Below are 187,889 nucleotides of genomic sequence, written 5' to 3'. Positions count from 1 at the left end.
ATCCAGCATCAGCGCGGTGGTTGCGGTAACAAGCCATAGCCAAATGGCATGAGTGAATACATTGCCGGCCAGCGCCCCCGCCACCAACGCGACTAATACGGCGCGCAGTAACGTTATTCTGTTGGCCCAGCCAAGTGCGCCACCCGACCAGAAAATCAATACGAAAAGGCTAATAAACGCATAGGTGCCAAACGCTAGCCCCCAGTTCAAAGCCGTTACCGTCAATGTGGGTAGCAGGCTGCCCAGCCCCAGCAGTAGCAAACTGCCCACCGCTAGTTCGCTGGCGCTGTAGAGGCGGCTCGATAAAAGATGGCTAGAAGCGAGCGTGGTAATTCGCACCATTGTGTCTCGCAAAGCGGATACCCCGCCCGCAGTCAATTGATGGGTGAGCCTGTTTTATATATACGCTTCTTATACGTGGCTCTGCGGTTGTCTACCTCATTAATCATAGCGTATTGATGTCCCTGAAAAGTACCTGCGTACATTTTTAACCGTTCTTAAACGAAATTGGTGCCCGCATTCATCGACCTGTGTCTTTTCTGGGCTAAGCTTTACGGTACGCCACAAAAATTTCATACGTTGGCCATGCCAGATTAACGGCAGGAGTGCCCAACTGATTGGATGAAAACGCGAATAATAGGGAAATGACATGTCGGCGAACGATACGGCCACTGCCTTCTGGGTAACGCGTCCAAGGGTCGGCGAGCTTAAAAAAGAGACGCTCACCAGCGTAGGGGAGGAAGACGTACGCGTACGTGCCCTGTTCAGTGGCGTTAGCCGTGGCACTGAGTCGCTGGTATTCAATGCTCGCGTACCCGAAAGTGAAGTGGAGCGTATGCAGGCCCCTTTTCAGGCAGGTAGTTTTCCCGCGCCGGTCAAGTATGGCTACTGTAGTGTCGGCGTTGTTGAGCAAGGGCCTGCGCACCTGCTTAACAAAACGGTATTTTGTCTCTATCCCCATCAGGATCGCTATGTCGTTCCTGCTTCCGCCGTATTGCCTATTCCTGACAGTATACCGGTGCCGCGCGCCGTGCTGGCCGCCAATATGGAGACGGCCATTAACGGCGTTTGGGACGCCGAACCAATGCTTGGGGAACGCGTCAGTGTTATCGGGGCCGGTGTTGTAGGCGCCCTGGTGGCTTACCTGTGTTCACAGATCCCCGGTGTGAGCGTCACGCTGATTGATATTAACCCGAAGCGCCAGGCGCTCGCCGAGCGTTTAGGCCTTGTCTTTTGTACCCCGGAAAAAGCGCCCAACGATCAAGACTGCATCATTCACGCCAGCGGCCATCCCGAAGGCTTACGCCAAGCGCTAAGCCAGGTCGGCAACGAAGGCCGAGTTATCGAAATGAGCTGGTTTGGCGAAGGGGAGGTGAGTATCCCCTTGGGCGGTGCGTTTCATTCACTGCGCCTTAGCCTGCGCGCCAGCCAGGTGGGCCAGTTACCCGCTAAATTGCGCCCGCGATGGGACTTCCAGCGCCGTTTAATGTTGGCCTTGAGCCTGTTAAACGATAGCCGATTAGACGCACTGATTAGTGGCGAGAGCGACTTTGACGCTTTGCCCCAGCTTGCTCCCAAACTCTTTTCTACGGACAGCGACGTGCTATGTCACCGCCTTCGTTACCCCGCTCACGTTTAACCACTACAGCTTACTATCAGGAGCGTTTATGTACCGTCTATGTGTTCGTGATCACTTTATGATTGCGCATAGCTTCAAAGGTGACATTTTTGGTCCTGCCCAGCGCACGCATGGGGCAACATATGTCGTTGATGTGGTCTTTCAGCGCCCGGAGCTTGATGAGGACGGATTAGTGATTGATATCGGCCTCGCCAGCGAAACGCTCAAGGAAGTGTTGTCACACCTGAACTATCGCAATCTGGATGACGAAGAAGCCTTTAAGGGTAAAAACACCTCCACCGAGTTTATGGCCAGCGTTATCTTCAGCCGTTTGGCCGATGCCATCGGTGAAGGCCAAATGGGGAAAACCGCGCAAGGCATCGCTCGTATGGAAGTCAAACTGCATGAGTCGCATATTGCCTGGGCAAGCTATGAAGGTGATCTATGAGTGAACCACTGACGTTTATTATCGCGGGGGCGCTTGATCAGCGCACCGGCGGCTATATCTACGATGCGCGCATGATCGAAGCGCTGCGTCAGGAAGGGCGCACCGTCGATGTCATCAGCTTATCAGGCCGCTTCCCTAATGCCGACCAGGAGGCTGCCGAGCAATTGGCTACGGCACTAAACGATTTGCCCGAGGCCACGGACGTGGTAATCGATGGTCTCGCCATGGGGATGTTACCGGACATCATTATTGAGCAGGCCAATCGGTTGATGATAACAGCACTGGTGCATCATCCGTTGGGTGATGAGCAAGGGCTAAGCGAATCCGAGCAGCAGCAATTTCATCAGTCTGAGCTGAAGGGGCTTGCCGCCGTCTCACAAATAATCGTGACCAGCCGGTTTACTGAGCGCCGGTTGAAGGCGTTGGCAAACCGCTACGCCATGCCTATAGCGGCTACGGTTAGTGTTGTCGAGCCTGGGGTGGACGTTGTCCCCATGAATGCCGCCCCAGCGCTTGGCGAGCCGCTGCGGTTTGTGTGTGTGGCAACGCTTGTTCCGCGTAAGGGGCAGGATGTGTTGGTCCAGGCATTGGCGGGATTAAACCAGAGAAACTGGCAGTGTGACTGTTATGGCGGTGCACGTGATGCGGCGTTTGCCGACCGGGTAGCGCAGTTGATTGAAGCGCATGGGCTTGCGTCTTGTGTGCAGCTGCACGGTGAGTGCGACGCGGCGACCTTAACCAGGACGTACGAAAACGCGCATGCCCTGGTACTGCCTTCCTGGTACGAGGGCTATGGCATGGTGGTCACCGAGGCGCTGGCGCGAGGCCTGCCTGTCATTACCACGACCGGGGGCGCTCTTGATGAAACCTTGCCGGAAGGCGCAGGCCTTAAAGTAACACCTGGGGATGTAAAAGCACTGACACATGCACTGAGCCGTTTTTGCGATGAACCCGAGCTGCGTGCGTCGCTTAAAGCCGGTGCAGAAGCGGTGCGTGAAACGCTTAGCGATTGGCAGCATGCCGGTGCTGCGTTTGCTAAAGCGCTGAACCCGGCCCCCTCTTTTCATACCGGCAGCCAGTTTGAAGCCGATTGGCTCACGCTGCGTGAAGAGGCGGACGTTACGTTTAGAAGTCAGCAGCTTCCTCAAAAAGCCGCTATATGGCTAAGTGAACGCACTCAGACGCCGAGGCTGGTCGATTTAGGGTCAGGCAGAGGAAGCAATATGCGCTTCCTGGCGCCTTTTCTACCGACCCCGCAGCACTGGACGCTCATTGACCATGACGCTGAACTACTCAGCGACGCCCGCGATAGCATCGGCAAGTTGGAAAATGCCCAGGCGGCTGGCATTCGGGTAGAAACGCTCTGTACGTCACTTGATTCGCTTGTTCATGTGCCTCTGCAAGATGCGGATCTGATAACCGCATCGGCGCTGCTGGATCTTGTATCGCAAGGTTGGATCGAAACGCTCGTAACGCACTGCCAGTCACGTGACCAGGCGCTGTTAATGGCTCTTAGCGTGACCGGAGAGTGGGGTTTTACCGATGCCGATGATGAGCCGTTATCCGATGATGATGATCACTGGCTACTGGCGCTGTTTATGGCGCATCAGCATCGCGACAAAGGATTAGGTGATGCCTTGGGCGGGCAGGCTCACGAGGCGCTGGTTAATGCGCTTGAACAAGCGAATTATCACGTTGAACAAGTTGCTACCCCTTGGCTGTTGAGTTCGGCTAACCGTTTACATCAGCCTTTAATGACGGCGCTCATTAACGGCTGGGCGGAAGCGGCGACAGAACAGGCACCAGAGGCCGCTACTCGCATTGGTGAGTGGCGTGAGCGACGTACACACTCGGTGGCTTCCGGTGAGGTGGGCATTTGGGTGGGGCATTGTGACCTGCTAGCAACGCCAGAAAAAAGGGCGTAGCCCGATGAACATGCAGCGGATATGGCGCTCTCCTTGGGTTCGACGCGGGCTAATGAGTGCTGGCTTGCTTGTCATGAGCTATGGGGTCGTTATGGTCTGTGCGGCGCGCGCCATTGGTGTCGAGCTTGCGGCGTCGAAAATTTTGCCGGTGCTTCTGTTAACCATGTTAATTCCGCTGTCCCTTGCTTATGGTGTGTTAGTACTGCTTTCAAGCCTGCCGGGCATTTGGGTGGCGATGGATAAACGTCACCGTGCCCAGCCGTCAGGCAAAGGTGGAGGCTCTCAGCACCACGTCAAACAGCGTGTCGTCTCCACAGCGAAACGTTCTCATCGTCGGGCGCAGAGCACTTCCAAGCGTCTCGATAGGCGTCATCTGAAGCCCCGGCCTGCCCGAGCCGATCAGCAGTGGGGCGACCAGAAGATGCAGGCGATCAATGACATTTGCTTCAATAAACTGGGAGACCGTTATACCGCCCCCTTCCACCAGAATGCGCTTCAAACCACACTGATTAAGCAGCGTGATTACATCATTTGGGGCGAACTGCCCCTGCGCATTAAGCGGCAGTACATGGCGCTGAACCCGCGAATTGGGCGGCGGCGGTGTATCCGGCCCCACGATGTGCAGCGTGGGCGCCGAGTCGGTGTGGAACAGCTTAATGCCTGCGGGCACACGACCGCGCGGATCAAGCACTACCCGCGTGGGATGCGTGCCGGTGACATGACGCACTGTCAATTGGGGGTCGTCAGCACTGGCCGTACCGGCGCCGATGATAACGGCATCCACCAGTGCCCGCAGCCGATGCAGGTGAATCAGGCTTTCATGGCCGTTGACGTAGTGCGAGTGGCCGCTCTGCGTCGCAATACGCCCGTCCAGGCTTTGCCCCAACTGGGCAATCACCCAGTGGGGGCGGCTTGCCAGCGGCACCAGGCAGTCCAACAGGTCAGTGGCCGCCGGTGTTATAGCGTTCTGGCGGAGCCAGTTGCCCTCAGCATCGAGCCGCAATGGCGCCTCGGTTGTTTGGCCTTCACGTATTGCCAACAGCCACGCCCACGCCGTGTCTATATCCAGCGACGTCTTCTTCTCCAACAATGTTTTAGGACCAATGCAGCCACTATGGTGATGGGTGTCGGACATAACGCCTCCACGCTGAGAAAACAGTCTTATCTTGCGGGGCCGTATAGTTCAACGCAAGCGTACGATACCCGCTGCACCAGGCAATTAGGAGGCCACTATGTATCACATTGAACGCGCTATTTTCGACATTCGCCGTGGGCTGCCGGTTGTGCTTAATACGGGCGAAAAGCGTCTGTTGGTACAGGCATTAGAGGGCATTGAGTCGGTCGATATGCTGGCCAAACTCGCAGGGACGCGACCCTCTCTGGTATTAACACGCCATCGCCTAGAGGCGATGGGCATGTCACTAACGGCGGAAGCAGCCTGTTTGCCACTGGTTGAGCATGTGAACGAAGATGATTTGCAGGCGCTCGCGGTGGTTCAAACGGCGAGCCGACCCGCGCATTCCTTATTAAGAGGCCTTAAACCCGCAGGACCTGGTGAGCGTGGCGCGGTCGCACTCATGCGCCGTGCTTTGCTAATTCCAGCCGCGCTATGTGCCGATGTGAGTGACCAGGTGGCTGAATCGGTGGCGCAGGAAATTGCTCAAGGCAAGCTGTTGGAAGTTGATACGAAGGACGCTGCAAAGTGCCTGGCCGGTGCACCGGGTATGCTGAAACGGGTGAGCGAAGCCAGGATTCCGCTGGAAGACGCTGCTGAAAGTCGCTTTGTGCTGTTCCGCGAGCCGGATGGGCTACGCGAGCATGTGGCGGTCGTAATCGGACAGCCTGAAACGCTGGAAGGGGCAGTTCCTTTACGCCTGCATTCTGCATGCCTGACCGGCGATTTATTTGGCAGCCTGCGCTGCGATTGCGGCGAGCAGTTGCGTAATGCCGTGGTGGACATTCAGGCCATGGGGGGAGGTGTACTACTTTATCTGGCCCAGGAGGGGCGGGGCATTGGGCTTGCCAATAAGCTGCGCGCCTATACTCTGCAAGATGGTGGCCTGGACACCATGGATGCTGACCAGGTGCTGGGGTTTGGTGACGACGAGCGCCAGTACGCCGTGGCGGTGGACATGCTTAATGCGCTGCAGATCTCTCAAGTGCAGCTACTGACGAATAATCCATTGAAGATCGCTGCCCTGCGTGAAGGCGGAATTGAGGTGGTATCGCGTCAAGCACTTTATGGGAGCGTCACCGACCAGAATCATCGCTACCTGAGTGCAAAAGCCAATCGAGCCGGCCATCTTTTCGGCGACGTATTAGGCCGACATGGGCGCTAACGCACTTAAAACGCAGGCAGCCGAGCTGTTTCCGTGATCACGGTTGCCAGTTGCTCAGCGTAATGGTGTACCAGACGCTCACCCAATGCCGACGTGGCTTGGTGGGCATCACCGGCCACGCCGTGCTGGCTTAAATCCTCGGCAAGCCAGGCAAATGCGGCGGCTCCTTCCGGGCCTACCAGACGGCAATTTTCTAACGTGCCGAGCGGAGCAGCCTGATAGTTGTCCAGATTGACGGTGGTTGGCGCCAGGTATTGCATCATGGCGGTTTCAAGCAGCCCGCCGTGTAATCCATAACGCAGCTCTTGGGCATCAACCGCACCTTCAAGCGGTGGGAGCCGTGTATACGTCGCTTTAACGACGCGCATATTAAACTGCTGGCGTAGGGTGAGCGCGGCCAACTCCATAATGGCTTTATTACCGCCATGGCTGTTGATGAGTACCAGCCGGTTGATGCCCGCCTGCGCGACGCATTTCCCATACGCTTCAAGCGTGGCAATCGCGAGCGACGCAGGAAGGCTAAGCGTGCCAGAGAAGTTAGCGTGCTCGTCGCTTGCGCCCACCGCAATAGAGGGTAAGCAAACGACCTCTAGAGCGGGGTCAAGAACGCTCAGCATAGCAGCCTGCAGCCCTTCGCCAATAATAAGGTCCGTGCCTAACGGTAGGTGTGTGCCGTGCTGCTCAATCGCGCCTAGCACTAAAACGGCGACAGGGTCGCGCTCGGCGACCGCCGCTAACTCGGGAACACTAAGCGCTTGCCAATCGTAAATCATAAATCCTGAATTCCTGGCGTAAGCTCCTTGTAACGGAGCTTGGTATGGAGGGTGTGATAACCGATCCTGATAAACGTTTTAGTAAACACGTTTTGGTAGCCATAGCGCGCCTGCGCTTGAAACCACACCGCTGTTGGCAGGTTAGGTCGAAAATTAGCGTTTGAAAAGCTGTCACATACCATCACCCGCTGTGGGCACTCGTGGGTAGGGGATGATCCACTCGGCAGGCATGCAGGTCGCCCGAGGCCAAGCCATCTGCACCTGTGGCGAACCACAGGCTGCGTTAAACCAGCATCGAACTGCTTAGCCGATGTGCTAGCTGGCCAAGCATTAATGAGGCTCCTTCGTCTGGGCAGCCGGGGACGACGACGCGTGGACGCTAAACTGGTTTAGCGACTGAGGCGGCATCTCACCAGACAATTCAGAAGGCAGCGCATTAAGAACATACGGAGAACCATCGGCCATGGCAGGCAAGGTTGAACTGTCGCGCGCCATAAGGGTGTTAAATTCATCCAGCAAAGATGGGCTCAAACGCGTGCTAGGCGTTTTTAGCAGCCCTAAGCGCTGATTGATAACGCCGCCCCACGTGCTGCTACTGGAGTACTTGATGATCGGCACGGCTAACAGCAGGCCTAGCCATACCGGCGATAGCCATCCAAAGGCTGAGGCGGAAAACAGCATGACAGCTCCCGCCCAGGCAAGGCCACATAGCGTCATCCAACCAGCATGCTGCCACACTTCTCCCCATGGTAAAGAGCGCTCGCCTCGGGGTTGGGTTTGCCACTCAATAGAGCGCCCTAGCAGCACGGTGATAATAAATAGGCTGTGCCATGCCATCATCAAGGGAGCGATCAACGCGGCAAAGAGTATTTCCAATACCATGCTGGTGAATAGCTTAAGCCTGCCACCAAAAGCATGAGGACACTGTCCGAGTGCCAGTAAAAACCCCAAAAACTTGGGTGCCAGCAGCATCCCCAAGGTAATGGTCAGTAGCCCTACAGATAACGATTTGGGCAGCATTTGCTCTGTCGGCTCATCAATCGCCTGGTAGCCGACCAGGAGACTCGTACACACCAGCAGAGCGAGCCACACAAGCGATGATAAATAGGCAAAGGCGCCGAAGAAAAAATGTAGCCGACTGATGGGATGAAAGCCCGCGCCCGTTAGCAAACGTAGATGCTGTAAATTTCCCTGCAGCCAACGACGATCACGCTTGGCAAAGTCGAGCATATTGCTGGGCATGGCCTCAAAGCTGTTATGAGCGGCGCTGGCATACGGGTCATGACGTGAAACGGCGGTGGTGGCCGTAGTATCAAGAAGTACCTGCCAGCCACTTCTTTTTAACAGGGCGGCCTCCACGAAATCGTGGCTAAGAATTTCCCCGCCAAGCGGTGGTTTGCCGGGAATGGTAGGCAAGCCTGCACTGGCCATAAAGGCGCGCGTGCGCACAATGGCGTTATGCCCCCAGTAGTTGGCAGCATCGCCCTGCCAGAAGCTTTGGCCTGCAGCCAGCATCGGGCTGTAAAGTGCAGAGGCAAACTGGGTGAAAAGGCCAAACAGCGTGCGCTGGCCAACCGGAATCGGCACGGTTTGAATCAAGCCGACACTGGGCTCGCGCTGCATGCGGTGAACAAGCGTTAACAGCGTCTCGCCACTCATCAGGCTATCCGCATCCAGAACTACCATATAGTCGTAGCGGCGTCCCCAGCGGCAGCAAAAATCGGCAATATTACCTGCCTTACGCTCATGGTTGTTCTCTCGACGACGGTAGTGAACCGCCAGCTGACCGGCAAGGCGCTGCTGAAGTGCTGCCACGTGGGCGGCTTCTTCCTGGGCTTTGTCGAGGTCCTGCGTATCACTCAGAATAAAGACGTCGAAGTGTTCGCTTAAGGGTGTCTCAGGGCGGTTCGAGGAGGTGTGTGCCTGCTCAATTAGCGAGCGACAGGTTGCTTCGAGGCCTGCAATAGTGGGGATGGGAGGTTCTGCATAAATCGGCATGACCAGCGCTGTTTTACTCACCAGTAAATTGCCGTTAGGCGAAAGCGGCACTTGCCGGCGCAGGCTTAAGGGATCTAGCCGCAGGGCGCACACAATAAAACCGAACACAGCACCCCAAAACGCCAAGGCGATCCAGCTAAACGTTAGTGCAAACAGTACCAGCATGGTGATTTGCCAGCCTATTTCCAAAAAGGAAATAACCTTGAACATCGCCACACAGCCAGCAATGCGCGACGAAAGGCCAACCACGGAATCAACGGGGTAAGTTCAATAGATTTACGCATCGGGATACCACACATAGTTCCAGGTTTCGCTAATGGGCTGGTTATTGAGCATTAAACGCAGGCGGATATCAGTTGGCTCATTTCCCGGGGGAACTCGAAAGCTGGCGCGCCACATGTTATCGGGGAGCGGCATAACATGGGGCTGCATGACGTTGCCGGTTTGGGTGCTAATATCGAGCTCGACGGGTTGGTCTGGGGCAATGTCATCAAGCGCACCGCCTTGAAAATCGACAATAAACTGGCGCTCTACTGTAGCGCCTTCACTGGCGCTTTCCTCAATGGTGGCCTTGCCATGACGGGTGCGAATGACTCGGCCTACGGCGTGGTCCTGGGCATCATTGAGTGTGTAGGTGTGATAATGAAGGTGGCGTGAGTCCCCAGCGTTAAGCGGCTCATCGTCGACCCAATAGGCAACAATATTGTCGTGGGTTTCATCCGGAGTGGGTATTTCTACTAGTTCAACATGACCTGCGCCCCATGCACCAATAGGCGCTACCCATTGGCTGGGCCGTTGATGGTAATGCGCTTCCATATCCAAATAGCGGCTAAAGTCGCGCTCACGCTGCATCAGCCCAAAACCGTGGGGGGCGTTATCCACAAAGCTTGAAATATGTGTCTCTTGAGGGTTACTGAGCGGGCGCCAAATCCATTCATCAGCGCCTGTATGTATCAATAATCCATCAGAATCGTGTACTTGTGGCCGAAAATCATCAAACCTTTCATGGCTAGACTCGCCAAACGTGTACATGCTGGTAAGCGGAGCTATGCCTAGCTTGGCGACATCGTGACGGGCAAATAGCTCGGCTTCTATCTCGGCATTGGTTTGTTCACCAGGGCGCAGCGTTATGCGGTAAGCACCGCTTAACGATGGACTGTCGAGCAGCGCGAGTAGTGTGATTTCATCGGCATCTTCGCTTGGTTTATAGAGCCAAAACTCCCGAAAGGCTGGAAACTCTTCCTTTTCAGATGACGCTGTGTCGATCGCTAATCCTCGCGTTGATAATCCGTAGGTTTGACCCTGGCCCACCAGGCGGAAATAGCTGGCGCCTAAAAAGACCGCGAACTCATCCGCGTAATCATCATTGTTGAGGGGGTAGTGCAGCCGAAATCCGGCATGGCCACTGCCGGTTAAATCCTGCTCAAGAAGCGACTCGGCATTGTCATCGTACTGAAAATCATCGCTGGAGAAGGGCAGCAGAGTAACGTCATCGCCCTCAATGATGTTCAGCGTGATAGGCGTTTGAAAAATAAACCCGCTATGAAATAACTGTAAATTGAAGGGGCTTTCATCACGCCAGTAGGCCTGGTCGGGCGAAAAGCGGATTTGTCGATAGGTATCGTAATCAATCTCTTTTAGGGCCGAGGGTAGTGATTCTTCAGGCGCTTGATACGCCTGTTCAGCAAGCTGTTTAGCCTGCTCAATGACCGCATTGAAATGGTCATCTGTGTGGGCACTGGTTGGCAATGTCGTAAAGCAGCCAAGCAGTAATATCCACTTTCCGATCTCCGGACTCTTCAACGTCGTACAGCGCATAGGCGAGTTCCTTTCGACGGCTGACTAAAACAGGGTGAGCTAACATCACTATCAGTATGTTTGAACAAATTTTGTACACTAAATCCTTTATGCACACCGTTCACTTAACGTATGGTCGCCAACTTGGGTAATGCCGCCACTTACACGGCATTTGGACGCCCGCTTAACGTATATGTAGACATGCCGTTGTTGCGCCCAATCTTTCACTTGTTAGTAGGTAATGTAGGCCAAATATGGGCATTTTGCGCGATGCTTGCAGGCGCCGCTGGGCTATTTTTGCGCCTTGGGAGCAAGCGAGTGACCCACCGGAGGTGGTCTGGCAGGATAGTGAGCGGATACGTGATCATTACGCTTGGTCTGTCGACTACGCTGTAGAGGTGGCCCAGCGTTATTGGCGCCTTTTCGCACGTATGGATTTGTGGAGGGCACGCTGCCGTCATTGGATAACCCTGAAAAGGCTGCGCGAATGAGCCAGCTTCGCCACTGGTTACGGGAAGCATTTGGCAGCCGGTAACACTTTGCCTACAAGGACGAGACTATGATTCAGCCGGTGATTCTGTGCGGGGGAAGCGGCACACGGCTGTGGCCGCTTTCACGCGAGCAAATGCCCAAACAGTTTTTGCGCTTAACCTCGTCGAAGAGCCTGCTTCAGCAAACGCTGGATCGCCTGGAAGGGATAAGTACGACACCGCCGTTTATTATGGGCCATCAGGCGCACCGGTTTCTTATGGCTGAGCAACTGCGTGAAGCGAACCTAGCGGGGCGTATTGTGCTAGAACCAGGAGGGCGTAACACAGCGCCTGCGATTGCCTGTGCGGCGTTGTTAGCCAAGGGCGCAGGAGGCGATCCGCTGTTGTTGGTCTTGCCGGCGGATCATGTCATTGGCGATGTGATCGCTTTTCAACAAAGTGTCGAGTGGGCCGTGCCCTTGGCAGAGCAGGGCTATTTAGTCACCTTTGGCGTTGTGCCTACGCATCCTGAAACGGGATATGGCTATATCGCCTGTGGTGATGCATTGGAAAAGGGCTATCGGCTCGCCTCGTTTATTGAAAAACCGGATGCCGAGCGCGCCGCTCAACTGCTTGAACAAGGCGATACGCTTTGGAACAGCGGCATGTTTTTGTTACGCGCTTCGACATATCTTGAGCAGCTAGCGGACCTTCAACCCGAGATGCTGTCTGCCTGCCGGGCCGCTGTTGATGGCACTCACAGCGATCTGGATTTTCTAAGGCTCGCTGAAGCGCCGTTTCAGCGCTGCCCCGCCAATTCGATTGATTATGCCGTCATGGAGCACTGCCGTTTTGCGGCCGTCATCCCCCTTGATGCTCAGTGGAGCGATGTAGGCAGTTTTGATGCGCTTTGGGAGATGGCCGCGGCGGATGAAGCGGGCAATGTGGTGCAAGGTGATGCGCTTTTGCACTCGACTACGAATTCACTCGTGATGGCCGAACATCGCTTGGTGACCACGCTGGGGGTTAACGACTTGCTTGTGATTGAAACCTCTGACAGCGTGCTGGTGGCGCATCGGGACCAGGCCCAGCACATAAAACAATTAGTCGCGGTGTTAGCCAGTAAAGGGCGCCGCGAGCTTCAGTCAGCGCCCCAGGTACATCGCCCCTGGGGTGACTTTCAAGCAATTGATAGTGGTGAGCGCTACCAGGTTAAGCATATTACGGTGAAACCCGGCGGCCGACTCTCCCTTCAACGCCACCATCATCGCGCCGAGCATTGGGTCGTGGTAAGCGGAACGGCACAGGTAACAGTGGGAGAGCGCAGCTTCTTAGTCAGTGAAAATCAATCGACCTATATCCCGATTGGCACACTTCACCGCTTAGAGAACCCCGGTAAAATCCCGTTAGAGCTGATTGAGGTTCAGTCGGGTGCCTATCTGGGGGAAGACGATATCGAAAGGCTCGATGATGTCTATGCACGTCATGACGATGAGTAGGTCTGATAAATCAGTACCTACTCAGAGAAACCCTAGTAAAGCCGGAAGTCGTTGGCGTTGGGGTTTTGCTGCTGCTCTTCGATGACTTTGCGGTAGCGCTTGTATTCCCACTGGTACTGGGCGGGTTCCAGCGCAATTGACGCTTCAACACTGGCATTAACCCCGCTCGCAGACACTGTTTCGTCAGCGCTATACACCCGCTCGTCGGCGTCCAGAAAATGGATAGCAAAGCCGCGCCTAGGCAGGCGCAGGGCAACGCCTGTGACAACGCGTGCCTGGGTGCGCGCCACCAGTTTGGGGAGTAGCGTGGCGGTATACGCATCGCGTGAATAAAACGGCGCAAAGACGCCGCTGCCCCAGTCGGGTTCCTGGTCAGGCAGAATGCCAATGGCCTCGCTGCGCTTAAGTGCTTTAAGCAGTGCTGCAACGCCCCGCGGGTTAGTGGGCACTAACTGCGCGCCCATCCGTTCGCGGCCATGGCGAATAATCGGCTCAAGGTTGGTTATTTTGGGAGGCTCGTACATAGCGGTGAAAGGGAAATGGCTGGAAAGCCAGAAATTCAACACTTCCCAGTTACCAAAATGCGGCGCCAGAACAATAACACCACGGCCCTGTGCGCGTGCGCTGTCCAGCTTGTCACGGCCATGCACTTCAACAATACTTGCTTCAACGCGATCAGGCTCCGCCATCCAGGCATAGCCCAGCTCCATCATGGTGGCGGTGGAGTGACGAAGGCTCTGTTTAGCGAGTGCCCTGCGCTTATGCTGGTCAAGCGTGGGGTATACCACCTTAAGATTAATATCGGTGACGTTTCGCTCACGGCGGCTAAAGCAGTAAACGAGAGGACCAAGCGTGGAGGCAAAACGCCACAGGCGCGGCAGGGGCCAGCGCGAAAGCCTTCGCCAAAGCCACGCAATCGCTGTGGCTCGGGAGAGTCGCTTGTCTGATGTCGTTGCGTGTTCCGTCATTCGTTAGATTAACCAGCTGTCCACATTACTCGGGGCACGTTTATCCTGTAAGCCTTTAAACCCTTTAACGCAGCGAACGATAAACCAAACCGCCAGCGCAAATAAAAGCGGGAAGCCGATCAGTACAAAGGTAAGCAGGAAGCTAATGCTTGCGTACAGCAAGCCAATCCAGAAGGTGCGAACCTGATAGCGGTAGTGTTCGTCCAGCCAGGCCGGGCCTTTGCCTTGATAGACATAGGCAATGATGACGCCGACAACCGAGGTGAAGCCGACAACAAAGCTTGCCAGATAAAGCGCATAAACCACCATGGCCATTGTGGTGTCGTGCTGCTTGCTTGGCTCGGCGGTAGTGTGTTCTGAAATAATTTCGCCTTCAATCGGCGAGTCATGACGGTTATCTTGCATGTCTTTTTACCTTTAATACGGATGAGACAATAAAGCGAAGGTTCTTAACGCCCTATAATACCTTGCACGACGCCGCTAAGCATTAGTCACTGACCAGCAAGATACTGGCGTAACATTAGCGAGCCGGGCGGCAAATCTCCAAAAGGTTACCATCGGGGTCGCGCAGATAAACGGACTCGATCGCGCCATTGGCGCCCTGGCGAGCCACCGGGCCAAGTTCAACCTCAATGCCCAGCACGTCTAGATGCTGTTTGAATTCATCCAGCGGCAATTGACAGCGTAGGCATAAATCCAGGCTGCCAGGCGTAGGGGTTGCAGAAATAGGCTCGATGTCGGTGTCGGTTTGATGGAGTCGTAGGGCGGTATCGCCCAGCATTAAATCTACCCGTTGGGCATCACGATAGCGTACGTCTAGCCCGAGAACTCGCGAGTAAAAATCAACCGCGCGACCCATATCTGTGACAGTAACAACAAGATGATCCAAGCCTGAGAGCATGCCTCTTTCCTTAAATGCAAAACCGAAAACCAGAGAATACGACGATGCAATGCTGTCCGCTATGCGGTGAAATCAAGGTCTCGCTCTATCATCAAAATCATCGTCGTGATTATTACCAGTGTGCCACGTGTTGGCTGGTGTTTGTGCCGTCCGAGCAGCATTTAAACGCAGCGGATGAAAAAGCGGAATACGACCAGCATCAAAATTCACCGCAAGATATGGGATACCGGCGGTTTTTAGGTCGTTTGTTTACCCCGTTGCTAGCCAAACTGCCAAAAAAAGCCAAAGGGCTGGATTTTGGTTCAGGCCCTGGCCCGACGTTGTCTGTGATGTTCGAGGAAGTGGGGCACCCCATGGCGATCTACGACCTTTTCTATGCCCCCGATACGTCCGTTTTGCAGAACACCTATGGTTTTATAACCGCGACGGAAGTACTTGAGCACTTGGCCATGCCTGGAAAGGTGCTGGCGCAGTTGGTTGCTCAGCTACTTCCCGGTGGCTATCTGGGTATCATGACCAAGCGAGTGACGACGCATGCAGCATTTGCCAACTGGCACTATATTAATGATCCCACCCATATCTGTTTTTTCAGTGAGGCAACCTTTGAATGGTGGGCCGCGCAGCATCAACTAACAGTCGAATTTCCTGAAAAAGATACGGTTATTTTGAGAAAACACTAATCGATACGAACAGGCTATGAAAAAGCGTTGACTTTGTGCGGTTCAGGGCAATAATTGCGCGCCCGTTTCTTGCCTGTGGTTGTGTAGAAGAAGGTGATAACGGCTCTTAAGCAGCAACGTCCGCTTTTTTTACCCTGTTTTTTTACCCTGTGTTTTTTGACACGTGTTTGGCAAGGTGAGGTTTTCATGTCGCGGCAACTACTGGCTATGGCGCTTGCGCCTCTGTTGGGCCTGTTTATTTTAGGCATTGGCAACGGCTTTTTAGCTACCTTGATCACGGTACGCCTGGATGCGGCCGGCGAGTCTGCGACGGTGATCGGGGTCGTCTCGTCAGCGTACTTTATTGGCTTGGCCTTGGGCGCCTTGTTTAACGACCGGTTATTGCTGCGTATTGGACACATTCGCGCCTATGGCAGCTTTGCCTCGCTGGTGGCCGTTACCGTGCTTCTTCAAGGGCTCTTTTTTGACCCTTGGGCCTGGTTTGCGTTGCGCTTGATTGGCGGCTGGGCCACGGTCGGCGTCTATCTGGTCATTGAGAGCTGGCTGCTAACGGCAGGTGAGCAAAAAGTGCGAGGCCGCCTGTTGGCGCTGTACATGATTTCGCTTTACGCTGCGGGTGTCATTGGTCAGTTGCTGCTGGGCGTTACCAATGCCATGGGCGTGACGGCACCGTTTATGGTGATCGGCATGCTGGCGTCGCTTTCTGTGCTGCCAATGGCGATGATTCCGCGCGTTTCCCCGCTCATTGAACACGCCGAACCGCTACCTCCTTATCGATTAATCATGTTAACCCCAACGGGCGTGGTGGGCAGCCTGGGGTCGGGCATGGTGGTCGCCGCGGCGTATACCCTGCTGCCCCTTTATTTGCAGCGCATTGGTATGAGCGTGAACCAGGTAGGCCAGATGATGGCGCTGGTGGTGCTGGGGGCCATGCTGCTGCAGTACCCGATTGGGCGCTGGTCAGACCGTCACGATCGCCAAATGGTACTTATCGGGATCAGTGGTTTTTGTGTGCTAGTGTCGGCGGCAATTCTTTGGCTACCGCTCTCCACACCGCTGCTGGCGGTATTGCTGTTCTTGCTGGGCGGTGGAGTATTTGCGTTCTACCCCGTGGCCGTTAGTCATGCTGCCGACCGAGCGCCAGCCGGGGCGCTTGTGCGTATGAGCCAAGGACTTTTACTGATTAACTCTATTGGGGCAACCTTAAGCCCGCTGATGATCTCACCGGTTATGACCGCCGTGGGCGATGCCGGGTTATTCTGGGTATTTGGCGGGCTCAGCCTGTTCTTCCTGCTCTTTTTTGCCTGGCGGCGCAGTGTGCGCCCTGCACCCATGCCGGTGGCGCCGTTTACCGCGACGACGCCCATGACCGCTGCGGGGGCAGAGCTTGTAATTACCGAAGAGCTTGTCCAAGGGGCGCTTGAACACGAGCATCTGGAAGATTTGTCGGATGCAGTGCCGAATGTGGACGTAGCGGAACCCGTAGTGGGGCCGCCTGCCGAAGAAGAAACCCGAATAGCCTACTATGACGATGTTGAGCAGGTAGGCGTGCGTAAGTAATCCGATAGCGGGTCTGTATCGTAAAGAGGTGAGACGTTGGGCTAATGGTGTAACGATAGGCAGGAAACTACTATCGAATATAACGGTTTATAACAAACGACTGTTTTATTTTTACATCGAGGTTTTGCCATGAATCACTACGTCGCGCCGGTACGCGATTTGCGTTTTGTGCTCGAAGAACTGCTCGGGCATCACTCGCTGAAGCTTTCCAATTTTACAGATACAACGTCCGACGTTGTTGAGGCGGTGTTGGATGAAGCCGCCAAGCTTGCGGGTGATGTTTGGGGGCCGCTGAATGCTACCGGTGATCATCAAGGCGCCAAACGCCATCCGGATGGGCGAGTAACCACCCCCGATGGATTTGCGGCGGCCTACCAGGCGTATGTAGAAGGCGGCTGGAACGGCATCGGCGTATCGGAAGCATTAGGTGGGCAGAATTTGCCTGAAGTGGTGGCCAGTGCCGTTCAGGAGATGCTTCACGGTGCCAATATGGCATTAGGGCTTTGTCCCATGCTTACCGCTGGCGCCATTGAGGCATTGGCCCATCATGGCAGCGAGCCACTGAAAGCGGCGTATTTACCTCATCTGGTAGAAGGCACTTGGACAGGTACCATGAACCTGACCGAATCCCAGGCAGGGTCGGATCTTTCTAAAGTGCGTACCAAGGCAGTACCTGAAGGTGATCATTACCGTATAAGTGGTCAGAAAATTTATATTACCTGGGGGGAACACGACGCCGCAGAAAACATCATTCATTTTGTGCTGGCGCGTAAACCTGATGCGCCTGAAGGCAATAAAGGCATCTCGCTGTTTCTGGTGCCCCAATTTCTTGTCAATGATGATGGCACCCTGGGCAAGCGTAACGACGTTATATGCACCGCCATTGAGCACAAGTTGGGTATCCACGGCTCGCCTACTTGTTCATTAAGTTTTGGCGAACAGGGCGGGGCAATCGGTTACCTGGTAGGTGAGGAAGGACGCGGCCTGAATCACATGTTCACCATGATGAACGAGGCGCGTCATAAAGTGGGTATCCAGGGGATTGGCGTGGCCGAACGTGCCTGCCAGCACGCCTTTGCTTATGCACAAGAGCGCCATCAGGGCCGTTTGTCGGCAGCGCGAGGTGGTAAAGAGTGCCCCATCAGTGAGCATCTCGACGTGCGGCGCATGCTGCTTTCCATGCGCGCACGTACCGATGCACTGCGTGCGTTAGCGCTTTACTGTGCGGCACAGCTGGACACCGCCCGTCATGCTGAAGATGAGCATGAGCGCCAAGTGGCTCAGGCCCGCGTGGATATCCTGATTCCTGTGGTAAAAAGCTTTTCGACGGATCAAGCAGTAGAGATCGCCTCGTTAGGTATTCAGGTGCACGGCGGGATGGGATATATCGAAGAAACCGGCGCGGCACAGCTGCTGCGTGATGCTCGTATCGCACCCATTTATGAAGGCACTAACGGCATTCAGGCGCTGGATTTAGCAGGACGCAAGTTACAGCGTGATAATGGCGAAGCATTTTCCAGTCTACTAAACGAAGTAGTCGACACGGTTGAACGTCTCAAGGCTGAACCTGCGTTGGCTCATTTGGGGCAGGCGCTGGATGCCGGGCTTGAGGATTTACGTGCTGCCAAGCAGCAGGTACTTGAGCAAGGCAAAGACCCGGAAAACGGGCCTGATGCCGTACAGGGTTATGCGACTCCGTTGCTCAACCTGGCAGGCCATGTGTTATGCGCCTGGCAAATGGGGCAGGCGGCACTCAGTGCGCAGGCGGCCATTGGGCAGGGCATAACAGACCCCTTCTATAAGGCAAAACTTCTAAGCGCACAGTTTGTGATCACCCAGTGGCTCCCTGTTGGGCGTGCCCAGCGGGCGGTAATTGACGCAGGCATTCAATGCCTGAGTGATTTCGAGATTGGCTAATCGCCCTATTGTGACAATCGCCGCCCCTGGAGGCGGCGATTGTATTTCTGGCGGGCGAGAAAAGAAGTGATTGCCCCCCAACCAAGCGTTCGCTAGGGTTGCAAGGCAGGTCAGTGAAGCCGTCATAACGATGTAAGTCACCATAACAATGAAGGAGCTAATATGAGCGAATCAGTTATTGAAAAGGTCGATAACGAGGGTATCGTCCGGCTGACTATCAACCGCCCCAAGGCGTTGAATGCGTTAAATAGCGATGTACTTTCCGCGCTAGAGACCCACCTGACTGAGCTTGAGAATCAGCCAAACCTGCGCGCTGTATTACTGACTGGCGCCGGTGAGAAGTCGTTTGTCGCCGGAGCGGATATCACCGAAATGCGTGATAAAACGCCGGAAGAAGCGCGCGCCTTTGCAAGCCAGGCGTTACGAACCATTAAACGACTTGAAACACTTCCGGTGCCGGTGGTCGCCCTTGTGAACGGGTTTTGCCTTGGCGGCGGCTGCGAATTGGCACTGGCCTGCGACTGGGCAGTAGCCAGCGACAACGCGGTATTCGGCCAGCCTGAAGTCCTGTTGGGTGTCATCCCAGGCTTTGGTGGTACGCAACGCTTACCACGCCGCGTAGGCCCAGCCATGGCGATTGATCTTGTGACGACAGGGCGCAAGATAGACGCGAAAGAAGCGCTACGCATCGGTCTGGTGAACCGCGTAATGCCTCAGGCAGAGCTTGAAAGCTATGTCGAAGAGCTTACCCAACAGTTAAAAGGCAATGGCCCTCAGTCGGTACGCGGTGCCAAGCAGGCCGTTCATGATGGGATGGACCAGGACCTTGATAGTGCACTGGCCCTGGAGACCAGCCTGTTTGCGCTCTGCTTTGCCGGTGAAGAGCAAAAAGAGGGCATGAGTGCATTTATAGAGAAGCGTAAGGCCAGCTTTTAGCCAGGCAACAAGCCCATAGCGTTCTATTCAAGGGGTGGCGGAAGCGCCGCCCTCGTTTTATGCTGAGCTACTCCTCATCACTTATTCAACGCTTAAACGCAGGCATATTGATGGCGCTTGGGGGAAATACGTTGTTCCAGGCTGCACGCTAGGCACGCCTGGAAAGCTCTTTAGTTGATGTTTTTCTGGGCAGCGTAACCGTTCAAAACAACATAAAAATAAGTGATGCGAATACAAACCCCACAACAGATTGCAGCGCCTGCTGAACCGTCCAGGTCTTGAGCGTTGTCTTAACGTCCATTCCTAACAGGCGACCAACCAGCCAGAACCCAGAGTCGTTGACATGCCCAGCAAAGACAGAGCCCGCTGCTGTTGCCAGGGTAATCGCCACTACCTGCATGGATGTAAAGTCACCGCCAATCACGGCGGGGGCCATGAGCCCGGCGGCGGTTACCAGGGCGACAGTTGCTGAGCCTTGGGCCAAGCGCATAATCACGGCAATGACATAAGCCGCCAGGATGATCGGTAAACCAATATCGCTGAGCGAACTTGATAGCGCATCGCCAATGCCGGATGCCCTGAGTACGCCACCGAACATACCGCCGGCGCCTGTGATCAGTACTACCGAGCAAATCGGCGCCAAGGATGAATCAAGCACTTTTTCTAATGCACTGCCTCCGATACCTTGGCGGCGGCCTAGCACTAACATTGCCACCAACGTTGAAATAAGCAGCGCTACCGGCGTGTTGCCAACGGCTGATAGCAGTTGGAACCACTGTGCGTCACTATCCACAACGCCCATTGAGCGCAGAAAGTTTAAGCCGGTGTTCATGAAAATCAGCACAATCGGCAGCAACAGCATACTGATAACAACGCTGACAGAAGGCGGGTTGATAACGTGGTCATCGCTGACATCGCCGAACAGGGAGTCTGCGAGAGGGAAGGGGTAGCGCTTTGCGACAATTTTCCCCCACATATAGCCTGATATCCACCAAAGGGGGAACGCAATCACCACGCCAGCAAGCAGCAATAACCCTAAATTTGCCTCATAAAGCTCCGATGCGGTAACCGGGCCTGGGTGAGGGGGCAGGAAAACATGCATAACCGAAAACGCAGCGGCAGCAGGCATGGCATAAAGAAGGATAGGGCCACCCAAACGACGCGAAACGGCAAAAATGATCGGTAGCATGACGATCAAACCGGCATCAAAAAATATCGGAAAGCCCATTAGCAGCGACGTGATGCCGAGGGCAAAAGGCGCTCGCTTTTCGCCGAAGAGATCAATCATTTTATCGGCAAGCGCTTTGGCACCGCCTGAATGCTCAACAAGCTTGCCAAGCATTGCCCCTAACCCTACCAGTAGAGCAACAGCGCCCAGTGTTCCCCCAAAGCTATCCACCATCGTGGGAACAATCGCATTGACTGGAATCTGTGTGGCGAGCGCCGTCAGTAAGCTCACCAACATCAGCGCCACAAACGCATGCATCTTGAATCTGATGATCAATAGTAAAAGGGACAAGACCGCTACGGCGGCAATGCCTAGCAACGGTCCTGTGGACAACGTTTGCGTCCATTCATCCATGCGAGTACTCCCAATGATAGTGCTAATTGCTGGCTATGTTATCGGTAACATCGTACAGCTTGATATTTTCTTGCATACACGACCTTGGTTTAAATAAAGTAAAAAAAGAATCTGTTAGGCGATGAAACAGGCAATTTATGGGATAAAGAAAGGCGACATAATGCGACTAGCGTAGCCATCCTTGCTTATTTGACGTAAAAAAGGGGTAACCATGTTTGATCTCTACATTGCCAACAAGAATTACTCTTCATGGTCATTGCGGCCTTGGGTGCTTATGAAAGCGCTTAATATCCCTTTTAAGGAACACGTTATGGCCTTTGAGGGTGGCAATGGGGCGAGTCGAGATACGTTTATTCGCTTTTCGCCTTCTGGGCTTGTGCCTTGCCTGGTGGATGGCGAGACGGCCGTCTGGGATTCGCTGGCCATTGTTGAATACATTGCCGAGCAGCATGCTCGGGTATGGCCAAAAGAGGCGACAATACGTGCCTGGGCACGTTCGGCCAGCGCCGAAATGCATAGCGGCTTTTCCACGTTACGTAACGAATGCCCCATGAACTGCGGCGTGCGCGTCACGCTTCAGGATGTTTCTGCTGGGCTCAGAGCTGATCTCGCTCGATTGGATAGGCTCTGGCAGGAAGGCCTTTCACGCTTTGGTGGCCCTTACCTGGCAGGTGACGAATTTACGGCGGTAGATGCCTTCTACGCACCTGTCGTCTTCCGTGTACAAACGTTTGGCTTGCCTTTAAGCGAGGCTTCGAACGCTTATGCAAAGCACCTGTTGACGCTGCCAGCGATGCAGGCGTGGTATCAAGCAGCGCTCGACGAAAAATGGCGTGAGCCTCATCACGAAGCCGATACGTTAAAACACAGCACCCTAACGGCTGATTATCGGAATGCCTAGCGCCTATCGGGCCGCGCATCAGGTAAACTAGCCAAAATTTATCGCTGGATATTCTGATGGCCCTTAGTGCGACGCCTTACAAAGTTGATATTAACCTTACCGACCTGGATCGTGGGGTGTATGAAACGCTACGTTTTACCGTGGTACGCCACCCCTCTGAAACAGAAGAGCGGATGAGTGCGCGGCTGATTGCTTATATATTGTGGTACAGCGAGGCGATTGCATTTGGGCGCGGGCTTTCCGATGTGGACGAACCCGCACTATGGGAAAAGAGCCTGGATGGGCGGGTGCTGCATTGGGTTGAAGTAGGCTTGCCGGATGCCGAACGCCTAATCTGGTGCTCACGGCGCGCCGAGCGCGTATCGCTGCTTGCCTACGGGCGCACCGATATATGGGAAAACAAAGTACTTTCAGGCGTGGCAACGCTTAAAAACCTTCACGTAGCGACCTTGCCTCAAGAAGCCTTGGCAGTGGTTGCTCAGAACCTCCCGCGCGCTATTAACTGGGCGGTTATGGTGAGTGAGGGCTCGCTGTTTATCACTGATGAAAACGGCCAGCATGAAATTACTCCGCAGTGGCTGTTAAGGGACCGCTAGGCTATTTCTTTAAAGACATACAGCAAGGTACTGCCAACGGATGGTGCGCGCAGCGAGGGCATATGAACTGGCTATGCCTACTGTTACCCACCTTTGGAACAGCAGGGAGGCAGCGCCTTGCGCCACGGGTGCTGGGTTGTTATTGATGTTTGGCGAATAATATTTCCTTGCTATCTTTTTGCATGTTTACATACAATCAGCAATGTTTGCTAGCGCTCTTCGAGAGCGCTACTTTGGTTTTAACCCTCACTCAAGGGATGAGCAATGTACAACGTCTGCCTGCCTGCTTGGCGCCTGCTTCCCTTTGTAGCAGCAATGAGTCTACTCCCTGCCTTGGCGAATGCAGATAACAACGTCATTTCTGTGACACATGAAAATGACGGTCTAATGAGCAGTGACGATGGGCACTTTACCAGCGGCTTCGAGCTTAATTGGGCATTTAAGCCCAGCCCGGAAAACTGGACCCAGCGTTTAGCCACGGCGCTGCCGGATAGTTTGATGGGCCAGGCGGATTCAGTTGCTTTCCGATTGGTGCACCAGATTTATACGCCGGATGATATCGAGCGCTCTGAGCTAATTGAGGACGACCGCCCCTATGCAGGCCTGGTTTATGCGGGTATGTCACTTTATGAAGATGTTCCGGTAGGACGCTGGCAGCAAGCCACTGATCTTCATATAGAGGCCGGCCTGGTAGGCCCATCATCGCTTGCTGACAGCATTCAGCGTGAGGTACACCGTATTACCAATAGCGAACGTCCAAGCGGCTGGCATAACCAGTTAAAGGATGAGCCGTTGCTTAACCTGACCATGCGTCGTCAGTGGTGGCATAACGTGCCTCTGGCCGGTAAGCGCTTGGCTCATGGCCCCGGTGTCAGCGTTGCCTTGGGCAACCTCAATACCTACGCCAGTGCGGGTTATGGCGTTCGCTGGGGTGATGATGCCAGCGGTATCCCGACGCTTACCCCCAACCCCAGTAACCGTGGCCGCATGACGAGTACAACGGGCTGGCAGTGGTATGTATTCGCTAATGTCGAAGGCTACTACGTCGCGCATAACCTCACTCTGGATGGCAACGTGTTTTCCAGCAGTCACTCGGTTGACCGTAAAGAGTGGGTAGGAGAAGGGGCCGCTGGTTTTGCCATTGCCTGGGATGGGTGGCAAGCCGTTTTTTCCGGTGTTCAGCGCACACGTGAATTTGATGGCCAGGAAAAGCAGGACAAGTACGGCGCGATTACGCTTTCAAAAAGCTTCTAGTTAAAAAGCCTTCCGGCTAGTTCAGCACATGACCAGGGCAAATGCCCTGGTCATTGTAGAGGAGCGCCATGACTACCGCTTACAGAATAGCTCCTACGCGGATGGGTGGAAGAAACAGCGCTAAGCCCTTATCAATGGATAAGGGCTTTTTAACAAATGATGAACTTGCTGGCTGATTTTTCAGCCTTCTTCGAGAACAGCTACCTTTTAAGAGGAAGAATAAAACGACAGGGATTGTGATTTGTCAGGAGATACGCAATGGAATTGCTTAAGCAAATTACTGATTATCTACAGCAACAAAAGCTCAAATTGGCCACTGCCGAATCATGCACCGCAGGGCTGATTGTCTCTGAGCTGGCCCGTGTGCCCGGTAGCGGGCAGTGTATTGACTGTGGGCTGGCGGTTTATTCCCCTGAGGCAAAAAATCGTTATTTGTCGGTCAGCTTCGATACGATTGATACGTATGGGCTTACCAGTGAAGAAACCTCTCGAGAAATGGCGTTAGGGGCACTTAATAATAACGATGCCACTATAACCGTCGCCAATACCGGGATTGCAGGCCCTGAACCGCATGATGATATTCCCGTCGGTACGGTATGCTTTGCTTGGGCCTTTCGCCATGAGCAAAAGATTTACATGATTACCGAGACACGCCGCTTTTCCGGTGATCGTAACGACGTTCGCCTGGCCGCCGCGCACTATGCATTGGAGTGCATTCCTAAATATCATCGTGATGTATTGAACGGTAGCGCGCCATTAGATGAGTAGAACCAAACACATTTCTGCTCTAGCCTGAATAAAACGCTATCCGCTATGGATCAACGTTCGACCGCAAGGAGGCCAGGATGGTAGATCAGCAGGCAACCCAATCGCATATTCAAACGGTTTTGCAGGTAACGCCGCGTATTGACCCGCAGCAAGAGATTGATAAGCGCGTTGATTTCTTGTGTCGCGAAATGATCGATACAGGGCAGCATGCGCTTGTATTGGGCATTAGTGGCGGCGTGGATTCCACGGCAGGTGGCCGCTTGGCGCAATTGGCGGTTAATAAGGCGCGTGAGCAGGGCGTGGATGCCTCTTTTTACGCGATGCGTTTGCCTTATGGTACTCAGCAGGATGAAGACGATGCGCAGAAGGCACTGTCGTTTATCGAGCCCGACCATGTGCTGACCGTTAACGTTAAACCGGCAAGTGATGCCCTGTTGGCCGCACTGGAAGAGGGCGGGCTAACGTTTAGAGACGACGCTCACCGCGACTTTGTGTTGGGCAATATTAAGGCGCGCCAGCGTATGGTGACGCAATACGCAGCGGCCGGAGCACGAAGTGGCCTGGTGGTCGGCACGGATCAAGCCGCCGAAGCACTAATGGGTTTTTTTACCAAATATGGCGACGGTGCCTGTGACGTTGCGCCGCTCACTGGGCTAACCAAACGCCAGGTACGTGACGTCGGTGCGGCGCTGGGCGCACCCGCCGCGTTGGTTGAAAAGCAACCCACTGCTGATCTTGAAACGCTCAAACCCCTGTTGGCGGATGAAGTGGCGCTAGGCGTGACTTATGCGGATATTGATGCCTTCCTGGTCGGCGATGCCATCAGTGATGAGGCGTATACCACCATCATTGACACCTATACCCGTACCGAGCATAAACGCCAATTGCCCAAGAGCCCTTAAGTATTTCTCACCAGTAAAGGCTAAACGCCGTCAGGTTAGGTTGTTATGATGCAACCACCTAACCTGCTGTTGAGCCTGCCATGCGTCTACTCCACACCGCCGACTGGCACCTGGGGAGGTTGTTTCACAACATCTCACTGCTTGAAGACCAGCGCCACGTTCTAAACCAGCTGATCGAGATCGTCGACCGCGAAGCCGTAGACGCTGTGCTGATTGCGGGCGATATCTATGACCGCTCGGTGCCGCCTTCCGCGGCTGTTACGTTGCTTGATGATGTGCTGGGCGAGCTTTGCCAAGCGCGTGGTTTGCCAGTGGTTATTATTTCCGGCAACCATGACGGCGCCGAGCGCTTGGGCTTTGGCGCACGCCATTTGCGTCAGGCGGGGCTGCATATTCTTTCTGATTTGAGCGCCTGCGATACCCCGGTTACGCTTGCTATCAACGGCGTTGAGATCGATATTTTTGGCGCGCCCTATGCTGACCCGGAATACGTACGCAGCCAGTTCGGTGAACCGGTCCGCGACTTTGATAGCGCCCACCGCTACTTGCTAACGCGTATTGGTGAGAAGCGCCACGCTACCCGCCCAACGGTGCTGATGAGCCACTGCTTTGTAGATGGCGGCAGCGCATCTGATTCCGAGCGCCCGTTAACCCTGGGCGGTGCAGAAAGCGTTGCCTGGGAGCCCATGCAGGGCTTTGACTATGTCGCGCTTGGTCACTTGCATGGCCCGCAATACCGTGGCGGCGAACATATTCGCTACAGCGGCTCGTTGCTTAAATACAGCTTTTCAGAAGCTCAGCAGCGTAAAGGCGTTACGCTTGTGGATATAGGTAACGAGGGAGTGACCGGCATTGAGCATCGCCCGCTGGTGCCCAAGCGCGAAGTGCGCGTGCTGGAAGGTGAGCTCGATGAGCTATTGCGGCAAGGGCACGAGGACCTCTGTGCCGATGACTACTTGTTGGTTCGGCTAACCGACCGCCACGCTATTTTAGATCCCATGGGCAAGCTGCGCGCGGTTTACCCCAACGTTTTGCACCTCGAAAAGCCCGGCATGCTGGGTGGGCAACAGCGTCAGCAACTGGATCGCGAACGGCTGCGCTTTAATACCCTGGATATGTTCAGCGATTTCTTCGAACAAACCAGCGGTGACGCCATGAGCGCGGACCAGGCGCGCGCCATGAGTGATGTCATCACCTCCCTCAGCCGCGATGAAGAGGGCCAGTCATGACGCCGCTCGTACTCACCATGCAGGCCTTCGGCCCTTTTGCGGCCGAGGAGACCATCAATTTTTCTCAGCTGGGTAGAAGCCCGCTGTTTTTGATCAACGGCCCGACAGGCGCCGGGAAAAGCTCGATTCTGGACGCCATCTGCTTCGCGCTTTATGGCCAGACCACGGGAGAAGAACGCTCGGGCACTCAGATGCGCTGCGACCAGGCCGCCGATACGTTGCTAACCGAAGTAACGCTGGATTTTTACCTGCGCGGAGAAAACTACCGGGTGCGCCGCGTGCCTCAGCAGGAGCGCCCTAAAGCGCGAGGCGAAGGGACGACAACGCAAAACGCAGAAGCCCAGCTGTGGCGGCTAACCGCTGACGACAAGGAAAATCAGTGCCTCGTCGCGCGTAGCGTTAACGATGCTACCGCCCAAGTGCAGGCACTACTGGGGTTGGATGCCAGCCAGTTCCGCCAGGTGATGGTGCTGCCCCAGGGCAAGTTCCGGGAGCTGTTGCTGGCGGAGTCAAAAGATCGCGAAAAAATTTTTTCCCAGCTATTTCAAACCCATATTTTTCAACGCATTGAAGAGCATCTGCGCACCCAGGCCAACCAGATAGACCGAGCGGTGAAAGATCACCAGCACCGTGTCCAGGGCATTCTGGATGCAAGCGACATTGAAAGTGAAGCGGCGCTTATTGAGGCGCTGGAAACGCTGGCGCCAGAGCATCAGGCTGCTGAAAAGGCGTTAGCCATTGCTAAACAGCAACGTGAACAGGCAGAGGCTGCCGAGCGCCAGGGGCAGGAGTGCCAGGCGCTTTTTGACCGCCATACGGCATTGGGCGCAGAAAAAAACCAGCGGCTACACCAGCAGCCGGAAATAGAGCGTGCCCAACAGCGCCTAAGCGCCCATGAACAAACCCAGGCGCTGGTCGAACCCTTTCACCGCGTACAAACAGCGCAGCAAACGGCAAGCGCTACCCAGCAAGAGCACGTTCAGGCTCAAACGGCTGTTGAAAAACAGCAGGCGACGCATCAACACGCTCAGCAAGCGTTACACCAGGCACAAAGCCGCTACCAGCAGTTGCCGGAACGCCGTGAACAGGCTGGCCGTTTACAGCAAGCGTTGGAGCAATTTCAGGCGCTCACTGGTGTAGAGCAGGCGCTACACCAGGCGCAACAAACATGGCAAAGCCTGTATCGGCAGCTTGACCAACAAACGCAGCAGCGCGACACCATCGCTGAGCAGGGCGAGGCACTTGCCGCTAGGCTGAAAGCGGAGCAGATAGAGCGCAATCACCTTGCAGGTTGCGATGAGGTGTTAAAAAGCCGCCAAGCGCTGCACGCGCAGCGGCAAACACTGGCCGGGCTTGAATCCCAGCGCGCTACATTTGCCGAGCAAGTGGCTCAGGCGGCAAGCGATGTTGAGCATCATCAGCAAACGGTTGAGCGCTATAAGCGTCGCGCCACCGAGCAGGAGATGCACTGGCACCAGGGCCAAGCCGCGTTACTCGCCGCTCGGCTGGAATCCCAGCAGCCCTGCCCGGTGTGTGGCAGCCGTGATCACCCTGCACCCGCCGTACAAGAGCAGCCCCCCGTTACCCAGGCCGATGTGAAGCGCGCACGCACGGAGCATGAGCAGGCGCATCAAGCGCTGGTGCAAGCTCAACAGTTGCAGCAGCGTTTGACCCAACAGCTTAAGTATAACGATGAGCAGAGCGAGTACTTGCGTCACACGCTGGGCGAGTGGGGCGCCAAGCCACTAAGCGCACTGGAGGCTGCTTGCCAGGAGAGCCAGCGACATATTGAGCGCTATCAAGTGCTTACTCGAGAGTTGGCAACCCAGGAGCGCACACTTGAGCAACAGCGCAGCGAATGGAAAGCGCTGGATACCCAGATAAAGGCACAACAGCCTGAGTTAGAGGCCGCCCAAAAGCGGTGTCATCAGCTGGAAGCCCAATGTGAGCAACTGCGCAGGGCGTTGCCCGAGCCACATGGGTCACTTGAGGCGCTGCAGGCAGAGCTTGGCCGTGTGCAAAGCGACATTCAGCAGTCTGAGGCGGCGTGGCAATCTGCTCAGGAGAGTGCTCATCACGCACAAACGGCGCTGGCCCGCGCCGAAACCACACTGTCAGATATTGCCCAGCGCGCCGCCGCCGCGACTCAGGCGCTAAGCGCGGCCCAAAACGAATGGCAACTGGCGCTAAGCAGTAGCGCTTTCGACAACGACGCTGACTTCATTCAGGCCCGTCTGGAAGCGCCCGAGCGCCAGGCGCTTATTGAAACCGTCACCCTCTTTCAGCAGGCGCTGGCCAAGCTGGATGGTCAGCTTGAGGATAGCCAGACACGCCTTGAGGGGCTAACACCGCCTGATTTAACCGCTCTGGCGGAGCAAGTGGCTAGTGCGCAGGCGCATGAGCAGGTTTGTAATCAAACCTACCAGCGCTTGGCGGCTCGGATTGCACAGCTAACCGCCACTCAGCAAAAGCTCAAGGCCGCCCATGCCGCCGAGGCGGAGCTTGAAGCCGAGTATCGGTTGTGGGGAACGCTGAGCGAGATCGCCAATGGGCGCACCGGGCATCGCATTAGCCTGCAGCGTTTTGTGCTTGGTGTGCTGTTGGATGATGTGCTTATCCAGGCATCCGAGCGGCTGGTGCGGATGAGCCGGGGGCGTTATCAGCTGGTACGCCGTGCAGACCCCTCCAAAGGAAATAAGGCCTCAGGCCTGGAGCTGGATGTTGCCGATACCTATACCGGTAAAAATCGCCCCGTCGCGACGCTCTCGGGTGGTGAATCGTTTATGGCCGCGCTGGCGCTAGCATTGGGGCTCTCTGACGTGGTGCAGGCGTATGCCGGTGGCATTCAGCTCGATACGCTATTTATCGATGAAGGTTTTGGCAGCCTGGACCAGGATGCCCTTGACCAAGCCATTGCGATGCTGAGCGAGTTGCAAATGGGCGGGCGTATGATCGGAATTATTTCTCATGTCAGCGAACTCAAAGAGCAAATGCCGGTTCGTATAGAAGTGCGTGCCAGCCGTCAGGGAAGCACGGTACAAGTGCAAGGTGTTATACCGGCGTAGGTCCTCTAGACTCAGTAGGATCTAGGCGTGCATTCGTTGCCAGTACGTACATGGTTAGCACGTACATAGTCAGTACAATCTGTCAGCCCCAAGGAGTACAAGGATGAACGCTAGTAAAATTCTTCAACAGCTTATGCAGCAGGCCGGCGGCAGCCAAAAAGGCAGCAGCGGAGTCAATGTGAAGGGCATGCTGGAGGGCTTGTCTCGTCAGTTGGGCGGGGGCGGTAGTGATCAGCGCTCAAGCCAGTCGGGAAGTTCCAGCGGCTTCGATATGAAAAGCCTTTTGGGCGGTGGCGCCATGGGCATGCTGGTCGGTTCCAAACGTGGCCGGAGTATGGGTGGTAAAGCGCTTAAGTATGGTGCCATTGCTGGGGTTGGCATGCTGGCCTGGAAGGCTTGGCAGAATTCACAGGCCGCTAAAAATCAACCCGCCACCAGCAGTAACGCAGAAGGCGAGCGTGTTGATGTATTAAGCGGTGAGATTCAGGAGCGGCGTAGCCTTGAACTGCTGCAGGCCATGATAATGGCAGCTCGCGCCGACGGGCATATTGATGAGCAGGAACAGGTGCTGATTACGGAGCAGATCGATGCGCTAGGGGCCGACCAGGAAATGCATAACTGGGTCGAAAGGCAGCTAAAGACTCCATTGGATGCCGAAGCGCTTGCCCGCGAAGCGGACTCGCCCCAGGCTGCCCGGGAAATGTATTTAATGAGTGTCGCAGTAACTGATGACCAGAACCCCATGGAGCGCGCCTGGTTGGATCAACTGGCGCAAGCGTTAAAGCTTACCCCGGATGTCACCAAAGAGCTTGAGCGCCAGGCCCAGCAGGCGGGCTGATAGCGTTTTCGTTTTCACACTAAAAAGCGCCGCCAGGATGCTGGCGGCGCTTTATTTTTACCGGTGGTAATAGCCTAAACGGCGTTATCGATTACTCCTGAATTTGACCCGCCAAAGGGCATTTCCGGGGTGGCAATAAAAAGTGCGTACGTCTTTTATCAATGGCTGGTTGGCTGGCGTATGTATTAGTGATAGTTCCGTCCATCTTTTTAAAGCCAGTTTCTTTAAAGCGAGGGCCATACTTCGCTCAGCGTACGTAATGCCGCGTCAATGGGAGGTTCTTCTGCACGATCATGGCGCCAAATCAAGCTAAGTGCGCAGGGCAGGCGAATATTGCTGGCAATGACAAGGCCGCTTTCCTGACGCTCGGTCATAGCCAGAGCATCGCGCGCAAGGCTCAGGCCAACGCCCGCGCGGACTAAGTCCAGCATGCAGGCCTCCTGATCGACCTGAGCGACGCGATTGGGTGTGGCGCCACTGCTGGCAAGTGTGTGTTGTAAAAGGCGGTGATGGGCCGAGTCCTCGGGCGTGACGATCCAGGGCAGGCGGGCCAGGGCTTCCCAGCGCGTATCGGCCAGTTGGGCATCCCAGCCCATCGGGGCAACAACGTAGTAGTGAAAGTGGGTCAGTTCGCGCCAGGCAAGCACCTCATGGTCGGTTCCCAGGCCGGGCGGCGCTAGGTAAAACCCTACATCCAGGTCGCCTTGCTCAACACGCCTTAACGTATTGCCGCTCATCCCATGATGAAGCTCGGTTTCAAGCTGCGGTGCTTGCGTCATTAGGCGGCGCAGGAAAGCGCCCAGGCGTATAAATTCTGGATCGACAATCGTGCCTATCTTGAGCTTGCCTCTTGGCGTGCTATGCAACGTATTGGCTGTTTGCTCAAAAGCATAGGCGCTTGCCAAGGCTTTCTCGGCGGAGGGTAGCAGGGTATGGCCATCAGGCGTTAGCGCTAAGCCCTGGGGGCGGCGTTCAAACAAAGTAAGCCCCAAGCTTAGCTGAAGCTGCTTCAACTTTAGGCTGATGGCGGGCTGGGTAAGGTGCAGTTGCTCAGCCGCGCGTGAGACGCTGCCTAGACGGGCGACCATGACAAATGCCCGTAGTGTCGCATATTCGTGCATGGCGCCTCCTGGTTTTCATTTTGTTATTAGCAGAGCTTATATCCCGGTTTAAATTTACTCAATTGATCGCGCCAACAATCACGCTAGTCTGGGCAGATCCCATTGGTTCTGCTTATAAAGGTAGTGATGATGACAACAACAGCCATTCAGCACTTTATTAATGGTCAGATCAGCGAAGGTCGCTCTGGCGATGCCCAGGATGTGTTTAACCCAGCCACCGGCCAAGTCACCGGCCGTGTCGCCCTGGCATCACAAAGCGATGTGGAGGCGGCTGTAAATGCGGCCAGTGCAGCGTTTCCTGCGTGGGCCGATACGCCGCCCATTCGCCGGGCCCGAGTGCTGTTCAAGTTTCTGGAATTATTGAATACGCATAAAGATGCCCTCGCTGAGGCGATCACCCAAGAGCATGGCAAGGTATTTACCGATGCCCAGGGCGAGGTGGCGCGCGGGATCGATGTTGTCGAGTTTGCCAGCGGTATCCCCCAACTGCTTAAGGGTGACTACACCGAGCAGGTCAGTACCGGTATTGATAATTGGACAACCCGGCAACCGCTTGGCGTTGTGGCGGGTATTACGCCGTTTAACTTCCCGATCATGGTGCCGATGTGGATGTTCCCTATCGCCATCGCCACGGGTAACACCTTTATTCTCAAACCAAGCCCGCTTGACCCTAGCGCGTCACTAATGCTGGCAGACCTTCTGAAGCAGGCCGGTTTGCCCGATGGCGTGTTTAACGTGGTGCAGGGAGGGAAGGAGTCTGTTGAAACATTAATCGATCACCCCGAGGTCAAAGCGCTCTCGTTTGTTGGCTCGACGCCAATTGCCAACCTGATCTATGAGCGGGGTGCCAAGCACGGCAAGCGCGTGCAGGCATTGGGCGGGGCGAAAAACCATATGGTCGTGATGCCTGATGCGCACCTGGATAAAGCGGTGGATGCGTTAATCGGCGCCGCCTACGGCTCGGCGGGCGAACGCTGCATGGCGATTAGCGTAGCGGTACTGGTCGGCGACGTGGCGGATAGCGTGGTGCCCAGGCTTGCCGAGCGCGCTAAAGCGCTAAAAGTAAAAAATGGCATGCAGCTGGATGCCGAAATGGGGCCGATCGTAACGCGTCAGGCCCACCAGCGTATTACCGGCTACATCGAAAAAGGCGTGTCTGAAGGTGCGAAACTGATCGTGGATGGCCGTGAGTTTGACACTGCCCAGGTGGGTAGTGACTGTGCCGACGGCTTCTGGATGGGCGGCACGCTTTTCGACCACGTCACGCCGGAAATGACGATCTATAAAGAAGAGATCTTTGGCCCGGTGTTGGTGTGCGTACGCGTGCCGGATGTCGCGACGGCCATTCAGTTAATCAACGACCATGAATTCGGTAACGGCGTCAGCTGCTTTACCGAAAGCGGCAGCGTGGCAAGAGAGTTTGGGCGCCGTATTCAGGTCGGCATGGTGGGGATCAATGTGCCTATCCCGGTGCCGATGGCGTGGCACGGCTTTGGCGGTTGGAAGCGTTCACTGTTCGGCGATACCCACGCCTACGGTGAGGAGGGCGTACGTTTTTATACCAGGCAGAAGTCAATTATGCAGCGCTGGTCAGACTCGATTGATAACGGGGCTGAGTTTGTGATGCCGACGGCCAAATAAGTCGATGCGGAGCAAGGCAAATGACACAACAACAAACCTTGGCATTTGACTACATTGTGATAGGTGCAGGCACCGCAGGTTGCCTGATGGCCAACCGGTTAAGCGCCGATCCGAATAATCGGGTGCTTCTAATCGAAGCGGGTGGGCGCGATAACTATCACTGGATCCATATTCCGGTAGGGTATCTGTACTGCATTAATAACCCGCGCACCGATTGGCTGTTTCGCACCGAGCCAGAGCAAGGCCTGAACGGCCGCTCGCTGATTTACCCTCGAGGTAAAACCCTGGGCGGCTGTTCGAGTATTAACGGCATGATTTATATGCGCGGCCAGGCGCGCGACTACAACCACTGGGCTGAGGTCGTGGGTGATGATGCGTGGCGGTGGGAGAACTGCCTGCCGGACTTTATGAAGCATGAAAGCCACTACCGGCTGGATGAAGGAGGCGATGCGGATGCCGAGCAGCGCGAGTTTCACGGCGATAGCGGTGAGTGGCGGGTTGAAAAGCAGCGCTTGAAGTGGGAAGTGTTGGACGACTTCGCCGAGGCGGCCGTGCAGGCCGGTATTCCCCGCACCGAGGATTTTAACCGCGGCAATAATGAAGGCGTTGCTTACTTTGAAGTCAACCAGCGCAATGGCTGGCGCTGGAACACGGCCAAGGCGTTTTTGCGCCCCGCGCTTAAACGTAACAACCTGACGCTTTGGCACTCTACCCAGGTGAATCGGCTCTGCTTTGAAGATGATCAGGGCTGCCCACGCTGTAACGGGGTAGACGTTACCCAGCGCGGGGAATATCTGAACGCCCGCGCCAGCAAAGAAGTAATTTTGTGCGCCGGTGCCATTGGCTCGCCGCATCTTTTACAGCTATCGGGTATTGGGCCTAAAGCACATCTTGAAGAGCACGCCATTGAGGTAGTGCATGACCTGCCGGGTGTAGGCGAGAACCTGCAAGATCATCTTCAGATCCGCTCAGTGTATCGTGTCACCAATGCAAAAACGCTCAATGCAGTAGCAGGCACTTTGCTGGGTAAAGCAGGCATTGGCTGGGAGTATCTGTGCAAGCGCACCGGCCCCATGAGCATGGCACCTTCACAACTTGGCGCCTTTACGCGCAGCTCTAACGAGTATGAGCACGCGAATATTCAGTACCACGTTCAGCCATTAAGCCTTGAGGCATTTGGGCAGCCGCTACATCCTTATCCGGCCATTACCGCCAGCGTATGCAACTTAAATCCGAGCAGTCACGGAACAGTCCGCCTGAAAAGCTCCAATCCAGCTGATGCTCCGGCTATTTCGCCCAACTATTTAAGCACCCACGAGGATCGAAAGGTGGCCGCTGATTCACTGCGCGTTACTCGGCACATTGCAGCGCAGGCGGCTTTTTCCAAATATGCTCCCGAGGAGGTTAAACCGGGGCTTGAATATCAAAGTGATGACGAGCTAACGCGCTTGGCAGGCGACATAGGTACCACCATTTTTCATCCAGTAGGCACAACACGGATGGGTTGTGCTGATGATCCGATGGCCGTTGTGGATGCTAAATTACGAGTGCTGGGCGTCAAGGGGTTACGCATTGCGGATGCGGGGATAATGCCCACCATCACCAGCGGTAATACAAACTCGCCCACGTTAATGATTGCAGAAAAAGCGGCTAAATGGATTTTAGAGGAAAATGTGTTGCATTAACTTTTTTTTTAAGCATAGTGTTGACGTGTGACCTGGTTAGGCGCATTCTTAAACGCAGTTGGTTAGCAAGTCGAACGTTGTCAGCAGTATCGAACGCCTAAGCGTGAGTCTGGTGAAAGTTTCTTGTTCTACCCACTGCAATTCGGGTATTTCCCGGCTTTACATTAAGCTACATCGAGGATTTCGATCATGGCAACTGGTACCGTTAAGTGGTTTAACGACACTAAAGGTTTCGGCTTCATTTCTCCGGACGACAATGGCGACGACCTGTTCGCGCATTTCTCTGAAATTCAAGCTGACGGTTTCAAAACTCTGCAAGACGGCCAGAAGGTTTCCTTCGACGTCACTCAGGGTAAGAAAGGCCTTCAGGCTTCCAACATCAAAGTTCTGGGTTAATTCTCAGCATTTGATGTTCGCTGCTAGCGCCAAGCGCTAGTATGCTGAAAAAACGCTCGTGAGCGTAATGCCGTTCGGTTAACGATGACCGAAGGCTCTAAGAAAATCCGGTATTCTTCATTGGATACCGGATTTTTTTGTGCCTATTCAACAGACATTGCTCGATATTGATGAGCTACATTCCTTCACTGGCCTCAGCACCTTTGCCCAGCATATCCCTGTCGAATGGATAGAGTCTGCTCTTCACCTTTCTGGATGACCGTCCTCGACCATCAAGGCCGAGGACGGTAAAAATATCCAAAACCGCTATCCAGTAAATCGCAAGGCGGCGCCGCTTAAGTGAACAGCATTACGAGCCTAGCGCCGGGGCTTTTTGCTATCCACTTCCCAGCTAGAAGCGTCACAGGTGCCACTACCGAGCAAATCAGATACAGCAGACATTGCGGTTAGAGTCTTTTGATGGGCAGGAAGGATTCAACCCCGCTGAAGCGGGGTCTGGTGGTTAGGCGACCTGATTCATAAGGCTGTCGTAAGGGATTTTCAGGCCGTCATGAAGTCTTTTTATCATGCCCAGGCTTAGCTTGCGCTTACGATTCAATACCTCAGAGACGCGGCCACTAGGACCGATATAAGCCTCAAGGTCGCGCTGCGTTAGTCCCTGTTGCTCCATGCGAAATTTGATAGCTTCGATGGGGTCGGACGGGCCAATGGGATAGTGCTTATCCTCGTACTTCTCAATAAGGATGGAAAGCACTTCAATTTCATCGGCTTCAGGAGAGTCCGGCGCGGCACTCCAAAGCTCTTCTAGGCGAGCGAAAGCGCGATCAAGGTCGCTATCATTACGGATGGGCTGAATGTTCATCATATTGTCTCCGCATCAGTTTTATCGTACTGAGCATGGGTGCCGACGAATCGAACCCAGGCAATTTGCTGCTCATAACGAATGGATAGGATTACCCGGTACTTATTGCCGCCGATATTGAAAACAGCGCGCCCACCTTTAAGGATGCTGGCTGTTCTAATATCAGCCTTTAGTTGCTGTGGTGTTTCCCAAGATGCCTTTAGCATCATGTTATACCACTCGGTCAGCGGGGTTTCGGCATCGCCATAGCCCTGCTCCCAAAACTCTTTCAGCGTACGCTTTGCTATGACTCTCATGCCATCTCCCAATATGGGATATTGTAGCGCCTCCCAATTTGGGAGTAAAGCTTGATTCCAACAAGCTAGCGCCGCCTTTCCTTTGAAAGCTAAGATTGATTAGAACGCCCATATCGTCAGATGCCGCTAAGCGCGTTCCCAGTGATCGACTGCATGCCTTTCAGGGGGCGCTTGCGGCGGAGGGCTGAAGGAGGCTGAATTCTTGGCGCGAGAGAATGAAGAAACGCGATACCGTATTTCGATCGATTCCAGTGGCACCATGGATATATCGCCTACTGTCTACTAGGGCGCTTATTTATTCTCAAGGGCTTGAGGTAGGATGACCCCGCCGAAGCGGTAATGCTGTTCGGTCCTCGGCAAACCTTAACCGAACAGCATTACGCTCACGAGCGGGGTTTTTTGTGTGTGAATTTTCTTATTCTATTTTGGTATTTAAATGTTTCTAAAAATAACTTTTTAGAATATGTGGTTAAGGTCACAATAGCGCATTACTTTTGTTAGGAATGTCGCGTTATGACACTGGATGCATGGATTGCGATAGCGGTGGTTGCCACCATCTTCCCGCTAATGACCGTCTCGAGGTTAGGGCCTGACATCATTTTGCTTGGCGCTGTCATTGTACTGATGACCCTGGGCGTTATTGAGCCAGCTCAGGCGTTAAGCGGCTTTTCCAACAGTGGGCTGTTTACGGTCGCTTTTATGTACGTGCTGGTGGCTAGCATCCGTGAAACGGGCGGTATCGATCTTATTATTCGCTATGTATTGGGGCGCCCTAAAACCGAGCGGGGTGCTTTGGTGCGGTTACTGTTACCGGTGGCCTCTTTAAGTGCTTTTTTAAATAACACCCCTGTAGTAGCTACCTATATACCGGCGGTTATGAGCTGGAGTCGGCGGCTGCGACGCTCTCCCCAGCGGCTGCTGATGCCGTTAAGCTTCGCCTCCATTCTTGGCGGTACAATTACCTTGTTTGGCAGCAGCACCAACCTGGTGGTGTATGGGCTGCTGACGGAGCGTTATCCCAATGTGACTATGGGCCTGTTTGACCTTGCCTGGGTGGGTGTGCCGGTCGCCGTGGTAGGGCTTGCCTATCTGGTGATTCTTGGGCCGCGCCTGTTACCTGCCCGCGAGGGGTTGGCCAATGCGTTCGCTAACCCGCGTGAATTTACCATTGAGATGGAGATCGATCGGGAAGGCGTTCTGGTTAATCGAACGGTGGAGGAGGCCGGGCTGCGCCACTTGCAAGAGCTGTTTCTGGTTGAGATCGAGCGTGACGGTAACGTTGTGAGTGTTGTGGGGCCTGGCGAGCAGTTAAAGGGTGGCGACCGGTTGGTGTTTGTGGGCACCAGCGATGCCGCTGTCGAATTACAGCAAATTCGTGGATTAATACCCTCGCATGATCATACCTCCAGCCTTGAAAAAGAGTTCAAAGAGCGCCGCTTGGTCGAAGCCGTAGTGTCGAACCAGTGCCAGTTCATTGGCCAGCGCATTCGAGACGGCCGCTTTAGGACGCTTTATGGTGCGGCCGTACTGGCTATCTGCCGAGGCGGTGAGCGTGTCACCGGCAATTTGGGGCAGGTACGCCTGCAGCCCGCTGATGTGCTGCTACTGGAAGCGCGTCCTCCGTTTATTGAACGCCACCGTCAGTCAAAAGACTTTCTCTTGATCAGTGAGCTAAACGGCTCTGCGCGGCCTGTTCATGAAAAAGCGCCGCTCGCCTGGGGGATTCTGCTGGGGGCAGTATTGCTGGCTGCATTCGGCGTTTTGAGCATGTTAAATGCCGCGATGCTGGGCGCTGCACTGGCGCTGTTAAGCGGCTGCTGTTCGGTTGAAGCTGCCCGGCGCGGGCTGGATAGCCAAGTGCTTTTGACGATTGCTGCCTCGTTTGGCGTAGGAGCCGCGCTGCAGAGTTCGGGCGCCGCAGATGCTATTGCCGGGGGCATACTGCATGTCGTAGGCAGTAACCCTTGGCTGCTCTTGATAGGTACGTACTGCGTTGTGGCGCTGCTAACCGAGCTTGTCACTAATAACGGTGCGGCGGTGATCATTTTTCCGGTCGTCATGGCCGCCGCCGAGAGCCTTGGCGTAAGCTCAATGCCTTATGTGATTGCAATAATGTTTGCTGCTTCGGCCAGCTTTTTAACGCCTATTGGCTATCAAACCAACTTAATGGTGTATGGCCCCGGCGGTTATCGTATTAGTGATTTTATGCGCGTAGGCGGTGGCCTAAACGTGCTAACCGGGGCCATCGCACTCATATTGATTCCTCATGTGTGGCCCTTTTAAGCGTAATCACTCGCTGTGAATGCCGGTTTACGTTAGGGTCTGTTAATGTTTCATCGCCGCTTGCGCTAACCGTTCAAGCGCCCTAATCGCGTGCTTTTTCAATTAAGTAAGGATAAATATCATGACGGACCCAGGCGAACTGATTATTGAACCGAAAAACGGTCAACCTGCCGATGCCTGTGTGTTTATCATTCATGGCTTAGGTGCTGATGGGCATGATTTCGAGCCTCTGGTGCCCGCGCTTAACCTTCCTGAAGATGCCCACGTACGGTTTATTATGCCGCACGCGCCACGGCTGCCGGTGACCGTTAACGGCGGCATGGTGATGCCCGCCTGGTACGATATTCTGGCGATGGACCTCGGGCGCCGTGTTGATGAAGTACAGCTTAAATGCTCTGCCAAGCGTATTCAGGCGCTGATACAGGAACAGATTGATCACGGTATCGATAGCCAGCGGATTATCGTGGCAGGGTTCTCTCAGGGGGGCGCAGTGGCTTATCAGGCGGCGTTATCTTTTCCGTTGCCGTTAGGTGGGTTGCTGGCAATGTCGACCTACTTTGCCACGGCAGACAGTATCGAATTGAGTGACGCCAACAAGGCAATTCCGATTGAGGTGCATCACGGTAATATGGATCCTATCGTGGCAGAGAGTTTGGGACGGGCTGGGTTTGAGCGCTTAAAAGCCCAAGGCTACACCGCCAACTATCGCCAGTATCCTATGGCTCACGCACTTTGCCCTCAGCAAGTGGGCGATATTGGTCAGTGGTTGAGCACTCTTCTGAAGTAATCCTTACATCGACAAGTGATCAAAAGATAGGCAAAGTAATTTGTCTATAAGCCGCTGCAAGGATAGCAATGGCAGTAATCTCGTCTGTCGACCTCATCGAGGCTGTATTAGCGCTGTGTCTTTTGATAGCAGCGCTGGTTTGCCTATTTGACCGCCATTTGGTGCGTGCGTGTCGCGCCTTTTTTGCCTTTACGCTCACTATGGCGCTTGCCTGGCTAACCCTGGGGATGCCCTGGTTAGCGGCTGTCGAAGGGCTATTGGGCACGGTATTAACCGTCGCCTGCTTTTTTTACGCGTTAGGTATCTTTCCCTCAAGCGCTTCTAAATTACCCCGTTACGATCATTTTGAGCCGCCACTAACACATAGAATCATGCGCATTGTGTTAGCGCTTGCCTGGTGTTTGATGGTCGGAGCTGCCATTTTCCTTGTGCTACCTGAAATGGCTTACTCGCCTGCAAAGCACCCCCTGGTGTTGGCCGGAGTGGCGGTGGTGGCCACAGCAATGGGCGCTTTTGCCTGGCAGCGCCACTTATTGCGCCGTTTGCTTGCCTTTAACGTACTGGGGTCGGGTGTGTTTCTGCTCTTGGCCGGGGTCGCAGGCGCAATTCCCCAAGGGCAGGCGCTGGTTATAGTGGGCCTAGTGATCGCCTGGCTCGGATCACTGCTGGGGGCATTAGTGATCCGAAAGCTTTACCAGCTTGAAGGGCAAGAGGCCCTGTTAGAGGATGACGGGCGTGAGGAGAAGGCTAAATGATAGAGCGATTTGGCCTGACAGACAGTACATTCGAGCCGCTTTTAACTAGCCATTGGGCATTGGCTGCCGCCGTGTGTTTGCCGCTTGTTTTCGGTGGGCTAGCCGCACTCTGGCCACCTAAGCGAATGTGGCCTATCGCGTTGGCATGCGTTCCTGTATTGGCCGCCGGGCTATCGTTATTGATCGACTACCAGCAAGTAGGGCTACTGCACTGGGGCTGGGAAGCCTGGGGAGTTAATGTTGCGCTGCGCTTAAACGGGGTAAGCGTGCTGATGTTACTGCTAACGCAGTGGCTGGCAGCGGCAGCGGCGCTTTATACCCCAGGCTCGCTGCGGCTTTCGGCACCCGAACCGTTGGCCCGTTGGATATGGCCGTTGATGGGCGTTATGGTCAGCGCGCTTTCGTTGATTTGGCTGGCTACTGACTTGATCACGCTCTACCTTGCGCTGGAGGCCATGGGGTTGGCTGCGGTAGGCATGCTGCTGCTTTCAGGTAAGGCCGCGGCGTTGTTGGCCGGTATGCGGTATCTGTTGCTTACGCTGGTGGGGTCGCTTGCCTATTTACTGGGCGTCGCGCTGCTGTTGGGCACTTGGGGGCGGCTTGATTTGGTCGGGCTTGCGCAGGTTATTGAGCCAGGGCCGATTGTCTGGATCGCAGCGGCGCTAATAGGGGCGGGGCTTGCCTTGAAAGCTGCTCTCTTTCCGCTTCATGCTTGGCTTTCTCCGGTGCATTCCAGCGCCTGGACGCCTGTGAGCGTATTGCATGCTGGGCTGGTGGTTAAAGCATCGCTATTCGTGCTGCTTCAGCTGTGGAGTCTTTTATTACCGGACACCTTTTGGGCGCCGCGATTAATCGCCTGGCTGGGCATGTTGGCCATTATATGGGGTGGCTTAATTGCTTGGCGTGCTGAAACGCTCAAAACAGTGGTGGCTTCATCAACCGTGGCGCAGTTGGGCTACTTGATGGTGGTGTTCCCCTTATTGCTAGGCCCCAATGTAGCATCAGTGGTAAAGACGCTGGCGTGGGAAGGGTTCTGGTTGCAGTTAATAGGCCATGCGCTAGCGAAAGCCGCGATGTTTTTAGCCGCCGGTAATTTGATGATGGTCACCGGTGAAACGACCCTAAAGGGGCTTGCTGGCACCAGCCGCCGGCTACCGCTTTCACTGTTGGTTTTTGGAATTTCGTCGGTAACTTTAATGGGGCTGCCACCAAGCGCGGGCTTTACGGCTAAATGGCTGCTCCTGCAAGCCATGGTGCTCTCCCACCAGTGGCTGGCAGTGGCAGTATTGCTTATAGGTACACTGTTAACCGCCGCCTATATTTTTCGCTTTTTCCGCTATTCGTTCCTGGAGGAGGACCCGCGCCACCGTTTTCAGCCGCTTGCTCCGGGTATGGATGCGATTGCGCTTTGCTTAGCCATGGCGGCGTTAGCGTTAGGGCTTTTAGCGCACTTTCCGCTTGAGCTTCTTCATGGAGATAACGCATGAATGTCGCTTGGCTACCCTTGACTGCGTTGGCCGCATCGCTACTGGCTGCGGTGATTATTTTTGTACTGCCTGAAGCATCCAGACGGATGCGTACCCGTATCAACCTGCTGGCGGCGGTCATCAAAATCAGCCTAGTGGCGCTAATGGTAACGCTCGTAGCACGTGGCGAGGAGGCCGTGTTCAGCTTTCAGGTGGTCGGTAATATCGACTTTGTACTGCGTGCTGACGCGTTGGGCGTCATGTTTGCTGGGCTCTCGTCGCTCTTATGGCTATGCACCACGATTTACGCCATTGGTTATCTGGAAGGAACCGCGAACCGTAAACGCTTTTTTGGGTTTTTTAGCTTATGTGTTGCCAGTACGCTGGGTATTGCGCTGGCCGGTAACTTGTTTACCTTTCTGATTTTCTACGAAATGCTGACGCTATCCACCTATCCGCTGGTGGTCCACTCGGGCACTGATAAAGCCTTAAATGCCGGGCGAATTTATCTACGTTACACCCTGACCGCAGGCGTAGTACTGCTGTTGGGGGCGGTGCTTTTATATAGTTTAACGGGCGACCATTCGTTCGCCTCCGAGCGCGGTCTAGGGGGCTACTTAGTAGACCACCGCAGCCTGCTAACGTTTATATTTGCGCTTCTGGTGGGTGGGTTTGCCGTTAAGGCTGCCATGGTGCCGCTGCATGGTTGGCTGCCCAGGGCCATGGTCGCACCGGCACCGGTAAGCGCACTATTGCACGCAGTCGCGGTGGTAAAAGCCGGTGCCTTTGGCATTTTGCGAATTATTTACGACTTGTATGGCATTGAGCTAAGCGTAGAGCTTGGGGTTACGACGGTGTTAGCAGTGGCGGCCTCGGTCACCATTATATACGGCTCAATACGCGCCATCGCGCAGCAGGAGTTAAAGCCGCGACTGGCCTTTTCAACCATCAGCCAAGTGTCGTATATCGTGCTTGGGGTTAGCCTGGTGGGTCCTTTTGGCACCATTGGCGCGCTTGCTCACCTACTGCACCAAGGGATCATGAAGGTAACGCTATTTTTCTGTGCGGGTATTTATGCAGAAGAGCTGGGCATCCACCGCATTGATGAGATGGATGGAGCGGGTAAGCGTATGCCACTCACCAGCCTGGCCTTTACGGTGGGCGCCTTTGGCATGATTGGTTTACCGCCTGTGGCCGGATTTATCACTAAATGGTATTTGGGAATTGGCGCCATTCAGGCCGATATGTATTGGGTTGTCGCGGTACTGGTGTCAAGCAGTGCGCTAAATGCCCTTTATTTTTTGCCGATCGTGCATCGTCTTTGGTTTCGTGTTGGGCCTGCCCATGGCAATGGACGCTGGCCAAAAGAGCAGCGTCTTGGGCGTTGGGAGACTCACGGCTGGCTGCTCTGGCCTGCCGTGTTTACCGCCGTTCTCAGTATCGCTGCTGGCGCACTTGCCGGGTTGCCGTTTAGCCCACTGGATTGGGCAACACGCGTAGCCGAGGGGGAGTACCTGCAATGATAACGCTACTCTTGGTGATAACACTTTGCTGGCCGATTTGCGTGTCGTTGATGGGCGTATGGAAGGCCTATCGTACGCCCGCTACTCATCGTCGCTACTTCTCGTGGGTCTGGCTCAGTGCGGCATGGCCGGCACTACTGTTGGCGTATATAGGGGAAGCCCAGTGGGTGATAGATGCCTGGATGCTGGGCGGGCACTGGTCGCTTAACGCACTGAGCCGCCCGTGGCTTGCGTTCACCGCGCTGCTTTGGTGCTTCGCAGCGATTCATGCGCGTGGATATTTTGCCAAGGAGCAGGCCAGCGCTCAAGCAGACGACCGTGCCGCTGAACGCCGATTGTTGCGCTTGGCTCTGTTATGGCCATTGACGTTTGTCGGTAACGTACTTTTGATTATCGCCCAGGATATTGCCACTTTTTACCTGGGCTTTGCGCTGATGACATTTGCCGCCTATGGCCTGGTCGTCCATAACGGTACGCCTGAAGCGAAACTGGGGGCGAGGGCCTATTTGATTCTCGCGGTGGTAGGCGAAGGATTGATTCTGGGAGGCTTGCTGTGGGCGGCCGGTAGTGCGGAAACCGTACTGCTGGCAGGCGTACGTGAGGGAATCGCCACGGCTGAGTATGGTGCCTTAATGGCGTGCTTGCTATGGCTTGGGCTGGGCGTGAAGGCAGGCGTTATCGGCTTACACGTGTGGCTACCGCTTGCGCATCCGGCGGCCCCCGCTCCGGCCAGCGCGGTGCTAAGCGGCGCGATGATCAAGGCCGGGCTGCTTGGCTGGATCTACGTATTACCCTTGGGGGAAACCTCGCTTTCCGGTGCGCTCACCCGGCTTGGCGACATCATGGTGATCGCTGGTTTGGCCGCTGCCTTTGGCGCGGCGCTGTATGGGGTGTGGCAGAGGCATCCCAAGGCCGTATTGGCTTACTCCAGCATCAGCCAAATGGGCATGCTGACCGCCATGGTCGCTATGGGATTGGCTGCACCCGAGGTGTGGCCCTTGTTGCTGCCGGGCGTGGTTCTCTTTGCGGCTCACCACGCGCTGGCCAAAGGCGCGCTATTTATGGGGACCAGTGTTAGTGAGCATTTACCTCGGTGGCCGTTGGCGCTTGTCTGGGTGCTGCTGGCGCTGCCTGCCTTGTCGCTTACCGGCGCCTTTGGCGCTGGGCTCGTCAGCAAATGGGGCGTCAAAAGCGCGCTGTATGAGATGCATCATGAGCAACTGGTCGCGCTGTTAACCTGGGCGGCAATTGGCACCTCTGCGTTGGTGAGTGTCAGTCTCAGGCGGCAGTGGCAGCAGCGCAGCACCGGTGGCAGTCATCCTGGTCAGTGGGGCGCCTGGCTTGCTGCATTAACGGCCGCTCTTGTGACGCCGATATGGCTACCGCTTCCTCAAGGGAGTGCGGAAATCCCCCCGTTGAAAGAGTGGTTTAGCCTGATGTGGCCACTGCCCGTAGGCATCGTGTTAACGTGGGCGGGGTGGTGGTTAACGCGCCATTGGCGTATACGCCCCCTGCCTGCAGGCGACTTATGGTGGCCTTATGCGTGGCTCGTTCAAAATGCCTTGGTAGGGGTTCGCTCTGCTGGGCAGTGGTGTGGCGATGTTAAAGCAGCGTCTGTGGGTATTGCTCTGGCCATTGAAAAGCGGATGATGGCGCGCTTAACTCAACTAACGGCTATGGAAAGCTGGATGCGCCACCATACGAGCGGCTTGATGATGGCGTTAGCCATTGTTTTGGCACTGTTATTAATCTGGGAAGGGTCGCCATGAGCCACGAGAGTTCACAGAACCACCGAGGGAGACGTGCCAAAAAGCCCGATGAGATTCCACGTTATGGGTGGTTTGATGTTGTATGGCGGGTGTTGCGCGCCGCTAAGCGTGACCGCCTTACCATGTTGGCGGCTGGTGTCGCGTTTTACGCGTTGCTGGCACTATTTCCTACCATTGCAGCGGTAATATCGCTGTGGGGATTGCTGTTTGATCCGGTGGAAGCAGGGCGGCAGCTTTATGAACTAAGCCGTTTTATGCCCCCGGATGCGGCAAGCCTTATTGATCAGCAAACCCAGACAGTGGTTGAGAGTGCCGAATCTGGCAACGTAATGGCGGTGCTTTTAGGGCTGTTGGTCGCCATGTATATCGCTTCCAAAAGCGTGGGAGTGCTCGTGGTAGGGCTGAATGTGGTTTATGGCGAAAAGGAGCGGCGTAACTTCTTTCTTCGCGGTGTTGTGTTGGTGCTACTGACGTTTGGCCTGATTGGCATGACGCTGGTATCGCTTGGCTTTATTGCGATTGTGCCTGTGTTGGTCGATGCCTTAGCGGTGGATGATCCTTTCGATCAAGTATTTAAGTGGCTGCGTTGGCCTGCCTTGTTGATCATCATGAGCTTTTTAATTGCCCTGCTGTACCGGTTTGCGCCTTATCGGCGTGCCGCACAATGGCGCTGGTTAAGCTATGGCACGCTGCTGGCGACCACTTTATGGTTACTTGGGTCAGGCGGGCTTTCACTTTATGTCCGCTACTTTTCAAGCTTCAGTGAGCTTTATGGGTCATTGGGCGCCGTGGTTGTACTGATGATGTGGTTTTGGCTGTCTGCGTTTGTGGTACTGCTAGGTGCAGAAGTGAACAGTGAAATGGAGCGCCAGACCTATAAAGACACCACTATTGGTGAAGAGCGCCCATTAGGTGAGCGCGAAGCCTTTGCCGCCGATACGCTGGGGGTTGAGAACCCTTGGAACGGCGATAAAGAAAAAAACCGCCAGTAGCGAGCTGGCGGTTTTACCGTACGTTTACGTATTAGGCGGTTACCCTCGCGGTAAAAGCCCTTTTTAGAACAGCCTTTTTACAAAAGCTCTTCAGCCGCCAGCGCCAGGCGCGAACGCTCAACGCTTTTGAGGGTAATATGCCCGGCGTGTGGCCAGTCACGGAAGCGCTCAACCACGGCCGCCATGCCGCAGGTATTGGCGGTTAGATAGGGCGTATCGATTTGCCCCACGTTGCCTAAACAGACAATTTTGGTATTACGCCCGGCACGGGTAACCAGTGATTTAAGCTGTTTGGGTGTAAAGTTTTGTGCCTCGTCGATAATCAAAAAGGTGTCGTTTAAGGTGCGCCCTCGCATAAAGCCTGGCGAGCGAATCTGTACGCGTGAGCCAATCAGTTGCCGTGTTGCGCCATTATCCCAGGTCGACTCTCCTTCGTCATTGCGCAGCAGGTTATCCATATTGTCGTGGAAGGCACCCATCCACGGTGACATCTTCTCCTCCTCGGTACCGGGCAAAAAACCAATGTCCTCGCCCATCGGAATAGGTGCGCGGGTAAACACGATGCGCTCAAACTGCTTGGCATCCAGGGTTTGCTGGAAAGCGGCGGCCAGCGTCATAAAGGTCTTACCCGTGCCCGCGTTACCGGCAATGGTGACCAGATCAATGTCCGGGTCCATCAGCAGGTTCAGGGTAAAGTTTTGACGGCTATCATGGGCGTGAACGCCCCACACTCCAGCGTGGTGGCGGTAGTTGGTCAACAGCTGTAACCGTGCTGATGAGGGCGACAGCTCACGAATAATGGCCTCAAACTCAGCGCCATTCTCGCTGTCGGAGACAAGCATTCCCAAGTGCCAGTGACGGGGCATGTCGCCACTTAATTGATAAAACGTTTGATGCTCCACCCGCTCAACGCTGACATCAACATTCAGCGCTTCCCAAAGCGCCCCGCCGTTGTGTCCCGCCGATGCGTATACTTGGGCACCCTCAATCATGGCATCGCTGTCTGAGAATGCCCGATCGTTAAAGTAATCCTCCACAGGGACTTTTAGCGCGGCCGCCTTTACGCGCAGGTTGATATCTTTGGTAATTAGAATGACCGAGGCATCGGGGCGCTCATCGCGTAGCCGACAGGTTTCCGCCAGAATACGGTTATCCTGACTGTCGTCCATCGAGTCGAAGGGCTTTAAATCGTTGAAGCAGAGAAAGTGCAGGCGTCCAGATTCGCCGCTAATACGTGGGATGGGGATGCCGCGTTGAATCTCGTCAAAAGTAACCTGGTTGGTAAGGTCAGAGAGCGTACGGCTAACTTGACGTGCCGTACGGGCAATCTCACGAATTCCGTTTTTATGCTTATCCAGTTCCTCAAGAACCGTCATGGGGATAACCACGTCATGCTCTTCAAAGTGGTAGAGCGCTGTGGGGTCATGGATTAGGACATTGGTGTCCAGGACATAAAGCCTTGTCGCTTTCTTATCGAGTCTTACCATCGGGCGATAGCTCCTTGGTTGACGGCAACATCGACACTGGCAGCTACATCTTACGCCTAGATGACACTTGCCTGTGTCGTTCCTCTGGCGTGTCTTTAAATCTCCTTGTGAGGCACTTTTTTATAGCGTGGAAGGATATTGCACTTTTTTCCACTGCTATATTTCACCGAAGTGACCACTCCTGCATTTCAGCGAAGTGACCACTACTGCGCATTGCCTAGAAAACGCGCCACTTTGTTAAGGAGTGCGGTGGCCACTACGCCCAGGTTTTCACTCTCTACATAGCGGTAATAGTGGCTTTCCAGGGCAAGGTCGTGATTCAGTGAGCAGAGCTGATCACTTTCCAATGCTTCTTTAACCAGCGGGTGAGGAAGTAGTGCCCATCCCGTGCCGTTTATTACCGCATCTCGGATCACCTCAAACATGGTGAAGCCCAGGTAGTTAGCGGAAAAAAGCGCTTCGCTGACCAGTTTGTCGTCCTGAATGTGGGTTAAGCAGACTTGCGTGTATTGGGCGAGATCATCGCGATTGACGCTGGGGAGCCGACTCAGTGGGTGCTGTGGAGAGGCCACTAAGCGCATACTCACAGGTGCCAGGTTGGCTGCGTGGGGGGCAACGCCTTCGGCGGTATAAAGCCCAAACGCAATATCGACAGTTTGGCGCAGAATAAATTGGCTGTGCTCCTGCGGTGGAACAAGATAAACCGATACCGCGGTCAGCGGGAACTGCTGCTTTAAATCGTGCATGACCTGGTGCCAGAACCGCTCAGGAAGCGCATCATCGCGGGCAATGCACAGCTGGTTTTCGACCCCTTGCAGATGTTGGTGGCAATGCTTTTTGATTCGGCTGGCGCTTGTCAGTAGCCGGTAACAGTCGGGGAGTACGCTTTCACCTACGGCAGTTAGTGTCAGGCTATTTCCCGAGCGTTCAAACAGTGCCACCCCCAGGCTATCTTCCAGCGCATGGACCGCCGCACTTAGCGTACCGCGCTTTATACCTGACTGCCGCGCAGCGGCGGCAAATGAGCCGTGCTCAGTAACTTCAACAAATGCCTGGACTTGTTCAGCTCGCATACGGAGTCTCGTGGTTGAGTGCTATTTTTTTTAGCGCTGAGTGATTCGTTAAACGTTAGTACACCCTTTACCATGCAGCACGATTTCCTACAATACTGCTAAATCAGAACGGAGTTTTCTGCGTGACCCCCTTTATTGCTGAGCGCCGTGCGCTAAGATTTTCAGCTATTTCAGCAAGCTTTTTTGCGCTGTCTGGCTTGGTCTTGGGATTAGCCAGTGGCTCTATCACGATTTTATTCGATAGCGGATATTCACTGTTAAGCCTTGTTCTGGCTTCGCTCTCACTGCTTGCGTTACAGCATGCCCGCAAACCCGCGGATGATCACTACCCCTTTGGGCGGCTAACGGTAGAGCCGCTAGCGGTGTTGCTCAAAGGCGTGGTGATTGCGCTGGTGTGTCTGTTCTCTTTAGTGTCAGCCATGTGGAGCCTGGCGCAGGGCGGACGCTTGGTGACACTTGATTTGGCCTTGTTATTTGGTGTCGCTAACGTGAGCGGCTGTTTGTTGACCTGGTGGTGGCTAAAGCGCTATGCCCGTATTGCTCGCTCCTCCTTATTGGCGGCTGAGCTGCGTCAGTGGCAAATGGATACCTGGTTAAGCGCGGCGGTAATGCTTGGTTTTGCACTTACCTGGGGACTCACGTTAACGCCCTGGGCAAGTTATGCGCGGTTGGCTGACCCGGTAATGGTGCTGATCATTGCAGGCTACTTTTTACCCATGCCTATCCGCATGGTGCGTGGAGCGCTTCGCGAACTAATGTTTGGCGAACCCATGGGCAGCATTCGCCAGGACATGGTGGAAGAGATCGCCGAGTTTGATATCGCCAGTGACGATGTGCGCCTGGCGCAGGTGGGCAGCTTTCTGATGGTGGATATCCAGCTCGACAAGCAACAGATCGATGATGCTGAAGAGATTGTAGAGAGCGTTGAACAGCACTGCTTGCAGCGTAATTTGCGCCCCGTCACCAGCATTACCCTGGTGGCCACGTAAACCGGGGGGAATAGCACTGTCACTTTCGTTAGTGTTCATCATAACGCCTGCTTAATGAAGCGGGCGTTATGATGTAAAAGCGGAGCACTACAAGCGCAGTTAATCGTCTTTCTTCTCTGGTTTGCCTTTGCGCTCGGTGCTTGCCATCTCCTCAAGCTCCTCTTCGCTCATTGAGTTGTACATATCCCTGGAAGCATCATAAAGCTCACTGGGCTTGATTTCTCCACGTTTGGCGGAAAGGGCAGCGCCTGCGGCTTTTTGCTGGGCTTTCGATGTGGCTGGCATAATTAAGGCTCCTTTAGGTTGACTTCCCTTTAGCGCTTACGCTATTTAGCGTAGCAGGCAGGAATAGGCTTTCCAGAGCGCGCCACAAGGGCTGCCCAACTTTACTAAACATCAAGAGAGCGTCATGACACCAGCCATTAATACGGCCAAAAAAGCGGGTATACCGTTTGAAATTCATGAGTATCAGCACGATGTAGCGGCGGAGTCTTACGGCTTGGAAGCCGCTGAAAAACTGGGGGTGGCCGTCGAGCAAGTATTCAAGACCCTGGTAGTAACGCTGGACGGCAAGACGCTTGCTGTGGGGATCGTGCCGGTCACTCATCAGTTGGGCCTAAAGCAGATTGCCAAGGCCGCTGGGGCTAAAAAAGCCGTCATGGGGGTGCCTGCCGAGGTCGAGCGTGCCACTGGTTACGTGTTGGGTGGGGTAAGCCCCTTGGGGCAGAAAAAACGCCTGGCAACCTATATTGATGCGTCGGCTGCGGGCTTTGCCACTATTTTTGTCAGCGCCGGGCGGCGCGGGCTTGAAATTGAGCTGGCGCCCAATGACCTGGCAACCCTTTGTAAGGCTGAGCTTGCGCCACTGGCGGTATGAGATGCACGCAGGGGCAGGCACTTTCTGGTATGGTGCTTCACATTAAAGTGTATCCGTATTAGTTACCTCTTTTACTGGCCGTTAAACGGCCCTGCAGGTTTTATTGTGTCAGACGCCTCCTTCTCGTCGCTCGCCTTACCGGCCACGCTGCTTACTAACCTTGAGTCGCTGGGTTATCACCAGATGACGCCTGTTCAGGCGCAAAGCCTGCCGCCTATGCTGGCCGGGCGGGATGTGCTGGCACAGGCCAAAACAGGCTCGGGCAAAACAGCGGCGTTTGGTTTGGCGCTACTCGCTGAACTACGGGTTGAAGTATTTTCTGTACAGGGGCTGGTACTTTGCCCCACTCGTGAGCTTGCTGATCAGGTAGCCGAAGAGCTGCGCCGTTTGGCGCGGGCCATGGCTAACGTTAAAGTATTAACACTGTGTGGCGGAGCGCCGTTTGGGCCACAGTTAGGCTCGCTTGAGCATGGCGCGCATATTGTTGTTGGTACCCCGGGGCGTATTGAAGAGCATCTGCGTAAAGGTTCGTTGACGCTGGGTTCGCTAAGCACACTTGTGCTGGACGAGGCGGATCGCATGCTCGATATGGGCTTTCAGGCATCATTGGACGCGATCATTGCGGAAACCCCGGCGGATCGCCAGACGCTGCTATTTAGCGCTACCTTCCCTGATGAACAGGAGTCCGGTGGCTTGGCGGCCATGACGCGCGGCGTCATGATGGATCCTGTCAGCGTTAAAGTGGCTGAGGTGCATGACGCCACTACCATTGATCAGCACTTCTATGAAGTGCCTAGTGAAGATGCCCGCTTTGGTGCGCTTAAACAGCTGTTGCTGGTCAACCGTCCGACGACCAGCGTGGTGTTTTGCAACACCAAGCGCGAAACCCAGACGGTAGCCGATAGCCTAGTGGATGCCGGTTTTAGCGCGGTGGCGCTGCACGGTGATTTAGAGCAAAAAGACCGTGATCGTATTTTGATACTCTTTGCCAACCAAAGTGCGTCAATCCTGGTGGCCACCGACGTGGCGGCACGTGGCCTGGATATTGCGCAATTGGATGCGGTGTTTAACTATCAAATTGCCCGTGAGCTAGAGGTCCATGTCCACCGCGTAGGGCGTACCGGGCGGGCTGGCGCCAGTGGCATTGCCTGTACACTGGTAACCCCTCAAGAAACCTATCGCCTGGGGCGCTTGGCAGAGCTTCTGAGCGAGCAGCTCACTACGGAAGCGCTTCCTAAAGCCACACAAACAGCCCCCTTTGAACCTCCCATGGCGACGCTGCAATTAGCCGGTGGTAAAAAGGATAAACTGCGGCCAGGCGATATTTTGGGTGCCCTGACCAGCGAGGGCGGGCTGCGCGGTGATCAGGTCGGTAAAATTAAAGTGTTGGCCCGCAGTGCTTATGTCGCGGTTGAGCGCAGCGCTGTTCAAAAAGCTCAGGCCAAACTCGAACGTGACAAACTAAAAGGACGCGCCTTTCGTGTGCGTCGCATTCGCTACTGAGTGCCAGAAACTGTCCCTACTTCTAACTGTTTCTACTTCTATAGGAGCCATTGCAGCTAGCCATGAAAACACCCAAACGATTACAGCCCCTGGTCGATGACGGCCTGATCGATGAGGTGCTGACGCAGTTGATGAGCGGCAAGGAAGCACAGGTTTACGTGGTGCGCTGTGGCGAAGAGGTACGCTGTGCCAAGGTATTTAAAGAGGCTAAACAGCGCAGCTTTAAGCAGGCGGTACAGTACCAGGAAGGGCGTAAAGAGCGTAATAGCCGGCGTGCCCGGGCCATGGCGAAGAAGACCCGCTATGGTCAAAAAGAGCAGGAGCAAGCGTGGCTAACTGCGGAAGTAGACGCGCTCTATCGCCTTGCCGCAGCTGATGTACGCGTACCCAAGCCTTTCGGTTTTGTGGATGGTGTGCTGCTCATGGAGATGATTACCGATGCCGAGGGCACTGTTGCGCCACGCCTGGATGACGTAACACTGACCCACGAGCAAGCGCTGCGCTATCACGATAAAGTCATCAAGGATGTGGTGCGCATGCTCTGCGCTGGCCTGATCCACGGTGACTTGTCGGAATTTAACGTGCTGGTAGATGCCGAGGGGCCAGTCATTATTGACCTGCCCCAGGCCGTGGATGCTGCTGGTAACAATAGCGCCGCTGCCATGCTAGAGCGTGACGTTAATAACATGCGCGCCTACTTTGGCCACTATGCGCCTGAATTGCTAAAGACCCACTATGGCAAAGAGATGTGGGCGCTTTATGAGGCAGGCGAGCTGCATCCAGAGAGTAAGTTGACCGGCCACTTCGACTTCGACACCCATATCGCCAATGTCGATGAGTTGATGGAAGTGATCGATGATGCCAAGGAAGAAGAGGCTGAGCGTCAGGCGCGGATGCGCGATGACGAGGATGACGGCGAGATTCCCCAGCCCTACTGACCCCTCAATGTGCATCGGCAGTGATAAACTGCCGCATATTTAGCGGGTTAACAAACCAACCCGCTGGGATAGGTTGCGGTAGCGAGGGCTGGTGTGAAAGGTGTTGTAAGTACAAGAAGTGCAAAAGGACTGTTAACGTCGCTCATCGTTGGCGCGATAGGTGGCACGATTTTTCAACTTACCGGTTTACCGCTTGCCTGGATGCTTGGTCCTCTGGTTGCCAATCTGCTGGTTTCCTCTCGGGGCGTTAACGTTGTAGTGCCGGAGCGCCTGCGCAATGTTTTTCTCGCTGTTATGGGGTTGGTGTTAGGCAGCCAGGTGACACCGGAGCTCGCTCAGCGGGTGGTCGACTGGCCAATATCAGCTGTGCTATTGCTAGCGGGCATTAGCGCCTCCACGGTGGTGGCTTCGGCCTGGTATCGGCGCTGTGGGTTTGATTCCGTCAGCGCTTGGTTTGCCGCCGCTCCCGGCGCCATGACCGCGATGATTATCCTGGGCGACAAATGTGGCGGCGACCCTCCGCGTATTGCTATTGCCCAATCGCTTCGCGTGATTTTGGTGATTTTAGTGTTACCTCCTCTTTTTTGGGCCTACGAGGGCGGGGAGGGTGGCATGGCGTTGCGGGCCAATGAGTTTGAACATGCCTGGATGCTATTGCTTATTCCTCTGCTACTGCCGCTCGGGCGCTGGCTACGTTTTCCTACCCCCGCCTTATTGGTACCGCTGCTTACCGCTGCGCTGCTTTCAGGGTTTGATATTGCCAGTCTTCGCTTGCCTGACTGGGGAATGAACCTGATGCTTTGGGTATTGGGCAGCGCAATCGGTTCTCGTTTTAAAGGCATGACGCGACGGTTGTGGGGGCGCTATTTATGGCAGTCAGGCATTGCCACGCTGTTGGCGCTTATGGTGTTGGCCTTGTTTGCCGAATTGATTCATCAGTTTGTGGGCGTTGGCCGTGATGTCGCTCTGCTGGCGCTGGCACCCGGCGGGGTTGGTGAGATGGCCATTTTGGCGGTGGCGCTTAATATTGACCCGGTATTCGTCGCATTTCACCACCTTCTTCGCATGGTAACGTTGATGGTTTTTGCGCCATTTTGGGCTCGCTGGCTTTTACGGCATCAGGCATCTAACCCTACTAATGATCGATAAGTAACGTAAGGAACGTTCATGTTTTCTCGTATGCTGCAGCCGCTATTTCGTTACTTTGAAACGCGCGTAGATCCTTACCCCATGGAGGAGGTTCAAACACCGCCTAAAGGCCTGTTGCCCTTCATCAAGCACTTCTCGCGCCCGGTATTGCCGTTGCTGATTGCCATGACGCTATTTACTGCGCTGGTGTCATCTGCGGAGGTGGTTTTCTTTAACTACATGGGACAACTGGTTGATTGGCTGGGCAATGTAGAGCGTGAAGGCTTTTGGGCTGCGAATGGCCTTTGGTTGACCGGGGTAGGTGTGTTGATGCTTGTGGGGCTGCCGCTGCTGGTGCTGGCTCAATCGTTGGTTACTCATCAAAGTATCTTCGGCAATTACCCGATGATTGGCCGTTGGCTCTCGCATCGTCATATGCTCAATCAAAGCCTGGCTTTTTATCAGGACGAGTTTGCCGGGCGGGTGTCCCAAAAAGTGATGCAAACCGCCCTGGCGATCCGCGAAACGGTCACCAAGGTGATGGGTCTTTTGGTCTATGCCATTGTGTATTTCACCGGTGCGGCGATTTTGTTGGGGCGGGCCGATTTGTGGCTATTGCTCCCTTTGGGGCTTTGGCTTGTTGGGTATCTGGCCATCATGCGCTTTTTTGTTCCTCGGCTGCGTGATGTGTCCATGGCGCAGGCCGATGCCCGCGCGCAGATGACTGGGCGCGTGGTCGACAGCTACAGCAATATTCAAACCATAAAGCTATTTGCGGATACCGAGCGTGAGCAGCGCTATGCACGTGATGCCATGGAAGGGTTCATGGAAACTGTGCACCGGCAGATGCGTCTGGTCACCATTATGAGTGTCAGCCTAACGCTACTAAATACCGCGCTGCTGGTAGGCACGGCAGGTATGGCGATTAGCACCTGGTATTACGACGCCATTTCGCTAGGCGTATTAACCATCGCGATTGCGCTGGTGATGCGCATTCGCTTTATGTCTGACTGGATTTTATGGGAAGTGGCGGGCTTGTTTGAAAATATTGGTACGGTACAGGATGGCATGAACACTATTGCTCGCGAACCGACCATCAGTGATGTGCCCAATGCGCCCGCCCTCCATGTACCAGCGGGTAAAATTCATTTTGACGCGCTGCGCTTTGGCTACGAGCAGGCCAAAGGCGAAAGCCGAACTGTGTTTGATGGGTTGAACCTGACAATCGCCCCCGGTGAGAAAATTGGCCTGATTGGTCGTTCAGGCGCGGGTAAATCGACCCTCGCTAACCTGCTGCTGCGTTTTTATGATGTTCAGGGCGGGCGCATTCTTATCGATGATCAGGACATCGCTCAGGTCACGCAAACCTCGTTGCGTCACCAGATTGGCATGGTGACCCAGGATACCTCGCTTTTGCACCGTTCACTGCGCGATAACATTCGTTACGGCACCCCACAGGCAGATGATGAAGCGGTATGGGCCGCCGTATGCCGTGCCCATGCGGATGCGTTCATTAACGACCTGGTGGACCCTCAGGGGCGTCGTGGGTTAGACGCACATGTGGGCGAGCGCGGCGTTAAGCTGTCGGGCGGCCAGCGCCAACGTATTGCCATCGCGCGCGTGCTGTTGAAAAACGCGCCTATTTTGGTATTGGATGAAGCCACGTCGGCGCTGGACTCTGAAGTGGAAGCCGCCATTCAAGAGCAGTTGGATACGTTAATGGAAGGTAAAACGGTTATTGCTATTGCCCATCGTCTCTCTACCATTGCAATGCTTGATCGACTGATCGTGGTCGAGCAGGGGCGTATTGTAGAAAGCGGCACGCATACTGAGTTGCTCGCTCAAGACGGCATTTATGCGGGGCTATGGAAGCGCCAGTCGGGCGGCTTTCTTGGGGTCGATATGTGATGTTTCTGATCCTCTGCTAACGTATTCCAGATGACAGCTAACCTAGGAGATCGACAATGCAAGTGGTAACGCTACAGGCCCCAGGCGGGCTGGATAAACTTAATGTGCAGGATGCCACGGCGCCTGGCGCACCTGCAGCGGGCGAGATTCGCGTACGCATTCATGCAAGCTCGCTGAATTTCCATGACTACGGCGTCGTGGCGGGCATAATGCCGACCGCTGACGGCCGTATTCCCATGTCGGATGGGGCGGGCATTGTTGAAGAGGTCGGTGAGGGAGTATCCGAGTTTTCAGTGGGTGATCGCGTGGTATCGACGTTCTTCCCCTACTGGTTGGAAGGCCCTGCACGCATTGCGGATTTTACGACAACGCCTGGCGATGGTGTTGATGGCTATGCCTGTGAACAGGTGGTTCGCCCGGCACAGTGGTTTACCCATCAGCCGAAGGGGTATAGCCATGCTGAGTCGGCAACGCTCACTACCGCAGGGTTAACGGCATGGCGTGCACTTGTGGTGGATGGCGGCTTGAAAGCAGGTGATACGGTTTTGGTGCTGGGCTCTGGCGGTGTATCCATATTTGCGTTGCAGTTTGCACGCATGATGGGCGCCCACGTTATCGCGACGTCATCTTCCAACGCGAAATGCGAGCGGTTACGTGAATTGGGCGCTACCCATACGATTAACTACAAGGAAACCCCTGAATGGGGCAAGCAGGTTAATGAGCTGACGGATGGTCAAGGCGTTGATCATATTGTCGAAGTAGGCGGGCCTGGAACGCTACCGCAATCTATCGAAGCGATCAAAATTGGTGGGCATATCTCATTGATTGGTGTGCTGACAGGCCGCCAGGGCGACATTCCAACTGCGAAGCTAATGGCGAAGCAGGCGCGTTTGGAGGGCCTGATTGTGGGCAGTCGTCGCCATCAGATAGAGATGATCAAGGCTATTGAGGCTAACGATATGCGCCCCATTATTGATCGGGAGTTTGCATTAGCCGAGATTGCGGAGGCTTTTCGCTACCAGGAGGCAGGCAAGCATCTAGGAAAAATTTGTTTAACGTTCTAAAAGCGTTTACGTGTGATCTTTACCAGCACTGCCCACAAGGAGGTGCTGGTAGAGCAAGGTGGTTATTCTGCTAAACGGCTATACACGACGCCCTTGATTTCAAGCTCCCAGATATGCTCATAAGGCACGGTGATGCTATCCACCTCATCAGGATCATCGTGACTTTTGTGTAGCTGCTGTTCGGGAATGACCGTTGCATCCATTTTGCGGGCGAGCTGAATGCGCGCACTAAACCGGTTGCCAGCCTGGTCAATAAGAACGCGCTCTCCCGACATGCATTTTTCAAGCTTGGCGTAGAGCTCTGCCTCGCTAACATGAACAATACTCATGGTCGCCTCCTGCGTAACATGAAATGGTTGCGGATAATGGTTATCTCTGAAGATGTCATTTTAGTCGATAAGTTCGAATAGCTCCGCAGAGATTTATCCTCAAGATACTAACCTTGTTCTTGTTGAATGTATTGACCGTAAACCTCAGAGCGTTCGTTGTTTGATGGCGCCTACTTATCAAGCGTCTGTCCATACAGAGCGACAGCGTTTGGCGGTGTATTGCCGAGGCAGTGAGGTGTGGCAGCAGTTTTTGTTTATTACCGACCTAACCGTGCAGGGGAAGCAGGTGCTGAGCGATGCCGGTATTAACCCCGCGCTGTTGTCACCGAATGCTGCGCTGGGTGGTCATGCGGCGTTGGCCGTCAGCAATACGCTGACGGCCACTTTAAACGTACCGAGCGTGCTATTTACGCTGTCTCTTCGGGTAGCTCTGCGCTATGAAAGACGTTTTGTACATCGTCCAGATCGGTGAGCATGCCCACAAATTTTTCAAATAGCGCCACGTCATCGCCTTCGAGCGGCGTGGTGTTTTGCGGCAGAAACTGAATTTCATCAATTTCAAAATCGAGCTCACCGAACGCATTCAGCAGGGCTTGCTTGGCTTTAGAATATTCGGTGTGTGGCGCATAAACCGTAATACGCGCTTCTTCCTGCTCAATGTCGGTCACATCAACATCGGCTTCCATTAGAGCTTCAAGCACCGCCTCTTCTTCCTGGCCGACAAACGCAAAAATCGCGCAGTGATCGAACATGTGGCTAACGCTGCCGGGGGTGCCAATCTTGCTTTTCGTTTTGGTAAAGCAACCGCGTACATCGCCAAAGGTGCGGTTAGGGTTATCGGTTAAGCAGTCGACAATCACCATGGCGTTACCGGGGCCAAAGCCTTCGTAGCGTGCTGGAGAGAAGTCTTCGCCACCTGCGCCGCTGGCCTTGTCTAGCGCTTTATCAATAACGTGCGAGGGAACCTGATCTCTTTTCGCACGCTCTATTAAACCGCGCAGGGCAAGGTTACCGTTCGGGTCGGAGCCGCCTGCTTTTGCAACAACGTAAATTTCACGCCCGTATTTGCTGTAAACCTTGGTTTTTGCGTCGGCCGTTTTAGCCATCGATTCTTTACGGTTTTGAAACGCCCTACCCATATCGGAGTCCTTTATTAGCCGTGCCACGCCTGCCTTGACAGCAGGCGTCATTTTCATCGAAAAAGGGGCAAATTTTACCCAACAGCGTACCATGCTAACAGCGTTATTTAAGCGAGACGACGTTATACAGCAAGCAACTCAGCCGGTAACGGCATTGGCGCATGTAGACAATGATTCATTAATAAGTAAAAAGAGGAAAAAATGCCGTTCTCACTCTGGTTGTCACTCGCGGCTATCTGCGCCATGGGGGCGATGTCGCCCGGGCCCAGCCTCGCTCTGGTTTTAAAACACACGCTGGGCGGTGGGCGGTGGCCAGGCATTACCGCTGCCTTATTTCATGCGGCTGGTGTTGGATTTTATGCGCTTTTGACCGTCTGGGGGCTGGGCGCGTTAGTGACTCGTTCGCCTGACGTTTTTCAACTGGTTACCTGGGCGGGCGCCGCCTATTTAGCCTGGTTAGGCATCAAGGCGTTACGGGCTGGTAGGGCGGGGGCAATGAGTCAACAGGGGGCGGTAACCACTCGCCGTCAGGCGGCCAAAGAGGGGATGCTAGTAGCGCTGGGTAATCCCAAGCTGATTATCTTTTTTGTAGCGTTGCTGAGCCAGTTTGTTACTCCTGATATGAGTAGTATGGCAAAGATGATCGTCGTACTAACCGCTATGCTTATTGATGGTGGTTGGTACGTGCTGGTGGCGGTCGGCTTGTCGCATTCGCGGGTACTGCCTTGGTTGCAGCGCCATGCGCACTGGATCAATCGATTAACCGGCGTGCTACTGATTGCGCTGGCGCTGCGCGTTGTCATGGGGCCAATTACCTTGGGTTAATAGGCCGTTGTGCTTGGCAATAATCGATACAAGGCGCTGGTGCCATCCCTGTAGCCGTGGCAAGGTAGTGTTTATATCGCCTGGAAGGTGTAAGGCTTAATAATGACGATTTACGATCAAGACTGTTACACCCACCAAGGGCAGCCGTTTAATTTACGCGCGCTGCGTGGGCAAGTGCTGTTGGTAGTTAATGTGGCCAGCCAATGCGGATTTACGCCGCAATTAAAAGAGCTTGAGGCGTTATACCAGCGCTATCGTGACCGTGGCTTCACCGTGCTGGGGTTTCCCTGCAACCAGTTTGGCCGTCAGTCGCCGGAAAGTGCCGAGGCATTTTGTACTTTTGGTGAGCAAACGTACGGGATAAGCTTCCCGTTGATGGAAAAAATCAGTGTTAATGGTAACCACGCACACCCGCTATTTGTCATGCTGAAACAACAGGCGCCCGGGGTCTTGGGCACTCAAGCCATTAAGTGGAATTTCACCAAGTTCCTGGTTGGACGCGATGGCAGGGTCATTGCCCGTTTTGGCCCGCGAGATCATGGGCAACCCTTACGCTTGGCATTGGAAGCGGCGCTGGATCGTGAGTAGGTCATTGGCCATCAACGAACCAGAGTGTTGACGGCGGCTTAATGCTCTCCACGGGCAACCTTAACGCGGTTCATAAGCTCGACCCAGCGGTGGCGTACCATCATGGTAGTTAGCCCGGAAAAAAGCGCCCAGCCTTTGCGCCGCCACCCCTTTAAGCGCAGGTTATGGCTCACTAACTGTTGCATCAGCTTATGGTCATCAAATTTTCGCCATTCGCTGGCAATCGAAAGTTGATGGCGTGACATCACCGGGGCTAGCTCCAGGCGAAACATCCACTCAAGCTCCATCAGCGGCATGTCGTACTGGTTAATGACCTCGACCATGCGGGCGTAATCCCGTTCGCTGGGTTCGCGGTCTAGCCATAAGGGGGCCAAGGCAAGCCAAAGGTCGCCGCGCTCGTCGACTAGTTGCTGTGCGTTCATGATGGCCTCGCAGGCATTTAAAAGAAGGGGCACTATCCTGCCGTGAAAGGCAAATAAGCTCAAGAGCGGACAGCGACCGCCTGGCAAGCTAAAATAGCCGCCATGCTTACAGCATTGTCATGCTGATAATGAAATCAATCCGATAGTGAGGTTCGATGTGATTATTAAACCCAAAGTACGCGGCTTTATCTGCACGACTACTCACCCTAAAGGCTGCGAGCAAAACGTGCTTGAGCAGATTGAAGCAACCCGCGCGCGTGGTTTGGATAAAAGCGCCGGCCCCAAAAAAGTGTTGGTGATCGGGGCTTCCAGCGGTTACGGCTTGGCTGCTCGGATTACCGCTGCCTTTGGTTACGGCGCCGATACGCTGGGCGTGTTTTTTGAAAAGCCCAGCAGTGACACCAAAACCGGTACGGCGGGTTGGTACAATAGCGCAGCGTTTGACAAGTTTGCCAAGCAGGAAGGTCTTTACAGCAAGTCGATCAATGGCGATGCGTTCTCTAATGAAGCGCGTGAAAAAGCCATTGAGCTGATCAAGCAAGATATGGGCGAAATCGACCTGGTGGTGTACTCACTGGCATCGCCTGTGCGCAAGCTGCCGGATAGCGGTGAGCTCAAGCGCTCAAGCCTGAAGCCGATCGGTGAGACCTACCGCGCCACGGCCATTGATACCAATAAAGACCGGATTATCGAGGCAGAAGTGGAGCCTGCCACTCAGCAGGAAATCGACGATACCATCACCGTGATGGGTGGCGAAGATTGGGAACTGTGGATGGACGCACTGGACCAGGCGGGCGTGCTGGCCAAAGGCGCACGCAGCGTGGCGTTTAGCTATATCGGTACGGAAATTACCTGGCCGATTTACTGGCACGGCGCCTTGGGTAAAGCCAAGGAAGACCTGGACCGTGCGGCCACGGCGATTGATGACAAGCTTAAAACTAGCGGCGGCGGTGCTAATGTCGCGGTACTCAAATCTGTTGTTACCCAGGCCAGTGCAGCTATTCCGGTGATGCCGCTGTATATCGCCATGGTGTATCGCATCATGAAAGAGCAGGGCGTACACGAAGGCACCATTGATCAGCTCAATCGACTCTTTGGTGAACGGCTCTATGCCGCAGAGCAGAGCGGCGACATGGCCACGGATGATAAAGGCCGTCTGCGCTTGGATGATTGGGAGCTGCGCGACGATATCCAACAGGCTTGCCAGGATCTGTGGCCGGAAGTGACTACCGAGAATCTGTTTGATATCACCGATTACGCTGGCTATAAGCATGAATTCTTAAAACTGTTCGGCTTTGAGCGTGATGATGTTGATTACGACGCCGACGTGAACCCTAACGTTGAGTTCGATGTAGTTAATTTATAAACCGTTAAACCGGTAAGCGACTTGCTTACCGGTTTAATGAATTGCCGGGCCTTTGTGCCCGGCAATTTGCGTTTGACGCGTAAAGTCCGCTAGCGGCAGGCGCAAAATCAATCACTGTTAAATGTTTACTGCTGGATACGCAAGTCCTTGAAGGTTCTGCCATGGTTAAAAGCAGAGTGTTACTCGCTTTTACCATGGAGGAAATATGACCCGTACCGCACGAGTGGAGCCAGTTAGCGAAGACAAGGGCGACGCGATCATCGTATCGGGTTGGCGCGTTGTCGATGTTACCGAGCCTGATGCCCCTCAAGAAATATCCCGCCACGACACTGAGCCGCAAGCAATTGATGCAGCGCGCCGCTTTGAAGCCGAAACTGCCCACGAACCTGGTTCAGCGCCTGATGATACGCAGGATTACGATGCGTCTGATCCCAACGCAGGAAAAGACGTTTCGTAATAGAGTCGTTTCAACTGCGGGCCAGAAGATGCCATGAACAGACGGTGTCATGAAACTGATTGGATAAACAGGCAGCGATTATCCCGCAACTGGCGGGTATTGGTGATTTTCAATTCGCTCAACTAACTTGTAAGAGTGTGGCACTCAAGGAGAGACAGCATGAAACGGACTACATTAGCGATTGCAATTGCAGCTCTTTGCACTGGAATGTCCAGTGGCGTGTTTGCTGAGGATAACCAGCAAGAAAATGGTCAATCAGAAGGTGCGCTGGAACAACAGGAAGAGGCGGTCGATGAACAGGACGACGCTCAGGATGAGCAGCCCGCCGCTATGACAGGCGGCAACGCGGCGTCTTCTTCGGATGTTGACCAGGAGGGGAGTGATGATCCGAACGACCTGATGTCTCGCCAAATAAGTGATATCGAAGGCATGACAGTGGTCAATATGCAGGATGAAGACATTGGCGATATTGACCGGATCGTTGAGCATAAAGAGTCTGGCGAACTGTATGCGGTTATTTCCATTGGTGGCGTATGGGGGATCGGTGCCGATGAAGTGGCGCTGCCATTAGATGAAATTGAGATGAAGGACGACCAACTGGTTACCAACACCACCTATGGTAGTGAAGAGATAGAAGCGACGGCAGAGCAGTATGACGAAGACAATTTCAGCCAGATAGATAACAGTATGACCGTAACGCAGGCCCAGCAGCATCCTAATTAAGATACTGTCATGAGCATGGCCATCTAATGCCTGAAAGGCCATAACACTTTGTTCATGAGTTCGCCTTGCCTTGTATAATGAGGCAAGGCGTTTTTTTGTCGTTAAACGATTATCAAGATCGTTATTAACTTTCATACAAGTTTTAAGAAAGATGGTTTTTTATTGTTACTTTTTTCCTCCGTTGGCTAACGTTTGAAGAGTGACTCATCCAAGGAGGACATCATATGAACCGGACAATAGTAGCCATTGCTATCGGTGCTATCTTTACGAGCATTTCAACAGCCGTGTTGGCCAATGAAAATGATGCATCACAGAGCGACGGTCAGATGACCCAGCAGCAGGACAGCTCAACAGCCGGACAGCAGCAAAGTACGGACACTCCCCGTAATCAGGAACAGGGTGATACCGAGCGTGAAACTGGCACTCAAGGGCCTCAACAGAGTTCCGAAAGTGACGACTTGGATATGCCTGACCAGGCCGATATAGACAGCGACGATACGCAGAATGAACAAGGTGGTAACCGCTTGGAAGTTTTGAAAGATGAGGATGCCGACCAGACCACTGTTGAATAATGTAAAACCTCACCATTGTTTCTTGACGAGTCTTACTAAGTAAGCGGTGATAATATACGTGTTAATTTTTATTATAATTCATCGTTAGCTTTGCTCTTAGGCGCTTAGGTCTACTAGCTTTTTAAGTGCAAGCCAACACAAGGAGCAATATTATGAAACGGACAACACTAGCCATTGCTATTGGTGCGATTTGTGCAGGACTTTCAGGCGGCGCTCTGGCTCAAGACGCTAACCAGAACGACACTGACAATGCCGATCAAATGACGCAGCAGCAAGATGCTACGGCGCAAACGCAGCCACAAGGCACAGCAACTGACAGCCGTGCTCAGTCTCAGCCTAATGGCGACGAAACGATGGACGTTGAAGTCGACCAGGAGCCTGCTGAGGTAAAAGTTGAACAAGACTCTCCCAACATTCGAGTAGAGCAGTCAGAGCCGGACGTGACGGTCGAGCAGCCTGAACCCAACGTGACGATTGAACAGCCCGAGCCCAACGTTACCGTTGAAGACGCTGAGCCTAACGTTACTGTTGAGCAGGGTGGCGAGCCTGACGTTAACGTCGAGCAAGCCGATGATGCACAGGTCGACGTTAATAGCGATGACGATCAAGAACGCCAGCAGGCTGCCCAGGATAATCGTAACGACCAGGATGGCAATAATTCATTGATGTCTCACCCGGTTAGCGAGCTGGAAGGTATGGCCGTCATTAACCAGGATGGCGAAGAGATCGGTGATATTCAACATATCGCTCAACACAACGACTCTGGTGACCTGTTTGCCATTATCTCCGTCGGTGGTATCTGGGGCTTCGGCGCGACAGAAATCGCTTTGCCGATGGATGAAGTGGAGTTCCAGGATGAACAGCTCATCATGAATACCACGTATGGCAGTGACGAGATTGAAGCGTCCTCAGAGGATTATGTCGAGGATAATTATACGCAGGTCGATAGCGATATGACGCTATCCGAAGCGAAGCAGAATCAAAACCAATAAGCGATTTGATCGATAAGCGGCTTAGATGCTGACAGGAAGGGCAGGGCGTTCGCGCCTTGCCCTTTTTCTATTGATGGCTCTGTTATCAATACGATGTATCGCTATGCCCATCACTTCGGCCCTCAGCTGCGATCAGCACTAGCCAGGTGCGACTGTGCGTTTCGATACTTAGGCTTTTACCTCTTCCTGCTCTGCAAGGCTGGCCTTTTTGTCAGCAGATGACTCTTTGGTGGTCGCTCGCGTACTAACACCTGACGCATTGCCTTTCGCCGGTAACGTTTTGGTATGGGTGGGCGCGTCATTAAAGCTGTTTTTTAGCATTTCATTGTCGGCGCTCATATCAATGCTGCCGTGGAAAACGCTGCCATCTTCAAGCACAAGGCAGGGCGATACGATGGTGCCAGTCACTTGGGCGCCCTTGTGGATCGTTGCGCGGTGTAAAGCGATTAAATTACCTTCTACTTCGCCGGATACGTGCAAAGTATGAGCAAACACATCGCCTTTAAAATAGCTATTTGCGCCTAATGTGACGGTGTGCTGTTTGCAGGTGATAGTGCCGCTAACACGCCCTTTTACGGTCAAATCCTCATCACTATTGATGTCGCCTTCTACTTGCGTATGGCTACCGATAATGGAGGTGCTGGGGCGCGCATTGCTGCTGGTTGGCGTGCTCGATAGAAGCGTGTCACTTGAGTCTGGTGAGCTAGGCGGCGTCGTTTTTTGCTCGGCAGTTGCATTCTTGGCTTTATTAAACATCGTTAACTCCTGGTAAATGTCGGCCTGGCGCTTTTAAGACGTACGCGTTGAGCATAAAAAGTCATTGAATACTTTAATCTGCTTAACGGCTGGATAAAGCTCAGAATTAAGCCGAGTGGGGGAGGTTATTCGCGCCGCCATAAAAATAAATCGCGTATAACCTTAGTCTGGGCAAAATATTGACAGTGGCGGGACCGGTGTATGGGTATTCAAGCATGGTTTATTCTTATTGGTGTTAGCGCAATGACACTGATTGTATGGGATGGCAGGCGCCGTAAGGCAAGGCAGCGCGCTGAAGGCTCATACTCTTCAGGTGACGTGCCTCAACCGTCGCCTGCTGTCTCTCTCGTTTCTGACATCGCTGTTGAACAGTCACCACCTAAAGCCACCGTTACACCACTGGTGGCCCCGTTAAAAGAGGGCAGCCGAATTGGGGCGGCCACATCGATTACGGGGAATATCACCGCCAACGAGCCCGTGCTGGTTAAAGGGAACGTGCAGGGCAGGGTCGTCGCGTCGCAGCATTCTTTAACGGTGAATGCATCAGGGCAAGTAGCACCCTATATAGAAGGTGGTTTTGTCACCGTTGATGGCCATGTTTCAGGCACGCTGAAAGCGCATGCCAGGGCCACGCTACTGCCACAAGCAACTGTACAGGGTGTGATTGATACGCCATGTTTAGAGTGTGAGGTGGGTGCCTGGCTTCAAGCAAATGTTAGGCATCGCGCCGTTCAGCAGAACGTTACTGCGATGGTTTCCTAAGACGTTTTCCCAGAACGGGCCTCAAGACCGTTTTAAAGAGTAGGCTATTGATCGCTACGGCCTCCCGGGCCTCAGCTCTTTATCTTCATAGCCTAAGCCCAGCGTACGGCGACACCTTTTTCTATTGGGAGCTATCAGGCACTGCCCAAAACGTCACAATTGGGTAAGATGACGTTTCATTTACTGATGGCGTTTTGGCATGCAGCTCAGCTCTTTGTCTCCCCCGTTAACACTTGCGCGCCAGCGCATTGGGGTATTACTGCTGCCTGGCTTTTCCATGCTCTCACATGCCAGTGCCGTCGAGCCGTTGCTGATGGCTAATCAGCTTAGCGGCCAGGTGCTCTATCAGGTGTTTACGCTCAGTACCGATGAGCAGCCGGTGCGAAGCAGCGCTCAATTATCCTGTCATGCTGACTACACCCTGGAAGGGGCGCCGCCTCATCTGGACATGGTGCTTATCTGCGCGCCTTCGCCTCTGCCCTATGCGTTACCGGCCAAACTAATGGAGTGGCTGCGCCACCAGCCAAGCCGAACGATGCTGGGCGGATTAGCGGGAGGGGCTGAAGTATTGGCCCGCACGGGATTGCTGGAAGGCTATCGAGCGACCTTACCCTGGCAACGTTTTGCGGCCTTTTCCCAAGCGTATCCTCAGGTGGCGTTGTCGCAACAGCTGTTTGAGATCGACCGCAACCGGATCACCTGTGCCAGTGGTACGGCGGCCATGGACATGATGCTGACGCTGGTGCGCCAACAGCAGAGCAGTCATCTGGTTGAGCAGGTGTCAGAACACTTTATGTGTGAGCGAATCCGCATGGCCGATGAGCGCCAACATGTGCCGCTGCGCCACCGCTTGGGCCACGCCCCGCAGAGCTTGGTAGACGCTGTGACGCTGATGGAAGCCAACATAGAAGAGCCGCTTTCGACCCTGGAGCTGGCTGAGCATTTAGGCATTTCCCGCCGCCAGTTGGAGCGCCTGTTTAAAAAATATCTTCAGGCGGTGCCTAGCCGCTATTACCTCAATTTGCGTTTGCAGGATGCCCGTAAACAGTTGCGTGAAAGTGATCGCTCGGTAGGCGATATCGCGTTTGCGACGGGGTTTTCCTCGGCGGCTCATTTCTCAACGGCTTACCGCAATCATTTTGGATTAACCCCACGGGAAGAGCGTTTGAGCTGATGCACGCCCACGTCGCAAAACCTGCAGTAACGCATTAGCACCAGAGACCTCCCTTCAGAAATAATCTGAAATATGGGCAGCATTACATAATTTACCGTCACATTACTGAAAGCGGGTGAGCTTGCTCGCCCCGTATACTGATATAACTGATTGACTCAACGAGAGGGACTGACCCATGAGCACGACCCCAACCCGGCAGGATTTTGATCACTACATGACTCCCAACTATGCGCCGCAGCAGATTATTCCGGTGCGCGGAGAAGGCAGCCGCTTGTGGGATCAGCAGGGGCGTGAATATATTGATTTTGCGGGCGGTATCGCGGTGAACTCGCTGGGTCATTGCCATCCCGTGTTGGTGAATGCCTTAAAAGAGCAGGGGGAAAAACTCTGGCATCTCTCCAATATCTATACCAATGAACCCGCGCTTAAGTTGGCTAAAAAGCTGGTTGAACGGACCTTTGCTGACAAGGTGTACCTATGCTCTTCCGGCGGTGAAGCCAACGAGGCCGCACTGAAGCTGGCGCGCCGCTACGCGGTAGACCATTACGGCGAAAAGAAAGACAAGATCATCTCCTTCAGCCAATCCTTTCATGGCCGCACGCTGTTTACAGTGAGCGTAGGTGGTCAGCCCAAGTACTCCCAGGGGTTTGGTCCAGTGCCTGGCGGTATTTTACACGCTGAGTTTAATGATCTTGACAGTGCGCGCGCCTTAATGGGCGATGACACGTGCGCGGTGATGGTCGAACCCATGCAGGGTGAAGGCGGCATTTTGCCCGCCACCCCCGAGTTTCTAGAAGGCCTGCGCGAGCTTTGCGATCAGCACAATGCGCTGCTGGTATTTGATGAAGTGCAAACCGGGGTTGGCCGTTGCGGTACGTTGTATGCCTATGAGCGTTATGGCGTAACGCCCGATATTCTCACCAGTGCCAAGTCGCTGGGTGGCGGCTTCCCGGTTGGCGCGATGCTGGCAACCGACAGCGTCGCCAAATCCCTCGCGTTTGGAACCCATGGTTCTACCTACGGCGGTAATGCCTTGGGCTCCGCGATTGCGTTGGCTGCGCTGGAATTTATCGATACGCCAGACGTACTGGAAGGCATTCAAAAGCGCCACGACCTGTTCCGTGAGCAGTTGGAAACCATTAATCGCAAGCATGGCGTGTTTAAAGAAATTCGCGGCATGGGGCTGTTGATAGGTGCCCAGATGTCGGACGCCTATGAAGGCCGCGCCAAGGATATTCTGCCGCTGGCCATCGAAGAAGGCGTAATGGCACTGATTGCAGGTCCTAACGTGCTTCGCCTGGCGCCTTCACTGGTAGTGCCGGAGGCAGACATTGCTGAAGGTATGGCCCGTTTGGAGCGTGCGATTGAGCGCTTTGTTGCCAACGCATGAATTCGCCCACGGCGACATTGAGAGAGGGGCGTTAAGAATGCTGGTCATTCGTCCGGTAAAAATGGCGGATCTCGAAGCGCTGGTCATGTTGGCAGAGCATGCGACTCCCAAGCTTACCAACCTGCCCGCTAACCGCGAACGTTTAGAGGAGCGCATTGGGCGCTCCCTGGCGGCGTTTAATGATGAGATCGAGTTTCCGGGTAACGAGCACTACACCTTTGTGCTTGAAAATAGCGTGCTGGTGGATGAGGCGGGGCATGGTGAAATACTGGGAACGGCCACTATTCGTGCCCAGGCGGGCGCCAATGAGGCCTACTACACCTACCGCCAGGAAACGTTGATTCATGCATCTCAACAGCTCAACGTACGTCGCGAAGTACAAACCCTGGCGCTCTCTCATGAAGTTTCTGACGCTACGCTGCTGTGCGCGTATTCGCTAAATCCGCGTTACAAAGGGACCAGCGCCGAAAGCCTGTTGCGGCGTGCTCGGCTGATGTTTATTGCCCAGTACCCCGAGCGTTTTTCGCGCATATTGGCCGTGGCGTTTCCCGGTTACCTGGATGCGCAGAACGAATCGCCCTTTTGGGAAAGTGTGGGCCACCACTTTTTTGCGCGCAGTTTTCACGATATCAACCACATCGCAGGTGTGCGCTCCAAAAGCTTTATTGCCGAGGTGATGCCTCAGTTCCCGCTCTATTTGCCGCTGTTGACGCCACCGGCCCGGGCGGCGATTGGCCGGGAGCATCCTGCGCATGAAGAAGCTTTGCAGGAGATGCTTGCCGAAGGCTTCGTGCGCTCGCGCCATGTGGACATTTTCGACGCGGGGCCGCTTGTGAAAGCCGAACGCGAGCGTTTGGCGACATTCAACCGTGCCGCCTGGCATCCGGTACGCCTTCGTCCGGACGAAACACTTCCCGATGCCGAACCTGCCTTGATCGCTAATCAGGCGCTGGGTGATTTTCGCTGCATTGTCGCCCGTTACGCGCTTTCAGCCACTGGGCAACTGATGCTTTCAGAGGCGGATGCCAAACGCTTGGGAGTAGAGGAGGGGCGAGCTGTATTTGCCGCACCACTTACTCTGCCCAGCGCGGTGGATGCCTTTGATGAAGGAGAAATATGATGCGCATTCGTCCTATCGCCCGTGCAGATGTTGATGGGTTGCTGGCGCTTGCGCAGCAGGCGGGCGTGGGCTTTACCTCGCTGCCCAATAACCGGGAATTTCTGGCAGAAAAAATAGAAACGTCTGTCCGCGCGTTTGAAGAGCGTACCCCGGTTAACAATCGGCTCTACTTCTTTGTGCTGGAAGATGAGGCCAGTGGCGAGCTGGCTGGCTGCTGTGCCATTGAAGGCCAGGTAGGGCACGAAGTGCCTTTTTATAATTATCGGTTGGGCACGCTGGCGCACTCGTCGGTACAGCTGGATTTACACCGCACCATCGATACGCTGTTTTTAAGCTCTGACCATACCGGCGATGCCGAAGTCTGCTCACTGTTTTTGCGCCCGGAATACCGCGGCGAGGCCAATAAACACCTGCGCAACGGTGCGCTGCTCTCCAAGGCGCGCTGGCTGTTTATTGCACAGTTTCGTGATCGTTTTCCTGAGAAAGTGCTCGCTGAAATGCGCGGCGTGTTCGATGAGCAGAACCGCAGTCCCTTCTGGGAGAGCCTGGGAAAACACTTTTTTCCCATGGACTTCAGCGAAGCCGACCGCTTGACCGGTCTTGGGCAGAAAAGCTTTATCGGTGAATTAATGCCGCGCTTTCCCATTTACACCACGTTTATGACCGAGGAGGCGCGCGCGTGTATTGGTCAAGTGCATCGGCATACTCGGCCCGCCCTTGAAATGCTCAAAAAAGAGGGGCTGCGCTGGGAAGGCTATATCGATATTTTTGACGGTGGCCCGACGGTTGAAGCCTATATCGACGATGTGCGGGCTGTGCGCAATTCGCAGCTATATCACGTTGAAGTATCGACCAAGGCGCCTGATGAGAGCGTTAGCCGCTGGTTGGCCGCGACCACCACCATGCAGGCCTTTACCGCCGCGTGGATAGGCCGTGCACCCACCCGCGATACGATTGTTTTAAGCCACACAGAAGCCGAGCGCCTAGGGGTGACCACAGGTGATGCCGTGCGGCTTCTGGAAACCTGAACAGGTAGGAGAGCATGATGCACGCCCAACAACAGCAGCTTATCAACGGCGCCTGGGTGAATGGCGCTGCAGCATCGTTTAGTAAGTTTGACCCCGTCTCAGGAGGGCTGCTCTGGCAAGGGGCATCAGCCAGTGATTCGCAGGTTGAAGAAGCAGTAGCCGCTGCGCGTAAGGCGTTTCCCGAATGGGCAAAAACGCCCTTTAGCGAACGCCAGGCGTTGGTCGAGCGTTTTGCTGAGGTACTTAAATCGCGCAGTGAAGCGCTGGCTGTCGCTATTGCCTCTGAAACCGGCAAGCCGCTTTGGGAAGCGCGCACGGAAGCGGGCGCTATGGTGGGGAAAATAACGCTCTCACTCAAGGCGTACAAGGAGCGCACCGGCGAGCGCGAAAAAGCTGTAGGCAGTGCCAAAGCGGTGCTGCGCCACCGCCCGCATGGTGTGATGGCGGTGTTTGGCCCCTATAACTTCCCGGGCCACTTACCTAACGGTCACATGGTGCCGGCTCTACTGGCGGGCAACACGGTGGTCTTCAAACCGAGCGATCAAACACCGCTAACCGCGGACTTGGCGCTGCAGTGCTGGCAAGAAGCCGGGCTGCCTGCTGGCGTCATCAATCTTGTTCAAGGCGGTGTACCGGTGGGCCAGGCGCTCTCTGCACACCCAAGGATCGATGGCCTGCTGTTTACCGGCAGTGCAAAGGTTGGCGGCATGCTGCAACAGCAGTTTGCCGGGCAGTTGGATAAAATCCTCGCACTGGAGCTTGGGGGCAACAATCCGCTGGTGGTCAAGGACGTGGACGATGAGCGCGCCGCCGTGCTGGCCATTTTGCAATCCGCCTTTCTGTCCGGCGGCCAGCGCTGCACGTGTGCTCGCCGTTTAATCGTACCCCAGGGCGAGGTTGGCGACCGGCTAATTGACGCGCTTTCCGAAGCGATTGCCAGGCTTCATGTGGCCGGGCAGTTTGATGAGTCGCCCACACCGTTTTACGGCGGCCTGGTCAGTGTGGCGGCGGCTGATGGCCTGCTAAAAGCACAGGATGCGCTGGAGGCGTTGGGTGGCACGGTGATTAACCGTATGCAGCGTGTTAAAGACAATACCAGTCTGCTCACGCCTGCGTTAATCGATGTGACGGGCCTGGAAGTGCCTGACGAGGAGTACTTTGGCCCGTTATTGAAGGTGCACCGTTACCACGATTGGGACGAGGCGTTAAAGCTTGCCAATAACACGCGCTATGGCCTCTCAGCGGGTTTGATTGGCGGTGAAAAGGCCGACTGGGACGATTTTCTGCTGCGCATCCGTGCGGGTATTGTGAACTGGAATCGCCAGACTACCGGGGCTTCGGGTGATGCGCCGTTCGGCGGCGTCGGCGACAGCGGCAACCATCGCCCCAGCGCGTACTATGCGGCGGACTACTGCGCCTATCCGGTGGCCTCCATGGAAGCCGAGGCGTTGGAGATGCCCGATACTCTGCCGCCGGGAGTTAGTCTGTGAGTACACCTGTGATCAGTAACGTTAGGGAAGTCAATTTTGACGGCCTGGTAGGCCCGACGCATAACTACTCAGGGCTCGCCGTAGGCAATGTGGCTTCCATGAGCCACGGCGGCTTTGAGTCCAATCCTAAAGAGGGGGCGCTACAAGGGCTTTTAAAAATGAAATCCTTGATGAAGGCAGGCTACGCCCAAGGCGTTCTGCCGCCTCAACAGCGCCCGGATATCGGCGCGCTGCGCGATTTAGGGTTTAGCGGCAGCAACCACGAAGTGCTCGCCCGCGCTGCCGCCGATGCACCACAGCTGTTGCGGGCCGTTTGCTCGGCTTCCAGCATGTGGACGGCTAATGCGGGCACCGTTACCCCCAGCATCGACGCGCCGGACCGCCGGGTTCATTTTACCCCGGCCAATCTGCAATCAAGCTTTCATCGCTTTCTTGAGCCGCAGACCACGGGCCGTGTGCTGCAGGCCATTTTTCACAGCGAACAGCACTTCGCCCACCACCCAGTGCTGCCCGCCACGCCGGCGTTTTCCGATGAAGGTGCTGCCAATCATACTCGCCTGTGTGGTGAGTACGGTGAGCCAGGCGTTCATTTGTTTGTGTATGGCCGCCAAGCGTTTGGTGACGTGCGTAGCGGCGAGCGCGAACCCGCTCGCTATCCTGCCCGCCAAACGCTGGAAGCTAGCCAAGCCATTGCCCGTCAGCATGGTTTGAGTGAAGCGCAAACGGTGTTTGCCCAGCAGCATCCAGATGCTATTGATGCAGGTGTATTTCATAACGACGTCATCGCCGTGGGCAATGGCCCCGTGCTGCTGTATCACGAAATGGCTTTTTTGGACGAAGAGGGCACGCTCGGCGAGCTGCGCCGCAAGATGACGACGCCCTTGATTCCTGTCCGCGTACCCATTGAAGCAGTGAGCCTGGAAGATGCAGTGGCGTCGTACCTGTTTAACTCGCAGCTGCTTTCCAACCCCGATGGTACCATGACGCTGGTCGTGCCCAGCGAATGTCAGGAGCGTGAAGCCGTCTGGCGCACCGTTCAAGACTACCTGCTGGCAGGCAATAACCCCATCAGTGACGTGGTGGTGAAAGACGTCAAGCAAAGCATGCGCAACGGCGGCGGCCCCGCTTGCCTGCGCCTGCGCGTTGCTCTTTCAGAAGCCGAGCGCGCAGCACTGACCGGCCGCGTATTGCTCACCAATGATCTTTACGAAGACCTTACTGCTTGGGTCAACCGACACTACCGCGACCGTCTCGCCCTACAAGACCTTGCCGATCCTCAGTTGGTAGAAGAATCGCTCACCGCGCTGGACGAGCTAACACAGCTTCTGCAAATAGGATCGGTTTACCCGTTTCAGTTGGAATAGAAATACCGTAGAGCAGTTTTAACAACCCTAGTGCGTTTGCCTACCGTTGTAGGAGTAGCTTTAGCTAGCGATGCAGCACGAAGCGCTGCCGGGTTTGGTGGCGGTGCATACCCAAGGGCGGCTGCGCCGCCATCGCCGAGTGAACTCAGCTCCCACAACCCCGGTGCGCTTGCCTCCGTTGTAGGAGTAGCTTTAGCTAGCGATGCAGCGCGAAGCGCTGCCGGGTTTGGTGGCGGTGCATACTCAAGGGCGGCTAGCGCCGCCATCGCCGAGTGAACTCAGCTCCCACAACCCCGGTGCGTTAGCCTTCGTTGTAGGAGCAGTTTTAACAACCCCGGTGCGTTGGCCTACCGCTGTAGGAGCAATTTTAACAACCCCGGTGCGCTTGCCTGCTGTTGTAGGAGTAGCTTTAGCTAGCGATGCAGCGCGAAGCACTGCCTGAGTCAGGGATTTACGTGTGCAGCCCGTATAAAATAATAGCCAAAGCCAAATTAAGTGCTTTCGCAACAGGTGCCGACAGGAGCGCCGGGAGTAAATATGACGCCGCTCTTTCAGCCGACCAGCGATAGGGGTTTTGCAGAGCAACTGATCCGCCAGAATATGTCCAGCTACTATGATCAGTTAGATATGCACTGGGACAGCGCCTTGTTTGAAAGTGAGTGGCGCACCCTGGAAAGCTATCAGTTGGTCATCAACACGCATCCGGTGGGCCTACTGTGTATCAACCAGGCTACCGAGGCTTGCTATATTCGCGAGCTGCAAATCGCGCCGCAGTGGCAGCGTCAGGGTTTTGGTACGGCAGCCATCCATCATATGGTACACAGGGCGCGGCAATCGAATATCGATACGCTGCGACTTCGGGTGTTCTGCATTAATCCTGCCGTCGCGCTCTACGAACGCATGGGCTTTCACATTCGTAAAACGGAAGGCAATACTCACTACATGGAACGGCGTATTGTTTAAGTGATGTCTGCCAGATATGCCTTTGTTTATTTAGGAAATTTGCTTGGCTTTGCCAATGTTAAGCAGAGCGATACCTGTGCCTATCAGCAGGGCGCCGGGTAATAAACCCTCCGGCGCGGCTTCTCCTTGAAGTACTATCGCAACCGGTACGCCAACCACGGCGCCGACGGAACCCAGCAGGCTGAGAAGCACTGGTCCACCGGTTTTCTGAAGCAGAAATAGCAGTAAAAACTGGCCTGCAAATACCATTGATTGAAGGGCAATTAGAAGAAGTGGAAGGCGTTGCCCGCTTGGAATACCAAGCGAAAATCCAGGCAGCAGGCCGACGCTGAACAGAAGAGCCGCCGCGGCGACTAGCATACCGGGCGCAAGAGCGTCGCCTGAGACACCTGCTGGCCAGCGCAACGTTCGGTAAAGATTGCCGATGGCCAACAGTACCGGCCCCGCCAACGCCAGCAAAATCCACACATAGTCGGCATCAGGCGCGGAAAGCTTGTGAGCTGCCAAGGTGACGGCGCCCGCGAGCGCTGACATAACGCCCATCGCCCGCATCATCTGAAAGCGTTCCAGCTTTACTATCAGCGCACCAACGTAGGTAAGCAACGGCGGCAATGTAATCACAAGGGCGACAAAACCTGCACCAATATGCGGAATGGCCGAGAAGAAAATCAGGTTAGAACCCGCCACGCCGACAAAGGCCGAAACCAGGTAATACTCAAGCGTACGACCCGTGACAGGCGGCAAATTGCTGCGTAGTGCTGCTACTACCAGCAGAATTAAAGCCGCGCCAGTAATCGACCAAAATAGAAAGGCGAGAGGCGACAGCTGCGCATCACCGGCCAGTTTGGCCACGTTGGTCGAAAGCCCCAGCAGCGCGCCACCTGCTAAAAGATAGATAAATGCGGCAAGTCGCTTCTGTTTGGGAGGTGCCCCTGATCTTGCCTTGGATGGCTGCATGGCGTGGCTCATATAATGGCTCTTGAAATGTCTTTTGAAAATAGCTTGATGTCAAGGTACCTGAGTTTTTACCTTGACGTCAAGTTAAAATGGGGTGAGCATGAGTGCCATGGATCATGTCGATAAAATACTTACACAGTGGCAGCAAGAGCGCCCCGACCTAAACGTGGCTCCGATGGGTACGCTGGGCCGCCTCAAGCGGCTCAATCAGAGCTTGATGCGGCGTATGGAGCAGACGTGGGCGGCGTACGGCCTTAATGACTCAAGCTTTGATGTGTTGGCCACGCTGCGTCGCGAAGGTCCGCCTTATGCGCTTTCACCCAGCGACTTAATGGCCTCCACCATGGTGACATCCGGTACCATGACGCATCGGCTTCAGCAGTTGGAAAAAGCGGAGTTGATTGAGCGTGTCAAAAACCCTGCCGACGGGAGAGGATTTCTGATTTCGCTATCTGAGAAAGGGTTTGCGTTAATTGATGAAGCCGTTGCCGCCCATGTAGAGACCCAAGCAGAGCTGGTTAGTGGTTTGAGTGACAAGCAGCGGGCGCAGCTTGACGCGCTACTTAAGCAGTTTTTGAGCAGTGTTGAGAAGCCGTGAGGTGCTGAACGTGGCCATTCCGTGAGATATCTGTGTCGCAGGCTGTGTTGGCTGCAGAGGTTTAGTGACTATTTGGCGAGATGGCCGTATGTCGGACCATGTATAATCGGCGTTTTATACGGTTTGAATTCTTAATGCCCGATGGAGATTACACCGCGATGTCTTTACGTTTTTGCTGGTCGCGACTGGACGAATTAAGCACGCGCGAATTCTATGAAATCGTAAAGGCACGCATAGCGGTGTTTGTGGTGGAACAGCGGTGTGCCTATCAGGAAATTGATGAGCTGGACCCGCTTGCCTGGCATCTTTCCGCAACGGTTGATGGTCAGCTCGCGGCGTATATCCGAGTAGTGGGGCCGGGTGATAAGTTTTCTGAGCCCTCGATTGGCCGGGTGATGACCCTTAAGGCTTTTCGAGGGCATCAGTATGGTCGGGCGCTTATGAGCGAGGCGATTCGTTTTACCGAGCAAACCTATCCTGGTCTGGGCATCAAGATCGGCGCGCAAGTCTATTTAAACGCTTTCTACGAGTCGTTTGGGTTCGAGCGCATCAGTGAGCCCTACGATGAAGACGGCATACCGCATATTGATATGGTCAAACCCGTCTCCCACGCATAAACGATCATGGAACAGGAGTTCAATCCCGTGACCGCTTCAGATGCCTGCTTTTCAGAGAGTGAACGCCACGGGCTTTATCGTGCCATTTATGAGCGCCGTGATGTGCGTTCACAGTTTCTTCCTGACCCGATTCCCGCTGACGTGCTGGCGCGTCTATTGCAGGCTGCCCACCATGCGCCTTCGGTAGGGTTCATGCAGCCTTGGGATTTTATGGTCATTGAAGGTGACGAGGTCAGGGCGTCTATCCTTGCGTTATTTGAGCAGGAAAACCAGAAAGCCGCTGAGCGTTTTGAGGGTGAGCGTAATGATCTTTACCGTAGCCTCAAGCTTCAAGGGATTGTCGAAAGCCCGCTGAATCTATGCATCACCTGCGACCGCAGCCGGGGTGGACCACACGTGCTAGGCCGCAACAGTATTATCGAAACTGACTTGTTCAGCACGTGTCTGGCGGTGCAAAACCTGTGGTTGGCTGCGCGGGCCGAAGGGGTTGGCGTTGGCTGGGTAAGTATTATTGATCAGGCGCAGTTAAGTGACGCCTTGAACCTGCCTGAACACGTCTATCCCGTGGCCTATCTATGCCTTGGCTATGTCAGCGAGTTTCTGGATCAGCCGGAGCTTGAAGCCAAAGGCTGGCGCTCCAGGCTACCGTTAAGTGAGTTGGTACATGGCGATAGTTGGGGGCAGCCGCTTGAGAATGGTCCTCTTGATGCGCTGTTGCGCGATTCGTCACGCTAATCGCCGCAGGTGCGCGCTTTTGCATGATGGTGCGAGGCGGGCTACAGGATTGCCGTGACGGTATTAATTTCAGCAAAATAAGGTTAAATAGTGATGCGGGACACCACTATCCAGCGACTCAGCGCCGATAGCTCTCATCTTCCCACGGTAGTGCGCTGGACGTTTGCAGCGTGGGGGGATTTATACCCAGGACTCACGTTAGAAGAGGCTATTGATGACACGATGTCTGAGTGCGGTATCTCAGGTGTACCCTCCGTATTTATTGCTTTGCAAGACGACGTACCTGTCGGCACTGCCTGCTTAATTGACGATGATATGAGCATTCGGCGCGAATTAACGCCGTGGCTGGCCTCTGTTTTCGTAGCGCCTGAGTGGCGCGGGCAGGGTATTGCTTCCGCGCTGGTGCAACGCGTGGAAGCAGAAGTACGCAATAGCAGTATTTACCAATGTTATCTCTATACCCCTGACCAGCAGTCGCTTTATCAGCGGCTAGGTTGGCAAGCGATAGAAACGCTTGAGTACCGAGGCGAAACCGTGACGCTCATGCGACGCCTCTTAACGGAGTCAAGCCGTTGATCGGCCGACGATTTGCCGATCACACAACATGAAAATAGGTAGGCCAGTGGTACGACGGCTAACAAAATTTTAGGGAATCACCATGCGGCGTTTACTGGTACTGCCCACCTCGCGTGCGGGTTGGGGTTTATTCATTGCGTTTTTAACACTCATCGCTATGGGAACGTGGCCGATGATTGGTTGGGTAAACCGGGCAACGTTAGTGCTAGGCCTGCCCCTGATGGTGGTATGGAGCTATTTGGTTATTTTTTCTTGCGTGGTGGTCATGCTGATAGGCAACCGTATCGTAGAGCGAGATAACCATGAATAGCCTCTGGCCTCTGCTGATTACGCTTATCTATGTGGCCATTGCCATGATGATTGGCTTACGCGCCCGCGGTGGTCAGGCCACCCGTGCCAATATGAACAGCCTGGAAGAGTGGGGGGTTGCTGGGCGTAGCATGGGGCCGGTCACGCTGTATCTGCTGATTGCCGCAGGGAGCGTCAGTGCTTATACCTTTATGGGTGCACCGGGCTGGGCTTATTCGAAAGGGGTCGCGGTCTTTTACGTCGCTATCTATTTGGCGTATCTGGCCCTGATCGCCTGGTACTTTGGCCCCAAGGTATGGCAGTTTGGCGCTGAGTTTGGCCACGTTACTCAGGCAAGCGCGATTGCTGACCGCTATCAAAGCCCTGCCTTGGGGGCGCTGGCATCGCTGGTAATGGCGGTTGGCTCAATTGCTTACGCGGTGCTTCAAACGGTTGGTTCGGCCTATATTCTGTTTGTGATGAGCGGCGGTATCATTCCTGTCTGGTTAGGCGTTGTGTTGGTGCTTGCCTCTATTGCTGTCTATTTGTACGCCAGCGGCCAGCGGGCGATTGGGCGCACCAACGCCTTTCAGGGCGTATTAATGTTGGTCGTTGCCTGGGCTGTAGGGTTGTGGGCAGTGCATAGCGCCACCGGCGGTTTAAGTTTTGCAGCGGTATTTGAGCGTATTCAGGCTGAGCATGTGGCGTTTTTAACCCTACCAGGGGCTGGCAGGGATATGAGTTTTAGCTTCTGGACCACCTCGATTATTGTCTCGATGTTCTCGTTTATGCCCCCGGTATGGACCCAGTGGATGAGTGCGTCTTCCGCACGCACTATCCGGCGCAGCGCTACCTGGCTGCCAACGTACTATGTGGTGATTTTACCCATGGTGGTTGTGGGCTTTATCGGTATTTACTCGCTACCTGACCTGGCGCGGGCAGACACGGTGGCCCTTGAATATGCCATGCAGCATTTGCCTGTTGTGCTGGTCGGGCTACTGGGGGCGGGTACCCTGGCGGCTTCCATGTCATCAAGTGAGCCGTTTATTCATTCGGTGTCGCTGTCATTAAGTAAGGATGTACTGCAACCGCTGTTAAAGCTTTCAAATGCTACTACTGGTCGACTTGCCAGGCTTATGATCTTACCCATCATGGCCTTGGTGATTGCACCGCTCGCGATTGCTGAACCGGGCAGTCTGGTGATGATTTTGCTGGTAGGGCTGGGGTTTGCCTCGCAAGTCTTGCCTGCTTTTGTTGGCATGTTCTTCTGGCCGCGCGCGTCACGCTTGGGCGTTATGGCGGGCATTGTGGCAGGGTTTTTGGTTACCGTGGCGTTTACTACGCTATGGCCACACCCGCTGGGAATCCACGCGGGGTTCTGGGGGCTAATCATCAACTTGCCGATATTTGTGGGAGTGTCGTTAGTGACTCCGGCCACACAAGCGGATGTCGTGGAGCGTTTTTTTCGTATTGCGGCGCCGCGTGGTTTAACCCGGCTTGGGAAAAAGGCAGCACTGTAGCGTCTCAGGTCATATCAACCTGTAGCATGGCGTGTTTACTGATTGCTTTTTGGCAATCAGCTTATCGCTGGACAGCGAGAGGGGGGGGGTTATGCTGGGCTACGACTGCCCCAGCATAAAATCGCGCGTTTTAGGCGTTTCAGGCCACACAATGCAGCGATTGCGGCCGCCGTTTTTAGCTTGATATAGCATCTCATCAGCCATTTTTAGCAGTTTGAATGGGTCCTGGGTATGGTCTGGATAAGTCGCTACTCCGCAAGAAAGCGTCACTTTTGTTAGTGGCGCTCCCTGGTATGCTAGAGAGAGTTCTGATGCCAGTGTCAATAGCGCGTTAGCACGAGACTCGGCAGCATGAACTGATGTCCCAGGTAGTAGAGCAACGAACTCTTCGCCTCCAAACCGACAAACGATATCAAGGCCACGAAAGTGATGCTTTAGCAGTTCCGCCATTTCCACCAGCACGCTATCGCCTGCATCATGGCCAAAGTGATCGTTGATCTGCTTAAAGTGGTCAATATCCAGCATGAGTAGCGATAGTTGGCTGGCGTTTTGCTGCGCGCGGAGGCATTCATGCTCGAGCACTCTATCAAAATGACGTCGGTTATATAGGTTAGTGAGAGGGTCTTTAAAAGAGAGGTTTTCTAGCTCCTGGACGAGGCGGCCAAGCTTCTTGGTCCTTGATGCCACTTGATATTCCAGAGTTTCATTCGCAAGTGACATCTGCTGCTGAGTATGCCGGTAGTGCCAAAGAAAGATCGCCGCGTTAGCCAGTGAAAAGATCAGCGTGCCGTAGCTTAACGGTATGGTGCGCCAGGCAATAAAGCCGTGGGCTACCAGCATGTCAGTCAATAAGAGTGGTATGAACAAAGTGAAGCAAAGTGCTAATAATCGCTGCTCAGTACTTAGTTCTCGGAACCTAAACAGGGCGAGTATTAGCATGGTGGGCAGCGTGACGGTGAGTAATGCATCAAATACGGGAAAAGTGATAGAAAGGCTAACAAGCCCTAATTGAACCAGGCTGATCGCTATGGCGAGATAGGCTAAGTGTAGCGCCCAAATACTGGTCAGCCAGCGATTTGTTTTTCCGTTAAACCAATGGCTTAGTAGTAGCCCAAGAGCAATGGGTAGCGTGTAGTAACTGCCCGCGCGCAATGTGTCCCAAGCCAGAGCATTATCAACGATCAACTGGCGAGCTGGCGCTTCAGCCAACAACATTAGGCCAGAGGCATAGGCAAACAGAGCAATAGCTGAAAAGCCGCGCCTTTCAGGGCCAATAACGGCGAATATAGTCGCTATAAACGCTAAAACAAATACCAGGGCACTGACTGCAAGGTCTTGGACGGACATGTGGATGATACTTTCCAATACCTCAAGACGCTCCATGACCTTTACTTCGCCCCACAGGCCGATATTGGTGTAATAGGAAAATACTCGGATGTTGAGCGGTTTGCCGGAAAAATTCTCAGGCAGTTCAACCATGTGCCACGGCCAGCCTGCAAAATCTCCCCGCCCTTGGGCATCGAATTCGCCGTACTGGTAGATCAGTGCATCATCCAGATAGATCTGGCCAATCAGGTTAATACTGGTGATGTAGAGTACGGGGTCATTCCAGTTACCGTCTGGCAATACACCGCGGAACCATACCTGTTCCTGGCCGTTTCTTTCCGGTGGATCGGCAGGAAAGTTGATGGGGTTCCAGGTGAGTGATGTATCGGGCGGCTGGGAAAGAGTGCCTTGAGTTCCCGCAGGAAGGTCTCCCCAGTGGTACTCCCAGCTATGCAGAGGTTGAGGGGCTGAGTCAGCCTGTAAAACACCCGAATACAGCACCCACACGCAAAGTGTAATGCTCCACAGAATAGCCTTATATTTGCCATCCCCAAGCGGCAACAAAATTCTGTCCTGGTCGCTGTTATGCGGCTGTTAAACGCATCATCACTGATGATAAGTCAATGAAGTGATGCTAAAACCCGCTCGGCCAGCCAGTGTATACATAGTGAAAGCGGCTGATGATGCTCGGCTTGGCAGGGGGAGGAGCCCCTGTTAGCTTAAAAACCGGCTGATAAACCTCATTTCCTCGTGGTGAAATGAAGTTTGTCATTCTGCGGGCTGTATAAAAAGGCGCGTATCGAAGTTTTGTTATTGCGCAAATTAAAGCAACTTTATGTCATGTTGGCTACGAAAAAAAGTCGGGTGTATTGTTACCCGACTTGGCCTGGGCTTTTTTAATGAGTGTTATCAGCTAATCGTTATTAACTGCTAATACTTCCGCCTACCACGCCGCTGCGAAAGCTGTTGGATGGGTTAGTATTGCCGGTGCGGTGTTTTAGATGTTCTCCTACCGCATCCTCAGGTGAGCCTGCCAGTTCGCGGAACATGCCCATGGAACCCAGCAGAGCAGAAGATTCATAAGGCACAAAGACGCGCTCGCCGTCTTTCGCCATGTTGGGCAAACCCTTGATATAGCTCTGGCCGAGTAAATAACCCACCACGGTGCGTTTGTTTTCCTCGCTGTCGCCAATAGCATTCAATACCAGTTTGATGGACTCCTGCTCGCCTTGGGCGCGCAGAATGGCCGATTCCTTATCGCCTTGGGCGTTAAGAATGGACGATTCACGCTGGCCCTGAGCCATGGCGATGGCGGCAGATTTTTCACCTTCGGCTTCGGTAACGGTGGCGCGGCGTTTACGCTCGGCAGCCATTTGTAGGCGCATGGCCGTTTCTACTTCTTCAGGCATGGCGATGTCCTGTACCTCGACGCGAGATATTTTGACCCCCCATTTGGATGCAGGCTCTTCCATGGCAGCCTGAATCTCATTGTTCACTTCCGCGCGGGATTCAAATAGTTTATCCAGCTCCATTTTGCCGACCACCGAGCGTAGCGTGGTTTTCGCCAGAACCTCGACGGCCTGGCTCATGTTGACGACTTCGTAAACCGCGCGCTTAGGATCAATAATTTGGTAATAAAGCGCGCCATTGATACGAACCGTTACGTTATCGGTGGTCACGACCGGCTGGCCGGGGAAATCCATCACCGTTTCACGGCGGTCAATGCGAATCTCATCCGTGGTAATTGCCTGGTACTCTTCGCCCATTTTGCGATAGCGCAGCATGGTGATCGCGCGAGGCTGCTCAATAAAGGGAACGATGATATTGATGCCACTTTCGAGCACACGATTAAATGAGCCGAGGCGCTCAACTACCATTACTTCCGACTGACGTACAATCACCAGTCCTTTGGAAATAATCACAATGCCGATAACGACAATAATCAGGCTTATTAATAAACCGGGGCTAATAGGTAAATCCATTATTAAGGCTCCTTGCGTAGGGGGGGATCGTCTTGCAAAGGGTTAGGGGCTGACGAGGGGAGGGCAACCAGCGCTGTGGTGCCTTCAAAGCGCTGAAAGATAACGGACGTATCGGGTGGAAGTTCTGTGGCACCTGTGTCCATAACGCGCAAGCGGTAAAAGTCGCCGTTAATTTTGATACCGGTCGCATCGTCATAATCGCGGCGCAACGTATGGTAATGATTGCCTTTTTCGACCCCAGTGCCGGTGGTGCCGTAGGCAACGCCGCGAGGAGAAAAGCGCGGGCGAATCACCATCACACCCAAGGGAACTAATAGGCCAGCAAAAATGCCCATGCTCAGCAATTGCCAAGGTAGAGAGAGCCCAAGGGCAGTGACCGCCGCGGTAAGCGCGGCAGCAATACCCAGTGCCAGTAGTACCATTGCACCAGAGGTTAACTCCCCTAAACTGAGAAGTAGCGCCAGTACTAACCATGTATAAGCAGGGTTCCAATCCATAGCACCTCCTTTTAAAAAGTTCTCACAAGCGTACCCTAAGCCACGGCGTTAAGTCGGGTTAATTAGCGAATGAGCAAGCGATAGGCGAAAAACGCATTAGTGGTATTCTGCCTGCTTTAAGAAACCGCTTTAAAAAAACATAGCGCACAAAGGGGAATCACGTGACGGGTGTGGTGTATTGGTTGGACATGATGGGTGTGATTGTTTTTGCACTATCGGGCGTTATCCTTGCGTGTCGGTCAAAAATGGACCCGTTTGGCATGCTGGTGTTGGCCGCTGTGACCGGGATTGGTGGCGGTACACTGCGTGATTTAGTGCTGGGCTTGCGGCCGGTCTTTTGGGTCGCTGATCCCACTTACTTATGGGTTATCCTGGCAACGGTGGGCATTTCGCTGGTGGGGTTCCACTATATTCATCGCTTGTCGCGAAGGTTTTTGCCGATTGCGGATGCCTTTGGCCTTGCCTTGTTTACGGTCATCGGCACCCATAAAGCGCTGTTGCTGGGAACCTCCGGTGTAGTGGCGGTATTGATGGGCATGATGACCGGTGTCGCCGGCGGAATGATCCGCGACATGCTGGCTCAGCGCGTACCGATGGTGCTGCGCGAAGAAATCTACGCTACCGCTGCCATGGCTGGCGGCACTGTATATGTCGCGCTGAACACCTTGAATACGCCGCTGAGCGTTAGTATCGCCATGGCCTTGGCGATTACGCTGGGGCTGCGGTTAGCCGCGATTCGCTGGCACTTGGCGTTGCCGGTGTTTGCTTGGGTCACTTTGCCGCCCAAAGAGACGGGTTCAGCAGCGCCGCTTTCGACGCCGGCTAAAGCCAGAGAGCGGGTCAGGATGATTCGGCGCCAGCGCAAAAAGCGCTAATCAGGACGAGGGTAACGAACCGCTTGCCGCCAGCGGTCAAACCAGCGCTTGGGTTGCAGTACGTGTAACCTGGGTTCGCTGTTAACAAGCTCCACGCCTATGCCAAGTGCGCCAAGACGGGCATAGAGCGCTCCATTGGCGCTCTGCTCTTCAAGCGTGACATCGGAAAGCAGCAGTAGAGGGCCGCCGGTGAGTACCAGGTTGCTCAGCTGGATACGTTCGCCATTAAGTGCAAGTTCAGCGGTGCCATTAACATTGCGCACGTTGAGTAGCCTGCCGAGCCAGTCGCTTTCTCGAGCACGGGCTAAAAACAATCTGGCGACCAAGCCGGTGTCGCGCATGGCCAGACGCAGCTGTGTGGACAGGCGAATGGGGTCATCCCAGGTAAGCTGTGCGTCATCCATGGAGAGCTGCACCCACCAGCCTGCGTCCTGAGCGCCTTGCTCGCTTATGCGGAACACATTTTCCAAGCGCAGAAATGAGTCATTAGCCGTAAAACGCCGTGCCTGTAAATCGCCTTCAGTAAGTTGTAAGTAGAGTTCGATATCGCCACGTAGCCGCTGATCAAGAAGGGCGAGGTCGGCGCCAAACGCACGTAGGGTCATGTTGCCTTGGGCGCTCATCCCCTCCAAGAGCCACTCGCTGCCCAGGCTTGCCTGACCGCCAAGCAGGCGAAGGCCTGCATCTGCAGGCAAGTAGCGGTTATAGCGCGTAAAGTCCGGCACTTCGGTAATCGGCAAGTCTATTCGGGTAACAAAGTATTCTGCTTCTGGCGATATGAGCACGTTGCTGAGCTGGTCTGTCTGGGTGGTTAAGGCAAAGTGACGCCCCTCTACATGAGGTTGGTCATCACCGTTACGCTGTAGCGAAAAGCGCGGAATACCCAGCGAAAGTTGTGCCTGTTCGGGGCTGTCGATTTGCGCGGTTAGCTCGCCGCGCCCGCTGGCCTGGTAGTCTAAAAATGCGACTTCAAGCTGGTTGGCATCGATACGCAGCCGAGTAGGTGCCAACAGGCGCTTACTGCTAAAAGAGCCTTGGGCGAACAGTTGCCCATTGCCAGACAACGAAACGCCGTGATCTGTGGGTAAAAAGGCGTTCAGAAAACTCAAGCGCTGCACGCTGCCCTCTAGCTGAAACTGCCCACTGGGAATCTCGCCACGCCGCTGAAAGCGGCCTTCGCGAACCACTAAGATACTTTCCAGGCGCTCTTCGGGCTGTGTGTCATCAGCGACCTGCCAGCGTAAACGGCTACCACTGATATCAATGCTTGTGCCATCGGTAGCGGCCTCGCGTAGTTGCAGTGAAAGCTGCATATCGCTAGTGAACAGGGTGCTCTGCTCATCACGTTGCCAGCGGGTAGTGAGCGAATCGCCGGTTAAGGTGAGCGCTCCGCTAAGCTGTTCAGGGGTAATATGGAGCGTTCCATTACTTTGCGCTTGGCCGCTGACCAGGTTAAACGGAGCCGGGTCCGGCAGGTAGGTGGCAATATACGGTTGCAGGGCGCTAATGCTGGCCATGCGGGCATCCTGCCAGTGAAGTGTCGCGGTGGCGTGGCTGCGGGCTAATACGGGTTCGATAGGACTTTGTGCTACCAGGTCAAGTGTCGCGTCGTTAAGCAGTGTTTGGTCAGCGTGGGAGAGTGTTGCCTGGGAGAAACCAAGTGTCGCGTCCACCATCGAGGCGTCCTTTAGCTCAGCGTTAAGTATGCCTTGCCCTTGAGCGGTCATATCCAGTGCGTTGACCGCGATTGCGTCTGCCTCGACCCGCAAATGGGCGCTATGGGCGTGAGTGTCGCGAACGCTAACCCTGGCCTCTAAACGGCCATTGCCGGATAAGCGAATGCCCTGCCCCTCCAGCGTATTGGCGAGGTAGCGGTCCATCATGTCCAGCCGGGTAATGGTGCCTTCAAGCGCCAGCTCAGCATCCGTGGGTGGAGTTAGTTGGTCCAAGCGCTGGTTGGCCATATCGCTTTTAAGGCTTAAGGCGGTATTTACCGCATAGGGCTGTGTATCTGCCAGCGTGACATCCTGCAGGCGAGTCTCAAAATCAATGTGGTGATCGGCTACGCGTAGCTGGACGCTTCCTCTACCGGTTGCTGTGTGGCGTGGGGGCGGTGCATCTGCCTCTCTCCAGGTCGTTGGTTGATCGTGCTCTAAAAGCGTTCGCTCATCCAGCGTTAAACGTAATTCAGGTGCCTTCAAAGTAAGCAGGCTGCCTGGTTTAAGTGTGCCTGAGACCAGTTCAATATGGCCCTCCAGTGCGCCGCGGCCGTCCAGGAAAAGCCAGGGAATGGCCTCCAGGTAGGGCATGAATACATTCCAGGCATCTGCCTGCGCCTTAATATCAAGTGTTGCGGAAAGTGCCGCTAGCAGTTCAGGGTTAAGTGCACCCGTGGCCGGGTCCGTGGGCGTGATCTCATCAAGCGTTGCAGTGGCTTCAAGGGTTATGGCGTTAACCAGTGTGGCGTGGTCACTTGGGCGTATCAGGCGGCCTTCTGTGATTGCCAGGTTCACATGAGGTATGGCCAGGTTTTCACGGCTAAGGGTTGTATCAGCCACTTCTAGCGTGCCCTGCGCTTCAAGGGCGATATCACCCACCGTTAAGCGGCGGATTCCTTCGGCCTCTAATGCCTTGATATGTAACTCGCCGCGCAGTAGCGACCATAACGAGAGTGTGAGCGTGGCATGCTCGGCCTCAATTGCCATCGGTAGCGCATCGTCTTCACGGGCAAGATAAAGGTTGTCTACTTCCCAGCGTCCAGGGTGGCGGCTAGTTCCTTGGCTCCAGCGAACCTCAATACCTTCAAACTGAGAAATTCTTTCCGGTAACCACTGACTATTCAGCAACCAGTAGCTGCCCACCAGCCAAACCGTTATGATAAACAGGCTACTGATCAAGGTAGCCAATACAACGCGGGATAAGCGCTTTTTAGTAATGTTCGTGTTTGACATACTCGCTTCCTGGCAGGTGACTCCTGTTGGCGCGCGTTTTATGGCATTATGCGCGACGCTGGATAGTTATGGGTTTTCGATTTCAACGCTAGGCAGGCAGCAAACGCCATGTTCAAGGATTTTTACGCGCAACACGGAGAGTATGTAGTGGTCTCCGCCGAGCAGGCCAGCCGTTTCGCTAAAGGCGTGGCAGGTGATTACAACCCGATCCATAATCCGGGTGCGCGACGTTTCTGCGTGCCTGGTGACCTGTTGTTTACGCTAATACTGGTAAAGTTCGGGCTGTCGCGGCAAATGGAATTTCGCTTCACCAATATGGTAAGTGCTGATACGCCACTGCTCTTTAGTGAAGCAGAAAATGGTGAGCTTCACGTAAGTGATGAGAGTGGAAAATGTTATTTACAGGTGGTTCGTGATGGCGAGACGACCCACGATAGTGCTGCTATTGAAGCCTTTGCTCGCTGCTATGTGGCGTTCTCAGGCAAAAATTTCCCGCATTATTTAAAGCCGCTAATGGAAAAGCATGGGGTAATGTTTAACCCTAAACGCCCTTTGGTTATCTACGATAGCATGGGTTTTTCATTAGAGCGTTTGGATGGGTTTACACCAGGACTCGCCTTAACGCGCTCATCGCTTGATGTGCAGGGGAAGCGAGCAGACGCATTGCTTGAGTTTTCCATTGAATCGAAGGGCGCTGCAATCGGTGTCGGCTCTAAAAAGCTGGTGGTCAGTGGCCTTTGTCATTATGACGCCGCTGAAATGGCCGCCATTGTTGATGAGTTTTACCGGCTTAAAGCCGCCTACGAAGCTGCCTGAGTTGTTTCTGCAGAGCTAGTCCAGCAAGAACGGGTTCTGAAATGCGATTCTTGCAGGACATTTTTGCAGCACGTTGAAGTGTTTCTAAAGGCCACCCGTTAATAGCGGGTGGCCTTTGCGTATGGGTATCAGGCGGGGTGTTGCTCTACAGTGAGTTCTGGCTGACTGATGGTCAAACCTACCGTGGTAATGCGCCCATCAAGTACGCCTTGAACGGAGAGGGTCACGTTTTCCAACGCTATTGAGTCACCTATGCGTGGTTCGTCCGTCAATCGCTCACGCAGAAGCGCGTCTAATGTGCAGTGCATATCACGGTCTAGCGTAATGCCATAGGAGTTAAATACTTCGTCGACGTTGGTGTTGCCTTTCAGATGCAATATTTGATTGGGGAGTTGGTAGTGGTCGACCGTGGCTCCCTCCGCAAAAATACAGTCAACAAACGGCAGAACCTGTGGACGCAGCACGACAAACAAGTGATCGCCTGGCTGTAATTGGGTGGACCCACGCGGTGGGATAACGTCTTTGCCACGGGTGATCATGGCCACCACTGTGCCGTCAGGCAGTGCGAGTTGCGATAAACGACGGTTGGCTGCACGAGTAAAGTCACCTAGCCGATATTCCACAATGTCGGCGTCAACATCCTCCAATGAGGTAATCTCCAGGCTGGCGGCAGGCACAACAGGCGGTGGTTCGGTAAGTTTCAGTTTGCGCGCCAAGTAAGGCAGCGTAGTGCCTTGAATAGTGGCAGAAATTAATACCACGAAGAACACCACGTTGAAGATAAGTTCAGCGCCTTCCAGGCCGAAAATCAGTGGGAAAATAGCCAAAATAATGGGCACTGAGCCACGCAGGCCTACCCAGGCAACCAGCCCGGTTTCGCGGTTCGTAAAACCGAACATTTTTAGAATGGGAGTGACGGCGAGTGGGCGAGCCACCAAGGTTAATATAGCCGCAATCATCAGGCCTTCCAGCCATACATCCAGTAGGGAAACAGGATTAATCAGCAGCCCAAGCACCACGAACATGACGATCTGACTCATCCACGCTAATCCGTCATGAAACAAAAATGTGCTGCGCTGAAAGGCAATCGGGCGATTGCCGATCATGACGCCTGCAATAAAAATCGCCAGGAAACCACTGCCTCCAAGGTTCGCAGCAACGCCAAAGGCGAAGAGCCCACATGCCGCAACCAGAACGGGATAAAGGCCCGATGTGACCAGATGAATACGGTTAATAAGTTGAACGGCTGCCCAGCCGACCAGCAGGCCGACGGCGCCACCTACCCCGATTTGCAGGATAAAGAGTTTTAACAGGCCCACTCCAAGGGGCATATCGTTAACCAGTACTTCAAGTAATCCAATGGTTAAGAAAATCGCCATCGGGTCGTTGGATGCGCTTTCAATTTCAAGCGTAGACTTGAGCCGTTGATTAATATGGATGCCAGCATTACGCAGTAATGAGAAAACCGCAGCGGCGTCGGTGGAGCCGACGATGGCACCTAGTAATAAACCATCCAACAGGGGGAGCTTTAGAATATAAGCAGCAGCGACCCCGGTAATCATTGATGTGATCAAAACACCGAGCGTGGCCAATAGGGAGGCTGGCTTCCACACCAGGCGGATTGAGGCGAGGGGCGTTTGTAAGCCGCCATCGAACAAAATCATTGCCAGTGCCAACGTGCCCAGCGCGTGTGCCAAACCAGGATTATTAAAGTCGATACCGCCAATGCCTGCTTCCCCCGCAAGCATACCGGTTCCTAAAAACAGTACGAGTACCGGCATACCCAAGCGAGCTGACAGCTTGCTTGAAATAATGCCGACCAGTAGCAGGATGGCTGCTAGTAAAATAAGTTGGTCCACCAGAAACATACGCACGATTCCTGAAATAACTTGATATGGCCAGACCTTTTAATAATAAATGCCTGGTGTCATGTACGTGGCAAAGAGGCGTTACGCGCCTCTGTTAACCGTCGTTATTTGTTAAGCGTAGGGTGGTGCTCTGCAGGGAGGAAGGCCGCCTGGTAAGCCTGGGTTCGATGAGCCAAGGGTATTCAATACGCAGTGATAAACGGCAGGCGCAATACCAGGCCATCTTTCATGGGCGGGCAGAGCCACCCCGGTATCATTTTGAATTACTACCGGGTTTTGGCGTCGCTTGTCATGGTCCAGGCTAAGGCGATTAAGTGGGTTAGCCAGTACGATCAGCGGCTTGGCGTGGTCTTCCAGGGCTGAGTGATGAACTGGCTCAGCAGCCCGCGGCATCGCCTCGTGAGGAGCGGCGCACCACAGCAATAGCGCCAAGCTCCAGAGGCCCACTTGGCCGAGCCGGAGAGACGTCATAGCGGTGGGCATGTATTGCTGAGGCAAAGAGACATCTCCTGGGTGCGCCGTATTATCATCCCTTATTGGGAGGGGAGGTCAAGCGGTTAAACATGCGTTTGCACTGTCTTTGGCGTCTTGTCATCGCTAATCGGGGTTGTCACTAACCGTATTTGACGTTTACGTTAACTTGCTGATATACCCTATTCTTGGCCCTGGGGCAGCTATAGAGACTGCCTCTGTTACAAACACAATCATAATCAGGAGCAAGCGTAATGGCCGTTCGCGAAATTCCCATGATCATTGATGGTCAAGCCGTCCTGTCTCAAAGCCAGGAGTGGCGTGATGTGGTTAATCCGGCGACCCAAAAGGTGGTTGCCCGGGTGCCTTTTTGCACGGCAGAAGAAGTAGAGCATGCGATTGCAAGCGCCCATCATGCGTTTAGAGAGTGGCGCAAGGTACCGCTTGGAAAGCGCATGCGTATTATGCTGGCGTTGCAGGCACTGATTCGTGACAACACCGATGAACTAGCCGCCTTAATCACCGAAGAGCATGGCAAAACGTTGCCAGACGCCAAAGGTGAAGTAGGGCGAGGTCTGGAGGTGGTCGAACACGCCTGCTCGATTACCTCGCTCCAGCTAGGAGAGGTGGCCGAGAACGCGGCAAGCGACGTCGATGTTTATACGCTACATCAGCCGCTAGGCGTAGGGGCCGGTATTACGGCCTTTAACTTCCCGATCATGCTGCCCTGTTTCATGTTTCCGCTGGCCATCGCTACAGGCAACACCTTTGTGTTGAAGCCTTCTGAGCAGGATCCCAGCTCGACCATGCGCTTGGTGGAGCTCGCCCATGAAGCCGGTGTGCCAGCTGGGGTGTTGAACGTGGTGCACGGCGGTCCTGAGGTTGCCAACCAGATTGTCGATCACCCAACGGTTAAAGCGCTATCGTTTATTGGCTCAACCCACGTCGGCTCATTGCTTTACAAGCGGGCGGCAGATGCGGGTAAGCGTATGCAGGCGATGATGGGGGCGAAGAACCACTGTGTGGTTATGCCCGACGCAAATCGCAGCCAAGCCATCAACAATCTGCTGGGCTCAGCATTTGGCGCCGCAGGCCAGCGCTGTATGGCTAATTCGGTCGTGGTGCTGGTCGGTGAGGCGCGACAATGGATTGATGATATTGTGGATGCTGCAGGCCAGATGAAAGTGGGTCCTGGCACCCAACAGGATGCCGATTTAGGGCCGCTGGTATCGCCTGCCGCCAAGGAGCGGGTGTTAGGTCTTATCGAGACCGGTGAAAAGGAGGGCGCAACGCTATTGATTGATGGGCGTAACTGCCAGGTACACGGTTATCCGAAGGGCAATTTTGTGGGACCGACGTTATTTACCGATGTGACTGCGGAGATGACCATTTACCGTGAAGAGATATTTGGGCCGGTACTCTGCGTTGTCAACGTGGAAACACTCGACGAAGCGATTGCGTTTATTAATGCTAATCCTAACGGCAACGGCACGTCTATCTTCACGAATTCTGGCTGGGTGGCGCGGCGCTTTGGAACTGATATAGACGTGGGGCAGGTGGGTATCAACGTGCCAATCCCGGTGCCGGTTGCCTATTTCAGCTTCACTGGCTCACGTGCTTCAAAGCTCGGCGATTTAGGGCCAAATGGAAAACAGGCGATCGCCTTCTGGACGCAAACCAAAACGGTAACGGCACGCTGGTTTGAGCCTGAAAACGTTTCAAGCGGTATCAATAGTACTATTGCATTAAGCTGACGCTTACTTACTAAGCAGTCACTGGTTCTTGTGGGGGCCAGTGACGTTGTTGTACTCAAGGCTTAAAAATCATTCAGCAGGCTCAAGCTTTCTTCCAGTAGCTTTTCAATCGGCTTAAGTTGGCTTTCATGCAATACGAGTAGAGACGGCGCCTCTTTTGGCTGTCCGACAAGGGGCACTAAAAGGGCGAACTCACTCTCCTCTAGATGAAATTCATGAATTTCACGCGGGCCTAAGGCCGTTTGGCATTGGGAGCAGCGGTAGACATCGTCCTCGCCATACACCAACCGGTGATACATTTTAAAAAGCGTATAAAGTGCCAAGCCGCCTTCAAGCGCAGACCAGCGTGCGGGCGTTTTGGGTATATCGTCGGTGACCTCTTGCCCTTCGGCTTTGGCATCGGCGATCACATTTGCTAAAGGCATCGCCAAAATGGCAGGGTCTTCAGAGGGTAGCGGAGCGTTTTGCTTCGTGGCCTGGTCGAAGTCTTTCACCGCGCGCTTTACATCATCTAGCGTATTTAAAACGTAGTCAGCATGCTGTAAGTCGCCAGGCTCGCAGCTACCGTTCTCCCAGCCATGGATCACGCGTAGCGTCATGTCTCCTCGTGACATGGGGCGGGCCAGCAGCATATAAAGCATTACGCGAACGTGAAGCTGGCGCTCATCGGTATTGTTTTCAAACGCACGGTAGGGGTCAGCAAACAGAGTATTGAGCCGCCCTTGCGTATGCTCCTTGGCTTCGGTGTATGACATAGTGGTTTCCTGTAAGCGCGTCGCTTATTCTCCTGTGCGACGCTTGTAACATTAATGTTTTATAACACTAATGGCAGTAAGCTACTTTTATTTTGTAATGCTTTGACTCAGTTTACAGCAGCTTTTGTTAGTCTAGACAACGTTGTAGCGAATGAATAGCAGAAGTAAACCGTTTTCCTGTTAGCTATTTAGCGGCTAGGATACGGCGCGAGTAGCTGCTCATTTTGACGGTTAGCTCGCTTTACATCAGGATACGCTCTCAATTCACTGTCGCCAGGGGAGCCACGTTGCGTGGCTGAGAATGCTATGACGCAGACCCTGGAACCTGAACCGGTTAGTACCGGCGGAGGAAGTGCGACATGCCATACCTAACGTCAGCCGTGCTGGGCGCGGCGCTCTGTTGCTTTGCATTTTTAGGCCTTAAAGCCCGTGGGCGTAAAGGCTCATTGGATGACTTTGTAACCGCTCGTAATTCACAAACCAGCACCACGCTAGGGCTCTCTTTTGTTGCATCTGGTATGGGCGCCTGGATTTTGTTTGCACCGCCAGAAATTGGCGCTTTTATTGGCCCATTGGCCTTGGCAGGCTATGCCCTTGGCTCCTCACTGCCTTTTATCGTCCTTGGCTTTTATGGTCCGTCTATACGCCGGGCTCTCCCTGAAGGGCGGAGCATCGCTGAGTTTGCCGAGGCGTGCTATGGGCGCGGAGTGCGCCACTGGGTAACGCTGGTTTCCGTGGTGTATATGGCCTGCTTTTTAGCCGCTGAATTAACCGCTATTGGAGCGATCACCTCACTGCTTTCTGATGTTCCGTCGAGCTGGGTGATTATTGGAGTAACGCTCACTACGTTGCTTTACACGGTAAGCGGTGGGCTGCGCGCAAGCCTGGCCACTGACCGTTGGCAGGCATGGTTGCTGCTTGCACTGTTAGTGGTGGTTTCCAGTGTCACCGTTTGGCACTTGCCTGCCATGCCGAGCAGTGCGGCATGGCCCTCTATCGCCACTTCTGATGCGCTTAGTGTGGCACTAACGCTTGTCATCGCGGTTACCGCAGCGAACTTGTTTCACCAGGGCTACTGGCAGCGGGTATGGGCGGCACGTGATGATCACAGTTTGGCCCGCGGGGCTTGGGTAGGAGGGGGCGCCACGGTCATGATCGTTATGGTGATTGGCGGTTTGGGTATGCTTGCTGCCATGAACGGTGTTCCGCTGGGCGAACCGCCCATGCCTTTTTTTGCACTGCTCAATAACGCGCCACCCTGGCTAGCTATAACGGCACTAGTGCTTGCCGTTACATTGGTGGCGTCCAGCGTAGATACGCTACAAAGCGGTATTGCCTCACTGATCGTGTCGCGCAGTGAACAGCCAAGCGTTTCTATCGCGCTCACACGCTGGATGACCGTTTTGCTTATGGTGCCTGTCGTGGTTGTCGCACTTCAGGGTGTGTCTGTTTTACGTCTTTTTCTAATCGCTGATTTAGTCTGCGCTGCAACCGTGGTACCCGTACTGCTGGGCTTGTGGCGGCGCATGACGCCCCTTGCGGCTATCGGTGGCGGCATGGCGGGTCTATTGGGTGCGATCTTGCCTGGGTGGATGAGTCACGCCAGCATAAGCGAAGGGATAATGGCGGCAAGCTTTCCGAACAGTGTACCCACACTAGCGCCGTTTCTAGGTGCGTTGTTAGCTTCCACGGTGGTAAGCGTGTTATTAGCGTATTTAAGAACCCCCTGGAACCAAGGACAGTTATGATTCGCAGTATTTTGACGACCCCTGATGGCGAAACCCATGAAGGGAACGAAGAGCTTTTTGTCACATGGCAGAATACCCCCGGCAGTCATATATGGATCGATATGCAGGGGGAATCAGCAGAATCTGCTGAGCGGCTACTGGGTAAATTTGAGTGTCACCCCATGGCTATTCAGGATGCCCATAAAGAGCGCTTACCACCCAAAATAGAAGAGTTTGATAACCACGCACTGATTATTTACCGCGGTATTTCATCTTTTGATGCCCAGCTAAACTTTGTTCCTCAGCAGGTCTGCTTTTTTATTGGTGAGTGCTTTCTAGTGACGCTACATCCAGGCGTTGCCATGAGCATTGAGCGGCTCTTTAAGGAGCACGGTAAGACGTTATTAGCGAAATCACCGGAGCAGGTGGCGCTCAAGGTGATGTATATCTCTGCTGGGTATTACATTGATAGCCTGCTTGAATTTGAAGCGGAATTAAGCGATTTAGAAGATGAGTTACATGAAAATGGTAACGATGTATTAATGCGCAAAATTACCATGTACCGCTCCCGGCTGGTTAAGATGCGGCGCGTGTTTAATTATCATAAAGGGATTACCCAAGAGTTAACTGTCTACGACTATGAGCACGTCCCGCGTGAGGAAAATGAAACGCTGCATGCCATTAACGATGTTGCCGAACGTTTTGAGCGGCTTTATACGCTTACTCAGATGTATTACGACATTTGCGGTGATTTAGTAGACGGTTACATATCAATCTCGTCGCATCAACTGAACATTACAATGCGCGTTCTAACGGTCATTACGGCGATTTTTGTTCCGTTAACGTTTGTTGCGGGTATCTACGGGATGAACTTTGACTACATGCCGGAGCTGCACTATCGCTATGGCTACTTCTTCATTTTAGGCATGATGGCAGGAATCGGTGGCGTGCTGATTTGGGTGTTCAGGCGAAAGGGCTGGTTCTAATTCAGCAGGCTTTTAAGGGGTAGCAAGAGTTTGCTATGGTCGGCTAGTCTTATTCCTTTGTATCAAGGAGCCTGACAATGCCTGAATCTACCGCCGTTTCTTCTACGATGGCTGCCATGCTCTTGGTCGGGCATGGTGGCGTCGAACAGCTGCATTATCGTGAAGACGTCAAAACGCCGTTGCCCGGCCCAGGTGATGTTCTGGTCCAGGTGACGGCGACCGCGAAAAACAATACCGACCGTAAAGCGCGTGAAGGCCTGTATCCCACCAAAGAGAAAGGCGACGTGACGTCCTTTGCCATGGGTGGCACGCCCACCTTAACGTTTCCGCGTATTCAGGGGGCAGATGTAGCCGGGCGTATCGTCGCGGTAGGCGAAGGCGTGGATGCCGAGCGTATTGGCCAGCGCGGCCTGCTTGATTTCAATATTTATGCGGATGAGCGCCGGGATATCAATCTCACTCCCGACTACTACGGCCATGGGGCCGATGGCGGCTACGCTGAGTATATTGCGGTACCCGCAGACCAGTTCCACTCCATTGATAATCCCGAACTCCGCGATGCTGAGCTAGCCGCGATGGGCATGTGCTCCTATCAAACGGCGTACCATATGATGACCTCGGCACACATCAAGGCTGGCGAGCGCGTGTTGGTAAGCGGTGCCAGCGGTGGCGTAGGTACCGCGCTCATTCAACTGTGCCGTATTGTCGGTGCTGTTCCTTATGCGGTCAGCCAGCCTGATAAAGCCGCTGCGCTGCAAGCGTTAGGCGCCGAAGCCGTTATTGACCGTGGCGACCTGCCGACCTTTGTTGAGCGCGTCTTAGAAGCCACTGGCGGAAAGCCAATTGATGCGGTGATGGACTTGGTCGGCGGCGAGATGACCGACCTGTTTATCGATACCATGATTGTTGATATGCAGCACCGCCAATCCTATCCGCGCCTTTCCATCGCAGGGGCCAGCGGCGGTAATCTCAGTGAGATCATGTGGACGCGTATTTACCTTTATCAGGTGCAGATATTTGGCGTTTCTCACGGTACTCGTGAAGAAGCCGAGCAGCTAATCGCCTGGATTCGTAGTGGTGAACTCAAGCCTGTTCTCCATGCGGCGTTCAAGCTTTCTGAACTGCATAACGCCGAGCGCTATTTTGTTAATCGGGGCAGCAATTATCTCGGCAAAATTGTCATTGTTCCAGATGCGCAGTGGGATACCCACGGCGCACCTTTTGCACTAACAAACGCTCAGGAGCAACGCCTTTGAAAAAGATCCATACGCTTCAATTAATGGATACTCATGCGGGGGGCGATGTCAGCCGAATCGTAACGGGCGGGATTGATGCTCTGCCGGGCGCCACGGTGCGGGAGCAAATGGAGTACCTGCGCGATGATGCCGATGGCTTGCGTCGCTTGCTGCTGGAAGAGCCCTACGGTATTCCGGAGATGTCGGTGGACTTACTGGTGCCAGCGACGCACCCCGAGGCCGCTGCGGGTTATATCATTATGGAAGTCATGGGCTACCCGATCTATTCAGGCTCCAATACCTTGTGTACGGCAACCGCGGTGCTCGAGTGTGGGATTGTACCTAAGCAGGAAGGCATTCAGCAGTTTTCGTTGGAGGCCCCGGCAGGCCTGGTACATATTGAAGCGCGTGTGCATAACGGTGTGGTCGAGTCGGTTACCTGTGAGGGTTTGCCCAGCTATATTGATACCTACCGCGATACCGTCCAGGTGCCTGGTATCGGCACCGTGACGTACTCTGTCGCCTATAGCGGAGGCTTTTACGCGTTAGTGGATGCTGCCGAGCTTGGTTTTAAGCTTATTCGTGAGGAAGAGCAGGCGCTTTCGGCCTGTGCGCATAAAATTGTTGAGGCCTTGCAGGCTCAGCGCGGCTTTTCCCACTACACGCTGGGTGATGTAGGCCCGTTGCCTTTCCTGCATTTTATGGGACCCGAAGAGCAAGTGGGTGAAGGGTATGTACGCTCTCGTTCAACAACCTACGTTCATCCGGGTGTGATTTGTCGCAGTACTACCGGCACCGGCACCTCCGCCAGGCTAGCGTTAATGAACTACGAAGGTCGACTCAACATAGGGGATAAACTGGAAACGGTCTCGCTACGTGAAACCGGGTTTATTGGCACGTTTACAGGGACTCATCAGGAAGGCGCCTACCAGGTGGTTGAAAATACGATTACCGGGCGCAGCTATGTGCTGGCTCAGTCGGATATCGTGATCAACTGTGATGACCCTCTGGTTTCCTGCGGTGAGCTGCACCATATTTTGAGCGACCGCCACTCTGTTAACCACCAATCTGTTAACCTCTGATCTGTTAATCAATACCCTGTTAATCACTGCTCTGTTAAGTCGGGTGGCTAATCTCGGTTAACGCGATATCGAGATAGCCTTGCGCTTCCAGGCGCTTCCAGGCGCTTCCAGGCGCTTCCAGGCGCTCCCAGGCCGGGGCTTTTTCGGCCTCGGTCATTTGGCCCCAATAGGCAATTTCATCCAGCGTACGGCCACAGCCTTGGCACGTATTTGTCGTGTCTAGCTGGCAGTGCTGGATGCAAGGAGAGAGCGGTCGGGAAATGGTGGTCATGCGCAATTCAATCGACTCAATAGCGCTTACGAAGAGGAAACTTTACCACGTAGCGATTTGATTTTTCCTTTGCGGGTCTTGTGGTCAACGCGACGTCGCTGGGAGCCTTTGGTGGGTTTTGTCGGGCGGCGTACCTTTTGCTGCCGAGTCGCGCTGATGATCAATTCTTTCAGGCGAGCAAGGGCATCTTCTTTATTAAGCTCCAGCGTGCGATAACTTTGCGCCTTGATAATCACCACACCCTCTTTACTGATGCGTTGATCATTGAGTGCTATCAAACGTTCTTTATAAAACGGCGGCAGGGTAGAGCGTGAAATATCAAAGCGCAGATGTACCGCTGACGCCACTTTGTTGACGTTCTGACCGCCTGCACCCTGAGCGCGAATTTGGCTAATATCAATTTCCCAGTCGGCCAAGGCAACATGGTTGGAAATAGTGAGCATCAAGTCCTCTGTGTCACAGGTGAGTAATAAGGCTAGCACACTTGACACAGAGGTGGTCGCAGCGACGGAGTTTAAGAGGCGAGATTAGTGACCGGCTCACCGTTGCTAAACGCGACGACATTCGCAAACGCGTCACCAAAGTAGAGCTCGTAGCTATCTTTTTCGACATAACCCAAGTGAGGCGTCGCTACGCAGTTGGGCAGGGTGAGCAGAGGATCGTCGCAGGTCGGCTCGCTATCGAAAACATCAACCGCCGCGCGTCCTGGCCTGCCTGCTTCGAGGGCGCTAACTAATGCACCTGATGCAATTAACGGTGCGCGACTGGTGTTTACCAGAAGCGCTGTGGGTTTCATGCAGGCTAAATGGTCAGCGGTCACAATACCCCGCGTTTCATCGTTTAGGCGCAGATGTAGGCTAAGCACATCGGCACGTTTAAAGAGATCCTGCTGGCTCTCGGCAACCGTTAACCCGGCGTCCATGGCTCGTGCTCTGGTGCCTTCGCGCCCCCATACCAGCACGTTCATTTCAAATGCCTGTGCGTAACGGGCCACCAGGCTACCAATTTTGCCCAAGCCAAAAATCCCCATTGTGCGGCCTTTTAGCCCAGTGCCCAGCGTTTGTTGCCAGCGGCCAGCTTTAAGGTTTTCTACTTCTTCAGGCAGGTGGCGCATGCCGCAAAGTACCAATCCCCAGGTTAATTCGGCCGCCGCGTGCGGCGAGCCTTTACCTGTCATAACGGTAACGCCTTGTTGCTGACACGCTTTTAGGTCGACATGAGCCGCACCGCCCCCGGTTTGGCTAATCACTTTTAAATTGGGCAAGCGTTCAAGCAGCGCTGCAGTGATAGGGGTACGTTCACGAATTAACACAAGCGCATCCGCGTGATAAAACCGTGCCACCAACGCCTCAAAATCGGTCAGCGTATCGTGATAAATAGTTACGTTGTGCCCGTTGAGCATTGCATAGGCATCCAAATGGCGTACACAGTCCTGGTAATCATCAGGTATCACGATATTCATTGGCAGGTCCTTGGTCGGTGTAAGATCATCGAAAAAAGCAGCGCCGATAGCGTGCTGTTATAAGGTGATACTACTCTCATGCTAGGCAATCAAGGATCAACGAATGAGCGACTATTTATTAGAGGATTCCCCGTTAAGTGCTGGCATGATTTACCGTCTACTCTCGGGAAGTATCTGCCCTCGCCCGATTGCATGGGTGGCCACGCAGGATGTCAGCGGGAAAGACAACCTTGCCCCCTTTTCGTTTTTCAATGTGGCAAGTGTAACCCCGCCTGTTTTGGCCTTTTCGCCACTTCTGGATGGCAGTGGGCAGCCTAAAGATACCCTGCGCAATCTAGAGGAGTTGCCGGAGTGCGTAGTGCATGTTGGCAGTGAAGCGCTGATTGAAGCATTGAATACAACCAGTGCCAGCCTGCCCAGAGAGGAAGATGAGTTTACGCTTGCAGGGCTTGAAAAAACTCTAATGCCAGGCGTCACAGTGCCACGCATTGCTGCCTCCCCAGTTGCCTTTGGTTGCAAGCTTTATGATCTGATTCGCTTTGGTGACCAGCCTTTGGCAGGTACGCTCGTGCTGGCGCAGATAGTCTCTATTCATATTGACGACACCTTATGGGATGGCCGTCACGTGGATATCGATTTACTCAAGCCGATTGGCCGACTAGCGGGCAGCGACTACGCTCGCGCCACTGATCGCTTTGCTATTGAGCGCCCGGCTTAGGGAACTGCTTTTGCCTTGGCCTACCAGGTTTGGTCCGAGCCCAGTACCTTATGAGTGTGCATGAGACCTGCACTGTCGTTGCCACAACACAAGACACCTACACGTTTAGCTTAATGCTGTTGCAGTGTTTTCTTTCAGCGAGCGTGCTCTAAGCACGTTCGCTGTTTTACGCCCAAGGCTTGATTTCTCCAAGCTGTGGCTGCACTAACTAATGAATAGCCCGTGAATATACGTAAACCAGAGAGGCAACATGACCACATTAGTAATAGGTGCCAATGGGCAGATTGGTAAACAGTTTTGTGAACTCGCCCAACAGGCTGGGGAGCCGATTAAGGCAATGATCCGGGATGAAAGCCAGGCAGAGTGGTTCAGCGAGCGTCAGATCCCCATCATTGTGGCTGATCTTGAGGGTGAGTTTGAACACGCCTTCGAGGATTGCGATCAGGTGATTTTTACTGCTGGCTCAGGCCCGCATACTGGACCGGATAAAACGCTCATAATTGACCTTTATGGTGCTATCAGAGCCGCTGATATCGCCAGTGAAAAAGGGCTTGATCGCTATATTATGGTGAGTGCTATTCGCGCAGAACATCCGCTTGAAGCACCCGAAAAGATGCGCCCTTACATGGCCGCCAAGTTTGCAGCGGATAGCCATCTACGTTTTGCCAAGGTTCCCCATGTCATCCTTAAACCAGGCCCCTTGACTAACGAGGAGGCAACGCACGGGTTTGCCGGGACAATGGAGGCATCTCCTGAACAATCCATTACCCGGGCAGATGTTGCCCATGCCTTGCTGCACGTTGTGAAAACACCTACGTTGAAAGACAAGGAGTTCACGCTCTTGAACGGTAAGGAACGTATTAGTGACTTGGTGCGTTGAGCCTGAACATCACATAGTAACGATCTAAGCTTCCCCTTACCCTTGGCAAATTATGGCTTGAAGAGCGCCACATACAAGCGTGCCATCATGCATCTGCCGGTTTGACCGCGTGTTTTCGCTATAAAAAAATCAGTGTAGTAATGGTGTACTACCGCTATCGAAAACGTGCTTGCTAGGCTTGTTTGGCACACGCAGCGTGTGCGCAACGACAAAACAAGAAGGAGTACGGAGATGACCAGCAAGCGCATTCTGATGATTACCGGCGACTTTACTGAAGATTACGAGACCATGGTGCCTTTCCAGACATTGATGGCTGTTGGTCATCAGGTTGATGCCGTTTGCCCTGGCAAGGCATCGGGCGACACCGTGGCGACAGCGATCCATGATTTCGAAGGTGATCAAACCTATTCTGAAAAACCTGGCCACCGCTTTGCGCTCAATGCTGATTTTGAGCGTATTGATCCCGCTGACTATGATGCGCTGGTGGTGCCCGGCGGACGTGCTCCGGAATACCTACGCTTGAATCAGGATGTGTTGGCGATGGTTCGGCACTTTTTTGAAGCCAATAAGCCTGTCGCTGCGATTTGCCACGGCGCGCAATTGCTAGCCGCTGCAAACGTGCTCAAAGGCAGGCAGTGTTCTGCATACCCGGCTTGCCAGCCAGAAGTTGAGTTGGCAGGCGGGCATTTCGCCAGCATTGAGGTAAATGAGGCGGTAACCGATGGCAATCTGGTGACGGCGCCCGCTTGGCCAGCCCACCCAGCTTGGCTTGCTCAATTTATGGCGCTGCTAAACCAGTGAGCGCTGGGCCGTTAGCATCATCATACAAAGCAAAGCTTACGCGCCTACCTAACAGACATGCACCTAGCAGACATTAGGCGCGTAGCGTATTTGCCCGCTATGCTAACGGCTTACCTGAACGTTAAGAGATCACACCCATGTGCAAACTCTTTATTCACGCCAATCCTGAATTATGGTCCAGTGCGACGCATTCACTGCGTATTGATGGCATGGTGACGAGCGTGCGAATGGAGCACTACTTCTGGCTTATTTTGGAAGAGATCGCCACGCGTGATGGTATGAATACGGCTCAACTGATTACTCGCCTGTATCATGAATCTATCGATGCCGGACACGACCTGGGCAACTTCACCTCGTTTTTACGCGTGTGTGCGCTACGCTATCAGGCGCTTCAACTAACGGGAGATATTCCCACTCCGCATGAAATACCGATTGCGACGCTGGATGCTGAGGAGATACTCGTGCGTGAAGGCCGCTCCAGGCGCCGCCAGGTTCACTAATCACTGACCGTCTCAGCGTGATAGTGAGTAGCGATAAAGCCAGTACGTGAGACAGTAGGTGAGACAGTACGTGAGACAGACATTAACAGGGTTTTTATGACAGATGTTGCGACTGCCGTGCGCCAATTACTCACCACGGCACCCGAAAAAACATTACCGATCACCTATCAGCAAGTGGCTGCGGCGTTGGGTCTGACACCTCCACGTACTATTCAGCGGGTGGCTCAGGCGCTAGAGCAGCTGATGCGCGATGATGCTGCTGCCCATCAGCCGTTTATCGCCGCGCTGGTGGTAAGCCGCCGGGGCGATAATATGCCCGCTGCTGGTTTTTTTGAGCTGGCCGTAGCGCTGGGGCGCTTTCCCGATGACGCCACGCAACATGCCAAGGCGTATCGTCATGAATATCAGCAGGTATTGGCGTCGCGCTCAAACGCGTAACCTTACTTGGACGGCTTGCGTAACGGCTCCAGCAAGTCGCTTAACCCATTATGGTCAATTTCCTGCATTAGTTGCAGCAGTTGGCCAATCTCTCCCGATGGAAAACCTTCCCGCGCAAACCAGTTAAGGTAGGGCCCCGGCAAGTCGGCAATGAGCCAGCCCTGGTGTTTGCCAAACGGCATGGTGCGAGTTACCAGTTTTTCAAGGTCTTCAGGTCTCATGTCTTACTTTCCTTTGTGCGTGTCTATCGCATTGGTTTCCGAAAAGATCTAATTTTGCTAGACTTTAGTCGAAGTCAATACCCCCCTCGATGCCGGGCAATTATAGCTTCGGCAAGTTATTTCTGTATCGTCAGGATATGACATGCATAAACATTTACGTTTTTTACTCTGCACACCGCTTTTAGCGTTTGCAGCGATGCCCGTTGCGGCGGATGAGCCTGTTGATGTTGTATTAATTGGTGGCGGCATCATGAGCGCCACACTAGGTACCTATCTTCAAGAATTAGAACCCGACTGGGATATCCATCTTTACGAGCGCTTGGGCCAGGTCGCTGAAGAGAGTTCCAATGCCTGGAACAACGCAGGCAGCGGTCACTCTGCCTTCATGGAAATGAACTATACGCCGGGTGATGGCGACCACGTTGAAATTGAGCGTGCGGTTAACGTTACCGAGCAGTTTGAAATCTCCCGCCAGTTCTGGGCCCACCAGGTCGATCAGGGCATCCTGAGCGACCCGAAAGCCTTTATTAATTCGGTGCCGCATCATGCGCTGGTGTGGGGGGAAGACGATGTCGCTTTCCTACGCGAACGCTACGCACGCATGACCGAAAACCCGCTTTATGAAGGCATGGAATACTCGGAAGATCGCCAGGAAATCGCTGAGTGGATGCCGCTGGTGATGGCTGGTCGTGATGAGAACACGCCGGTTGCCGCGACTCGTATGCAGATGGGTACGGAAGTTAACTACGGCGCGCAGACTCGCCAGATGGTTGAAGGCCTGGGCGATAGCGATAACTTCACGCTTTCGCTTAACAGTGAAGTGCGCGGTCTTGAGCGTAATGACGACGATACCTGGCACGTGACGATCAAAAACCTGGAAAGCGGTGATGAAACCACCATCGATTCCCGGTTTGTGTTCATTGGTGCGGGCGGTGCTGCGCTGCCGCTGCTTCAGGAATCCGGTATTCCGGAAGCGGACGCTTACGCCGGTTTCCCGGTGGGTGGCCAGTTCCTTTACACCACCAACCCTGAGGTTGTCGCCCAGCACCAGATCAAGGTGTATGGCAAAGCCGGTGAAGGTTCTCCGCCGATGTCGGTTCCGCACCTGGACTTCCGCAACTTGGATGGCGAGCCTGCGCTATTTTTTGGTCCATTTGCCACGTTCTCAAGCAAGTTCTTGAAAGAAGGCTCCTGGACCGACCTGTTTGGCTCCATAACATTTAATAATATCTGGCCGACAACCCAGGTGGGGTTGCATAACTTCAATCTGGTGAGCTACCTGGTGGGTCAGGTAATGATGTCCGATGACGACCGCTTTGAAGCGCTGCAGGACTTTTTCCCTGAAGCGAACAGCGATGACTGGAAGCTTTGGACCGCCGGTCAGCGGGTTCAAATCATCAAGAACGACCCTGAACATGGCGGCCTGCTGCAGTTTGGTACTGAAGTAGTAAGTGCTGAAGACGGCTCAATCGCTGCGCTTCTGGGGGCTTCACCCGGTGCCTCAACCGCGCCGCCCATTATGCTGCATTTGCTGGAAAACGTGTTTGCTGAGCAAGTGCAAAGCGATGCGTGGCAGGAAAAGCTGACCGAAATCGTACCGTCTTACGGCCAGCGTCTTTCTGAAAATCCGGAGCTGCTGCGTGAAATGCGGGTATACACAGCAGAAGCGCTTAAGCTGAACGAGCCGATGAACGTTGCTGAAACAGACACAGACGTTCAAACGGAAGTTGAAAGCGCGCAGCCTGAATCAGAAGCCTCTGATGCCGGTGATGAGAGCAGCGCTGACGAAAACGCTGATGCACAAAGCGAAGAGCAGGACACTGAAACAGAAGAAGTTGTTCTGTAAGGTTTTGCTTACTCAAACCTGAACGCACTAGCGTGCCATGTCAGGTGCGGTCGATAACGCTAGCCCCTTTTTAAGGGGCTAGCGTTTTTTTGGATTCAATAGTGAGGATTGGCAGCTTCACAAATCAGCTGGGCAAGCGCGTGGGCTGGGGCACTTAACTGGCTGTTTGCGCGATGAATCAATCCTACATCCCGATGAAACGTATGTTCACTCAGCGGGATGGCGCGCACCGCTGGTGGCCAGGGCTGCAGGGCGGCTACCTCTGGCACCAGGGCAATGCCCACGCCGTTGGCCACCAATTGGATAATGGTATCCAGCTCGTCCACCTCACACAGCTCATGCACATGACAGTGCTGGGCGCGTAAAAAGCGGTCGACTTGGCGGCCGCCAAACGAGGTGCGGTCGTAACGCACAAAAGGCTCGCGGCTGAGCAGCTTGCGCCAATCATCGCCTTCCGTTAAGGCCGGGACGATTAGGCGGTAAGGTTCATGGGCCAGTGGTGTCCAGCGTAAATCGCTGTGCAGTGAGAAAGGCGGGCGAATAATGGCCGCCATATCAAGCTCGCCTGCATCCACCTGATTGACCAGCGCCATGGAGAGCCCCGGCAACACGCGGCTCCGGCAGTCGGGATAGGCTCGGTGAAAACGAGCCAAGGCACTGGGCAGTAGCGAGCGCTGAATGGAGGCAATAGCGCCTATGTTCACCGGCGTGCTGGCAGGCTTGTCGGTATTGGCTTCGCCAAGTGTCCGATAAAGGGCGAGTAGGGTATGCGCCTGTTGAAGAACGTCCTGGCCTTGCGCCGTTAATACCGCCGCACGCCCTTTTCGGGCAAACAGGGTAACGCCCAGCTGTGCTTCCAGCCGTTTCATCTGTGCGCTAACAGCCGCTTGCGTTAAGCCAATTTTCTGGCCTGCCGAGGCAAAGGTACCTTCTTGAGCGACGGCTGTTAGGGTTTTAAGCTCTCGTATCATTAATAAATAATATTTGTGAATTGGCGAAAAAGATATTGATTTTATTTTTATAAGGCTCGGCCTAGGATGACCATCGCGGGTTGGCACTTCGTGTCACTCATTACATAACGAGAGCGAGCAGGAGACCACTATGAGCCTTTCCCCCTTTCATTTGGCCATCCCGGTTTACGATGTAGCGCTAGCCCGGGCTTTTTACAACGACGTTTTTGGTCTGGAAGAAGGGCGCTCCAGTGACAACTGGGTCGACTTCAACTTTTTTGGTCACCAACTAGTAATTCACGGCCACCCTAAAACGCCCAGCCAAGAGAATGCCCATACCAACCCGGTAGATGGCCACGACGTACCGGTGCCGCATTTCGGCGTAATTTTAGAGTGGGAGGAGTGGGAAACACTTGCCGAGCGCTTGACGTCACGCAACACCGTCTTTGTGATTGAGCCTTACGTACGCTTTAAAGGTGAAGTGGGCGAGCAAGCCACCATGTTCCTGCTCGACCCCTGTGGCAACGCGCTAGAGTTCAAGGCGTTCAAGGACAAGAGCCAAATCTTTGCAAAGTAAGTCTGCAAAGTAATTTCGCCAGTGAGCTAGCCAAGTAAGCGATAACTACCCCTGCAACATCTGCTCTTGGCGACGATGTTGCAGGGGAGATTCGCCAAAGTAGCGTTTATAGTCACGGCTGAATTGCGGCACGCTACGATAGCCGACCGCCAATGCCGCCTGGTTGACATTATGGCCCTGCTGCGACAGAAGCTGCTGGGCTTTTATCAACCGCAGCCGCTTTAGGTACTGGGCTGGCGAGGTGCGAGTAATCTGCTTGAAATAGTGATGGAACGTCGAAACGCTCATGCTGGCTCGCTGAGCCAGCTGTTCAACCGTAAACTCATCGGCGAAGTTTACGTGAAGCTTCGATAGCACCTGCGCAATGCGTGAATAGTGCCCTTGGCCGTTCACCAGCGCCCTGAGTGCGGGCCCCTGTTCTCCTTTCAGCGCCTCGAAAACCACCTCGCGGATGCGCGACATCCCCATGACCGCACACTCTGTTTCGCATTTCAGCGTGTTTGCCAAGCGGGCAACGGCATGCTGCATACCTTCTGTCATGGCAACGGATGCCATGGGCTTGGGAGAAAGGGCGGGTGTGCCGGCATCGCCCATGGCCATGACCATCTCGCTTAACAGGGGCGGATCCAGCTTTACTGAAATACCCAGTAGTGGTGCTTCGGGTGAGCCATGAGTTTCACACTCAAACGGCAGCGGCAGGGTCTGTACCAGGTAGTGGCCGGGGTTGTAGTGAATTTCACGATCTCCCAGATAGCCCACTTTCCGGCCCAGAGCGATAACGGTCAAGCTGGGCTCGTACAGTAACGGAGTGCGAGCTTGATGGCGCCCCAAACACAGCAGCGAGACGCCCGGTAGATGCGTCTGGGTGATGCCGTCTGCCTGGGTTAGCGCTGCAATAGTGCGCGCCAAGGGCGGGTAGGTAGGAAGCAGCGAGCTCATGAAGACCTGCCTGAAACGTGCAAAAATGGGTGGCTTCGGATAATAGTGCCATAATATCGGTTTATTTTTGTTATTTAATCACAGTTATTTGGAGGAATAGGCAAAAAATACGGAGCTTCGCTCATCGTTATTGCGGTTTAATCGGCGAATAATGGTCAGGCGTCCTCACGGTCACGAGGATCACCGATTTAAGGAGTTGTATCTGATGAGCCAAGCTAAATCCTACGCTGCCTTTGCGGCGGATAAACCGTTAGCGCCTTTTTCATTCGAGCGTCGTCAACCGCGTGCCGATGATGTCGCCATAGAAATTCTTTACTGCGGTGTTTGCCATAGCGACCTGCACTTTGCTCAGAACGATTGGGGCATGAGCCAATACCCGGTCGTGCCGGGGCATGAAATTGTAGGCCGAGTCACCTCGGTAGGCAGTCAGGTGAGCCGTTTTAAAGCAGGCGATTTAGTGGGCGTTGGCTGCATGGTTGATTCTTGCCGCACCTGTAGTGCCTGTAATGGTGGCGTTGAACAGTACTGCCTGGAAGGGTCCACCATGACCTACGGTAGTGAAGACCGCCAAGACGGCACGATTACCCAGGGTGGTTATTCCGATAGCATCGTGGTGAGCGAACATTTCGTGTTGAGCATGCCTGATGGCATTGACCTTGCCTCTGCAGCCCCTATTTTGTGCGCAGGTATCACTACCTATTCGCCGCTTAAGCACTTTGGTATCGGCAAAGGACATAAGCTGGGCGTTATCGGTATGGGCGGTTTGGGCCATATGGCTGTGAAACTGGCCAAAGCACTTGGCGTAGAAGTGACCGTCTTTACCCGTTCCGATGCCAAAGTAGAAGAAGCCAGGCGTAATGGCGCCGACCATGTGGTGGTTTCAAGCGACCCAGCACAGATGGAAACCGTGGCTGAGAGCTTTGACTTCATGATGGATACCGTACCCGTTCAGCACGACCTAAATCCTTACCTAAAGGCGCTTAAATACGACGGTACGCATATTCTTGTTGGTTTGCTGGAGCCTATCGAGCCTCCTGTGGAAGCCTTCAACCTGGTATTCAAGCGTCGTGTCGTGGCAGGTTCTTTAATTGGTGGCATTGCTGAAACACAAGAACTTTTAACACTGTGTGCTGAGCAAAACATCACGTGTGATATCGAAATGTTGGATATCAATAATATCAACGAAGGGTTTGAGCGCATGGCGAAAGGCGATGTGCGTTATCGTTTCGTGATTGATATGGCAACCCTTAAAAATACTGCTGCTTAAAAAAGCGTCGGTATTTACCCATCGTGGCCTAAGCCATGGTGGGTTTTTTTATACCTTTTAGTTATACATAGGTCGATAGTGGCACATAAAGTACTTCAGCTTGGTTTACTCTTGCCGATAGTAATGAACAACCATAAACGGCAAGGGAATCAGTTGGATGAGACATCTCTCTATTAAGTGGACTTTGACCGCAGCGCTCGCGCTGATGGTATTGATGATAGGACTGATAAGTGGATTGGGGTTTTATGCCAATCACACCAGCGGCCGAGCGCTTGAGGAGTTAGCCGATGTCAATGTTCGGTTAACCAATCTCGCCAACCGTACCCAAGTCAATGCACTCAGAGCACAAACGTTCCTGGACCGTTTTGCAAGCTTCAGTACGCAAGGCAATCCTGATAAAGGCCTGGAAAGCCTCCAACTGGCGATTGAGGCCGTAGCAATGGCCCAAGCGAATTTTGATGAATTCAGTGCGCTGTCGGTGCCAGAAGAGAGTGAGCTTGCCGGCTACCGTGAGGCTGTTGTTTTAAGCTACGAGGCATTTGTTACCGACGGCATTGTGCCCCTGCTGGAGGCTCCGCCGTTCCAGGTGCAGCGTCACCAGGAGGAATTAGGCGAGAGTGGTGTACGGCTGGATGAGGCCATGAACGGTTTTATCGCTTACACCGAGGCACGGGGGCAGCGCGTGATCGAGCAGGTGGGGAATTTGACCCAAACGGTCGGCGTGATTGCATTAGCGCTGCTCATCCTTTCGTTAGTGGCCGCCACTATTATCCGTATGGCTATGATGCACAGCGTCGTGCGCCCACTTAACCAGGCAATAGCGCATTTTGCCACCATTGCCGAAGGAGACTTGACCGACCGCATTGAAGCGCGAGGGCGTAACGAGGTGGGCCAATTGTTCAGCGCCCTGGCGGACATGCAGGCCAAGCTGAAAGCACTGGTGCACTCTCTACGCAGTAGCAGCGAGAGCGTTTTTAATGGCGCGGGCGATATCTCATCGGGAAGTCAGGACCTCTCTTCGCGCACTGAGCAGCAGGCATCTGCGCTGCAGCAAACAGCTTCGAGCATGGAGCAAATGTCAGCGACCGTGAGCAAAAACGCAGAAACCGCTCACACTGCAGACCAGCTGTCGATTGCTGCCTCTCAATCAGCGGAAGCTAGCGGCGAAGAAGTGCAGCGCACGGTACAGTTGATGCGTGACATTGCAGCCAGCGCAAGCCGCGTTAACGACATTATCGGGGTTATTGACTCGATTGCTTTTCAAACCAATATCCTGGCACTTAATGCATCGGTTGAAGCTGCTAGAGCCGGGGAGCAGGGGCGTGGGTTTGCGGTTGTTGCCAGTGAGGTGCGCTCATTGGCTACGCGCAGTGCCGCCTCCGCCAAAGAAATTCGTGACTTGATTGGGCAAACAACATCACAAATTAACGGCGGCGCGGAACAGGCTGAACGCAGTGGGCATACGATTCAACAAACGGTGCAGGCGATTGGGCAGGTAACCACGTTGATGAGCGAGATATCCACGGCAAGTCGTGAGCAGGATGGGGGCATTGAACAGATTAATGCCGCACTCACTGAAATGGACTCGGTCACGCAGCAAAATGCTGCCCTGGTGCAACAAACCAGTAGTGCAGCCAGCGCGCTTGAAGACCAGGCGCAGCAGTTAGCCACGTTGATAGCGACGTTTCGGCTAGATGAGCAAGCACCTGCCACCTCATCAAACCAACTGCCTGCGAAAACAGCCGTCATAAAAGAGAGCGTTGGCAAAGAGGGCGTTGGTAGAGAAAGTATTGCTAAAGAGAGCGCAGCTGAGGAGTGGGACGCGTTTTAACTGTTTTAACTACTCTAGCTGTTTTAAGAACGGGGCTGGATGCCTGCCAGGGCTACAAAGCATGTTGCTCTGGCAGGTGGCTGTAACAGGCTATACGTGGGCCGAGACGCGTAAGCGGACATAATCTGCTGTCCAGTTTCCTTGGCCATCTTTTAAGCTATGGCCAAGAAGAATCATGGTGTTATCCATAATTGAGTCTCGAAGATCATCTTCTAATCCATGTAAAAACGGATTGGCGAAGGTTTCAAGCCAGCCTGTCATCCCCGCCGGTAACGCGGTAGGGCGCGGAAGCAGCTCAATTGAATCTACCTGAAAACCAACCGTTTGCAGCAGGTGCGCGTACTCTTCCGTGGTCGGAAAATACCAAGGGTGCCGACCGCGAGCGCTAATACCCCGAAACTGAAGCGAAGCAATGAGCGCGGTACAAATAGCCGCGACATTACCGTGCCCGCCAAACTCAGCCACGAACCGCCCACCCGGTTTTAAAGCACGCTTAACGCCAGAAAGAACAGCCTGAGGGTCCAGCATCCAATGCAGTGAGGCGTTACTGAAAACGGCATCAAATTCGTGGTCAAACGGAAGCTCATGGGCATCAACAACGCGAGCAGTAACGCCGCGTTGACGTGCGGCTGTCACCATTTCCTCTGATGAGTCAATGCCTAATACATCAGCACCAAGATGCATTAAACGTTCGGTTAATGCGCCGTCACCGCAGCCCAGATCCAAAATGCGCTGGCCTGGCTGTGGCGAGAGCAGCTTTACGACGTCACTGCCTAATTTGGGAACAAAATGGGCATTTTCCGCATATTGTCCAGCATTCCACTCTTGACCATAGGCATCAGATTTAATGTTATTCATGGCAGCTTCCTGGCATCGATATGTTTCATCAGGGGATTATCAAAGAGTATAGCCTGAAGCGCTACAACATCCTTGTATGTAAAGAAAATTTCTTAACGCTAAGCGATTCCATTAGTGGCATATTCGTGACCTGCCGATAGCTGCTACCTTGATAGATAAACCAGCGAGTAGGGAATTCAATAATGGCAGGCGGATGGGCAAAAGAGGGTGCCGAACAAGAGCAAATCGAAAGAACACTGGATGATGCTGTCGAGCTTGCCCGCAGTCGGCTGCCGCAGGGCAAAAGCCGTAAGTATTGTGAAGAGTGCGATGAGGTGATTCCTGAGGCGCGCCGCCTTGCAGTCCCCGGGGTTCGGCTATGCGTTGTTTGCCAGAACGAGCACGACAAAAAACAGTCGAACGCTAGCAGCTATAATCGCCGAGGTAGTAAAGACAGCCAGCTTCGCTAAGCAAGCCCATGTTTGCGCTTATTGGATAAAAGCGTTTAGCAGTAGGCTATTAGCGTGCGACTGTGCGATTCTAGGCTTTGTACGAAAACTGCTTGCGCTCGACCATACGGCGTTAAAAATCAGCTCAAAATACTCATTTACCCATGTAAACTCCGTTTTTTCGCTGATTTTTGCCTTGTCTGGTCTTCGCTCAGCGACTTTTCGTACAAACCCTGGTGTTTGATAAGCGATACTGATTTATAAAGGCGAGGTACCATGAACGACGTTATTAAACTCTTGAAATCCCACCGTTCAGTTCGAAAATTCAAGGATCAGCCGATTGCACGAGAGCTTCTGATCGAACTTATCCAGGCGGGTCAAGGCGCGGCAACGTCCAGTCATGTTCAAGCCTATACGGTTATTCATGTTACAAATCCGGCTAATCGCGAGCAGATTGCTGAGTTAGCGGGTGGCCAGCCTTATATTGCCAGCTGTGCGGACTTTCTGGTCTTCTGTGCTGATATGAAGCGCCCAACCGAGGCATCTGAGCGGGCGGGTTCCAACGTTGTTCGAGGGATGACAGAACAGCTGTTGGTAGCCACGGTAGATACTGCTTTAATGGCGCAGAATGTTGCGACAGCTGCTGAATCAGAAGGGCTGGGCATCTGTTATATTGGCGGTATTCGCAATAACCCCCAAGCGGTTAGCGATCTGTTAAAGCTGCCTGAGCATGTTTACCCTGTATTTGGTATGTGCCTTGGCTATCCGTCTCATGAGCCGGAGGTAAAGCCCCGCCTGCCGGTTGAAGCGATCTTAAAAGAAGACTACTACAGCGACGACAGTGCGCAGGTGCAAGCGTTTGATGACACCATGCAGGCGTATTATCAGTCGCGTAGCAGTGGCAATAAAGACACCGATTGGTCACAAAACCTGAAGCCGCTGTTTGATAACAAACTACGACCCCATATGCGCGACTTCTTGATTCAGCGTGGCTTTGAAATGAAGTAGCCCAAACGGCACCTTGCTTATGACTGCCATCTCTCCTCTTCCTGATGCTTCATGAGTGATCAAATTCACTGCTACCAGCAGGTGGCAGTGATAATCTGGAAGCCGCCGTTTTTGAGGAAGCACTATGTGTAAGTTACGAACAGGGTATACGCGACAAACGGGCTTTGGCCTATTAATGGTGGTGACGATGTCGGCTGCAGGATGCAGCGGTTCCGAAGATGAACCCCCGAGTAATGTATCTGAACAGACAGCTACCAGCACGCAACCGGCTGACGCTTCTGTAGCGGAAGAGCCTGCGACCATCGTACCCTTGGAAGTCGCTATTTCGACATCGGTTGCCTTGCGTCCTGATCGGCGCCTGATGGTGGAGGGAGAAACCAATCTACCTGATCAGGCGCAGGTGCAGGTTATTGTCGAGCGCGAAGTGAGTCGTGTGCGCTGGAGGGCGCGTGCGCGGGTTAGTGACGGAGGCTTTATTGCCGGTCCATTTGGTTCAGGGAGCGGTTTGCCGGATGGTGGCTATATCGTACAGGTGCAGCTTTCCGAAGCCAGTGTGCAGCCTCAAACCGTACAAGCCGTGATCGGTAATCGCGGGGAGAATTTGGCGGGAGAGCTGGTTAGCCAATCCCGCCATGGGTTGGGTCAAGTGGCCACCTACTCACGCCGTTTCTTGGTGGGGGAGGAACCAAGACGAACACGTGACCAGGTGGAAGTGCATTAACATTTACGGGGATGTAGATGCTTTAGACAGAACGCCAATGGGCTAACAGTACCGCATGTATTTCTACGTCAGAAGGCGCTTTTGCAAAGTGCTCAAGTACAAAACGCTCATCGCGACTGACAAGATAATGCCCGGCTTTATGAAATACGTGCGTCGGGCCCAGCAGCAGTAAATCATTGGCTGCGACGGGTGAAAAGTCAGTGCCTGAATCTGGCGTTGCCATAACACAGGGTGCTTTCCAGTCGATATTTAACGCTAAATGGTGTGGAACGGTAATTGTCGTTGCTTGCACCTGTTCCCAGGGGAGGGGGCCAGTGTGTTTCAACGTCAACAGTTGAGGGGCGGTGTCGCCTTCCAGCAAGGTAGCAAGTGAACAATCCAACGCCTCGGCTAGAGCGACCAAACGCTCGTGACCAATTTGTTTAATTGCACCTGATTCCCAGTAGGAAATAGTAACATCCGACACGCCAACGTTACGTGCTAGGGCAGCTTTGTTGAGCTTGGCCCTAAGACGCAATTGCTTAATACGTGAGCCTAGCGATTCCATTTCGATTTCCTATAATTGAGCTGTGTAAGCTCGTTAAGTTTACTTCAACCACAGTTGCAGCGATGTGAGCACGCTTAGTGCGTTTAAGCACTTTTTATAAGCATGATCGCCGATCATCGATGCCGCGCCATACTAAGCGATTGTTCAGTGTCGCGCATCTTGTAATCTTATAACCGTATTACTTTTTGTAAGACGCTTAAATATGAAAGTCGTTCCATCTACAGCGCTGTTGGTTATGCGTAGGGTAGGTATAATATCGCTACGCTTTCTCGCTATAAGGATGTCTTGATGACCGTTCGTACTCGCATTGCACCTTCCCCGACGGGGGATCCCCACGTTGGCACGGCGTATATTGCGCTGTTCAATTTATGCTTTGCGCGTCAGCATGGCGGGCAGTTTATTTTGCGCATTGAAGATACGGACCGCGTACGCTCAACGCCTGAGTCAGAGCAGATGATTCTGGACTCCTTGCGCTGGCTTGGGTTGGAGTGGGATGAGGGGCCTGACGTGGGCGGCCCACGCGGTCCGTACCGCCAAAGCGAACGTGGCGATATTTATGCGCAGCATGCTCAACAGTTGCTGGACGCTGGCCATGCGTTTAAATGCTACCGCACTGCAGAAGAGCTGGATGAGCTGCGTGAGTCGCGTAAGGCAGCAGGCTTGCATCTGGCGCTCAAGCCGGGTGACCTGGCTTTGGATGACGCAGAAGCTGCACGCCGGCAGCAGGAAGGCTGGCCTTATGTCGTGCGTATGAACGTGCCCAGCGAAGGTGTCTGTGTAGTAAACGATATGCTGCGCGGTACGATTGAAGTGGAGTGGGCACAAGTTGACGCGCAGATACTGCTCAAGTCGGACGGCATGCCTACTTACCATTTGGCGAATGTGGTAGATGACCATTTAATGGAAATCACGCATGTGCTGCGTGGCGAAGAATGGATTAACTCTGCACCCAAACACCAGCTGTTATATGAATACTTTGGTTGGGAAATGCCTGAGCTATGCCATATGCCGCTTTTGCGTAATCCCGACAAATCCAAGCTGTCCAAACGTAAAAATCCCACGTCGATTAATTTCTATCGTCGGATGGGCTTTTTACCTCAAGCGGTTACCAATTACCTTGGCCGTATGGGCTGGTCCATGCCGGATGAGCGCGAGAAATTTAGCTTACCCGATATGATGGCCGAGTTTGATATTCAGCGTGTATCGCTGGGCGGCCCGGTGTTTGATCTTGAGAAGCTTACCTGGCTCAACGGCGTTTATATCCGCGAGGACCTGGATGATGATGCGCTGCTTACTGCGCTGCGCGAATGGGCGTTTAATGATGCCTATGTAAGGCAGATTTTGCCCCAGGTACGTCCACGCGTAGAAACACTTTCACAAATCATGCCGCTAGCCGGGCACTTCTTCTCAGGCTTACCTACGCTTACAGAAGATGACTTCGCCAGTATTAAGCTGGAGAAAGATGAGTTAGTGAAATTGCTGCAGTTCCTGGTCTGGCGCTTCGAGGTACTACCTGCTTGGGATAAAGAAGCGTTGCTGGCCGAAGTAAAGAGCTTGTCAGCGTATTTCGAGCTTAAAATGAAAGTATTCCTGGCGCCTATTTTTATTGCGATTACAGGCAGTAGCTCAAGCACGTCTGTTATGGATGCTATGGCGATTCTGGGGTCCGATATCACTCGTGCGCGTCTGCGCAACGCTATTGATGTGCTGGGTGGCGTTTCCAAGAAACAAGCGAAACGTTTTGAAAAAGAGTACCGCGATCTGTAAGTCGTTCAGCTAATGGCTGCAGGAAACGCCATTCTCCATTGACGTTAGGCGTCTGGCGTTTTTCTGGGGTATTAATGCGCTTGACGAAGACGAGCGTAATCAGTATTATACGCTCCGTCTTCAGGACATGTGGGGCCTTAGCTCAGCTGGGAGAGCGCAACACTGGCAGTGTTGAGGTCAGCGGTTCGATCCCGCTAGGCTCCACCATTTAGTTTGTTTGTCGTAACGTCCCATTCGTCTAGTGGTCCAGGACACCGCCCTTTCACGGCGGTAACAGGGGTTCGAACCCCCTATGGGACGCCATCTCTTTTATACTCTTCTATCCCCATATTGATGTAGTAATGAACTCTTTCATTTGCTGCGTTTTTTCCTGCCTGTTATCTAGCTGAGCCGCTAAATCCTCACTTTATTTGTGGTATTTTCGCTTGACTTGTCCACTTTTGGTGGTCCTTGCTAAAGGTTGTGCACAACCCCGTGCTGCACCCGCGAAAAATATTCGAATTAACTTATCTTGTTTAAAAACAATGGCTTACATGAGGTCAAAAAATGACCAATTTAAGGGGAGGTCACTGTTCATGGCGATTCAGGGGCATTTGTGAGAGGTTATGAACAAGGTTATCCACAGATAGTGTGGAAAACATTTTTCCAACCTGGCTCTTAAAAAAGTCAAGCGCTATTACGGCCTTTTGCTCGCTTTTTGACTGGCGTTTTCGTCTATTGATGAGGTGAAGCATACGCGTTTGGAGAGGCGTTGTTGGATGCCGTGTTAATGAGGTCAGAATGCGCGTCTAGCGCACGTATTCGAACATGTTTAGAGGGATGGGCTTGCGGGAGTTATTAGGCTTGGAGAGCGGTCATATACAAGCAGAGACGCTTAAACAAGGAAGGCCACCCGTGGGTGGCCTTCTTGAAGATTAAACCATCGAAAATTATTTCGACGGGTAATCGCGTTGGTCATGGCCAGTGTAAAGCTGGCGCGGACGACCAATTTTATAGCTTTCGCTCAACATTTCGTTCCAATGGGAGATCCAGCCAATCGTGCGTGATACGGCAAAGATCACCGTGAACATATTGGTGGGGATGCCCATCGCTTTCAAAATAATGCCAGAGTAGAAGTCGACGTTCGGGTAAAGCTTGCGCTCGATGAAGTATTCGTCTTCAAGCGCAATTTGCTCTAGGCGTTTGGCAATTTTAAGCTGCGGGTCGTTCGCCATGCCCAGCTCGGCGAGTACTTCGTCGCAGGTCTCTTTCATTACCTTGGCGCGGGGATCAAAGTTGCGATACACGCGGTGACCAAAGCCCATTAGCTTGAACGGGTCTTCCTTGTCTTTTGCCTTATCAATGAAGCGTTGGATGTTCTCTTCAGAGTCGTCGCCAATCTCATCAAGCATCGCCAGTACGGCTTCGTTCGCACCGCCGTGTGCCGGGCCCCATAGTGCCGCAATGCCAGCGCTAATGCAGGCAAAGGGGTTGGCGCCGGTCGAGCCTGCCAAGCGTACGGTAGAGGTGGAAGCATTCTGCTCATGGTCGGCATGTAGCATGAAAATGCGATCCATCGCTTTCGCGTAAACCGGGTTGATCTTGTACTCTTCGCACGGGTTGCTGAACATCATGTAGAGGAAATTCTCTGCATAACTCAGGTCGTTGCGCGGGTAATTAAACGGCTGACCAACATTATACTTGTGCGACATGGCCGCCAGAGTAGGCATTTTGGCGATCAGGCGAATAGCACTAATAGTGCGGTCTTCTTCTTTAGTGATATCCATGTGGTCATGGTAGAACGCCGCAAGGCCGCCTACGACGCCGCACATAATTGACATGGGATGCGCGTCGCGGCGAAACCCTTTAAAGAAGTTGTTGATTTGGTCGTGCACCATCGTGTGATTACGAATGCGTGCAGCGAAGTCCGTGTACTGCTCGTCGTTGGGCAGTTCACCAAAAAGCAGGGTATAGCTCAGTTCAACAAAGTTGGACTCTTTAGCCAGTTGGTCAATAGGGTAGCCGCGATGCAGCAGTACGCCTTTGCCGCCGTCAATATAGGTGATGGCAGATTGGCAAGAAGAGGTGGCCATAAAGCCAGGGTCGTAGGTGAACAGGCCTTCCGCACCTAAGCCACGGACATCAATAACGTCTGGGCCAAGGGTGCCGGAGTACATGGGTAGTTCGATCGTTTTATCAAGACCGTCTACCGTCAATGTTGCTTTCCTGTCAGCCATGTTGGCCTCCTTTCGGATTCGGGTTGGGACGTAAAGTCATTGTTTCGCATGCCGCGCCGGCGAAAAGGTTTGCCCACTATAAGAGCGCGCGACATTTTGTCAATTATGCAAAGCGCTAGGCATGGGTGGTGCGTGTATGGTTATGCAAAATTATTATCTTAGACAATTTTTGTATATGGCAAATGATAGCTATAGTAACCAGGTGTCAGAGATTTGACGAATCCTTAACAGGCTTATCAAATTATCGTGACTCTGTCACTATATCGATGCTGCATTGCAAAATCGACTCGGGCGGGCTGCTTTTTTTTGCAACATAATTGAGTTAGGTCCGAGTTCGGTTTGTCAGCAGGGGCGAAGGTTCTTATAATCCACGGCGCGCGACCGGCAGGTAGGTGGTCGTGCCCGACTTGGCAAACGGCCGAGCCCCTTCCAGCAACCACTGCCCGCTCGGGCTATGCCCGACCTGTCGCAGAGCGGGCCAAGAGAGTGTGTATAAGCCGTGAATAGCAAACGACCCGTAAATTTAGATCTAACAACGATACACTTCCCACTTCCGGCACTGACGTCGATTGCCCACCGTATTACGGGGGTTATTCTGTTCGTTGGCCTGGTGTTCGCTTTTTGGGCGTTGGGTAAGTCACTTTCATCTCCAGCAGGCTTTGATGCCGTTAGCAGCGCACTTGCCAATAATTTATTGGCCAAGTTCATTGCTTGGGGACTGCTTTCTGCGCTGGCGTTCCATTTTGTAGCAGGGATTAAACACCTGTTAATGGATGCCGATATTGGTGTGACACTAGAAGGTGGTGTGCAAAAAGCACAGATCACCGTTGTGGTGAGTGCCGTTCTAATTATTCTGGCAGGAGTTTGGGTATGGTAACCAACGTCACAAGTTTTGGCCGAAGCGGACTGTCTGATTGGCTGATGCAGCGTGTGTCTGCGGTGGTGCTGGCCGTTTACACGGTCTTTATGGTGGCCTATCTGTTGTTTAATCCAGACCTTGACTACTACACCTGGAGCGGCCTGTTTAACCAAACGTGGATGCGGATCTTCTCATTGCTGGCTTTTATATCCATTGCAGCACATGCCTGGATTGGCTTGTGGACCGTAACCACTGATTACCTTAAGTCCACTGGCCTGCGCGTAGGTGCCCAGACGCTGATTATTCTGGCTATCTTCGTGTACCTGGTTTGGGGCATTCAAATTCTGTGGGGAGCTTGATAAATGTCTAACCTTCGTAGCCTGACGTTTGACGCCATTATTATCGGTGGCGGTGGCGCTGGCCTGCGCGCTGCTTTAGAACTGGCGAAGTCCGGTAAACAAACAGCCGTCCTTTCCAAAGTCTTCCCGACACGCTCTCACACTGTCTCTGCCCAGGGCGGTATTACCTGCGCTATCGCGTCTTCTGATCCCAATGACGATTGGCGCTGGCACATGTACGACACTGTTAAAGGCGGCGACTATATCGCTGACCAGGACGCGTCGGAGTATATGTGCTCTGAAGGCCCGAAAGCTGTATTTGAACTTGAGCACATGGGCCTGCCGTTTTCGCGCTTTGATAACGGCCGCATCTATCAGCGTCCGTTCGGTGGCCAGTCCAAGAATTTCGGTGAAGGCGGCCAGGCGGCGCGTACTTGCGCGGCGGCAGACCGTACCGGTCACGCACTGCTGCACACGCTTTACCAGAACAACCTTAAGAACAATACAACGTTCTTGAATGAGTGGTACGCGGTTGATCTGGTGAAGAATGGCAACGGTGACGTGGTGGGTTGTATCGCCATGTGCATTGAAACTGGCGAAGTTGTTCACGTTAAATCCAAAGCCACTGTATTGGCGACTGGCGGTGCTGGCCGAATTTACGCATCTACCACCAATGCCCTGATCAATACGGGTGACGGTATCGGTATGGCGTTGCGTGCGGGCTTCCCGATGCAGGATATGGAAATGTGGCAGTTCCACCCGACCGGTATTTACGGTGCGGGCACGCTGGTAACCGAAGGGTGCCGCGGGGAAGGTGGCTACCTGATCAATAAAGACGGCGAGCGCTTTATGGAGCGTTACGCGCCCAACGCGAAAGACCTGGCGGGTCGTGACGTTGTTGCGCGTTCCATGGTCATGGAAATTCTGGAAGGCCGCGGTTGTGGCGAGAAGGGCGACCACGTCTTCCTGAAGCTTGATCACTTGGGTGAAGAGGTGCTGAGCAAGCGTCTGCCTGGTATCGTTGAGCTTTCAAAGACTTTTGCTCATGTCGATCCAGCGAAAGACCCGATCCCGGTCGTGCCGACCTGCCACTATATGATGGGCGGTATTCCGACCAACATTCATGGTCAGGCGATTCTGCAGGACGAAAGCGGCAACGACCAGATCATCAACGGTCTGTTCGCCTGTGGTGAAGCAGCGTGCGTATCTGTTCACGGTGCTAACCGTCTGGGCGGAAACTCCTTGCTGGACCTGGTGGTGTTTGGCCGTGCCGCCGGTATGTTTATTGAAGGCGCGCTGAACGAAGGTATTGAGTACCTGGATGCCTCCGAGTCTGATATTGAATCAGCGATGAAGCGCATTACTCGTTGGAACGAGTCGGAAGGCGGTGAGAGCATTCCTGCGCTGAAAGCAGAGCTTCAGGACATCATGCAGAACTCTTTCGGTGTATTCCGTGAAGAGAAAAACATGCTGGAAGGCGTTGAGAAGCTTGCCAACCTGCGCAGCCGTATTGCCAATGCTCACCTGCCTGATAAGTCCAATGCTTTCAACACGGCCCGTGTAGAAGCGCTGGAACTTGATAACCTGATGGAAGTGGCCGAAGCGACGGCAATTGCTGCCCTTGAGCGTAAAGAGAGCCGCGGTGCCCATTCACGTTACGATTACCCAGACCGTGACGACGTCAACTGGCTGAAACACTCGCTCTACTTCCCGCTCACCAAAGAGCTGAAGCAGCGCGACGTCAACTTCAAGCCGAAAACTGTTGATACGTTCGAACCCAAGGTTCGTACCTACTAAACTCCGCATTGACGAGAGGGAGTTATAATGTCCAATCTTCAGGTATCCGTATACCGTTACAATCCGGAAACCGACTCCGCGCCCTATATGCAGGAGTTCCAGGTTGATACCAAAGGGCGCGATGTCATGGTGCTGGATGTTCTTCATATGATGAAAGAACAGGACAGTGGTCTGGCATTCCGTCGTAGCTGCCGCGAAGGCGTTTGCGGCTCTGATGGTATGAACATGAACGGCAAAAACGGCCTGGCGTGTATTACACCGCTGTCAGATGTTGTGAAAAACAACAAGCTGATCCTGCGCCCGCTGCCTGGTCTGCCGGTTATCCGCGATATGGTTGTGGATATGGGGATTTTCTATAAGCAGTACGAGCGTATTCAGCCGTACCTGCAAAATGAAACGCCAGCGCCCGCCATTGAGCGCCTGCAGTCGCCCGAAGACCGTGAAAAGTTGGATGGCCTGTACGAGTGCATCTTGTGTGCTTGCTGCTCTACGTCTTGCCCGTCGTTCTGGTGGAACCCGGACAAGTTCGTAGGACCTGCTGGCTTGCTGCAGTCTTACCGCTTCCTGGCGGATTCGCGCGATACCGCAACCCGCGAGCGTTTGACCAGCCTGGAAGATCCGTTCTCGGTGTTCCGCTGCCGCGGCATCATGAACTGCGTAGCGGTTTGCCCGAAAGGCTTAAATCCGACGCGGGCCATCGGTAAAATTCGCGAAATGCTGCTCGCAGATGCAACATAAACGCCTTGTGAGTCAATAAAAAGCGTTTGCCACGCAACAAGTCTCGTTTTACTACTTAAATCGTGGCGCTTCGCTTGTTATCATAGGGCTTGTCATAAGGTGCGGCGCGTCGCCGCACTTTATGAGCAGTCAAGTTTAAAAGCCGGTGCTGCGAGTACCGGCTTTTGAGCATGAACTGAGTAAGAATAGCAATTAAGAAATAGCAGTTAAGAAATAGCAATTAAGTAGGGCTTCCGGCCGTTGGTCGGTGCCGCCGGTACATGTTCCGCCCCGCCGGCAGGGCAATAGCGATGTCGTTGTTTTTTGCAGCGATGCCGATACCACCCCATCAGTGTAGGGTGACCGAGAGATGCAACAAGGCATAATGGAGTTAATGTGGCGTTCCTCTCACGTTAGTGGTGGCAATGTCCACTACGTGGAAGCGCTTTACGAGCAGTACCTCGCCGATCCAGATGCTGTTTCTGACGAATGGCGTAGCTATTTTGACCAGCTACCGAGTTCCGAGGGCAGTGCCTCCCACGATGTTCCACTAAGCCCGACTCGTGATCAATTCTACCAGCTAGGTCGTGAAAGCCGCCCGGGCCGGGTAGTTGCCGCTGCCGATAGCGGTGAGAACAAAAAGCAGGTGAAAGTCCTGCAGTTGATCAATGCGTATCGCTTCCGTGGTCATCAAAAGGCTGATATCGATCCGCTTGGGCTGCGTAATCCTACCCCCGTCCCTGACCTCGATTTATCATTCCATCAGCTGACGAAGGCTGATCTTGATACCGAGTTCCAGACCGGTTCGTTTTTCCTGGGTATTGATAAGGCACCACTGCGTGAGATCGTGGACGCGCTGGAGAAGACGTACTGTCGCTCCATCGGCTGTGAGTTCATGCATATCGTGGACACAGAAGAGAAACGCTGGCTACAACGGCGCTTCGAATCAGTGCGCAGTGCTCCCAAGTTTAGTGACGATGTTCGCAAGCATGTGCTCGAGCGTCTGACGGCTGCTGAAGGTTTGGAAACTTACCTGGCATCCAAATATCCAGGTACCAAACGCTTTGGTCTTGAAGGTGGTGAAGTCTTTGTACCCATGATGGACGAGCTTATCCAGCGTGCTGGCGGTTATGGTACGAAGGAAGTCGTTATCGGTATGGCGCACCGTGGTCGCCTCAACCTGTTGGTCAATATTCTGGGCAAAAACCCGGCTGACTTGATTGATGAGTTTGATGGTAAGAAGGTGATTGAGCGTGGTTCTGGTGATGTGAAGTATCACCAGGGCTTTAGCTCCAACGTCATGTCACCGGGCGGCGAAGTCCACCTGGCCATGTCGTTCAACCCCTCGCACCTGGAAATTGTCGCACCGGTTGTTGAAGGTTCCGTACGCGCGCGCCAAGACCGCCGCAAGGATCCTGCCGGCGACAAGGTGTTACCCATCAATATTCATGGCGATGCTGCCTTCGCGGGTCAAGGCGTCGTCATGGAGACATTCCAGATGTCTCAGACCCGGGCCTATAAGACCGGCGGCACGATTCACATCGTCATCAATAACCAGGTGGGCTTTACGACGTCCAACCCCATGGATGCTCGTTCGACCGAGTACTGTACCGACATTGCCAAGATGGTCCAGGCGCCCATCTTCCATGTGAATGGTGATGATCCTGACGCCGTTATCCATGCGACCCAAGTGGCGCTGGATTACCGTCAACAGTTCAAAAAAGACGTCGTTATTGATCTGGTCTGCTACCGTCGCCGTGGCCATAACGAAGCCGATGAGCCGTCCGGTACGCAGCCTTTGATGTACGCCAAAATCAAGGATCATGCGTCGACGCGTACGGTTTACGCTAAGCGTTTGGTTGACCAGGGCGTTCTATCTGAAGATGATGCCAAAGCGATGATGGAAACGTATCGCGATGATCTGGTCGCGGGTAACCACGTTGCCAATGCACTGGTTCAGGAGCCCAATCAATCCCTGTTTGTGGACTGGGCGCCGTACCTGGGGCATGAGTGGACGGGCGATGCGGATACGTCTTTTGACATGAAGCGTCTTCAGCAACTGGCTGCGAAAATGTGCGAGATTCCGGATGGGGTCGAGGTGCAGCGCCAGGTAGCCAAGATTTACGAAGACCGCCGCAAGATGCAGGCCGGTGGCATGGCCATGAACTGGGGCTTTGCTGAAACGCTGGCCTACGCCACGTTACTTGACCAAGGGCACCCGATCCGGATTACTGGTCAGGATGTGGGTCGCGGTACGTTCTCGCACCGTCACGCTGTGGTTCATAACCAGAAAGATGGCTCTACCTACGTGCCGCTGCAAAACATGGCCGATGGTCAGCCGGTTTTCACCATTCACGACTCCTTCCTATCAGAAGAAGCTGTGTTGGCGTTTGAGTACGGTTATTCCACCACTGCGCCGAATGACCTGGTTATTTGGGAAGCCCAGTTTGGTGACTTCTTCAACGGTGCACAGGTGGTCGTTGATCAGTTCATCTCTTCTGGTGAGAGCAAGTGGGGCCGTTTATGTGGCCTAACGATGCTGCTACCCCATGGCTATGAAGGCCAGGGTCCAGAGCACTCGTCTGCGCGACTGGAACGTTTCCTGCAAATGTGTGCTGAGCACAACATGCAGGTCTGTGTGCCGACGACACCTGCGCAGATTTATCACTTGCTGCGTCGTCAGGTGATTCGTCCGCTGCGCAAGCCGTTGATTGTTATGTCGCCCAAGTCGTTGCTGCGTCACAAGGAAGCGGTATCGAGCCTTGAAGATCTTGCTCACGGTAAATTCCAAATGGTGTTGCCGGATCAAGCGGATCTGGCCGCTGAAAACGTAACGCGCGCGATTCTGTGCTCAGGCAAGGTCTACTATGATCTGGCCGCTTGGCGTGCAGAAAATGAGCGTAACGATACGGCGATCATTCGTCTTGAGCAGCTGTATCCCTTCCCGAAAGAAGAACTTCTGGAAGCGCTCCAGGCGTATGGCAATGTGGAAGATATTGTCTGGTGTCAGGAAGAGCCGTTGAACCAGGGCGCTTGGTACTCCAGTCAGCACCACATGCGTACAGTGGCCGATATGCTTAAAGATGGCCTCGGACGCGAGTTGAAATTTGCAGGACGTCCTGCCTCTGCCGCGCCGGCAGCGGGCTATATGTCCGTCCATACTGAACAGCAGCGCCAGCTGGTGGAAGACGCTTTCAATCTGTAAAGCGCCCACCAGATTTAGAGAACACCATAAGGGAAACGACATGGCTACCGAGATCAAAGCGCCAACCTTTCCGGAATCCGTTGCCGAAGGTACTGTGGCTACGTGGCACAAAAAGCCGGGTGACAGCGTCGAGCGTGACGAACTGATTGTTGAAATCGAAACCGACAAAGTGGTGCTGGAAGTGGTGGCACCTGAAGCGGGCACCCTGACTGACGTAATGGCCGAAGAGGGCGAAAGCGTCGCGTCTGAGCAGGTGCTTGGCAAAATCGGTGAAGGCAGCGCTTCAGGCGACAGCGGTAAAAAAGAAGAGCCATCTTCTGATGAGCCGAAAGCCGAGAAAGCTGATCAGCAAGACGAAAAGAAAGAAGAGAAAACAGAAGAGAAGAAAGCCAGCGGCGGCAAGCAGCATGATGTAAAAGCGCCGAGCTTCCCTGAGTCTATCCAGGAAGGCACCGTGGCGACTTGGCACAAAAAGGTCGGTGAAGCGGTTAAGCGCGATGAAGTGCTGGCTGATATCGAAACCGATAAAGTCGTACTGGAAGTGGTTGCGCCTGCTGACGGTGCGCTGGCAGAAATCAAAGCCGAAGAGGGCAGCCAGGTAGAGTCCGAAGCAATTCTCGCGGTCTTCACCGAAGGTGGCGGTAGCAACGTAGCAACAGCGGCTGATAAAGAGCCAGCCGCCTCTGCTGACGATGGCGCCAGCGATGAGAAAATGGGCGACAAGATCGTCGCACCGGCGGCGCGCAAGCTGGTTGCCGAGCACGACCTTGACGTTGCCAAAATTGAAGGTACGGGCAAAGGCGGTCGCGTCCTGAAAGAAGACGTGCAAAAAGCCGTTAAAGATGGCTCCGCCAAGAAAGGTGCTGCCAAGTCTTCTGCGCCGAGCAACGCCGCAGCGACCCCAGCGGCTGTTGAAGGCGAGCGTGTTGAAAAACGCGTGCCGATGACCCGCCTGCGTCAAACGATTGCCAAGCGTCTGGTACAAGCTCAGCAAACCGCTGCCATGCTGACCACGTATAACGAAGTGGACATGACTGAGATCATGGCCCTGCGTGCGCAGTACAAAGACACCTTCCTAAAAGCTCACGATATCAAGCTGGGCTTTATGGGCTTCTTTGTAAAAGCGGCAACTGAAGCTCTCAAACGCTTCCCGGATGTTAATGCCTCTATCGACGGTACCGACATCGTGTATCACGGTTACCAGGATATCGGTGTTGCGGTATCCACCGACCGTGGTCTGGTGGTCCCTGTACTGCGCGACACCGACAGCATGAAAATTGCTGATGTCGAAAGAACGATTGTTGATTTCGGTAAGCGTGGTCGTGACGGCAAGCTGGGCATGGACGACATGATCGGCGGCACCTTCACCATCACCAATGGTGGTACGTTCGGTTCTCTGATGTCGACGCCGATTATCAACCCGCCGCAAACGGCTATTCTGGGGATGCACAAAATCCAGGATCGTCCGATGGCTATTAATGGCAAGGTTGAAATCCGCCCCATGATGTACCTGGCACTGTCATATGATCACCGTATGATTGATGGCAAAGACGCCGTACGTTTCCTGGTTACGCTTAAAGAATTGCTGGAAGACCCGGCACGTCTGCTGCTGGACGTCTAAGGTACGTAGACCACGTATCCTTGCGTATTGATATTTCGATACGCGCCACCCTTCTTATGCAGTCGCACACCGCTCTTCTCTCGGCAATGTAAAGACGGGAGAAGAGCACCGAGCTAAAGGAGCCAACATGGCTGACAAGTTTGATGTGATCGTTATCGGCGCCGGCCCTGGCGGTTACGTAGCTGCTATCCGCGCAGCACAAATGGGCCTGAAAACAGCCTGTGTTGAAAAATGGGTTAACAAGGAAGGCAAGACTGTTCACGGCGGCACCTGCCTGAACGTCGGTTGTATTCCTTCCAAAGCGCTGCTGGAAACCTCACATAAGTTTGTTGAAGCACGTGATCACTTTGCTGAAGTTGGCATCGAGATTGACGCGCCGAAGGCTAACATCGCCAAAATGCTCGAGTTCAAAAACTCGGTCATTAACAAAAACGTTGGCGGCATCAGCGCACTGTTCAAGGCCAACGGTGTTACTTCGCTGGAAGGTAAAGGTAAAGTTACTTCGTCTACAGAAGTTGAAGTAACCGACCACGATGGCAATGCCACGACCTACACGGCTGACAACATCGTTATCGCCGCAGGCTCCGTGCCGGTTGAAATTCCGCCGACGCCGCTGACCGACGACCTGATAGTGACGTCTACAGGCGCACTTGAGTTTACCGAAGTACCCAAGCGTTTGGGTGTTATCGGTGCCGGTGTTATCGGCCTGGAGCTGGGCAGCGTTTGGAAGCGTTTAGGTTCTGACGTGACCGTTCTTGAAGCCATGGACAGCTTTTTGCCGATGGTTGACGGCGCGATTGCCAAAGAGACCCAGAAGCTGCTCAAGAAACAGGGTCTGGACATCAAACTGGGCGCACGCGTGACCGGTTCTGAGGTCAAGGACAACGAAGTCGTCGTTAAGTACACCGACGGTGACGGCGAGCAGGAAATGACCTTCGACAAACTGATTGTTTGTGTGGGTCGTCGTCCTTATACGCAAGGCGTGATTGCCGATGGCGTAGGCGTTGAGCTTGACGAGCGTGGCTTTATTTTCGTTGATGACCAGTGCCGTACCAATGTCCCGAGCGTTTATGCAATCGGTGACTGTGTACGTGGTCCAATGCTTGCTCATAAAGCGTCTGAAGAAGGCGTTATGGTCGCTGACATTATCGCTGGCCATAAAGCTGAAATGAATTACGACGCCATCCCCAGCGTTATCTACACCTCGCCTGAAGTCGCGTGGGTAGGTATAACCGAGCAAGATGCCAAAGCGAAAGGCATCGAAGTCAAAACCGGCTCGTTCCCGTTCTCTGCCAACGGTCGTGCGCTTGCCAACAATGCCCCTGAAGGTATGGCCAAGATTATTGCCGATGCCGAAACAGACCGCATTCTGGGTATGCACATCGTCAGTCAGCACGCGGGTGAGCTGATTGCCCAAGGCGTTATCGCGATGGAATTTGGTTCCAGCGCTGAAGATCTAGCGTTGACCTGCTATGCCCACCCGAGCACTTCTGAAGCCATTCATGAAGCGGCTCTCGCGGTGGAAGGCCATGCAATTCACATGGCCAATCGTAAAAAGCGCAAATAAGTTCAGCGGTAACTACCAGGCGCCACCATTAGGTGGCGCATCACTTTCGGGCATGTTGTAAAATAGCGCGCGAAAGTACGGGGACAGCCCGTTTTGAAAACGGGTTGTCGTTCGAGTCACATGCAACCAATGGCATGAATCGATGAACCTTCACGAGTATCAAGGCAAACAGCTGTTTGCTGATTATGGTCTACCAGTGTCTAAAGGCTTTGCCGTGGACACTCCCGAAGAAGCAGTAGAAGCCTGCAAAAAGATCGGCGGCGACATGTGGGTAGTTAAAGCCCAGGTGCACGCAGGTGGCCGTGGTAAAGCGGGTGGCGTTAAGTTGATCAAAGATCCGGCTGAAGCGAAGGCGTTTGCCGAGCAGTGGCTGGGCAAAAACCTGGTAACCTTTCAGACTGACGAAAAAGGTCAGCCGGTTGCCAAGATTCTGGTAGAGACCTGCACTGATATCGCCGATGAGCTTTACCTCGGTGCCGTTGTCGATCGTACTACCCGTCGCGTGGTCTTCATGGCCTCGACCGAAGGTGGTGTTGAAATCGAAACGGTTGCTGAAGAGACGCCGGAAAAGATTCTTAAAGCCGAAATTGATCCGCTGGTTGGCGCACAGCCGTACCAGGCGCGTGAGTTGGCCTTTGCTCTGGGCCTGAAAGGCGACCAGGTCAAGCAGTTCACCAAGATCTTCCTGGGCCTATCCAAGTTGTTCCACGACAAGGATCTGGCACTTTTAGAGATCAACCCGTTGGTTATCACTGACGAAGGCAACCTGCACTGCCTCGACGCCAAACTGGGCCTCGACAGCAACGCGTTGTACCGTCACCCGGACCTGCAGGCCATGCGCGACCCTTCCCAAGAAGATCAGCGTGAAGCCGATGCAGCGAAGTGGGAACTGAACTACGTCGCACTCGACGGTAACATTGGTTGCATGGTAAACGGCGCAGGCCTGGCCATGGGCACCATGGACATCGTTAACCTGAGTGGCGGCAAGCCGGCTAACTTCCTGGACGTTGGCGGCGGCGCGACCAAAGAGCGCGTAGCAGAAGCGTTCAAGATCATCCTGTCTGACGACAACGTGAAAGCCGTTCTGGTTAACATCTTCGGCGGTATCGTACGTTGCGACATGATTGCTGAAGGCATTATCGGTGCCGTTGAGCAAGTGGGTGTCAACGTGCCGGTCGTGGTTCGCCTGGAAGGTAACAATGCCGAGTTGGGTGCTGAGAAACTGGCGTCCAGCGGTCTGAACATCATCGCTGCTACCAGTCTGACCGATGCGGCTCAGCAGGTTGTTAAAGCGGCGGAGGGCAAGTAATGAGTATCCTGATCGATAAGAACACCAAGGTCATCTGCCAGGGTTTCACTGGTGGCCAGGGCACGTTCCACTCCGAGCAGGCGATTGCCTATGGTACGCAAATGGTCGGTGGTGTTACGCCGGGCAAAGGCGGCCAGGAGCATTTGGGCCTGCCAGTTTTCAACACCGTTAAAGAAGCGGTAGAGAAAACAGGCGCGGAAGCCAGCGTTATCTACGTACCGGCTCCGTTCTGCAAAGACTCAATCCTTGAAGCTGCTAACGCTGGCATCAAGCTGATCGTTTGCATCACCGAAGGCATTGCTACGCTTGATATGCTCGACGCAAAAGTAAAATGCGACGAGCTGGGCGTGCGTCTGATTGGCCCGAACTGCCCGGGTGTTATTACGCCGGGTGAGTGCAAAATCGGTATCATGCCGGGTCACATCCACCAGCCGGGCCGTGTGGGTATCGTTTCCCGCTCTGGTACGCTGACTTACGAAGCCGTTAAGCAGACCACTGACCACGGTTTCGGTCAGTCTACCTGTGTCGGTATCGGTGGCGACCCGATTCCAGGTTCCAACTTCATCGACATTTTGGAAATGTTCGAGAAGGATCCGAAAACCGAAGCGATCGTCATGATCGGCGAAATCGGTGGTACGGCTGAAGAAGAAGCAGCCGCCTACATCAAGGATCACGTTTCCAAGCCAGTGGTTTCTTACATTGCCGGTGTTACTGCACCTCCTGGCAAGCGTATGGGCCACGCTGGCGCCATCATTTCTGGTGGTAAAGGCACGGCTGACGAGAAGTTTGCTGCTCTTGAAGACGCCGGTGTTAAAACCGTTCGTTCTTTGGCAGAAATCGGCGACGCACTGAAAGAAGTGACGGGCTGGTAAGCTGGCAAGCGGATCAAAAAGGGGTGCCGTTTGGCACCCCTTTTTTGTGTCTTCAAGTTGACTGCACCGCCGTCATTTTAACCCTCGACCTCACGCTTGCGCCCTTCAAGAATTTTTCTGAGTAGCGGGCGTCCTGCCATCAGCATAAATACCGGCGCCCCGGCGATCAGATAAAAATAGTAGGTGACAGCACGCCAGATCAAGATAGCGGCTGCCGCGCTGCTTTGACCCACTATAGGGGCCAGCAGGGCCGACGAGGAGAGCTCTGCGCCCCCAGCACCGCCGGGCAGCAGGGTCAGCTGGCCAGCCGCCATGGAGAGCATCTGCACCAGGAAGGTCCATGCCCAGTCCAGATGTTGTCCAAGGCCGTACAGCGTAACGTAGAGAATGCTGTAGCGCACGATCCAGTGCACGATCCCGAATCCGAAGGCCAAAGCCAGCGCTGAGCGCGGCAACTGAAGGGTTTCGGTAAAGGCCTGCTTGAAGAGCAGGATGCGGCGCACCATGGCATGCTGGAGCCGTGCACTGACACGCATTCGAGACAGTAGGCGGCCGGTCACAATTAGTACGCGGCGATGATAGCGGCCTATGAGAATGACGCCGAGCAGCGCCAGGCACAAGAGTGCCATGGGTACCACTAGCATCCATCCTAGCCGGGCATCAATGGAGCGCGTGATGACATAAATCATCATCGCGATCATCGAACAGAGAAAAAACAGCAGGTCAATGATCTGGTCTACAGCAAAAATGGCAGTGGTTTGCGCGGGTCGTACGCCACGTCGCGTGAGAAGGGCGATCAGTGTCAATGGCCCACCGCTTCCCCCAGGCGTGGCGCAAATGGCGAATTCAGTGGCCATTACCGTACCGGTTGCACGCATCAGGCCCATGTTGCCGGCGCGTCCCGCCAGTAGAACACGCAGCTTGGCACCGTTAAGCAGCCAGCAGACCAATATCATGCACAACATCAGCGCAAACAGACTTGGTGGAAATCCGGCAAGTAAATGAATAAGGTCAGTGCCACCCAATAATAGGGGGATGGCCATAACAGCGATGAGACCTGCGGTCAGCAGCCAGAGTGTTCTTTGCATGCGTTTAATTATTCAGAGGTGGGTTTGGCGCTGGGCGAGCGTTTTCAAGGCGGGTACCCATACGTGATGACAAGGTGCCAGTCTGATCGTGCTGACTGCAATGGCGCTGTAACCAACTGATCTTGGTGGTGGGCCGATAGCCTTCTTCTAACAGGCGTCGAATCGTCGTCAGCCAGTATCGCCTTGAAATAGCATGGCGCATATCCACGGGGTGTAACCCCAGGCGAATCAGTGGCGCTTGACGATGACGACGCCTGGCCCGCTCATTAACGACCCAGGACATACCGCGTCGCCAGCGGCTGCGTGCGCTCCACACTAGCGAGGGCGCCTTAATCGGTGTGTAGTCTGGCAGAAAGTACAGCTGGCCAGGGTCGCTGGTATAGGAAAACCCTTGGGTTTTTAGTGCCTGCCGTGCGCCTTCGCCTAAAAGCCAGGCAGGCGCAACGAATCCCTCCAGTGGCCAGTCTTGAGCACGAAAAAGTTCGACGCCACGCTGTAAACGTTCAAGCGCATCAGCGTAGCTGAGCGGGTAAAACTCACCTTCATAGGTATAAAGCCGTCGCATGAAGTAGTCGCGCGGCGTGCGGGGGGCGGGCGCATCATCGCAGTGATAGAAACCATGTAACGCCAGTTCGTCTCCGCGCTCCCTGCGCTGATGCAGAATCCGCAGCATGTCGGTGTCTTTAAAGGTGTTACTGCGATGATGAAAGTCGGGCACGACAAGCCAGGTCATGGGGACTTTTCCCATGCTATCGACCTCCTCGACAAAGGCGCGATAGTCCGGCCAGGTGATGGGGGCAATGTCATGGAGTACCAGTGCAAATTCCCTGTTAGCCATGCTGTGCGCTCACCGTTGCCGTATGACTAATGCCGAGAAGTTCGCGATAGTGCTGCATAACCCCCTGCACGACGATATCCCAGTCATGGTGGCGTTCTACATGCGCGCGCGCGCGACGGCCCATGGCTTTTGCATCGTTTTCAAAAAGCGCCTGAATGCTGCGAGCCATATCTTCACTGTCCAGTGGTCGACACAACACTCCGCACTCTTCGGGAACGTTTTCGGTCAGCGCACCGGCGCGGGCTGCCACTACCGGAATGCCACAAGCCATGGCTTCCAGCACAATCAGCCCGAAGGTTTCCTGGGTGCCTGCATGTAACAACGCATCGCTACTGGCGAAATAACGTGCAATCTCGGCGGTCGGGCAAAAATGATTGATGACCGTTACGTTGTCGGGAACCTGAGTCGGCATTGAGGAGCCGACCATCAGTAAATGATAGCGCTGTGTGGATGTGCCGCTCTTCAGGCGGCGCATGGTCTCCAGCAGGATCGACAGGTTTTTTTCCTGCGAGCCACGCCCGGCAAAAACCAGCAGGCGTGTGTCATCATCAAGCCCCAGTTCGACCCTGACCTGCTCATCGCGAAGTTCAGGACGAAAGGTGGTGAGATCTACGCCCAGCGGCTGAACGCGAACCTCCTTAATACCTAGCCCTTCGAGTCGCTCTGCCATCACACGGCTCGGAGCGAGGACGCGATCATAATGATCATAAAGCCGCTTGATGTAGCCATTGATCAGCGAACGTGACCAGCCCCCCAGCCGATTGCTGATCATGGTGGGTAGGTCGGAGTGGTAAAAGGCTATCAGCGGGATATCAAGCTCACGGGCGCTTGCGATGGCCGCCCAGCCGACGGTATACGGGTCGCCGGCTTCGATCAGGTCCGGACGTACCTCATTAAGCGCTCGCCGCCAGGGACGCCTTGTCAATGGGAAGCGATAGCCATTGCTGAAAGGCAGTGGGGTTGCGGGCACATCAACACGGTGATCTTGGGATATATACACATGGCGCTCGCCAGGCACCAGCAGGGTATGGCGAGCATCGGTCAGGGCGTTCAAGCGATGACGCTTGGCATCAAGATAGGTACGTACGCCGCCACTGGAGGGCGCATAAAACATGGTCATGTCGGCAATATGCACTACGCCGATACCTCCTCGAACCACTGATAGTTGAGCGGGCGACTTATGATTGCAAACGCAGGGGGCCGCAGGCGCCCCCTGTATAATGTGTCATTTTGATGACCGCTGAGGCAAGCGGCTATTGCCAGGTTGCCGAGGTCATAAGCCCGCCCATATGGGCGGGCAGGCACTTTAGGCGGGGCGTGCCACCAGCGAACGGGTCTCTTCACGCGCTTCTACCAGCGCAACACGCAGGCTATCGCCCAGTTTATAGCGCTCTTCACCCTCGACCTGAATGCGTCCCTCTTTGTCATCAATAACCACTTTGTCGCGGTCGCTATGCATCAAGGGAGCTGGAACAAACGCGGTAGCGCCATTCTCAATCAGGCGTACGCGCATACCGCCACGGTTAATCGCCATAATGTCGGCTTCAAACGTGTCCTGGTTCTGCGCCGCAGGCGTTAAGAAGCGCACGTAGAGCCAGTCTTTCACATCACGCTCGGCCATCCGGTTTAGGCGGCGGCGCTCGGTGAGCTGCTCGGTTAACGCCTGGCTTGCTTCTGCCGGGGCCTGTTCGCTTTTCAGTACGCGTTTGATCAAACGGTGGTTGACCATATCGCCATACTTACGAATCGGCGATGTCCAGGTCGCGTAAGCAGCCAAGCCAAGGCCAAAGTGCGGGCCGGGCTGAGCAGACATGCTGGTAAAGCCCTGGAAACGACGCAGACGGGCATCCAGCCAGGCGTCATCGCGGCTCTCAAGCACGCGCTTAAGCTCTTTGTAGTGATCAAGTTCCGTTAACGCTTCACGCTCAACGGTAATCTCCTGGCTTGCCAGGAACTCTTGCGCCGCCTCGGCTTTTTCGGGCTCAAAGGCACGATGCACGTTAAAGATACCGTGGCCGATGTGGCTTGCCAGGAAGTCCGCGCAGCAGGCGTTGGCCGCAATCATCGACTCTTCAATCATGCGGTTGGCGATGCGCCGGTCTTCGGTATTGATCGCCAGCACATTGCCTGCCGCGTCCAGCTCAAAAACGTAATCGGGGCGATCTTTAAAGACCAGTGCGTGCTCGTTGCGCCAGGCGGTACGTGCTTCGGTGAGTTCCTGCAGCGCAGTAAGCTGCTCGGCGATGTTATCTTCGGGTGCCCAATCGCCTTGACCGTCAATCCAGTCAGAAACGCGGTCATACACGAGCCTGGCGTGCGATTTAACGTTCGCCGCGAAGAAGCGGTAGTCACCCAGGCTGCCGTCGGCATTGATAACCAACGTGCAGGCGAGTGTCGGGCGCTCTTGGCCTTCCCGTAGCGAACACAGGTCATCGGCCAACTGTTCAGGCAGCATGGTCACGTTTTGGCCCGGCAGGTACACGGTGAAGGCGCGAGTACGTGCTTCCAGGTCAGCGGCATGCCCCTCTTCTACATAGGCCGTGGGGTCCGCAATCGCGACGCTTAGCTGCCAGCCGCCTTCCGCGCGTTTGCTTACGTGTAGCGCATCATCCATATCGCGGGTTTTTTCACCGTCGATAGTGAAGAAGGGCTGCTCGGTAAGGTCTTCGCGGGTCAGGCCTTCTTCGTGTAATGGCCATTCGGTGCCCGCATCGGGGCAGTCCTGTTCCAGCGCGTGACGGGCAAGTGTGACGCGCCATGGCACCGCAGGGTCGTCCGACTTGGCGACCAACTCATCAATCTGGGCAAAAAAGCCGCGGTCATTCTCTTTAAGCGGATGGCGAACCAGGCGGGCAACCACCCAGTCACCATCGGCAATGCTGGCTTCATCCAGGCTGTTTTTGATACGTGACTTGATCACATTACGAATAGAGGGGTGATCAGGGACGACGGCCAAACGATCTTCGCGCTTTTGAACACGCGCCACAAAGCGGTCAAGACCGGCTTCAATCAGCTTTTCAGGCTCAACCGATTTCTTGTCACCGTTTTCGTGAATCACCGCTTCTACGCGGTCACCGTGAATCACCTGCTTCATCGCGGGAGGCGGCACGAAGTAGGATTCACCGTTATCGGTCTCGAGAAAGCCAAAGCCTTTCTCGGTGGCTTTAATCACCCCTTCAGCGCGCGGGGTGGTATCACGAATTTGTTGCTTGAGCTGAGCAAGCATAGAATTATTCTGAAGCATGAGATCAATCAGTTGGCGAGAGTAGCTTGCCACTATACGGATTCCCAGGGGCTGCGCCAATTATCCGCCGTGGAAGTTGATGTTAGTTAGATAGTATCTTAGATAGTATCAAGGTGTTACATAGCTCAAGGAGGATCGGTTAAGCTGATGTTTCATTAATGGAGAGCGCACGTTATGACACCACGGCTGATTGCTTCTGATCTTGATGGCACCCTGTTAGGGCGCGACCATCGCTTGCACGAAGATACCATTGAGATCTTGAGAACGTTGGTCAACCAGGGGCATCTCTTGGTGCTTGCATCAGGACGCCACTATGCCGATATGCGTGTTTTTAGAGATCAGCTCAATGTTCCCATCCATTTAATCAGCAGTAACGGTGCCTATACACACGACCCTAACGATCAATTGCTGGCGGCCTACCATGTCGGATCCCCTCAGGCTGCCGCGTTGATTAAATTGCCGCGCCCGGACGGTGTACGGTTAAGCCTTTACCTGGACGATGCCTGGTACATAGATGCCGAGTCGCCCAGCCATTTGGAAATGCATGCAGCCACGGGCTTTGTCTACCAGGTGGTGCCACCGGAGAAGATGCCTACCGAGGGGATCGGTAAAGTACTTTACGGCGGGCGCCCCGATGCGCTGTTAAAGGTCGAAACCGCTATCCGCGAAATTAATGATGGCTCGCTTCACGTGACCTATTCAACCAGCGATTCATTAGAGATTATGGCGGGAGGCGTCAATAAGGGAGTGGCGTTGTCGGCGCTGCTCAAGCGCCTCTCGGTTGCGCCTGAAGACTGCCTCGCTTTTGGCGACAACCTCAACGACGTTGAGATGCTAAGCCTGGTGGGCGAGCCGCACTTCATGATTAACTCACACCCAGAAATGGCAGGCAGGCTGAGCGCCGCGCGGCAGATAGGCCACCACGGCGAGGCGGCCGTAGCTGTGCTGTTACGCGAGCGATTTGCACTCTGAAAGCGACATTAAAAAGAAGATTCGTTAGCGCCAGTTCTATCATTAGTCGAAGGGGACTTGAGATACCCGGTCCCCTCGACCATCATCATGGCCCCAGAACGACAACAACGTAGGGCCAAAGCCGCTGCAATGACGACACCCGCTGCTACCTTGATTGTGGTCGATGACGATCCGGAAATTCGTGAGCTGCTTGCTGACTACTTGGGTCGCCACGGTTATCGTGTTTTCACCGCCGATGGCGCCGAAGCGCTGCATGCTCTGCGCTCGGAGCGCTCTCCCGACTTGCTGATTGTCGATTTAATGTTGCCCGGCGATGACGGGTTTACCATCTGCCGTGACGTGAGAAAGCATAGCGATGTGCCGATTATTATGCTCACGGCCAGTGCTGATGAGACCGATCGAATTCTCGGCCTGGAGTTAGGTGCTGATGACTACCTGAGCAAGCCATTTAACCCCCGCGAGCTGTTAGCGCGTATTAAAGCGGTATTGCGGCGTACGCGTAGTGATGCGGCGCCTATTCCCACAGGGCAAGCGCGTTGGGTGGGGTTTGGTCAGTGGCAGTTAGATCGCATGACGCGAGAGCTGATTGACGAGAAGGGTGAGCGCACCTCGCTCTCAGGGGCCGATTTTCAACTACTCCAAGTGTTTCTGGAACACCCTGCCACGGTGCTCTCGCGGGATGATCTCTATGCGCTGACCCGGGGGAGAGACGCGCCGCCGTTTGATCGCTCCATTGATGTTCACGTTTGTCGGCTTCGCCAACGGTTGGGCGAAGATGCTCAGCATTCGCAACTGATCCGCACGGTGCGCGGGGCGGGCTATGTGTTAACCGCCCAGGTAGATGCATTAACGTGAAAGCGGCAGGATGGAGAGGCATTAGACGTAGGCTGGCCCGCTGGCTGCCCGCCTCTCTGCGTGGGCGTTTTGTCATTATCATGATCGCTGGGGTGCTGGTGGCTCAAGGCGCCAGCTATGCGCTTTGGAGTTCTCAAGTACGATCCAGCCATTTGGCTCAGCTTGATGAGCTGTCCACCAACATGGCCTTTAGCATCGCCTCCACCATGCGGTTCTTCCGCTCGCTACCCGTTGAATACCGCCATATTGTGCTGGATCAGTTACGCAATATGGGCGGAACGCGTTTTTTTGTGAGCGTTAACGAGCGCCGACTCATGGTCAACGATATTGGCTCGGGGCTGGAAAAAGAAGTCGTCGTTAACAACGTACGTTCGGTGCTCACTCGCGAGCTTAATATTGACGATGTCGTCGTCGAATTTTCGCGTCCGGAAAATCTGCGCGTACTCAATAACGAGGTGCTGCTTTATGACCTGCCGCCCCGTTGGGGGCAGCACAGCCTGATGATGGAGCCGCTATCGCCGCCCATTTTAGTCGTACAGTTAGAGCTTTCACCCGGCACCTGGCTTTACGTTGCCACGCTCCTGGGTGTGCCCGATATTTTTAGCGGCTATCGCTGGCTTTCTGAAGAGCGCTTGCTGGTAGGCCTTTTGGTACTGCTAAGCGTGCTGGCGCTTTCGTTACTGGGCATTACCAGCGTGACCCGGCCGCTGGCACGGCTTTCACGTGCGGCCAGGCAGTTGGGAGATGACCTTGATATTCCCCCCTTAAAGGAGAGCGGACCCAAAGAGGTGGCGGCCACTGCCATTGCGTTTAATCGAATGCAGCGACGCATACGCGAGCAGATTGAAGAGCGCGAGCGGCTGTTCTCCGCTATTTCTCATGACCTAAAAACACCGATCACCCGTATGCGCCTGCGTGCCGAGATGCTGGATGACACGCTTCAGCGCGAGCGTTTTTGTGCCTCTCTGGACGAATTGGATAGTTTGGTAAAAGGCGCGCTGGCATCGGTAAAAGGGCTGGACCTGCATGAAGAACCGGTGCCTGTCTCTCTGGAGCAACTGCTTGAAGAACTGGCCGAGGCGCTTAGCTTGCAAGGGGGGGAGGTCAAGATTGAGCGCCAGAGTGCCGTCAACATCGCGCCGATTGTTGCCAAGCCTCTAGCGCTAAAGCGTTGCCTGGCCAATTTGCTTGAGAACGCGATTTTTTACGGTAAGCAGGCGGATATCTATCTGTTTGATGAGGAGGAAAGCGTCACCTTACAGATACGCGATTACGGCCCGGGCATTCCTGAAAAGCAGTTAGAACGCGTGTTTTCGCCTTTTGTAAGGCTGGAACCCTCTCGCAGCCGCCATACCGGCGGTAGCGGCTTGGGGTTAGGCATTGCCAAGCATATCGTCCGGGCACACGGTGGCAATATTCAGCTTGCCAACCATGCCGAACAAGGCCTAATCGTGACCGTTACGCTACCCCGTCAGGAAACTATTACGGGTTTGTAATAAACCTCCAACACTATGCAGCACTCGGTAACTCACGTTGCTGCTTTTCCTGGAGTAACCTTCTAAAGGCCGAACGTCCGAGAGGACAATAACAATATCAGGAGCGACGCAATGCCGATGTTTAAGAAAACCACCCTCGCACTCGCCTTAGCCGGGGCGACACTTGCCGCGACAGCTCACGCCGATGACGTCGAAGTACTTCACTGGTGGACCTCCGGTGGTGAAGCCCGCGCTGCCAACGTGCTTAAAGAGCTAATGGAAGCTGAAGGCTACGGTTGGCAGGACTTTGCTGTCGCCGGGGGCGGTGGTGAAACGGCGATGACCGTGCTCAAGTCGCGTGCCATGTCTGGCAATCCTCCTTCAGCGGCTCAAATCAAGGGGCCTGAAATCCAGGAGTGGGGCGAGCTAGGTCTGTTAGGTAATCTTGATGACGTCGCAGACGCCGAAGGCTGGAATAAACTGCTGCCTGAGGTTGTCGCCAATATTATGCGCTATGACGGTCAGTATGTGGCGGTACCTGCTAACGTCCACCGGGTGAACTGGCTATGGGCCAACCCTGAAGTACTGGACGCCGCTGGGGTTGAAATGCCAACGACCCTGGATGAGCTGTTTGTCGCGGGAGAGGCCATTCGCGAAGCGGGCTTTGTGCCGTTGGCGCACGGTGGCCAAGCCTGGCAAGACGCTACGGTATTTGAAAGCGTGTTATTAGGTGGTCAAGGCAGTGAGTTTTACCAAGCGGCGTTGGTGGATTTAGACCCAGAAGCGCTGGGCGGCGATCAAATGATCGAGTCGCTGGAAGACTTCAAGCGTCTGCGTGAGCTAATGGATGAAGGTATGCCTGGACGTGACTGGAACATTGCCACTGCGATGGTGATTGAAGGCGCGGCAGGCATGCAGTTGATGGGTGACTGGGCCAAAGGAGAGTTTACCGCGGCGGGGCTGACAGCCGGTGAAGAGTATCTGTGTGCAGCGGCACCCGGCACGGAAGACGCATTTACCTTCAACATTGATAGTCTGGCCATGTTCCGGGTGACGGATGACGGCGAGCGTGAGGCGCAACAGGCATTGGCACGTTTGGTGCTTGAACCTACTTTCCAGGAAGCCTTCAACCTGGCGAAAGGCTCAATTCCAGCGCGTCCTGACTTGGATATGAATGAATTCGACAGCTGTGCCCAGCAGTCGCTGGCCGACTTTCAGCGCACCGCTGAAGAGGGCGGTTTAGTGCCCAGTATGGCGCACGGCATGGCCGTTCGCGCGGATGTACAAGGGGCTATTTTTGACGTCGTAACTAACTACTTCAATAGTGCTGATATGACTGCCGAAGAAGCCGCTGAACGCATGGTGAGCGCAGCGCAAGCGGCCTCGTTCTAACGCGCTTTTCGCTTGGCTTGGTTTAGCTTGGCTCAGGTAGGGGGCAGGCAATACCGCCAGGAAATGCTGTAGGGCGCCGCCGCAACGGCGGCGCTTGAGTTTACGGGTAAGCCACTTCTTTTATAAGAGTTACCTCCCCATGAAAAATACCTCTGCGCTGCGCCTAGCGCCTGGTGCCAAGCGGTCAACATCTTCTGGTGGTCTGCAGGCGTGGCTTCCGCGCCTGGTGTTGGCGCCATCGGTGGCGATTTCGCTGTTCTTTGTTTACGGCTTTATGTTGTGGACCTTCGTGCTCTCATTGACCAGCTCGCGCATGCTGCCTAGCTACGATTTTGTAGGTTTTGGTCAATATGCTCGTTTAATGGCGAACGACCGCTGGTGGGTTGCCTCAACCAACCTGATGATTTTTGGCGTGCTGTTTGTGGCCATTTGTCTGGTAATCGGTGCGTTTCTGGCCATTTTGCTGGATCAAAAAATTCGCCAGGAAGGCGCGCTGCGCACCATTTATCTCTATCCCATGGCGCTGTCATTTATCGTCACTGGCGTAGTGTGGAAGTGGTTGCTTAACCCGCAGCTGGGTATTCAAGCGATGGTGCAGAGCTGGGGGTTTGAGTCCTTTCGCTTTGACTGGATTATTGACCCGGATATGGCGATCTACACGCTGGTCATTGCGGCCGTATGGCAGGCATCCGGGTTCGTCATGGCGCTGTTTCTGGCCGGGCTGCGCGGCATCGACGACAGCATTGTCAAAGCGGCTCAGTTAGATGGTGCAAGCCTGCCGCGCATTTACTGGCGTGTGGTAATGCCCTGCCTACGCCCGGTGGTGTTTAGTGCCGTAATGATTTTGGCGCATATTGCGATCAAAAGTTTTGACCTGGTGATTGCACTGACCGGCGGCGGGCCTGGGTACGCGACCGACTTACCGGCCACCTTTATGTATGCCCACGCGTTTAATCGCGCCCAGATTGGCTTGGGGTCTGCGAGTGCCATGCTCATGCTTGGCGGCGTGCTGGCGATTTTGATTCCTTATCTCTACTCCGAATTAAGGAGCCGTAAGCATGGGTAATGTCATTCGTCGCCAAACCTTCGCGGCACGCTTGGGCCGGGGTGTGCTGTACGGCGTGCTGATTCTTGCTGCGCTGTTTTATATCCTGCCGCTTATCGTGATGCTGATGACCTCGGTGAAGCCGCTTAGTGAAATCAGCGCCGGGACACTTTTATCGTGGCCACAAAATCCGACCCTCGCGCCCTGGACAAAAGCCTGGGGAGAAGCCTGTACCGGCATGCGCTGCGATGGCGTCGGCGGTTATTTCTGGAACTCCTTTGCAATTGTTATTCCCGCGGTATTGATCTCAACCACCATCGGCGCCCTTAACGGCTACGCGCTCACCAAATGGCGCTTTAAGGGGTCCGAATTGGTGTTTGCGTTAATGCTGTTCGGCTGCTTCATTCCCTTTCAGGTGGTGTTGCTGCCCATGGCGCAAACCCTGGGTTGGCTGGGCATTTCCAGCTCACGTGCTGGCTTGATACTGGTGCATGTGGTGTTTGGGATTGCGTTTACCACGCTCTTCTTTCGTAACTTTTATGTGGGTATTCCCAACGAGCTTGTGTCGGCTGCGAAGTTGGACGGCGCCGGGTTCTTCCGCATTTTCTGGCGAATCCTGCTGCCTGTTTCTGCGCCGATCATCGTCGTTTCGGTGATTTGGCAGTTCACCCAGATCTGGAATGACTTTTTGTTTGGCGTGGCCTTTTCGGCCCACAACACTCAGCCCGTGACCGTGGCGCTTAATAATCTCGTCAACACCTCCACCGGCGTACGTGAATACAACGTCGATATGGCCGCGGCGATGATCGCAGCGCTACCCACCCTGGTGGTGTACGTACTGGCAGGCAAATACTTCGTGCGTGGGTTAACCGCCGGCTCCGTCAAAGGCTAGTTCTGAGAAGAGCCTGATAACAAAACAGGGTGTTTTTTTATGTCGACATTAGAAATTCGCAACGTTCGTAAAGAGTTTGGCAGCGAGCGAGTGCTGAAAGACGTCAGTATTTCGATTAATTCCGGTGATTTTTTGATTCTGGTCGGGCCTTCTGGCTGCGGCAAGTCCACGCTAATGAACGCGATTGCCGGGCTTGAGCCGGTGACTAGCGGCCATATTTTGATTGATGGCGAAGACGTCACCTTTAACACGCCTGCCGAGCGCGATATCGCCATGGTGTTTCAGTCCTATGCGCTTTATCCCAGCATGACCGTGCGCCAGAACATTAGCTTCGGGTTAGAGATGCGTAAAGTGCCCAAAGCCGAACGCGAAGCCTCGGTAGAGCGCGTGGCAGACTTATTGCAAATCACTCACCTGCTGGAGCGCAAGCCTGCCCAGCTTTCCGGGGGGCAGCGCCAGCGGGTGGCGATGGGGCGGGCGCTGGCGCGGGAGCCCAAGGTCTATCTGTTCGATGAGCCGCTTTCTAACCTGGATGCCAAGCTGCGCGTTGATATGCGCACTGAAATCAAAAAGCTCCACCAACGGCTGGGCACTACGATTGTTTACGTTACTCATGACCAGGTAGAAGCAATGACGCTGGCCGACTGCATTGCCGTCATGCGTGATGGCAATATCCTCCAGCTTGGCAGCCCTGATGAGGTGTATAACAATCCGGTCGATATGTTCGTGGCGGGCTTTATGGGGTCGCCCTCCATGAACTTTATTCGCGCGATGCTGGAAAAAGAGAACGGCCGCTACCAACTGCGAATTACAACGCCAGGTGAGATGGATCTGCTGCTTCCCTGGCCTGAAAGCCGTGCGACGCCCGGTATGGACGAGCGTCTTAATCAACCGGTCATTCTTGGCCTGCGCCCAGAACACTTTAGCGAAGAGGATGTGCGTCTAACGGCGCAGGCTGAGGGCACGCTGCTGAACGCACATATCAGCGTGGTAGAGCCGACCGGCGCGGATATCCTGCTGCGGTTGCCGCTGGGCGAGCAGGAAGTTACTGCCCGCGTTGGTCCTAAATGCCCGGTTGTCGCCGGAACGCGCCTGGCGCTGCGTATTGATATGGAACAAGCCATTCTGTTTGATGCGGTGAGCGAGCAGCGAATCGCTTAGCCAGTGGCTACTCCCTGGTCCGTGTGGCCGGGGCAGGCTCTTTATCCAGCCGTTTGATCTGGCGCCAGAGGTCCTGGCGCAGATCGGCCATTCTGGGTTGCTCTTCGGGTATAAAGGCTACCGGGCGGCAGAGGCGTTGGGCGCGTAGCCCCAAACGGGCGCTGAGCAGCCCGGTGGCCAGGCCTTGGCTTGCGCGAGTGGAAATTCGGCCAGCCAGGTGTAGCGAGAGCATATCCATACTGGCATCGGCGGCGAGTTCGCTTACGCCTGCAAACGCCATGTTGCGCAACACGTTTCTAAACAGACGTAAGCGACTGGCGTAACCAAGTTCCAGGCCGTAAAGCCGGCATAACCTGTCGACCATGGCGAGACTGCGCCAGGCTACCAGCGCCATATCCACCAGCGTAAGGGGGCTGATCGTCACCATAATGGCGGTTTCCCCAGACATACGGGTTATCAGACGTTGCGCCTCACGATCGCGGGGTGCCAACAGGTGGTGGCGCAGCAGCGCCTGAACTTCCTCTCCGTTATGATGCGGCTCACAGGCGCGCTCAAACGCTTGCCAGTGAGGGTCGTCCGCTGAAAGCTTTAATTGCTGGCGAAGCGCTTCTGCCATTTTCTTTGCCTGATGGGGCGAGCGTTGGGGCAGTTCAGCTAAATCGCTACGCAGTCGATCATGGCGTTTCAGACGCCTTAATCGGCCGAGTTCTCTGATCAGTGACATGCCCCCTAAGCCAATCAGACTGATGCCAAACAGCTGCCACGCCAAATTCATCCACGCTGACTGGGAAAGCGCATCGGGAATGCCGGTGGCCAGTTCGATGATGCCCAGCGTGGCTCCACCTGCCAAGGCAAACATTAACCCCCAGCGGCGTTTGCGTGGGGCGCCCAGGCTGGTAGCGGGTAACGCCTGTTCCTCGGCCGCCGTTATAAGGGGCTGGTCATCGTCGGTTGCTTCAAAGCGCTGCTGCTGGCGTAGGCGGGTCTCCTGCTCGGTAGCCGTGTCGGGCGTATTGTGCAGGCGAAAATTACGCCGTGGCTGTGGGTCGGTCATGCGAGTTTATCTCCAATCAGCCAATCAATGGCGGCGTCCATTCGAATATGTGTCAGTGCATCCGATGCCGATGGCATGGGTCGAAAGCTGGGGAAGTCAAAGCCCTGGTGCTGCCAGAAGTCGGCATTGGGCAGGCGGGTCGGGACATCGCCTGGGTAAACCAGCACGTCTTCGCCCTCAAGCGTCGTGCCGCGTAGCGCCGAGGAGCGTTTTCCATCTTGCAATACTTCGCGTGCCTCGGTGGCCCGAATAGCCGCAAGCGACAGCGCTTTTACCGGCACGTTGGCAAAGCGTAAATCCTTCAGCGGTTCGGCTAGCAGCGCTTCCAGTAACTGTACAACATGGCTGTGCTGGTCTGGCGTTACGTGATCCGCTTTGGTGGCGGCGATGGCCAAACGGTCAATTTTGGGTGCGAACAGCCGCGATAGCAGGCTGCGTTTGCCGTAGTCGAAGCTTTGCATTAATTGACGCAGTGCACGGGAAAGGTCCTCAAACCGTTCAGGACCGGCGTTCAGTGCACCCAGTACATCGACCAGTACAATCTGACGATCAAAGCGCCTGAAATGATCACGATAGAAGGGCTTCACCACCTGTTGCTGATAGTAGCGAAAACGGGCAGCAAGCGTGGCGTAAAGGCTGCTTTGGGGCAGGCTGTTGAGCATTTCCCTGGAAGCATCAAGATGGGGCAGGGGGAAAAACTGCAGCACCGGGGCGCCCGCCAGCTCACCGGGAAGCAAAAAACGCCCCGGTTGAAGGTCCGAAAAGCCCGCCGCCTTGGCACGACGAAGCCCTTGCGCATAGGCATCAGCCAAGTGCGCCAGTTGCGCTTCGTCCGCTTCAGAGGCGGGGTCTAAAGATTTTACCGCGTCTAACCACTCGCTGAAGAGTGCGCGCCGCTGCTCGCCTTCCAACAAGGGCTGGGCCTGGCACCAACTGTAAAAATCGTGCTGCAGCAACGGTAAATCAAGCAGCCATTCGCCAGGGTAGTCAAACAGGTCCAGCGTTAGATGGGCGATATCCGGCGACAGCCAGCCGCTTTGCGCAGGCCGATAGCGCAACTGCAGGCGTAATTCGCTGATGCCCTGTGTCGGTTCGGGCCAGCGCGGTGGCGTATCGCGTAGCGCCGCCATGCCCGGGTCGTAGGGGAAGCGGGGAACGCCAAGATCGGGTTGATTAAGCCGCTGTGCGCCCAGTAAGCGGCCATCCCGGGCGGCGGGCAGTAAATCCAGCCTTGCTTCGACGCCCGCATGACGTAGCTGGTTCACCAACGAGGTTAAAAACGCCGTTTTGCCCGCTTGTGATAGCCCTGTTACCGCTAAGCGCAGCTGACGGTCTCGGCCTCGTTCCAGTAAGTTACTCAGTTCGCGGCTTAACGGCTGGCGCATCCTGGCGTTCCTTTTGTTAATCCTGAATTCAGAAGTCATGGGGCCGTGGCCGTAAGCGGCTCACGTAGTGAGCGAGCATTAGTAGCTGGCGGCGTTGCAAACGTAATGGCTAATTTGGTTGCTAGCATAGTGAATAGCATAGCCAAGGGTTGATGAACCGTGCATTAACTGCGACTTAGCGTTGTCCCCAGCAGGTGCTGGGCGCCTGGCACCAGCCACACCGGGTCAAGGCGTGTGTTGGCGGCTTCAATGCACAAAAAATGGCGCGCGGCGTCAGCAGGTGTGTCGCCGGGAGGGTTCGCACCGGGGTGCCACACCACGGTTGAATCGCTTGACTGCTTGGCAACGCGCAAGCGGCGCACGCCATCATCTAGAAGCACGGCTTCATTGCTGTGATAAATTCGGTCGACGCCGCCACGGATAGCCAGCGTGCCTTGTTGCTCGGACTCCGCAAAATCACGCAGTTTGTCCAGGTAACGGGCGCCCGCAAGACCTTCTACACGACACTGATGCACGTCATCAACTGCTAAATAGGTGTGCAGCGCACCGCTGGTTTTAACCGGCGTATCGCCGATATTTTCACTGATAAGCTCAACATTTAAGCGCTGCGCGTTGGCCTGAACCACCACGCGTGCGGTGAGTTGGTTGTGCAGAGGATGCTCGGGAGAAAGGTGCACCTCAATTCCCTCTGCGTGCTCATCAACGGCGTCCAGCCGCCAACTGGCTTGGCGAGCCAAGCCGTGGAATGGGCCGTCGCGTTCAGGACTTTCGTCGGCGTAGCGCTCGTCTGCAAACCAGGGCCAGCACAATGGGATACCGCCGCGTATAACGTCGGGCGTTGCGGGCGGTGTCGGTGTTACCCAAAGCCAGCCGGTGTCATTGGCAGGTTTGAAGTGAAGCACTTGAGCGCCTTGTAGGCTAATGGCAAGTTCGCCCCAGGGCATATTGAAAAGAGCGACATTGCGTCCTTCCCACGTCGCTATTTGCTGGCCGTCTACGCTAGCCATAAGAGTTACGAGTGAATCAGGGGTCATGAGCGTTCCTTAAAAGGGTGTGTATCAAATCAGGCAGGATTGTCGCGCTGTGTGCTATGGTAGGACAAGCATAATGAGTAGGTAAAACGCCTAGGTTGGCAGGTAAGAGACATAGGTAAAACCCTGAAAAGTGGATATCAAGGAGGCACTATGGGCTTTATTGCGTGGTTAATTATTGGTGGTTTGGCTGGCTGGATCGCTGGCAATATCATGCGCGGCGGCGGTTTCGGCATCCTGGGCAATATCGGTGTGGGTGTCGTTGGGGCAGTGTTAGGTGGCTTTTTGTTTAGTTTGCTAGGCTTGCAGGCGGGCGGCTTTATTGGCTCGCTAGTGACCGCTACGGTAGGGGCTGTCGTACTGCTGTGGGTTATTAGTAAAGTGCGAAGTGCGTAGCGTTAAATAAAAGACGCCGTGCTTAAGCGGCGCACTGGTTCGATATCATTTGCTGCCCGGCCTTGTGTCGGGCAGTGTCGTTTTGCACCAATCGGTCAGTTTAGCTATCGGTCTTGCCACCACTTTCCGTTACACTAAGGCGCTTTGCTCTAGCGCACTGCTGGTAGATTTTTTGTTTCGAGGTGTCTCTTGGTCGACGCGTTAAACGCTTGGTGGGCCCAACAGCTGGTGCTGTGTGATTGGGCATTTACCCCGCATCCGCTCTCGGTGGATACGCAAGCTGCTGAGCAGCGTTTGCTGCAACTGGGTATTACCAGCCGTAACGAGCTGGCCGAACAGCTTTTTCATGCGTTAGGCGCTTCGACAGGAGAAGCGGACCGCTTATTGGGTGCGCTTGAGTGGTCGGCGTTGGCCGGGGCAGCAGGGTGGTTAAATGCCGATCAGGCTCAGGCCTGGGCGCACCATGTTATCCGCCGTATTACCGCTGACTACAGCGATTTACGCGGCTGGCTTTCAGAGCTGCGCCGGGTGCTGGGCGCCAAGGGCTGGGAAACCGGCGCGGATGATCGTTTTATTGACGCCTGCCAGGCACTCTCGGCACTGGAAAGCGAAGACGAAGGGATTACCTGGCAAAGGCTTGAACATACGCTGGCACAGTTGCCCGCACCGGCGCCGTTATGGCCCCAGGCGGCAGAAGCGCAGGTGTGGCGTTTATGTGCGCTGTTTCGCCCCATTATTAGCTACCCCGCAAACCGAGCCGATTGGCCGGAAGCCGACCAATGGCTTGAGCGCATTTGGCAGATCAATGACCGCGAGCAGCTACTCGAAGTGGCGCTATGGCTGAGCGCTCAGGGAGAGCGTCAGCGCTGGGATATTGAAGCTCGTGAGCTGCTGGGGATGGATAACGACCAACGGCTTGCTTGGCAGCAGGATGAAATAGAAGACTCGCCCTACGCGGGTGTCCTCAACGCGTTTGTAAGCCAAGGCGAGCCGCTTGAGTGGGCCGCGTGGGACTGGCTGCGGCTGGTGGAGATTGCCTGGGCCGGTGCTTGCTGTGGTTGGTTAAGCCAGGCAGAAGCGGATGATCTTGCATGCCACGCAGCGGACCTGATGAATCATCGCTACCACGACTGGCGCGCTATTCTAAAAGCCTATATGCGCGGTCAGAGCCTTTTTGAGGGTGTCGACCGACGCGATATGACGCCTAACCCTCATCACGCCTTACTGCTCAACGCCGCGCATAGCCCATGGGCCTGCCCGCCCTCTACGCTGTTGAATGAGGCGAGTCGCCAAGCATCACAACAGCGTGTCAAAGCGTGGCGCAATACGTCCCATCACTGGCTGCTGGCGTTAGCGGGGGTACGTGAACCCGATGTCATGCTGCGCCAGCTAAACCCCGGTGCACCCATTGCCGAGCAGCGCCGAGCAGATGCCGCGCTTTACCTTCTAGAGTCGCTTGGCCTGCATGCGGATGAGGGCCCCGCTGTTCTCGCCCGTTACTGGTTGCCTGCCCAGGCACATCATCTTAATCAGTTAGCGGCCGATGCGGTGCACGGCGTGTTGCCGCCATCACACACGCTGTTTGGTCAGCCCGCGTCAGACGAGTTGAAGCAGCGTAATGCGGTGAAGGGTGTCAGCCGTCATGCGGCCACTATCCATATGGCGGAAAAGTTTGCCTTCTATTTGCACATGTCGCTGGATAGCGGTTTATTCGAGCGTGAGCCGCTGCTTGCTTATGCCCGTGAACTACGTAGCTGTTTGTGTCGTTTTTACCCTAACCCCAAGCGGTTGCTGGAAGCCTGGTTTGCCTGGGAAAGTTGCTTGCCGGAGCCTGAGCATACCTCGTTAATTAACGAGATTGCTTGGCACCTGGAAGATCCAGGGAGCCTCTTTTACTGGCTGGACTGGCGCCCCGATGCCTGGTGCGAGCCAGGCGGACGGCCAACGCTTACCCATTTTACGGCCATGTCACTGGTTGGGCCGCTTAATAGTGCCGTGTGGAGTGAGCCTCAGCCAGAAAGTGCGCGCGAGTGCGCGGACATTAAAGAGTGGGTGGAGAGTCACTATCACTTGAGCCGTGCTGCCGATATGCAAGAGTTTCTAACCTTTATGTTGGAGGCTGGCGACCGCCAGGAGTATCAGATCAACTATGCGCCCTATACGCTGAACCCGGAGCGTCTAGAGGCCGAAATCGCGATTCTGGAATCGGGTGACTGTGCCGAAGAAGATCGCCACCATCTGCTTCGCCTACGGCGTGTGCAGGGTAATGAAGATAGCTGTAATGATGTTGACATGGCCGCATGGGATATTGCTCAGCTTGTCGATTTGGCGATCGCTGCCCGGCAGTTGGGTTGGCTGGAAAGTCAGGCATTTGCCGAGGTGCTGGACCGTGCGTACCATTTGGCGGCTGATCACTATGCTGGCTGGCAAGAGTACGCCGCAGGAATGTATGCTGGATTCTCGTTTTTTATGGGTGAAACGCCCGAACGTGACAGCTTTTTAGCCGGGTTTCGTCAAGCCATGGTGGCTTGGGTGTGCGGTGCACCGATCCTTGCGGGCCCTTGGGCAAGCCTCGATTTTCCGGGTAATAAACCGCGCCATTTTGCGCCGCTGCATATCGACACCTTACCCGGTGATTCACGAACATTACATTGAGGCTCGCCAACCATGCATTGTCTAGCTTATAGTTTAACGCGTGTTAATTACCCTACCTTCACCATAATAGTACGAGGTTAATCGCATGGTTGCGTTGCCACACCCCGCTGTGACCGCTGTCCGTGTTGTAAGTGTTTGTGTTGTCATTGCTTTTCTGGCTGGCTGTGCAGGCTCTTCGCATCAATCTATCGAGCCGCCCGAGGACTATTTCTCGATGACGCTGCCAGGAATGGCGAAAGGCGTTAGTCCTCAGATGTCACCCGTCAGTAATTCGTTAGACCAGTTACGTAGTTTTCAGACACCGCCACCGACTCTGGTGCGTCAGGCACTACTGGAACAGCACCAGCGATGGTCGGGGACGCCTTACCGCATCGGCGGGACGTCAGAACGAGGAATCGACTGTTCGGCGCTGGTACGTAATGTTTATCGCGATACGTTTAATTTAGAACTACCCCGTTCCACTTCGGGCCAGATACATGAGGGACGCTCGATCGACCGCCAAGAGCTGCAGGCGGGCGATCTGGTTTTCTTCCGTCCGCCAGGGCGTTATAATCATGTGGGCATCTATGTCGGAGATGGCTACTTTTTACATGCCTCTACCTCACAAGGCGTCATCATTTCCAGTTTGGATAACAGCTACTGGCAGCGTTATTACTGGCAGTCGCGTCGGGCGCTGGAACCCACCAACCTTGCTTATTTAGGCAGTAACTTCACTCCGTGAAGGGGCAGGGCTGTTGGCGTTTCGCTTCCAGCCCCGCAAGTTGTCTACTCCTGGGAATGGCATGATTGAAGCCAAAACACGTGCTTGGTGGCGAGCAACAATGGCCCTGTGTTTAGGGTCATTTCTGGTATTTATTAATCTGTATGTTCCTCAACCGTTACTGCCCGAGCTTAAAACGGCCTACGAGGTGTCTACCTTAGGCGTCAGCCTGCTGATGTCGGTTGCTACGCTGTCGCTTGCCTTGTCCCTGTTGGTCTTTGGACCGCTTTCCGATGCGATAGGCCGTGAAGGCATTATGCGTATCACGCTACTGCTGGCGGGGGGCTGTTCGCTGGCGCTGGCATTTGCTCCGAACTTTGAAAGTCTGCTACTGCTTCGCTTGGTTCAGGGATTTGTATTAGGCGGCCTACCCGCCGTTGCTATTGCCTGGATGGGCGATGCCTTTGAAAAGTCTGCGCTGCTAAGCGCCGTAGGGCTCTATATTGGTGCCAATACGCTAGGCGGTATTAGCGGTCGGGTCGTAGGGGGGGCCGTCGCGGAGATAGGTGGGCCCTCCGCTTCCTTTATTGTGGTTGGGGCGATGACGCTGGTTGGCTGCGCAGTATTTTGGCGCTTATTGCCTAATAGCCATGCGTTTGAGCCCAAGCGTTTTCAGCTTCGCCGCGCGCTGGTAGACCTAGCCGGGCATTTGCGCAACCCGGTGCTGCTTGCAGCCTACTGCCTGGGCGGCATCAATTTTCTTATTTTTATCAATCAATATAGCTACATCACCTTTCGCTTGGCCGCTACACCTTATGCGCTGGCAGCGAGCGGGCTGGGGCTGATTTTCCTGACCTATTTGGGTGGCACTTTTGCATCGGCTATTTCTGGCCGACTGGCCGAGCGCACGTCTCCGGCTACTTGCATGATGGCAGGCGTGGCGATTCTGATGACAGGTACCGCCGTCACTCTGCATGATTCGCTGGTGCTAATTATTGTCGGTCTAACGATTAATGCGTTTGGTTTTTTCTTAACGCACTCACTGGCGTCCAGCTGGGTGGGGCGTTATGCCCAAGGCGCGCGTGGCAGCGCGTCAGCCCTTTACCTGGTGTTTTATTATGTAGGCGCAAGTCTCGGTGGCTTCTGGCTGGAGCCTTTTTGGCAGGGAGCTGGCTGGCTTGGTGTGGCCTGGGCTTCGTGGATTCTGTTAACGGTTACGTTAACCATCACGCTAGGAATGCGCTGTTTCGAGCGCCGTTACTGCCTTTAATGAAGGCATAAAAAAGGCAGCCCGCAGGCTGCCTTTTTAGCAAACGTGGGCACTTAGTGCTCAACGCCACCTTCACCGTGCACATGGCCGTGCTCGGTTTCTTCCTGGCTTGCTTCACGTACGGTTGCAATCTCAACGTCAAAGTTAAGTTGCTGGCCTGCCAGCGGGTGATTACCGTCAACGATGACGGTATCGCCTTCGATGTTCTTAACGGTCACCATCAGCGGGCCACCTTGAGTCTGGGCTTGGAACTGCATGCCCGGCTCAATGTTTTCAACGCCCTGAAAAGCATCACGTGGTACTTCTTGTACCAGCTGCTCTTGAACTTCGCCGTAGCCCTCTTCGGGGGATACTTTAACGTTCAGCTTGTCGCCCGCTGCGCGGCCTTCCAGCTCTTTCTCCAGGCCCGGGATGATGTTGCCAGCGCCATGAAGATACGTGAGCGGCTCACGGCCTTCGGAACTGTCGAGCACCTCACCTTCATCGTTGGTCAGGGTATAGTGGAACGCGACAACCGAGTTTTGCGCAATTTGCATTGGATAACCTTTCGGTGAGTGCATGTCCCAATATGGTAACGCGTGAGGCGTGGCTTGTCAGGGGGTAAACCGGGTTTTTACGCCTGATCGTTAATAGTGGTGTTGCGCCTTGCAGTCACCGGGGATACTCTAAGCCAACAACTTTTCCCTTTTTAAGATCACATTCACTGGAGCTTGCATGACAATCTTCTTTATTTGGCTTATTGCATTTGTCCTGATTTCCTACTTTGCCAATCAACAGTGGAATAATGGCCTCAGTCAAGGCCTGGACCGGCTTTTGCCTGGCGTGATGAAAAGCCACGGCGATAACCGCTACTTGTGGGTAACGACGCTGGCTGTATTAGGCGCAACAACGCTGGTTCGTCCGGTGGATATTTTGCTTGTGACTATTTTGCTGGCGTTGGTTGGTTGGGTCATTGTGAAACTGGCCGGTTGGGCGAGCAATATGTCGCACTAATTAAGCTATCAAGCGGCGAATGTCATTGCCGCTATGAACATAAAAATGCCCGGCTAAAAATAGCCGGGCATTTTTTTGCGTTAGAACGAATAGCTCACTTAACGTGGTAAATGTTCATCTTACCTGGCGACAAGCCCTAGACCTGTCAACCCGAGCCTATCGGCAAAGCGCTATTAATACGGAGCGACGCTTACGTTTGAGCCACTACCGATCAGGCGAACACGCTGGCCTGCCTGGTAGGCGTGATCCGCTCCTTGTACCACCACCACGTCGCTGCCATCATCAAGGCGGATTTCCATTTCCAGTGCGCTGATGCGGTTGGCGCGGTCTTCAGCAGCGGTGCCCGCAATCGTACCGCCCAGAGCACCGGCAACGGTTGCCAACTGACGACCTGAACCGCCACCCACTTGGCTACCCAACAGGCCACCAATAATGGCGCCGCCGCCACTACCCAGCAAGCCTCCCGCACGGCTATCTGCCTGAATTTGTACGGGCCTTACCGCTACGATGGTTCCATAGGTAACGCTTTGGCTGGTTTTAGCTTGGTTGCCGCGATACACATCACCTGAATAGGGGGCAGTGTTGGCACACCCGGCCAAGGTCAGGATGCTTAACGCAGCAACAGGTAGTAAACGTTTCATTAAAACCTCCAAGGTATGCAGCTTAAAAAAGTATAATCAGGTGCTTCAAGGGTAGTGCAATGTTTATAAAAAGTAACTGAATTGACTAATTAAGACCAGAGAATATCAAAAGGCCGTAAATCCCAGTGTAGACAGAGAATAAGAAAACAGTGTGCATACCTAACAATAAAAAAAGGAGGCTAAAAAGCCTCCTGAGATAAAGATACTTCGTCGTGGAGTGCGGGTACGGCTACATTAGCCAAACTGGTTCATTGTATTATCTTTGCCGCCCGCTTTAAGCGCTGCGTCGCCGTGGAAGAACTCCTTATGGTCATCGCCAATATTAGAGCCTGCCATGTCTTGATGTTTTACCGTGGCAATTCCTTGGCGAATCTCTTCTCGCTGAACACCTTGTACGTAGGCCAGCATACCCTCTTTACCAAAGTAGCCCTTGGCCAGGTTGTCGGTTGAAAGCGCCGCAGTGTGGTAGGTGGGCAGCGTAATGAGATGGTGAAAAATGCCCGCTTCACGGGATGAGTCACGCTGGAAATTGCGCGTCCATTCATCCGCCAACTGGCCAAGCTCGGTAGTGTCGTACTCGACACTCATTAGCTTGTCACGCTGATAGGCGGACACATCCTTACCCTCGGCTTGCCAGGCATCGAACACCTGCTGGCGGAAATTGAGCGTCCAGTTGAAAGAGGGCGAGTTGTTGTACACCAACTTGGCATCGGGCACCACTTCGCGGATACGGTTGACCATGCTGGCAATTTGCCCAACGTGGGGCTTTTCCGTTTCGATCCACAGCAAGTCGGCGCCATTTTGCAGGCTGGTAATACAGTCAAGAATGACGCGGTCTTCACCCGATCCAGCTTTAAACTGATAAAGGCCTGATGCCAAACGCTTGGGTTTGACCAGCTTGCCGTGTTGCTTGATAACCACATCGCCATTATTGATATCGGCAGCATTCTCGATAACGTCACCATCCAGAAAGCTGTTGTACTGATCGCCGAGGTCGCCTGGCTCATGGGTCACAGCAATCTTCTGGGTCAGCCCAGCGCCCAACGAGTCCGTACGAGCAACGATAACGCCATCTTCCACGCCGAGCTCAAGAAACGCGTACCGGACAGCGTTAATTTTGGCTAGAAAATCCTCGTGCGGAACCGTGACCTTGCCATCCTGGTGGCCGCACTGTTTCTCGTCGGACACCTGGTTTTCGAGCTGAATGCAGCATGCGCCGGCTTGAATAAACTTCTTCGCTAGCAGATAGGTGGCTTCCGCATTACCAAAACCGGCATCAATGTCGGCAATAATAGGCACGATATGAGTATCATAATTGTCGATTTTGCTAATGACTTCCTGCTCTTTGGCGCTGTCACCGCTGGATTTTGCATCATCCAGCGCGCGGAAAAGATGATTAAGCTCCCAAGCATCGGCCTGCTTCAAGAAGGTGTAAAGCTCCTCAATCAGGTTGGCGACCGAGGTTTTCTCATGCATGGACTGGTCGGGCAGGGGGCCAAACTCGGAACGTAAGGCAGCGACCATCCAACCCGAAAGGTAGAGGTAGCGGCGCTTGGTGGTGCCGAAATGCTTTTTGATGGAGATCATCTTCTGCTGACCAATAAAACCGTGCCAGCAGCCTAGCGACTGCGTGTACTGTGCCGTATCGGCATCGTAGGCAGCCATGTCATTGCGCATTATCTTGGCGGTATAGCGCGCAATATCGAGCCCTGTATGGAAACGGTTTTGAGCACGCATCCGCGCTGCATGTTCAGGCTTAATTGCCTCCCACTTGCCGCTTTGGGCCTCACGTAATTGAGCGATGGCTTTAATATCGTTGAGTAGTCCAGACATGAGCAATTCCTCCAGGGTTAAACAGCACTTCGCAAGGTTGTGTTTGTGCTGCGCTTGCGAAAACGTTATCAGCGTCTACCGGCCGTAAGGCGTGGTTTCTGTCTAGGCAGAGATGCCTGGTAGCGCTGCAGTGCAATAACTATTGACGACAAGGAGGGATTCAACAATTGACACTTGGAGGCAGACGGGGTTGTAACTTGACGACAGAGGGTTAACAAAATGGCGTGTTTGTGTAGTCGTTTTTCGTCAGGCGCGTCACCGGCCCATAAAAAACGCCATCCGAAGATGGCGTTTGGTGCTCAATATTGAGAGACGTTGGGTAGGTGCTGGATCTACTCTTCGTCCTCTTCTTCATCCATAAAGCCCATGCTGCCAGTGTTAACCAACTGGGTAAGTAACGCCGCCGCACCGTCAAGCTCAAGAACGTCTTCATAGAAGGGAGCCGATTCTGATAGGCGCTTGGCAAGTGCTTCAGAGCAGGAATGACCATCGCCATCGACAAACAGCGTGGTACCGCGCGAATCGCTGCGCCAGGCAAAGCGTGAACCGGGCATTGCAAAAAGCGGCTCACCCGCTTGCAGGTGCGCAACCAGCGCTGCTTCATCCAACGGCGACTCCAGCGGAGCGACCTGATCCATGTACTTGGGTTGCGTCATCACACGGCCAAACCACTGCGCCATTTGCTCAGGATTGTCCAGCGTTGACAGCATAAACTGGCGCATGCGCTCGATAGCCGCATCATCCAGCTCGCCGGCCTGGCTTGCGGGTGCCATGCCCGCATCGCTGTAGCGCTTTGACGCGGGCAACTGCTCGCCCAGGTAATCCGCGTAAGAGGTAATGGACTCATCGGCAGAGGGTGCGCGAAAGCCTACCGAAATCGTCATGCAGTCATCGGTCTGGCTGACGCCGTGATGTGCCCAACCCGGCGGAAGATACAGCATATCGCCTGGTGCCAATGTCCAGTCTGAGTCTGGTTCAACCTCAAAGGTTTCCAGGATACGCAGGTCAATGCCCTGAATAATCGGGGCGTCATCGGACTGCTTACCCCCCAGCTGCCAACGGCGGTGACCGCTGGCTTGTAGTAAAAAGACATCGTACTGGTCGATATGCGGGCCGACGTTGCCACCTGGCGGTGCATAGCTGATCATAATATCGTCTAACCGCCAGCGTGGCAGAAAGTCGAATTCATCCATCAGCGCAGCAACCGCCGGTACATAGTGGTCAACCGCCTGCACTAACAGGCTCCAGTGGCCTTCAGGCAGGCGCTCAAACGTAGCTTCATCAAGCGGGCCATGAGAAACCTGCCAGGCCCTGTCGGGGCCTTTTTCTTCTACCAGGCGCGCTTCTACACCCGGTTCACAAGCAAGGCCCGCCAGTTCATCAGGATCAATCGGGCTTAGAAAGTCAGGTATAGCGCCACGAATCAGCAGCGGTTTCTGTTGCCAGTAGTGGGCCAGGAAGTCCTCGGGCGTTAAATCGCCCAGCAGGGTAAGTGGCTTATCGTGTTGGCTCATGGCGGTATCCTAATTGAGTGGCCGCAGCGCTTATGACAAGCTGCCCAGGCGTTGAGTAAGTGCTTCAGCTTGCGCTTGTGCATTACCAATATAGCTTGCCGGGGAGAGCTCTTTAAGCGCTGCTTTAACGTCGTCTGGCAGCTCAAGGGTATCAATGAAGGCGGCAAAGCCTGCCTGATCAATACGCTTGCCACGTGTCAGCTCTTTAAGTTTTTCGTAGGGTTTTTCAATACCGTAGCGGCGCATAACGGTTTGAATCGGCTCGGCCAGCACTTCCCAGCTGTTATCCAGGTCGGCGGCCAAGCGCTCAGGGTTGGCTTCCAGTTTGCTGATGCCTTTTAAGCTGGCGTGATAGCCAATCAGGCCATATGCCAAACCTACACCTAAATTGCGCAGCACGGTGGAGTCGGTCAAGTCGCGTTGCCAGCGGGAAATGGGCAGTTTTTGCGCCAGGTGAGCAAGCACGGCGTTCGCCAGGCCGAGGTTGCCTTCCGAGTTTTCAAAGTCGATAGGGTTAACTTTGTGCGGCATCGTAGACGAGCCGATTTCGCCTTCAACCGTGCGCTGCTTGAAGTAACCCAGCGAAATATAACCCCAAACGTCACGATCAAAGTCGATCAAAATGGTGTTGAAACGGCATACCGCATCGAACAGCTCGGCAATGTAGTCGTGCGGCTCAATTTGCGTCGTGTAGGGGTTGAAGCTTAGTCCCAGCCCTTCGACGAAGGTGCGCGCATTGGCTTCCCAATCGATGTCGGGGTAGGTGGTTAAGTGAGCATTGTAGTTGCCAACGGCGCCGTTGATTTTACCCAAAATTTCAACGCGTTCGATCTGCTTGAGCTGGCGCTTTAAGCGGTAGGCCACGTTAGCCATCTCTTTGCCAAGCGTGGTGGGGCTTGCCGTTTGGCCGTGGGTGCGCGAGAGCATTGGCTGAGCAGCGTGGGTAATCGCGAGCTTAGCCACTTCATCGGCTACTTCGTGCATGGTGGGCAACAGTGCTTTAAGGCCATCGGCCAGCATTACACCGTAAGAAAGGTTATTGATGTCTTCCGAAGTGCACGCAAAGTGAATGAACTCGGTCACTGCGTTCAATTCGGCGTTGCCAGCAATTTTCTCTTTCAGGAAGTACTCGACGGCTTTCACATCGTGATTGGTCGTCCGCTCAATCTCTTTGATACGTTCGGCATCAGCAATCGAAAATTCACTCACTAACTGCTCAAGAAAGGCGGTCGCCTCGGCGGAGAGAGGCGGCACTTCAATGATTTGATGGTGCTCCGCCATGCGCTGCAACCAGCGTACTTCCACAATTACGCGGGCGCGTATCAGACCAAATTCACTGAAGTGTTCGCGCAGCGCGGACGCTTTGGCGCTGTAGCGACCGTCAACAGGAGAGAGAGCAGTCAAAGCGGAGAGTTGCATGGCATCGTTTCCAAGTAGTTCAAGAACAGGTGAGTCGGGAAAAAGTAAAGAGGCGCAATATCCGCCATTTAAAAGCGTTAACCAAGGCTATCCAGCGCACGGCGCAGAGCTTTGCGCTGAAAAATCAACTTCCAGCGGCGTCCACCCTGCTGATGCCATAAGAGCCCAAACCGAATGCCTGACAATAAGCAGGCACGCACGCGTTCCGGCATCATACGGCTTTGCAGTAACGAGGGGTCACCCTGCACTACAATGCGCGTTTTAAACGTGGAAACCGTCTCCTTGTAAGCTTCGCCGAGGCTTGAGATGACGTTTTCATGGGTAGCGCTAAAGTGTTCGGCCTGACCCTGAATACGGGTAAGGTGCTGGCCCAGAGAATCCATCATGTCGTTGTTGGTGCGCAGCTTATTCATGACCAGTAAAATCGTAAAACCGTAGCGCAGCACTACCGGGTTGGCCTGCTTACGGCCTACCAGCGCCTCAAGCGTTTCAAGGCCACGGCGCAGGTTGTTGGGGTGGCCGCCATAGATCGCTTCAAAGCTTTCCGGGTTGGTATCCACGGTCGCTTCAATCAGCGTGTCCCAGGAGCGGGTATCCACTTGGCCGGTGCGCGCTAGCTCATCCACCAGGCTGGCTGCTTGAAACACTCCGGCCAGGGCAAGTGCCTGGCGTATAGCAGGTGAGTCAGGTGCCCGGTGAATGGGAGTGGGGGTGCTCATGCGGCAGTCTCCGTGGCATTCCATGTCGCGCGAATAACGCCGCCGCCCAAACAGATATCGCCATCGTAAAGTACCAACGATTGGCCGGGCGTCACCGCCCACTGCGGGTCATCGAACGTCACTTCAACGCCGCCATCGGGCAACGTGCGCATTTCGCAGGGGCAGTCGCTCTGCCGGTAGCGGGTTTTGGCGGTAAACCGGCCTGATGCTGCGGGTGGTTCGCCTGCGACCCAGTCCATGGCCTCGGTGGCCAGCGTATCCGAAAAAAGCAGCGGATGATGCTTGCCTTGTACCACGACCAGTACGTTGCGCTCTAAATCTTTTGTCGCTACGTACCATGGGTCTTCGGAGTAGTTGGCCAGCCCGCCAATCCCCAGCCCTTGGCGCTGCCCCAGGGTGTAGTACATCAGCCCCATGTGGTCGCCAATTACATCGCCTTCAGGCGTCTCAATCTTGCCGGGTTGCGCGGGTAGATACTGCTGTAAAAAGTCACGGAAGCGCCGTTCGCCAATAAAGCAGATACCCGTGGAGTCTTTCTTTTTGGCGGTGATCAGGTCGTGTTCTTCGGCAAGCGCACGAACGGCGGGTTTTTCCAGCTCGCCCACCGGGAACAGCGTGCGGGCGATAGCCGCTTCGGGCACCGCGTGCAGGAAGTAGCTCTGGTCCTTGTTACCGTCCAGCCCTTTAAGCAGGCGCGGGCGAACACCGCTGGTGCCTTGGCGAACGCGCCCTTCACGCACATAGTGGCCGGTGGCGATCTTCTCGGCGCCCAGCATTTCGGCGTATTCAAGAAATACTTTAAACTTGATTTCCCGGTTGCACAGGATGTCGGGGTTGGGTGTACGTCCGGCCTTGTACTCTTCCAGGAAGTGCTCAAACACGTTATCCCAGTACTCGGCGGCAAAGTTAGCCGTATGCAGCTTGATGCCCAGCTTGGCACATACTGCTTCGGCGTCGGCAAGGTCTTCCTTTGCCGTGCAGTATTCAGTGCCGTCGTCTTCGTCCCAGTTCTTCATGAACAGGCCTTCCACCTCGTAACCCTGCTGCTGCAGGATAAGAGCGGAGACAGACGAATCGACGCCACCCGACATGCCGACAATTACTTTGCCTGCGGCGGGCGCCTCGGTAGTGGGCGAGCCATTGGTGGATGTCATTGGCATCCTCGGTTGAAGTGGTATGCAATTGGGCGGTGATTATACACGATGGGGGGTTGGTGCTTCGAGTGCTTCACTCTTGAATGACGCTTAATGGATAGCAGCGTTCGCAGATAGCGTCCTCAATGCGCTTGAGTACCAAGGGGCTTCTTAAGCGGTTTGCGTCTTTTAAGGCGCGAATTTCGTCAAGCGTTAGCCAGTGGGTCGCCACAATGTCACGGTCCAGTGGGGTGTCTAGCTGCTTAAGCGGCTCGGCAAGAAACCCGTGGCTGTGAAAGGTCTGGCCACTCTTTGCGTGAAAAACATACAGACCTAAATAGCCCGTAAGTGTTACCTGCCAGGCCGTCTCTTCTTGCACTTCCCGTACGATTGCCGCCATAGGGCCTTCGCCCAACTCAATATGCCCCGCCGGTTGGTTAAAAACGGTAGTTGGGCCGCCCTTGGCTTCTTCAACCAGTAAAAAGCGGTCGTGATGTTGAATAACACAGGCGGCCGTACTGTGAATGGCACTGCTTCGAGTAGCGCTCATGAGGGCTTTCGCTGGCGCGAGGCAGGCGATTTGCCCGAGCGCTGGGAACCTGGCGCCTTCCTTGGGGCATGCAGGGTTTCCTTGCGCCATTCACCAGGCTGCAAATCACCCAACTGCCAGGCGCCTATCGAGGCACGAATCAAGCGTAGCGTGGGAAACCCGACGTGGGCGGTCATCCGGCGTACCTGGCGGTTACGGCCCTCGCTAATGGTCAGTTCCAACCAGCTAGTGGAGGGGTGGCGCTTGGGGTCGATGGCCGGTTCGCGGGGGGCAAGTGCCGGTGGCGCTATTAGTCGAGCTTTGGCAGGGCGGGTAGGTCCGTCCTTCAAGGTAATTCCGGCCCGCAACGCATTAAGCGCGGTGTCGTCGACCTGGCCTTCAAGCTGCACCCAATAGGTTTTGGGTTGCTTGTGGCGAGGGTGCGCAATTCGATGGATGAGCGCTCCGTCATCACTGAGTAACAGGAGACCTTCAGAGTCATAATCAAGTCGTCCAGCCGCATAAACACCGGGCACATCAATAACATTAGCCAGGGTGGCTCGCCCTTCATTATCGGTAAATTGGGAGAGCATGCGGTAGGGTTTGTGGAGTAAATATAGGCTGCTCATAACGTCTCTTACATCTTGCGCCGGATTTGTCGACAATCTCTCATGCGGTTAAAGTGCAGCGCTGGTATACTCCTGCGTGACCGCTGGAGTCGTCGTCAACACCACCGAAGTGATATCAAGGCAGCCAGATTGAGCTGCTTAGCGCGCTTCGCGGCACGGTCTATCGTCGAATGAGCCGCGTAGCTTAGTATTTTATAACTAAAGCGACAGAGAAAAGAGGTTAACGCAAAAATGTCCCAAACGCCGAAGATCATTTATACGCTCACCGACGAAGCCCCTGCGCTCGCGACATATTCCCTGTTACCGATTATCGATGCTTTTACAGACCCGGCCGGGATTGAAGTCGAGACACGCGACATTTCATTGGCGGCACGTGTGCTGGCCCAGTTCCCTGACCTGCTTAACGACGAGCAGCGCGTTAGTGATGACCTGGCAGAGCTTGGCAAGTTAGCGACTACGCCTGAAGCCAATATTATTAAGCTGCCCAATATCAGCGCCTCTGGCCCGCAGCTGAAAGCCACGATCAAAGAGCTTCAAGGCCAAGGCTACCCGCTGCCGGAGTACCCGGAAGAGCCTAAAAACGACGCAGAAAAAGCTATCAAGGCGGCTTACGATAAGGCCAAGGGTAGTGCGGTAAACCCGGTGCTGCGTGAAGGTAACTCTGACCGCCGTGCGCCGAAATCGGTCAAGAACTACGCGCGCAAGTACCCGCATCGCATGGGCGAGTGGAGCAGCGACTCTCAGTCTCACGTGGCTCACATGAGCGAAGGCGACTTCTACGGCAGCGAGCAATCCGCCGTTATGGAAAAAGCCGGCAAGCTCAAGATTGAGCTGCAGCAAAAAGATGGCTCCACAACTGTCCTAAAAGAAGGCCTGGCCGTTCTTGAAGGCGAAGTGATTGATGCTGCCTGCATGAGCAGCCGTCGCCTGCGCAGCTTTATCGACAGCGAAATCAGCGATGCCAAGGCGCGCAACGTACTGTTCTCGCTCCACCTGAAAGCCACCATGATGAAGGTTTCCGACCCCATCATGTTCGGCATCGTGGTTGAAGAGTTCTACAAAGCCGCACTTGAAAAGCACGCCGATGCGCTGAAGTCAGCTGGCTTTAACCCTAATAGCGGTATTGGTGATCTCTACAGTGCCATTGAGTCGCTGCCAAGCGACCAGCAAGACGCTATCAAAGGTGATATCGAAGCGCTTTACCAAGAGCGCCCGCCGATGGCGATGGTGAACTCCCACAAGGGTATTACCAATCTTCACGTGCCTTCTGATGTGATCATCGATGCCTCCATGCCGGCGATGATTCGTGACTCCGGTAAAATGTGGGGTGCCGATGACCAATTGCACGACACCAAAGCGGTTATTCCGGATCGTTGCTACGCGACTATCTATCAAGCGGTGATCGAAGATTGCAAAAAGCACGGTGCGTTTGACCCGACCACCATGGGTAGCGTGCCTAACGTGGGCCTGATGGCGCAAAAAGCCGAAGAGTACGGCTCCCACGATAAAACCTTCCAGATCGCTGCCGATGGCACCGTGGTCGTGACGGACGAAAACGGCAACACGCTGTTTAGCCATGACGTTGAAGCAGGCGACATCTGGCGTATGTGCCAGACCAAAGATGCGCCGATTCAGGACTGGGTGAAGCTTGCTGTTACGCGTGCGCGCGAAAGCGGCGTTCCGGCTATTTTCTGGCTGGATGCTAACCGCGCTCATGATGCGCAACTGATCAAGAAGGTAGAAGCGTACCTTAACGATCACGATACCAACGGCCTGGATATACGTATCCTGGCGCCGGTTGATGCCATGGCGGTATCGCTTGAGCGTATCCGCAAAGGCGAAGACACCATTTCTGTCACCGGCAACGTACTGCGCGACTACCTGACCGACCTGTTCCCGATCATGGAGCTGGGCACCAGCGCGAAGATGCTGTCTATCGTTCCGCTGATGAATGGCGGTGGTCTGTTTGAAACTGGCGCGGGCGGTAGTGCTCCTAAGCATGTTCAGCAGTTCCTGGAAGAGAACCACCTGCGTTGGGACTCGTTGGGCGAATTCCTCGCGCTGGCGGCATCGCTTGAGCACCTGGGCAGCACCTTCGGCAACGCACGTGCCACCGTGCTGGCGAAGACGCTTGATGAAGCCAACGGCAAGTTCCTGGATAGCAACAAGTCGCCTTCACGTAAGGTTGGTGAGCTTGATAACCGTGGTAGCCACTTCTACCTGGCACTTTATTGGGCAGAAGCGCTGGCCGCTCAGAATGACGATGCTGAGCTGAAAGCGCTGTTTGCTCAGTTGGCCGAGAAGCTGGAAGCCAACGAGCAAACCATCGTTGCAGAACTTAACGATGTTCAAGGAAAAGCCGTTGATATTCAGGGCTATTTCCGTCCGAACGGTGAGCTGGCAAGCCAGGCCATGCGCCCGAGCAAAACGCTGAACGAAGCGTTAGCCGTGGTGGCAAAAGGTTAAGGCCAAAATGCCCTCGTTAATGGGGGCGTGAAAGCGAAACCCTCGTTCCAATAAAGAACGGGGGTTTTTGACTTTTGAAGTATGATATTTTTGATGCCACGTGAACCCTTGTAGAACTTAAGCGTCATAGTCTTTGACGGGTTACCCTTGCGGCTGCAAAGGTGGAGTCGTTTCGACTAGGTCGTTTTATGCGTCTTGAGAGAACCAACAGTGCGATCTATGTCTATTCCAATGTTTGATATGACAATGTTCGGTATGACGACGGTTGATGTAACCGCAATGTCATATGCGATGGCCGGCATGACGCGGCCTGAAATGCCTGATGATGGGGATGTAGCGACTCAGTCTGCTGAGCCCGCTTTAGCACAACCGCCTCTATACAAAGTCGTGCTGCATAACGACGACTACACGCCCATGGATTTTGTTATTGAAGTGCTGCAAGAATTTTTCAGTATGGATAGCGAAAAAGCGGTGCAAACAATGCTGGCGGTGCATACCCAAGGAAAAGCGACCTGTGGTGTTTTTACACGAGACATTGCCGAGACCAAATGCCATCAGGTTAATGAGTATGCACGTGAATGCGAACACCCGTTAATGAGTGATATTGAAGCCGCAAATTGAAAGGGTTGATAAAAATTTGTCGGTGAGGCTTGCAACCCTGCCATTTGTACCCGATGTTGAAAGTGCCGGTCGACTAAATTGATCCGACGCAAGTCCTAGGTGGCGAAATGCCCTAGGTAGTAGCGAAAAGGGGACTGCCATGCTGAGCAAAGAACTTGAACTGACCCTGAACACGGCTTTTACCGTGGCCCGTTCAAAGCGCCACGAGTTCATGACCGTTGAGCACCTACTGTTAGCGTTGCTGGACAATGCCTCAGCAGTTGATGTCTTAAAAGCGTGTGGGGCAAACCTCGACAAGCTGCGGTCCGATCTGCAGGATTTTATTAATTCAACCACACCGCTTATTCCCGAAGGCCATGGGGACCGTGAAACGCAGCCAACGCTTGGTTTTCAGCGTGTGCTACAGCGGGCGGTTTTCCATGTTCAGTCGTCAGGCAAAAGCGAAGTTACCGGCGCCAATGTATTGGTGGCCATTTTTTCTGAGCAGGAAAGCCAGGCGGTCTATTTCCTCAAGCAGCAAAGCGTTGCCCGTGTCGATGCGGTTAACTACATCGCCCACGGTATTTCCAAAGTAGCAGGCCATGGCGAGGCGCCGTCATCATCGCAAGAGGGTGAGGAGGTCGAAGAGGGTGCAAGTGAAGGTGGTGCGCATCCGTTGACCGGATATGCCACTAACCTGAACGAGCAGGCCCGCTTGGGCAAAATTGACCCGTTGATTGGCCGTGACCACGAACTTGAACGCGTTGTGCAGATTCTGGCGCGTCGGCGTAAAAACAACCCGCTGCTAGTCGGCGAGGCTGGCGTAGGCAAGACCGCTGTGGCTGAAGGCCTTGCCAAGCGTATCGTTGAAGAAGATGTTCCGGACGTTATTGCAGACGCCGTAGTTTATTCGCTGGATATGGGCGCGCTGCTTGCCGGAACCAAATACCGCGGCGATTTTGAAAAACGTCTAAAAAGCCTATTGAGCGAGCTACGCAAGCAGCCCAATGCGGTGCTGTTTATCGATGAGATTCATACGATTATCGGTGCGGGTGCTGCCTCTGGTGGCGTAATGGATGCCTCTAACCTGCTGAAACCGCTGCTCTCCTCAGGCGAGCTGCGCTGTATTGGCTCCACGACGTTCCAGGAATTTCGCGGTATTTTTGAAAAAGATCGTGCATTGGCGCGACGCTTCCAGAAAGTCGACGTACTCGCGCCCTCGGTTGACGATACGATCAAGATTCTTAAAGGGTTGCGCTCTCGCTTTGAAGAGCACCACGAGCTTAAGTACACCGATGGTGCGCTGGAAAGCGCGGCACGTTTGGCCGATCGTTACATCAATGATCGTCATTTGCCGGATAAGGCCATTGACGTCATTGACGAGGCGGGCGCTCACCAGCGGCTATTACCCCCTGAGGTGCGCAAAAACACCATTGATGTAGAGCAGGTGGAAGCCATTGTGGCCTCTATCGCGCGCATTCCGCCGAAGAGCGTTTCAAGCTCGGACCGCAAGCTGCTTGAGAAGCTCGACCGCGACCTGAAAATGCTGGTGTTCGGGCAGGACGAAGCCATTGATACGCTCTCTGCCGCTATCAAGCTTTCGCGCGCAGGGCTTAAATCGCCCGATAAGCCGGTAGGTAGCTTCCTGTTTGCTGGGCCGACGGGTGTGGGTAAAACCGAAGTAGCCAAGCAGCTTGCCCATATCATGGGTATCGAGCTTGTGCGCTTTGATATGTCGGAATACATGGAGCGTCACACCGTATCGCGCTTGATCGGTGCGCCTCCCGGCTATGTCGGGTATGACCAGGGCGGGCTGTTAACCGAAGCAGTGACCAAGCAGCCGCACTGCGTACTGTTGTTGGATGAGATTGAGAAAGCGCACCCGGAAGTCTTTAACCTGCTGCTGCAGGTAATGGATCATGGCCGCCTGACCGATAACAACGGACGTGAAGCTGACTTCCGCCATGTTATTGTCATCATGACCTCTAACGCAGGTGCCGAGCAGGCCTCGCGTCGCTCTATCGGTTTCCAAAGCCAGGATCACTCAACCGATGCGATGGAAGTTATCCGCCGTACGTTCTCGCCGGAGTTCCGTAACCGCTTGGACGGTATCATTCAGTTCCATGCGTTACCGACGTCTGTTGTGCGTAACGTGGTCGACAAGTTCTTGATTGAACTGCAGGCGCAGCTGGACGAGAAGCGTGTACAGCTCGAGGTTGATGATGCGGCCCGGGACTGGTTAGCCGAGAAAGGTTACGATCCGGATATGGGTGCTCGCCCCATGGCGCGCTTGATTCAAGAGAAGCTGAAAAAGCCGCTTGCTGAAATGATTCTGTTTGGCGAGTTGGCCGATAATGGCGGTATTGTGCATGTCAGTCTGGAGGAGGGGGAGCTGCATCTCTCCACCGAGACTGAGATGGCGGATGCGCCCTGAAAAGGGCGCTAAGATCGCCTTAATGCGTAGCGCCTAATCATACCGTAATGCACAGCGCCCTGTCTTCGACGGGGCGTTGTCATATACAGGTAACGGCGCCGTACTGCGTGCTGGCTGAAAAGGCGTTATAAAGGCTTAGCGCGAACGGTAGACAATGCGGCCTTTGGAAAGATCGTACGGCGTTAGTTCCACTTTCACTTTATCGCCCGTCAGAATGCGGATATAGTTTTTACGCATTTTGCCGGAGATATGAGCGGTTACAACGTGACCGTTCTCAAGCTCAACACGGAACATGGTGTTGGGAAGGGTATCAACGATAACACCTTCCATTTCAATATGATCTTCGCGTGCCATATAGGCAGATCCTCACTTATTTAACGTAGTTAGCAAACCAAAACCGTTTCAGGTTTTAAGGGCCAGAAGGCTGACACTTAAGAAACAGCGCTATATTGTGCCGTAAGCCCGTCGTCAAGGCAAAAAAGCTGGCTTAATTTGCTGGCTTTAGCGAATTAAGGGCCGCCAATAACGCCCATCCAGCACTTCAATGGGAGAAAAATCCTGCTTGTAGCGCATTTTACGACACTCTTCGATCCAGTACCCTAAATACAGGTGGGATAGGCCTTTTTCACGCGTCAGCGCAATGAGCTGAAGGATAGCAAGGGTGCCTAAAGAGCGCCTGTCCAGGGCATCGCCAACGCCAAAAAACGTGTAAATGGCCGAAAGGCCATGCTCTAGCTGGTCAAATGCCGATACGGCCACCAGCTCCGAGCCTGCATATATCTCCAGCAAGTAGGCATACGGCTCCTCTAGGGTTAAAAACGTGCGGTACTGTTCACGATTGGGTGGGTACATGTCACCATCGGCATGGCGATGGCGAATATAGTCTGCATAGAGCTCATAGTGTCGCGCCTCATAGCGTGCAGGAACGACGCGAGTGGTGATATCTGCGTTCCGGCGCCACACCTTGCGCTGGGAGCGGTTGGGCGCAAAGGGCTCAACAGGAATACGCACGGACTGGCAGGCATTACAGTTTTCACAGTGGGGCCGGTAGAGATGCCGACCACTGCGCCGAAACCCGAGTAGCGCCAGCGAGTCATATACGCCCCGAACGGGAGACTCTTGCGGGTCAAGAAAAAGCGTTGTCGCTTCTTTGCCGGGTAAATAGCTGCAGGCATGAGGCACGGTAAGGAAGAAGCGCAGGTCCCGCACCGGCCGACGCGGAGTATTACTACTCAAAGCTTGCCTCCTTGATAAATTAACCCAACCCAGCCAGCATCACGGGGTGTTATAGCGCGATACCGCTTCTAGCCAGGGGGATGCAGGCACTGACAATGCCTCATGTGATGACACATTAAACGCCGCTTCGGGCAACCACTGTTCAAGATAGTTGATGAACGTCTCTCGGGCGACTGTTGTCGCACCCATGCTTGCAAGGTGCGGTGTGTGCATTTGGCAATCAATCAACTTGCCGCCATGTGCCTGCATAGCGCCCGCCAAGTGAGCAAGGGCCACTTTGGAGGCATCGGCGATGTTCGAAAACATCGATTCGCCGAAAAATACCGGTCCCATCGCTAAACCATAAAGGCCACCTACCAATTGGCCGGCGTGATGGACCTCGATACTGTGTGCAATCCCTAGACGGTGAAGCGCTACGTAGGCATTGTACATATCAACGGTGATCCAGGTGCCTGCGTCTTCATCGCGTGGCGCAGCACAGGCATTAATGACGTGTTCAAACTGTTGATTAACGGTGATGTTAAAGCCCCCATTGCGCAGTCGTTTTGCTAAGCTACGCCGCAGCTTGAACTGCTCAGGGCGTAGTACCATGCGCGGATCGGGGCTCCACCATAAAATGGGGTCGTCATCGCTGTACCATGGGAAAATACCGCGCCGGTACGCTTCCACCAGCCAGCGCGGAGAAAGCTCGCCACCTGCTGCCAGCAGCCCATTGGGCGAGTCCATGGCAATGCGGGTAGGCGGAAAGGTTGGGAATGGCGAAGAAAGCCAAGGTAGCATTACTTGCTCCTGTTACTGAGCACTTGATGAGAAGCTCTGTGACGGCGCAAGGATGCTCGGTATGATGCAAACTCGCAAGTGGATTAAAGACACCATTGAGGTGTAAAGGGAGAATCGCTTGAAAGTGAATAAGGCGGTAGACAAGCGAACGCAGCGTAATTCGCGTCAAGCACCATCTTCGGCCTCTTCTGCGCGGGTTAAGGCCGCGAAAGATAAAGCTCGCCGGTTCGGTCTGCGCTTACAAGGCTCGGTGCGTGAAGGCGTAGTAGTGGTACTGCTGGCGCTGTGCGTTTTTTTATTATTAGCACTATTTAGTTATCACCCGGAAGATCCTGGTTGGTCTTACCAGGGGCCTGAAACGGACGTTCGCAACTGGATGGGGCCGGTCGGCGCTTGGCTTGCGGATGTCCTGTATTCGTTGCTGGGGGCTAGTGCTTTGTGGTGGCCGGGTATGTTTGGCTTTACCGCATGGTGGCTAATGCGCTCGCGCCAGGTGCGCTTTGAGTTCGACCCCGTGGCGGTTGCCGTGCATGCTGGCGGTCTGGTGCTGCTGATGTTTGGCACGACCATGCTGGGTGCGCTGCACTTTTATCACCCTAACAGCATTTTACCCTATGCCTCCGGCGGTATTTTGGGGGAGGGGTTGGTCAATACCCTCAAACCACTGGTCGGCAGTGGTGGTGTGGGGCTAATTGCTGCGGCCTTGATACTGATTGGCTTCCCGCTGTTTAGCGGTACGTCCTGGCTGCGGGTGGCGGATGAAGTAGGTCGCCGCTTATGCCGTGTTGGTGGCTGGTTGAGTGCCCGCCGGGAAAAAAGTCGTGAGAAACGCCGCGAGCGGGCTGCGCTGCGCGCCTCTTTAAAGCCTGCGCCAAAAGCGGAAGAGCCTCCACGAGCACCTAAAGCCAAAACCAGCCGCGATACACATCGTGAACGTCGCGAGCCCGAGTTCTCGGCACCGTCTGCCGCGCAAGAAACGCCTGCGGCGACCACAAACGATACGTCGATTCCTTGGGCAGCGAGCGCTTTTTCAGCGGCAACGACGGCTGCCGAGACACAGACCAAGCCTGCGGTGGTAACGGCCACTGAGCCTGACGCTGTACCGCAGCCAGAAGCAGCACCAGAACCCGCGCAAGCGCCAACGCCTGAGGCAGTGAGCCCTGCAGCAGAGCAGAGTGATGAGCCAGTATCGATCAACGCTGACCGCACTTCTGAGCTCAATTCAGAGCCACCCGAAGCGCGTCAACCTGAGGTCATCCCAGAGCCCACGCCTGACAGCGACGCTGCGCCAGCCGCTGAATCATCAACGTCTGAAGAGCCGATGTCGTTACGCGCTTCTCGTGAAGACGATGCTGCGGTGCCCGCTGTCTCGCACTTCTTCCGTCAAGAAGAGGACGCCGAGGAAGCGCAAGACGATGAGCAGGGCAGCGAGCGAGATGATGAGTGGGAGAGTGAACAGGGCTTGAAAACAGAGGGCTTGAGAACAGAGGGCTTGAGAACGGAGGAGTGGCAGCACGATGGCTGGGATGAGCAAGAGCAGGCGGTTCAGGAAGACACGCCTCTGCGCCCTGAGCCTAAGTTAAGCGAACCCAGGCTAAGCGAACCCAGGCTAAGCGAACCCAGGCTAAGCGCGTTTGATCAGCCTGAGGTGGTGCCTCAAAGTGAGCCTTCACTTACCGCTACGCCTTCATATACAGAGCCCCGCCGTGAGCGGGTGCCTGAAGTCGTTCCTGAGCCGGTATGGGAAGAGGATGACGATGAGCCTTTGCTTAGCCCTACGCCTTTGCCCACCAACACTGCACGCCATGAGCCGACCTTCTCTGCGGATAACGTGGTCAATGAAGCCGACAGCGGGCCGACGCTCTGGACGGTTGAGCACCTGCAAAATCAGCGGCCTGCTTTTGAGACATTGCCTGAACCGGAAGGCGATGTGCCCAGCCTTCAACTACTAACGCCCGCTGAGCCGCATCAGCCGAACTACACAGACGAACAGCTGGCCGATATGGCAGAGCTGCTGGAAGTGCGGCTGCGTGAATATGGCGTAAAAGCAGAAGTAGTCGATACATGGCCTGGCCCCGTCATCACGCGATTTGAAATCAGGCCTGCGGCAGGGGTGAAAGCGTCCAAAATCAGCAATCTTTCCAAAGACCTGGCCCGCTCGCTAATGGTAAAAAGCGTGCGCGTGGTTGAGGTGATTCCTGGGCGGCCTACCGTTGGGATAGAGATTCCCAACCCGCATCGGGCAATGATTCGTCTGCGTGAAGTCATCGACTCCGAGCGCTACCAGCAGGAAACCTCACCGCTGACCATGGCGCTTGGCCAGGATATCGGTGGCGGGCCTGTGATTGCCAACCTCGGCAAGATGCCCCACCTGTTGGTGGCGGGCACCACCGGTTCAGGTAAATCGGTAGGCGTTAACGCAATGCTGATCTCGATGCTGCTGAAAGCCACGCCAGATGAGCTTAAGCTCATCATGGTGGATCCTAAGATGCTGGAGCTTTCGGTCTACGACGGTATTCCGCATCTGCTGGCGCCGGTCGTGACCGATATGAAAGAGGCCGCCAATAGCCTGCGCTGGTGTGTCGCTGAAATGGAGCGCCGCTATAAGCTGATGGCGGCCATGGGCGTGCGTAATATTGCCGGCTTTAACGGCCGATTGGACGAAGCTGAGCGCGCAGGTGCTCAGGTAGCCGACCCGCTTTGGGAGCCGCAACCCTGGGAAATGCACCAAACGCCCCCAGTGCTTGAGAAGCTGCCCTATATCGTGGTGGTCATCGACGAATTTGCCGACATGTTTATGATCGTCGGCAAAAAGGTGGAAGAGCTGATTGCCCGCCTGGCGCAAAAAGCGCGGGCAGCCGGTATTCACCTTATCCTGGCCACCCAGCGCCCCTCGGTGGACGTGGTAACGGGCTTGATCAAGGCGAATATTCCTTCGCGCATGGCATTTCAGGTCTCTTCACGGATCGATTCTCGTACGATTTTGGACCAGGGCGGCGCTGAAAGCCTGCTGGGTCATGGCGACATGCTGTATTTGCCTGCGGGCTCTGGTCCGCCTAATCGAGTGCATGGCGCGTTTGTTGATGATGACGAAGTGCACCGTGTGGTTGAGGATTGGAAGCGCCGCGGTACCCCTGAGTACATTGAAGAAATTTTGTCGGGCGGCGTCTCGGCTGATGCGCTAACGGGGCTTGAGGCAGAAGGCAGTGACGGCGACGATGCTGAACAGGACGCACTGTATGATGAAGCGGTTCAGTTTGTGACCGAAACCAAAAAAGCCTCGATTTCTGCGGTACAGCGGCGCTTTAAGATTGGTTACAACCGAGCCGCGCGCCTGGTAGATGCCATGGAGGCGGCACAGATCGTTTCTGCCATGGGCAGCAACGGCGCCCGCGAAGTATTAGCACCACCGCCGGTGGGGCATTAATGCCGCAATTAGTAATTCTGCATTTAGTAATCGTGCATTTAGTAATCGTGCAAGAAGCGTGAAAATCGCGCCGCGGATGAAACCCCGTGGCGCGTTTCGCGTCTGAAGAATCACATGGACGTTGTTGAAAGTCCTCAGCATTGGTTTATCTGTACTGGTTCATCTGTACTACTTTTATCAGCTTCAATCCGGCAGCGTAGGTCTATTCAACTCGACAACGTATGCCCAGGGAGAACACTATGCGCGACACGCAAACTCTGCTTTCTTCACCCTTGTCATTGGCCGCGGCCGCTCTTGGATTGACGTTTGCTACCCCCGCTGCATGGGCCAATGATGCCGCTGAGCGTTTAACCGAGCGCCTAGAGCCCCTGGAAAGCTATCAGGCGACCTTTGAGCAGCAGATTCTTGATGGTAGTGGCCAGCGTTTGCAAAGTGCGCGTGGCGAAATGTGGCTCTCACGCCCAGGCATGTTGCGTTGGGAAGTCGAAGCGCCTTATACGCAGGTCGTCGTGTCCGATGGCAACGATGTGTATCTCTACGATCCGGACCTTGAACAGGTAACGGTTCAGCCGATGGATGACCGCGTAACGCACACGCCTGCGCTTCTGCTCTCTGGCAGTATCAATGACCTGACGGCAAGTTATGATGTGGTGTATGAGCAGGAGAGCGGTGAAGATGTGTTCACGCTGATCCCAAACTCGGCAGACACGCTGTTTGAAGAGTTGAGCATGGTATTTGACAATGACACGCTCACTGAGCTTTGGATGATGGACAGCACTGGTCAAAAAACGCTTATTCGGTTTAGCGATATCACCCAGAACGGGTCTATTGACCGTGGCCTGTTTAACTTCGAAATTCCGGAAGGCACCGACGTTATTCGTGAAGAGCTCTAAAACGTCGGCGGTTTACCCGTGAATGATCAGGCGCCTTAGGGCGCCTGATCTGCTTCCTGGTCACGATTTTCCCGCCAGGCCATTATCTCGCCGAAGCGCTTCTCCTGGCCAAACTGGCTAGGCTCAAAAAAGTGCGCTTTGGGCAAATCCTCTGGCCAGCAGTCGTGAGCGCTACCCGCGGGATAGCCATCAGGCTCGTTATGCGCGTAGCGGTAGCCTTCGCCATGGCCTAGCTGCTCCATAAGCCTGGTGGGCGCATTGCGTAAATAAGTGGGTACCTCTATTTGAGGCTGCTGACGCGCGTACTGTTTTGCAGCGTTCCAGGCGCGGTCAATTCGGTTGCTTTTGGGCGCCACGGCCAAATGGATGGCTGCATGGGCAATGGCACGCTGGCCTTCGTAGTCTCCCAAGCGAAGGTAGGCGTCCCAGGCCGCTATCACCAACGGAAGCGCACGTGGGTCGGCATTACCAACATCTTCTGACGCAATGGCGCTAAGCCTGCGAACCACATCCAAAGGATCACCGCCGCCCTGAATAAAGCGCGCCATATAAAGTAACGCTGCGTCAGGGCGTGAAGAGCGTATGGATTTATGAATCGCTGAGAGCAGGTCGTAATAAGCGTCGCCCTGCTTATCAAATGCGCTTGCCTGATGGCCAATAACATCTGCCAATACCGACATGTAAAGCACCTCCTGGCCACTCTCTGGCTGGGTAAAGTCACAAGCGGTTTCTAAAAGTCCCAACGCGCGCCGGGCATCGCCCGCACTTGCGTGCGCTAGGGCAGCAAGCACATCGTCCTCCACGATAATCGCACGTTTGCCAAGACCGCGCTGCTCGTCAGTCAGCGCTTGGCGCATGACGGCTATCAACTCCTCTTGCGAGAGTGCCTTCAAAACGTAAACTCGAGCGCGAGATAGCAGGGCAGAGTTGACCTCGAAGGAGGGGTTCTCCGTGGTGGCGCCAATCAGGGTTAGCAGCCCCGACTCTACGTGAGGCAGCAAGGCATCCTGCTGGCTCTTGTTTAAGCGATGGATCTCATCCAGAAACAGAATAACCGGTGAGGTATGCTGCTGGGCGCGCTCAACCACGCCGCGTATCTCTTTAACGCCTGCCATCACCGCGCTTAAATGCTCCAGATGTGCGCTGGATGCGCGCGCGAGCAGCTCGGCCAGGGTTGTTTTGCCAACGCCTGGCGGCCCCCACAAAATCATTGAGCGTACCAGGCCTGCTTCGGCCATGCGACGAAGCGGCTTGTCGTGACCCACCAACGCTTGTTGGCCGACGTAGTCATCAAGCGTCTGCGGGCGCATCCGATACGCCAACGGCGCGTCATCGCTGGGTGTTGCACGCTGAGAGTCGAAAAGATCCATGTAAACTTCCGTTGTAAATCGAGATGTTGAGTAATGAGGTAATCATAAGAGCGTATGGCAAATGGCGTATTGCCCGACTACCTTTTGCATAGCTTCCATAAAAACTGATACAAACGATATGCTTGTCAGGGTGGCGCCTTAAGCGCATGGTGACATCTAACCATAATACGTAGCGGTACCTACATGACGATAGCGCTTAGCCATCGCCCATAGGCGTAGTGTAGTAATACCCGCTTATGATTGCGTGCCCAACGCCACTTCAGAGTTAAGGCGGCAGGCATGACACCACACAGGAGACGGCACGATGTTAAACCAACTGCGTCTAGATCATGCCAACATGGCACGAATGCTTCATGTCTTGCAGCTTAAACAAAAGACCCTGGCTCAGGGTGAGCGACCCAATTTCCAGCTGATGCGTGAAGTCGTGGATTACATTTTGTCTTACATGGAAGGTTTCGCGGCCCCGTTAGAGCGTATATGCGTTGATCGTTTGGAAACCCAAGCGCCCGAGCATCTGGAATTAATGGAGAAAATGACCAGCGATTATCTTGAGCTCAAGCCGCGCCTTCAACGTTTGTCCGACAACATCGATACGATCCTGATGGACAACATCTTGCCGATGGATCGTTTTGCCGAGGATTTAAAAGCTTACCTTGAGGCGCATAGGGCGTATCTACGCCAGGAGCGTGAAGGTCTTTTCCCTCTTATTGATCAATATTTTAGTGAGGAAGATATGCAAGAGCTGCTGCACGCGCTGCCAGAAGGCGCTGAGCAGGAGCTTGAGCGCCTGCAACAGGATTACCCAGAGCTTTACGCTGAACTACGCGGCGCGGACATACCCGCGATCTAATCAGCAGAGCGTTCCTTTGGCTGCCAGCGGGGCGTGTTAAACTAGCGCCCCGTGAATGAGCGGCTGATGGAGAAGCAGGTGTGCTTATCAAAGCAAACGGCAAAGGGGCAGTAATGGCGGGCCCCGTGCTGATTTTTGACTCCGGCGTGGGTGGGCTTTCGGTCGCCCGCTCACTGCGTCAGTATTATCCTGATACGGCGATGTGCTACGCCTGCGATAACGCGTGGATGCCTTATGGGCTGCGTGATGACGTAACGCTTTCAGCGCGTATCGTGTCGGTTTGCCAGGCCGCCGTTCAGGCCTGCCAGCCAAGCGTGCTGGTCGTTGCCTGCAATACGGCCAGCACACTCGCGCTGGATGGTTTGCGCAACGCCCTGACGATCCCTGTGGTCGGCACGGTACCCGCCATTAAACCCGCCGCCGCCATTAGCCAAACACGCCATATTGGCCTACTGGCTACTCGCGCTACTGTGGGTAGGCCCTATACGCAAAAGTTGATTGAAAACTTTGCCAGCGACTGCCTCATCACCCGGGTAGCCGCCGATGCGCTGGTGCTGGAAGCCGAGGCGCTACTTGGCGGCGGCCAGCCAGACCGCCAACGGCTTCAGCAAGCCCTGGCGCCGCTTTGGCAAACGTCGAGCACTCAGCCACCAGTGGATACCGTTGTGCTGGGCTGTACGCATTTCCCCCTGTTAAAACCCTGGCTTGAAGCACTCGCCCCCACACCCGTGAATTGGGTTGACTCCGGTGATGCGATCGCTCGGCGCGTCGGCCAGATCGCGCCGCCGTTAAAAAAAGGGCAAGATGGCCGATTTTTTACCACGGCTTCTGCCGATGCGCTAAGCCTAGGCTTTGCGCCGTTTGGATTTTCTGTTCCTGGCCGGTTGGCGGTAAGCGCTTAGGGCGCGTATTTTCAGCCTGAGCCGACACGACTGTTATTAGCATTGATATTAATACCGTTTATGAAAAAAGAGGCGCCGACTTGGCTATCCCCGTGATACAACCCGAACGTTATGACGAGCAGCTTGCCGAGAAGCGTGCTTACCTGGAAAGCACTTTTGCGGTGTTTAATCCGCCCGCACTTGAGGTCTTTGCCTCACCGCCCAGTCACTATCGCCAGCGCTGTGAGTTTCGTATCTGGCATGAAGGCGATGATCTTTACTACGCCATGTTTGAGGTCGACCCAGCCGACCCTAAAAACAAGCAGGTCGTGCGGCTTGATCAGTTTGACGTTGCAAGCGAGTCCATCAATGCGCTAATGCCGCGTCTGCGCGAGGCGTTTCTGGCCAGTGACGAACTGCGTCGGCGCCTATTCCAGGTGGAGTTTCTTACTACGCTGTCAGGCGAGGCGCTGGTCACGCTGATTTACCACCGCCCGCTAGGTGACGCTTGGGAGCAAGAAGCACGCGCCCTGGAAGCCGAGCTTGGCATTATGATCATTGGCCGCTCACGCAAGCAGCGCCTGGTGCTTACCCGTGACCACGTGTGGGAGCGTTTAACGGTTGATGGGCGCTCGCTTGACTATCAGCAGGTCGAAAACAGCTTTACCCAGCCCAATGCGCATATCTGCCAAACGATGCTGAGCTGGGCGCGTGAAGTGACGGCCGGACGTCAGGATGAAGACCTCGTCGAGCTTTACTGTGGCAACGGCAATTTCACCATCGCCCTGGCCGATAATTTTCGGCGCGTACTGGCCACTGAAATTTCGCGCACGTCGGTCGCCAGCGCTAACGTCAACCTTGAAGCCAACAAGATCACCAATGCTCATGTAGCCCGTATGTCAGCCGAAGAGTTTGCGCTGGCGCTTAAAGGCGAAAAAGGCGGGCGGCGCGTGGCTGAAATGGCATTGGACGAATATCGCTTCTCCACGGTGCTGGTTGACCCGCCCCGCGCTGGGCTGGACGCGCAGAGCTGCCAGCAAATCAGTGAATATGACCAGATCGTCTATATTTCATGTAACCCGGCAACACTTGCCGAGAACCTGGCGCTGCTCACTAAAACGCACCAGATAGAACGCTTTGCACTATTTGACCAGTTTCCATTCACCGACCATTGTGAATGTGGCGTATGGCTCACGCGGCGCGAGGATGGTCAATAGGGCGCATAATGCGAAAGAGGTATACACCATGAAGAACATGCCAGATGGATAGAGTGATGATCCAGGGTGGCGTAAGCTAGTCGTTATATTGGCCTAAAGGCCTATCGTTCCACGTTTTTTCCGGCAGTCGAGGTGATGGATGCAATACGTTGCGAGTGAAGAGAGTCGGCAAGACCTTTTAAAGCAGCTATTTGAGCGCTTGGAAGCGCGGCTGGAACCGGAGCGAGCAACGGCGATAGAGGCGTTTGCACGACGTTTTTACGCGAGCGTGCCGTTAGAGGATCTTGTTGATCGCCGCTTGGACGATCTGTACGGCGCCACATTATCCATTTGGCAGTTTCTACAGCACCACGATGCGAAGCGCCCTAAAGTGCGCGTTTTCAACCCTGACTTTGAAGAGCATGGTTGGCAGTCGACGCATACCTTTGTGGCGGTACTGCATGAAGACATGCCTTTTTTGGTCGACTCGATACGCATTGAACTGAATCGCCAAGGGCTTACCGTCCATGCGATCCAAAATTCCGTATTTGCCGTGGCCCGCAATGAGCAGAATCAGTTGCAAACACTGACCTCACCTCGTGATGCCAACGCCCCAGAGGCGCGTGAGTCGCTCATCGTTATCGAGGTTGATCGCCATACGGACCCTGACGCGCTGTCGAATATCGAGAAAAAGCTCTATCAAGTACTGCGTGATGTACGTACCGCGGTTGATGACTACGACGCGATTACCCGTCAGATTACCGCTGCGATCCAGGAGCTTGAAAAGAACTGCCCTCCGCAAATCGACCCGGACGACCATGAAGAGGCCATCGCCTTTTTAGAGTGGCTGGTTAAGGATAATTTCACTTTCCTGGGGTATGACGAATACCTGTTGGAAGGCGATGAGCTGCAGCGCGACCCGAATAGCGTGCTTGGGGTCTTCCGCCTGGACGATCCACGCTACGATGAGCGCATTCGTGCCGAAGAGGGCATTGACGAGCACGGCAACTATGAATTGGTGCCCCAATTGCTCTCGTTTGCCAAAAGTGCCCACCACTCGCGGGTACACCGCCCGACCTACCCAGACTACATTACCGTCGACCGCTACGACGACGACGGCAATGTGATCGGCGAGCGTCGCTTCTTTGGTTTGTTCACCTCGACGGTGTACAACGAGTCGCCGCGCAATATTCCGCTGCTGCGCCGTAAACTAAAAGCTGTCTCGGATATCGCCGGGTTTAACCCCCAAGGGCATAACGGTAAGCAGCTTCTACAGGTGCTTGAAGTTTATCCCCGCGATGACCTGTTCCAGATCAGTACGGATTCACTAGCGCATACCGCGCTGGGCATTCTTGATATTCGGGAACGCCGCCAGGTACGCCTGTTTATCCGTGCCGATGTTAGCGGCAAGTTCTACTCGTGCCTGGTGTTTGTGCCTCGCGATGTGTTTTCAACCGATTTGCGTCAACGCATTCAAAACCTGTTGTGTGACGAGCTTGACGCGCACTTTGGCGATTTTAATACCTACTTGTCAGAGTCGGTTCTGGCGCGTATTCAACTGATTCTACGCTTTAACGGCGATGCACCCAGCCAGTACGACCTTAAACGCCTGGAAAGCAAGGTTGCCCGCTTGGCACGTAGCTGGCGCGACGAACTGATGGCCGCGATGATTGAGGGTTTTGGAGAAGAGCGCGCCAATCATCAGATGGAGCAGTTCCAAAGCGCCTTCTCGGCAAGCTATCGCGAAGACTTCAATGCGCGCACCGCAGTATTCGATATACAGCACTTGCTGGCACTGGATAACGGTGAGGCGCTGTCGCTGTCGCTTTATCGGCCGCTGGAAGAGCAGGGCAGTGGCGTAAACCTGAAGCTTTTCCATCGTGGTTCGCCGATCCCGCTGTCTGATGTGTTGCCCATGATGGAGAACCTGGGGCTTCGGGTTATTAGTGAGCGCCCCTACGACATTAGTGCACCGCAGCAGCATTACTGGATTCACGACTTTGAGCTTGAGCACAGTAATAAAGATGTCAGCCTGGGTGAAATGCGCGAAACCTTCAGTGAAGCGTTTAAACGTATTTGGGCGGGCGAAGCGGATAACGACGCCTTTAACCGGCTGATTATTGCGGCAGGGCTGGACTGGCGCGAAGTCGCCATGCTGCGTGGATACGCACGTTATCTCAAGCAAATCCGCTTTGGCATGTCTCAAAACTACATTGCCGCGACCTTGGCCAACTACCCGGCCATTACTCAGTTACTGGTAGAAATGTTCCGTCTGCGCTTTGATCCTGCGCTGGACTCACACGATACCGACGAGTGCATCACGCGGCTTAATGAGCAGTTGGAAGCCGTTGCCAGCCTAAACGACGACCAACTGTTACGTCGTTTTATGGAGCTTATTCAGGCAACTCTGCGCACCAACTACTACCAGCGTGCTGAAGACGGCCGCTTTAAAGATTACATCGCCTTTAAGCTTGAGCCTTCCAAAGTCACCGGAATGCCCAAGCCACGGCCGATGTTCGAGATTTTTGTCTGCTCGCCACGCGTGGAAGGTGTCCACCTGCGCGGTGGCAAAGTAGCCCGCGGTGGTTTGCGCTGGTCTGACCGCCATGAAGATTTCCGTACCGAAGTGCTGGGGCTGGTAAAAGCGCAGCAGGTCAAAAACGCGGTGATCGTCCCGGTAGGCGCCAAGGGTGGTTTTGTATGTAAGCGCATGCCTGAAAATGCTGACCGCGAAACGAAGCAGAACGAAGGCATTGCTTGCTATAAAACCTTTATCCGTGCGCTGTTAGATGTGACCGATAATCTGGATGGCAGCGACGTTGTTCCGCCTAAAAACGTGGTGCGCCACGACGAAGACGATGTCTACATGGTGGTTGCCGCCGATAAAGGAACGGCAACATTCTCGGATATCGCCAACGAAATCTCTATCGAGTATGGCCACTGGCTAGGGGATGCGTTTGCCTCCGGCGGGGCGAACGGATATGACCATAAGAAAATGGGCATTACCGCGCGTGGTGCCTGGCAGTCGGTTAAACGTCACTTTAAAAACCTCGGCGTAGATACCCAGCGGGATCTGTTTAGCGTCGTTGGTATTGGTGATATGGCGGGCGACGTATTTGGTAACGGCATGCTGCTTTCCGACAAGATTCAGCTGGTGGGTGCGTTCAACCATCTGCATATCTTTGTCGACCCCAACCCTGAGGCTGATGCGGCCTTTGCCGAGCGTACAAGGCTATTTAACCTGCCGCGCTCCAGTTGGGAGGATTACAGTGCTGAGCTGATTTCGCAGGGCGGAGGTGTCTTTAACCGCAGCGCCAAGTCCATCGCGATTACCCCGGAAATGCAGCAGGTCTTTGGTATTCAGGAAGAGCGCCTGTCGCCGAATGAATTGATTCGCGCCATGCTCCAGTCAAAGGTCGACCTGGTCTGGAACGGCGGTATCGGCACCTACGTGAAAAGCTCGGATGAAACCGATGCCGATGTCGGCGATAAAGCTAACGATGCGCTGCGTATTAATGGCGAAGACCTTAACTGTCGCGTAGTGGGCGAAGGCGGCAACCTGGGGATGACTCAACGTGGTCGAATGGAAGCCGCCGCCAAAGGTGTGCGCGTTTACACTGACTTTATTGATAACGCAGGTGGCGTTAACTGCTCTGACCACGAGGTCAATATCAAAATATTGATCGATGATGTGGTGAAGCGCGGCGACATGACCGACAAGCAGCGCAACGACCTGCTAGCAGAAATGACCGATGAAGTTGCTGACCTGGTGATTCTTGATAACTACCGCCAGGCTCAGGCGCTGGACCTCTCCGAGATACTGTCATGCCAAGGCATCGGGCCGTACCGCCGCTTTATCAGCGAGCTGGAGTCTGCCGGGCAGATTGATCGTGAGCTTGAGTTCCTGCCCACCGATGAGACCTTAAAAGAGCGTGCCGCCAATCAGCAGGGCATGCGCTTGCCGGAGCTGTCGGTACTGATTTCCTACGCCAAGAGCACGCTAAAAGACGACCTGATCACCTCCGATGTGCCCGATGATACGTATATTCATCGCCATCTTGAGCGGCTGTTCCCGTCTGTGCTGACAGAGCGCTACCAGACCGAGATGTATGAACACCGCCTGAAGCGTGAAATTGTGGCAACGCAAGTCGCGAATGATCTGGTTGATCACATGGGGGTCGTGTTTGTCCGTCGGCTACGCGACTCTACTGGCGCCGGTCGGGCAGATATTGCACGTAACTATGTCATCGCTCGGGATAGCTTCAACCTGCTGTCACTTTGGGCACAGATTGAAGACCTGGATAACCAGATCCCCAGCGACGTGCAGCACTCCATGATGCTGGACCTGATGCGCCTGATCCGCCGCTCGACACGCTGGTTCCTGCGCCAGCACATGGGGCTTTCGACTCAGGATGCCATTGAGTACTTCGCGCCTCGGTTGGCGCAGCTGCAAGAAGAGATGGGCGAACTGTTAAGCGGCGAAGAGCTTGATGCCTGGCGCCAGCGTCGGGATGAGCTGCAGGAAGCGGGCGTGCCGGAAGCGCTGGCCTCTACCGTTGCCGCCGCGCCTAGCCTGTATGCCGGGTTGGGGATCATTCAGGCGGCACGGGTTACCAATGAGAAGCCCCAGCGCGTCGCCGAAGTGTTTTACGAAATTGGCAGCCGTTTGGAACTTCCCTGGATGAGCCAGCAGGTAACGCAGCTGGGAGTACGTGATGCATGGCAGGTGCAGGCCCGGGAAACGTTCCGGGATGATATCGACCGCCAGCAGTTGGCCTTAACCACCAGCGTACTGAAGTTGGAAGCCGGTAGCCGCGATACTCAGGAGCGTGTGGACCAGTGGCTTGAGCAGCATGCTGACCTGCACCGTCGCTGGTGCCGTTTGATTGATGAGGTGCGTAGCGGTAGTGAAGGTGGGTTTGCGCTGTTTGCCGTCGCCGTACGCGAACTGGTGGACCTTGCAGAAAGCGATAGCGAGGCATAACCGCCTAAGCGTGCGCTAACACAACGCATACTTGCTGTAAGAAGTAACCGTGCCTGAGGTAACTCAGGCACGGTTTTTTTGTGCGTGGCTTCTGGTTTAGCGCAAGCGCGGTGCGCTAAAAGGGCAGGATGCGCTATACTCTGCGCCGCCCATTCTCCCGGAGAGACTCTGTCGATGTATTCACTCGCGCGCTCGCTGTTCTTTCGTATTGACCCCGAAACCTCACACGGGTTGGCGCTGGGGGCGTTAGACGCATTACAACGCGTGGGCGGTGTACGCCCTTGGGTGGGCAAGCCAATCGAGGATCCTGTTGAGCTGATGGGGTTGCGCTTTGCCAACCGCGTGGGGCTTGCTGCGGGGCTTGATAAAAATGCCGATCACCTGGATGCGCTCGGCGCGCTGGGTTTTGGTTTTGTTGAAGTGGGCACGGTGACGCCCAAGGCGCAGCCGGGTAACGCCAAGCCGCGCTTGTTCCGTTTGGCGAGCCATGGCGCCATCATTAACCGCTTTGGGTTTAATAACAAAGGGGTTGAGCACTTAATTGAGCAGGTGAAAAAGCGCCGCTATCAAGGTGTGGTGGGCATTAACATCGGCAAAAATCTGACCACCTCGGTTGAAAATGCCCTGGAGGACTATTTAGCCTGCCTGAACGCCGTTCACCCGGTCGCTGATTATATTACTGTGAATATTTCTTCACCCAATACGCCGGGGCTGCGTACGCTGCAGTTTGGTGAGCAACTGGATGCGTTATTAGGGCCAATTCGTGAGCGTAGCCGGTTGCTGGATGCTGAAGCAAACCGCAAGGTACCGCTACTGATTAAAATCGCTCCGGATATGAGCGAAGAGGAAGTCGCGCTCGTGGCCGGTAGTATTGCTCGCAATGAACTGGACGGCGTCATCGCGACCAACACGACCGTTTCCCGTGAAGCGGTCAAGAGTGACCCTCAGGCGGAAGAGGCGGGAGGGCTTTCGGGAAAACCCGTTTTTGAACCCTCTAACGTGATTATTCGTCTGCTGCGTCAGCATCTGCCAACGCTACCGATTATTGGCGTTGGCGGGATTGATAGCGGTGAAACTGCAAAAGCCAAAATTGCGGCGGGTGCTGATTTGGTTCAGCTCTATTCAGGCCTGATTTACCAAGGCCCAGCGCTTGTGAACGAATGTGCCAGCGCGCTAAAAACGCAGTAATTCGCGTGGCTTTGAGGCTAAAAAGCCCGCTTTTAAGCGGGCTCCATGTTCCAAAATGTAGATTAAGGAAGTTATAACCGGTTAGGTCATGACCATGGGATTCTTGTGGATACCGGAAACGCCGGTCATACCGTCCCATTGGTCTCCGCGACCTTCACGCCAACCGCTCATCCAGTACTCGCGTAAATTAACATCTTGACTGGGACATTCATCACGGGAGCGGCCGATAACACCTGCTTTGTACCCGTGAACATAAGCCCGCTGGAAGCGGTCACGTTTTTGTCGTTTCATTGGCTAACCTCTTTTCATGAAAGCCTTTAATAAGAAATAGTGCACTATGCCTTAGTGGCGTCAGGCTCCTATTTCGAGAGCTAACCTCAAGAGCAGGCAGCCAGCATGGTACTTTTGTCTAGCACTCACGTGCTGAACCGACCAAGCGGCGCCCCAAACAAGCCATAGGTCATAAATGGCCTGGACAAGCAACGCATGCGTTTTTAGTAGCTACTCTCTTATTCTTAGATCAAGATGGGGGCACTTGTCGACCCCCAAATTGTCATAAGATGTAAATACATTTGCCATATATAGGAATATCGCGCGGTTACGCGCTGCCATGACTATGACCGAAACGAGTCAAAACGCCCCCTTGAACCTGTTGGCGACCTGCCCGAAAGGCATTGAAGGCCTGTTGGCCGATGAGCTGGCAGCGCTAGGCGCGACGCCTGGAAAGACCACGGTGGCAGGCGTGTACTTCACCGCCAGCCAAGCCATCGCCTACCGTGTATGTTTGTGGTCACGGCTTGCCAACCGGGTCATTCTGCAGCTCGTTCGCGAGCCGATGATTGAAACGCCCGAGCAGTTACGCGATGTCGTTGCCCACATTGTCTGGACCCAGCATTTGGCTGTGGGCAAAACCCTGGCCGTAGATTTTCATGGCCGCAGCGACCACATTCGTCATACCCGGTTTGGCGCGCAAACGGTGAAAGACGGCGTGGTAGATTCGTTGCAGCTTGCCGGGCAAGAGCGGCCATCCATTGATACTAAAACGCCCGACTTGCGCCTGTACGCACATTTGCACCGGGCGAATCTCACGATTGGTATCGACCTCTCGGGTGAGAGTCTTCATCGCCGCGGCTATCGTCGCGATGTAGGCCATGCACCGCTGAAAGAGAACCTGGCGGCCGCGCTGCTCATACGCGCGGGCTGGCCCGAGCGAGCCAAGGCTGGCGAGCCGTTGATCGACCCACTGTGTGGCGCGGGCACGCTGCTGATTGAAGCGGCGCTAATGGCCGCCGACCAGGCGCCTAACCTGGACCGCGAACGCTTTGGCTTCAAGGGCTGGGCCGGGCACGATGAAGCGCTCTGGCTTGAGCAAAAGCGCGAGGCCGAAGCGCGTGCTTCTATTGGCCGTAAGCGGTGTAAAACGCAGCTGCTGGGCTTTGACCAAAGCCCAGCAGCTCTTTCTGCGGCGAAAACCAACGCGATGCGTGCAGGCATTCCAGCGCTGATTACCCTGCACGGGCAAAGCCTTGCTCAGCTAACCCGGCCCGAGACGCTCACGGCAACAAGTGGGCTGTTGATCACCAACCCGCCGTACGGCGAGCGGTTGGGGGAACTTCCCGAACTGGTACGCCTTTACGCCCAACTGGGCGAAAAAGCCAAGGCACTGTTTCCAGGTTGGACGCTGGCAATGTTTACCGGCAACCCCGACCTGGGCCACCGTTTGGGGCTGCGCGCGCACAAGCAGTATGCGTTAAAAAATGGTGCGCTGGATGCCAAGCTGCTGCTGATGGATATCGGCACGTCAACGGCCAATAATGATGCTCAGGCAGAAGGGCAGCCTACCGATCAAGCGCCTGCTGCTACGCAAGTTGCTCCACAGCAAGCGTCGCGTGCGGTGTCCGAAAACGCCCAGATGTTTGCCAATCGTCTGGTCAAAAACCAGAAGCGCCTCAAAAAATGGTTAAAGCAGAGCGGAGAAACCTGCTACCGGCTCTATGATGCCGACATGCCTGAGTTTGCGCTGGCGATTGACCGCTATGGTGACCGTGTACACGTTCAAGAGTACGCCGCACCGAGCTCGATCAACCCGGCTCAGGCACAAAAACGCCTGTTTGACGCCTTGGAAGTGTTGCCTGATGCGTTGGGCGTTGACTCCAGCAAGGTGTATATCAAGCGTCGTGAGCGGCAAACCGGCACCGCCCAGTACCAGAAGCGTGATGCCAGTGGCGAGCGTTTTGACGTGCGCGAAGGCGATGCGCGGTTGTGGGTTAACCTGCGTGACTACCTGGATACCGGGCTGTTCCTGGACCACAGGCCAGTGCGCCGCATGTTGGGTGAAATGGCCAGCGGCAAGCGCTTCTTAAACCTGTTTTGCTATACCGCCACGGCCACGGTGCAAGCCGCGCTGGGCGGCGCCAGCGACAGCGTTAGCGTGGATATGTCCAATACCTACCTTGAGTGGGCAAAAGACAACTTTACGCTGAACGAACTCGACCTGCGCCTGCATCGCGTGGTGCGTGATGACTGTTTCCGCTGGCTGGAAACCGCTAACGCCGAGTTTGACCTGATCTTTATGGATCCGCCGACGTTCTCCAACTCGAAAAAAATGCGCGATACGCTCGACGTACAGCGCGACCACCCACGGTTGGTCGAACTTGCCATGGCGCGCCTCGCGCCTGGCGGAACGCTGGTGTTTTCGAATAATCAGCGTCGCTTCAAGCTTGATGATGCACTTAGCGAGCGTTATGCGGTGGAGGAGGTTACCTCGCGTACCTTCGACCCTGACTTTCAGCGGCGCACCAATATGCATCACGTGTTCCTGCTGCGTCACCGCAGCTAGGGCGTAAGGGCTTGCAGCGGTGATCTCGCTTACGCTCTACACCACGCTGGGTTGCCATCTGTGCGCCCAGCTGGAAGGCCTGCTGGCAGCGCTTGCTAATCAACCGGTGGCGCTGCAACGCATTGAAATCAGTGATTGTCCGGAGTTACTAGCGCGCTATGGCGAGCTTATTCCGGTTGTGGCGGATAGCCAGGGGCATGAGCTGATACGCAGTTTTGAGGTAGAGCGCTTAAGCGCTTGGTTGCGTCAGCGCGGCTGGCTAAGTGAGCACGCGCTAACACGCCTGATGCAACCTGATGAAGCGCCGCCAAAAGGGCGTTATGTTCGCAACGGGCGGCGTTTTCTGGGTGAGTGATGACTTACTGGGGCACTTAAAGCAGGTCAAGCAGCGAAAGCTGGCGCATCGCTTCCTGGCCTTCTGGAGTATGGTCATCAACGTCCAGTACTTTATGAAACCCGCGTGACTTTTGAATGGTCGTCTCATCTTCCAGCCACATCTGAGCCTGCTCAAGCGTGTCGGCCAGTTGATGTTTTAAGCCGCCAAACTGCGTGCCGATTTGCCCCCAGGCGCGACTAAAAATCCAGTCGCCAAACATATCCTGGTGAATATGAACCAGCACATAGTCGTGGTCGGTTTCCCACCTTACGATCACAAGCTTACTCCCACGGTTGTTCTTGACACTGGCTTGCCCATTAGGCACTCCTTGTCCTGAATACTCTTTTCCAATTTGATGCGGCGGACGGTATTGTAAAGCGCGTTATCGCAAA

Annotated in this window: 166 protein-coding genes, 2 tRNA genes, 1 pseudogene and 1 riboswitch; of the genes and pseudogenes, 111 read left to right on the top strand and 58 right to left on the bottom strand. The window is 54.4% G+C overall.

Annotated elements, in window-relative coordinates:
- Nucleotides 1–342: pseudogene (locus FKN99_RS07700) on the bottom strand (CDP-alcohol phosphatidyltransferase family protein); the annotation flags it as partial.
- 307 nt (nt 343–649) lie between these two features.
- Here FKN99_RS07700 and FKN99_RS07695 point away from each other — a divergent pair.
- The 3 genes from FKN99_RS07695 to FKN99_RS07685 are packed head-to-tail and all read left to right on the top strand — an operon-like array spanning nt 650 to nt 3,991.
- Nucleotides 650–1,639, top strand: a complete 990-nt coding sequence (locus FKN99_RS07695) for a zinc-dependent alcohol dehydrogenase (protein WP_172117306.1) — start codon at nt 650–652, stop codon at nt 1,637–1,639.
- A gap of 28 nt (nt 1,640–1,667) precedes the next feature.
- Entirely contained in the window at nt 1,668–2,066 is a 399-nt protein-coding gene (locus FKN99_RS07690; RefSeq protein ID WP_172117305.1) for a 6-pyruvoyl trahydropterin synthase family protein, read from the top strand.
- On the top strand, nt 2,063–3,991 hold the full coding sequence (locus FKN99_RS07685; RefSeq protein WP_172117304.1) for a glycosyltransferase: 1,929 nt from the start codon (nt 2,063–2,065) through the stop codon (nt 3,989–3,991). Before FKN99_RS07690 ends, FKN99_RS07685 begins: the two co-directional genes overlap by 4 nt.
- Before the next feature lie 262 nt (nt 3,992–4,253).
- Here the strand turns inward: FKN99_RS07685 and FKN99_RS07680 are convergent, their stop codons facing one another.
- A complete protein-coding gene (locus FKN99_RS07680) occupies nt 4,254–5,126 on the bottom strand; it encodes a RibD family protein (protein WP_172117303.1) in 873 nt (290 codons plus the stop codon).
- 97 nt (nt 5,127–5,223) lie between these two features.
- Here FKN99_RS07680 and ribA point away from each other — a divergent pair, with 97 nt between their 5' ends.
- Nucleotides 5,224–6,330, top strand: a complete 1,107-nt coding sequence (ribA, locus tag FKN99_RS07675; protein ID WP_172117302.1) for a GTP cyclohydrolase II RibA — start codon at nt 5,224–5,226, stop codon at nt 6,328–6,330.
- A 5-nt stretch (nt 6,331–6,335) separates the two neighbouring features.
- Here the strand turns inward: ribA and FKN99_RS07670 are convergent, their stop codons facing one another.
- From FKN99_RS07670 to FKN99_RS07660, 3 genes are all read right to left on the bottom strand, one after another.
- The gene (locus FKN99_RS07670) at nt 6,336–7,103 is read right to left on the bottom strand and encodes a creatininase family protein (protein WP_172117301.1); all 768 of its coding nucleotides are present in this window, start codon (nt 7,101–7,103) and stop codon (nt 6,336–6,338) included.
- Nucleotides 7,104–7,433: 330 nt separating this feature from the next.
- The gene (gene mdoH, locus FKN99_RS07665) at nt 7,434–9,311 is read right to left on the bottom strand and encodes a glucans biosynthesis glucosyltransferase MdoH (protein WP_172117300.1); all 1,878 of its coding nucleotides are present in this window, start codon (nt 9,309–9,311) and stop codon (nt 7,434–7,436) included.
- 66 nt (nt 9,312–9,377) lie between these two features.
- Entirely contained in the window at nt 9,378–10,919 is a 1,542-nt protein-coding gene (locus tag FKN99_RS07660) for a glucan biosynthesis protein (RefSeq protein WP_172117299.1), read from the bottom strand.
- Between the two features lie 538 nt (nt 10,920–11,457).
- On the opposite strand from FKN99_RS07660, the gene FKN99_RS07655 reads away from it, so the two are divergent.
- Complete coding sequence (locus FKN99_RS07655; RefSeq protein WP_172117298.1) at nt 11,458–12,867, top strand: mannose-1-phosphate guanylyltransferase/mannose-6-phosphate isomerase; 1,410 nt, start codon at nt 11,458–11,460, stop codon at nt 12,865–12,867.
- 32 nt (nt 12,868–12,899) lie between these two features.
- Here the strand turns inward: FKN99_RS07655 and FKN99_RS07650 are convergent, their stop codons facing one another.
- The 3 genes from FKN99_RS07650 to FKN99_RS07640 form a co-directional block, all read right to left on the bottom strand.
- Nucleotides 12,900–13,835 (bottom strand): lysophospholipid acyltransferase family protein, encoded by a 936-nt coding sequence (locus tag FKN99_RS07650; protein ID WP_172117297.1) that lies wholly within the window; start codon nt 13,833–13,835, stop codon nt 12,900–12,902.
- 3 nt (nt 13,836–13,838) lie between these two features.
- Nucleotides 13,839–14,240: a DUF4870 family protein gene (locus FKN99_RS07645; protein WP_172117296.1), complete on the bottom strand. Its 402-nt coding sequence runs from the start codon at nt 14,238–14,240 to the stop codon at nt 13,839–13,841.
- A 115-nt stretch (nt 14,241–14,355) separates the two neighbouring features.
- Entirely contained in the window at nt 14,356–14,736 is a 381-nt protein-coding gene (locus FKN99_RS07640) for a VOC family protein (RefSeq protein ID WP_087109765.1), read from the bottom strand.
- Nucleotides 14,737–14,780: 44 nt separating this feature from the next.
- Here FKN99_RS07640 and FKN99_RS07635 point away from each other — a divergent pair, with 44 nt between their 5' ends.
- The 4 genes from FKN99_RS07635 (at nt 14,781) to FKN99_RS07620 (ending at nt 19,829) form a co-directional block, all read left to right on the top strand.
- Nucleotides 14,781–15,416 carry a class I SAM-dependent methyltransferase gene (locus FKN99_RS07635; RefSeq protein ID WP_172117295.1) on the top strand — a complete coding sequence of 212 codons (636 nt, stop codon included), beginning with the start codon at nt 14,781–14,783 and terminating at the stop codon, nt 15,414–15,416.
- Nucleotides 15,417–15,602: 186 nt separating this feature from the next.
- Complete coding sequence (locus tag FKN99_RS07630) at nt 15,603–16,976, top strand: MFS transporter (protein WP_172117294.1); 1,374 nt, start codon at nt 15,603–15,605, stop codon at nt 16,974–16,976.
- Nucleotides 16,977–17,105: 129 nt separating this feature from the next.
- Nucleotides 17,106–18,893, top strand: a complete 1,788-nt coding sequence (locus FKN99_RS07625; RefSeq protein WP_172117293.1) for an acyl-CoA dehydrogenase — start codon at nt 17,106–17,108, stop codon at nt 18,891–18,893.
- Nucleotides 18,894–19,055: 162 nt separating this feature from the next.
- Nucleotides 19,056–19,829: an enoyl-CoA hydratase-related protein gene (locus FKN99_RS07620; protein ID WP_172117292.1), complete on the top strand. Its 774-nt coding sequence runs from the start codon at nt 19,056–19,058 to the stop codon at nt 19,827–19,829.
- 202 nt (nt 19,830–20,031) lie between these two features.
- Here the strand turns inward: FKN99_RS07620 and FKN99_RS07615 are convergent, their stop codons facing one another.
- Nucleotides 20,032–21,411, bottom strand: coding sequence for a GntP family permease (locus FKN99_RS07615; RefSeq protein ID WP_172117291.1), 1,380 nt, complete (start codon nt 21,409–21,411; stop codon nt 20,032–20,034).
- A 211-nt stretch (nt 21,412–21,622) separates the two neighbouring features.
- Here FKN99_RS07615 and FKN99_RS07610 point away from each other — a divergent pair, with 211 nt between their 5' ends.
- The 8 genes from FKN99_RS07610 (at nt 21,623) to FKN99_RS07575 (ending at nt 30,964) form a co-directional block, all read left to right on the top strand.
- Entirely contained in the window at nt 21,623–22,312 is a 690-nt protein-coding gene (locus tag FKN99_RS07610) for a glutathione S-transferase family protein (RefSeq protein WP_172117290.1), read from the top strand.
- A 56-nt stretch (nt 22,313–22,368) separates the two neighbouring features.
- A complete protein-coding gene (locus FKN99_RS07605) occupies nt 22,369–22,908 on the top strand; it encodes a YaeQ family protein (RefSeq protein ID WP_172117289.1) in 540 nt (179 codons plus the stop codon).
- 264 nt (nt 22,909–23,172) lie between these two features.
- A complete protein-coding gene (locus FKN99_RS07600; RefSeq protein ID WP_172117288.1) occupies nt 23,173–24,162 on the top strand; it encodes a lipid A deacylase LpxR family protein in 990 nt (329 codons plus the stop codon).
- Nucleotides 24,163–24,420: 258 nt separating this feature from the next.
- A complete protein-coding gene (locus FKN99_RS07595) occupies nt 24,421–24,930 on the top strand; it encodes a CinA family protein (protein ID WP_172117287.1) in 510 nt (169 codons plus the stop codon).
- A 77-nt stretch (nt 24,931–25,007) separates the two neighbouring features.
- Entirely contained in the window at nt 25,008–25,832 is an 825-nt protein-coding gene (gene nadE / locus FKN99_RS07590) for an ammonia-dependent NAD(+) synthetase (protein ID WP_172117286.1), read from the top strand.
- 80 nt (nt 25,833–25,912) lie between these two features.
- Nucleotides 25,913–27,061 (top strand): exonuclease SbcCD subunit D, encoded by a 1,149-nt coding sequence (locus FKN99_RS07585; protein ID WP_172117285.1) that lies wholly within the window; start codon nt 25,913–25,915, stop codon nt 27,059–27,061.
- The gene (locus FKN99_RS07580; RefSeq protein ID WP_172117284.1) at nt 27,058–30,126 is read left to right on the top strand and encodes an AAA family ATPase; all 3,069 of its coding nucleotides are present in this window, start codon (nt 27,058–27,060) and stop codon (nt 30,124–30,126) included. Before FKN99_RS07585 ends, FKN99_RS07580 begins: the two co-directional genes overlap by 4 nt.
- Nucleotides 30,127–30,229: 103 nt before the next feature.
- Entirely contained in the window at nt 30,230–30,964 is a 735-nt protein-coding gene (locus tag FKN99_RS07575) for a tellurite resistance TerB family protein (protein WP_172117283.1), read from the top strand.
- Nucleotides 30,965–31,188: 224 nt separating this feature from the next.
- Here FKN99_RS07575 and FKN99_RS07570 read toward each other — a convergent pair whose 3' ends face one another.
- Complete coding sequence (locus FKN99_RS07570) at nt 31,189–32,085, bottom strand: LysR family transcriptional regulator (protein ID WP_172117282.1); 897 nt, start codon at nt 32,083–32,085, stop codon at nt 31,189–31,191.
- A 129-nt stretch (nt 32,086–32,214) separates the two neighbouring features.
- On the opposite strand from FKN99_RS07570, the gene FKN99_RS07565 reads away from it, so the two are divergent.
- From FKN99_RS07565 to FKN99_RS07555, 3 genes are all read left to right on the top strand, one after another.
- Complete coding sequence (locus FKN99_RS07565; protein ID WP_172117331.1) at nt 32,215–33,726, top strand: CoA-acylating methylmalonate-semialdehyde dehydrogenase; 1,512 nt, start codon at nt 32,215–32,217, stop codon at nt 33,724–33,726.
- A 20-nt stretch (nt 33,727–33,746) separates the two neighbouring features.
- The gene (locus tag FKN99_RS07560; RefSeq protein ID WP_172117281.1) at nt 33,747–35,411 is read left to right on the top strand and encodes a GMC family oxidoreductase; all 1,665 of its coding nucleotides are present in this window, start codon (nt 33,747–33,749) and stop codon (nt 35,409–35,411) included.
- 189 nt (nt 35,412–35,600) lie between these two features.
- Nucleotides 35,601–35,807: a cold-shock protein gene (locus FKN99_RS07555; protein WP_054641278.1), complete on the top strand. Its 207-nt coding sequence runs from the start codon at nt 35,601–35,603 to the stop codon at nt 35,805–35,807.
- Between the two features lie 502 nt (nt 35,808–36,309).
- Here FKN99_RS07555 and FKN99_RS07550 read toward each other — a convergent pair.
- Both FKN99_RS07550 and FKN99_RS07545 read right to left on the bottom strand, forming a co-directional pair.
- Nucleotides 36,310–36,672, bottom strand: coding sequence for a helix-turn-helix domain-containing protein (locus tag FKN99_RS07550; RefSeq protein ID WP_226912098.1), 363 nt, complete (start codon nt 36,670–36,672; stop codon nt 36,310–36,312).
- Nucleotides 36,669–36,965 carry a type II toxin-antitoxin system HigB family toxin gene (locus tag FKN99_RS07545; protein ID WP_172117280.1) on the bottom strand — a complete coding sequence of 99 codons (297 nt, stop codon included), beginning with the start codon at nt 36,963–36,965 and terminating at the stop codon, nt 36,669–36,671. The genes FKN99_RS07550 and FKN99_RS07545 overlap by 4 nt, the downstream gene beginning before the upstream one ends.
- Before the next feature lie 513 nt (nt 36,966–37,478).
- Here FKN99_RS07545 and FKN99_RS07540 point away from each other — a divergent pair.
- The 7 genes from FKN99_RS07540 to FKN99_RS07510 all read left to right on the top strand — a co-directional run bounded on the left by FKN99_RS07540 (nt 37,479) and on the right by FKN99_RS07510 (nt 46,540).
- A complete protein-coding gene (locus FKN99_RS07540; protein ID WP_172117279.1) occupies nt 37,479–39,248 on the top strand; it encodes an SLC13 family permease in 1,770 nt (589 codons plus the stop codon).
- Between the two features lie 121 nt (nt 39,249–39,369).
- A complete protein-coding gene (locus FKN99_RS07535; RefSeq protein ID WP_172117278.1) occupies nt 39,370–40,035 on the top strand; it encodes an alpha/beta hydrolase in 666 nt (221 codons plus the stop codon).
- Nucleotides 40,036–40,103: 68 nt separating this feature from the next.
- Nucleotides 40,104–40,790: an NADH-quinone oxidoreductase subunit K gene (locus FKN99_RS07530; protein WP_172117277.1), complete on the top strand. Its 687-nt coding sequence runs from the start codon at nt 40,104–40,106 to the stop codon at nt 40,788–40,790.
- A complete protein-coding gene (locus FKN99_RS07525; RefSeq protein ID WP_172117276.1) occupies nt 40,787–42,277 on the top strand; it encodes a complex I subunit 5 family protein in 1,491 nt (496 codons plus the stop codon). Before FKN99_RS07530 ends, FKN99_RS07525 begins: the two co-directional genes overlap by 4 nt.
- On the top strand, nt 42,274–43,779 hold the full coding sequence (locus FKN99_RS07520; protein WP_172117275.1) for a complex I subunit 5 family protein: 1,506 nt from the start codon (nt 42,274–42,276) through the stop codon (nt 43,777–43,779). The genes FKN99_RS07525 and FKN99_RS07520 overlap by 4 nt, the downstream gene beginning before the upstream one ends.
- Nucleotides 43,776–45,548, top strand: coding sequence for a proton-conducting transporter transmembrane domain-containing protein (locus FKN99_RS07515; protein WP_172117274.1), 1,773 nt, complete (start codon nt 43,776–43,778; stop codon nt 45,546–45,548). Before FKN99_RS07520 ends, FKN99_RS07515 begins: the two co-directional genes overlap by 4 nt.
- Nucleotides 45,545–46,540 (top strand): YihY/virulence factor BrkB family protein, encoded by a 996-nt coding sequence (locus FKN99_RS07510; RefSeq protein ID WP_172117273.1) that lies wholly within the window; start codon nt 45,545–45,547, stop codon nt 46,538–46,540. Before FKN99_RS07515 ends, FKN99_RS07510 begins: the two co-directional genes overlap by 4 nt.
- A gap of 77 nt (nt 46,541–46,617) precedes the next feature.
- Here the strand turns inward: FKN99_RS07510 and FKN99_RS07505 are convergent, their stop codons facing one another.
- Together FKN99_RS07505 and FKN99_RS07500 are read right to left on the bottom strand one after the other, a co-directional pair.
- Nucleotides 46,618–48,027: a PhoH family protein gene (locus FKN99_RS07505; protein WP_172117272.1), complete on the bottom strand. Its 1,410-nt coding sequence runs from the start codon at nt 48,025–48,027 to the stop codon at nt 46,618–46,620.
- A 203-nt stretch (nt 48,028–48,230) separates the two neighbouring features.
- Entirely contained in the window at nt 48,231–49,100 is an 870-nt protein-coding gene (locus FKN99_RS07500) for a LysR family transcriptional regulator (RefSeq protein ID WP_172117271.1), read from the bottom strand.
- Nucleotides 49,101–49,222: 122 nt separating this feature from the next.
- Here FKN99_RS07500 and FKN99_RS07495 point away from each other — a divergent pair, with 122 nt between their 5' ends.
- Complete coding sequence (locus tag FKN99_RS07495; protein ID WP_172117270.1) at nt 49,223–50,089, top strand: cation diffusion facilitator family transporter; 867 nt, start codon at nt 49,223–49,225, stop codon at nt 50,087–50,089.
- A gap of 99 nt (nt 50,090–50,188) precedes the next feature.
- Here the strand turns inward: FKN99_RS07495 and FKN99_RS07490 are convergent, their stop codons facing one another.
- Entirely contained in the window at nt 50,189–50,374 is a 186-nt protein-coding gene (locus FKN99_RS07490; protein WP_172117269.1) for a DUF3008 family protein, read from the bottom strand.
- 124 nt (nt 50,375–50,498) lie between these two features.
- On the opposite strand from FKN99_RS07490, the gene ybaK reads away from it, so the two are divergent.
- From ybaK to FKN99_RS07460, 6 genes are all read left to right on the top strand, one after another.
- Nucleotides 50,499–50,966 (top strand): Cys-tRNA(Pro) deacylase, encoded by a 468-nt coding sequence (ybaK, locus tag FKN99_RS07485; protein WP_172117268.1) that lies wholly within the window; start codon nt 50,499–50,501, stop codon nt 50,964–50,966.
- 105 nt (nt 50,967–51,071) lie between these two features.
- A complete protein-coding gene (dbpA, locus tag FKN99_RS07480) occupies nt 51,072–52,469 on the top strand; it encodes an ATP-dependent RNA helicase DbpA (protein WP_172117267.1) in 1,398 nt (465 codons plus the stop codon).
- Between the two features lie 62 nt (nt 52,470–52,531).
- Nucleotides 52,532–53,407, top strand: coding sequence for a PA4780 family RIO1-like protein kinase (locus FKN99_RS07475; protein WP_172117266.1), 876 nt, complete (start codon nt 52,532–52,534; stop codon nt 53,405–53,407).
- Between the two features lie 93 nt (nt 53,408–53,500).
- On the top strand, nt 53,501–54,556 hold the full coding sequence (locus FKN99_RS07470; protein WP_172117265.1) for an AbrB family transcriptional regulator: 1,056 nt from the start codon (nt 53,501–53,503) through the stop codon (nt 54,554–54,556).
- Between the two features lie 18 nt (nt 54,557–54,574).
- Entirely contained in the window at nt 54,575–56,443 is a 1,869-nt protein-coding gene (locus FKN99_RS07465) for an ABC transporter ATP-binding protein (RefSeq protein ID WP_172117264.1), read from the top strand.
- A 56-nt stretch (nt 56,444–56,499) separates the two neighbouring features.
- Nucleotides 56,500–57,507, top strand: a complete 1,008-nt coding sequence (locus FKN99_RS07460; protein ID WP_172117263.1) for a zinc-dependent alcohol dehydrogenase family protein — start codon at nt 56,500–56,502, stop codon at nt 57,505–57,507.
- A 62-nt stretch (nt 57,508–57,569) separates the two neighbouring features.
- On the opposite strand, the gene FKN99_RS07455 is transcribed toward FKN99_RS07460, so the two are convergent.
- Nucleotides 57,570–57,836 (bottom strand): hypothetical protein, encoded by a 267-nt coding sequence (locus FKN99_RS07455; RefSeq protein WP_172117262.1) that lies wholly within the window; start codon nt 57,834–57,836, stop codon nt 57,570–57,572.
- A 163-nt stretch (nt 57,837–57,999) separates the two neighbouring features.
- Here FKN99_RS07455 and FKN99_RS17895 point away from each other — a divergent pair, with 163 nt between their 5' ends.
- Nucleotides 58,000–58,308: a hypothetical protein gene (locus FKN99_RS17895; protein ID WP_253926992.1), complete on the top strand. Its 309-nt coding sequence runs from the start codon at nt 58,000–58,002 to the stop codon at nt 58,306–58,308.
- On the opposite strand, the gene FKN99_RS07445 is transcribed toward FKN99_RS17895, so the two are convergent.
- Nucleotides 58,244–58,975, bottom strand: a complete 732-nt coding sequence (locus FKN99_RS07445; RefSeq protein WP_087106400.1) for a YebC/PmpR family DNA-binding transcriptional regulator — start codon at nt 58,973–58,975, stop codon at nt 58,244–58,246. The genes FKN99_RS17895 and FKN99_RS07445 overlap by 65 nt on opposite strands.
- Nucleotides 58,976–59,176: 201 nt before the next feature.
- On the opposite strand from FKN99_RS07445, the gene FKN99_RS07440 reads away from it, so the two are divergent.
- Entirely contained in the window at nt 59,177–59,800 is a 624-nt protein-coding gene (locus FKN99_RS07440; RefSeq protein WP_172117261.1) for a LysE family translocator, read from the top strand.
- Nucleotides 59,801–59,902: 102 nt separating this feature from the next.
- Nucleotides 59,903–60,388, top strand: coding sequence for a glutathione peroxidase (locus FKN99_RS07435; protein WP_172117260.1), 486 nt, complete (start codon nt 59,903–59,905; stop codon nt 60,386–60,388).
- A 38-nt stretch (nt 60,389–60,426) separates the two neighbouring features.
- Here FKN99_RS07435 and FKN99_RS07430 read toward each other — a convergent pair whose 3' ends face one another.
- Nucleotides 60,427–60,810: a DUF7079 family protein gene (locus FKN99_RS07430; protein WP_087106394.1), complete on the bottom strand. Its 384-nt coding sequence runs from the start codon at nt 60,808–60,810 to the stop codon at nt 60,427–60,429.
- A gap of 157 nt (nt 60,811–60,967) precedes the next feature.
- Between FKN99_RS07430 and fabV the strand changes: the two genes are divergently transcribed.
- The 5 genes from fabV (at nt 60,968) to FKN99_RS07405 (ending at nt 64,920) form a co-directional block, all read left to right on the top strand.
- Complete coding sequence (fabV, locus tag FKN99_RS07425; RefSeq protein WP_172117259.1) at nt 60,968–62,176, top strand: enoyl-ACP reductase FabV; 1,209 nt, start codon at nt 60,968–60,970, stop codon at nt 62,174–62,176.
- 205 nt (nt 62,177–62,381) lie between these two features.
- Complete coding sequence (locus tag FKN99_RS07420; protein ID WP_172117258.1) at nt 62,382–62,633, top strand: hypothetical protein; 252 nt, start codon at nt 62,382–62,384, stop codon at nt 62,631–62,633.
- A gap of 159 nt (nt 62,634–62,792) precedes the next feature.
- Nucleotides 62,793–63,356, top strand: a complete 564-nt coding sequence (locus FKN99_RS07415) for a PRC-barrel domain-containing protein (protein ID WP_172117257.1) — start codon at nt 62,793–62,795, stop codon at nt 63,354–63,356.
- A 224-nt stretch (nt 63,357–63,580) separates the two neighbouring features.
- A complete protein-coding gene (locus FKN99_RS07410) occupies nt 63,581–63,928 on the top strand; it encodes a hypothetical protein (RefSeq protein WP_172117256.1) in 348 nt (115 codons plus the stop codon).
- Nucleotides 63,929–64,080: 152 nt separating this feature from the next.
- Nucleotides 64,081–64,920 (top strand): PRC-barrel domain-containing protein, encoded by an 840-nt coding sequence (locus FKN99_RS07405; protein WP_172117255.1) that lies wholly within the window; start codon nt 64,081–64,083, stop codon nt 64,918–64,920.
- Nucleotides 64,921–65,088: 168 nt separating this feature from the next.
- Here FKN99_RS07405 and FKN99_RS07400 read toward each other — a convergent pair whose 3' ends face one another.
- On the bottom strand, nt 65,089–65,676 hold the full coding sequence (locus tag FKN99_RS07400) for a bactofilin family protein (protein WP_172117254.1): 588 nt from the start codon (nt 65,674–65,676) through the stop codon (nt 65,089–65,091).
- 201 nt (nt 65,677–65,877) lie between these two features.
- Here FKN99_RS07400 and FKN99_RS07395 point away from each other — a divergent pair, with 201 nt between their 5' ends.
- The 8 genes from FKN99_RS07395 (at nt 65,878) to FKN99_RS07360 (ending at nt 74,967) form a co-directional block, all read left to right on the top strand.
- Complete coding sequence (locus tag FKN99_RS07395) at nt 65,878–66,438, top strand: bactofilin family protein (protein WP_172117253.1); 561 nt, start codon at nt 65,878–65,880, stop codon at nt 66,436–66,438.
- Nucleotides 66,439–66,637: 199 nt separating this feature from the next.
- Nucleotides 66,638–67,612, top strand: coding sequence for a GlxA family transcriptional regulator (locus tag FKN99_RS07390; RefSeq protein WP_172117252.1), 975 nt, complete (start codon nt 66,638–66,640; stop codon nt 67,610–67,612).
- Nucleotides 67,613–67,787: 175 nt separating this feature from the next.
- Entirely contained in the window at nt 67,788–69,002 is a 1,215-nt protein-coding gene (locus tag FKN99_RS07385; RefSeq protein ID WP_172117251.1) for an aspartate aminotransferase family protein, read from the top strand.
- Nucleotides 69,003–69,039: 37 nt separating this feature from the next.
- A complete protein-coding gene (locus tag FKN99_RS07380; RefSeq protein ID WP_172117329.1) occupies nt 69,040–70,122 on the top strand; it encodes an arginine N-succinyltransferase in 1,083 nt (360 codons plus the stop codon).
- On the top strand, nt 70,122–71,150 hold the full coding sequence (astA, locus tag FKN99_RS07375; RefSeq protein WP_172117328.1) for an arginine N-succinyltransferase: 1,029 nt from the start codon (nt 70,122–70,124) through the stop codon (nt 71,148–71,150). Before FKN99_RS07380 ends, astA begins: the two co-directional genes overlap by 1 nt.
- Before the next feature lie 17 nt (nt 71,151–71,167).
- Nucleotides 71,168–72,640: a succinylglutamate-semialdehyde dehydrogenase gene (astD, locus tag FKN99_RS07370; RefSeq protein WP_172117327.1), complete on the top strand. Its 1,473-nt coding sequence runs from the start codon at nt 71,168–71,170 to the stop codon at nt 72,638–72,640.
- On the top strand, nt 72,637–74,004 hold the full coding sequence (astB, locus tag FKN99_RS07365) for an N-succinylarginine dihydrolase (RefSeq protein WP_319941251.1): 1,368 nt from the start codon (nt 72,637–72,639) through the stop codon (nt 74,002–74,004). Before astD ends, astB begins: the two co-directional genes overlap by 4 nt.
- Nucleotides 74,005–74,541: 537 nt before the next feature.
- On the top strand, nt 74,542–74,967 hold the full coding sequence (locus FKN99_RS07360; protein WP_172117250.1) for a GNAT family N-acetyltransferase: 426 nt from the start codon (nt 74,542–74,544) through the stop codon (nt 74,965–74,967).
- 30 nt (nt 74,968–74,997) lie between these two features.
- Here the strand turns inward: FKN99_RS07360 and FKN99_RS07355 are convergent, their stop codons facing one another.
- Nucleotides 74,998–75,936, bottom strand: coding sequence for a DMT family transporter (locus FKN99_RS07355; protein ID WP_253926991.1), 939 nt, complete (start codon nt 75,934–75,936; stop codon nt 74,998–75,000).
- Nucleotides 75,937–76,024: 88 nt separating this feature from the next.
- Between FKN99_RS07355 and FKN99_RS07350 the strand changes: the two genes are divergently transcribed.
- The 6 genes from FKN99_RS07350 (at nt 76,025) to FKN99_RS07325 (ending at nt 80,258) form a co-directional block, all read left to right on the top strand.
- Nucleotides 76,025–76,522, top strand: coding sequence for a MarR family winged helix-turn-helix transcriptional regulator (locus FKN99_RS07350; RefSeq protein WP_253926990.1), 498 nt, complete (start codon nt 76,025–76,027; stop codon nt 76,520–76,522).
- Nucleotides 76,523–76,680: 158 nt separating this feature from the next.
- Nucleotides 76,681–77,139 (top strand): GNAT family N-acetyltransferase, encoded by a 459-nt coding sequence (locus FKN99_RS07345; protein WP_172117249.1) that lies wholly within the window; start codon nt 76,681–76,683, stop codon nt 77,137–77,139.
- A 6-nt stretch (nt 77,140–77,145) separates the two neighbouring features.
- Nucleotides 77,146–77,874, top strand: coding sequence for a 5,6-dimethylbenzimidazole synthase (gene bluB / locus FKN99_RS07340; RefSeq protein WP_172117248.1), 729 nt, complete (start codon nt 77,146–77,148; stop codon nt 77,872–77,874).
- A 93-nt stretch (nt 77,875–77,967) separates the two neighbouring features.
- Nucleotides 77,968–78,450 (top strand): GNAT family N-acetyltransferase, encoded by a 483-nt coding sequence (locus tag FKN99_RS07335; protein ID WP_172117247.1) that lies wholly within the window; start codon nt 77,968–77,970, stop codon nt 78,448–78,450.
- An 82-nt stretch (nt 78,451–78,532) separates the two neighbouring features.
- Nucleotides 78,533–78,760, top strand: a complete 228-nt coding sequence (locus tag FKN99_RS07330; protein ID WP_172117246.1) for a hypothetical protein — start codon at nt 78,533–78,535, stop codon at nt 78,758–78,760.
- Entirely contained in the window at nt 78,753–80,258 is a 1,506-nt protein-coding gene (locus FKN99_RS07325; protein WP_172117245.1) for a sodium:solute symporter family protein, read from the top strand. The genes FKN99_RS07330 and FKN99_RS07325 overlap by 8 nt, the downstream gene beginning before the upstream one ends.
- 99 nt (nt 80,259–80,357) lie before the next feature.
- Here FKN99_RS07325 and FKN99_RS07320 read toward each other — a convergent pair whose 3' ends face one another.
- From FKN99_RS07320 to FKN99_RS07310, 3 genes are all read right to left on the bottom strand, one after another.
- Nucleotides 80,358–82,148, bottom strand: a complete 1,791-nt coding sequence (locus FKN99_RS07320) for a GGDEF domain-containing protein (protein ID WP_172117244.1) — start codon at nt 82,146–82,148, stop codon at nt 80,358–80,360.
- A gap of 359 nt (nt 82,149–82,507) precedes the next feature.
- Entirely contained in the window at nt 82,508–83,566 is a 1,059-nt protein-coding gene (locus tag FKN99_RS07315) for an SPFH domain-containing protein (RefSeq protein WP_172117243.1), read from the bottom strand.
- Nucleotides 83,567–83,568: 2 nt separating this feature from the next.
- Nucleotides 83,569–84,063, bottom strand: coding sequence for a nodulation efficiency, NfeD-like protein (locus FKN99_RS07310; protein WP_172117242.1), 495 nt, complete (start codon nt 84,061–84,063; stop codon nt 83,569–83,571).
- Between the two features lie 161 nt (nt 84,064–84,224).
- Here FKN99_RS07310 and FKN99_RS07305 point away from each other — a divergent pair, with 161 nt between their 5' ends.
- Nucleotides 84,225–84,938: a trimeric intracellular cation channel family protein gene (locus tag FKN99_RS07305; protein ID WP_172117241.1), complete on the top strand. Its 714-nt coding sequence runs from the start codon at nt 84,225–84,227 to the stop codon at nt 84,936–84,938.
- Here the strand turns inward: FKN99_RS07305 and FKN99_RS07300 are convergent.
- A complete protein-coding gene (locus FKN99_RS07300; RefSeq protein ID WP_172117240.1) occupies nt 84,935–87,889 on the bottom strand; it encodes a translocation/assembly module TamB domain-containing protein in 2,955 nt (984 codons plus the stop codon). The two genes, FKN99_RS07305 and FKN99_RS07300, sit on opposite strands and share 4 nt — an antisense overlap.
- 108 nt (nt 87,890–87,997) lie before the next feature.
- On the opposite strand from FKN99_RS07300, the gene FKN99_RS07295 reads away from it, so the two are divergent.
- Nucleotides 87,998–88,705 (top strand): DUF3581 family protein, encoded by a 708-nt coding sequence (locus tag FKN99_RS07295; protein WP_172117239.1) that lies wholly within the window; start codon nt 87,998–88,000, stop codon nt 88,703–88,705.
- Nucleotides 88,706–88,833: 128 nt separating this feature from the next.
- Here the strand turns inward: FKN99_RS07295 and FKN99_RS07290 are convergent, their stop codons facing one another.
- Both FKN99_RS07290 and FKN99_RS07285 read right to left on the bottom strand, forming a co-directional pair.
- Nucleotides 88,834–90,573: a potassium/proton antiporter gene (locus FKN99_RS07290; protein WP_172117238.1), complete on the bottom strand. Its 1,740-nt coding sequence runs from the start codon at nt 90,571–90,573 to the stop codon at nt 88,834–88,836.
- A gap of 111 nt (nt 90,574–90,684) precedes the next feature.
- Complete coding sequence (locus FKN99_RS07285; RefSeq protein WP_172117237.1) at nt 90,685–91,071, bottom strand: hypothetical protein; 387 nt, start codon at nt 91,069–91,071, stop codon at nt 90,685–90,687.
- A gap of 227 nt (nt 91,072–91,298) precedes the next feature.
- Between FKN99_RS07285 and FKN99_RS07280 the strand changes: the two genes are divergently transcribed.
- A complete protein-coding gene (locus FKN99_RS07280; RefSeq protein WP_172117236.1) occupies nt 91,299–92,798 on the top strand; it encodes a CoA-acylating methylmalonate-semialdehyde dehydrogenase in 1,500 nt (499 codons plus the stop codon).
- Nucleotides 92,799–92,860: 62 nt separating this feature from the next.
- Here FKN99_RS07280 and FKN99_RS07275 read toward each other — a convergent pair whose 3' ends face one another.
- The gene (locus FKN99_RS07275; RefSeq protein WP_172117235.1) at nt 92,861–93,553 is read right to left on the bottom strand and encodes a hypothetical protein; all 693 of its coding nucleotides are present in this window, start codon (nt 93,551–93,553) and stop codon (nt 92,861–92,863) included.
- Between the two features lie 265 nt (nt 93,554–93,818).
- A riboswitch (TPP riboswitch) is annotated at nt 93,819–93,923 on the top strand.
- On the opposite strand from FKN99_RS07275, the gene FKN99_RS07270 reads away from it, so the two are divergent.
- The 4 genes from FKN99_RS07270 to FKN99_RS07255 all read left to right on the top strand — a co-directional run bounded on the left by FKN99_RS07270 (nt 93,913) and on the right by FKN99_RS07255 (nt 98,583).
- On the top strand, nt 93,913–95,301 hold the full coding sequence (locus FKN99_RS07270; protein WP_172117234.1) for an SLC5/6 family protein: 1,389 nt from the start codon (nt 93,913–93,915) through the stop codon (nt 95,299–95,301). Its footprint overlaps the riboswitch before it by 11 nt.
- Nucleotides 95,298–96,266: a magnesium/cobalt transporter CorA gene (corA, locus tag FKN99_RS07265; protein WP_172117233.1), complete on the top strand. Its 969-nt coding sequence runs from the start codon at nt 95,298–95,300 to the stop codon at nt 96,264–96,266. The genes FKN99_RS07270 and corA overlap by 4 nt, the downstream gene beginning before the upstream one ends.
- Nucleotides 96,267–96,343: 77 nt before the next feature.
- Nucleotides 96,344–97,522, top strand: a complete 1,179-nt coding sequence (locus FKN99_RS07260; RefSeq protein WP_172117232.1) for a zinc-binding dehydrogenase — start codon at nt 96,344–96,346, stop codon at nt 97,520–97,522.
- Nucleotides 97,523–97,545: 23 nt separating this feature from the next.
- Nucleotides 97,546–98,583: a proline racemase family protein gene (locus FKN99_RS07255; protein ID WP_406565422.1), complete on the top strand. Its 1,038-nt coding sequence runs from the start codon at nt 97,546–97,548 to the stop codon at nt 98,581–98,583.
- Nucleotides 98,584–98,617: 34 nt separating this feature from the next.
- Here FKN99_RS07255 and FKN99_RS07250 read toward each other — a convergent pair whose 3' ends face one another.
- The 3 genes from FKN99_RS07250 to FKN99_RS07240 all read right to left on the bottom strand — a co-directional run bounded on the left by FKN99_RS07250 (nt 98,618) and on the right by FKN99_RS07240 (nt 100,316).
- A complete protein-coding gene (locus tag FKN99_RS07250; RefSeq protein ID WP_172117230.1) occupies nt 98,618–98,854 on the bottom strand; it encodes a DUF1289 domain-containing protein in 237 nt (78 codons plus the stop codon).
- Between the two features lie 26 nt (nt 98,855–98,880).
- Entirely contained in the window at nt 98,881–99,297 is a 417-nt protein-coding gene (gene arfB, locus FKN99_RS07245; protein WP_172117229.1) for an alternative ribosome rescue aminoacyl-tRNA hydrolase ArfB, read from the bottom strand.
- Nucleotides 99,298–99,368: 71 nt separating this feature from the next.
- Nucleotides 99,369–100,316 carry a D-2-hydroxyacid dehydrogenase family protein gene (locus FKN99_RS07240; RefSeq protein WP_172117228.1) on the bottom strand — a complete coding sequence of 316 codons (948 nt, stop codon included), beginning with the start codon at nt 100,314–100,316 and terminating at the stop codon, nt 99,369–99,371.
- Nucleotides 100,317–100,419: 103 nt separating this feature from the next.
- Between FKN99_RS07240 and FKN99_RS07235 the strand changes: the two genes are divergently transcribed.
- The 5 genes from FKN99_RS07235 to FKN99_RS07215 all read left to right on the top strand — a co-directional run bounded on the left by FKN99_RS07235 (nt 100,420) and on the right by FKN99_RS07215 (nt 103,653).
- On the top strand, nt 100,420–101,034 hold the full coding sequence (locus FKN99_RS07235; RefSeq protein WP_172117227.1) for a flavin reductase family protein: 615 nt from the start codon (nt 100,420–100,422) through the stop codon (nt 101,032–101,034).
- 250 nt (nt 101,035–101,284) lie between these two features.
- Entirely contained in the window at nt 101,285–101,914 is a 630-nt protein-coding gene (locus FKN99_RS07230; RefSeq protein WP_172117226.1) for an NAD(P)H-binding protein, read from the top strand.
- A 231-nt stretch (nt 101,915–102,145) separates the two neighbouring features.
- Nucleotides 102,146–102,715 (top strand): DJ-1/PfpI family protein, encoded by a 570-nt coding sequence (locus tag FKN99_RS07225; protein WP_172117225.1) that lies wholly within the window; start codon nt 102,146–102,148, stop codon nt 102,713–102,715.
- Nucleotides 102,716–102,852: 137 nt separating this feature from the next.
- Nucleotides 102,853–103,215 carry a ribbon-helix-helix domain-containing protein gene (locus FKN99_RS07220; protein ID WP_172117224.1) on the top strand — a complete coding sequence of 121 codons (363 nt, stop codon included), beginning with the start codon at nt 102,853–102,855 and terminating at the stop codon, nt 103,213–103,215.
- A 96-nt stretch (nt 103,216–103,311) separates the two neighbouring features.
- Entirely contained in the window at nt 103,312–103,653 is a 342-nt protein-coding gene (locus FKN99_RS07215) for a hypothetical protein (protein ID WP_172117223.1), read from the top strand.
- Nucleotides 103,654–103,655: 2 nt separating this feature from the next.
- Here FKN99_RS07215 and FKN99_RS07210 read toward each other — a convergent pair whose 3' ends face one another.
- Nucleotides 103,656–103,874: a DUF3820 family protein gene (locus FKN99_RS07210; RefSeq protein WP_172117222.1), complete on the bottom strand. Its 219-nt coding sequence runs from the start codon at nt 103,872–103,874 to the stop codon at nt 103,656–103,658.
- Nucleotides 103,875–104,016: 142 nt separating this feature from the next.
- Here FKN99_RS07210 and mqo point away from each other — a divergent pair, with 142 nt between their 5' ends.
- A complete protein-coding gene (mqo, locus tag FKN99_RS07205) occupies nt 104,017–105,720 on the top strand; it encodes a malate dehydrogenase (quinone) (protein WP_172117221.1) in 1,704 nt (567 codons plus the stop codon).
- Nucleotides 105,721–105,815: 95 nt separating this feature from the next.
- On the opposite strand, the gene FKN99_RS07200 is transcribed toward mqo, so the two are convergent.
- Nucleotides 105,816–106,691 (bottom strand): LysR substrate-binding domain-containing protein, encoded by an 876-nt coding sequence (locus FKN99_RS07200; protein ID WP_172117220.1) that lies wholly within the window; start codon nt 106,689–106,691, stop codon nt 105,816–105,818.
- Between the two features lie 130 nt (nt 106,692–106,821).
- Between FKN99_RS07200 and FKN99_RS07195 the strand changes: the two genes are divergently transcribed.
- On the top strand, nt 106,822–107,247 hold the full coding sequence (locus tag FKN99_RS07195) for a VOC family protein (protein WP_172117219.1): 426 nt from the start codon (nt 106,822–106,824) through the stop codon (nt 107,245–107,247).
- 45 nt (nt 107,248–107,292) lie between these two features.
- On the opposite strand, the gene FKN99_RS07190 is transcribed toward FKN99_RS07195, so the two are convergent.
- A complete protein-coding gene (locus FKN99_RS07190; RefSeq protein WP_172117218.1) occupies nt 107,293–108,186 on the bottom strand; it encodes an AraC family transcriptional regulator in 894 nt (297 codons plus the stop codon).
- Nucleotides 108,187–108,391: 205 nt separating this feature from the next.
- On the opposite strand from FKN99_RS07190, the gene FKN99_RS07185 reads away from it, so the two are divergent.
- Both FKN99_RS07185 and FKN99_RS07180 read left to right on the top strand, forming a co-directional pair.
- A complete protein-coding gene (locus FKN99_RS07185; RefSeq protein WP_172117217.1) occupies nt 108,392–109,453 on the top strand; it encodes an NAD(P)-dependent alcohol dehydrogenase in 1,062 nt (353 codons plus the stop codon).
- Nucleotides 109,454–109,610: 157 nt separating this feature from the next.
- On the top strand, nt 109,611–111,284 hold the full coding sequence (locus FKN99_RS07180) for a methyl-accepting chemotaxis protein (protein ID WP_172117216.1): 1,674 nt from the start codon (nt 109,611–109,613) through the stop codon (nt 111,282–111,284).
- A gap of 90 nt (nt 111,285–111,374) precedes the next feature.
- On the opposite strand, the gene FKN99_RS07175 is transcribed toward FKN99_RS07180, so the two are convergent.
- Nucleotides 111,375–112,142: a class I SAM-dependent methyltransferase gene (locus FKN99_RS07175; protein WP_172117215.1), complete on the bottom strand. Its 768-nt coding sequence runs from the start codon at nt 112,140–112,142 to the stop codon at nt 111,375–111,377.
- Between the two features lie 182 nt (nt 112,143–112,324).
- Between FKN99_RS07175 and FKN99_RS07170 the strand changes: the two genes are divergently transcribed.
- From FKN99_RS07170 to FKN99_RS07160, 3 genes are all read left to right on the top strand, one after another.
- On the top strand, nt 112,325–112,591 hold the full coding sequence (locus tag FKN99_RS07170) for a DksA/TraR family C4-type zinc finger protein (RefSeq protein WP_172117214.1): 267 nt from the start codon (nt 112,325–112,327) through the stop codon (nt 112,589–112,591).
- A gap of 255 nt (nt 112,592–112,846) precedes the next feature.
- Nucleotides 112,847–113,578, top strand: coding sequence for an oxygen-insensitive NADPH nitroreductase (gene nfsA / locus FKN99_RS07165; protein WP_172117213.1), 732 nt, complete (start codon nt 112,847–112,849; stop codon nt 113,576–113,578).
- 124 nt (nt 113,579–113,702) lie between these two features.
- Nucleotides 113,703–114,299 (top strand): hypothetical protein, encoded by a 597-nt coding sequence (locus FKN99_RS07160; RefSeq protein ID WP_226912096.1) that lies wholly within the window; start codon nt 113,703–113,705, stop codon nt 114,297–114,299.
- 22 nt (nt 114,300–114,321) lie between these two features.
- Here the strand turns inward: FKN99_RS07160 and FKN99_RS07155 are convergent, their stop codons facing one another.
- Nucleotides 114,322–114,846 (bottom strand): helix-turn-helix domain-containing protein, encoded by a 525-nt coding sequence (locus FKN99_RS07155; protein WP_087106281.1) that lies wholly within the window; start codon nt 114,844–114,846, stop codon nt 114,322–114,324.
- A gap of 288 nt (nt 114,847–115,134) precedes the next feature.
- Between FKN99_RS07155 and gltX the strand changes: the two genes are divergently transcribed.
- From gltX to FKN99_RS07140, 3 genes are all read left to right on the top strand, one after another.
- Complete coding sequence (gene gltX, locus FKN99_RS07150) at nt 115,135–116,613, top strand: glutamate--tRNA ligase (RefSeq protein ID WP_172117212.1); 1,479 nt, start codon at nt 115,135–115,137, stop codon at nt 116,611–116,613.
- Between the two features lie 131 nt (nt 116,614–116,744).
- A tRNA-Ala gene (locus tag FKN99_RS07145) sits at nt 116,745–116,820 on the top strand.
- A gap of 20 nt (nt 116,821–116,840) precedes the next feature.
- Nucleotides 116,841–116,916: transfer RNA gene (locus FKN99_RS07140), tRNA-Glu, on the top strand.
- 626 nt (nt 116,917–117,542) lie between these two features.
- Here the strand turns inward: FKN99_RS07140 and gltA are convergent.
- Nucleotides 117,543–118,829, bottom strand: a complete 1,287-nt coding sequence (gltA, locus tag FKN99_RS07135) for a citrate synthase (protein ID WP_172117211.1) — start codon at nt 118,827–118,829, stop codon at nt 117,543–117,545.
- Between the two features lie 499 nt (nt 118,830–119,328).
- Here gltA and sdhC point away from each other — a divergent pair, with 499 nt between their 5' ends.
- The 9 genes from sdhC (at nt 119,329) to sucD (ending at nt 131,114) form a co-directional block, all read left to right on the top strand.
- Complete coding sequence (gene sdhC / locus FKN99_RS07130) at nt 119,329–119,706, top strand: succinate dehydrogenase, cytochrome b556 subunit (protein WP_087106275.1); 378 nt, start codon at nt 119,329–119,331, stop codon at nt 119,704–119,706.
- Entirely contained in the window at nt 119,700–120,047 is a 348-nt protein-coding gene (gene sdhD / locus FKN99_RS07125) for a succinate dehydrogenase, hydrophobic membrane anchor protein (RefSeq protein WP_172117210.1), read from the top strand. Before sdhC ends, sdhD begins: the two co-directional genes overlap by 7 nt.
- A 3-nt stretch (nt 120,048–120,050) precedes the next feature.
- Complete coding sequence (sdhA, locus tag FKN99_RS07120; protein WP_172117209.1) at nt 120,051–121,823, top strand: succinate dehydrogenase flavoprotein subunit; 1,773 nt, start codon at nt 120,051–120,053, stop codon at nt 121,821–121,823.
- 27 nt (nt 121,824–121,850) lie between these two features.
- Nucleotides 121,851–122,561, top strand: coding sequence for a succinate dehydrogenase iron-sulfur subunit (locus tag FKN99_RS07115; RefSeq protein ID WP_087106268.1), 711 nt, complete (start codon nt 121,851–121,853; stop codon nt 122,559–122,561).
- 349 nt (nt 122,562–122,910) lie between these two features.
- The gene (locus tag FKN99_RS07110) at nt 122,911–125,745 is read left to right on the top strand and encodes a 2-oxoglutarate dehydrogenase E1 component (RefSeq protein ID WP_172117208.1); all 2,835 of its coding nucleotides are present in this window, start codon (nt 122,911–122,913) and stop codon (nt 125,743–125,745) included.
- Between the two features lie 40 nt (nt 125,746–125,785).
- Nucleotides 125,786–127,366, top strand: a complete 1,581-nt coding sequence (gene odhB / locus FKN99_RS07105; protein WP_172117207.1) for a 2-oxoglutarate dehydrogenase complex dihydrolipoyllysine-residue succinyltransferase — start codon at nt 125,786–125,788, stop codon at nt 127,364–127,366.
- A 127-nt stretch (nt 127,367–127,493) separates the two neighbouring features.
- On the top strand, nt 127,494–128,933 hold the full coding sequence (gene lpdA / locus FKN99_RS07100) for a dihydrolipoyl dehydrogenase (RefSeq protein ID WP_172117206.1): 1,440 nt from the start codon (nt 127,494–127,496) through the stop codon (nt 128,931–128,933).
- Between the two features lie 142 nt (nt 128,934–129,075).
- Nucleotides 129,076–130,242 carry an ADP-forming succinate--CoA ligase subunit beta gene (gene sucC / locus FKN99_RS07095; RefSeq protein WP_087106261.1) on the top strand — a complete coding sequence of 389 codons (1,167 nt, stop codon included), beginning with the start codon at nt 129,076–129,078 and terminating at the stop codon, nt 130,240–130,242.
- Entirely contained in the window at nt 130,242–131,114 is an 873-nt protein-coding gene (gene sucD / locus FKN99_RS07090) for a succinate--CoA ligase subunit alpha (RefSeq protein ID WP_172117205.1), read from the top strand. The genes sucC and sucD overlap by 1 nt, the downstream gene beginning before the upstream one ends.
- A gap of 77 nt (nt 131,115–131,191) precedes the next feature.
- Here sucD and FKN99_RS07085 read toward each other — a convergent pair whose 3' ends face one another.
- The 4 genes from FKN99_RS07085 to FKN99_RS07070 all read right to left on the bottom strand — a co-directional run bounded on the left by FKN99_RS07085 (nt 131,192) and on the right by FKN99_RS07070 (nt 136,284).
- Nucleotides 131,192–132,202, bottom strand: coding sequence for a lysylphosphatidylglycerol synthase transmembrane domain-containing protein (locus FKN99_RS07085; RefSeq protein ID WP_172117204.1), 1,011 nt, complete (start codon nt 132,200–132,202; stop codon nt 131,192–131,194).
- 4 nt (nt 132,203–132,206) lie between these two features.
- A complete protein-coding gene (locus tag FKN99_RS07080; protein ID WP_172117203.1) occupies nt 132,207–133,040 on the bottom strand; it encodes a DUF2334 domain-containing protein in 834 nt (277 codons plus the stop codon).
- Complete coding sequence (locus FKN99_RS07075; protein ID WP_172117202.1) at nt 133,033–134,175, bottom strand: glycosyltransferase family 4 protein; 1,143 nt, start codon at nt 134,173–134,175, stop codon at nt 133,033–133,035. Before FKN99_RS07075 ends, FKN99_RS07080 begins: the two co-directional genes overlap by 8 nt.
- A gap of 171 nt (nt 134,176–134,346) precedes the next feature.
- The gene (locus tag FKN99_RS07070) at nt 134,347–136,284 is read right to left on the bottom strand and encodes an exoribonuclease II (RefSeq protein ID WP_172117322.1); all 1,938 of its coding nucleotides are present in this window, start codon (nt 136,282–136,284) and stop codon (nt 134,347–134,349) included.
- A gap of 174 nt (nt 136,285–136,458) precedes the next feature.
- Between FKN99_RS07070 and FKN99_RS07065 the strand changes: the two genes are divergently transcribed.
- The 7 genes from FKN99_RS07065 (at nt 136,459) to FKN99_RS07035 (ending at nt 144,076) form a co-directional block, all read left to right on the top strand.
- Nucleotides 136,459–137,256 carry an HAD family hydrolase gene (locus tag FKN99_RS07065; protein ID WP_172117201.1) on the top strand — a complete coding sequence of 266 codons (798 nt, stop codon included), beginning with the start codon at nt 136,459–136,461 and terminating at the stop codon, nt 137,254–137,256.
- Nucleotides 137,257–137,385: 129 nt separating this feature from the next.
- Nucleotides 137,386–138,111 (top strand): response regulator, encoded by a 726-nt coding sequence (locus tag FKN99_RS07060; protein ID WP_172117200.1) that lies wholly within the window; start codon nt 137,386–137,388, stop codon nt 138,109–138,111.
- Between the two features lie 80 nt (nt 138,112–138,191).
- Nucleotides 138,192–139,607, top strand: a complete 1,416-nt coding sequence (locus FKN99_RS07055; RefSeq protein WP_172117321.1) for an ATP-binding protein — start codon at nt 138,192–138,194, stop codon at nt 139,605–139,607.
- 111 nt (nt 139,608–139,718) lie between these two features.
- Nucleotides 139,719–140,978 (top strand): ABC transporter substrate-binding protein, encoded by a 1,260-nt coding sequence (locus FKN99_RS07050; protein ID WP_172117199.1) that lies wholly within the window; start codon nt 139,719–139,721, stop codon nt 140,976–140,978.
- Between the two features lie 139 nt (nt 140,979–141,117).
- The gene (locus FKN99_RS07045) at nt 141,118–142,044 is read left to right on the top strand and encodes a carbohydrate ABC transporter permease (RefSeq protein ID WP_172117198.1); all 927 of its coding nucleotides are present in this window, start codon (nt 141,118–141,120) and stop codon (nt 142,042–142,044) included.
- A complete protein-coding gene (locus FKN99_RS07040) occupies nt 142,037–142,915 on the top strand; it encodes a carbohydrate ABC transporter permease (RefSeq protein ID WP_172117197.1) in 879 nt (292 codons plus the stop codon). The genes FKN99_RS07045 and FKN99_RS07040 overlap by 8 nt, the downstream gene beginning before the upstream one ends.
- A gap of 39 nt (nt 142,916–142,954) precedes the next feature.
- A complete protein-coding gene (locus FKN99_RS07035; protein ID WP_172117196.1) occupies nt 142,955–144,076 on the top strand; it encodes an ABC transporter ATP-binding protein in 1,122 nt (373 codons plus the stop codon).
- A gap of 7 nt (nt 144,077–144,083) precedes the next feature.
- On the opposite strand, the gene FKN99_RS07030 is transcribed toward FKN99_RS07035, so the two are convergent.
- The 3 genes from FKN99_RS07030 to FKN99_RS07020 form a co-directional block, all read right to left on the bottom strand.
- The gene (locus FKN99_RS07030) at nt 144,084–145,130 is read right to left on the bottom strand and encodes a YcjF family protein (protein ID WP_172117195.1); all 1,047 of its coding nucleotides are present in this window, start codon (nt 145,128–145,130) and stop codon (nt 144,084–144,086) included.
- A complete protein-coding gene (locus tag FKN99_RS07025) occupies nt 145,127–146,515 on the bottom strand; it encodes a YcjX family GTP-binding protein (protein WP_172117194.1) in 1,389 nt (462 codons plus the stop codon). The genes FKN99_RS07030 and FKN99_RS07025 overlap by 4 nt, the downstream gene beginning before the upstream one ends.
- A gap of 164 nt (nt 146,516–146,679) precedes the next feature.
- Nucleotides 146,680–147,549 carry a D-hexose-6-phosphate mutarotase gene (locus FKN99_RS07020; RefSeq protein WP_172117193.1) on the bottom strand — a complete coding sequence of 290 codons (870 nt, stop codon included), beginning with the start codon at nt 147,547–147,549 and terminating at the stop codon, nt 146,680–146,682.
- Between the two features lie 150 nt (nt 147,550–147,699).
- Between FKN99_RS07020 and FKN99_RS07015 the strand changes: the two genes are divergently transcribed.
- From FKN99_RS07015 to FKN99_RS07000, 4 genes are all read left to right on the top strand, one after another.
- On the top strand, nt 147,700–147,942 hold the full coding sequence (locus FKN99_RS07015; RefSeq protein ID WP_087106233.1) for a GlsB/YeaQ/YmgE family stress response membrane protein: 243 nt from the start codon (nt 147,700–147,702) through the stop codon (nt 147,940–147,942).
- Between the two features lie 189 nt (nt 147,943–148,131).
- On the top strand, nt 148,132–150,597 hold the full coding sequence (locus FKN99_RS07010; protein WP_172117192.1) for a DUF1266 domain-containing protein: 2,466 nt from the start codon (nt 148,132–148,134) through the stop codon (nt 150,595–150,597).
- 85 nt (nt 150,598–150,682) lie between these two features.
- Nucleotides 150,683–151,318, top strand: coding sequence for a C40 family peptidase (locus FKN99_RS07005; protein WP_172117191.1), 636 nt, complete (start codon nt 150,683–150,685; stop codon nt 151,316–151,318).
- 61 nt (nt 151,319–151,379) lie between these two features.
- Nucleotides 151,380–152,567: an MFS transporter gene (locus FKN99_RS07000; protein WP_172117190.1), complete on the top strand. Its 1,188-nt coding sequence runs from the start codon at nt 151,380–151,382 to the stop codon at nt 152,565–152,567.
- Between the two features lie 53 nt (nt 152,568–152,620).
- On the opposite strand, the gene FKN99_RS06995 is transcribed toward FKN99_RS07000, so the two are convergent.
- Complete coding sequence (locus FKN99_RS06995) at nt 152,621–153,103, bottom strand: FKBP-type peptidyl-prolyl cis-trans isomerase (RefSeq protein WP_172117189.1); 483 nt, start codon at nt 153,101–153,103, stop codon at nt 152,621–152,623.
- Nucleotides 153,104–153,281: 178 nt separating this feature from the next.
- Here FKN99_RS06995 and FKN99_RS06990 point away from each other — a divergent pair, with 178 nt between their 5' ends.
- A complete protein-coding gene (locus FKN99_RS06990; protein ID WP_172117188.1) occupies nt 153,282–153,560 on the top strand; it encodes a hypothetical protein in 279 nt (92 codons plus the stop codon).
- Between the two features lie 173 nt (nt 153,561–153,733).
- Here the strand turns inward: FKN99_RS06990 and FKN99_RS06985 are convergent, their stop codons facing one another.
- The 8 genes from FKN99_RS06985 to FKN99_RS06950 form a co-directional block, all read right to left on the bottom strand.
- Nucleotides 153,734–154,201, bottom strand: coding sequence for an outer membrane lipoprotein (locus tag FKN99_RS06985; RefSeq protein ID WP_087106221.1), 468 nt, complete (start codon nt 154,199–154,201; stop codon nt 153,734–153,736).
- A 234-nt stretch (nt 154,202–154,435) separates the two neighbouring features.
- Complete coding sequence (locus FKN99_RS06980; protein WP_172117187.1) at nt 154,436–156,034, bottom strand: isocitrate lyase; 1,599 nt, start codon at nt 156,032–156,034, stop codon at nt 154,436–154,438.
- Nucleotides 156,035–156,366: 332 nt separating this feature from the next.
- A complete protein-coding gene (locus FKN99_RS06975) occupies nt 156,367–157,548 on the bottom strand; it encodes a cupin domain-containing protein (RefSeq protein ID WP_172117186.1) in 1,182 nt (393 codons plus the stop codon).
- Nucleotides 157,549–157,578: 30 nt separating this feature from the next.
- Nucleotides 157,579–158,967 carry an adenylosuccinate lyase gene (gene purB / locus FKN99_RS06970; RefSeq protein ID WP_172117185.1) on the bottom strand — a complete coding sequence of 463 codons (1,389 nt, stop codon included), beginning with the start codon at nt 158,965–158,967 and terminating at the stop codon, nt 157,579–157,581.
- Between the two features lie 77 nt (nt 158,968–159,044).
- Entirely contained in the window at nt 159,045–159,686 is a 642-nt protein-coding gene (gene hflD / locus FKN99_RS06965; RefSeq protein ID WP_087106212.1) for a high frequency lysogenization protein HflD, read from the bottom strand.
- Entirely contained in the window at nt 159,683–160,840 is a 1,158-nt protein-coding gene (gene mnmA, locus FKN99_RS06960) for a tRNA 2-thiouridine(34) synthase MnmA (protein ID WP_172117184.1), read from the bottom strand. Before mnmA ends, hflD begins: the two co-directional genes overlap by 4 nt.
- A gap of 73 nt (nt 160,841–160,913) precedes the next feature.
- The gene (locus tag FKN99_RS06955; RefSeq protein WP_172117183.1) at nt 160,914–161,369 is read right to left on the bottom strand and encodes an NUDIX domain-containing protein; all 456 of its coding nucleotides are present in this window, start codon (nt 161,367–161,369) and stop codon (nt 160,914–160,916) included.
- On the bottom strand, nt 161,366–161,977 hold the full coding sequence (locus FKN99_RS06950) for a pseudouridine synthase (RefSeq protein ID WP_172117182.1): 612 nt from the start codon (nt 161,975–161,977) through the stop codon (nt 161,366–161,368). Before FKN99_RS06950 ends, FKN99_RS06955 begins: the two co-directional genes overlap by 4 nt.
- A 231-nt stretch (nt 161,978–162,208) precedes the next feature.
- Here FKN99_RS06950 and FKN99_RS06945 point away from each other — a divergent pair, with 231 nt between their 5' ends.
- From FKN99_RS06945 to clpA, 3 genes are all read left to right on the top strand, one after another.
- The gene (locus FKN99_RS06945; RefSeq protein ID WP_172117181.1) at nt 162,209–164,443 is read left to right on the top strand and encodes an NADP-dependent isocitrate dehydrogenase; all 2,235 of its coding nucleotides are present in this window, start codon (nt 162,209–162,211) and stop codon (nt 164,441–164,443) included.
- 315 nt (nt 164,444–164,758) lie between these two features.
- Nucleotides 164,759–165,064 carry an ATP-dependent Clp protease adapter ClpS gene (clpS, locus tag FKN99_RS06940; RefSeq protein ID WP_087106453.1) on the top strand — a complete coding sequence of 102 codons (306 nt, stop codon included), beginning with the start codon at nt 164,759–164,761 and terminating at the stop codon, nt 165,062–165,064.
- A gap of 139 nt (nt 165,065–165,203) precedes the next feature.
- The gene (gene clpA / locus FKN99_RS06935; RefSeq protein ID WP_172117180.1) at nt 165,204–167,477 is read left to right on the top strand and encodes an ATP-dependent Clp protease ATP-binding subunit ClpA; all 2,274 of its coding nucleotides are present in this window, start codon (nt 165,204–165,206) and stop codon (nt 167,475–167,477) included.
- 135 nt (nt 167,478–167,612) lie between these two features.
- Here clpA and infA read toward each other — a convergent pair whose 3' ends face one another.
- The 3 genes from infA to aat form a co-directional block, all read right to left on the bottom strand.
- The gene (gene infA, locus FKN99_RS06930; protein WP_007111068.1) at nt 167,613–167,831 is read right to left on the bottom strand and encodes a translation initiation factor IF-1; all 219 of its coding nucleotides are present in this window, start codon (nt 167,829–167,831) and stop codon (nt 167,613–167,615) included.
- A gap of 147 nt (nt 167,832–167,978) precedes the next feature.
- On the bottom strand, nt 167,979–168,713 hold the full coding sequence (locus FKN99_RS06925) for an arginyltransferase (RefSeq protein WP_172117179.1): 735 nt from the start codon (nt 168,711–168,713) through the stop codon (nt 167,979–167,981).
- Nucleotides 168,714–168,752: 39 nt separating this feature from the next.
- Nucleotides 168,753–169,493, bottom strand: a complete 741-nt coding sequence (gene aat / locus FKN99_RS06920; protein WP_172117178.1) for a leucyl/phenylalanyl-tRNA--protein transferase — start codon at nt 169,491–169,493, stop codon at nt 168,753–168,755.
- Nucleotides 169,494–169,611: 118 nt separating this feature from the next.
- Between aat and FKN99_RS06915 the strand changes: the two genes are divergently transcribed.
- Together FKN99_RS06915 and lolA are read left to right on the top strand one after the other, a co-directional pair.
- Nucleotides 169,612–172,920, top strand: a complete 3,309-nt coding sequence (locus tag FKN99_RS06915; RefSeq protein ID WP_172117177.1) for a DNA translocase FtsK — start codon at nt 169,612–169,614, stop codon at nt 172,918–172,920.
- A 239-nt stretch (nt 172,921–173,159) separates the two neighbouring features.
- Complete coding sequence (gene lolA / locus FKN99_RS06910; RefSeq protein ID WP_172117176.1) at nt 173,160–173,813, top strand: outer membrane lipoprotein chaperone LolA; 654 nt, start codon at nt 173,160–173,162, stop codon at nt 173,811–173,813.
- Between the two features lie 35 nt (nt 173,814–173,848).
- Here the strand turns inward: lolA and FKN99_RS06905 are convergent, their stop codons facing one another.
- Complete coding sequence (locus tag FKN99_RS06905; RefSeq protein WP_172117175.1) at nt 173,849–175,183, bottom strand: replication-associated recombination protein A; 1,335 nt, start codon at nt 175,181–175,183, stop codon at nt 173,849–173,851.
- 304 nt (nt 175,184–175,487) lie between these two features.
- Between FKN99_RS06905 and FKN99_RS06900 the strand changes: the two genes are divergently transcribed.
- The 5 genes from FKN99_RS06900 to FKN99_RS06880 all read left to right on the top strand — a co-directional run bounded on the left by FKN99_RS06900 (nt 175,488) and on the right by FKN99_RS06880 (nt 184,282).
- Nucleotides 175,488–176,033 (top strand): hemerythrin domain-containing protein, encoded by a 546-nt coding sequence (locus FKN99_RS06900; protein ID WP_172117174.1) that lies wholly within the window; start codon nt 175,488–175,490, stop codon nt 176,031–176,033.
- A 113-nt stretch (nt 176,034–176,146) separates the two neighbouring features.
- Nucleotides 176,147–176,935: a glutamate racemase gene (murI, locus tag FKN99_RS06895; RefSeq protein ID WP_172117320.1), complete on the top strand. Its 789-nt coding sequence runs from the start codon at nt 176,147–176,149 to the stop codon at nt 176,933–176,935.
- 80 nt (nt 176,936–177,015) lie between these two features.
- Nucleotides 177,016–178,131 carry a tRNA (uridine(54)-C5)-methyltransferase TrmA gene (gene trmA, locus FKN99_RS06890; RefSeq protein ID WP_172117173.1) on the top strand — a complete coding sequence of 372 codons (1,116 nt, stop codon included), beginning with the start codon at nt 177,016–177,018 and terminating at the stop codon, nt 178,129–178,131.
- Between the two features lie 139 nt (nt 178,132–178,270).
- A complete protein-coding gene (locus FKN99_RS06885; protein ID WP_172117172.1) occupies nt 178,271–183,094 on the top strand; it encodes an NAD-glutamate dehydrogenase in 4,824 nt (1,607 codons plus the stop codon).
- Between the two features lie 174 nt (nt 183,095–183,268).
- A complete protein-coding gene (locus FKN99_RS06880) occupies nt 183,269–184,282 on the top strand; it encodes a quinone-dependent dihydroorotate dehydrogenase (protein ID WP_172117171.1) in 1,014 nt (337 codons plus the stop codon).
- An 81-nt stretch (nt 184,283–184,363) separates the two neighbouring features.
- Here the strand turns inward: FKN99_RS06880 and rmf are convergent, their stop codons facing one another.
- Nucleotides 184,364–184,573 (bottom strand): ribosome modulation factor, encoded by a 210-nt coding sequence (gene rmf / locus FKN99_RS06875; RefSeq protein WP_087106179.1) that lies wholly within the window; start codon nt 184,571–184,573, stop codon nt 184,364–184,366.
- Between the two features lie 325 nt (nt 184,574–184,898).
- Here rmf and rlmKL point away from each other — a divergent pair, with 325 nt between their 5' ends.
- Entirely contained in the window at nt 184,899–187,121 is a 2,223-nt protein-coding gene (rlmKL, locus tag FKN99_RS06870; protein ID WP_172117319.1) for a bifunctional 23S rRNA (guanine(2069)-N(7))-methyltransferase RlmK/23S rRNA (guanine(2445)-N(2))-methyltransferase RlmL, read from the top strand.
- Nucleotides 187,122–187,140: 19 nt separating this feature from the next.
- On the top strand, nt 187,141–187,476 hold the full coding sequence (locus FKN99_RS06865) for a glutaredoxin family protein (RefSeq protein WP_172117170.1): 336 nt from the start codon (nt 187,141–187,143) through the stop codon (nt 187,474–187,476).
- Nucleotides 187,477–187,492: 16 nt separating this feature from the next.
- Here FKN99_RS06865 and FKN99_RS06860 read toward each other — a convergent pair whose 3' ends face one another.
- On the bottom strand, nt 187,493–187,774 hold the full coding sequence (locus FKN99_RS06860; protein WP_018916661.1) for a hypothetical protein: 282 nt from the start codon (nt 187,772–187,774) through the stop codon (nt 187,493–187,495).
- Nucleotides 187,775–187,889 lie beyond the last annotated feature (115 nt).

This window comes from Halomonas hibernica, assembly GCF_013183775.1.
In the GTDB taxonomy this organism is placed as follows: Bacteria; Pseudomonadota; Gammaproteobacteria; order Pseudomonadales; family Halomonadaceae; genus Vreelandella; species Vreelandella citrativorans.
This window is presented reverse-complemented; position numbering and strand designations above follow the sequence as displayed.

Coding starts and splice junctions, on each gene's coding strand:
- purB (WP_172117185.1), bottom strand. CDS start 158,967: ATGCAACTCTCCGCTTTGACTGCTCTCTCTCCTGTTGACGGTCGCTAC.
- FKN99_RS06955 (WP_172117183.1), bottom strand. CDS start 161,369: ATGAGCGCTACTCGAAGCAGTGCCATTCACAGTACGGCCGCCTGTGTT.
- FKN99_RS07555 (WP_054641278.1), top strand. CDS start 35,601: ATGGCAACTGGTACCGTTAAGTGGTTTAACGACACTAAAGGTTTCGGC.
- FKN99_RS06980 (WP_172117187.1), bottom strand. CDS start 156,034: ATGTCTGGACTACTCAACGATATTAAAGCCATCGCTCAATTACGTGAG.
- FKN99_RS07295 (WP_172117239.1), top strand. CDS start 87,998: ATGTTCAAGGATTTTTACGCGCAACACGGAGAGTATGTAGTGGTCTCC.
- FKN99_RS07310 (WP_172117242.1), bottom strand. CDS start 84,063: ATGGATTGGAACCCTGCTTATACATGGTTAGTACTGGCGCTACTTCTC.
- FKN99_RS07620 (WP_172117292.1), top strand. CDS start 19,056: ATGAGCGAATCAGTTATTGAAAAGGTCGATAACGAGGGTATCGTCCGG.
- astA (WP_172117328.1), top strand. CDS start 70,122: ATGCGCATTCGTCCTATCGCCCGTGCAGATGTTGATGGGTTGCTGGCG.
- FKN99_RS07355 (WP_253926991.1), bottom strand. CDS start 75,936: ATGAGCCACGCCATGCAGCCATCCAAGGCAAGATCAGGGGCACCTCCC.
- FKN99_RS07035 (WP_172117196.1), top strand. CDS start 142,955: ATGTCGACATTAGAAATTCGCAACGTTCGTAAAGAGTTTGGCAGCGAG.
- corA (WP_172117233.1), top strand. CDS start 95,298: ATGATTCGCAGTATTTTGACGACCCCTGATGGCGAAACCCATGAAGGG.
- FKN99_RS07540 (WP_172117279.1), top strand. CDS start 37,479: ATGACACTGGATGCATGGATTGCGATAGCGGTGGTTGCCACCATCTTC.
- rmf (WP_087106179.1), bottom strand. CDS start 184,573: ATGAAACGACAAAAACGTGACCGCTTCCAGCGGGCTTATGTTCACGGG.
- FKN99_RS07670 (WP_172117301.1), bottom strand. CDS start 7,103: ATGATTTACGATTGGCAAGCGCTTAGTGTTCCCGAGTTAGCGGCGGTC.
- arfB (WP_172117229.1), bottom strand. CDS start 99,297: ATGCTCACTATTTCCAACCATGTTGCCTTGGCCGACTGGGAAATTGAT.
- FKN99_RS07020 (WP_172117193.1), bottom strand. CDS start 147,549: ATGACCCCTGATTCACTCGTAACTCTTATGGCTAGCGTAGACGGCCAG.
- FKN99_RS07050 (WP_172117199.1), top strand. CDS start 139,719: ATGCCGATGTTTAAGAAAACCACCCTCGCACTCGCCTTAGCCGGGGCG.
- sucC (WP_087106261.1), top strand. CDS start 129,076: ATGAACCTTCACGAGTATCAAGGCAAACAGCTGTTTGCTGATTATGGT.
- FKN99_RS07550 (WP_226912098.1), bottom strand. CDS start 36,672: ATGATGAACATTCAGCCCATCCGTAATGATAGCGACCTTGATCGCGCT.
- FKN99_RS07085 (WP_172117204.1), bottom strand. CDS start 132,202: ATGCAAAGAACACTCTGGCTGCTGACCGCAGGTCTCATCGCTGTTATG.
- FKN99_RS07650 (WP_172117297.1), bottom strand. CDS start 13,835: ATGACGGAACACGCAACGACATCAGACAAGCGACTCTCCCGAGCCACA.
- FKN99_RS06975 (WP_172117186.1), bottom strand. CDS start 157,548: ATGAGCCAACACGATAAGCCACTTACCCTGCTGGGCGATTTAACGCCC.
- FKN99_RS07455 (WP_172117262.1), bottom strand. CDS start 57,836: ATGAGTATTGTTCATGTTAGCGAGGCAGAGCTCTACGCCAAGCTTGAA.
- FKN99_RS07160 (WP_226912096.1), top strand. CDS start 113,703: ATGTGTAAGTTACGAACAGGGTATACGCGACAAACGGGCTTTGGCCTA.
- FKN99_RS07070 (WP_172117322.1), bottom strand. CDS start 136,284: ATGCTTCAGAATAATTCTATGCTTGCTCAGCTCAAGCAACAAATTCGT.
- FKN99_RS07395 (WP_172117253.1), top strand. CDS start 65,878: ATGGGTATTCAAGCATGGTTTATTCTTATTGGTGTTAGCGCAATGACA.
- FKN99_RS07335 (WP_172117247.1), top strand. CDS start 77,968: ATGCGGGACACCACTATCCAGCGACTCAGCGCCGATAGCTCTCATCTT.
- FKN99_RS06885 (WP_172117172.1), top strand. CDS start 178,271: ATGCAATACGTTGCGAGTGAAGAGAGTCGGCAAGACCTTTTAAAGCAG.
- FKN99_RS07465 (WP_172117264.1), top strand. CDS start 54,575: ATGTTTTCTCGTATGCTGCAGCCGCTATTTCGTTACTTTGAAACGCGC.
- FKN99_RS07680 (WP_172117303.1), bottom strand. CDS start 5,126: ATGTCCGACACCCATCACCATAGTGGCTGCATTGGTCCTAAAACATTG.
- FKN99_RS17895 (WP_253926992.1), top strand. CDS start 58,000: ATGGCGCCTACTTATCAAGCGTCTGTCCATACAGAGCGACAGCGTTTG.
- FKN99_RS07080 (WP_172117203.1), bottom strand. CDS start 133,040: ATGGCTAACAGGGAATTTGCACTGGTACTCCATGACATTGCCCCCATC.
- FKN99_RS07390 (WP_172117252.1), top strand. CDS start 66,638: ATGCAGCTCAGCTCTTTGTCTCCCCCGTTAACACTTGCGCGCCAGCGC.
- FKN99_RS07195 (WP_172117219.1), top strand. CDS start 106,822: ATGAGCCTTTCCCCCTTTCATTTGGCCATCCCGGTTTACGATGTAGCG.
- FKN99_RS07380 (WP_172117329.1), top strand. CDS start 69,040: ATGCTGGTCATTCGTCCGGTAAAAATGGCGGATCTCGAAGCGCTGGTC.
- FKN99_RS07005 (WP_172117191.1), top strand. CDS start 150,683: ATGGTTGCGTTGCCACACCCCGCTGTGACCGCTGTCCGTGTTGTAAGT.
- aat (WP_172117178.1), bottom strand. CDS start 169,493: ATGCTACCTTGGCTTTCTTCGCCATTCCCAACCTTTCCGCCTACCCGC.
- bluB (WP_172117248.1), top strand. CDS start 77,146: ATGGAACAGGAGTTCAATCCCGTGACCGCTTCAGATGCCTGCTTTTCA.
- mdoH (WP_172117300.1), bottom strand. CDS start 9,311: ATGTTCAAGGTTATTTCCTTTTTGGAAATAGGCTGGCAAATCACCATG.
- FKN99_RS07065 (WP_172117201.1), top strand. CDS start 136,459: ATGACACCACGGCTGATTGCTTCTGATCTTGATGGCACCCTGTTAGGG.
- FKN99_RS07350 (WP_253926990.1), top strand. CDS start 76,025: ATGAGTGCCATGGATCATGTCGATAAAATACTTACACAGTGGCAGCAA.
- FKN99_RS07025 (WP_172117194.1), bottom strand. CDS start 146,515: ATGCGCCAGCCGTTAAGCCGCGAACTGAGTAACTTACTGGAACGAGGC.
- FKN99_RS07040 (WP_172117197.1), top strand. CDS start 142,037: ATGGGTAATGTCATTCGTCGCCAAACCTTCGCGGCACGCTTGGGCCGG.
- FKN99_RS07635 (WP_172117295.1), top strand. CDS start 14,781: ATGCAATGCTGTCCGCTATGCGGTGAAATCAAGGTCTCGCTCTATCAT.
- FKN99_RS06905 (WP_172117175.1), bottom strand. CDS start 175,183: ATGGATCTTTTCGACTCTCAGCGTGCAACACCCAGCGATGACGCGCCG.
- FKN99_RS07625 (WP_172117293.1), top strand. CDS start 17,106: ATGAATCACTACGTCGCGCCGGTACGCGATTTGCGTTTTGTGCTCGAA.
- lpdA (WP_172117206.1), top strand. CDS start 127,494: ATGGCTGACAAGTTTGATGTGATCGTTATCGGCGCCGGCCCTGGCGGT.
- FKN99_RS07255 (WP_406565422.1), top strand. CDS start 97,546: ATGGATACTCATGCGGGGGGCGATGTCAGCCGAATCGTAACGGGCGGG.
- sdhA (WP_172117209.1), top strand. CDS start 120,051: ATGTCTAACCTTCGTAGCCTGACGTTTGACGCCATTATTATCGGTGGC.
- FKN99_RS07440 (WP_172117261.1), top strand. CDS start 59,177: ATGCCGTTCTCACTCTGGTTGTCACTCGCGGCTATCTGCGCCATGGGG.
- FKN99_RS07290 (WP_172117238.1), bottom strand. CDS start 90,573: ATGTTTCTGGTGGACCAACTTATTTTACTAGCAGCCATCCTGCTACTG.
- FKN99_RS07615 (WP_172117291.1), bottom strand. CDS start 21,411: ATGGATGAATGGACGCAAACGTTGTCCACAGGACCGTTGCTAGGCATT.
- FKN99_RS07595 (WP_172117287.1), top strand. CDS start 24,421: ATGGAATTGCTTAAGCAAATTACTGATTATCTACAGCAACAAAAGCTC.
- FKN99_RS07695 (WP_172117306.1), top strand. CDS start 650: ATGTCGGCGAACGATACGGCCACTGCCTTCTGGGTAACGCGTCCAAGG.
- FKN99_RS07510 (WP_172117273.1), top strand. CDS start 45,545: ATGAGCCACGAGAGTTCACAGAACCACCGAGGGAGACGTGCCAAAAAG.
- FKN99_RS06985 (WP_087106221.1), bottom strand. CDS start 154,201: ATGAAACGTTTACTACCTGTTGCTGCGTTAAGCATCCTGACCTTGGCC.
- FKN99_RS06900 (WP_172117174.1), top strand. CDS start 175,488: ATGTTAAACCAACTGCGTCTAGATCATGCCAACATGGCACGAATGCTT.
- FKN99_RS07600 (WP_172117288.1), top strand. CDS start 23,173: ATGTACAACGTCTGCCTGCCTGCTTGGCGCCTGCTTCCCTTTGTAGCA.
- FKN99_RS07630 (WP_172117294.1), top strand. CDS start 15,603: ATGTCGCGGCAACTACTGGCTATGGCGCTTGCGCCTCTGTTGGGCCTG.
- FKN99_RS07325 (WP_172117245.1), top strand. CDS start 78,753: ATGAATAGCCTCTGGCCTCTGCTGATTACGCTTATCTATGTGGCCATT.
- FKN99_RS07685 (WP_172117304.1), top strand. CDS start 2,063: ATGAGTGAACCACTGACGTTTATTATCGCGGGGGCGCTTGATCAGCGC.
- gltX (WP_172117212.1), top strand. CDS start 115,135: ATGACCGTTCGTACTCGCATTGCACCTTCCCCGACGGGGGATCCCCAC.
- FKN99_RS07610 (WP_172117290.1), top strand. CDS start 21,623: ATGTTTGATCTCTACATTGCCAACAAGAATTACTCTTCATGGTCATTG.
- FKN99_RS07215 (WP_172117223.1), top strand. CDS start 103,312: ATGACAGATGTTGCGACTGCCGTGCGCCAATTACTCACCACGGCACCC.
- nfsA (WP_172117213.1), top strand. CDS start 112,847: ATGAACGACGTTATTAAACTCTTGAAATCCCACCGTTCAGTTCGAAAA.
- FKN99_RS07190 (WP_172117218.1), bottom strand. CDS start 108,186: ATGAGCTCGCTGCTTCCTACCTACCCGCCCTTGGCGCGCACTATTGCA.
- astD (WP_172117327.1), top strand. CDS start 71,168: ATGCACGCCCAACAACAGCAGCTTATCAACGGCGCCTGGGTGAATGGC.
- FKN99_RS07180 (WP_172117216.1), top strand. CDS start 109,611: ATGAGACATCTCTCTATTAAGTGGACTTTGACCGCAGCGCTCGCGCTG.
- mnmA (WP_172117184.1), bottom strand. CDS start 160,840: ATGACATCCACCAATGGCTCGCCCACTACCGAGGCGCCCGCCGCAGGC.
- FKN99_RS07275 (WP_172117235.1), bottom strand. CDS start 93,553: ATGTCATACACCGAAGCCAAGGAGCATACGCAAGGGCGGCTCAATACT.
- FKN99_RS07115 (WP_087106268.1), top strand. CDS start 121,851: ATGTCCAATCTTCAGGTATCCGTATACCGTTACAATCCGGAAACCGAC.
- FKN99_RS07585 (WP_172117285.1), top strand. CDS start 25,913: ATGCGTCTACTCCACACCGCCGACTGGCACCTGGGGAGGTTGTTTCAC.
- FKN99_RS07475 (WP_172117266.1), top strand. CDS start 52,532: ATGAAAACACCCAAACGATTACAGCCCCTGGTCGATGACGGCCTGATC.
- FKN99_RS07430 (WP_087106394.1), bottom strand. CDS start 60,810: ATGAACGCACAGCAACTAGTCGACGAGCGCGGCGACCTTTGGCTTGCC.
- infA (WP_007111068.1), bottom strand. CDS start 167,831: ATGGCACGCGAAGATCATATTGAAATGGAAGGTGTTATCGTTGATACC.
- FKN99_RS07400 (WP_172117254.1), bottom strand. CDS start 65,676: ATGTTTAATAAAGCCAAGAATGCAACTGCCGAGCAAAAAACGACGCCG.
- FKN99_RS07525 (WP_172117276.1), top strand. CDS start 40,787: ATGATAGAGCGATTTGGCCTGACAGACAGTACATTCGAGCCGCTTTTA.
- FKN99_RS07500 (WP_172117271.1), bottom strand. CDS start 49,100: ATGCGAGCTGAACAAGTCCAGGCATTTGTTGAAGTTACTGAGCACGGC.
- FKN99_RS06990 (WP_172117188.1), top strand. CDS start 153,282: ATGACAATCTTCTTTATTTGGCTTATTGCATTTGTCCTGATTTCCTAC.
- FKN99_RS06945 (WP_172117181.1), top strand. CDS start 162,209: ATGTCCCAAACGCCGAAGATCATTTATACGCTCACCGACGAAGCCCCT.
- odhB (WP_172117207.1), top strand. CDS start 125,786: ATGGCTACCGAGATCAAAGCGCCAACCTTTCCGGAATCCGTTGCCGAA.
- FKN99_RS07280 (WP_172117236.1), top strand. CDS start 91,299: ATGGCCGTTCGCGAAATTCCCATGATCATTGATGGTCAAGCCGTCCTG.
- FKN99_RS07460 (WP_172117263.1), top strand. CDS start 56,500: ATGCAAGTGGTAACGCTACAGGCCCCAGGCGGGCTGGATAAACTTAAT.
- FKN99_RS07000 (WP_172117190.1), top strand. CDS start 151,380: ATGATTGAAGCCAAAACACGTGCTTGGTGGCGAGCAACAATGGCCCTG.
- murI (WP_172117320.1), top strand. CDS start 176,147: ATGGCGGGCCCCGTGCTGATTTTTGACTCCGGCGTGGGTGGGCTTTCG.
- gltA (WP_172117211.1), bottom strand. CDS start 118,829: ATGGCTGACAGGAAAGCAACATTGACGGTAGACGGTCTTGATAAAACG.
- ybaK (WP_172117268.1), top strand. CDS start 50,499: ATGACACCAGCCATTAATACGGCCAAAAAAGCGGGTATACCGTTTGAA.
- FKN99_RS07565 (WP_172117331.1), top strand. CDS start 32,215: ATGACAACAACAGCCATTCAGCACTTTATTAATGGTCAGATCAGCGAA.
- mqo (WP_172117221.1), top strand. CDS start 104,017: ATGCATAAACATTTACGTTTTTTACTCTGCACACCGCTTTTAGCGTTT.
- FKN99_RS07235 (WP_172117227.1), top strand. CDS start 100,420: ATGAGCGACTATTTATTAGAGGATTCCCCGTTAAGTGCTGGCATGATT.
- FKN99_RS07185 (WP_172117217.1), top strand. CDS start 108,392: ATGAGCCAAGCTAAATCCTACGCTGCCTTTGCGGCGGATAAACCGTTA.
- FKN99_RS07250 (WP_172117230.1), bottom strand. CDS start 98,854: ATGACCACCATTTCCCGACCGCTCTCTCCTTGCATCCAGCACTGCCAG.
- FKN99_RS07490 (WP_172117269.1), bottom strand. CDS start 50,374: ATGCCAGCCACATCGAAAGCCCAGCAAAAAGCCGCAGGCGCTGCCCTT.
- FKN99_RS07645 (WP_172117296.1), bottom strand. CDS start 14,240: ATGCAAGATAACCGTCATGACTCGCCGATTGAAGGCGAAATTATTTCA.
- FKN99_RS07570 (WP_172117282.1), bottom strand. CDS start 32,085: ATGCACGAATATGCGACACTACGGGCATTTGTCATGGTCGCCCGTCTA.
- FKN99_RS07575 (WP_172117283.1), top strand. CDS start 30,230: ATGAACGCTAGTAAAATTCTTCAACAGCTTATGCAGCAGGCCGGCGGC.
- FKN99_RS07300 (WP_172117240.1), bottom strand. CDS start 87,889: ATGTCAAACACGAACATTACTAAAAAGCGCTTATCCCGCGTTGTATTG.
- FKN99_RS07015 (WP_087106233.1), top strand. CDS start 147,700: ATGGGCTTTATTGCGTGGTTAATTATTGGTGGTTTGGCTGGCTGGATC.
- FKN99_RS07030 (WP_172117195.1), bottom strand. CDS start 145,130: ATGACCGACCCACAGCCACGGCGTAATTTTCGCCTGCACAATACGCCC.
- FKN99_RS07515 (WP_172117274.1), top strand. CDS start 43,776: ATGATAACGCTACTCTTGGTGATAACACTTTGCTGGCCGATTTGCGTG.
- FKN99_RS07640 (WP_087109765.1), bottom strand. CDS start 14,736: ATGCTCTCAGGCTTGGATCATCTTGTTGTTACTGTCACAGATATGGGT.
- FKN99_RS07560 (WP_172117281.1), top strand. CDS start 33,747: ATGACACAACAACAAACCTTGGCATTTGACTACATTGTGATAGGTGCA.
- FKN99_RS07445 (WP_087106400.1), bottom strand. CDS start 58,975: ATGGGTAGGGCGTTTCAAAACCGTAAAGAATCGATGGCTAAAACGGCC.
- FKN99_RS07415 (WP_172117257.1), top strand. CDS start 62,793: ATGAAACGGACTACATTAGCGATTGCAATTGCAGCTCTTTGCACTGGA.
- FKN99_RS07260 (WP_172117232.1), top strand. CDS start 96,344: ATGCCTGAATCTACCGCCGTTTCTTCTACGATGGCTGCCATGCTCTTG.
- FKN99_RS07690 (WP_172117305.1), top strand. CDS start 1,668: ATGTACCGTCTATGTGTTCGTGATCACTTTATGATTGCGCATAGCTTC.
- hflD (WP_087106212.1), bottom strand. CDS start 159,686: ATGAGCACCCCCACTCCCATTCACCGGGCACCTGACTCACCTGCTATA.
- FKN99_RS07345 (WP_172117249.1), top strand. CDS start 76,681: ATGTCTTTACGTTTTTGCTGGTCGCGACTGGACGAATTAAGCACGCGC.
- FKN99_RS06880 (WP_172117171.1), top strand. CDS start 183,269: ATGTATTCACTCGCGCGCTCGCTGTTCTTTCGTATTGACCCCGAAACC.
- FKN99_RS07530 (WP_172117277.1), top strand. CDS start 40,104: ATGGCAGTAATCTCGTCTGTCGACCTCATCGAGGCTGTATTAGCGCTG.
- FKN99_RS07655 (WP_172117298.1), top strand. CDS start 11,458: ATGATTCAGCCGGTGATTCTGTGCGGGGGAAGCGGCACACGGCTGTGG.
- FKN99_RS07520 (WP_172117275.1), top strand. CDS start 42,274: ATGAATGTCGCTTGGCTACCCTTGACTGCGTTGGCCGCATCGCTACTG.
- FKN99_RS07330 (WP_172117246.1), top strand. CDS start 78,533: ATGCGGCGTTTACTGGTACTGCCCACCTCGCGTGCGGGTTGGGGTTTA.
- FKN99_RS07155 (WP_087106281.1), bottom strand. CDS start 114,846: ATGGAATCGCTAGGCTCACGTATTAAGCAATTGCGTCTTAGGGCCAAG.
- FKN99_RS07270 (WP_172117234.1), top strand. CDS start 93,913: ATGCCATACCTAACGTCAGCCGTGCTGGGCGCGGCGCTCTGTTGCTTT.
- FKN99_RS07170 (WP_172117214.1), top strand. CDS start 112,325: ATGGCAGGCGGATGGGCAAAAGAGGGTGCCGAACAAGAGCAAATCGAA.
- FKN99_RS07545 (WP_172117280.1), bottom strand. CDS start 36,965: ATGAGAGTCATAGCAAAGCGTACGCTGAAAGAGTTTTGGGAGCAGGGC.
- FKN99_RS07055 (WP_172117321.1), top strand. CDS start 138,192: ATGATCGCTGGGGTGCTGGTGGCTCAAGGCGCCAGCTATGCGCTTTGG.
- FKN99_RS07175 (WP_172117215.1), bottom strand. CDS start 112,142: ATGAATAACATTAAATCTGATGCCTATGGTCAAGAGTGGAATGCTGGA.
- FKN99_RS07420 (WP_172117258.1), top strand. CDS start 62,382: ATGACCCGTACCGCACGAGTGGAGCCAGTTAGCGAAGACAAGGGCGAC.
- FKN99_RS07580 (WP_172117284.1), top strand. CDS start 27,058: ATGACGCCGCTCGTACTCACCATGCAGGCCTTCGGCCCTTTTGCGGCC.
- FKN99_RS07535 (WP_172117278.1), top strand. CDS start 39,370: ATGACGGACCCAGGCGAACTGATTATTGAACCGAAAAACGGTCAACCT.
- FKN99_RS07240 (WP_172117228.1), bottom strand. CDS start 100,316: ATGAATATCGTGATACCTGATGATTACCAGGACTGTGTACGCCATTTG.
- FKN99_RS07110 (WP_172117208.1), top strand. CDS start 122,911: ATGCAACAAGGCATAATGGAGTTAATGTGGCGTTCCTCTCACGTTAGT.
- ribA (WP_172117302.1), top strand. CDS start 5,224: ATGTATCACATTGAACGCGCTATTTTCGACATTCGCCGTGGGCTGCCG.
- FKN99_RS06995 (WP_172117189.1), bottom strand. CDS start 153,103: ATGCAAATTGCGCAAAACTCGGTTGTCGCGTTCCACTATACCCTGACC.
- FKN99_RS07315 (WP_172117243.1), bottom strand. CDS start 83,566: ATGGATTTACCTATTAGCCCCGGTTTATTAATAAGCCTGATTATTGTC.
- FKN99_RS07385 (WP_172117251.1), top strand. CDS start 67,788: ATGAGCACGACCCCAACCCGGCAGGATTTTGATCACTACATGACTCCC.
- FKN99_RS07435 (WP_172117260.1), top strand. CDS start 59,903: ATGACGATTTACGATCAAGACTGTTACACCCACCAAGGGCAGCCGTTT.
- FKN99_RS07060 (WP_172117200.1), top strand. CDS start 137,386: ATGACGACACCCGCTGCTACCTTGATTGTGGTCGATGACGATCCGGAA.
- FKN99_RS07605 (WP_172117289.1), top strand. CDS start 22,369: ATGGCCCTTAGTGCGACGCCTTACAAAGTTGATATTAACCTTACCGAC.
- sdhD (WP_172117210.1), top strand. CDS start 119,700: ATGGTAACCAACGTCACAAGTTTTGGCCGAAGCGGACTGTCTGATTGG.
- sucD (WP_172117205.1), top strand. CDS start 130,242: ATGAGTATCCTGATCGATAAGAACACCAAGGTCATCTGCCAGGGTTTC.
- FKN99_RS07360 (WP_172117250.1), top strand. CDS start 74,542: ATGACGCCGCTCTTTCAGCCGACCAGCGATAGGGGTTTTGCAGAGCAA.
- FKN99_RS07405 (WP_172117255.1), top strand. CDS start 64,081: ATGAAACGGACAACACTAGCCATTGCTATTGGTGCGATTTGTGCAGGA.
- FKN99_RS07660 (WP_172117299.1), bottom strand. CDS start 10,919: ATGCGCTGTACGACGTTGAAGAGTCCGGAGATCGGAAAGTGGATATTA.
- FKN99_RS07200 (WP_172117220.1), bottom strand. CDS start 106,691: ATGATACGAGAGCTTAAAACCCTAACAGCCGTCGCTCAAGAAGGTACC.
- nadE (WP_172117286.1), top strand. CDS start 25,008: ATGGTAGATCAGCAGGCAACCCAATCGCATATTCAAACGGTTTTGCAG.
- FKN99_RS07410 (WP_172117256.1), top strand. CDS start 63,581: ATGAACCGGACAATAGTAGCCATTGCTATCGGTGCTATCTTTACGAGC.
- FKN99_RS07225 (WP_172117225.1), top strand. CDS start 102,146: ATGACCAGCAAGCGCATTCTGATGATTACCGGCGACTTTACTGAAGAT.
- clpS (WP_087106453.1), top strand. CDS start 164,759: ATGCCTGATGATGGGGATGTAGCGACTCAGTCTGCTGAGCCCGCTTTA.
- FKN99_RS07230 (WP_172117226.1), top strand. CDS start 101,285: ATGACCACATTAGTAATAGGTGCCAATGGGCAGATTGGTAAACAGTTT.
- FKN99_RS06950 (WP_172117182.1), bottom strand. CDS start 161,977: ATGAGCAGCCTATATTTACTCCACAAACCCTACCGCATGCTCTCCCAA.
- FKN99_RS07505 (WP_172117272.1), bottom strand. CDS start 48,027: ATGGTAAGACTCGATAAGAAAGCGACAAGGCTTTATGTCCTGGACACC.
- FKN99_RS07045 (WP_172117198.1), top strand. CDS start 141,118: ATGAAAAATACCTCTGCGCTGCGCCTAGCGCCTGGTGCCAAGCGGTCA.
- rlmKL (WP_172117319.1), top strand. CDS start 184,899: ATGACCGAAACGAGTCAAAACGCCCCCTTGAACCTGTTGGCGACCTGC.
- clpA (WP_172117180.1), top strand. CDS start 165,204: ATGCTGAGCAAAGAACTTGAACTGACCCTGAACACGGCTTTTACCGTG.
- FKN99_RS07220 (WP_172117224.1), top strand. CDS start 102,853: ATGTGCAAACTCTTTATTCACGCCAATCCTGAATTATGGTCCAGTGCG.
- lolA (WP_172117176.1), top strand. CDS start 173,160: ATGCGCGACACGCAAACTCTGCTTTCTTCACCCTTGTCATTGGCCGCG.
- FKN99_RS07210 (WP_172117222.1), bottom strand. CDS start 103,874: ATGAGACCTGAAGACCTTGAAAAACTGGTAACTCGCACCATGCCGTTT.